Source organism: Maricaulis sp., from assembly GCF_039978735.1.
GTDB lineage: Bacteria > Pseudomonadota > Alphaproteobacteria > Caulobacterales > Maricaulaceae > Maricaulis.
Window position 1 is genome coordinate 54932 of record NZ_JBDWAS010000035.1, and the last position, 173162, is coordinate 228093.

148 protein-coding genes, 2 tRNA genes, 1 pseudogene and 1 riboswitch (1 of these 152 cut by a window edge) are annotated in these 173162 nt (G+C 65.3%); of the genes and pseudogenes, 63 read left to right on the forward strand and 88 right to left on the reverse strand.

Annotated elements, in window-relative coordinates; translation table 11 throughout:
* The 13 genes from fliF to ABJO18_RS09380 all read left to right on the forward strand — a co-directional run.
* On the forward strand, nt 1–1604 hold the 3' portion of the coding sequence (fliF, locus tag ABJO18_RS09320) for a flagellar basal-body MS-ring/collar protein FliF (RefSeq protein ID WP_348509225.1). 13 nt of this gene lie to the left of the window's left edge; only the last 1604 of its 1617 coding nucleotides appear in the window; the start codon falls outside the window, past its left edge; it ends in the stop codon at nt 1602–1604.
* Nucleotides 1605–1612: 8 nt separating this feature from the next.
* On the forward strand, nt 1613–2635 hold the full coding sequence (fliG, locus tag ABJO18_RS09325) for a flagellar motor switch protein FliG (protein WP_348509226.1): 1023 nt from the start codon (nt 1613–1615) through the stop codon (nt 2633–2635).
* Nucleotides 2636–2649: 14 nt separating this feature from the next.
* Nucleotides 2650–3300, forward strand: a complete 651-nt coding sequence (locus ABJO18_RS09330) for a hypothetical protein (RefSeq protein ID WP_348509227.1) — start codon at nt 2650–2652, stop codon at nt 3298–3300.
* Between the two features lie 101 nt (nt 3301–3401).
* Complete coding sequence (fliN, locus tag ABJO18_RS09335; RefSeq protein ID WP_348509235.1) at nt 3402–3674, forward strand: flagellar motor switch protein FliN; 273 nt, start codon at nt 3402–3404, stop codon at nt 3672–3674.
* Between the two features lie 24 nt (nt 3675–3698).
* Entirely contained in the window at nt 3699–5069 is a 1371-nt protein-coding gene (locus tag ABJO18_RS09340) for a sigma-54 dependent transcriptional regulator (RefSeq protein WP_291883203.1), read from the forward strand.
* 90 nt (nt 5070–5159) lie between these two features.
* Nucleotides 5160–7214 (forward strand): flagellar biosynthesis protein FlhA, encoded by a 2055-nt coding sequence (gene flhA, locus ABJO18_RS09345; protein WP_348509236.1) that lies wholly within the window; start codon nt 5160–5162, stop codon nt 7212–7214.
* A gap of 33 nt (nt 7215–7247) precedes the next feature.
* Nucleotides 7248–8243, forward strand: coding sequence for a flagellar biosynthesis-like protein (FlhF) (locus tag ABJO18_RS09350; protein WP_348509228.1), 996 nt, complete (start codon nt 7248–7250; stop codon nt 8241–8243).
* Nucleotides 8240–9040, forward strand: a complete 801-nt coding sequence (locus tag ABJO18_RS09355; protein ID WP_348509229.1) for an AAA family ATPase — start codon at nt 8240–8242, stop codon at nt 9038–9040. Before ABJO18_RS09350 ends, ABJO18_RS09355 begins: the two co-directional genes overlap by 4 nt.
* 39 nt (nt 9041–9079) lie before the next feature.
* Nucleotides 9080–9403 carry a hypothetical protein gene (locus tag ABJO18_RS09360; protein ID WP_271185661.1) on the forward strand — a complete coding sequence of 108 codons (324 nt, stop codon included), beginning with the start codon at nt 9080–9082 and terminating at the stop codon, nt 9401–9403.
* A 280-nt stretch (nt 9404–9683) separates the two neighbouring features.
* The gene (locus tag ABJO18_RS09365; protein ID WP_348509230.1) at nt 9684–12062 is read left to right on the forward strand and encodes an MMPL family transporter; all 2379 of its coding nucleotides are present in this window, start codon (nt 9684–9686) and stop codon (nt 12060–12062) included.
* Nucleotides 12031–12888, forward strand: coding sequence for an outer membrane lipoprotein-sorting protein (locus ABJO18_RS09370; RefSeq protein ID WP_348509231.1), 858 nt, complete (start codon nt 12031–12033; stop codon nt 12886–12888). Before ABJO18_RS09365 ends, ABJO18_RS09370 begins: the two co-directional genes overlap by 32 nt.
* Nucleotides 12889–12997: 109 nt before the next feature.
* Nucleotides 12998–14227, forward strand: a complete 1230-nt coding sequence (locus tag ABJO18_RS09375) for a hypothetical protein (protein ID WP_348509232.1) — start codon at nt 12998–13000, stop codon at nt 14225–14227.
* Nucleotides 14228–14263: 36 nt separating this feature from the next.
* Nucleotides 14264–15226, forward strand: a complete 963-nt coding sequence (locus ABJO18_RS09380; RefSeq protein WP_348509233.1) for a LysR family transcriptional regulator — start codon at nt 14264–14266, stop codon at nt 15224–15226.
* A 2-nt stretch (nt 15227–15228) separates the two neighbouring features.
* Here the strand turns inward: ABJO18_RS09380 and ABJO18_RS09385 are convergent, their stop codons facing one another.
* Nucleotides 15229–16227 (reverse strand): DUF6607 family protein, encoded by a 999-nt coding sequence (locus ABJO18_RS09385; protein ID WP_348515854.1) that lies wholly within the window; start codon nt 16225–16227, stop codon nt 15229–15231.
* Between the two features lie 130 nt (nt 16228–16357).
* Between ABJO18_RS09385 and ABJO18_RS09390 the strand changes: the two genes are divergently transcribed.
* Nucleotides 16358–18442 (forward strand): TonB-dependent receptor, encoded by a 2085-nt coding sequence (locus ABJO18_RS09390; RefSeq protein ID WP_348507381.1) that lies wholly within the window; start codon nt 16358–16360, stop codon nt 18440–18442.
* Between the two features lie 190 nt (nt 18443–18632).
* Here the strand turns inward: ABJO18_RS09390 and fliJ are convergent, their stop codons facing one another.
* Both fliJ and fliI read right to left on the reverse strand, forming a co-directional pair.
* Complete coding sequence (fliJ, locus tag ABJO18_RS09395; RefSeq protein WP_291883230.1) at nt 18633–19049, reverse strand: flagellar export protein FliJ; 417 nt, start codon at nt 19047–19049, stop codon at nt 18633–18635.
* The gene (gene fliI / locus ABJO18_RS09400) at nt 19046–20389 is read right to left on the reverse strand and encodes a flagellar protein export ATPase FliI (RefSeq protein WP_348507383.1); all 1344 of its coding nucleotides are present in this window, start codon (nt 20387–20389) and stop codon (nt 19046–19048) included. Before fliI ends, fliJ begins: the two co-directional genes overlap by 4 nt.
* A 528-nt stretch (nt 20390–20917) precedes the next feature.
* Between fliI and ABJO18_RS09405 the strand changes: the two genes are divergently transcribed.
* Nucleotides 20918–21613, forward strand: coding sequence for a response regulator transcription factor CtrA (locus ABJO18_RS09405; RefSeq protein WP_271185652.1), 696 nt, complete (start codon nt 20918–20920; stop codon nt 21611–21613).
* Between the two features lie 127 nt (nt 21614–21740).
* A complete protein-coding gene (locus ABJO18_RS09410) occupies nt 21741–22355 on the forward strand; it encodes a hypothetical protein (RefSeq protein WP_348507380.1) in 615 nt (204 codons plus the stop codon).
* Nucleotides 22356–22433: 78 nt separating this feature from the next.
* On the opposite strand, the gene ABJO18_RS09415 is transcribed toward ABJO18_RS09410, so the two are convergent.
* The 6 genes from ABJO18_RS09415 to ABJO18_RS09440 form a co-directional block, all read right to left on the reverse strand.
* Nucleotides 22434–23270 carry a protein-glutamate O-methyltransferase CheR gene (locus tag ABJO18_RS09415; protein ID WP_348507379.1) on the reverse strand — a complete coding sequence of 279 codons (837 nt, stop codon included), beginning with the start codon at nt 23268–23270 and terminating at the stop codon, nt 22434–22436.
* A gap of 2 nt (nt 23271–23272) precedes the next feature.
* Nucleotides 23273–24451, reverse strand: coding sequence for a chemotaxis response regulator protein-glutamate methylesterase (locus ABJO18_RS09420; RefSeq protein ID WP_348507378.1), 1179 nt, complete (start codon nt 24449–24451; stop codon nt 23273–23275).
* A gap of 11 nt (nt 24452–24462) precedes the next feature.
* A complete protein-coding gene (locus ABJO18_RS09425; RefSeq protein WP_271185647.1) occupies nt 24463–24837 on the reverse strand; it encodes a response regulator in 375 nt (124 codons plus the stop codon).
* A 13-nt stretch (nt 24838–24850) separates the two neighbouring features.
* Entirely contained in the window at nt 24851–25336 is a 486-nt protein-coding gene (locus ABJO18_RS09430; protein ID WP_348507377.1) for a chemotaxis protein CheW, read from the reverse strand.
* Nucleotides 25333–28119, reverse strand: coding sequence for a chemotaxis protein CheA (locus ABJO18_RS09435; RefSeq protein WP_348515855.1), 2787 nt, complete (start codon nt 28117–28119; stop codon nt 25333–25335). The genes ABJO18_RS09430 and ABJO18_RS09435 overlap by 4 nt, the downstream gene beginning before the upstream one ends.
* Nucleotides 28120–28249: 130 nt before the next feature.
* The gene (locus ABJO18_RS09440; RefSeq protein ID WP_348507072.1) at nt 28250–28921 is read right to left on the reverse strand and encodes a histidine phosphotransferase family protein; all 672 of its coding nucleotides are present in this window, start codon (nt 28919–28921) and stop codon (nt 28250–28252) included.
* A gap of 232 nt (nt 28922–29153) precedes the next feature.
* Between ABJO18_RS09440 and ABJO18_RS09445 the strand changes: the two genes are divergently transcribed.
* Nucleotides 29154–30638: a peptidoglycan DD-metalloendopeptidase family protein gene (locus tag ABJO18_RS09445; RefSeq protein ID WP_348507071.1), complete on the forward strand. Its 1485-nt coding sequence runs from the start codon at nt 29154–29156 to the stop codon at nt 30636–30638.
* A 238-nt stretch (nt 30639–30876) separates the two neighbouring features.
* Nucleotides 30877–31311, forward strand: a complete 435-nt coding sequence (locus ABJO18_RS09450) for a glyoxalase superfamily protein (RefSeq protein WP_348507075.1) — start codon at nt 30877–30879, stop codon at nt 31309–31311.
* A 41-nt stretch (nt 31312–31352) separates the two neighbouring features.
* Here the strand turns inward: ABJO18_RS09450 and clpB are convergent, their stop codons facing one another.
* Entirely contained in the window at nt 31353–33965 is a 2613-nt protein-coding gene (gene clpB / locus ABJO18_RS09455; RefSeq protein ID WP_348507070.1) for an ATP-dependent chaperone ClpB, read from the reverse strand.
* A gap of 155 nt (nt 33966–34120) precedes the next feature.
* On the opposite strand from clpB, the gene ABJO18_RS09460 reads away from it, so the two are divergent.
* On the forward strand, nt 34121–34894 hold the full coding sequence (locus ABJO18_RS09460) for an MOSC domain-containing protein (protein WP_348507069.1): 774 nt from the start codon (nt 34121–34123) through the stop codon (nt 34892–34894).
* Between the two features lie 178 nt (nt 34895–35072).
* Nucleotides 35073–36476 (forward strand): MATE family efflux transporter, encoded by a 1404-nt coding sequence (locus ABJO18_RS09465; protein WP_348507068.1) that lies wholly within the window; start codon nt 35073–35075, stop codon nt 36474–36476.
* 165 nt (nt 36477–36641) lie between these two features.
* Here the strand turns inward: ABJO18_RS09465 and ABJO18_RS09470 are convergent, their stop codons facing one another.
* The 4 genes from ABJO18_RS09470 to prfA form a co-directional block, all read right to left on the reverse strand.
* Nucleotides 36642–37331 (reverse strand): DUF4167 domain-containing protein, encoded by a 690-nt coding sequence (locus ABJO18_RS09470; RefSeq protein WP_348507067.1) that lies wholly within the window; start codon nt 37329–37331, stop codon nt 36642–36644.
* Nucleotides 37332–37545: 214 nt separating this feature from the next.
* Complete coding sequence (gene prmC, locus ABJO18_RS09475; RefSeq protein WP_348507066.1) at nt 37546–38505, reverse strand: peptide chain release factor N(5)-glutamine methyltransferase; 960 nt, start codon at nt 38503–38505, stop codon at nt 37546–37548.
* Entirely contained in the window at nt 38502–39863 is a 1362-nt protein-coding gene (locus ABJO18_RS09480; RefSeq protein WP_348515856.1) for an alpha/beta hydrolase, read from the reverse strand. Before ABJO18_RS09480 ends, prmC begins: the two co-directional genes overlap by 4 nt.
* A gap of 68 nt (nt 39864–39931) precedes the next feature.
* The gene (prfA, locus tag ABJO18_RS09485) at nt 39932–41002 is read right to left on the reverse strand and encodes a peptide chain release factor 1 (protein WP_348507064.1); all 1071 of its coding nucleotides are present in this window, start codon (nt 41000–41002) and stop codon (nt 39932–39934) included.
* A 103-nt stretch (nt 41003–41105) separates the two neighbouring features.
* Here prfA and ABJO18_RS09490 point away from each other — a divergent pair, with 103 nt between their 5' ends.
* Nucleotides 41106–41792: a hypothetical protein gene (locus tag ABJO18_RS09490; RefSeq protein WP_348507074.1), complete on the forward strand. Its 687-nt coding sequence runs from the start codon at nt 41106–41108 to the stop codon at nt 41790–41792.
* Nucleotides 41793–41807: 15 nt separating this feature from the next.
* Here the strand turns inward: ABJO18_RS09490 and ABJO18_RS09495 are convergent, their stop codons facing one another.
* Entirely contained in the window at nt 41808–42224 is a 417-nt protein-coding gene (locus ABJO18_RS09495; protein ID WP_348507063.1) for an MAPEG family protein, read from the reverse strand.
* A gap of 536 nt (nt 42225–42760) precedes the next feature.
* Here ABJO18_RS09495 and ABJO18_RS09500 point away from each other — a divergent pair.
* On the forward strand, nt 42761–43972 hold the full coding sequence (locus tag ABJO18_RS09500) for an RtcB family protein (protein ID WP_348507062.1): 1212 nt from the start codon (nt 42761–42763) through the stop codon (nt 43970–43972).
* A 41-nt stretch (nt 43973–44013) separates the two neighbouring features.
* The gene (locus tag ABJO18_RS09505; protein WP_348507061.1) at nt 44014–44499 is read left to right on the forward strand and encodes a hypothetical protein; all 486 of its coding nucleotides are present in this window, start codon (nt 44014–44016) and stop codon (nt 44497–44499) included.
* A gap of 60 nt (nt 44500–44559) precedes the next feature.
* Here ABJO18_RS09505 and ABJO18_RS09510 read toward each other — a convergent pair whose 3' ends face one another.
* On the reverse strand, nt 44560–45015 hold the full coding sequence (locus tag ABJO18_RS09510) for an ABA4-like family protein (protein WP_348507060.1): 456 nt from the start codon (nt 45013–45015) through the stop codon (nt 44560–44562).
* A 57-nt stretch (nt 45016–45072) separates the two neighbouring features.
* On the reverse strand, nt 45073–45630 hold the full coding sequence (locus tag ABJO18_RS09515; RefSeq protein WP_348507059.1) for a carboxymuconolactone decarboxylase family protein: 558 nt from the start codon (nt 45628–45630) through the stop codon (nt 45073–45075).
* A gap of 73 nt (nt 45631–45703) precedes the next feature.
* On the opposite strand from ABJO18_RS09515, the gene ABJO18_RS09520 reads away from it, so the two are divergent.
* From ABJO18_RS09520 to ABJO18_RS09540, 5 genes are all read left to right on the forward strand, one after another.
* The gene (locus tag ABJO18_RS09520; RefSeq protein WP_348507058.1) at nt 45704–46054 is read left to right on the forward strand and encodes a helix-turn-helix domain-containing protein; all 351 of its coding nucleotides are present in this window, start codon (nt 45704–45706) and stop codon (nt 46052–46054) included.
* 68 nt (nt 46055–46122) lie between these two features.
* Nucleotides 46123–46755: a TetR/AcrR family transcriptional regulator gene (locus ABJO18_RS09525; protein WP_348507057.1), complete on the forward strand. Its 633-nt coding sequence runs from the start codon at nt 46123–46125 to the stop codon at nt 46753–46755.
* Nucleotides 46755–47702: an HlyD family efflux transporter periplasmic adaptor subunit gene (locus ABJO18_RS09530; RefSeq protein ID WP_348507056.1), complete on the forward strand. Its 948-nt coding sequence runs from the start codon at nt 46755–46757 to the stop codon at nt 47700–47702. The genes ABJO18_RS09525 and ABJO18_RS09530 overlap by 1 nt, the downstream gene beginning before the upstream one ends.
* Nucleotides 47699–48625 (forward strand): ABC transporter ATP-binding protein, encoded by a 927-nt coding sequence (locus tag ABJO18_RS09535; protein WP_348507055.1) that lies wholly within the window; start codon nt 47699–47701, stop codon nt 48623–48625. Before ABJO18_RS09530 ends, ABJO18_RS09535 begins: the two co-directional genes overlap by 4 nt.
* The gene (locus ABJO18_RS09540; protein ID WP_348507054.1) at nt 48622–49728 is read left to right on the forward strand and encodes an ABC transporter permease; all 1107 of its coding nucleotides are present in this window, start codon (nt 48622–48624) and stop codon (nt 49726–49728) included. The genes ABJO18_RS09535 and ABJO18_RS09540 overlap by 4 nt, the downstream gene beginning before the upstream one ends.
* A gap of 251 nt (nt 49729–49979) precedes the next feature.
* On the opposite strand, the gene ABJO18_RS09545 is transcribed toward ABJO18_RS09540, so the two are convergent.
* From ABJO18_RS09545 to ABJO18_RS09565, 5 genes are all read right to left on the reverse strand, one after another.
* Nucleotides 49980–50180 carry a helix-turn-helix transcriptional regulator gene (locus ABJO18_RS09545; RefSeq protein WP_348507053.1) on the reverse strand — a complete coding sequence of 67 codons (201 nt, stop codon included), beginning with the start codon at nt 50178–50180 and terminating at the stop codon, nt 49980–49982.
* The gene (locus ABJO18_RS09550; RefSeq protein WP_348507052.1) at nt 50177–50569 is read right to left on the reverse strand and encodes a hypothetical protein; all 393 of its coding nucleotides are present in this window, start codon (nt 50567–50569) and stop codon (nt 50177–50179) included. The genes ABJO18_RS09545 and ABJO18_RS09550 overlap by 4 nt, the downstream gene beginning before the upstream one ends.
* The gene (locus tag ABJO18_RS09555; protein ID WP_348507051.1) at nt 50566–50859 is read right to left on the reverse strand and encodes a hypothetical protein; all 294 of its coding nucleotides are present in this window, start codon (nt 50857–50859) and stop codon (nt 50566–50568) included. The genes ABJO18_RS09550 and ABJO18_RS09555 overlap by 4 nt, the downstream gene beginning before the upstream one ends.
* Nucleotides 50859–52283 carry an amidohydrolase family protein gene (locus tag ABJO18_RS09560; RefSeq protein ID WP_348507050.1) on the reverse strand — a complete coding sequence of 475 codons (1425 nt, stop codon included), beginning with the start codon at nt 52281–52283 and terminating at the stop codon, nt 50859–50861. Before ABJO18_RS09560 ends, ABJO18_RS09555 begins: the two co-directional genes overlap by 1 nt.
* Nucleotides 52284–52424: 141 nt before the next feature.
* The gene (locus ABJO18_RS09565; protein WP_348507049.1) at nt 52425–53060 is read right to left on the reverse strand and encodes a peroxiredoxin; all 636 of its coding nucleotides are present in this window, start codon (nt 53058–53060) and stop codon (nt 52425–52427) included.
* A gap of 127 nt (nt 53061–53187) precedes the next feature.
* On the opposite strand from ABJO18_RS09565, the gene ABJO18_RS09570 reads away from it, so the two are divergent.
* Together ABJO18_RS09570 and ABJO18_RS09575 are read left to right on the forward strand one after the other, a co-directional pair.
* Entirely contained in the window at nt 53188–53676 is a 489-nt protein-coding gene (locus ABJO18_RS09570) for a histidine phosphatase family protein (RefSeq protein WP_348507048.1), read from the forward strand.
* A 69-nt stretch (nt 53677–53745) separates the two neighbouring features.
* Nucleotides 53746–55374, forward strand: coding sequence for a glycosyltransferase (locus ABJO18_RS09575; protein WP_348507047.1), 1629 nt, complete (start codon nt 53746–53748; stop codon nt 55372–55374).
* Between the two features lie 138 nt (nt 55375–55512).
* Here ABJO18_RS09575 and ABJO18_RS09580 read toward each other — a convergent pair whose 3' ends face one another.
* The 3 genes from ABJO18_RS09580 to ABJO18_RS09590 form a co-directional block, all read right to left on the reverse strand.
* Nucleotides 55513–57459: a prolyl oligopeptidase family serine peptidase gene (locus tag ABJO18_RS09580; RefSeq protein ID WP_348507046.1), complete on the reverse strand. Its 1947-nt coding sequence runs from the start codon at nt 57457–57459 to the stop codon at nt 55513–55515.
* Between the two features lie 99 nt (nt 57460–57558).
* Nucleotides 57559–57632 (reverse strand) — tRNA-Gly (locus ABJO18_RS09585).
* 77 nt (nt 57633–57709) lie between these two features.
* Nucleotides 57710–59206 (reverse strand): TrkH family potassium uptake protein, encoded by a 1497-nt coding sequence (locus tag ABJO18_RS09590; RefSeq protein WP_348507045.1) that lies wholly within the window; start codon nt 59204–59206, stop codon nt 57710–57712.
* Between the two features lie 159 nt (nt 59207–59365).
* Here ABJO18_RS09590 and ABJO18_RS09595 point away from each other — a divergent pair, with 159 nt between their 5' ends.
* Nucleotides 59366–60715, forward strand: coding sequence for a dicarboxylate/amino acid:cation symporter (locus tag ABJO18_RS09595; protein ID WP_348507044.1), 1350 nt, complete (start codon nt 59366–59368; stop codon nt 60713–60715).
* A gap of 54 nt (nt 60716–60769) precedes the next feature.
* Here the strand turns inward: ABJO18_RS09595 and ABJO18_RS09600 are convergent, their stop codons facing one another.
* Together ABJO18_RS09600 and ABJO18_RS09605 are read right to left on the reverse strand one after the other, a co-directional pair.
* Complete coding sequence (locus tag ABJO18_RS09600) at nt 60770–62755, reverse strand: S9 family peptidase (RefSeq protein WP_348515857.1); 1986 nt, start codon at nt 62753–62755, stop codon at nt 60770–60772.
* Between the two features lie 97 nt (nt 62756–62852).
* Nucleotides 62853–63866 (reverse strand): 2'-deoxycytidine 5'-triphosphate deaminase, encoded by a 1014-nt coding sequence (locus ABJO18_RS09605; protein WP_348507042.1) that lies wholly within the window; start codon nt 63864–63866, stop codon nt 62853–62855.
* Between the two features lie 160 nt (nt 63867–64026).
* On the opposite strand from ABJO18_RS09605, the gene apaG reads away from it, so the two are divergent.
* On the forward strand, nt 64027–64419 hold the full coding sequence (gene apaG, locus ABJO18_RS09610) for a Co2+/Mg2+ efflux protein ApaG (RefSeq protein ID WP_291883331.1): 393 nt from the start codon (nt 64027–64029) through the stop codon (nt 64417–64419).
* Nucleotides 64420–64453: 34 nt separating this feature from the next.
* Complete coding sequence (locus ABJO18_RS09615) at nt 64454–65908, forward strand: TrkH family potassium uptake protein (protein WP_348507041.1); 1455 nt, start codon at nt 64454–64456, stop codon at nt 65906–65908.
* A 169-nt stretch (nt 65909–66077) separates the two neighbouring features.
* Here ABJO18_RS09615 and ABJO18_RS09620 read toward each other — a convergent pair whose 3' ends face one another.
* The 3 genes from ABJO18_RS09620 to ABJO18_RS09630 form a co-directional block, all read right to left on the reverse strand.
* Complete coding sequence (locus tag ABJO18_RS09620; protein WP_348507040.1) at nt 66078–67001, reverse strand: Hsp33 family molecular chaperone; 924 nt, start codon at nt 66999–67001, stop codon at nt 66078–66080.
* Nucleotides 67002–67029: 28 nt separating this feature from the next.
* Complete coding sequence (locus ABJO18_RS09625; protein ID WP_348515858.1) at nt 67030–68214, reverse strand: aspartate aminotransferase family protein; 1185 nt, start codon at nt 68212–68214, stop codon at nt 67030–67032.
* Nucleotides 68215–68281: 67 nt separating this feature from the next.
* Nucleotides 68282–69094, reverse strand: coding sequence for an ABC transporter permease (locus tag ABJO18_RS09630; protein ID WP_348507126.1), 813 nt, complete (start codon nt 69092–69094; stop codon nt 68282–68284).
* A gap of 205 nt (nt 69095–69299) precedes the next feature.
* Here ABJO18_RS09630 and ABJO18_RS09635 point away from each other — a divergent pair, with 205 nt between their 5' ends.
* A complete protein-coding gene (locus ABJO18_RS09635) occupies nt 69300–69839 on the forward strand; it encodes a GcrA family cell cycle regulator (RefSeq protein WP_271185607.1) in 540 nt (179 codons plus the stop codon).
* Nucleotides 69840–69926: 87 nt separating this feature from the next.
* On the opposite strand, the gene ABJO18_RS09640 is transcribed toward ABJO18_RS09635, so the two are convergent.
* Entirely contained in the window at nt 69927–70955 is a 1029-nt protein-coding gene (locus ABJO18_RS09640; RefSeq protein ID WP_348515859.1) for a glycoside hydrolase family 5 protein, read from the reverse strand.
* A 170-nt stretch (nt 70956–71125) separates the two neighbouring features.
* On the opposite strand from ABJO18_RS09640, the gene ABJO18_RS09645 reads away from it, so the two are divergent.
* The gene (locus ABJO18_RS09645) at nt 71126–71857 is read left to right on the forward strand and encodes a carbonic anhydrase family protein (RefSeq protein ID WP_348507128.1); all 732 of its coding nucleotides are present in this window, start codon (nt 71126–71128) and stop codon (nt 71855–71857) included.
* 67 nt (nt 71858–71924) lie between these two features.
* Here the strand turns inward: ABJO18_RS09645 and ABJO18_RS09650 are convergent, their stop codons facing one another.
* Entirely contained in the window at nt 71925–72224 is a 300-nt protein-coding gene (locus ABJO18_RS09650; RefSeq protein WP_348507129.1) for a hypothetical protein, read from the reverse strand.
* Nucleotides 72221–73189, reverse strand: a complete 969-nt coding sequence (locus tag ABJO18_RS09655) for a sodium-dependent bicarbonate transport family permease (protein WP_348507130.1) — start codon at nt 73187–73189, stop codon at nt 72221–72223. The genes ABJO18_RS09650 and ABJO18_RS09655 overlap by 4 nt, the downstream gene beginning before the upstream one ends.
* A 197-nt stretch (nt 73190–73386) precedes the next feature.
* On the opposite strand from ABJO18_RS09655, the gene ABJO18_RS09660 reads away from it, so the two are divergent.
* Nucleotides 73387–74304: a hydrogen peroxide-inducible genes activator gene (locus ABJO18_RS09660; protein WP_348507131.1), complete on the forward strand. Its 918-nt coding sequence runs from the start codon at nt 73387–73389 to the stop codon at nt 74302–74304.
* Between the two features lie 15 nt (nt 74305–74319).
* Here the strand turns inward: ABJO18_RS09660 and ABJO18_RS09665 are convergent, their stop codons facing one another.
* From ABJO18_RS09665 to ABJO18_RS09675, 3 genes are read right to left on the reverse strand one after another with little or no spacing between them, the layout of a single operon-like run.
* The gene (locus ABJO18_RS09665) at nt 74320–74964 is read right to left on the reverse strand and encodes an NAD(P)H-binding protein (RefSeq protein ID WP_348507132.1); all 645 of its coding nucleotides are present in this window, start codon (nt 74962–74964) and stop codon (nt 74320–74322) included.
* The gene (locus ABJO18_RS09670; RefSeq protein ID WP_348507133.1) at nt 74961–75848 is read right to left on the reverse strand and encodes an EamA family transporter; all 888 of its coding nucleotides are present in this window, start codon (nt 75846–75848) and stop codon (nt 74961–74963) included. Before ABJO18_RS09670 ends, ABJO18_RS09665 begins: the two co-directional genes overlap by 4 nt.
* 3 nt (nt 75849–75851) lie before the next feature.
* The gene (locus tag ABJO18_RS09675; protein ID WP_348507134.1) at nt 75852–76826 is read right to left on the reverse strand and encodes a cyclase family protein; all 975 of its coding nucleotides are present in this window, start codon (nt 76824–76826) and stop codon (nt 75852–75854) included.
* Between the two features lie 110 nt (nt 76827–76936).
* Here ABJO18_RS09675 and ABJO18_RS09680 point away from each other — a divergent pair, with 110 nt between their 5' ends.
* Nucleotides 76937–77848, forward strand: coding sequence for a LysR family transcriptional regulator (locus tag ABJO18_RS09680; RefSeq protein ID WP_348515860.1), 912 nt, complete (start codon nt 76937–76939; stop codon nt 77846–77848).
* Here the strand turns inward: ABJO18_RS09680 and phoB are convergent.
* The 6 genes and pseudogenes from phoB to ABJO18_RS09710 all read right to left on the reverse strand — a co-directional run bounded on the left by phoB (nt 77824) and on the right by ABJO18_RS09710 (nt 85044).
* Nucleotides 77824–78513, reverse strand: coding sequence for a phosphate regulon transcriptional regulator PhoB (phoB, locus tag ABJO18_RS09685; RefSeq protein ID WP_291883368.1), 690 nt, complete (start codon nt 78511–78513; stop codon nt 77824–77826). The genes ABJO18_RS09680 and phoB overlap by 25 nt on opposite strands.
* A 25-nt stretch (nt 78514–78538) precedes the next feature.
* A complete protein-coding gene (gene phoU / locus ABJO18_RS09690) occupies nt 78539–79225 on the reverse strand; it encodes a phosphate signaling complex protein PhoU (protein ID WP_348506848.1) in 687 nt (228 codons plus the stop codon).
* A gap of 29 nt (nt 79226–79254) precedes the next feature.
* Nucleotides 79255–80081 (reverse strand): annotated as a pseudogene (gene pstB / locus ABJO18_RS09695) (phosphate ABC transporter ATP-binding protein PstB).
* Entirely contained in the window at nt 80075–81820 is a 1746-nt protein-coding gene (gene pstA / locus ABJO18_RS09700) for a phosphate ABC transporter permease PstA (RefSeq protein WP_348506849.1), read from the reverse strand. The pseudogene pstB and the gene pstA overlap by 7 nt, the downstream one beginning before the upstream one ends.
* A complete protein-coding gene (gene pstC, locus ABJO18_RS09705; RefSeq protein ID WP_348506850.1) occupies nt 81813–83513 on the reverse strand; it encodes a phosphate ABC transporter permease subunit PstC in 1701 nt (566 codons plus the stop codon). The genes pstA and pstC overlap by 8 nt, the downstream gene beginning before the upstream one ends.
* A 136-nt stretch (nt 83514–83649) precedes the next feature.
* Nucleotides 83650–85044 (reverse strand): ATP-binding protein, encoded by a 1395-nt coding sequence (locus ABJO18_RS09710; RefSeq protein WP_348506851.1) that lies wholly within the window; start codon nt 85042–85044, stop codon nt 83650–83652.
* A gap of 297 nt (nt 85045–85341) precedes the next feature.
* Between ABJO18_RS09710 and ABJO18_RS09715 the strand changes: the two genes are divergently transcribed.
* From ABJO18_RS09715 to ABJO18_RS09755, 9 genes are all read left to right on the forward strand, one after another.
* Nucleotides 85342–86721, forward strand: coding sequence for an efflux transporter outer membrane subunit (locus tag ABJO18_RS09715; RefSeq protein ID WP_348515861.1), 1380 nt, complete (start codon nt 85342–85344; stop codon nt 86719–86721).
* 2 nt (nt 86722–86723) lie between these two features.
* Nucleotides 86724–87995, forward strand: coding sequence for an efflux RND transporter periplasmic adaptor subunit (locus tag ABJO18_RS09720; protein ID WP_348509095.1), 1272 nt, complete (start codon nt 86724–86726; stop codon nt 87993–87995).
* Nucleotides 87996–88021: 26 nt separating this feature from the next.
* Nucleotides 88022–91237 (forward strand): efflux RND transporter permease subunit, encoded by a 3216-nt coding sequence (locus tag ABJO18_RS09725; protein ID WP_348509096.1) that lies wholly within the window; start codon nt 88022–88024, stop codon nt 91235–91237.
* A gap of 100 nt (nt 91238–91337) precedes the next feature.
* Nucleotides 91338–93401: a M13 family metallopeptidase gene (locus tag ABJO18_RS09730; RefSeq protein ID WP_348509097.1), complete on the forward strand. Its 2064-nt coding sequence runs from the start codon at nt 91338–91340 to the stop codon at nt 93399–93401.
* A 144-nt stretch (nt 93402–93545) separates the two neighbouring features.
* The gene (locus ABJO18_RS09735; protein ID WP_348509098.1) at nt 93546–95654 is read left to right on the forward strand and encodes a M13 family metallopeptidase; all 2109 of its coding nucleotides are present in this window, start codon (nt 93546–93548) and stop codon (nt 95652–95654) included.
* Nucleotides 95655–95793: 139 nt separating this feature from the next.
* Complete coding sequence (locus ABJO18_RS09740) at nt 95794–97824, forward strand: M13 family metallopeptidase (RefSeq protein WP_348509099.1); 2031 nt, start codon at nt 95794–95796, stop codon at nt 97822–97824.
* A 130-nt stretch (nt 97825–97954) separates the two neighbouring features.
* Nucleotides 97955–99226, forward strand: coding sequence for a DUF819 family protein (locus tag ABJO18_RS09745; protein WP_348509100.1), 1272 nt, complete (start codon nt 97955–97957; stop codon nt 99224–99226).
* Between the two features lie 168 nt (nt 99227–99394).
* Nucleotides 99395–100366 (forward strand): hypothetical protein, encoded by a 972-nt coding sequence (locus ABJO18_RS09750; protein WP_348515862.1) that lies wholly within the window; start codon nt 99395–99397, stop codon nt 100364–100366.
* A 116-nt stretch (nt 100367–100482) separates the two neighbouring features.
* On the forward strand, nt 100483–101088 hold the full coding sequence (locus ABJO18_RS09755) for a gamma-glutamylcyclotransferase (protein WP_348507077.1): 606 nt from the start codon (nt 100483–100485) through the stop codon (nt 101086–101088).
* A 167-nt stretch (nt 101089–101255) separates the two neighbouring features.
* Here the strand turns inward: ABJO18_RS09755 and ABJO18_RS09760 are convergent, their stop codons facing one another.
* Nucleotides 101256–102872 (reverse strand): aminotransferase class V-fold PLP-dependent enzyme, encoded by a 1617-nt coding sequence (locus tag ABJO18_RS09760; RefSeq protein WP_348507078.1) that lies wholly within the window; start codon nt 102870–102872, stop codon nt 101256–101258.
* Between the two features lie 116 nt (nt 102873–102988).
* Between ABJO18_RS09760 and ABJO18_RS09765 the strand changes: the two genes are divergently transcribed.
* Together ABJO18_RS09765 and ABJO18_RS09770 are read left to right on the forward strand one after the other, a co-directional pair.
* Complete coding sequence (locus ABJO18_RS09765) at nt 102989–103444, forward strand: Lrp/AsnC family transcriptional regulator (protein WP_271185580.1); 456 nt, start codon at nt 102989–102991, stop codon at nt 103442–103444.
* Between the two features lie 81 nt (nt 103445–103525).
* Nucleotides 103526–104950: an MFS transporter gene (locus ABJO18_RS09770; RefSeq protein ID WP_348507079.1), complete on the forward strand. Its 1425-nt coding sequence runs from the start codon at nt 103526–103528 to the stop codon at nt 104948–104950.
* 177 nt (nt 104951–105127) lie between these two features.
* Here the strand turns inward: ABJO18_RS09770 and ABJO18_RS09775 are convergent, their stop codons facing one another.
* Genes ABJO18_RS09775 through ABJO18_RS09785 form a run of 3 tightly spaced genes read right to left on the reverse strand, consistent with a single transcriptional unit; the run spans nt 105128 to nt 109882 of the window.
* Nucleotides 105128–106288: an osmoprotectant NAGGN system M42 family peptidase gene (locus tag ABJO18_RS09775; RefSeq protein WP_348507080.1), complete on the reverse strand. Its 1161-nt coding sequence runs from the start codon at nt 106286–106288 to the stop codon at nt 105128–105130.
* Nucleotides 106275–108080, reverse strand: a complete 1806-nt coding sequence (gene ngg, locus ABJO18_RS09780) for an N-acetylglutaminylglutamine synthetase (RefSeq protein WP_348507081.1) — start codon at nt 108078–108080, stop codon at nt 106275–106277. The genes ABJO18_RS09775 and ngg overlap by 14 nt, the downstream gene beginning before the upstream one ends.
* Nucleotides 108077–109882, reverse strand: coding sequence for an N-acetylglutaminylglutamine amidotransferase (locus ABJO18_RS09785; protein WP_348507082.1), 1806 nt, complete (start codon nt 109880–109882; stop codon nt 108077–108079). The genes ngg and ABJO18_RS09785 overlap by 4 nt, the downstream gene beginning before the upstream one ends.
* Before the next feature lie 257 nt (nt 109883–110139).
* Here ABJO18_RS09785 and ABJO18_RS09790 point away from each other — a divergent pair, with 257 nt between their 5' ends.
* A complete protein-coding gene (locus ABJO18_RS09790; protein ID WP_348507083.1) occupies nt 110140–110649 on the forward strand; it encodes a DJ-1/PfpI family protein in 510 nt (169 codons plus the stop codon).
* A gap of 79 nt (nt 110650–110728) precedes the next feature.
* On the opposite strand, the gene ABJO18_RS09795 is transcribed toward ABJO18_RS09790, so the two are convergent.
* The 5 genes from ABJO18_RS09795 to ABJO18_RS09815 all read right to left on the reverse strand — a co-directional run bounded on the left by ABJO18_RS09795 (nt 110729) and on the right by ABJO18_RS09815 (nt 116332).
* Nucleotides 110729–111952, reverse strand: coding sequence for an alginate export family protein (locus ABJO18_RS09795; protein ID WP_348507084.1), 1224 nt, complete (start codon nt 111950–111952; stop codon nt 110729–110731).
* Between the two features lie 22 nt (nt 111953–111974).
* The gene (locus tag ABJO18_RS09800; protein ID WP_348507085.1) at nt 111975–113648 is read right to left on the reverse strand and encodes a methyl-accepting chemotaxis protein; all 1674 of its coding nucleotides are present in this window, start codon (nt 113646–113648) and stop codon (nt 111975–111977) included.
* 597 nt (nt 113649–114245) lie between these two features.
* Nucleotides 114246–114782 carry a hypothetical protein gene (locus tag ABJO18_RS09805; protein ID WP_348507086.1) on the reverse strand — a complete coding sequence of 179 codons (537 nt, stop codon included), beginning with the start codon at nt 114780–114782 and terminating at the stop codon, nt 114246–114248.
* Nucleotides 114783–115150: 368 nt separating this feature from the next.
* Nucleotides 115151–115227 (reverse strand) — tRNA-Arg (locus ABJO18_RS09810).
* Nucleotides 115228–115333: 106 nt separating this feature from the next.
* The gene (locus tag ABJO18_RS09815; protein WP_348507087.1) at nt 115334–116332 is read right to left on the reverse strand and encodes a P1 family peptidase; all 999 of its coding nucleotides are present in this window, start codon (nt 116330–116332) and stop codon (nt 115334–115336) included.
* A 67-nt stretch (nt 116333–116399) separates the two neighbouring features.
* On the opposite strand from ABJO18_RS09815, the gene ggt reads away from it, so the two are divergent.
* Nucleotides 116400–118157, forward strand: coding sequence for a gamma-glutamyltransferase (gene ggt, locus ABJO18_RS09820; protein ID WP_348515863.1), 1758 nt, complete (start codon nt 116400–116402; stop codon nt 118155–118157).
* A 112-nt stretch (nt 118158–118269) separates the two neighbouring features.
* Here ggt and ABJO18_RS09825 read toward each other — a convergent pair whose 3' ends face one another.
* The 5 genes from ABJO18_RS09825 to ABJO18_RS09845 all read right to left on the reverse strand — a co-directional run bounded on the left by ABJO18_RS09825 (nt 118270) and on the right by ABJO18_RS09845 (nt 121953).
* Nucleotides 118270–118449 carry a hypothetical protein gene (locus ABJO18_RS09825; protein ID WP_348508417.1) on the reverse strand — a complete coding sequence of 60 codons (180 nt, stop codon included), beginning with the start codon at nt 118447–118449 and terminating at the stop codon, nt 118270–118272.
* A 248-nt stretch (nt 118450–118697) separates the two neighbouring features.
* Nucleotides 118698–119636, reverse strand: coding sequence for a DUF2268 domain-containing putative Zn-dependent protease (locus ABJO18_RS09830; RefSeq protein ID WP_348508416.1), 939 nt, complete (start codon nt 119634–119636; stop codon nt 118698–118700).
* Nucleotides 119637–119748: 112 nt separating this feature from the next.
* Nucleotides 119749–120807, reverse strand: a complete 1059-nt coding sequence (locus tag ABJO18_RS09835; protein ID WP_348508415.1) for a DUF481 domain-containing protein — start codon at nt 120805–120807, stop codon at nt 119749–119751.
* Nucleotides 120808–120886: 79 nt separating this feature from the next.
* Nucleotides 120887–121306: a hypothetical protein gene (locus tag ABJO18_RS09840; RefSeq protein ID WP_348508414.1), complete on the reverse strand. Its 420-nt coding sequence runs from the start codon at nt 121304–121306 to the stop codon at nt 120887–120889.
* Nucleotides 121307–121551: 245 nt separating this feature from the next.
* Nucleotides 121552–121953: a hypothetical protein gene (locus tag ABJO18_RS09845; RefSeq protein ID WP_348508413.1), complete on the reverse strand. Its 402-nt coding sequence runs from the start codon at nt 121951–121953 to the stop codon at nt 121552–121554.
* Nucleotides 121954–122249: 296 nt separating this feature from the next.
* Between ABJO18_RS09845 and ABJO18_RS09850 the strand changes: the two genes are divergently transcribed.
* Together ABJO18_RS09850 and ABJO18_RS09855 are read left to right on the forward strand one after the other, a co-directional pair.
* Nucleotides 122250–122579: a YkgJ family cysteine cluster protein gene (locus tag ABJO18_RS09850; RefSeq protein WP_348508412.1), complete on the forward strand. Its 330-nt coding sequence runs from the start codon at nt 122250–122252 to the stop codon at nt 122577–122579.
* Nucleotides 122580–122732: 153 nt separating this feature from the next.
* Nucleotides 122733–122855 carry a hypothetical protein gene (locus ABJO18_RS09855; protein WP_271185554.1) on the forward strand — a complete coding sequence of 41 codons (123 nt, stop codon included), beginning with the start codon at nt 122733–122735 and terminating at the stop codon, nt 122853–122855.
* A 294-nt stretch (nt 122856–123149) separates the two neighbouring features.
* Here the strand turns inward: ABJO18_RS09855 and ABJO18_RS09860 are convergent, their stop codons facing one another.
* From ABJO18_RS09860 to ABJO18_RS09880, 5 genes are all read right to left on the reverse strand, one after another.
* Nucleotides 123150–123623, reverse strand: a complete 474-nt coding sequence (locus tag ABJO18_RS09860; protein WP_348508411.1) for a hypothetical protein — start codon at nt 123621–123623, stop codon at nt 123150–123152.
* A 407-nt stretch (nt 123624–124030) separates the two neighbouring features.
* Nucleotides 124031–124696 carry a hypothetical protein gene (locus ABJO18_RS09865; RefSeq protein WP_348508410.1) on the reverse strand — a complete coding sequence of 222 codons (666 nt, stop codon included), beginning with the start codon at nt 124694–124696 and terminating at the stop codon, nt 124031–124033.
* Nucleotides 124697–125386: 690 nt separating this feature from the next.
* Nucleotides 125387–126748, reverse strand: a complete 1362-nt coding sequence (locus tag ABJO18_RS09870; RefSeq protein WP_348508409.1) for a reverse transcriptase domain-containing protein — start codon at nt 126746–126748, stop codon at nt 125387–125389.
* Between the two features lie 490 nt (nt 126749–127238).
* Nucleotides 127239–129188: a phosphomethylpyrimidine synthase ThiC gene (gene thiC / locus ABJO18_RS09875; protein ID WP_348508408.1), complete on the reverse strand. Its 1950-nt coding sequence runs from the start codon at nt 129186–129188 to the stop codon at nt 127239–127241.
* 70 nt (nt 129189–129258) lie between these two features.
* Nucleotides 129259–129359, reverse strand: a riboswitch (TPP riboswitch).
* A 41-nt stretch (nt 129360–129400) separates the two neighbouring features.
* Nucleotides 129401–129958 carry a hypothetical protein gene (locus ABJO18_RS09880; protein WP_348508407.1) on the reverse strand — a complete coding sequence of 186 codons (558 nt, stop codon included), beginning with the start codon at nt 129956–129958 and terminating at the stop codon, nt 129401–129403.
* Between the two features lie 167 nt (nt 129959–130125).
* Between ABJO18_RS09880 and ABJO18_RS09885 the strand changes: the two genes are divergently transcribed.
* On the forward strand, nt 130126–130674 hold the full coding sequence (locus tag ABJO18_RS09885; protein ID WP_348508406.1) for a hypothetical protein: 549 nt from the start codon (nt 130126–130128) through the stop codon (nt 130672–130674).
* Nucleotides 130675–130763: 89 nt separating this feature from the next.
* Here the strand turns inward: ABJO18_RS09885 and ABJO18_RS09890 are convergent, their stop codons facing one another.
* From ABJO18_RS09890 to ABJO18_RS09905, 4 genes are all read right to left on the reverse strand, one after another.
* On the reverse strand, nt 130764–132290 hold the full coding sequence (locus tag ABJO18_RS09890; protein WP_348508405.1) for a serine hydrolase: 1527 nt from the start codon (nt 132288–132290) through the stop codon (nt 130764–130766).
* Nucleotides 132291–132630: 340 nt separating this feature from the next.
* Nucleotides 132631–133605, reverse strand: coding sequence for a hypothetical protein (locus ABJO18_RS09895; protein WP_348508404.1), 975 nt, complete (start codon nt 133603–133605; stop codon nt 132631–132633).
* A 98-nt stretch (nt 133606–133703) separates the two neighbouring features.
* Nucleotides 133704–134048 (reverse strand): antibiotic biosynthesis monooxygenase, encoded by a 345-nt coding sequence (locus ABJO18_RS09900; RefSeq protein ID WP_348508403.1) that lies wholly within the window; start codon nt 134046–134048, stop codon nt 133704–133706.
* Nucleotides 134045–134353 carry an NIPSNAP family protein gene (locus ABJO18_RS09905; RefSeq protein WP_348508402.1) on the reverse strand — a complete coding sequence of 103 codons (309 nt, stop codon included), beginning with the start codon at nt 134351–134353 and terminating at the stop codon, nt 134045–134047. The genes ABJO18_RS09900 and ABJO18_RS09905 overlap by 4 nt, the downstream gene beginning before the upstream one ends.
* Nucleotides 134354–134463: 110 nt before the next feature.
* Between ABJO18_RS09905 and ABJO18_RS09910 the strand changes: the two genes are divergently transcribed.
* A complete protein-coding gene (locus tag ABJO18_RS09910; protein ID WP_348508401.1) occupies nt 134464–135177 on the forward strand; it encodes a helix-turn-helix domain-containing protein in 714 nt (237 codons plus the stop codon).
* Between the two features lie 42 nt (nt 135178–135219).
* Here the strand turns inward: ABJO18_RS09910 and ABJO18_RS09915 are convergent, their stop codons facing one another.
* Nucleotides 135220–136545, reverse strand: coding sequence for a membrane dipeptidase (locus tag ABJO18_RS09915; protein ID WP_348508400.1), 1326 nt, complete (start codon nt 136543–136545; stop codon nt 135220–135222).
* A 240-nt stretch (nt 136546–136785) separates the two neighbouring features.
* Between ABJO18_RS09915 and ABJO18_RS09920 the strand changes: the two genes are divergently transcribed.
* Nucleotides 136786–137880, forward strand: a complete 1095-nt coding sequence (locus ABJO18_RS09920) for an acyltransferase (protein WP_348508399.1) — start codon at nt 136786–136788, stop codon at nt 137878–137880.
* A gap of 204 nt (nt 137881–138084) precedes the next feature.
* Here ABJO18_RS09920 and ABJO18_RS09925 read toward each other — a convergent pair whose 3' ends face one another.
* The 3 genes from ABJO18_RS09925 to ABJO18_RS09935 all read right to left on the reverse strand — a co-directional run bounded on the left by ABJO18_RS09925 (nt 138085) and on the right by ABJO18_RS09935 (nt 141936).
* On the reverse strand, nt 138085–139374 hold the full coding sequence (locus tag ABJO18_RS09925) for an adenylosuccinate synthase (RefSeq protein WP_348508398.1): 1290 nt from the start codon (nt 139372–139374) through the stop codon (nt 138085–138087).
* Nucleotides 139375–139567: 193 nt separating this feature from the next.
* A complete protein-coding gene (locus tag ABJO18_RS09930; RefSeq protein WP_348508397.1) occupies nt 139568–141091 on the reverse strand; it encodes a serine hydrolase in 1524 nt (507 codons plus the stop codon).
* 80 nt (nt 141092–141171) lie between these two features.
* Nucleotides 141172–141936, reverse strand: coding sequence for an AraC family transcriptional regulator (locus ABJO18_RS09935; RefSeq protein WP_348508396.1), 765 nt, complete (start codon nt 141934–141936; stop codon nt 141172–141174).
* Nucleotides 141937–142146: 210 nt separating this feature from the next.
* Between ABJO18_RS09935 and ABJO18_RS09940 the strand changes: the two genes are divergently transcribed.
* Nucleotides 142147–142710 carry a hypothetical protein gene (locus ABJO18_RS09940; protein WP_348508395.1) on the forward strand — a complete coding sequence of 188 codons (564 nt, stop codon included), beginning with the start codon at nt 142147–142149 and terminating at the stop codon, nt 142708–142710.
* Here the strand turns inward: ABJO18_RS09940 and ABJO18_RS09945 are convergent.
* The 3 genes from ABJO18_RS09945 to ABJO18_RS09955 are packed head-to-tail and all read right to left on the reverse strand — an operon-like array spanning nt 142707 to nt 145004.
* Nucleotides 142707–143183 carry a hypothetical protein gene (locus tag ABJO18_RS09945; protein ID WP_348508394.1) on the reverse strand — a complete coding sequence of 159 codons (477 nt, stop codon included), beginning with the start codon at nt 143181–143183 and terminating at the stop codon, nt 142707–142709. The genes ABJO18_RS09940 and ABJO18_RS09945 overlap by 4 nt on opposite strands.
* Before the next feature lie 5 nt (nt 143184–143188).
* Nucleotides 143189–143761, reverse strand: a complete 573-nt coding sequence (locus ABJO18_RS09950; protein WP_348508393.1) for an acyloxyacyl hydrolase — start codon at nt 143759–143761, stop codon at nt 143189–143191.
* A gap of 49 nt (nt 143762–143810) precedes the next feature.
* Nucleotides 143811–145004 (reverse strand): phosphoserine transaminase, encoded by a 1194-nt coding sequence (locus ABJO18_RS09955; RefSeq protein ID WP_348508392.1) that lies wholly within the window; start codon nt 145002–145004, stop codon nt 143811–143813.
* An 88-nt stretch (nt 145005–145092) separates the two neighbouring features.
* On the opposite strand from ABJO18_RS09955, the gene ABJO18_RS09960 reads away from it, so the two are divergent.
* Nucleotides 145093–146229, forward strand: a complete 1137-nt coding sequence (locus ABJO18_RS09960; protein ID WP_348508391.1) for an aminotransferase class V-fold PLP-dependent enzyme — start codon at nt 145093–145095, stop codon at nt 146227–146229.
* A gap of 187 nt (nt 146230–146416) precedes the next feature.
* The gene (locus tag ABJO18_RS09965; RefSeq protein WP_348508390.1) at nt 146417–147325 is read left to right on the forward strand and encodes a DMT family transporter; all 909 of its coding nucleotides are present in this window, start codon (nt 146417–146419) and stop codon (nt 147323–147325) included.
* 15 nt (nt 147326–147340) lie between these two features.
* On the opposite strand, the gene thiD is transcribed toward ABJO18_RS09965, so the two are convergent.
* From thiD to ABJO18_RS09985, 4 genes are read right to left on the reverse strand one after another with little or no spacing between them, the layout of a single operon-like run.
* On the reverse strand, nt 147341–148150 hold the full coding sequence (gene thiD, locus ABJO18_RS09970; protein WP_348515864.1) for a bifunctional hydroxymethylpyrimidine kinase/phosphomethylpyrimidine kinase: 810 nt from the start codon (nt 148148–148150) through the stop codon (nt 147341–147343).
* 27 nt (nt 148151–148177) lie between these two features.
* Nucleotides 148178–149161, reverse strand: a complete 984-nt coding sequence (locus ABJO18_RS09975) for a tetratricopeptide repeat protein (protein ID WP_348507501.1) — start codon at nt 149159–149161, stop codon at nt 148178–148180.
* Between the two features lie 48 nt (nt 149162–149209).
* Entirely contained in the window at nt 149210–150088 is an 879-nt protein-coding gene (locus ABJO18_RS09980; protein WP_348507500.1) for a hypothetical protein, read from the reverse strand.
* A 48-nt stretch (nt 150089–150136) separates the two neighbouring features.
* Nucleotides 150137–151027 carry a LysR family transcriptional regulator gene (locus tag ABJO18_RS09985; protein WP_348507499.1) on the reverse strand — a complete coding sequence of 297 codons (891 nt, stop codon included), beginning with the start codon at nt 151025–151027 and terminating at the stop codon, nt 150137–150139.
* 97 nt (nt 151028–151124) lie between these two features.
* On the opposite strand from ABJO18_RS09985, the gene ABJO18_RS09990 reads away from it, so the two are divergent.
* Nucleotides 151125–151895, forward strand: a complete 771-nt coding sequence (locus ABJO18_RS09990) for a class III extradiol ring-cleavage dioxygenase (protein ID WP_348507498.1) — start codon at nt 151125–151127, stop codon at nt 151893–151895.
* 14 nt (nt 151896–151909) lie between these two features.
* Here ABJO18_RS09990 and ABJO18_RS09995 read toward each other — a convergent pair whose 3' ends face one another.
* From ABJO18_RS09995 to ABJO18_RS10050, 12 genes are all read right to left on the reverse strand, one after another.
* The gene (locus ABJO18_RS09995) at nt 151910–153031 is read right to left on the reverse strand and encodes a glutathione S-transferase family protein (protein ID WP_348507497.1); all 1122 of its coding nucleotides are present in this window, start codon (nt 153029–153031) and stop codon (nt 151910–151912) included.
* 62 nt (nt 153032–153093) lie between these two features.
* Entirely contained in the window at nt 153094–154257 is a 1164-nt protein-coding gene (locus tag ABJO18_RS10000) for a hypothetical protein (protein ID WP_348507496.1), read from the reverse strand.
* A gap of 80 nt (nt 154258–154337) precedes the next feature.
* Entirely contained in the window at nt 154338–155006 is a 669-nt protein-coding gene (locus tag ABJO18_RS10005; RefSeq protein ID WP_348515865.1) for a helix-turn-helix domain-containing protein, read from the reverse strand.
* Nucleotides 155003–155842 (reverse strand): methyltransferase domain-containing protein, encoded by an 840-nt coding sequence (locus ABJO18_RS10010; RefSeq protein WP_348506830.1) that lies wholly within the window; start codon nt 155840–155842, stop codon nt 155003–155005. The genes ABJO18_RS10005 and ABJO18_RS10010 overlap by 4 nt, the downstream gene beginning before the upstream one ends.
* Before the next feature lie 252 nt (nt 155843–156094).
* Nucleotides 156095–156316, reverse strand: a complete 222-nt coding sequence (locus tag ABJO18_RS10015; RefSeq protein ID WP_348506831.1) for a hypothetical protein — start codon at nt 156314–156316, stop codon at nt 156095–156097.
* A gap of 858 nt (nt 156317–157174) precedes the next feature.
* Nucleotides 157175–159382, reverse strand: coding sequence for a 3-hydroxyacyl-CoA dehydrogenase NAD-binding domain-containing protein (locus ABJO18_RS10020; RefSeq protein ID WP_348506832.1), 2208 nt, complete (start codon nt 159380–159382; stop codon nt 157175–157177).
* A gap of 334 nt (nt 159383–159716) precedes the next feature.
* On the reverse strand, nt 159717–160922 hold the full coding sequence (locus ABJO18_RS10025) for an acetyl-CoA C-acetyltransferase (protein WP_348506833.1): 1206 nt from the start codon (nt 160920–160922) through the stop codon (nt 159717–159719).
* A gap of 218 nt (nt 160923–161140) precedes the next feature.
* Nucleotides 161141–161749, reverse strand: a complete 609-nt coding sequence (locus tag ABJO18_RS10030) for an FMN-binding negative transcriptional regulator (RefSeq protein WP_348506834.1) — start codon at nt 161747–161749, stop codon at nt 161141–161143.
* Entirely contained in the window at nt 161749–162336 is a 588-nt protein-coding gene (locus tag ABJO18_RS10035; protein WP_348506835.1) for a hypothetical protein, read from the reverse strand. The genes ABJO18_RS10030 and ABJO18_RS10035 overlap by 1 nt, the downstream gene beginning before the upstream one ends.
* Before the next feature lie 13 nt (nt 162337–162349).
* Nucleotides 162350–163516 (reverse strand): acyl-CoA dehydrogenase family protein, encoded by a 1167-nt coding sequence (locus ABJO18_RS10040; RefSeq protein ID WP_348506836.1) that lies wholly within the window; start codon nt 163514–163516, stop codon nt 162350–162352.
* A gap of 114 nt (nt 163517–163630) precedes the next feature.
* Complete coding sequence (locus ABJO18_RS10045) at nt 163631–165421, reverse strand: acyl-CoA dehydrogenase C-terminal domain-containing protein (protein WP_348506837.1); 1791 nt, start codon at nt 165419–165421, stop codon at nt 163631–163633.
* Between the two features lie 55 nt (nt 165422–165476).
* On the reverse strand, nt 165477–165959 hold the full coding sequence (locus ABJO18_RS10050; protein ID WP_271186473.1) for a MerR family DNA-binding transcriptional regulator: 483 nt from the start codon (nt 165957–165959) through the stop codon (nt 165477–165479).
* 121 nt (nt 165960–166080) lie between these two features.
* On the opposite strand from ABJO18_RS10050, the gene ABJO18_RS10055 reads away from it, so the two are divergent.
* The 4 genes from ABJO18_RS10055 (at nt 166081) to ABJO18_RS10070 (ending at nt 172771) form a co-directional block, all read left to right on the forward strand.
* The gene (locus ABJO18_RS10055) at nt 166081–167688 is read left to right on the forward strand and encodes a hypothetical protein (protein WP_348515866.1); all 1608 of its coding nucleotides are present in this window, start codon (nt 166081–166083) and stop codon (nt 167686–167688) included.
* Between the two features lie 188 nt (nt 167689–167876).
* On the forward strand, nt 167877–171065 hold the full coding sequence (locus tag ABJO18_RS10060; protein WP_348515867.1) for a peptidoglycan-binding protein: 3189 nt from the start codon (nt 167877–167879) through the stop codon (nt 171063–171065).
* 7 nt (nt 171066–171072) lie between these two features.
* Nucleotides 171073–172011 (forward strand): sulfite exporter TauE/SafE family protein, encoded by a 939-nt coding sequence (locus ABJO18_RS10065; protein WP_348509594.1) that lies wholly within the window; start codon nt 171073–171075, stop codon nt 172009–172011.
* 1 nt (nt 172012) lies between these two features.
* Nucleotides 172013–172771 (forward strand): TIGR02186 family protein, encoded by a 759-nt coding sequence (locus ABJO18_RS10070; protein WP_348509595.1) that lies wholly within the window; start codon nt 172013–172015, stop codon nt 172769–172771.
* Nucleotides 172772–173162: the final 391 nt, after the last annotated feature.

Here is a 173162-nt window from a genome sequence, read left to right on the forward strand (position 1 = left end):
TCGACCAGTTCAAGGCTTTTGGCGCCGGGCGCCTGACCGCCATCTTCGGTCTCGCCGTAGGTGTGGCCGCTGCGCTCGTCTATTTTTCCGGCGCTGTCGGCGGTGGCAGCCAGTCGCTCCTGTATTCGGGGCTCGACCCGGCGGAAGCGGCATCCACTAGCCAGCTGCTCGACCAGGCCAACATCGCCTATGAGATTCGCGAAGGTGGCACCGCCATCTATGTCGACACGGCTCAGGTTGATGAGGCCCGCGTGCGGGTCGCGTCCTCCGGCCCCCTGTCCGGCGCTTCGGTCGGCTACGAGATTTTCGATCGCCAGGACAATTTCGGCCAGACCAGCTTTGTCCAGAACCTGAACGCCAAGCGCGCCCTGGAAGGCGAGCTGGCACGCACGATCCAGTCCATGGCCTTTGTCGACAGCGCGCGGGTGCACCTGAACCTGCCCGAGCGCCGCCTGTTTGCCCGCGACCAGCAAGAGCCGACGGCCGCCGTTACGGTCTCCACCGGTCAGCGTCTGAACGCCGAACAGATCCGCGTGATTCGCAATATCGTCGCCTCTGGCGCCGGCCTCGAGCCCGGGCGGGTTGCCCTGGCCGACGATCGCGGACGCCAGCTGGCCGGCACGGTCGACGGAGAAAATGCCGGTGCGGTCTTCATGGACGAACGCCGCGGAGAAGTTGAAGCCGAACTGCGCCGCAACATCCTGGACATCGTCGAAGGTGTGGTCGGCTCCGGCGCGGCACGCGTCCAGGTGACGGCCGACCTGAACCGTCAGAGCGTAACGCAGAGCTCCGAGACGTACGATCCGGAAGGTTCTGTCCTGCTGTCGCGTGAGCGTTCCGAAGACGTCTCCAGCGATCGCGAAGGATCCGGCAACCGCGTCTCGGCCTCAGAAAACCTGCCCGACGGCGCCAATGGCGAGAGCGAAGGCGCCAGCAATGTCGCCAATCGCGAGACGTCCAGCGAAACCGTCAACTACGCCCTGTCCAGCACCACGCGGACCGAAGTTGTCGAAGCCGGTGCCATCGAACGCCTGTCTGTCGCCGTTGCCGTCGACGGTATCGTTGAAGTGCAGGAAGATGGCACCACGGTGTGGCGCGAACGCCCGCAGGCCCAGATCGAGCAGATCGAAGCCCTTGTTCGCTCGGCCATGGGTTTCAGCGATGATCGGGGCGATGCCCTGACGGTTCGCCAGATCGAATTCGCCCGGGCCGACCCGCTGCTGGGCACGCCCGCAAGCAGCCCGCTGTCCCTGTCGAAAGCCGACATCATGCGTGTCGCGGAAATCATCGTCCTGTTCGTGACAGCCCTGCTGATCATCTTCCTGGTCGCGCGCCCCCTGGTCAAAGGCGCCAGCGGCGTCGCGATGCCGCAAGGCCTGGCCCTGGCTGCAGCCGGCGCTGACACCGGACCGGCCCCGATGGCCCTGCCAGCCCAGGGCGCGCGCCCGGCCGCTCTGCCTGCGAGCAATAGCGGCGACTCGATCGATATTGAGAAGATCGACGGCCAGGTGAAAGCATCCTCGCTGAAGAAAGTTGCCAACATCGTTGAGTCCCATCCTGAGGAATCGATCGCGATCCTCCGCTCCTGGCTGCATGAAGGGTGAGCACGGCCATGTCTGAGAAGCGCGCCATAGAAGACCCCGCCAGACTCACCGGCCCGGAAAAGGCTGCCGTGATGCTTCTGGCGCTCGGCGACGAGGGCGAGTCGATCTGGCAGCACCTCGACGAAGAGGAAATCCGCGAGGTTTCCCAAGCGATGTCCAATCTGGGCACCGTCACGTCGAGCGCCGTGGAAAAGCTGATTGTCGATTTCGTCGGCCAGATGTCCTCCACCGGCTCGCTGATGGGCTCGTTCGAGGCGACCCAGCGGCTGCTGACCTCCTTCCTGCCCGGCGAAAAGGTCGAGGCGATCATGGAGGAGCTGCGTGGTCCGGCCGGCCGGACCATGTGGGACAAGCTGGGCAATGTGAACGAGGTGGTTCTGGCGAACTACCTGAAGAACGAATACCCGCAGACCGTCGCCGTCGTGCTGTCCAAGGTGAAGTCCGAGCACGCCTCGCGCGTTCTGGCCGCCCTGCCGGAAGACTTCGCTCTGGAAGTGGTGACCCGGATGCTGCGCATGGAGCCGGTACAGCGCGAGATTCTCGACCGGATCGAGGAAACGCTGCGCACCGAATTCATGTCCAACCTGGCGCGCACTTCCAAGCATGACAGCCACGAGATGATGGCGTCGATCTTCAACAATTTCGATCGTCAGACGGAAAACCGTTTCCTCGCCGCCCTCGAAGAGCGCAATCGCGAGAGCGCAGAGAAGATCCGCTCGCTGATGTTCGTCTTCGAAGACCTGTCCAAGCTGGACCCGGGCGGTATCCAGACGCTGATGCGCGGCATCGACAAGGACCAGATGGGCCTGGCGCTGAAAGGCGCCTCCGACAGCCTGCGCGACCTGTTCTTCTCCAACATGTCCGAACGCGCCGCGAAGATCATGCGCGAAGACATGGGGGCGATGGGTCCGGTGCGCCTGAAAGACGTGGACCAGGCACAACAGGCCATCGTCTCGGTGGCCAAGGACTTGGCGGCCAAGGGCGAGATCATGCTCGCCGATGGCGGCGCCGACGATGAACTGATCTACTAGGGAGCGGACGAACGATGAATCCTGTCAAATTCGACTTCGATACCGAGTTCGACCGCAATGGTGAAATCCTGCGCGAAGGGGAAAGCTACAAGCGCTTCTTCACGCAGGACGATGTCGACGCGGCCCGCATGTGGGGCGTCGAGGAAGGCCGCGAAATGGAGGAAGGCCGCTGCGCCGACGCGCTGCAGGCGATTGCCTCCCAGATGCAGCTGATCCTGTCTCGCCTGGCCCATGAATCGGAGGCCCTGCGCCACGAAGCCGCCGGCCTGGCTGTCGCTGCCGCCCGCAAGATCGCCGGCGAAGCCCTGTCGGCCTACCCGCTGGAGACCATCGACAGCCTGGCACGCGAAACTGTCCAGGATCTGCGGTCCGAGCCACGCCTGTCCGTGCGTTGTGCGGCCGAACTCGTCGAGGACCTGTCGGACCGCCTCGAAGCGACCGCCCGCGACGCGGGTTTTGAAGGCGCGATCTCGGTGCGCGGCGACGCCGGCATGCGCGGCGCCGATGTCCGCATGGAGTGGGGTGCAGGTGCAGTCCAGCGCAGCGCCGAAGAGATCGAAGCGCGGCTCAATGATGTGGTGGCCCGCTGGCTCGCGGCCGGCCCCAGTGAAGATGACAGCACCGACGGCGTTTCCGGCCAACCGGCCGGCGCGTCTGCTGCTTGAAGGAGGCCAGAATGGCTGACGAAAACAATTTCGACCTGCCCGATCTGGGCGCTGACGCGCAGCAGGTACCGGCGCCGGCGCCCACGCCGAAGGCCGACCAGATGCTGGAAGACGATGCGAAAAACGCCGCCGATCTGGCGCCGGTTTTCGATGTCCCGGTCAACATCTCGGCCGTGCTGGGCAAGGCCCATATCGACGTGAACTCGCTTCTGAAGCTCACTTCCGGATCGGTGGTCGAGCTGGACCGCAAGATCGGCGAAGCGATCGACATCTACGTCAACAACCGGCTAGTGGCCCGCGGCGAAGTCGTCGTGGTCGATGACCGGCTGGGCGTGACCATGACGGAAATCATCAAGGACGGGGACGCGGCCTAGGCCGCCTGAGGACGGAGTAACACCATGCGAATTCTGATAGTTGGCAGCCTCGGCGGGCAATTGCACACCGCCACCAAGATCGCCCTGGACCGGGGCGCCAAGGTCTCCCAGGTCGACACGATCGAACAAGCCACCGCGCACCTGCGCGCCGGTCGCGGCGCCGACCTGCTCATGGTCGACCTGTCGCTGGACGTCCAGGCCCTGATCGCCGCCAACGAGGCCGAGCGCATCTCCGTGCCGGTCGTCGCCTGCGGCGTGAATGTCCGTCCGGAAGCCGCTGCGGCCGCGATCCGCGCCGGCGCCAAGGAATTCATCCCGATGCCGCCGGACGCCGACCTGATCGCCGCCGTCCTGGAAGCCATCGCCGACGATGAACGCCCGATGATTGCCCGCGACCCGTCCATGCAGGCCGTCATCCACCTCGCCGACCGTATCGCCGCCTCCGACGCCTCCGTCCTCATCACGGGTGAAAGCGGCTCCGGTAAGGAAGTGATGGCGCGCTACGTCCACTCCAAGTCCAAGCGCGCTTCGGCCCCCTTCGTCTCCGTCAACTGCGCCGCGATCCCGGAAAACCTCCTGGAGTCGGAACTCTTCGGTCACGAGAAAGGCGCCTTCACCGGCGCGATTGCCCGCCGGGTGGGCAAGTTCGAGGAAGCCGATGGCGGCACGCTGCTGCTGGACGAAATCTCCGAGATGGACATCCGCCTGCAGGCCAAGCTGCTGCGCGCCATCCAGGAGCGCGAAATCGACCGTGTCGGCGGCACCAAGCCGGTCAAGGTGAACATCCGCATCCTGGCGACCTCGAACCGCGACCTGCGCAAGGCCGTGGCCGAAGGCATCTTCCGCGAAGACCTGCTGTTCCGCCTGAACGTCGTCAACCTGGCGCTGCCGCCGCTGCGCGAACGCCCTGCCGACATCCTGGCCCTGGCCGAGCACTTCACCAAGAAGTATGCCACCGCCAACGCCATTGAGGAGCGGCCGATCTCCGAGGCTGCAAAGACCCAGCTCCTGGCCCGCGAATGGACCGGCAACGTCCGTGAACTGGAAAACGCCATGCACCGCGCGGTGCTGCTGGCATCCGGCCGCGAGATTACGCCGGACGCGATCCGCATGCCGGACGGTTCGGCCTTCACCGGTTCGGGCAACAGTGTCGCCCGCCAGGCCGCCGATGCCGCGCAATCGGTACAGACCGACATGATCGGCCGCACCGTGGCCGAGGTGGAACAGGACCTGATCCTCAACACGCTCGACCATTGCCTGGGCAACCGGACCCATGCCGCCAACATTCTCGGCATCTCGATCCGCACCCTGCGCAACAAGCTGAAACTCTACTCGGACCAGGGCGTGGATATTCCCGCACCCAACCAGCCCGTAACCGGCGCCTCCGTAGCCTGATTGGACTAGATCGTGGTCGACACCGCAGCATCCGAAACCGCCGCATCCAATGCGGGCGGATTTGATACCCGCGCCTTCCTGAACCGCGTCATGCGCGGCGACGTGGCGCTGGCCGTGGGCATTCTCGCCATCCTGGTGATGCTGCTCCTGCCCATGCCCCGCATGCTGCTGGACTTCTCGCTAGCCATCTCCATCTCGGTGTCGGTGCTGGTGTTGATGACCGCACTCTTCATCAAGAAGCCGCTGGAATTCTCGGCCTTTCCGGCGGTGCTGCTGATCACGACCCTCTTGCGTCTGGGCCTGAATATCGCCTCGACGCGCCTCATCCTGTCGCGCGGCCATGAAGGCACCAATGCGGCCGGCGAGGTGATCGAGGCCTTCGGCGCTTTCGTCATGCAGGGCAATGTCGTTATCGGCGTGATCGTGTTCTCGATCCTGGTGATCGTGAACTTCGTCGTCATCACCAAGGGTTCCGGCCGGATCGCGGAAGTCGCGGCCCGCTTCACCCTCGACGCCATGCCCGGCAAGCAGATGGCCATCGACGCCGATCTGTCTGCCGGCCTGATCAATGAAGACGAGGCGCGCAAGCGGCGCTCCGAGCTGGAAGGCGAAAGCAATTTCTTCGGCGCCATGGACGGTGCCTCGAAATTCGTGCGCGGCGATGCCATGGCCGGCCTGATGATCACGGCGATCAACCTGATCGGCGGTATCATCATCGGTGTCGTGCAGTCGGGCATGTCCTTCCCGGACGCCGCCAGCGCCTACTCCACCCTGACGATCGGCGACGGCCTGGTCTCCCAGATCCCCGCCCTGATCATTTCCGTGGCTGCGGGCCTGCTCGTCTCCAAGGCCGGTGTCGACGGCGAAGCCGACAAGGCCGTGTTCGGCCAGCTGACCGCCAACCCGCAAGGTCTGGGCCTGGTTTCCGGCGTTGCCCTGATGGTCGGCATCCTGCCCGGCATGCCCTTCCTGCCCTTCGCCCTGATGGCGGCCGGTGCCGGTTCCCTGGCCTGGATGAATCGCGACATCGTCGAACGCAAGGCGCGCGAAGAGGAAGAGGCGAAGGCCGGCAAGGTTGCCGAAGAGGCCGCGAGCAAATCCAGCGGCGATGCGCCGATCGAGGAAAGCCTGGCCATCGACGAGCTGAAGATCGAGCTGGGCTATGGCCTGCTGCCGCTGATCAATGATGTCGACGGCCGCAAGCTGACCGACCAGATCAAGGCACTGCGCCGTTCGCTGGCCGAGGAGATGGGCTTTGTCACGCCGGCGGTCCGCATCGTCGACAACATGGCGCTGGGCAATAACGAGTACACGATCCGCATCAAGGAGCTGGAAGCCGGCCGCGGCGAGCTGCGCCTGCACAAGCTGCTGGTCATGGATCCGGCCGGCCTGCCGATCGATATGCCCGGCGAGCACGTGAAGGAGCCCACTTTCGGCCTGCCCGCGACCTGGATCGACGAAGGCATGCGCGAGGAAGCGACCTTCCGCGGCTACACCATTGTCGAACCGGCCGCCGTCCTGGTGACGCACCTGACCGAGCAGCTGCGCGAGAACATGGCGGACCTGCTGTCCTATGCCGAAGTCGAGAAGCTGATCGACAAGCTGTCGAAGGAACACAAGAAGCTGGTCGACGATATCGCGCCGGCACAGATCAGCCGCGCCGGCATCCAGCGCGTCCTGCAATCGCTGATCCGCGAGCGTGTCTCCATTCGCGACCTGTCCACGATCATGGAAGGCATCGCCGAAGCGAGCGCCACGACCCAGCATCTCGATGCGATCGTCGAACACGTCCGTACGCGTCTGGCCCGGCAGATCTGCCACGCCAACAAGTCCTTCGACGGCAACCTGCCTGTTCTGGCCCTCGGGCCGCAATGGGAACAGGCCTTCATTGAGTCGCTGATCGGCGAGGGTGACCGCAAGCAGCTTGCGCTCGCGCCCTCCAAACTGCACGATTTTGTCGCCGCGATCAGAAACTCTTTTGAAACCGCATCAGCACAGGGTCAGGTTCCTGTACTGCTGACGAGCCCGATGATTCGTCCGTATGTGCGCTCCCTGGTGGAACGTTTCCGCCCGCAGACGGTGGTGATTTCGCAGAACGAGATCCACCCCAGCGCACGTCTGAAGACTCTGGGCCATGTCGGCTGACCGGCCGGAACCCCCTTGTGAATTGAACCAACCATGCGCCTGAAAACCTTCTCTGCCCCGTCCCTGACCCAGGCCATGGCCGATGTGCGCCGTGAAATGGGTCCGGATGCGGTGATCATTGCGACATCCGACGCGCCCGGCGGCGGTGTGCAGGTGCGTGCTGCGGCCGAGACGGCCTATGTCCGCGAACCGGCCGAACCGGTGCGTGAACGCTCCGAGCGGCTGCATGCCGAAGCCGAGATCGAACGCGGGATGCGTGAGGACAGTGATCTGGACCGGGTTATCCGGGCGCTCGGGTTTCACCGCACACCCGGTAGCGCAGCGCAGGCCCTGATCCGCGCGGCCCACGATCTGTCGGACGGCCAGGCAGTGGCCCGCCTCGCCCACGCGATCGAGAGCCGCTACACCTTCCAGCCGCTGCCGGCCGTGCCCGAGCATGCACTGCTGTTCGCGGGCACGCCAGGTGTCGGCAAGACTTCGGCGCTCGCGAAAACAGCGGCACGTGCGATCACTGCCGGCGCCAAACCCACCCTGATCTCGTGCGACGGCGAGCGCGCCGGCGCCGACGAGCGGCTGCGGGCCCTGGCCAAGCGCATGGGCGCCGAATTCCGCACCGCCGACGATCCGCGTGAAATGATCGATGCGGTCGCCGAGATTGACGGCCCGGTCCTGATCGACAGCCCGGCGGTGAACCCGTTCGAGCTGGACGATCTGGACATGACGCTCGCTTTCGCCGACTCTGCGGGGGCTGAAATCATCTATGTCTTCGATGCCGGGCTGACCCCCGAAGACGCCGAGGATGCCGCATCGCTGTTCGCCTCGATCGGCGCCAGCCGCTGCATCCCGGTAAAGCTCGATACCAGCCGGCGCCTCGGTGCGATCCTGGGCGTTGGTGAAACCGGGCTGGCCTTTGCCCAGATCTCCTCCACCCCCTTCATCGGGGGCGGACTGGCCCCGGCCACGCCGCTGCGGCTGGCCCGGGTTCTCATCGAAGACCGTGACACCCCGTTCGAAGAGGCGGACCAATGAAGCTCGCATCCGCGCCGCAAGACCGCTCCGCAGGCCGCATCCTGGCCATTGCCTCCGGCAAGGGCGGGGTCGGCAAGACCGCGTCCGCAATCGGCATGGCCCATGCCTTCTCGCAGATGGGCGAACGGGTCCTGCTGGTCGATGGCGATCTGGGCATGGCGAATATCGACGTCCAGCTGGGTCTCCAGCCTGCCGCCGACATCACCAGCGTACTCAACGGCAAGGTTTCCCTGACCGACGCGGTTGGGCCGGCCTTCGGCGGCTCCCAGAAGCGCGGCGGTTTCGATGTGATCTCCGGCCGCTCCGGCTCCGGCGCCCTGGCCAATCTGGCCGGGCCCGGCCTGACCAAGCTGGCCTCGGGCGTCGCCGCGCTCGCCCTCTCCTATGATCGCGCCATCCTGGACCTCGCCGCCGGCGCCGACCGCGCGACGGTACGACTGGCGCTGACGGCAGACGATGTGGTGATCGTCATCAATGACGAGCCCACCTCGCTGACCGATGCCTACGCCTTTGTGAAAACGCTGCGCCTGCACGACGACGGCGCCGCGCCGCTGGTCGTCGTCAACAACGCGCCGGACATGATCACCGCGCGCGAGGCTTTCGGTGCCTTCAAGAAGACCTGCGAGGCCTTCCTCAGCTTCACGCCGACACTGGCCGGTATCGTACGGCGGGACGTCAACGTGCCGGCGGCGATCCGCAATCAGACCTGCGTATCCGTTCGCGCTCCGGCCTGCGATGCAGCCAAGGATCTGCAGGCACTTGCAGGATCACTCGCGCGCGGCAAAGAAGCGGCCTAAACTGTCTCCCGGACGTAAGCGTAGGGGAGCGCTTGGGGGATGTACGAGACGTTTGGAGACCGGCTGGCCTCCGGCTTTACCGGTTTTGACTGGTGGCTGCTGATTGTCCTGTCGCTGGTGGCGGCACTGATCATGCGCAAATGGCCGCAATGGCCGGCGGCGGCTGCCATTGCCTTCTTCGCAGACGCGGCGGCGCCCTTCTTCTACCGCTGGGCAACCGGCGTTCCGCCTGACTTCGCTTTTGATTTCGCGATTTCCAGGCTCGACGAACGCGGCGGTATCGTCGTCCTGCTCCGCCTCGCCCTGTATATGATCGCCATCGGCGGCATTTTCTGGGTGAAGCGGAAATACGGGCGCAAGTGAGCCGCCCTGCACCTTCGCGCACCATTATTCGAATACCCGATAAGCGATATTCGCCTCATCGATTGGCGGAATGCCGTCGCCTGTCCCACCTGTCCCGCAGCCAGCCGCCTGGCCGCCAAGACGAGGGAAATGCGATGAGGACTGCCAAACCGGCCTGACGGCCCCGGCCCCTGCGGGCCACCCCCACCAAATCGAAACACTGGACAGCGGACGCCCGGGCGTCCCGCCGGGTCGTCCTGCGCGACCCCGGCATGAGACCGCATGCGCGAAAGGACCCGAAATGGGCGCTATCAGAAATCGCACGGACATGTTTGCGACGGCCCTCGCCGAAGCCATGATCCGCTGGCGCTGGATTGTCATCCTCGCCACAATCCTGGCTACGGTCGGTTTTGCCATGGGCATGCCGCGCCTGGCCTTCGACACCAACTACCGGGCCTTCTTCTCGGACGAGAACCCGGAGCTCGCCGCCTTCGAAAACTTCCAGGCCACCTATACCAAGAACGACAATTTCCTGATCGTGGTCCGGCCGGCCGACGGCAATGTCTTCAGCCAGACAACCCTTGCCGCAGTCGAAGAGATCACCGAAGCGGGCTGGCAGGTCCCGTACGCGATCCGCGTCGATTCCATCACCAACTTCCAACACACCTGGGCCGACGGCGACAATCTGATTGTCGAGGATCTGGTTCGCGATGCGCATGCGCTCAGCGACACCGAACTGTCCGAGCGCAGCGCCGTCGCCCTCAATGAGCCGCTTCTGCGCAACCAGCTGATCACCGAGGACGCGAGCGTCACCGCGATCAACATCGTGCTCCAATATCCCGAAGAGAGCGCGATGGAAGTACCTGAGGCCGTCGCCGTCGTCCGCGCGCTGCGCGACCGGATCGAGGCCGACTATCCGGACATCGATATCGCCCTGTCGGGCGTGTCCATGATGAATAACGCCTTCATGGAGTCCGGGATGGGCGACATGGCGAAGCTGATCCCGCTGATGTACCTCGTTCTGCTGGCCATCATGATGGTCGCGATCCGGTCGGTTAGCGGCACCATTGCGACGCTGTTCCTGATCCTGTTCTCGTCGATCGTGTCGATGGGGTCGGCCGGCTTCCTGGCGATAGGACTGACGCCGGTGTCAGCGTCGGCACCGACCATCGTACTGACGCTCGCCATCGCGGACTCGATCCACATTCTCATGTCGATGCGCCAACGCATGCGTGACGGCCTGCCCAAGCGCGACGCCATCGTGGATGCCGTGCGGACCAACTTCCTGGCCGTCACGATCACCTCGCTGACGACAATCATCGGCTTCATGGCGCTGAACCTGTCCGACGCACCGCCCTTCGGGCATCTCGGCACGATGACGGCGATCGGTATTGCCGCCGCCTGGCTGCTTTCGATCACCTTCCTGCCGGCCATCGTCAGCGTGCTGCCGATGAAAGCGGCACCGCGCAAGTCCGACGGCAAGGACGCGACCGCCCGCATGGGCCAGCTGGCCGGCTTCGTCACCCGGCACAGCCGGGGCGTGCTGATCGCGTCGGCAGCCGCCAGTGCTGTACTGATCGCGCTGATCCCGACGATCGAGTTCAACGACCAGTGGGTGAATTACTTCTCGCCATCGCTCGAAGTCCGTCAGGATAATGACACGGCGCTGGAGTATTTCGGCCTCTACCCGATCGAGTTCTCGGTCCCGGCCGACGGCGCCGGCGGTGTGTCGGACCCGGTGTATCTGGAGCGGCTCGACGCCTTCGCCAGCTGGGCGCGGCAGCAAGATGGCGTGACCCACGTCTATTCCATCACCGACATCATGCGGCGCCTGAACCGCAACATGCACGAGGACGATCCGGCCTATTTCCGCATCCCGGACGACCGCAGCCTCGCAGCGCAATACCTGCTGCTCTACGAACTCTCCCTGCCCTACGGCTTGGATCTCAACGACCGCATCAATATCGACAAGTCGGCCACCCGCATGACGGTGACGCTGGATAATGTCACGACGCAGGAGACCAAGGACTTCCTGGACGCGGCCGAAGCCTGGCTTGCCGAGAATACGCCGGACTACATGCATACGTCCGCAACCGGCGCGCAGGTGATGTTCGCCTATGTCGCCGAGCGCAATGTCAACTCGATGATCTCGGGCAATATCATCGCCATCCTGGCCATCGGCCTGGTCATGGTGATGGCGCTGCGCTCCTTCCGCCTCGGCCTGCTGAGCCTGATCCCCAACACTCTGCCCATTCTCACGACGTTCGGGACCTGGGCGCTGCTGGTGGGCACGGTGGGCTTCTCCGTCGCCGCAGTCGGTGCCGTCTCGCTCGGCATCGTCGTCGACGACACTGTCCACTTCCTCACCAAATACCGGCGGGCCCGCATGGAGCGCGGCGCCTCGACCGCCGAAGCCATCCGCTATGCCTTCGAGACCGTCGGCATGGCGGTGGTGATCAACACCATCATCCTGGCGGCCGGCTTCGCCGTGCTCGCAATGTCCACCTTCAAGCTCAATGCCGACATGGGACTTCTGACCGCCCTGGCGATCGTCTTCGCCCTGGTACTCGACTTCCTGCTCTTGCCGGCCCTGCTGGTCGAGCTGTCCAAGCTGACCGCCCCCAAGACCCAATCCGGAGAAAAGTCCAATGAAGACCGTGACTACCAACCTGTGGCGTAACGCCCTTCTGGCGACGGCGGCCTTCGCCGCCATCGCCACCCCTTCCGCGATCGCGCAAGATATCGACCTGCCCGACTGGGTCGACAGTGACAGCGAGCGCCAAGGCTATGAGATCGCCATGCGCTCGGACAATTCCGACAATGGTTTCGGCGACAGCCGCGTGGAGGCCCGCATGGTGCTGCGCAATGCCGCCGGCCAGGAAACCAGCCGCGAGCTGAGCTTCCAGACGCTCGAGCGCGCAGACAACACGGCCGGCGACAAGTCGATCGTTGTGTTCCACACGCCAGCGGATGTGGAGGGAACGGCGCTTCTCTCGCACGCCCGCATTCTCGAACCGGACGATCAATGGCTCTACCTGCCGGCGCTGGCGCGCGTGCGCCGCATCTCCTCGGCCAACAAGTCCGGCCCGTTTGTCGGCTCCGAGTTCGCATTCGAGGATTTCACGGCGGTCGAGCTGAACAAGTACGAGCACAATTACGTCTCGTCCGGCGACATCGAGGTGGGCGGCGAGACGATGGCGGTCGATATCGTCGAACGCTTCCCGCGCTACGAGAACTCCGGCTATTCGCGCCAGGTCTCCTATATCGACCAGGACGTCTACCAGATCCGGCGGATCGAGTTTTTCGACCGCCGCGGCGATCTCCTCAAGACGCTCGATCTGGCCGACTACCGCGAGTACGGCGATGGCATCTGGCGGGCACATGCCCTGACGATGACCAATCACCAGACCGGCAAGTCCACCGAGCTGGTCTACAGCGACTACGAATTCGGCGTCGGTCTTTCCGACAATGACTTCGTGCGCGGCGTTCTGGAACGCCAGTACTGACCCCGTCTGCGCGGGCTCCTGCCGCCCCGCCTGAGCCCGTGCCCGGCCGCAGCTGCGCCAATGCCCAACCGGCGCAGCTGCGGCGCTTACCAGTCAACGAGACTTTCCGATGCTTCCTTCCCTGCGAACCTTGCGCTCGCTTGCTCTTCCCGCGCTGATCCTTGCGGCCGTAATCGTCCTCGCCCAGTCGACAGCCCACGCCCAGGGCTGGGATGCGGGCGGTTCGGCCGGTGTCGAGACCCGTATCTTCCTGGACGACCCGGCCTGGCCCGGACAGGCGGACGATGTGCAGTCATCGATCATCCTGGAAGGCGATTTTCGCTGGCGCAGCGCGGATCGCCGGCATCAGCTGGTCGTGGTGCCCTGGGCCCGGATCGACAGCACCGACGAGGAGCGTACCCATGCCGATCTGCGGGAGGGATTTTACCGCTACATAGGTGACACATTCACGCTCGAAACCGGCCTCATAAAGGTGTTCTGGGGTGTCACTGAGTCACGTCATCTGGTGGACATCATCAACCAGACCGACCTCGTCGAGGACTCCGACGGCGAGGACAAGCTGGGCCAGCCCGCCCTTCGTCTGACGAGTCAGCGCGACTGGGGGCGGCTGGAATTTTTCGTGCTGCCCGGCTTCCGCGAGCGGACTTTCCCGGGGCGGGACGGACGGCTGCGCGGTCCGCTGCCGGTGACGGAGGCGCCGCTCTATGAACATGCCGACGAGGAACGCCATATCGATCTGGCGGCGCGGTGGAGCCATTTCCTGGGAGACTGGGATCTCGGCCTGGCGGCCTTTCACGGCACCGACCGGGAGCCTGTTTTCACCGTATCGGACAGCGGCGACAGCCTGCATCCGCTCTACCGGATCATCACCCAGGTCTCGGCCGATGTGCAGCTGACGCGCGGGCCCTGGCTGTGGAAGGGCGAAGCGATTGTCCGCGAGGGACAGGGCGACACGTTCGGCGCGTTTTCCGGCGGGCTGGAATATACCTTCTACGGCATTACGGCGTCCGGTGCCGATTTGGGCGTGCTGGCCGAGTATCACCTCGACGGACGGGACAGCGATCCCGCCATCGCGCCGCCGACCGCTTTCGACAATGATATCTTCCTCGGCGGACGGCTGGCGCTGAACGATATCAACGACACCTCCATCCTCGGCGGGGCGGTGATCGATACGGAAAATGGCTCGACCGCAGCCCTGATCGAAGCGGAGCGCCGTTTCGGCTCCTATATATTCCTGGAACTCGAAGGGCGGTTTACGCTCAATGTGGACGAACGGGACGCCCTTTTTCCGGCCGACCGCGACGATGCGCTCACCCTTCGCCTGACCCGGCACTTCTAACGCCGGGCGAAGCGAGAGGCGCAAAGGATGGCCATCATGTCGCTCAAGCATGTCGATCTGAATCTGCTGATCACCTTCGAGGCGCTCTGGCACGAACGCAATGTGACGCGGGCGGCGCGGCGGCTGAACGTGTCGCAGCCGACCGTGTCGAATGCGCTGGCGCGCCTGCGCTCGGCGTTCGGCGACCAGCTCTTCATGCGCTCGCCGCGGGGGATCGAACCCACCGAACGCTGTGTCGAGATCATCAAGGATGTTCGCGAGGCGCTGCGGCATATCGAGCAGGCCCTCGACAGCGGCCCGGCCTTTGATCCGCGCCTGTGCCGGCGGGAATTCCGGATCGGCAGTGCGGACTATTTCGACCTGTTCATCCTGCCCGGCCTGATGGCGCACATGGCCGTGGAGGCGCCCCAGATCGATCTGCGCCTGCGCTCGCCCGATCTTGATGAGGGGCTGGACATGCTCGACGCCGGGGAGCTCGATTTCCTGCTGCACAAGGAAGCGCCGGCGGCCAAACGCTTCGGCGTCAAAACGGTGATGCAGGACCTGCATGCCTTCACGGTGCGCTCGGACCACCCCCGGGTCCGCACCATGCCGGACATCGGACTTTTCGCGGATCTCGCGCACGTGAATTTCTCGCAGCGCGGCGATTCGGAGTCGCACGTGGACGAGACCCTGGCCCGGATGGGCTTTCGCCGCCGCGTCGCCGTGACGACACAGCATATGGGCACGGTTGCGCACCTGGTGCGGACGACCGATCTGGTTGCCACCGTGCCGGGCCGGCTCGCCAGGAAGATGGTGGATGAAGGCGGCATCACCGCCTACCCCCTGCCCTTCGAGATCGCCTGCGTGCCGATCGCGCTTTACTGGAACCGCCGCTTCGAACTGGACGGCGCGACACGCTGGATGCGTGACGCGCTCGTCCGGTTCTGTCAGTCGGTGCCGCCGGCCGCCCTGCCTTTCGAGCAGAACCGCCCGCGCGAAGTCGTCGCCGCCCGGTAGACTTATTCGACAACCGTGATCTGGCTGTTCAGCAGGGTCTCGGCTTCGGCATAGGCCTCTTCAGCCGTGGCGATGCCGAACAGGACACGCTGGCCTGCCTCGAGCACCGGCCCGTAGAGCAGTGTGCCTTCCGCATCGTCCTCGATGTGGAAGCCCTGCGTGCCGGTTTCCAGATTGTCGAAATAGCCGCGCACCATCGCCCAGTAATCTTGCGTCGCAGCCCAGTAGTCGTGAGCGGCCCGGTCATTGCTCAGATCGGTATTGCGATAGGTGTTCACGCCGATCTCGCGCACGAGCTCGTGGACCGCGCCATCCTCTTCGACGACAAGCTTGGAATTGTCCTGCTCGTGGGTCCAGCCCCACGGCATGACGGTGTGGCGGTTCACGGCTGCAATGACGTCATAGTCGTCACGCGTGGTGTCGTCGCGGCGCGGCAGCGGACGCCAGGAGACCGGCGGCTCCCAGGTCGAAACGCCATCGGCATCATGGGTCCAGGGCGCGACCGCGGCATAGCGCGGGCTGTCATCGACCTGGTAGACGGTCTGCGACCAGGCACCGGCGGCTTCGGCAGCGGGAACCGCTTCAACGGTCCAGTCGTCATGCCCCTGGAAGGCCAGCACGGTTTCCGGCTCGTAGCGCCAGTCCTGGCGCCAGTGCTTGACGATGAAGGGCTCTTCCTCCGCTCCCACGATCAGAAGGTGCTGAAGCATGATGAAGTCGCCGGTATCCTCGACGACGATCACGACCTCGCGGGCCGGTGTCAGCTTGGGCTCGGCCAGTTCATAACCGTCAGCGACCGGCACCGTCTCACGGAAATCGAACGTCACCGCGTATTCGCCCTGCATCGCCAGGATCGCCGCGCGGTCCTGCTCGTAAAGAGCGCGCGAGCGTTCCGGCATTTGCGCGACAGCCGCGGTCTCCCCGCCAGCTGCAGTGTTCGTGGTGGCGCAGCCGCCGGCCGTCAGTACGGCCGCAACGGCAGCAAGATAGGCGATCTTCATGAAAACCCTCATCCATCAGACGTGCCCGAAGGCACAGGCATGTTTCTAAGAAGAATTCTCACTTGCAATCTCAAAAAGCAAGAGGCAGAACACGAGCAACTGATAATCATTCGCACTTAGGGACATCGAAATGAAAACCGTGTTGCTTGCCGGCGTTGCCGCCTTTGCCCTCACCGCTCCGGGCCTGACCCAGGATGCAGACGCAACGAATGCCGATGCCGATGTCATCGTGGTCGAAGCGACCTACACGAAGCTGGACGCGTTCGTTTATCCCGGCATGACGGCCTCCATCGACGCGGAAGCGCTGGATCTGCGACGCCCGGCCGATCTCGACGATCTGCTGCGTTCCATGCCCGGCCTCGACGTTGCCGGCGGCCCGCGCCGCACCGGCCAGACGATCGCGCTGCGCGGTCAGGGACGGGAAAACACCACGCTGCTGCTCGATGGCGCCCGCCAGAATTATTCCTCCGGCCATGACGGTGTCTTCTTTATCGACCCGGCCCTGCTGGTGGGCGTCGAAGCGGTGCGCGGCCCGGCATCGGCGATCTACGGATCCGGCGCATCGGGCGGTGTCGTCTCCTTCCGCACGGCCAGCGCCCACGATCTGCTGGATGACGGCGAAAGCTGGGGCTATTCCCTCGGCGCCGGTTACCGGTCGGTGGACGAGGAAACCCGCGGCTCTGCCAGCGTGTATGGCCGCGCCGGCACGGCAGACTTCCTGGCCTCCATCTCCGCCCGTTCCTCCGGCGATATCAGTCTGGGGTCCGGCAATGACCTGCCGGCCGACGACGAATCCTTCTCCAGCCTGATCAAGATCGGCAATGATTTCGGCGACGGTCTGCGTGCCGAGCTGAGCTGGCAGAGTCTTTCGGGCGATGTGACTGAACCCAATAATGGCCAGGGCAATGCCGGTGTCGACCCGCTGAACGCCCTCGTCGACAAGGACATCACGGCCGACAATCTGACGCTTACCGCCGTGATCGCGCCGAGCACGATCGACTGGCTGGACCTGGAACTGACGGTCTACCGCAATGAAACCGGCGTCGACGAACGCGAGACGATCTCCGGCCGGCAATTGCGCCGCGATCTGGAAACCGTCGGTATTCGCGGCGACCAGCGTTTCGAATTCAATCTGGGTGCCTATGAGGCCGGCCTGACCGTTGGCGGTGAATACTATGAAGACAGCCAGGACGGGTTCGACAGCTCCGATCCGGACGGCACGCGTGGCGGCGCTCCCGATGCCGACAGCCAGTTCACGGCGGGCTGGGCCCAGCTTGAACTCGACGGCCCGGCGCCCTTCGGCCTGCCCGGCCGCGTGATCGTTCTGCCGGGCGTGCGCTATGACGAGTTCGAGACCTCGACACCGTCCAGCGCCGCCGTGTCGAACGACGCCGTTTCGCGGCGTCTGGGCCTGACCTATGCGCCGGTCGATACATTCAACGTCTTCGTCAGCTGGGGCGAGGCTTTCCGCGCACCGTCGATCAATGAGCTCTATCTGGACGGCACGCACTTCTCCTTCCCGCACCCGATCCTCGGCGCCCCGATCTTCGTGTCGAACAATTTCATCGCCAATCCGGACCTGCTGCCCGAAGAAACCGAAACCCTGGAAATCGGTTTCGGTGTCGATCTGGCGGACCGTGTCGGCGTCGACCGGCTGGACCTGCGCGCCTCCTGGTACGAGACCGAAGCGGAAAACCTGATCGACCTGTCGGTCGACTTCGCCTTCGACGGCAGCTGCTTCGCGCCGCCCTTCCTGCCCTGTACGGCCGGCACGACGCAGAGCAGCAATGTGGGTTCGGCAGACCTGTCGGGCTATGAAATCCAGGCGAGCTTTGCCGAAGGCCCCTTCTCGCTCGATGCGTCTCTGACGGGGATCGATGGCAAGGATGCCCAGTCGGGCGATCCGATCGGGTCGCTGGCCCCGACGCGTCTGTTCGTCGACGGCCGCTGGAGCTTTGACCAGTACCGCCTGATCCTGGGCGGCCGCATCGAGGCGGCCGGCGAGTATGACGAACCGCTGGATCCGGCCGAGCACCGTGCCGGCTATGTCGTGACGGATGTCTATGCCCGCTGGCGGCCATTTGCCGAGCACGGGCTGAGCCTGAATGCCGGCGTCGAGAACCTGCTGGACCACGACTATGACCGCGTCTTCGCCGGCGTCAGCGAGCCGGGCCGTTCGGTCCGCTTCGATATCGGCTGGACGCAAAGCTTCTAGAGCATTTCCAGCGAAAGTGGGGACCGGTTTCGCGGTTCGGAAATGCGACCACAAGCACTCAAGAGGAAGGCGGCCTCCCCGGCCTTCCTCTCAATGTCTCCCGGCCGTTCCGGCCAGGGGAACCTCGTAGGTGGGAAACTACGAACTCATTGGTCCCGGTCTTCTTCAAGGCCGGGACCTTTTTTGTCCGTCAGTTGGGGCGGCGGTGACGCACCTGGGCGATCTCGTCCAGCTCGTCCTGCTCGGCCGCGCGCACGGCTTTCTCGATCCGGGCCAGACGCCGTTCCTCGAGCAGCTCGTACTTCTTGAGCTCCTGGAAGGCTTCGGACAACCGGCCGCGCAGCGCATTGGCCTGGATATCCACTTCCTCGAGCGACAGGCGGATGTTTTCCTTCCGCTTGATCACGGCCTGGGCGTAGGAGCCATAGGCCAGGAAGCCTTCCTTCGACTCGGCCGCGACCGCCTGCTCTTCCGGCACCGAGGCCTCGAGCCGTTCGATCTGGTCGATCAGAGCCTGGCGGGAGCGATCGAGCTCTGCCATCTGTTTCTGGAGTTCTTCAACCTTGAACCGGGCCAGCCGGATCAAGGGTTCATGTGAGCGTGTCATGACCGCCCTCCTTCACCACCACCCAAAATCTCGGACAGCAGCGCGAATGTCGACGGAATGTCCGCCGCTTCGTCTTTTTGCTGCCCGAGGAATGCTTCCAACGGTTCGTTGAGAGCAATTGCCCGGTCCACATCCGGGTTCGATCCCTGGGTGTAAGCCCCCAGCCGGATCAATTCTTCCATGTCGGCATAGGCCGACAGCAATTTGCGCGCTTCGGCCACAAACGGGCGCTGCGGCGGGTCATAGACTTCCGGTGCCGTCCGGCTGACGGACTTGAGAACATCGATCGCGGGATAGCGGCCGCGCTCGGCAATGGCCCGGCTCATCACGACGTGGCCGTCCAGGATCCCGCGGACGGCATCGGCAATGGGTTCGTTGTGATCGTCGCCGTCGACCAGGACGGTGAACAGGCCGGTGATCGTCCCCTGACGTCCGCCATCGCGGCGTTCAGGGCCCGGTCCGGCGCGCTCCAGAAGACGCGGCAGTTCAGCGAAGACCGACGGCGTATAGCCCCGCGTCGTCGGCGGTTCGCCGGCCGCCAGGCCGATCTCGCGCTGGGCGAGTGCAAACCGGGTCACACTGTCCATCAGGCACAGCACGTCCTTGCCCTGGTCGCGGAAATATTCCGCGGTCGTCAGGGTGAGGTGTGCCGCCTGGCGGCGTGCGAGGGCCGGCGCATCGGAGGTTTCGGTGATGACGACGGAGCGCTTGCGGCCTTCCGGGCCCAGCACGTCGTCGACAAATTCGCGGGCTTCACGGCCCCGTTCGCCGATCAGGCCGATCACGATGACGTCGGCGTCGCAGGCCCGCGCCAGCATCGACATCAGAACAGACTTGCCGACACCCGACCCTGCGAAGATGCCCAGACGCTGACCGCGCCGCATGGGCACGAAGGCGTTGAGCACGCGAACACCCAGGTCGAGCTTGGTCCCCAGGCGTGCGCGTCCATGCGCGCCCGGCGGGTTGCCCTTGAGCGGATAGGGGATACCGCCTTCGGTAAGCGGCCCGCCATTGTCCAGCGGACGTCCGAAACCGTCGAGCACCCGGCCCAGCCAGGCCTGTGACGGACGAACGCGGGCGGCTTCGGGCTGAAGGCGGACCCGGGCACCGGGCCGAACGCCTTCCAGCGGACCGAAGGGCATCATCAGGGCGGTCTCGCCCCGGAAACCCACAATCTCGCATTCCGCGACACCCTCACCCGTCTCGATCAGGGCATGCGCGCCCAGCGAGAGCCCCGCCTTGGGGCCCTCGGCTTCGACAAGCAGGCCGTTCAGGGCGGTGATCCGTCCTTCCAGCACCCGGTCGTCGAGGCGATCGATGCGATCGATGAGGGTCTGCATCATACGGGTAAACCCGCCCTGCTTCCTGTGGCGAAAATGCCAGTTCCCGGAGACAATATACCCAACGCGGTTGCTCCGACGTAAACACCCGGCATTTTTTGCACGGCGTCGCGCAGCTGATTCCCGGAGGCTCACGGACTCGATTCCACCGGGTGAGTCTCGCTATCGATACAATGTCCTGTGGAAAACTCGGGAAGCCTTCCAGGACGGGCTCTGGAGCCGAATTTCCGTTCCAGAACGGGCAGATCGCACCTTCCTGAGGCTATACTTTATGCACGTTATATTTGATCAATTCGCGAAATTTTACGCTGCCAGGGGATTCATCACACGCGTTAACCCCTGAATCGTTAACGGGATTCTCGAATCAAGCGGAACGTCAGATTTTTCTCGAATTGACGATTCCGAAACAGGGTCAAGCAGCGCTTAACTTTCGTTAAGGGTTTCCGCCTAGCGTCCAAATAAGGTTAATCACAGACGTGAGGCCGGGCGGCACTGATTCGCCCGCACAACGAAACCGGAGGCGAACCAATGCGGGTTCTTCTTATTGAGGACGATCGGGCGACTGCCCAGTCCATCGAGCTGATGCTGAAGTCCGACGGCTTCAATATCTATACGACCGACCTCGGTGAGGAAGGCGTCGACCTCGGCAAGCTGTATGATTACGACATCATCCTGCTTGACCTGAACCTGCCTGACATGCCGGGTTTCGATGTGCTCAAGACGCTTCGCATGGCGAAGATCGACACGCCCATCCTGATCCTCACGGGCAATGCCGACATCGACAACAAGGTGCGCGGCCTGGGCTGCGGCGCCGACGATTATATGACCAAGCCCTTCCACAAGGATGAGATGATCGCGCGCATCCACGCCATCGTCCGCCGCTCGAAGGGCCATTCCCAGTCGATCATCCGCACCGGTTCGATCGCCGTGAACCTCGACGCCAAGACGGTCGAGGTCGATGGCCAGCGCGTGCACCTGACCGGCAAGGAATACCAGATGCTCGAGCTGCTCTCCCTGCGCAAGGGGACGACGCTCACCAAGGAAATGTTCCTGAACCACCTTTATGGCGGCATGGACGAGCCGGAGCTGAAGATCATCGACGTCTTCATCTGCAAGCTCCGCAAGAAGCTCGCTGCGGCCACCAGTGGCGAACACTATATCGAGACGGTCTGGGGCCGCGGCTATGTGCTGCGTGACCCGGTAGAGGAAAAGGCGTCCGCCTGATCCGGCCTCACAACCGAACCTGAGAAAACCCGGGCGGCGACGTCCGGGTTTTTTCATGTCCCCTGTTCAGGGGTTTTTCCGCTCGAAGCTCAGCCGCTAGCCTTGGCCAGCCGTGAAGGAGATCGCCATGCGCTGGCTTGCCGCTTTGCTCGTCTGTATCAGTGTCACACCTGTCGCGCTCGCCGACAGCGAGGACGACGCACTTGCCCTCACCCTGGAACTGGTCAACCAGATTGCGCAAATCGGCGGCCTCACGGTGGATGATCCCGACGCCCTCACAGCCCGCCTCGAAATGGCGATGGACCGGTTCGAAGAAGAGGCCGATGCGCGCGGGGCCCAATGGTCCATGAGCTATGGCGTCGATGTCGATGCCAGCAACATCGAGCGCCACGATGCGCAGGGCAATCCGCTGCCTGTCGATCCCGACACGCTGGAAGAGGACGACCGCATGCCGGCGCCGGACGCAGGTTGCGACACACCGGCCATCCATCCGGTCTCGGCAGCATCGACGGCGGATGCCCGCTGGGAGGTTTGTACCGGGATCGAGGATGAGGGCGACGGGCCTTACTATATCGGCTTTTCCGAACTGCTTTACGGTGCGGACGGCAACTTCCGGCGCGTCCGGCTGGGTGTCGCCGTCACGTCTTCCGACGCGTCCTATATCGACGCCATGCGTGAACCGGCGACACAATTGCTCTACGAGATGATGGACGCCGTGCGCGCAGACGCGATCGCGCCCTAGAGACTCCGCCGGACACGAAAAAGGCGCGGCTCCCGGTGGGGCCGCGCCTTCCTTGTTCGGTAAAAGCCGTCAGGCGTGTCAGGCTGCAGCCGACTTCGCCGCGCCGGAGCGGCCATACAGCCCACGGCGGCCTTCGACCGGCGCAAAGTCCTGCGACAGGCCGACCACAGTCTCGGCAGCGCCCATGATCAGATAGCCATCGCTCGCGGTCTGCGCGGCGAGCCGCTGCAGGATCTTCTTCTTGGTGTCGGCATCGAAATAGATCAGCACATTGCGGCAGAAGATGACGTCGAACGTGCCCATGCCGGAGAAGTTCTCCAGCAGGTTCTGCTTCTGGAAGGTCACCATTGAGCGCAGGTTCGGCTTGATGCGCCACTGGTCGCCGGACTGGTCGAAATGCGTCACCAGGCGCTGGATCGCCAGACCCCGCTGGACCTCGAACTGCGAGTAGACGCCGGCCTTGGCCTTTTCCAGCACACGCGGCGCCATATCGGTCGCGACGATCTCGAAGCGCAGACCGCCCAGGCGGGCCTTTTCCTCTTCCAGGATCATCGCCAGCGAATAGGGCTCCTGGCCCGACGAGCAGGCCGCGCACCAGATCCGGATGGTCGACATGTTGCCGCGGGCCCGCGAGAGCACCGGCAGGATTTCCTGCTTGAACAGGTCGAACGGCGTGTTGTCGCGGAAGAAGAAGGTCTCGTGCGTCGCCAGCGCCTCGGTGATCGCCCAGAGCAGGCGGTCATTGCTTTCACGGCGCGCCGCGGCGATCAGGGCCTCGATCGACGGATAGCCCTCGGCCCGCGCCAGCGGTGCCAGACGGCTTTCCAGCAGATACCCCTTGTCGGTCGACAGGACGAGGCCGGAGCGCTTGTAGGCTTCGGCCGCCACGAAAGTGATGTCTTCGATCTTGATCATGGTCACATCCCGTTCTTCGCGCGCTGGACGATCGACGAGCCGATCCGGTTGAGCGGCAGGATTTCATCGGCCAGGCCGGCCGCGGCGACAGCGCCGGGCATGCCCCAGACCACACTGGTTGCTTCGTCCTGGGCGAGGATCGTGCCGCCGGCACTGCGCAGGATGCGCGAGCCTTCGCGGCCGTCATGCCCCATCCCCGTCAGGATGATGCCCAGCGCCTTGCCACCGGTCACCTCGGTCACCGACTGGAACAGCGGGTCGACGGCGGGGCGGCAGAAATTGATCGGCGGCGTCTGGTCGAGCACCGCGTAGAAGCCGGCCGCATCCTTGCGGACGGTCAGATGGAAGTCGCCCGGTGCAATGTAGAGGCTGCCCGCGACGAGGCGTTCGCCGTCCTCGGCTTCCTTGCAGCGCAGGGACGAGGCCTTGGACAGGTGTTCCGCCAGGATCTTGGTGAACAGGGCCGGCATGTGCTGGGCCACGACGATCGGAACACGGATATCGGTTCCGAAAGCGGCGACGACATCGCGCAACGCCTGCGGACCACCGGTGGAGGAGCCGATGGCAATGATTTCCGGGCGCACCGTATGACGCGCGACCGCCCCGCGCGAGGCCGGCGGCTGTGCCGTCGGTGCAAACGCCTTGCGGACCGGCGCGCTGGGAGCGGCAGGCGCAGGTGTGATGGTGCGGATCGCCGGCGCAGGCGTCGACGGGATGTCCCGCGCCGTGGGAACCGGCGGGATCGGACGCGGCGCCAGAGCCTTCAGCTTGGACAGGAGATCGCGGCGGAATTCCTCGGCACCGGCCAGACGGCCAGCCTGCGGCTTGGGCGCGTAGTCGGCCGCGCCCATGGACAGGGCGCGGATGGTCACTTCACCGCCGCGGCGCGTCAGTGTGGAGGCCATCACGACCTTGCAGCCCGGCACGGCCTTCAGCAGCAGCGGCAGGGCGGCCAGGCCGTCCATCTTGGGCATTTCAACATCGAGCACGATCAGGTCGGGCCTGAGCTCTTCGGCCTTTTTCAGGCCCTGCTCGCCATCGACCGCCGCGCCGACAAGCGCGAGATCGGGATCTTCATCGACCCAGCGGGTCATCAGGCCACGTGCGACAGCGGAGTCGTCGATCACGAGAACCTTGGCAATGGGGTTGGCGGCCGCGCCCGTAGTGGCGAGTTCCGGCATGGGAAACTCCCTCAAGAGGCGCGAAGCAATCCGGTTTGCTGCAGCTTGGATTCGATGATTTCACCGTCGAAGGGCTTCATGACGTATTCGTCGGCACCCGCACGCAGGGCTTCGGTGATGTGTGCCATGTCGTTTTCGGTGGTGCAGAACACCACGACCGGCTTGTCACCACCCTCCTCGCGGCGCAGCGCCTTGACGAAGTCGAGCCCGTTCATGACCGGCATGTTCCAGTCGAGCAGGATTGCGTCGGGCATCTGCTTGCGGCAGGCGTCGAGCGCTTCGGATCCGTCCGCCGCTTCGACACATTCGAAGTCGAGCTCTTCAAGAATTTTGCGAGCGACTTTCCGGATCACCCGGGAGTCGTCCACGACGAGACAGGTTCTCATGCCTTACCCTCCGCTAGGCAGCCTTGTTGGTCTGGCCGGCCGTACCGATGACGGCCGAAACGTCGAGAACTGCGAGCAGTTCCTTTTCCAGCCGGTGAACGCCCTTGACCATGGAACGCCAGCGCGCATCGACATGGGCCGGGACCGGTTCGAGTTCGGACCGCGGGCGACGCAGCACTTCACCGACACTGTCGACGATAAGTCCGAAGATTTCGTTCCCGCGTTCAACACCGAGCGCCATTCCGGTCTCGGTCTTCTCGCGCGGGGTCAGGCCCAGGCGCCGGCGGGCGTCGATGGCCGTGACGATGCGGCCGCGCAGGTTCAGAAGACCGGCGACCTCGCCGGGAGCGAGCGGGACATGCGTTACCGATTGCGGCGCGAACACCTCGCGGATCGCATCGACCGGCGCGCCGAACAGCTGATCGCCGATACGGACGGACACATACTCGTTCATCGCTTCGGCGCCGAGGCCGGAATTGTCGCTATGCTGCGAGCTCATGCCACTTTCTCCTCTTGGGAAACCTCGTCGAGCGCGGCAATCAGCGCACCGCGGTCAGAGCGCGGCAGGACGACCGTGAGGCCGTCGGCCGGAGTATCTTCAGGCCAGTCTGTCACAGCCAGAGCCGGCAGATTGGTCCACATGCCTTCATTGCGGATGCGGTCCAGGGCAGCCGGGTCGCCGACGAGCGCATCGAAATGCTCGCCCGCTTCGGCAATCGACTTGACCTCGTGCATGCCGCCGGCCGGCGTCACGTCATAGCCGGCAGCAGCCAGCAGCGGCGCGATCATGCGGCGGGCAAAAGCGTCGGCATCGACCAGCAGCACCTTGCGGCGGTGCGAGGACGAGCGGCGCTGGATATCGCTGGCGCGCGACTGATCGAGATACCAGGCGATATCGACCACATCCGTGGCCTTGCCCTTGATGATGGCAGACCCGATGACGCCCTGCTTGTCGGAGGACATCTGCATGTCGACGCGTTCCTCGACGACATCGACGATCTGGTCGACCGCGAGACCGATGGCCGTGTGGTTCTCGGCGAAGACGAGGACCGGCAGACGCTGGCCTTCCGTGCAGCGGATTTCCGAGCCCAGCGGCACGATCGGCATCAGGCGGCCACGATACTGGACAACCTGGCGGCCATTGGTGGTCTCAATGGTATCCGGCTCGAACTCTTCCAGGCGCGTAACCAGGGCCAGCGGAACCGCCTTGGGTTCCGTACCGCCGGCGCGGACCAGGAGCAGACGCTGGGTCTGTTGCGCCAGTTCGGTGACCGAAGCGCTGGCCATGTCGTTCACAGCTTCCTCTTCCATCGCCGACACGATCTCGCCCGCCAGGCCGTTCGGATCGAGGATCATGATGACAGAACCGTCGCCCAGGATGGTCGCACCGGAATAGGCCGACACATTACGCAGCGATTCCGAGAGCGGCTTCACGACGATTTCCTCGGTGTCGAGGACATTGTCGACGACGAGGCCGACATTGCGGCCGCCGGCGTCGAGCACGACCACGAAGGCCGCTTCGTCTTCACCGCCGCTATAGGCTTCGCCGACACCGAGCACGTCGTGCAGGTCGACGATCGGCATCAGGCGATCGCGCAGACGCATCACGCGGGCACCGTGCAGTTTCTCAACCGTGTGCTCCGACCCGGCGCCGACGCGCACCAGTTCGCGCACAGCCAGTTGCGGGATCGCGAAGCGCTGCTCGTCGCAGCCGACGATCAGGGCCGACACGATGGCCAGGGTCAGCGGGATCTTGATCGAGAAATGCGAGCCGCGGCCAGCCGTGGACGCCACGTCCACCACGCCGCCGATCTGCTCGATATTCGTGCGAACCACGTCCATGCCGACGCCGCGGCCGGACAGGTTGGTCACCTTGGCCGCCGTCGAGAAGCCCGGTGCGAAGATGAAGCGGTGGATCTGCGCTTCGGTCATCCGCTCCAGCTCGTCGTGCGTTGTCAGCCCCTTCTCAAGGGCCTTTTCGCCGATGCGCTTGGTGTCCAGCCCCTTCCCGTCATCGGAAATGGAGATGATGATGTGGCCGCCTTCATGATAGGCGGACAGCTTGATCCGGCCCTTCTCGGGCTTGCCGGCCTTGACCCGGTCGGCCGGCATCTCGAGGCCGTGATCGGCCGAGTTGCGGACCATGTGGGTGAGCGGATCCTTGATCAGCTCGAGCACCTGACGGTCCAGCTCGGTGTCCTGGCCTTCCATGACCAGTTCGATCTTCTTGCCGAGATCCGTCGAGACGTCGCGAATGATGCGCGGCAGCTTGCGCCAGGCGTCGCCGATCGGCTGCATGCGGGTCTTCATGACCCCGTCCTGCAGCTCGCCGGTAACGGCAGACAGGCGCTGGAGGGGCCCCTTGAGCTCCTCGTCTTCCATGCCGCGAATGGTCTGCATCAGCTGGTTGCGGGTCAGCACGAGCTCGGAAACGGTCGTCATCAGACCTTCCAGCACGTCCACGGTGACACGCACCGTCTGCTGGACACGCGGACCGCCCTCGCCACCGGCGACGTGATCGACACCCTTCAGCTCGGCCATGGCCGACTGCAGCGCTTCTTCATGGCTCATATCGTCAGTGATGAACGCCTTGGGCGCTTCCGGCTCATTGCCCGGGTCGACATCGGCGCTCATGAAGGCCGCTTCGAGTTCGGCAGCGGATACTTCACCCGGACGCAGTTCACGTCCCAGTTCCGGATCGAAATCGCCGACGCCGAGGTGCTGCACGGGCGCACTCTCTGCCGGCGCGGCATCGCCCGGATCATTGGCGGGATCGATATCGGCGCCCTGGAAGGCAGCTTCCAGATCGGCCAGCGAGACTTCGCCCGGACGCAGTTCGCGGCCAAGGTCTTCGTCCCAGTTTTCAGGCTTCTGCGGCGCATCCGGCTGGACGGCACCTTCCAGCTTGCCCATGGCCGCATCTTCAAGCTTGGAAATCAGGGCGCTGTCTTCGCCGGCCGGCTCAGCGCCGGTTTCCTCGAGAGATTCCAGCAGCACCTTGATCTGGTCGATCGCCTCGAGGACGAGCGTCACCATCGGCGGCGATACGGCAAGTTCGCCATCGCGGAACTTGCCCAGCAGCGTTTCGCCGGCGTGCGCGACAGCTTCCAGCCGGGGAAGCCCCAGGAAGCCGCAAGTCCCTTTGATGGTGTGGAGAAGGCGGAAAATGTTGTCGAGAATGGCCCGGTCTTCCGGGTTATTCTCGAAACGCACCAGCTCCGCGTCGATGACGTCCAGGCTTTCGGCTGTTTCCGTCAAAAACTCACTGATGAGATCATCCATGGCAGGCCCCGTGCGGTCTTGATTCCAGCACAACCTGCCAGCCCTTAGTTAACGGACTGTTGGCTCGGGGAGCCTATTCTCATCTACAATACGAATAGAATATTATCTGGTTTGGCCTCGCCTTGCAGGCCTAGCCGATCATGCCTTCCGGCGGCTTGACCAGGGCGACAAATTCGACCCGCTCGCCATCCGCATGCGCACTGACGCGGCCGCCAGCCGAACGCGCGATGAGCGCCGTGTAATAAGGCTGGATCGAGCGCCCGTCGAAACCGTGTTCCGGCGCCTGGCCTTCCAGGGCGAGCGCGGTGCCCGCTTCAAGCCGTGCCCGGGGGCCTTCCGTGACAATGCGCAGACGCGCACCGCCTGCAGCGTCCGTCGCCTCGACCGTCACCGTACCGCCACGCGGCGCCGCATCGACGCCGAGGGTGCACAGATTGAGCAACAGACGTGCGGCTGCCTTTTCGAGCCCCGTCGCTTCGACTTTCCAGACAATCTCCGGCTTGAAGGCCGAGAACATGTTCTCGGTCAAACGGCGCAGTTCACGGGTATCCAGAATGCCCGGAGCCGAGCCGCCGGCGCCGAATGCAAGACGCGAGAATTCCAGCTTCGCCTGGGCCTGGCGGGCGCTTTCGCGCACCAGCACCATCGCGTCTTCATGCATGTCTGCCGAGTCCTGATCGTCCAGAACGCTCAGGGCCGCGCCCAGGGCCGAAACGGGGCTGACAAGGTCATGGCACAGCCGGGCGCACAGCAGTGCGGCAAGCTGTTCGGCGGTCAGTTCGGAGGGAAATTCGTCGAGCATGTCGTCATCGATACACGATTCTCGCAGTCTCTCGCCCCTTTTCGCAGTCGAATCTGCAATGCTCCGCCGTAAAGGACTTGGCAACCGGATCGGTCCAAGCCATGGTTCACACGGCTTTTGAGGGGGCGCTCGGCCATTCTGGGGCGATACGGCTTCGGGCGGCGCGAGACTTGCTAGACATCACGTGTGACACGCCGTGTGTTAACGAGCTGACCGGAGTATGGACGCCGACATGTCCGGATTTGACGTATCCCGTGCCGACACCCACCGCACCCGTGGCCTTGTGGCTGCTGCCAGCCTGACGCTCTCCGCGGTGCTTCTTATCGCCCTCATGACCAGCAATGAGCCGCAAAGCGATGCGTCTCCGATCGACCGCCAGACGGCGCTCGACACGCCGGTCGCCGACAACAGCCAGCTGCTGGCCGAAGCCAGCCAGGTCGCGTCGAGCCAGGACGTGCTGCAACCGCCGCCGATGACGCTGGCGGTCGCGCTCGACCCGGTCGAACTGAACTATTCGGCTTTCACCGATTGTGTGGCCTGTGCCACCACGATCCAGGTTGAACGGGTGGTGCCCAGCGGCGGCACGCTCGCCGGCCTGCTCGACGATGCCGGCATTGACCGCGTCGAGGCCGCGCGCGCAATTTCAGCGCTCAGCACGGTCTACGACCTGCGCCGCCTGCCCGTCGGCGAGCGTATCCGGCTCTATGTCGAGACGACGCCGGACGCCGAAGGCGGCGACGAGGCTTCAGCGGTTCGTCTGAACGGCCTGTCCTTCCGGCCCGATGTCGAGCGGTCGATCACCGTTGCCCGGACGTGGGACGATCATTATCGCGCCCGCGAAACCCATGCGACGTTCGAGCGGGAACTCGTCCGCGCGACCGGCGAGATCAACACATCGCTCTATGTCGACGCCCTCAATGCCGGCGCTACCGACCGTGTGGTCGTCGAACTGGCCGGCGTTCTGGGTTATGCGATCGACTTCCAGCGCTCGATCCAGCCGGGCGACGGTTTCGACATTCTCTTCGAGCGCATGATCGACGATGAGGGCGATGTCGCCCGCACCGGCGACATTCTCTATGCCCGCTATGCCGGCCGCGGCGAGCCGAAGGAATTCTTCCGTTTCGAGACGCCCGACGGGATCGTCGGCTATTACTCGGCGGACGGCGCCAGCGTCGAACGCCTGCTGATGCTCACGCCGATCAATGGTGCGCGCCTGTCCTCGCACTTCTCGCGCGCACGCCGTCACCCGATCCTCGGCTATACGCGCCGCCATAACGGCACCGATTTCGCGGCCCCGACCGGCACGCCGATCATGGCGGCGGGCAATGGTGTCGTGGAGCGGGCCAACCGGTTCGGCAGCTTCGGCAATTATATCCGTATCCGCCACGCCAATGGCTACCAGACCGCCTATGCGCACCTCAACAATATCGCCCGCGGCATTCGTGCCGGGACACGCGTGACCCAGGGCCAGACCATCGGCTATGTCGGCACGACTGGCCGCTCAACCGGTCCGCACCTGCATTATGAAGTGCATCAAAACGGCAATCCGGTGAACCCGATGACGCTCGACCTGCCGACCGGCCGGCAGCTGGCGGATAGCGAGATCGCGCTGTTCGAAGCCGAGCGGGACCGGATCCTGGCGATCCGCGATGCGGCACCGTCTGCATCGAGCGGCGATGCGCCGTTGATGGCGGATTCCGGGAATGGCGCCCAGTAGGCGTACGGAACACCCTCATACCGCACACATGGACGCGACATTGGAGCAACATTGACGTTGCACCCATGTCGCACTATGTGACGCTCTCGGGCACGGGAGATGCCTGCCGCCCGCAGGCGCAAGCCACGGTGAAATTCTCCCGCACATGATCTTTGCCGAAACAGTTGCTGTGCGGCGGGATGGCAAGGCGGGCACCCATCGAGAAGACCGCATGCAGCACCTGCATGAGGCTGAAGACATGACGACCCAACTCCTCCCTGCGCTCGACGGGCTGAAGGCCCAGGCGAAACGCCTGCGCAAATCGCTCGAGGCGGAGGGCAATTTCATTTCCCATTCCGAAGCGCTGGAGCTTGTCGCCCGGCAATACGGCTATCGCGACTGGAACACGATCCACGCCGCAACCGGCAATCGTCCGGCCGAACCCTTGTCGCTGGGCGCGAAAGTGTCCGGCACCTATCTCGGCCAGGCCTTCACCGCCGAGGTGATCGGCCTGACCCGGCTGAATGACGGCGCGCGCTATCGTGTGACGCTGGATCTGGACGAGGCTGTCGACGTGGTGACGTTCGACAGTTTTTCCGCCTGGCGCAAACGCGTGAACGGCACGATCGGCCGCAATGGCGTCTCGGCGTCGCGGACATCGGACGGACGCCCGCACCTGGAAATCCGGATGTAAAAAAGCGGGCCCGGGGATATCACCCGGGCCCGCTCTTTCTGTCAGTTCACCACGGCCTGGAGCGGCGGTTTGACGCCGACGGCGACGCCGTTGACGGTGAGCACGCCGGCCTCGGTGGAGACCTGGATCGTGTCGCCGTCCTTGATCTTGCCTTCCAGCAGCAGCCGGGCCAGCGGGTCCTGCAGCTCCTTCTGGATCACCCGCTTGAGCGGGCGGGCGCCATAGGCCGGGTCATAGCCCTTTGCAGCGAGCCAGTCGCGGGCGCTGCCGTCCAGCTCGATCGTCATGCGGCGATCTTCCAAGAGGTGGGCGAGACGCTCGATCTGGATGTCGACGATGGCGCCCATATGCTCCTGCGCCAGCTTGCGGAACAGGATGATCTCGTCGACCCGGTTGAGGAATTCCGGCCGGAAATGTCCGCGCACGGCGGTCATCACCTGGTCGCGGGCCTGTTCGGCATCCTCGACCTGTTGCAGGAATTCGGCGCCGAGATTCGACGTCATGATGATGATCGTGTTGCGGAAATCCACCGTGCGGCCCTGGCCGTCGGTCAGGCGTCCGTCGTCGAGCACCTGCAGCAGCACGTTGAACACGTCCGGGTGCGCCTTCTCGATCTCGTCCAGCAGCACGACCTGGTAGGGACGGCGGCGGACGGCTTCGGTCAGGGCACCGCCTTCCTCATAGCCGACATAGCCCGGAGGCGCGCCGATCATGCGGGCGACGGAGTGTTTCTCCATGTATTCCGACATGTCCATCCGCGTGACCGCGGTCTCGTCGTCGAACAGGAATTCCGCGAGCGCCTTGGTCAGCTCGGTCTTGCCGACACCCGTGGGGCCGAGGAAGAGGAAGGAGCCGATGGGACGCGCCGGATCCTTCAGACCCGCCCGCGCCCGGCGCACCGCGTCGGACACGGCTTCCAGCGCCGCCTGCTGACCGACAACGCGGCCATGCAGCGCCTCTTCCATGCGCAACAGCTTGTCGCGCTCGCCTTCCAGCATCTTGTCGACCGGCACACCGGTCCAGCGCGAGACGACATGGGCGATCTGCTCGTCATCGACGACTTCCTGCACCATCTGGCCGTCAGCACCATCGCCCTCGGCCTCCGCCTCGGCAAGCTGACGCTCCAGCTCCGGCAGGCGGCCATACTTGATCTCGGAGGCCCGGCCCAGATCGCCGCGGCGTTCCGCATCGACCAGCTCGTTGCGGGCCCGCTCCAGCGCTTCCTTGATCGTGGTCGCGGAGGCGAGCTTTTCCTTCTCGGCGCGCCAGGTCGCGGTCAGCTCGGCGGAGCGGCTTTCCAGCTCGGCGATTTCCTTTTCGAGCGTCTTCAGGCGTTCCTTCGACGCGTCGTCATTTTCCTTCTTCAGCGCTTCGGCCTCGATCTTCAGCTGGATCGCCCGGCGATCGATCTCGTCGAGCTCCTCCGGCTTCGAGTCGACCTGCATGCGCAGGCGCGAGGCGGCCTCGTCCATCAGGTCGATAGCCTTGTCCGGCAGGAAGCGGTCGGTGATGTAGCGGTTGGAGAGATTGGCCGCAGCGACGATGGCGCTGTCGGCGATGCGCACGCCATGGTGCACCTCGTACTTCTCCTTCAGGCCGCGCAGGATGGAGATGGTGTCCTCCACCGACGGCTCGTCGACGAAGACCGGCTGGAAACGGCGGGCGAGCGCGGCATCCTTCTCCACATGCTTGCGGTATTCGTCCAGCGTCGTCGCACCGACACAGTGCAGCTCGCCGCGCGCCAGAGCGGGCTTCAACAGGTTGGACGCATCCATCGCGCCATCGGTCTTGCCGGCGCCGACGAGGGTATGCATCTCGTCGATGAAGAGGATGATCTGGCCATTGGCCGACTGCACCTCGTTGAGCACGGATTTCAGGCGCTCCTCGAACTCGCCGCGATATTTCGCACCGGCGATCAGCGCGCCCATGTCCAGCGCCAGCAGCTTCTTTTCCTTCAGGCTTTCCGGCACATCGCCATTGACGATGCGCAGGGCCAGACCTTCGGCGATGGCGGTCTTGCCGACGCCGGGTTCGCCGATCAGGACGGGATTGTTCTTGGTGCGGCGGGAGAGGACCTGGATGGCGCGGCGGATTTCCTCGTCGCGGCCGATCACCGGGTCGAGCTTGCCTTCGCGCGCGACTTCGGTGAGGTCGCGGGCATATTTCTTCAGCGCCTCATAGCTGTCCTCGGCCGACTGGCTGTCGGCGGTGCGGCCCTGGCGCAGATCATTGATCGCGGTGTTGAGCGCCTGCGGCGTGACGCCGGAGGCCTTGAGCGTGTCATAGGCCTTGTTGCCGGCCGTCAGGCTGATCGCCTGCAGCAGGCGTTCGGCGGTGATATACTGGTCGCCGGCCTTCTGGGCCGCTTCCTCGGCAGCACCGAAAACCTTGGCAGTGTCCGGCGCGAGGTAGAGCTTGCCCTGCCCGCCTTCCACTTTTGGAATGGCGGCAAGCGCCTGGGCGGTACCGTCCTGCACCTGGCGGATACGGCCGCCGGCGGCCTCCACGAGGTTGGCGGCGAGACCCGCCTCATCGTCGAGCAGCGCCTTGAGCAGGTGCTCGGGGGCAAATTGCTGGTGGTTCGATTTCAGCGCCAGGCCCTGGGCAGCCTGGACGATCGACCGCGCACGGTCTGTATATTTCTCAAAATCCATATCGATCTCCCAAATCAGGCGAGATAACGTGCGGCCTGTCGCCTTGATCAAGCACGACGGTGCCGCGTTCCGACCCTGATGTAGGTGTGGCCATTGAGTCACACAAGTGGACGGGTCGCGACATTCTGCCCCTGCCTCACGAACAGGTTATTGCCATGCCCCAGCTTACCGCCATCACCCGCTTTCCGGTAAAGGGGCTGGGCCCCGATCGCATGGATGCCGTCGCGCTGCAGGCCGGTAAGGTCCTGCCCGGTGATCGCCGCTGGGCGATCGAGAACGGCCCCGGCCCCTTCGATCCGGACAATCCCGGCCATGTGAAGAAGAAGCATTTCCTGATGCTCGCCGGACAGGCCCAACTGGCGCGGCTGGATTGCCGCTATGAGGATGCCGGCCACCGCCTGTCCGTTGCCGTCGACGCCGGGGAAACGGTGACGGTCGAGCTGGAGGACGCGGCGACGCATGCGCCCCTGTTCGACCGGCTGGCGGCGCTTCTCGGCGACCAGCTTCGCGGACCGATGCGTATCGTGTCCGCGCCCGGCCAGGCGATGACGGATATTCCCCAGCCGCACATCTCGCTGATCAATGCCGCATCGGTACGCGACCTGGCGGCCAGAACCGGACACGAACTCGACCCGGTCCGTTTCCGCGGCAATCTGCTGATCGACGGGCTCGATCCCTGGGTGGAGTTCGACTGGATCGGCCAGGATGTCCGTATCGGCGACGCGGTGCTGCGGGCACAGGATCCGATCGGGCGCTGTGCCGCGACCAGCGTCAATCTGGAGACGGGCGAACGGGATATCGACCTGCCCAAGGCCTTGTTCGAACACTATGGCCACACCCGCTGCGGCCTCTATCTCAGCGTCGAGCAGGGCGGCCGCATCGCGGTCGGCGACCCGGTTTTGCTTGACGGGGCCGGGGCGACCGCCTAGCCATTCGTCCTACGGGCTTCTGGGTGCCCGCCGCTGGCAGAAAGACTGTCCGGTGAAACCCGCTTTCCGAATTCTGTTTGTCCTGCCCGGCTTCGCGGCAAAGCGAACGCTGCCGCATTGCCCATGCAGGACGTCGCGCCGCCCGGTATCCGGGCGGTGCCCGACCGGGATGTGACCCATGAGCCAGACTGCTGCCCGCAAGACCGAATACCTGGAAGGACCGATCGGTCCCCTGTTTGCCAGAACCGCCCTGCCCATCGTCTTCCTGATGAGCGTGAACGGGCTTCTCACCGTCGTCGACGCGATCTTCCTCGGCGTGTTCGTCGGGGCCGACGCCCTCGCCGCCGTCACCCTGATGTTCCCGATCGTGATGATGTTCGTCGCCCTGGCGACGCTGGTTGCCAACGGCATGGCCAGCGTGCTGGCCCGCCAGCTGGGCGCGTCCGATCATGCCGGTGCCCGGGCCAGCTTTGCCGGCGCGCACGGGCTGACCGTGCTGACCTGTCTCGCCCTCCTCGCGCTCTTCTTCCTGGGCGGCGAGCCCCTGGTGCGGCTGGCGGCCAACGGCTCGGCCACACTGGCCCAATACGGCTATCGCTATCTGCAGATCACCGTCATCGCCGCCCCGCTGGCCTTTGTCCTCAGCCTGCAGACCACCGCTTTGCGGGTGGAAGGCTGGGTCGGCTTCATGGCGATCACCGGCGCGCTGGTGACCGTCGCCAACATGGCGATCAATTTCGTGCTGATCGCAGGACTGGGCTGGGGTGTGGCCGGCTCGGCCATCGGCACCGCCCTCGCCCAGGCGATCGGCCTTGTCATCGTGCTCGCCTTCCGCGCCAGCGGACGCGGCGATCTGCCGGCCTTCGCCCTGCCCTGGCAGAACTGGCGCACAGGCTGGCGCGACTTCCTGGCCCTGGGCGCCCCGCAAAGCCTGTCCTTCCTGGGCCTGTCGCTGGGATCGGGCACGATCCTGATCATGCTGCAAAACACGACGCTGGACGACTATGACACCACGGTCGCCGCCTATGGCATCGCCACGCGTCTCCTCTCGTTCAGCTTTCTCGGACTGATGGGAATGGCGCAGGCGCTGCAGGCCATCGTCGGCAATAATTTCGGCGCCGGGCGGCGCGACCGCGTCGCCCGCACACTGCGGCTGGGCCTGATCTGCGGGCTGGTCTATGCCGGCACGGCGCAGGCGATTTTCAGCTTTGGTGCGACCGGGCTGGCCGGTCTGTTCGTCGACGACCCGGCCGTGATCGCCGAGGTCGGCCGTCTGCTGCCGGTAATCGTGGCCGCCTATGTGCTGGCGGGGCCTGCCGTGATGATCTCGACCTGTTTCCAGGCGGTCGGAGACGCTTTGCGCGCCGCCCTGCTCAGCCTTTCGCGCACCTATCTGTTCGCGATCCCGCTGACGCTGGTCCTGCCGGTCTGGTTCGGGGAATGGGGGATCTGGATGGCGGGCCCGTCGGCCGAGGTGCTGTTGGCCCTGGTAGCGCTGGCCGTGCTGGTCCAGGCGGCCCGAAGCGACGGGCATGATTTCGGCCTGCTGCCGCGCAGCCTGCGCGGCCGGGCCGAAATCTAGAGAGGCGCTTTTCCTGCGGAACTCCCCCTGCTCCGGATTCTTGAGCGGTCGCGTGATCGAACCGGTGAACCGGTTCCCACTTCACCTGATCACGCTCCAGATACGAAAAAGGGCGGCCGGGAAACCGGCCGCCCATCTTTCACAATCCCGGATGCGATGCGCCCGTCAGGCGGCTTCGCTTTCGGAGTCGTCCCCGCCGCCGGTCTTGCCGTCGGCCGAGGCGCTGGCGCTTTCCAGCGCAGCCTCTGCAGCGGCCTTGTCGGCAGCGATTTCAGCCTTGGTGCGGCGCGGACGGCGGGTCCGGCGGCGTGCGCCGTCTTCACCATCTTCAGCCTTGGCGTCGGACCTGGCTTCCGGCTTGGCCTCTTCGGCTGCCGGCTTTTCGCCTTCCGGCGTCACGACACCGAGCGGATCTTCCTTGTCACCGCCCCGGTCGCCCCGGTCGGCCCCGCGCGGCTGGCGCTGACGGCCGCGGCCACGGCGCGGTTCGCGCTCGCGGTCTCCGCCCTGGTCATTGCCGGATCCATTATTGGAATGGCCGCCATTGGAGCCGTAGGACATGTCGTCATTGTCCTCGTCATCACCATTGGCCTCGGCATTGTCGCCATTATCGTCCTGGCCCGGCTCGCGCTTGGGCTGGTTGGCCTGGACGATACGGTAATAATGCTCGGCGTGCTGATACAGATTTTCCGCACGCACCCGGTCGCCGGCCGACGATGCGTCGCGCGCCAGCTGAAGATACTTGTCGTAGATCTGGGAGGCATTGCCACGGATCTTTACTTCCGGACCGTTGCTCTCATAGCTGCGGTTAGCCGAATTGCCGGACTTACGTCCTCGACCGCGTTGACGCTTCATATCGCCTATCCCTGTTTAACAGCGATGCTTATCTAAACTGCTGGCTTTGCTGTGCATTTGCAGGTGCAAGCCTGAGCGCCACCGAACACGTTGATCGTCGAATTGGCCGGATAATGGCAGGTGGCTCATCCGGCCGCGCGAGACCCCCGTACTGGCGCGATCCACCTGCCTTGTCGGTGACCCTAGACCGGTGAGCGCGGCATTCCAAGCCCTTTTAGCGGTTTTCGCCGTTGTATCCGATAACCACCCGGTCCTGACCGGCGAGGTCACGCAGGACAGCGCTTCCCGTCAGACCGGCAGCCTGGGCCAGCGCACGGACGGTTGCGCCCTGGTCATAGCCTATCTCGACCGCCAAGAGACTGTTTTTCTTGAGGATTCGCGGAACGTCACGAAAGATGTCGCGATAGGCGTCCAGGCCGTCCGCGCCGCCATCCAGTGCCAGCGCCGGCTCGTGATCGCGCACTTCCGGTTCCAGTCCGGCCAGCACATCGGTGACGATGTAGGGCGGATTGGACACGACAATATCGAAGGCCGCGTCCGCCAGACCGTCCGACCACCGGCCGCGTGCGAAGCGGGTGCGATTCGCCAGACCGCAGCGCCCGGCATTGCCGCGCGCCACGCCAAGCGCCGCATCGGAGAGATCGATCCCGGTGCCGCGCCAGCCGGGCCGCTCGCTCAGAAGGGCCAGCAGGATGGCGCCCGAGCCGGTGCCCAGATCGAGCAGTTCGGCATCGCCGTCCGGACAGCGGGCCAGGACCGCCTCGACCAGGGTCTCGGTATCGGCGCGCGGGGTCAGCACATCGGACGTCACCGCCAGATCGAGCGTCCAGAAAGGCTGGCTGCCCAGAACCTGGCTCAGCGGTTTGCGGGCGAGCCGGTCCCAGGCGAGATCGGCGAGGCTGGCGACGCGCTGCCAGGAGACCAGGGCCGGATCGGCCAGGGCTTCGGCCAGCGTGGCCGGTGCGAGGACATGGGAGAGCATGTGGCGCGCCTCGATCTCCGCCTCGCCGATCCCGGCGGCGAGCAGACGCTGCACGAGATCGCGCCGGATATCGGCCAGGCCCAGCCCCTGCCAGGCTTCGCACAGGGGCAGGCCTGGGCGGGCACTCTCCTCGGCTCGGGCCCGCTCGGCCAGGGCATCGAAGTCGCTCTGTCCGGATCCGGACCCGCTCACTCGTCCGGCTCCTGCGAGTGCGGCGCGAGCTCGGCATCGCCGTAGGGTCCGTCAAAACCGTAGCGCGCCGGCCAGTCCGCGAGCAGGCGGAAATAGCCGTCGGCATAACCCATCGTGGTGCGCTCGCCGGCCTCGTCTTCGACAAAGCGCGTGATGCCGTGATCGACCCCGGGGAACCAGGCAATGTCGATCGGCTGGCCCTCCGACTGCAGTTCCGACAAAAGCGCGCGCGTAGTATCCGCCGGCGCCTCGCGGTCCGCGCCCGCCAGCACCCAGAGAATGGGTATATCCAGCTGACGCAGGACGGGCATCGGCTCGTACTCCCAGCTCGTGCCGACATCCTCGGCGGCATAGCCGGCCCGGTATTCCGCAAGGGGGGTGTGGAGCATCTCGCCGGTGAACTCGCCCTCGATGACATTGAACCAGGCTTCGTGGGCGTAGATCGCCTTGACCCTTTCAAGATCGGCCAGCCCGTCGGTGAAGCCGGATGCCATGACCCGTCCCGTGATATCGGTGATCGTGCGTGCAGTCTCCAGGACGTCGCCGGAATAGCCGGCCTCGACGAGGTTTGTCCGTACCTCCTCGCGGTCCTCGGCCAGCGGGCCCTCGGCCAGGCCGAACCCGACCATGAGGAAGTCGGGCTCGCTCATCGTCGCCGCCAGCGGGGACACCCAGCCGCCCTGGCTTCCGCCGAGATAGCCGGCATCGCCGATACGGTCGCCCGCGACGCGGCGCGCTTCTTCAAAAGCGGCCGCGGCATCTGCCGCCAGCAGATGGAAGTCCTGGGTGTATTCGCCGGTCGATGCGCCGGTGCCGCGCTTGTCGTAGACAAAGCTGGCCACGCCTTGGGCCGGCAGCAGACGCTGGTAGTAGGCGTAGTCGAGCGCGCTGTAGCTTTCCGATCCGTGCACGAGAACAGCCAGGGGGAAAGGCCCCTCGCCCGGCGGCAGGATCAGGCGGCCGGCGAGTTCCACGCCCCCGCCCTGGAAGCGTGTCTCTTCCATCGAGTAGGCGATCCGCTGCGCCGGCCCTTCAAGATGCTCGATCCCGTGGACGGCGATCGTATCGTCATCGCAGCCGCCCAGTTCGATCCGCGCCGGATGCGGCTGGTCGCTCCAGCCGTCATTGCCGGACCACACGCCACCGGCATTCTCCGTCAACGTGCCGGAGCGGCCGTCTATCGTGCGCCAGCGCAGGGTGCCGTCGGGCAGCAATCCGATGTCGAGCACAGCGCCGCTATCCAGCCGGTAGCTGCCGGCATGGCACGCCGCCATATCCTCCTGCGCAAGCGCGCCCGGAGCCGTGCCCGCGAGCGCTCCCGTGACCAGAAAGGCCAATACCGGTTTGAAACCTGCCATGCGCATTCCTCCAATGTCCGAAGCCTTAACATTGGAGGCCGGAGCGTCCGCGCCAAATTTAAATTGGTTCACGAATCTTCCAGCGCCGCCAGGCGGGCGGCCTGGTCTTCCGCGATCAGGGCGGAGATCACCTCGTCCAGCTCGTCGCCGGCGACGATCTGGTCCAGCTTGTAGAGGGTGAGGTTGATGCGGTGGTCGGAGACCCGGCCCTGCGGATAGTTGTAGGTGCGGATGCGTTCGGAACGGTCGCCGGAACCGATCTGGCCCTTGCGCTCGGCGGCGCGTTCGGCCGCGGCGGCCTCGCGCTGCATGTCGTAGAGCTTGGCCTTGAGGAGTTCCTGGGCGCGGGCGCGGTTCTGGTGCTGGGACTTCTCGGCGCACACCACCATGATGCCGGTCGGCAGGTGCGTCATGCGCACGGCGGACTCGGTCTTGTTGACGTGCTGGCCACCGGCCCCGGAGGCACGCATCGTGTCGACGCGGACCTCGCTCATGTCGAGGTCGAAATCCACCTCTTCCGGCTTCGGCATGATCGCCACCGTGGCGGCGGAGGTGTGGATGCGGCCCTGGCTTTCCGTCGCCGGCACGCGCTGCACACGGTGCACGCCACTTTCGAATTTCAGCCGCCCGAACACGCCATTGCCGGAGACCTGGGCGATGACTTCCTTGTAGCCGCCATGCTCGCCTTCCGAGGCCGAGACCAGCTCCCAGCTCCAGCCGCGCAGCTGGGCGTAGCGCTGGTACATGGCATAGAGATCGCCGGCGAACAGCGCCGCCTCGTCGCCGCCGGTACCGGCGCGGATCTCGATCAGCGCGTCGGCGCTGTCATCCTTGTCCTTGGGCAGGAGCAGCAGCGACATCTCGTGCTCGAGCTCGGGCAGGCGCTCCTTGAGGGCGTAGTATTCCTCGCGCGCCATGTCGGCCATTTCCGCGTCGCCGCCCTCCATCATCTCGGCGAGGTCGTCGAGTTCGGCGCGCGCGGCCCTCAGCTCGCTGGCCTTCTCGGCCACCGGCTTCAGCTCGGCGTGCTCCTTGGAGAGCTTGACGATTTCATCGGGATCGCCCGCGGCGCCCAGGCGGGCTTCCACCTGTTCGAACCGGTCGATCACCTGGGAGAGTCGGGCTTCGGGTGCGTGCATGGGCGGATAGATAGCTGGAAAGGGCGAAATACGGAATGCGCGACTAGCAGATCGCCATGGATTGCGCTTTCATGCCGGCATGGGGAGAGGAAGTTTGGTCTTCGTGCATTGGGTCCTGCCGCTCGCGGTCATCGCCGCAGCCTGTGCTGCCTATGGCTATGCCCGGTGGCTGGAGGGCGACCCGGACCGGTTTGCCGGCGATTCCCGGCTCGCCGCAGCCCTTGCCTGCACCGTCGACGACATGTGGGTCCATCACGAGGAAAGCGAGCGGGTCGCTGCGATGGGCGATCTGCTGGACGAGGATGATGAACCGCCTGCCGGTCTTGTCGACGCGGCAGAAGCCGGCGACCGGGACGCCATGTACACGCTGGCCATTGCGTTCCTGTCGGGCATGGGCGACGACGATATCGGGATGGCGTGGCTGAGACGCGCCGCTGACGCCGGCCAGCCTGCCGCGCAGTTCGAGCTGGGCTCCACTTATATCTACGGATACCAGGGCACGTCTCCCGATCGCCAGACGGGGCTGGACTGGTGGCAGCGTGCCGCAAGCGGTGGCGAGGCCTACGCGCAGTACTCGCTGGCGCGGCTCACCTGGAACTCACTCGACAGCGCCCGCCGACGCGCCGCGCCGGAGCATATGCTCGACGCGGCCGGCCAGTGTTTTCCATCGGCCATGCGCTATCTGGCCCGCAACAGCGGCGCCCGCATCCCGGTCAGTCCGGAGCAGGCGCGCTGGCTGGAAAACCGGGTTGCCCAGTACGACAACCGCGGCGGCAACCTGATGGCCTGAGCCCGCCTGCGCCTGTCACATCACCGCAATCACATTGCGCACCGTCATCACGACCAGCACGATCGAGGACGCCATGAAGACGGCGAAGCGGACGGGGACGAAATTCCACAGGGCCTGGATCAGCGAGTGGAGGATGCGCAGCGCGACATAGCCCCAGGCGAGCATGATGTTCAGCTCGTCGGCAACGCCGACCAGATGGCCATAGATGCACAGCACGTAGAAGATCAGCGGCTGCTCGTGCAGGTGATTATAGTTGTCGGCAATGCGCTGCACCTCGACCGGCAGGGCGTCGAGATCGCCCTTGCGCTGGATCTTCGTCGCGTCGATCCCGGCCTTCTGCATGGCCGGCAGGCGCGTGGCATACATCCACAGCCACATCACCAGCGTCCAAGCGACGAGTGCGAGCACAGGCGTCATGATGGATTGAAACATCGGCGTCCTCCCCCGGTTGTGTTTTCGCGAGATTAGGGCGAACCGGGCCGGCCGCGCGACAGAAATCGCAAGCCGGCGCAAACGTGCCTCAAAAGTCACACCCCGCAGCGATCCAACCTCACCGTGTCGATTTCGTCTTGAACGCGAGCGCGGGCGGCGTCATAAGCCGCCTCCCGATCAACACCCGCCCGCGAACGGGCGCGCAAAAGAGAGACGATGATGAACGCAGTTCAGACCGCATATCGCCTCCCCGGTTCGGCCTTCTGGCCGGCCGTGACTGCGCGCGCGGAAGGGTCCGCGATCACCTGGTAGACTGCCCCCCAACAGTCCCGGTGACCCGCCCTCCCGAGCGTTGCTCGCGGAGGGTTTTTTCGTTCCGGCCACGGCTCTCTCTCCCCCAGCGGCCGGCCGGAACCCTGCCCGGGAGGGTGCGTGCCCCCAACACGCACCCTCCCAATTCGGGCCCAATTCCGGGGCCGGACACATCACAACGAGAAAAGAGAAAGGTCCCGCAGGTGCTGCGGGATGGACGAACCATGTCTGTGCAATTTGAAGCCATCGAGACCCGTTCCGGCACGATCAAGGCCTGGACCCGCGGCGTTCCCGTCGAGGATGCGGCCATCGAGCAATTGCGCAATGTCGCCGGCCTGCCCTTCGTGCACAGCCACGTCGCGGCCATGCCGGACGTGCATTTCGGACGCGGCGCGACGGTCGGCTCGGTGATCCCCACCAAGGGCGCGATCATTCCCGCCGCGGTCGGCGTGGATATCGGTTGCGGCATGATGGCGGTGCGCACCAGCCTGAAGGCCGCGCACCTGCCCGACAGCCTGAAGGCCACCCGCGACGCCATCGAACGCGCCGTGCCGGTGGGCAATGGCAAGGGCGGCGATCACCGGATCAATCCGGCCTCGGTGGAGACGCAGCTGAAGGCCTCCGGCCTGATGGAACGTCTGGCCGTGATCAAGGCGAAGCACCGCAAGATCGGCACCCACAAGGTGGACGGTCAGCTGGGCACGCTGGGCGGCGGCAACCACTTCATCGAACTGTGCCTCGACGAGGCCGGCGCGGTGTGGGTGATGCTGCACTCGGGATCGCGCGGCACCGGCAACATGATCGGCACCTATTTCATCGAGCGGGCCCGCGAGGAACTCGCCCGCCGGGTGCTGGACTTCCATGTGCCGGACAAGGACCTCGCCTTCTTCCTGGAGGGCGAGCCCCTGTTCGACGATTATGTCGAGGCCGTCGGCTGGGCGCAGGATTATGCCCGCGAGAACCGCGAAGCGATGATGATGCGCGTCCTCGGCGCGCTGCGCACCACGCTGGGCCGGTTCAAGACCGACAAGGCCGCGGTGAACTGCCACCACAATTATGTGGAGCAGGAACACCATTTCGGCGCCAATGTCTGGCTGACCCGGAAGGGCGCGGTCTCGGCCCGCGAAGGCGAGCTGGGGATCATCCCCGGCTCGATGGGCGCGCGCTCCTTCATCGTGCGCGGCAAGGGTGCGGCAGACAGTTTCTGCTCCTGCTCCCACGGAGCCGGGCGGACCATGTCGCGCTCGAAGGCCCGCCAAGCCTTCACCCTGGACGATCACCGCAAGGCGACGGACGGGGTGGAGTGCCGCAAGGATGCCGGCGTCATCGACGAAACGCCGATGGCCTACAAGGACATCGACGCCGTCATGGCGGCCCAGTCCGACCTGGTGGAGGTGGTCCACACGCTCAAGCAGGTGGTCTGCGTGAAGGGGTAGGGCCTTGCGGCCCTGCCCCACACCGCCCGGGAGGACATCTCATGCGCAAGGACATGTTCAAGGTGATCGTCGAGCGGCCGCGGGCCGGCTGGCGCACGCAGAAACTGGCGCGCGGCAAGCTGGACCGGGCCGGCGACCTCCTGCCGAAAAAGCAGGGCCTGCGCCGCCAGCACAAGGAGAACGGCACCCATTCCAAATGGCTGAACGAGAATCTCGCCCCGCTGCGCCGCTTCCTGGAGAAACAGGTCGGCCGGCCCTGGAACAAGGTGCATGCCGAGATCTGCGAGCATCTCGATCCCGGCCACACGGTGAAGCAGCACGTGCTGGAGCATCTCGACGACTTCGTCAGCAAGCCCTGTCTCGGCCGCGAGGGCGAATGGCTCTGGCCGGGCCGTTTCCATGTATGCCGGTACGAACCGCCGGCCGGGCGGCTATACGTCCACCCGGTCGACGGCCTCCTGAAACGCTGGAAGCTGAAGACAGGCGAAGCCCCGCGGCGCGACGGCCGGCTGCCGAAACGGCGCTAGCCTTTTGAGTGGCCGCATTTTCGAACCGCAGAACCGGTTCCCACTTCTGCTGAAAATGCCTTAGCCGACCGCCGCCTCGTCGAGCGACCAGCCACCCTTGCCGCTGAACTTGCGGATCAGCAGGTAAAGCAGAAGCCCCAGCGGTCCGAACATCAGCGACAGGAAGAGCGCCGGCAGGACGATCCAGTGGGCGATGCCGTGACGGCGGGCATCGCGGACGATCCAGGCGCCGACAAAGAGGTCGTAGACGAGGAAATGCGTCCAGCCCGTCAGCGCACCGACCGGATGTGAGAACAGCGCCATCACGCCGGCCAGCGTGCTCATCCCGGCGTCCGGATCGGCCTGTCCGAAGCCGATCGCGGCGGTCAGGAAGGCCAGATAGATGGCGCACAGGACGAGCGGGATCAGGGCCGCATGCACAAGACGCTGGGTCCAGCGCCAGCCCGGCGCAACGGCCAGCAGGATCCAGGCCGGCGCGACAATCGCATGCAGTGCCAGATAGATGTTCTCGTACATCGCCAACTCCCCCTTGCAGCAGAAGCGATCTAACACCGCTTTGCCGCCCCCGGCGAGTCAGGCTCGCGATGTCTGGCCGGGCAGCGGCGCGCCAAAGGCTTCCGGCTCGATCTCCAGCCCGTTCGCGAAATAGGCCACCGTCCGGTAGAAACCGGCCAGGGCAATGAGTTCGAGGATCTGCTCATCGCCGAAATGCGTGGTGAGCCGGTCCCAGCAGTCCTTCGGTATCCGGCTTGCCGCATGAAGCGCGTCGCACATTTCGAGCAGGACAGCTTCTTCAGCCGTCCAGTCATTCTCGTTTATCGCCGGCGCGGCGAGCGCCTCGATTTCGGCCGGCGTCAGACCGACCCGTTCGGCGAAGAAGGCGATATGCACGCCCCACTCATAGGCACAGCGATTGAGCGCGCAGGTCCTGTCGATGACCAGTTCGCGCTGGCGCAGGGTGAGCGTGCCGCGATCGAGCAGGCTGCCTGCGTTGAATTTCCGGTAGACCCGCGCGCTGCGCGCCAGCGTGGTGAAGAGGCGCAGCGGCGGAACGCCTGCGGGCATGATGCGGTCGAAAACGGCCTGAACCTCTTGTGAATAGGGCGGCTCGACAGGGGCGATACGGGACATGCTGGACCTCCAGGACGATCATTGCTACGAATTTCATAGCACACATTCACCCCAGCGCTACGAAAATGATAGCATGACCCGATCCGCACCCCTTCCCGGTCAGCCGACGCCCGCTTCACAGTCCGGCCGCCCGGTCATGGCCCTGCTCGACCTTCTGGGCCGGCGCTGGCAATTGCGCCTGCTGTGGGAGTTGCGGGACGACCGGCATCTGCGCTTCCGCGCCCTGCAGGAGGCCGCCGGGATCAGCCCCAGCGTGCTCAATACGCGCCTGGCCGAATGCATCGAGGCCGGCATCGTGGAGCTGACCGATGAGGGCTATGCCCTCACCGCCCGCGGGCGCAGCCTGCAGGACCTTCTGCTGCCGCTGAACGGCTGGGCAGAGGACTGGGCGAGCGCACTGAACACCTGCGACCCCACCCCCTAGAAAAGAGCGATCACCGGGCACCAGAAATTTCCTTTGCAACTAACTGACCGGTCAGTTATTAAATCGGTATGAGCACGAAGACACGACGCCGCCGGCCTGAAGCCCGGCCCGACGAGATCCTGGACGCCGCCCTTTCCGTCTTTGTCGAACAGGGTTTCACCGCCGCGCGCGTTGAAGACATCGCCAAACGGGCCGGCCTCTCCAAGGGCGCGGTCTATCTCTATTTCCCGTCCAAGGAAGCGATGCTGAAAGCGCTGGTCGAACAATCGGCCGGCGCCCTGGCCACGGCCGCCGAACGCCTGGTCTCGGTCGGCGCCCCGCGAGATCCGGAAGCGGCACTGCGCGGCGTCATCTTCATGATGATCACCGCGATGACCGACCCGGACATTTCCGCCGCCCCGCGCCTGGTGCTGACCGAAGCCCACCGCTTCCCCGACATCGCCGCGCACTATCGCGACCGGGTTCTGGAAACCGCGCGCCGCGCCATCGCGACCCTGGCTGCAGACGGTGTGAAGGCCGGGATATTCCGCCCCGTCGATGCCGACATGCTGATGCGCTGCATCGGCGGCCCCTGCCTCGGCCACATGATGCTGGCGAGCGCTTTCGATTTTCATCCCCAGGACCTCAAGGAGCCGGTCGATGTCGCGGACGCGCTGTCGGACCTGCTGCTCCATGGCCTCAAACCCCGCGAGGACGCGTGATGCGATTGAGCCGACACCTCCTGCTGGCCGGACTGGTGCTGGGGCTGACCGCCTGCAGCGACCAGCCGGATGACAGCCTGCACGGCTATGCCGAGGGCGATTTCACCGCCATTGCACCGGACACGCCCGGCCGCATTGTCGAGACCCTGGCCCGCGAGGGCACGCATGTCGCCGCGGGGGACACCCTGTTCTCGCTGGATGCGACGGCGGAACGGACCGCCCTCGCCGCGGCCGAAGCGCGGATCGAGGCTGCCCTGGCCCGGTTCGACGATGCCGCCGCGGGCGCACGCTCGCCGGAGATCGAGGCGGCACGGGACCAGCTCGACCAGGCCAATGCGGCTGCCCGTGAAGCAAATGACACGCTGACCCGCACACGCGAATTGTTCGAGGACAGTCATGTCAGCCAGGCCCGGCTGGACCAGGCGCTGGCGGCGGCCCGGACCGCCAATGCCCGGGTCGCGGAAATGCGCCAGCGGCTCAGCCTCGTTCAATTGCCGGCCCGCGAGAACCAGCTGCGTGCCCTGCAGGCCGAGATCGCGGCCGCGCAAGCTGAGCGCGACCGCGCCGCGGATGCCCTGGACCGCCGGACCGTGGCGGCGCCGGCCAATGCCGCCGTGCACCGCCAGATCCGTTTTGCCGGCGAACAGGCCGGCCCGGCCCAGCCCGTCTATGAGCTCCTGCCCGATGGCGCGGTCCATGCCGTGCTGTTCATTCCGGAAACCGGGATTGGCGGCCATGCCACCGGCGACCGTTTCGCGGTGGACTGCGATGGCTGCGCCGCGGGCCTCACCGCCCGCCTGGCCTCGATCGCGGACGCGGCCGAGTTTACCCCGCCCGTGATCTATTCGGACAATGAACGCGCCCGCCTGGTCTATCGCGCCGAGGCGCGCTTCGAGGGCACACCGCCGCCGCCGGGAACGCCGCTGCGCTTCAGGCCGCAACCATGAGCGACACGCTCGCCATCGATGTGAAAGGCCTGACCAAGAGTTTCGGCGAGACCCGTGTTGTCGACGATTTCGACATGCAGGTGCCCAAGGGGTCGATCTACGGCTTTCTCGGTCCGAACGGTTCCGGCAAGACGACGACGATCCGGATGATGTGCGGCCTGTTGAAACCGGACAGCGGCGGCGGCACGGCGCTGGGCCTCGACATCATCGAGGAAAGCCGGAGCATCAAGTCGCGCGTCGGCTACATGACCCAGCGCTTCTCGCTGTATGGCGATCTCACCGTGCGCGAGAACCTGACCTTCATGGCGCGGCTGCACGCGCTGAAGAACCCGAAACAGATCGTCGCCGACACGCTGGAGGAATACGATCTGGGACCGCGGGCGCACCAGCTGGCCGATACGCTGTCCGGCGGCTGGAAACAGCGCCTCGCGCTGGCGGCGGCCTCGATGCACAATCCCGGCCTCTTGCTGCTCGACGAGCCGACCGCGGGTGTCGACCCCAAGGCCCGGCGGGATTTCTGGGACCGGATCCGCGGGCTGGCCCGCAAGGGCGTCACCGTTCTGGTCTCGACCCATTACATGGATGAGGCCGTGCAGTGCGACTACATCGCCTTCATCGCCTATGGCAAGAAGCTGATCGACGCGCCCTCCGCCGACATTCCCGAACGGGTCGGCCTGGTGACCTGGCGGATCGAGGGCAAGGGGCTGCAGCCCATCTATGACGAACTCCTCAATGCCGAGGGTGTCGACCAGATCGCACGCTTCGGCTCGGCCCTGCACGTGTCCGGCCGCGATGCGGATGTGCTGGAGCGGACGGTTTGTGCCTATCGCGGGCGCGAGGGTATCAGTGTCGATCTCGCCAAGACCGGGCTGGAGGAAGCTTTCATCTGGCTGATGACCGGCTCGCAGGACAATTTCACATGAACAGTTTCAGCCGCATCCTCGCCCTGATCGGCAAGGAATTCATCCAGATGCTCCGCGACCGGCTGACCTTCGGCATGATGGTCGGCATTCCGGTGATGCAGCTTTTGCTGTTCGGCTATGCCATCAACACCGATCCGCGCCACCTGCCCACGCTCGTCGAGATGGGCGATACCGGCCCGGCCAGCCGCGCCATCCTGCAGGCGATGGAAACGTCCGACTATTTCGACCTGATCGGCATCACCTACTCGCGCGCCGACACCGATACGGCGCTGCAGACCGGCGAGGCGCTGTTCGTGGTGACCATTCCGCCGGATTTCGAGCGCGACCTGCTGCGCGGCGACCGTCCGCAGATCCTGCTCGATACCGATGCCTCGGACCCGGTCGCCGCCGGCGCCGGCACAGGCGCCTTTCCCACACTGGTGCAGGAAGCCCTCGCTCCCCTGCTCGGCGAGATGACACCGCCGGTCGAGACGGTCATTCACCGCCGCTACAATCCGGCCGGACGCACGGCGCTGAATATCGTGCCCGGCCTGCTGGGCGTCATCCTCACCATGACGATGGCGATGATGACCTCGATGGCGCTCACCCGCGAAGCCGAGCGCGGCACGCTGGAAACCCTGCTGGCCACGCCGACCCGGCCCTACGAGGTGATGGTCGGCAAGATCACGCCCTATGTCTTCGTCGGCTTCATCCAGGTCGTGATCATGCTGGCCGGCGCGCGCTTCCTGTTCGGCGTGCCCTTCCTGGGCTCGGCGCCGGCCTTCCTGGTCTGCGTATCGCTCTTTATCCTGGTGAACCTGTCGCTGGGCTTCCTCTTCTCCACCGTGGCGCGCACCCAGATGCAGGCCATGCAGATGACTTTCTTCGTCTTCCTGCCCTCGATCCTGCTGTCCGGCTTCATGTTCCCCTTTGCCGGCATGCCCGCCTGGGCACAGACGCTGGGTCAGGCCCTGCCCACGACACACTTCATCCGCGCCGTACGGGCGATCATGCTGAAAGGCGCCAGCCTGGGCGATGTCGTGCCGCAGATCTGGCCGCTGGCCGTGATCTTCACGGTCATCGCAAGCATCGCCATGCTGCGGTATCGCCGGACGTTGGATTGAGGCCGCGGGCAATGGCGAGGATCTGCCCGCTTGAAATGAGTACTCCCCAATTTGTCATCCCGGATGAATGCCCCGCAAAGGTGGGGCGGAAGTCCGGGACCCATAAACTCGCCACTCGTCGAGTTATTTGCGGCGGTGGTACAGCGCCTGCTGGTGGCCAACGACCGTGTTTATGGGTCCCGGCCCTGCACCCGGCCCGAGGCCGGGCATCCGGCCGGGATGACAACGCGCTCGGCTTGTTGTCCTCAGCGCTAGCCCTCCACCTCATCATCAAAGATCGTCTCGATCGGCCGGCCGAACAGGCGGGCGATCTTGAAGGCGAGCGGCAGGGAGGGGTCGTACTTGCCCGTCTCCAGCGCGTTGACGGTCTGGCGCGACACGTCGAGCCGGTCGGCCAGCGCCTGCTGGCTCCAGCCGTGCTCGCCGCGAAGCTCCTTGAGCCGGTTCTTCATTGCACCCGGACCTGCTGGATCATGATGGCCACACTGTGCGCCACGGCCGCGATGGGCAGCAGCATCGTCATGTTGAGCGGTTCCATCACGCCATAGATCTCCGCCACACCGAACACGGCGGCAGCCAGCAGCATGGCCAGCATCGCGACCGCCGCCGCACGGATCTGGAAGCGCGCCAGCATCTCGTCGATCGAGCGGACATAGCGGATCACTTCCCAGCCATAGACCAGGAGCGGCAGGCAGGTGAGAAGGACCAGCGGCCAGGCCTGCACCGCAGGCCAGCCATTGCGCGACGGGTCCAGCGTCTTGTCGATCGCCACCAGGAGACCGGTGAAGATCAGCATCAGGACGAGGGTGCGCCAGGAGTAGCGCTTCATTTCGGGGGTCATGCCCGGCCTCCTCTGCTTGCCGAGACGCGGCGCAAGGCCCGCGACAGCTTTTCGATAGCGACACCCGCGAAAACCGCAAGCGGCACGCCGACCATGACCGCTTCACGCGGCAGATCGCGCAGCTGGGCCAGCAGTGTTTCAAGCCCGGCGCGGATCGTCTCGGGCAGCGCCTCCGGTGCGAAGGCGATCCCCGCAAAGAGAACCACCATCAGGCCGGCGGTCAACAAGTCGTGCCCGCCCGGCTCCATGCCGTCGTCCATCTCGTTGGTGTGATCACTGTCGTACTGCATCAGTTTTCTCCATTTTGGGCGGCGGGATTGGCGGTAAGGTCGGCAAAGCTGTGAGCCTGGCCATTGGTCACGACCCACTCGACCGACCGGACATGGCCGATATCGTCGAGGGGATTGCGCGCCAGGAAGACCAGATCGGCCTCCAGCCCCGGCGCGATCCGTCCGGTCTGTTCGGCCAGCCCCAGACCGTCGGCATTCCGGCTCGTCGCCAGTTCGAGTATCTCCCAGTTGGAGAAGCCGGCGCGGACATGGAATTCCAGCTCACGCGCCAGGGCCGGGCCGCCGCCATTACCGTCAGTGCCGAGCAGCAGGGTGACACCGGCCGCATCGACGCGCCGGGCGAAGGCGTAGACCTGCTCCATCGCCGCGCGGGCGCGGCTGAAGTCTTCCGGCGTCCAGCCATAGGTGGACAGCGGCAGCATGGCGAGCATCCCGTCCCGCGACTGCGGGTGCAGATAGGCGGCTTCCTCGGGCGGGAAGAAGACGGCTGCCGGATCGGTCTCGGTCATCATGGCATTGACGGTCAGGGTGAGGTCCACCGAGACATCGTGCTCGACCAGGGTCGCCAGCATGTGCGTGATTTCCGGACCGTCGAGATCGGCGAGCTCGAACCAGCGATAGAGCGGGGTCGAGTCGCGGCCCAGCGAGGCGGTGTAGGCGTCCCGCTCGGCCTCCGGCAGAAGATCGGCACTGGTCGGCAGCGAATGGAGCAGGCCGTCAATGCCCAGCTCGGCCGCGCGGGTCCAGCTAACCTGGTCGAGATGGGCGATGGCCTGCAGCCCGTGAGCGTGGGCCGCCTCTACCCCCAGCGCCACCTCCTCTTCTGAAAGACCGTGATAAAGCTTGAAATAGGTCATGCCGGCCGCAGCCTGCCGGGCAGCTTCAGCGTCCCACTCGGCCTCGCTGGCCGGATAGGCAAACGCACTGCCGCCGAAGGGCGGCGGCTGGATCACTGCGCCGGCATGCAGGGCATCCGGCCCTGTCCAACGCCCGTCAGCGATGTTGCGGTCATAAGCGGCAGCGGCCCCCGTGCTGCCGCCGGGATTGCGCACCGTCGTGACGCCAAAGGCCAGCGCCATGCGCGCATTGTACCGTGTGACCTCGTCGATGCTGTCCATCTTGACGACGGGCGCGCCGTCCTCGACCTCCACCGTGTGGGGGCCGGCGACGAGGTGGCCGTGCGCATCGATGAAGCCCGGCAGCGCGTAGAGGCCGGACATGTCATGGCGGTTCTCGTACGCCGCTTCGGGCGCGTCGCCCTGGCCGATGGACAGGATCAGACCGTCACGCACCACGACATAGCTGTCGGCCACGACGCTTTGCGCCTCCGGATCGAGCCGGGTGAAGCCGAAATAGAGGTCGTCGCCGATGACGGGTCCCGTCAGCGCGCAGAGCGCAACGCCGAGGCCTAGCAGTGATCGCATCTTCATCTCCAAAACTGTAAAGCTTGCTTGTCATATCTGTAAAGCTAGCTTGTCGTCAAGGAAACTTGTCAAAGCCGGGCCGGGAAAAGGCGCCCGGGAATCCCCCCGGGCGCCTCGAAACCGTCGGCGATGCGTGCAGCCCTATTTGTTGGGCTGCTTGGTCACGCGCAGATAGGGCTTGATCTTGTTGTAGCCGGCGGGGAAGAGCTTGTCGGCTTCCTCATCCGAGATCGACGGCACGACGATCACGTCCTGACCGTCTTCCCAGTTCACCGGCGTGGCGACCTTGTAGCCATCGGTCAGCTGCAGGCTGTCGATGAGACGCAGAACTTCGTTGAAATTCCGGCCGGCGCTGGGCGGGTAGGTGAAGGTGGCGCGGATCTTCTTGTTCGGGTCGATGATATAGACCGAGCGCACCGTGACCTTGGGGTCGGCATTCGGGTGGATCATCGAATAGAGCTCGGACACCTTGCGCTCGGTGTCGGCGATGATCGGGAAGTTCACCGCGCAATTCTGCGTTTCCTCGATATCCTTGATCCAGCCCTTGTGATCCTCGACGCTGTCGACGGAGAGCGCGATCGCCTTGGCATTGCGCTTGGCGAACTCGTCCTTCAGCTTGGCGGTGAAGCCCAGCTCGGTCGTGCAGACGGGCGTGTAGTCGGCCGGGTGGGAGAAGAAGATCACCCAGTTATCGCCGATCCAGTCGTGGAAATTGATTGCGCCTTCACTCGTCTCGACGTCGAAATTCGGGGCGATATCACCCAACAGCAGACCCATGTCGTCCTCCTCGGTTCAATTGGCGGCAAAAACACCTTAGGACTAGGTGCGCTTCCGGCCACGCGATTGCAAGACCGCCACCGGAACGCCTACATCCGCGCCAACACCCGGACCGCACCGAGACACGATGACGACCACCCTGATCCTCATGCGCCATGCCAAGGCCGTCGACCGGCTGGAAGCGGAAGATGATTTCCAGCGCGGACTGACGGCGCGCGGACGCGAAGACAGCGCCACGGCCGCCGAGGTTCTGGCCGGACGGGGGATCCGCGTCGATCTCGCCCTCGTCTCACCGGCCTGGCGCACACGGCAGACCTATGACCAGATGCTGCCACAGATAGGCGAGCCGCAGATGGACGACCCGATGGCGCTCTATCATGCCTCCACGGAGATGCTGGAACGCGCCACCCGCCAGGTCCTCGGCACAGCCCGCACCATCCTGCTGGTCGGACACAATCCGGGCATTGGAGGCTTTGCCCACAAGCTGGCCCAGGTGAGCGGCCAGACGGCCCGCATGCCGCTGGGCTACCCCACGGCGACAGCCAGCATCTTCGTGCTCGACGACGACGATCTGGCGCGGCCTCGCCTCGACTTCGTGATCAACCCCAAGGCTTGACTTAGCACGACTCGCGTTTTGCGTGCATATCTGCTTTGATGCCTCCGGACGGTGAAACCGGAGCGCGACATGGACGGCGCACAGGGGATTGACGAAACCCGGACAGCGGCACGCCGCAAGGCCGCTGACGCGGGATCGCGCGCCCGGCCTGACACGGCGCCCAGGCAGGGCAGGACGTTCAAGCCGGACGGGGCGCCCCGGCTGTACACGCCACCGCCCATTCTCGCACGGTTGTGGACCGATGAAGCCGCGAGCGGCCTGTCGCGCCGCTGCCCGGAGCTGAGTGCCCGGAACCGGAGCTTCCCGCACCTGGTCAGCCTGCTCTGCGGTCTTGTCCTGGCCAGTATCCTGGCATCCCCGGTATTGCCCTTCTCCACATCGGCCCTGCTGCTGGCGGTGCTGGCGCCGACCTGCCTGTCGCTGGCGCTTCTGCGCATGGCCGGCGCACTGAACAGGCCCCGCCATGCACCGCGTCGCGCCCTGTCCGAGAACGCCCTGCCAAAAGCCAGCATCATCGTGGCCCTCTATCGCGAAGCTGCGGTCATTCCCCAACTCATCAAGACGCTCGCGGCCATCGACTATCCGGCCGACAAGCTGGAGGTGCGTCTGGTTCTGGAAGCGGATGACGGCGAAACGCTCGCTGCCATCGAGCGGTGCCGGCCGGACGCCCGCTTCAGTGTCATCATCGCGCCCGCCGGACACCCGCGGACCAAGCCGCGCGCGCTGAACTACGCCCTGCGCTTCTGCAGCGGCGAAATCGTTGCGGTGCACGACGCCGAGGACCGGCCGCATCCCAACCAGCTGCGCCATGCCGCCGAGAGCTTCAGCCTCGCCCCGCCGCGTCTGGTGTGCCTGCAGGCCCCGCTCAACTGGTACAATCGCGGTGAAACCTGGCTGACCCGCCAGTTTGCGATGGAGTACGCCGCCCATTTTCACGTCATGCTGCCGCTCTACCAGCGGCTCGGCTGGCCGCTGCCGCTTGGCGGAACCAGCAATTATTTTCGCGTGAAAGCCCTGCGGCGCAGCGGCGGCTGGGATGCCTGGAATGTCACCGAAGATGCCGATCTGGGCGTGCGCCTGCACCGGCTGGGCTATCGTTGCGGTCTCATCGCACCGCCAACGCTGGAAGAGGCACCGGTCGGCCTGCGCGGCTGGACGCCGCAAAGAACGCGCTGGCTGAAAGGCTACTGGCAGACGCTCGGGGTTCATTTCGGACTGGATGCGGAACGCCGGCGCCTCAGCCTGCCGCTTGTGATGACACTGGGCGGCGCGGTCCTGTCGGCGCTCATCCACGGACCGACACTCGCCGCGGCGCTGACGGCAGCTGTCGTGGAAGAAGGCGTTTCGCTGCCCGTCCTGGCCTGCCTGTCGATCCTCGGCGCGGGATATGCCGGCGGCATCATGGGCGCGATCGAAGGCATGGCCCGGGCGCGCCTGCCGGTCCGGATCGCCGATCTGGCCCTGCTGCCCGTCTACTGGTCAATCCAGTTCGTGCCTGCTGTTCGCGCTCTGGTGCAGCTCGTGCAAAACCCCTATCTCTGGGAAAAGACAGAACACGGTGTCAGCTCGCTGGCGGAAACCCCATGTACCTCTCCCTGCCCGCGACCCTCATCGCTCTTGCGATCTGTATCGCAGTCTTCTTCCTCGCCCGCTGGCGAGCCGGTCAACCTGTCAGACCGGAACGCGGCCCACGGATGATCCCCTGGACGCTGATTGCTGTCGTGATGGGCGGGCTGGCCGTGATCTTTCTGGTCCACCTCGCAGAACTTGGCGGGTTTGACATGGGACAGAGATCGCGGATCTGACGGAGCCATGCGGACGTCGTCGGGTGACCGTTTATTCGACTGGCAGGTGCTCCCTCAGGAATGCTCCACTTTCCCTCAACAGAGTCTCTCGCGACGCCTGTGTATCGAGGTAATGGCTCTCGCCGTCCAGCGTCACGAAACGTGTATCTGAGCGTCCATCCAGGGCATGCTGAAGCGCCAGCATCTGCCCGAACGGCACGGTGGTGTCCTCGCGGCCGTGCAGGGCGAGTACCGGAGCCGAAATCTCGCCGGCGCGCGCTGTGGGCGTGATGGAGGCGCGGTAGTCCCGGTCTTCGAAGCGGCTCCCCATATAGGCCTCCCAGTAACGCACAATGCCGCTATTTCCGTCTTCATCGCTCAACATGGCGAATGGCTGCGTGACACCCGCATAGCTGATCACGCAAGCCACGCCGCCCGGGTCTCTCAACGCCGTCATCAGCGCGGCATACCCGCCATAGCTGCCGCCTGCGGCGCAATACATGCCTTTGCGGGCAATGCCCTCGGACTGGAGATAGTGTACGCCGTCGATGATGTCGTCGATCATGCGCGTTCCGAAACCGCCATAACCGGCTTCGATGAACTCGGCCCCGCGTCCGGACGATCCGCGGAAGTTCGGCTGGAGCACCGCGTATCCGAGCGATGCGTAATAGGCCGCCCACCAGTCGAACTCGCCGCCGTCATACGCCTGGGGGCCACCATGCGGCATGACAACAAGCGGGTAATCACCGGCCAGCGTCTCCGCACCGGGGGGCAGGCTGAGCCAGGCTTCGATCTCCAGGCCGTCCGACGCCGTATAGCGGATACGATTGCGCGATGCGACACTCGCTCCTTCGGCGATTGTCATTTCCGTTTCCAACAATCCCAATCCACCCGTTGTCATGTCCAGCAGATAGTAGTTCGCTGGCATGCCCACATCGCGCGCCTCAACAACAAGCTTGCTGCGCGCCCGATTCCAGGAGGAAAGGGTGATGGACTGCTCCGTCAGTATGGACTGCAACTCGAGCTGCAGTCCGGCGAGCTGCTCGTCCAGAAACATCTGCCGCGGCAGGTCGTCCCGATAGGCAAAGCCGACCACGGCACCGTCCAGACGGTCGACGATCGGGCTTGCCAACTCCATCGGCACCTCGCCCATCACGATGCGGGAAACCTCGCCCGTCGCGATGTCGAGCTTTTGAAGACCACGTTCGGGCAAGGAAATTGCCACAGAGGCGCCGTCATCCATGAAGCCGTGTATCCTGGGAAGTCTTATCGGGAAATCGCCCGAAAAGATCTCGGGCCGCCCCCGCACGACACGATGGATAGCGTAGCGCCCTGTGTCATCGTCATGCCGGACTTCCAGAACGGGTTCGCCGTGAGCGTCCAGAATAAAGTCGAGAACCGACCCCTCGGAGGTCTCGAGCGTCCCCTCGAACCCGCCATTCTCGAGCGACACTTCATAGACCACGGTCTCCGTGGTCCGGCGATCCCCGAAGCGTGACCCTGCACGGGCCCTCTGATCGACCCGCAGCGTCAGCTCCATAGCCACCCGGTCCTCGCGATCGATCATGGACGAGGTGACTTCGTCGAGCCGCGTCACACTCGCATAATCGCCGAGCAGAACGGCGGTCGTGCCACTCTCGAGGCTGTATGAGATCGCACGCCGTGTCGTGAAGGCACGGAGCCCGGCCGTGTTGGTGTTGAGCGTCTGGAAAGAGTCGACCCAGTAGACGAGATGACCGTTGCCAGGCCAGAAAAAGTCCACGATACGGCCACCTTCCGGTGCCGGAATCAGCCGCGTGGGCTCATCGCCTTCCAGGTCGTACAGACAGATCTCGCGAGCGCCACGCGGACTGCAGCCCGTCGCCAGATGAGCACCGTCCGGTGATAGTCCCGATGCCCAGATGCGCGGCAGTGCAGCGTAGTTTTCCAGTTGATCCTGTGCTTGCGCACTCGCGAACGACATTGCCGCGGCAGCAATGCCAGCCAGAATTCCCCGCATGTATCCCCCCGGTAGAAAAACGGGGGCAGCCTACGACATTCAACTGCAAATTCAACGATGAAGGACAACAATTCCGGATGGTGACGGGAGAAAATCCAGTGGAGCGGGTGAAGGGAATCGAACCCTCGTCGTAAGCTTGGGAAGCTTCTGCTCTACCATTGAGCTACACCCGCCCGGGCGCTGGATATCCGCATGGATACAGCGAAATTTCCGGTGTGCGCAAGTGTCCAGGAACGGTGCTTGGCAGCCTTCAGTCCCAGAAGCTGGGCAGGCACACAACGAGGAAGGTCAGCACTTCCAGGCGACCCAGCACCATCTCGGCGGAGAGCAGCCATTTTGCCGTATCGGGCAGCGTGGAAAAGTTGCCCGCAGGCCCGATGATATCGCCCAGTCCGGGGCCGACATTGGTGATCGCGGTGGCGCTGCCGGACAGGGCCGTCATGAAGTCCAGCCCTGTCATGGCCAGTCCCAAGGCGAAGAGCAGGAAGGTCGCCAGGAAGACGACCACCATCACCAGCACGCCGATCCACGCATCCTCTTCCAGGCGCCGCCCGTCAAACGTGCGTGCCACCACCCGTGATGGCATGACGGTCAGCATGAGGTGACGCCGCACGACCTGGAACAGCACCAGGATGCGATAGGTCTTCACCCCGCCGCTGGTCGATCCGGTACAGCCGCCCAGGAAGGTGAGCGCAAAGAAGGTCGCGATCGTCGCGCTTCCCCAGGCGGTATAGTCGGTGCTGGCAAACCCGGTCGTGGTGACGACGGACACGACATTGAAGGCGGCATAGATGATCGACTGGCCCAGCCCGTCCTCGGACTGGGTGGCGTGCCACAGGCCGAGGACCAGCGAGACGGCGGCGAGCAGCACCAGCAGCGAGCGCACCTGCGGGTCGCGCAGGAAGATGGTGCGCTGGCCGTCGAGGAATTTCATGTAGGCCACAAAGGGGATCGCGCCGGCGATCATGAAGACGATGGCGATGGCGTGCAGCGCGCGCGGCTCGAAGAAGGCGAAGCTGGCGTCGTGGGTCGAGAAGCCGCCGGTGGAGAGCGTCGTCATCGCGTGATTGATCGCGTCGAAACCGGTCATCCCGAAGACGGCGTACAGCGCCGCACAGCCGGCTGTCATGCACAGGTAAATCACCAGGATCCGCACCACGAAGACATGGGCGCGCGCCTCGAATTTCTCGGAGTGGTCGGAGCTTTCCGCCTTGAACAACTGCATGCCGCCGACCCGCATGAAGGGCAGCAGCGCCACCGCCGTCACGATGATCCCGACACCGCCGATCCATTGCAGGAAGGAGCGCCAGAGCAGAAGGCTGGCCGGCCATGCGTCCAGCCCCTGCACCACGGTCGAGCCGGTCGTTGTCAGGCCCGACGCGGCCTCGAAGATCGCATCGGTCCAGCTCAGCCCTGCAAACACGAAAGGAATGGCGGCGAAGACCGGCAGGATTGTCCAGCTGCCGGCCGTCACGATGAAGGCCTGGCGATGGTCCAGCTCCAGATCGGCGTCGCTGCGTGTCGCGGCGAACAGGACGATACCGGTTCCCATCGCGGCCAGCATCGGCACGGCGAACATGGTGGGATGTGCGTCGGGCGCTGCCCATTCGACCAGGAGCGGGATGACCATCGTCGCCCCCAACCCCAGGACCAGAAGCGAGAGGATGTAGACGACGGGATTGACCTGTCCCGGAACGCTCGCATTCCGGCGGCCGGCCTGCGAGCCCGTTGAAGACCGGTTGTTCATGCCGGCAAACTACTCCCAAGGCATTCCGGCCTGCCACCTCAAAATTCAGCACGCCCGCGGACAGACGGCGGGACGAAGTGCCGCTATCGTCATTCGCCCGCCGATCCGCTACCAACCGGCCGGTGCAACGGCAGACACAGCCAGGCGGGAGAAACGGTCTTGGTCCAGCGCCTCTACATGATCCGCGTGCGCGGCCTGATGCGCAGCCAGCTCTGGGCGCAGATCCTTGTGGCCATGCTGCTGGCGATCGGCACCGGTCTCCTGCTCTCGCCGGACCTCGGCTCGCCGCTCGCCGTGCCAGGCGACACCGTTGCCGTCGTCGGCGAATGGCTGCGCCTACCGGGCCAGATCTTTCTCAACCTGATCCAGATGGTGGTGATCGGCCTGGTCGCGACCTCGATCGTTCTGGGCATCACCTCCAGCGGCGACGCCAACATGCTGGCGCGCGTCGCCGGGCGTATCGCCCCCTATTTCCTGATGACGACCACGATCGCAGTGCTGATCGGTTATGCCATCGCGACCCTGGTGCAGCCCGGCAGTTTCATCAGCCTGAGCGATGTCGCACCGGCCGCCGGACCGTCCGGGGATGTCGACCTGGCCGCGACGCCGGCCCCTACCCTGGCCGGCTCAATTGCCGACATCATCCCCGCCAGCCTCGCCGAGGCAATGCTGAACGCCAACATGTTCCAGATCGTGGTCGCCAGCCTGATCGGCGGCACCGCCCTTGCCTCGCTCGGCATCGGCCGCGCCGCGCCGCTGATCCAGATCATCCAGCTGGTGCAGGACGCCTCGCTGACCATTGTCGGCTGGGCCATGCGGCTGGCACCGTTTGCGGTGTTCGGCCTCATCTCGGACTTCGTGATGCGGATCGGCATTTCCGCCCTTCTGGGCATGTCGGTCTACATACTCTGCGTGGTCGGCGGACTGCTGGTGCTGCTGGGTGTTTATCTGCTGATCGTTGCGGTTCTGGGCCACCGCTCGCCGCTGGCCTTTGCCGGCACGGTTGCAAGCGCCCAGCTCCTGGCCTTCTCGACCTCCAGCTCGGCTGCCACCATGCCGCTCTCGCTGAAAACCGCGGAACAAGGACTGAAAGTCCATCCCGCCGTCGCCCGCTTCGTCATCCCCCTGGGCGCGACGGTGAATATGGACGGAACCGCGCTCTACCAAGTGATCGCCGCGCTCTTCATCGCCCAGATCTACCAGGTCGAACTCAGCGCGCCGGGTTTCGTCATGCTGGTGGTGACGGTGGTCGGGGCCTCAATCGGCAGCCCCTCGACACCGGGCGTCGGCATCATCATCCTGGCCGGCATCCTGCACTCGCTGGGCATTCCGGCTTCCGGCGTCGCCATCCTGCTGGGCGTCGACCGCATCCTCGACATGTGCCGCACGGCGATCAACGTCACCGGCGATCTCGTCGCCTGCGTCGTCATGGACCGCTGGCTGGCCGGCGCCCTCGAAAGCGGGACCAAGTCAGCCGAATCCGCGCCGCCAGCCTCTCCGGTCCCATAAAAAGGGACCGGCCGCGTAGCGGTCCGGCCCCTCAAATAGCACAATAAAGCTGCGTCAGTCCGGCGGATTGTGCTCAAGCAGGAAACGCTCGAGCGCCGTGAATAATTCCACACGGTTCTGCACGGTCATCCGATAGCTCTGGTGCGGCCCGTCCTCGATCCGTACGAACTCATACGGCTTGCCTGCCGCCGACATGGCTTCAGCCATCAGCTCCGCCTGCTCCACGGGAACAATCAGATCGTCCGTACCGTGGATCAGCATGATCGGCGCCCGAATGGCATCAACATGGTTGATTGGCGAGACGGCTTCGACCTCATCGCGATTCTGGATGTAGTTGCCGATATATTCAGCCCAGTACACCTCGGCACCACCGCCAAGCCGGCCTTCGGAGTACTCCATCATCTGAAGGATGTCGGAGACTGGCGCACCGGCAATGACACAACGGTACAGCTCAGGCGTCAGCGTTGCGCCAGCAAGCGCAGCATAGCCGCCGTAGCTCCAGCCAAAGATACAGGTGCGATCCGGATCGATAGTTCCTTGGTCCGCCAAATAGGCCACGGCGTCGGAAACATCGTGCTGCATGGCCTGACCCCATTGACCATGTCCCATCTCGACAAAGTCGTTGCCGAAGCCGTCGGAGCCGCGAAACTGCGGCTGAAACACCGCATAACCGCGCGAAGCGAGGAACTGACGCCAGCTGTCATAGTCTGAATAGTCTCGCGCTTGCGGCCCGCCATGAGGCAAGATCACGAATGGAAGATCGTGTGCCTCCCGACCGATTGGCAGGGTCAGATACCCAAACAGGTCGACACCATCACGTCCCTGGTAGTGTACGATTTCGACAGGGGCCATGGCGGCATCAGGTACGTTCGGATACTCGCGCGCCAGAAGGCTCAGCGCGTTTGAAGACCTGTCGAGAAGATAGTACGCCCCCGGGGTGCTGCCACCGGATACGTAGATGACGACCCGGCGCATTTCGAGATCCCAATCAGTGATGTTGACGTTCGACCTCGGGAACAGTTCATCAAGCTGGGACTGAAGACCCTGGAAGACCGGATCAAAATAGACGGTCTTTTCCCGCTCTTCATCCCAACGCACGCCAATAATGGAATTCGTTCGCCAATCCCGCAAGAAAGAGGAGACATCAGCAAGGTCGGACGAGACGATCGGGCCTTCGATTTGACGCGTTTCGAAGTCGAAACGGTAGGCGGCCAACCGGTCTCCCGCCTCACCTCGCGATGCGAAGTATCCGTAACGTCCCGTCGCATCAAGCCCCGCCATACCCGTCATAATGCCGGTCCAACGAACGGACTGGCGAACGCGGAATCTGAAGTCTTCACGTTCCAACCGCTCTGAATAGACGAGCTCCCAACCGTCCGAGTTGTATCGTGACCAGAGCTCGAACTCGGCATCATCCCGACGATAGCGCGCTCGGGGCTCAAGATCAGCATTGAGCAAGTAGTTGAACCCGTCAGCTCCCACAAATATCCGGTCGCGTGACCGCTCACGGTCAACACTTTGGCCAAAAAGGCCGAGTTCAGCTGACACATCATTTCCCAGCGCACGTGACCCGCGCCGGTCGCTGACCACAGGCATCCAGACGAGGAAATGGTCGTCGTCCGCCGGATTGATATTGGCAATACTGGCGTAGATGCTGAGCTCCCAGCTGTCAGAGCCGTCTGCATCGACAATCAAGCGGCGAAAAACATCCGCTCGCTGGTTGATCGCACCGACACTGCGCCGGTCCGAATAGGTCGCCACAAGGTGATCGTTCGACACCCAGCCGACTTCCACGATAACCTGATCGTCCCCGGCATCGATAACGTTCGAACCGGACCCATCGATGTTGAAAACGACAACAACGCGCTCTTCCCGGCTTTCCCCGGAGATAAAAGCGATCCGTTCTCCATCAGGCGAGATTGAGACCGACGACATATTCGACAGTGCCGCATAGTCATCGATGCTCGGTGCCTGCTCTTGCGCTTCGGCCCCCGCATTCAGGCAGAGCAGCGCCATTGCCCCCACAATCAAGTCTCGCATATCCCCTCCGAGCCTTTCGATTTTCACGAAGTCTCAGGATCGCGCACCTGCATCCCGGACTCAAGCTCCCAGCCGCACAGAAAAGACGTGAAAGACTTCAGACGAAGAATTTCGAGAGTTTCAGTCCCTGGGCCTGATAGTTTGAGGCCGCGCGGCCATAGGGGATTTCGGGCGCTTCGCGCATCGGCTCGTAGACCAGCCGGGCGATCGGCTGGCCGTGTTCGAGAATGAAGGGCACGTCGCGGCCGCGCACTTCCAGCACTGCGCGCGAGCCTGTCCCGCCCGCCTCGGCGATGCCGAAGCCGGGATCGAAGAAGCCGGCATAGTGAGCGCGGAACTCGCCGATCTCGGTGGCGATGGGGGCCATTTCCGCAGCTTCCTCCGCGCCGATCGACACGGCCTCGCGCGACGCCAGGATGTAGAACTCGCCCGGATCCAGGATTAGGCGGCGGTCCGGCGCGTACATCGGCTCCCAGAACCGCGTGCGCTCATGCCCGCCGATCTTCGCCAGATCGACCAGCCCGGCATGGCGGCGCGCGCGATAGCCCACAATCCCGTCCTCGAAACCGGCCAGGTCGACGCTGACCGTCACATCGCGCAGCGGCACATGTGCGCCTTCGCGGAAGCGGATCTGGCTGAGCCGGTCGCCTGTGCGGGCAAGGATGGAAAAGGTGCAGGGGCAGATCTCCGCATAGAGCGGTCCGTCATAATCCGCCGGCGCCTGGTCGAAAGCGACGCCATGATCGGTGATCACACGGGTGAAGACATCGATCCGGCCGGTCGAGCTTTTCGGATTCATCGCGGCGCTGAGCCCCGGCGGCAGTTTCAGCCGCTCCTGCAGGGGCGCGAGATAGACACAGCCTGTCTCCAGCACCGCTCCATTGGTCAGATCGACCGTGTGCATGACAACGTCTTCGTTGAGCCGGTCCGACACGGTCCGGCCCGGCCCGGGCAGAAAGCTCGCCCGCAGGCGCCAGGCATGGCTGCCCAGTCTGAGATCGATACTGGCGGGCTGGATCTGGCCCTCTGCCGCAGGCGTGTCAGCGGAAATCACGCCGGTGTCGAACAGGGTTTTCAGCCGGTGGTCGGGCAGGATTCCGGAGGCAGTCATGATCGTCCGTGCGGTTGCCGAGCGGGGACGACCACATGTCCCCCATCTGCCGCGCCCTGTCCAGACGCGCTGACCGTGGGGGTTGAGCCGGAACCGCGCGAAGAGGATTATGCGCGCCGGAGCGCGCCTCAAGGCTGCGCAGTGAGGGCGGAAGCGCAGCATGTACGAGCACGAGAGCAGCGGCGTGAAGATCAGCGTGATGCCGGACTATCTGGAGGACGAATCCGATCCGGATGAGGGCCGCTATGTCTGGGCCTACACGATCGAGATCGAGAATACCGGTCATGAGGCCGTGCAGCTGCTCGCCCGCAAATGGGTGATCACCGACTCGATGGGCCGCACCGAGCATGTGCAGGGCGAAGGCGTTGTCGGCGAGCAGCCGGTCATCGAGCCGGGTGAATGCTTCCGCTACACGTCCGGCGCACCGCTGGGCACGCCGTCGGGCTTCATGCAGGGCAGTTATGAAATGCGCCGCCGCAATGGCGAGAGTTTCGCGGCGATCATCCCCGGCTTCTCGCTCGACCGGCCGACCGACCGGGTCCAGCTGCACTGATGCGGCAGTACCGGCCGGTTTCCTGGGGTTCGCCGTGACCACATCCCTGCGACAGGTCCTGTTCATGGTCGGCATCATGGTCGCCGTCCTGGCCGCCGCGATGGTCTTCCCGGCCATGCTGGACGCGGCCGAAGGCGACGGGGAAAGCGCCAGCGCCTTCTTCATCTCCTCGATCCTGGGCATGTTCATCGGCGGCGCCACGGCGCTGGTCAATCGCGGCCCGGTCGACTCGATCACGCCGCGAACGGCCTTCGTGCTGACAGTCGGCGCCTGGCTGGCGCTGTCCGTCTGTGCCGCGCTGCCGCTGCGCCTGGCCGGCGAGGGACTGAGCTGGACCGACGCCTTCTTCGAGGCGGTCTCGGGCCTGACGACGACCGGGGCGACCGTGATCACCGGACTCGACTACCGGCCGGAAGGCCTCCTGCTCTGGCGCGCGATCCTGCAATGGATCGGCGGTATCGGGATCATCGTGACGGCGATGGCCTTCTGGCCGATGCTGGGTATTGGCGGCATGCAGCTCTTCCAGCTGGAGACCGGCGACAAGTCAGACAAGATCCTGCCGCGGGCGACCCAGATCGCCGCCAGCATCTCGCTGATCTACCTGATCCTGACGCTGATCTGCTTCTTTGCCTTCATGGCGGTCGGCATGGACTGGCTGCACGCGATCTGCCACGCCATGTCGACGCTATCGACGGGCGGCTTCTCGGCGTCGGACAATTCCATGGGCAATTACGTGCACATGGGCGCGGACATCATCACCACGATCTTCATGATCCTGGCCTCGCTGCCCTTCGTTCTGTTCATCGTGGCGATCCGCGGCAAGCCCATGGCTCTGTGGCGGGACGCCCAGGTGCGCGGCTTTCTGCTTGTGGTGACCGTCGCAACGGCCTTCCTGACCGTCCTTCTCTGGATGACGGGCGCGCATGAAGAAGGCGGCGCGATCCGGCAGGCGGCCTTCAACTCGGTCTCGATCATCACGGGGACCGGGTTTGCCACGGCGGACTATGGCGCATGGGGGCCGATCTCGCAGGCCGCCTTCTTCGTCTTCATGTTCATCGGCGGCTGTGCCGGCTCGACGACGTGTTCGGTAAAGATCTTCCGCTACCAGATCGCCGGCACCGCGATGCGGCGCTATCTGGCGAAACTTCTGCGTCCCAATGCGGTGATACCGATGCACTATAATGGCCGCATAGTGGATGAAAAAACGCTCCACTCGGTACTCGGTTTCTTCTTCGTCTTCTTTGCCGTCTACGCAATCACCGCGGCGCTGTTGTCGGCGATGGGGATGGACACGGTGTCGGCGCTGTCGGGTGCTGCGACCAGCCTGACCAATACCGGTCCGGGCCTGGGTCCGATCATCGGTCCGTCAGGGACATTCGCGCCCCTCTCCGATCCGGAGAAATGGCTCCTGACCTTCAACATGTTCATCGGCCGGCTGGAAGTGATCGCCGTCCTGGTCTTCCTAAGCCCGCGCTTCTGGCGGAACTAGGAGCATTTCCAGCGAAAGTGGGAACCGGTTTCGCGGTCCGGAAGTGCGACCCCTGGGACCGGGCATTTCCAGCGAAAGTGGGGACCGGTTTCGCGGTTCGGAAATGCGACCACTGGGGACAGCGCATTTCCAGCGAAAGTGGGAACCGGTTTCGCGGTTCGGAAATGCGCTAGCGACTGGCCGCAGCGGCAACCTCTTCGAGGCCGAAACCCCAGTCCTTGTTGCAGTACTCGCAGGTCATCACGATGGCGCCGTCGGTTTCCATTTCCGCGCGGTCTTCGGGCGGGAAGCTGGCGACGATGCCGAGCAGGCGCTCGCGTTCGCACGAGCAGCGCCGGGCGATCTGCGCGGGCTCGAACAGGCGCACCCCGTCCTCGTTGAACAGGCGGAAGAGCAGAGTTCCGGCCGAGAGGTCGGGATCCAGGAGTTCGGCATCCTCGACGGTCTCGTAGAGCGCGCGGACATGGTCCCAGTCATCCCGGGCCGAACCGCGGGTCTCGTCGCCGGCGACCTGCTGCAGCATGGCGCCGCCGCCACGCCAGGCGCGGGCCTCGCCTTCCTTCCAGCTTTCGCCGATGGCGATCCGCAGGCGCGTAGGTGTCTGTTCGGACTGGGCAAAATAGCCTTCCGCGACCTGCGACAGGGACGCGCCCTCAAGCGGAACGACGCCCTGGTACTGGTCCTTGTCGGGACCATAGTCGAGCGTCATCGCGAAAGCGCCCTTGCCCAGGAGACGCTCCATCAGCGTGTCGCGGGGCGGGCTATCGGCGAGCACGGCCTCGACGGCTTCACGGTCGATCTTGGCAAAGCCGCGCACGCCCTCGCCACTGACATATTCGGCCACGACAAAGCGGATCGGACCCGACCCGTTCGCCTGCACGATCAGCCGGCCGTTGAATTTCAGCGCATCGCCGACGAGGGCGGCGATGATCACCGCCTCGCCGAGCAGATGGGCTACCGGTTCGGGATAGGCGTGCGCCGACAGGATCGCGTCCAGCGTTGATCCCAGGCGGCAGACACGGCCGCGAACGGCCCGTCCCTCAACCTGGAAACCTGCCACGATATTGTCATGCTCTCCAAGCGGATCGCTCACGCCGTCTCTCCGTTCGGCAAGGGTTGGACTAGCTGGCCTCGAGCGCGTCGAGCGCTTCGTCGAGAATGGCCACCGCCTCGCTGGCATCGTCCTTGGTGATGATCAGCGGCGGCGCCATGCGGCAGACATTGTCACCCGCCGCGCCGACCAGGAGATGGCGATCGCGGGCCAGTCCTGCAAGCTTCTTGGGATCGAAACCGTCTTTCAGCTTCACCCCGACCAGCAGACCCTTCCCGCGGATCTCGGCGATCTTGTCGCCGTGACGGTCCATCAGGCCGTGCAGCTGCTGGCGCAGATAGTTGGAGACGTCGACCACGTGATCCATGAAGCCGTCGGAGGTCAGCTCGTCGAACACGACATTGCCGACCGCCATGGCCAGCGGGCCGCCGCCATAGGTCGAGCCGTGCGTGCCGACGACCATGCCGGCCGCCGCTGCTTCCGTCGCCAGGCAGGCGCCCATCGGGAAACCGCCGCCAATGCCCTTGGCTGCGGCCATGATGTCCGGCTCGGCGCCTTCGACCCATTGGTGGGCGAACAGCTTGCCGGTCCGGCCGGCACCCGACTGGACCTCGTCAAAGATCAGCATCAGGCCGTGCTCGTCGCAGATCTGGCGCAGGCCGCGCAGGAAGCTGTCTTCCGGTGCCCGCACACCGCCCTCGCCCTGCACCGGTTCGACGCAGATCGCCGCGGTCTCTTCGGTGACGGCATTCTTCACGGCATCCAGATCGCCGAATTCGACCTGGTCGAAACCTTCCATCGCCGGGCCGAACCCTTCGAGGTATTTCGGATTGCCGCCGGCATTGATGGCGCCGAAGGTGCGGCCGTGGAAGGCGCCGGTGAAGGTGATGATGCGATAGCGCTGCGGATTGCCGTTCACGAAGTGATAGCGGCGCGCCGTCTTCAGGGCGCATTCCATCGCCTCGGCGCCGGAATTGGTGAAGAAGACGCGGTCGGCGAAGGTCGCTGCGCAGAGCTTCTCGGCCAGTTCGATCCCCTTGGGCACCTTGAACATGTTGGACAGGTGCCAGAGCTTGCCGGCCTGCTCGTTGAGGGCGGCCACAGCCTTGGGATGGGCATGGCCCAGACAGTTCACCGCAATACCCGAAATGAAGTCCAGATAGGCATCGCCAGCCTCGGTATACAGGCGGGTTCCCTTACCGTGGTCAAACACGAGATCGGGCGGCGAATAGGTATCCATCATCGGGGCGGGCATGCGGTCCTCCAAAAGCATCGCGGCGCCCGTTTTCGGACGCCTTTGATACTCGTCTAGGCCTCCGCGCTCAGCTCTTCAAGCGCCAGCCTGCGCGCAAGAGCAGATAACAGGCCGCGGCCAGTGCAAGGTTGATCGCGAGCACCAGCACGGCGCCGATGGCGAGATGGCCGTCGGCATGGCCTGTAAAGCCGTAACGGAAGCCGTCGATCATGTAGAAGAAGGGATTGAAATGGCTGATCGTGGCGATCGGTTCGGGCAGCGCCGTGACCGAATAGAAGGTGCCCGACAGGAAGGTCAGCGGCGTGATCACGAAGGTCGTCACGGCGGCCATGTGATCGAACTTCTCGGCCCACAGACCGCCGATCACGCCGACCATGCCCAGCATGGCCGAGGCCGATACCCCGAAATAGAGAACCGCCCACCAGTGCTGCGGCATGATGTTCATGAAGGGGATCAGCGTCACCGCCGTCACCACCGCCACCATGATGCCGCGCGTCATCGCGCCGGCAATGAAGCCGATCGACAGTTCCAGCGCCGACAGCGGCGGCATCAGGAAGTCGACGGCATTGCCCTGCACCTTGGACACCAGGATAGACGAGCCCGAATTGGCGAAGGCATTGTTCAACAGGCCCATCAGGATGAGGCCCGGCGCGAGGAATTCGATGAAGGGGATACCGTTCACATCGCCCCGCCGCGAGCCGATCGCGACGGCAAACACGGTCATGTAAAGCAGCGTCGTTGCGACCGGTGCAGCGACCGTCTGGGTGTAGACCTTGAGAAAACGCCGCACTTCCTTCTTGTACAGCGTCCAGAGACCTAACCAATTGATAAAGCCAAATTTTCTGGGCTCGTTAAGGCCGGTTAAACTGGCGTTACTCATATCGAATTACCCTTAAGATCCCGGTAACCATCCGCGTTAACGATTAGGCGTGCAAGTGAGCTTTCCACAGGAATGGTCATCCCCCGATCTTGTGGCCTCAGTTAGCGCGGGTACAATATCTAGTGTAATTAAACATGAATTGAGATACGCGCTCTTAGCCGACATTCAAGGCAATGAAGCGCATCCAACTCAGGAGATGAGTGCGATGGCCTGGACTGACGAACGCGTCGAGCAACTCAAGAAGCTCTGGTCGGAAGGCCTGAGCGCCAGTCAGATTGCCAAACAATTGGGGGGTGTGACCCGGAATGCCGTGATTGGCAAGGTCCACCGCCTCGGTTTGTCAGGCCGCGCGACCCCGTCGCGCCCGGCCCGCCGCACTGTTAAACCCTCCCGTCCGCGCACCACAACGGCTTCCACCGCGCCGGCCCAGCGCCCGGTGTCGCGTCCCTCCCCCTCAACTCCGACCCCGGCTGCTCCCAAGCCGGCGCCGGTGGAGCCTGCCGTCCTGCCGTCTGGCGAATTTGCCACCGTGCTCACCCTGCGTGACTCGATGTGCAAATGGCCGATCGGCGACCCCGCCCAGGCCGAGTTCCGCTTCTGCGGCCGCAAGACCGCCGGCGGCAATGCCTATTGCGAGGCCCACTCCTCGATGGCCTACCAGCCGAGCGCCAAGCGCCGCCGCCGCACCAGCGATGCCGGGGCCGCCCTCGACGCGATCGCCGCAACCCGGCGCTATAATTTCTGATCACCGGCCCTGCCCTCACCCTCGGGTCCGGTAATGCGGCCGCCTCTTTCGGGGCGGCCGTTTTCTTTTGTGCTTCCGTATGAACGGTCAGTCGGGCGGATCGCCCACCAGCGCCTCGCGCATTTCGGGGATCCAGCTGTCCGTGCGGCGATTATAGGCCCGCAGGGTGGTGGCAAAACCCCAGTGACACCAGGCAAAGCCGCGCTCTTCCGACGCCTGGCGCACCGCCCCCACCCAGCGCGCGCGCAGATGTTCGGGCACTTCGTAATAGACCCCGAACTCACCAACCAGGACCGGCACGTTCTGGGTCTGCGCATACTGCGCCACGATGTCGAAGTCGCGGGCAAGTTCCGCCTCGTCGGCCGGACCGCCCCACTCGATGCCGGTCCGTGACTGGTTCGACCAGGGCGCGCCCTGATGGGTAAACTCGAAGGGCGAGTAATAGTGCACCGTCGTCATGACCCGCGGATCGTCCGCAGGCACCTCGGTCTGCACGAGGCCCTCGATGTTGTTCCAGCGGGCCGAGGACAGGATCACCCACCGCTCCGGCGAGACCGCGCGGACCACATCGAGCAGGTGTGCATTGATCGCATTGACCTGGGCCGCGCTGACGCGGTCGGTTGGCTCGTTGAGCAGTTCGAAGATCAGCGTGTCAGGATAGCCGGCATAGTGCTCGGCCAGTTGCTGCCAGATCGCCGCCAGCTGCGGCAGACGGCCCTCGGGATCGCGCATCAGGGCGTCGAAATGGTGGACATCGACAATCACGCTCAGTCCGCGTGACAGGGCGTGATCGATGATCGCATCGACCCGGGCCAGCACGGCGGGGTCGATACGATCGCCGGCACGCAAATGCGCCGACCAGCGCACCGGCAGACGGATCGTGTCGAAACCGGCCCCGGCGATGGCATCGATATGGCCGAACTCGATCGTGTAACCCCAGGCGCCTTCGTATTCAGCTTCCAGCGCGCCGGACAGGTTCATGCAGCGCGCGACCGGCGGCGTGTCGACAGCGAGTGATTGCCGCGCCGGATCGGGCGCAGCCTGCACGCGCGAGTCCGCCGGTCCTTCGCAGGCCGCAAGAAGGGCCGTGCCCAGGATCACGGTTCTGGAAATCATGTGCATCGCGTCTCTCCCGGCCGGCGCCAGAGCCCGGTCCCGGGCACAGCCTCTCACGATCCGCATCTTTCATATCATAGGTTTTAACTATCATATCGACGGCATTTTTGAATTAGAAGGCATGGAAAACAGGCCCCAAATCCTCAGCGGCTCAAGACAAAGGAGACGCCATGAAATACGTGATTGCGGGTCTGCTGGCCGCGACGGTTCCGGCCGGAACCGCCCTGGCTGACGAATGGGGTTACGCCGGCGAAGGCGCACCGGAGAACTGGGGCGCCTTGTCGCCCGATTTCGCCGTGTGCAGCGCGGGTGTGCAGCAAAGCCCGGTCGACCTGGTTCCGGGCATTATTGCCGACGGCGTCCGGCCGGTCCTCGACTTCGCCGACATTTCCGGTGTCGAGGCCGAGCGCAACGCGCATGGCGTGACCTATCACGTCCCGTCCGGCTCAGCGCAGCTGTCGCTGAACGGCCGCAGCTTCGACCTCCTGCAGTTCCACTTCCATGCCGCATCCGAGCATTGGGTGGAGGGACAGCCCTATCCGCTGGAAGTCCACTTCGTGACGGCCAGCGAGGGCGATCTCGCCGTGGTCGGCGTGCTGTTCGAGCGCGGCGAGGCGCATGCCACTGTCGACACATTGTGGGATGCCATCGGCGAACCGGGCGAGCGCGAGGAGATCGACGGGACGATCAGCCTGGCCTCCCTGCTGCCGCAGGACCAGGCCGCCTTCCGCTATGAGGGCTCGCTTACCACGCCGCCGTGCTCGGAAGTCGTTTCCTGGACCGTGTTCACCACCCCGCTCAGCGTCTCGGACGCCCAGATCGACGCCTTTGTCGACACTGTCGGCGAGAACGCCCGGCCGCCACAGCCTCTCAATCGGCGCTACGTCCTGCTGGACAACTGACGCTCCGGACACCCACCTTGAAAGGGCGCACCTCTTCCCGGTGCGCCCTCATATTTGGGGACTGGTTTCAGGGTGTCGTCACCGGATAGGCGATGATCTCGCCATTCAGTCGCACCATCTCGTCCTGCAGGGCATCGCGGATGGTTTCGGCGAGCGCCGGGGTGATCGTGAAGACGACCAGCATGCGCCGGCCGGACGCGGTGACCTGGCCTGCCCGGCTCCATCGGCCGTCACTGCTTCGACCGGAATGCGCCGACAGTACGATCCAGCTCGTGACGCCCAGCGCCTCGATGCGTGTTTCCACCTGCTCGACCTGGACCGCATCCACTTCCAGCTCGACACGAAGACATGTTTTCCAACCCGTCATTGCACGCCTCCAAGAACCATCTGCGCCGTTGTGAAATAGAGCGGAATTCCGATCAGCAGGTTGAACGGAAAGGTGATGCCCAGGGACAGGGTGAGCGAAAGCGCGGGCCTGGCCTTCGGCAAAGCGAGCCGCATTGCGGCGGGAACCGCGATATAGGAGGCCGATGCCGCGAGCGTCATCAGCAAGGCCGCATTGCCGGGCGACAGGCCGAGACCGCGGCTGATGGCCAGGACGATGCCCGCCGCGATGAGCGGCATGTAGAGCCCGTGCAGCACCACACCCGGCCGCATCTTGCGCCCGTGTTCGACCAGGCCCCGGCCGGCGATCAGCCCCATATCCAGCAGGAACAGGCAGAGCACACCGCGGAACGCGTCGACGAACAGGGGTGAGACCGCCGCCATCCCGGTTTCACCGGAGATCCAGCCGATAGCGAAAGCACCCAGCAGAAGGACGATCGAGCCATTGGTCAGCGGTTCGGCCAGCCGCAAACCGCCGCTGCGCCCTGCAGCACCGGCCAGCAGGAGGCCGGTCAGGATGGCCGGCGCTTCCATCGCCGCGGCCACCGCCACCATGGCGCCGCCGGTGTCCAGCTGCAGCATGCGCGCGGCATCGGAGGCGGCGATGAATGTGACGATGGATATCGATCCGTAATGGGCGGCGATGGCGGCCATGTCGACCCGCGGCAGCGAGGTCGTGGCACGCAGGAGGCCGAAGCTCAGGGCCGGCAGGGCTGCGGACAGCACGACCCCGGCCAGCAGGACCGGAATGATGTCGCCCAGGCTGGCGCGCGCCATTTCGGCCCCGCCCTTGAAGCCGATCGCCATGATCAGGAAGAGCGACAGGCCCTTTGCAAAGGCTTCGGGGAATTTCAGGTCGGACCGTATGAACGCCGCAGCCAGTCCGAGAACAAAAAACAGGACCGGCGGCGAGGCCAGCGTCGCGAGCGCAATGGAGCCGTGTTCCAAAACCTGATCCTTCTGGTGAGATAAGTCCGGCAACCGCCGAGAGAGGGGGCAAGGGGCGGTTGCCGGACAATTCTCTGCACCGGCGGCTTTGGGACCGGAGGTGAGGCCGGCGCAGAGGCGAGTGGGTACGCTCTAGACGGCAGCCATAATGAGTGGAAATATATGGATGCTGTTCTTTCATTAGGAAAAAACTATATATGCGTCCGACCTTCCGGCAGCTCGAATACCTGGTCGCAATCGACGAGACCGGACGCTTTTCCAGCGCCGCCCACAGCATGCATGTCAGCCAGCCCAGCCTGTCCGCGCAGGTGGCCGAGGCGGAAAGCCATCTCGGTTTCAAGGTGTTCGAACGGGGGCGGAACGGCGCGATCGCGACACCGCTCGGCCGCGAATTGCTGGCCCGCGCACGCGAGGTCCTGCAGTCGATGTCCGATATCAAGCGGCTCGCCCAGTACGGCCGGGACGGGCTGGTCGGACAGGTCCGCCTCGGCGTGCTGCCGACGATCGGCCCCTATCTTCTGCCGCGCTGCACGGCCCGCCTGCATGCGCGCTATCCCCAGCTTCGCCTGTCGATCCGGGAGGAATCCTCCGTGGTGCTGAACCAGGCCCTGAGCGACGGGCGCATGGATGTCGTCATTTCCGCACCGGAGGATCATCCCGGCTGTACCGGCGCCGCCCTGTTCCATGAACGCCTGTGGATCGCCGTACCACCGGACGATCCGCTTGCGCAGACGCGCGGGCCCGTCAGTCTGGCCGAGCTGTCCGGCCGTGCCTTCCTGACGCTGGCGCTCGGTCACCGCCTGAACCGGCTGGTCGCGGATCTGGCCGAACGGTCGGGCGGGCATCTGCCGGCCGATTATGAAGGGACCAGCCTGGATGCCATCCGCCATATGGCGGCACTCGGTGCCGGTGTCGCCGTGCTGCCGGAACTCTATGTCCGCTGCGAGGCCGAGCGCGATGACAGCCTGGTCTTCCGGCGGATCGACGACCCGGGCGCCGAACGCGATATCGCGCTGATCTGGCGGCCCGGATCCCCCCTGTCGACCGGCTTCAACGCGGTCGCGGACATCATGCGCGAGGCAGCACAGGCCGCACTCGCACCGCGTATGCGATAGCGGCGTCCGCCACGCCTACCAGCCGACCGTGAAACTGCGCCCGGCATGAGCGCGGCTCTCGGCCTCGTCGACAATCGCAATGGCGAAGTCTTCGACCGAGATGGCCGAGCGGCCGTCTTCTCCCGTCACCAGCATGTCTGTTCCCAGCCGGTAGCGGCCCGTGCGCCGGCCCGGCTCGAGGCTGGCAGGCGGACAGATGTGGGACCAGCCCTCACCGCCTGTGGACAGCACGGCGTCGCGCTGGGCATGGCAGGCCTGCGCGATGGGCCGGACGGCGTCGGGCAGGAAGCCCGGCCGGGTCAGCACGGTCCAGGCCGGCTGGTCGGGAAAGCGCAGGCTTGCCGCTCCGCCGACGATCACGACCGGCACGCCGGTCTCGACGGCCGTATCGAGCAGGGTGCGGGTATAGCCGACCAGCTCGGCTTCCCGGCCGGCGGGCGGCCGCAGCGCCATCACCGCCACATCCTGGTCGCGCAGCACGGCGCGGATCGCCGCCCCGTCGCTCGCTTCGGCGAAGGCGGGAACAGCCAGATCCGGCAAGCCAGCCGCCCGCTGAGGATTGCGCACCACACCGGTGACCTCATGTCCCCGATCGAGCGCCTCGCTCACAACACAGCGCCCGACAGACCCGGCCGCACCGAATACGGCGATCCGCTTCATGCCGTGCCTCCCTGCTTTGCCGACAAGGCCACGGCCGGCGCGCGGGTGGCGCGCTGGCTGAGCCAGATACTGGCCAGCACCAGGCCGGCGCCGGCAAACTGGATCGCGTCCAGCCGCTCGCCCAGCACCACCCAGCCCAGCACGACCGCGCTGACCGGGCTCAGAAAGCCCAGCATGGTCGCGGCCGACGGCCCCAGCCGGGCAATGCCGCGGAACCACAGGACATAGGTCAGGGCCGCACCGATCACGGCCAGATAGGCGAAACCGGCGATATGCCCGGCGTCCAGCGCGGGGAGCGGCGGTTCGACAAGGAGCGCGAGCGGCAGGAGCAGCAGCCCGCCCGCGGTCAGCTGCCACGCGGTCAGGGTGAGCAGCGGAACCTGCGGTCCCCAGCGCCGGGTCAGCACGGTCCCGGTGGCCATCGATGCCGCACCGCCCAGGGCTGCCAGGACACCGATCGGGTCGAAGCCGGCCTGCGGCGATGCCAGGAGCAGGGCCACGCCGGCCAGTCCGCCGGCCGCGGCGATCACGGCAAGCGGGCGGACGGCCGTGCCCAGTGCCAGCCGGGCCAGGCCCAGCACGATCAGCGGCTGGACGGCACCGACTGTGGCGGCGATCCCGCCGGGCAGACGGTAGGCCGCCACGAAGAGGCAGATCCAGAACACGGTGAAGTTCAGCGCACCGAGCACAAAGGCCCGGCCCCACCATGCGCCGGCGGGCAGACGGCGCACGAACAGCAGCAGCAGGAGCCCGGCGGGCAGGGCCCGCAGCAGGGCGAGCGTGACGGGGTATCCGTCCGGCAGCCACTGGGTGGTCACCAGATAGGTGCTGCCCCAGATCGCCGGCGCCAGCGCCGTCAGGAGAATGTCGAAGGTACGGGGCATGAACTACTCCACCGGCAGGGCGACGGGACGCATCGGCGCGGCATCGGCCCCGCGCAGTTTCAGCGATCCGCCGATGAATGCGAATTCGTGGACACCGTCCCGGGCGAGCCCTTCCAGATTGACGAGTTCCATGATCGGTACCCCGTGCTGGGCGAGCAGGTAGGTGTGCAGCGGGACATAATTGCCCGGCACTTCGGACGGGAAGGCTTCCAGGCTGAGATTGTCGGCACCGACAATCATCGCGCCACCCTCCTCGACCAGGAAGCGCGCCGCATCCATGCCCAGGCCCGGTGGGTTTTCCATGTAGCGTGCCGCCGTCTCATAATCCTGCATGCGGCCGGTGCGGATCAGCACCACATCGCCTTCGTGCAGCGGCGTGTCCTGCCGCTCCAGCGCCTGCTGCAGATCGGCACGCGAAATGCGATAGCCGTCCTCCAGCCGGTCGACGCCGAGCGCAGCGGCAACATCGATCATCACGCCGCGGGCGATGATGGGCGGAATGGTTTCCGCGCCGGTGACCTGCCAGCCGCGGTCGCCGAGATGCTCGTCGGCGGAGAAGCCGTTCCAGATCCGGCCGTCGACACCGAAGTGGTTGAGCGCATCGATATGCGTGCCGGTGTGGGTGTACATCGAGACCGCGGAGCCCGTGTAGGACACATGCCCGTTCTGCGCCTCACCCACCCCCATCGGATCGTCGACCACGGTACCTCGCGGCGTGTGGGTCATCCAGATCTGGTAGCGGGGGTCGCCGGCCGCGTGCCAGCCGGGCATGCCGATGAAATACTCGACCGACAGGTCATAGGCGCGTCCGCCAGCGATCCGGCCGAGAATGGCGGCACGGCTTTCGTCGGTCATCAGGTTCAGGCGTCCAAGCTCGTCATCCGGCCCCCAGGGGCTGGTGCCGACGGCGTCCTGGCCCAGGGCCGGAGCCAGGCTGGTCAGCGGGGCCAGCAGGCTGGCGATCAGGAAATGTCTCATATCGTCCTCCGGGATTTGTCGCCGGACCGATCCGGCGCTCCCGTATTTATTCGTTCACATGAGAAGACAAAGACGGCATTATCGAGAACTCTTTTTACCTGGAGTGAAAAATGGACAAGTTTCGCGCCTTGCAGATTTTCCGCCGTGTGGTGGAGCTGAACGGGTTCAGCGCAGCGGCGCGCGATCTCGATCTGTCCAATGCCGGGGTCAGCAAGACCGTCAGCGCCCTGGAGGCGGAACTCGGCGCCCAGCTCCTCGTGCGCACCACCCGCAAACTCCGGCTCACCGATACCGGGCAGGCCTATTACGACCGGGCGGTGGAGATCCTCGAAGCGCTTGCTCACGCCGACGAGGCCGCCAGCGGGTCCGACGCGTCACCAAGGGGGCGGCTGCGCATCTCCGCCCCCATGTCGTTTGGCCTCACAGACCTGGCCGAGCGGCTTCCGCGCTTCCAGCAGCGCTATCCGGAGCTGATCCTCGATGTGGAGTTCAACGACCGGCAGGCCGACCTGCTGGAAGACGGTTTCGATGTCGCGCTGCGTGGCAGCGGCCCCCTGCCCGATTCTAGCCTGAAAGCGCGGCGTCTGCGCCCGCTGCACCGCCTGCTGTGTGCGTCGGCGGAGTATCTGGCCCGCCATGGCACGCCGGAAACGCCGGAGGCGCTGACCAGCCACAACTGTCTCGTCTTCACGATGGCGGCACAGCCGAACAGCTGGGTCTTCCGGCGCGGCGAAGAGACGGTCGAGATTGTGGTTGCCGGCAATCAGCGCATCAACAATTCGATTGCGCTGTGCACGTCCGCGATCGCGGGCTGCGGCATTGTCCTGCTGCCGGACTTCGTCGCCGGCGGGCCGCTGGCCGAGGGCAGGCTGCAGCGCATCCTGCCGGACTGGCATGTCGACGACCAGCATATCCATGCCGTCTATCCAGCCCATCGCGAGCGCGCGCCAAAAGTGCGCGCGCTCATCGACTTTCTGGTCGCCGAATATGCGGAGGCTCAGGCGTTGACGTCGAAAGCGTAGCCGGCCGAACGGACGGTGCGGATGGGATCGCGCTCTTCCTTGGTGTTCAGCGCCTTGCGGAGGCGGCCGACATGGACGTCCACCGTGCGCGCCTCGACATAGACATCCGAACCCCAGACCGCATCGAGCAATTGCTCGCGCGAGAAAACCCGGCCGGGATGCTGCATGAGATAGTCCAGCAAGCGGAATTCCGTCGGGCCGAGATGGATCTCACGGTCAGAGCGTTTCACGCGGTGCGCGACCCGGTCCATCGTGATGTCACCGGCGGTGATCACATCCTCGGCGAGGCCCGGGCGGATCCGGCGCAGCACGGCGCGGATACGGGCAAAGAGCTCGGTCATCGAGAAGGGTTTGACGACATAGTCGTCAGCGCCCGTATCGAGCCCGCGTACCCGGTCGGTCTCCTCGCCGCGCGCCGTCAGCATGATGATCGGCACATTGGCGGTTTCCTGGCGGCCGCGCAGGCGGCGGCAGACCTCGATCCCGGAGACCTTGGGCAGCATCCAGTCGACGAGCACCAGGTCCGGCGTGGTCTCCTCGGCCTGCATCAGGGCGTCCTCACCGTCACCGGCGACGGAGACCTGATAGCCTTCCTTTTCCAGATTGTACTGCAACAGGGTGGCGAGGGCGTCTTCGTCTTCGACCACGAGAACTTGAGGCTTCATCGTTCCGTCTCCACGATCAAGGTCATCAAGATTTGGCGTCGTCCGCCTCGAGCGGCCCGGCTGTCACCATGAAGTGCACAGCCTCGGCGACATTCGTCGCGTGGTCGCCGATACGTTCGAGATTCTTCGCCACAAAAAGGATGTGAACACCCGGCTCTACCTGGCCCGGATCTTCGGTCATGCTCATCAGCATCTGCCGCACGAGCGCGTTATAGCGTTCGTCGACCTCGTCATCGGTGCGCCAGACCCGGATCGCCGGTTCGACATCGGCCGAGGACAGGGCATCGAGCACTTCGTGCAGCTGTTTCACGACGATCGCGCCGAGCCGCTCGACCTGGTCGAGCAGGGAGAGCGGCGCGTATTCGGCCAGGTCCTCCGCCCGGTAGGCGATATTCTTGGCGAGATCGCCGACGCGTTCGAGATCGCTGGCGATCTTCAGCGCGGAAATCGTCATGCGAAGATCGGTGGCCAGCGGCTGACGCAGGGCGAAGAGACGCAGCACGCGCTTTTCGACATCGTCCTGCATCGCGTTGACCTGCTTCTCGCGCTCGCGCACGCCTGCCACGAGGCTGGCATCGCGGCGGACAATGGCAGAGAGCGCCGTTTCCAGCTGGGTTTCCACCATGCCGCCCATGCGGGCGAGTTCGTCGGCCAGCTGGTCGAGCTCCTCGCCATAGGCGGTGACGATATGTGCGGTCTTGGACAGCGCCATTGCGCTACCTCCTCATCTGGCGCCGGCCCCTAGCCGAAGCGCCCTGTGATGTAGTCCTGCGTGCGCGGATCGCGCGGGTTCGTGAAGATGTCCTCGGTGCGGCCGAATTCGACCAGCGTGCCCATATGGAAGAAGGCGGTGCGCTGGGACACGCGGGCGGCCTGCTGCATCGAGTGGGTCACGATGATGATGCAGTAATTCTCGCGCAGCTCGTCGATCAGTTCCTCGATCTTGGCCGTCGCGATCGGGTCGAGCGCCGAACACGGCTCGTCCATCAAGATGACTTCCGGATTGATCGCGATCGCGCGGGCAATCACCAGACGCTGCTGCTGGCCGCCGGACAGGCTGGTGCCCGGATCGTTCAGGCGGTCGGCCACCTCGTCCCACAGCCCGGCCTTCTTCAGGCTGCTCTCGACAATCCCGTCCAGATCGTCACGCGACAGGGCCAGGCCGTGAATGCGCGGACCGTAGGCGACATTGTCATAGATCGACTTGGGGAACGGGTTGGGCTTCTGGAACACCATGCCGACGCTGGCGCGCAGCACGACGGGATCGATCGACTTGTCGTTCACCTCGGCGCCATCGATCTTCAGCGAGCCGGTCACCCGGGCCCCCTCGATCGTGTCATTCATGCGGTTGAGACAACGCAGGAAAGTCGACTTGCCGCAGCCGGACGGCCCGATGAAAGCCGTCACCGAGCGGTCCGGAATGTCGATCGAGACATGGTTGAGAGCCTGCTTGCCGTCATAGGCGACACAGACATCCCGCGCGACCACCTTGATCGGCGGCTCGGTTTCGCCGAAGCCGGCATTCTGGTCGAGGATGTGGGACTGATTGTCGGGCATGGGGTTACCATCTCCGCTCGAAACGGCGGCGCAGATAGATCGCCAGGGCATTGAAGCCGATCATCAGCGCCAGAAGAACAAGAATGGCGGCCGCGGTGCGCGCCTCGAAGGCCCGTTCGGCACCGTCGGACCACAGGAAGACCTGCACGGGCATCACCGTGGCCGGCTGGGTCAGGCCTTCCAGGCCCAGCGTCGGCGCGTCGGCGATGAAAGCGACCATGCCGATCATCAGGAGCGGCGCGGTTTCGCCCAGCGCCTGGGCCAGGCCGATAATGGAGCCTGTGAGGATGCCCGGCGCCGCCAGCGGCAGCACATGGTGGAACACCGACTGCGTCTTGGATGCGCCGACGGCGAGCGCCGCCTGGCGGATCGATTGCGGCACGGCCTTGAGAGCGGCGCGCGAGGCGATGATCACCGTCGGCAACGTCATCAGCGAGAGCACCAGCCCGCCGACCAGCGGCGCTGAACGCGGCAGGCCGAACGCGTTGATGAAGACCGCCAGGCCCAGCAGGCCGAACACGATGGACGGAACGGCGGCCAGGTTGTTGATATTGACCTCGATCAGGTCGGTCAGCCGGTTCTTCGGCGCGTACTCTTCCAGATAGATCGCCGTGAACACACCGACCGGCACTGACAGGCAGATCACGATCAGCATGGTCAGGATCGAGCCGAACAGCGCGCCCTTCACACCCGCCAGTTCCGGCTCGCGGCTGTCGGCATTGCTGAAGAGGTAGGTGTTGAAATCGGTACGCACGAGGCCGCGGGCCTCCAGCGCCCGGGTCCAGACGATGGCCTGGTCGGAAACCCGGCGGCGGCTTTCCGGCGTCTCGATCACATAGAGCGTCCAGTCCGTTGCGCCAGAGATGCCTGCAGCGTCACCCAGCATCACTTCACCGCTGGCCGACCGGCCATTCGCGTCGAGCGCGGTCAACCGCACGGCAACACCGCTCAACTCGACGAGGATGGTGGGCAGGTCCCGGTTCAGCTCGATCCGGCCGTCATTCTCGGCGAGTTCCTCGCGCAGGACCTGCGCCTGGGCGGACAGGCGCTCGGCTTCATAGAGCGCATCCTCGGCATCGCTTCCCTCAAGCTCGGCCGCCAGATTGCGCGCCCGCAGCGCGCGTGCGTCGAGCGCCGTCGCCTCGGCCCGCATGGTCGCCATCGCGTCCTCGACCAGGCTGGAGAAGTCCGGCGCGCTTGAGCGCAGTACCAACCCGTCGCCCGCATCCTCGATCGTCAGGAGACCGCCGGTCAAAAGCGTCCGGTCTTCGACAAGCCGGCCCTTGAGATAGAGATCGAGATCGTCGGCGATCGGCATGCGGAAGGTGTAGGTCTCGCCGACCAGCGACGGATCGGCCAGAACCGCATCCATCAACCGGGTCGCGTTGAGCGGCGTATAAAGGCCGAACAGGTTGCGCAGGTCGCGGCGCGCCGTGACCTCGGGGAATTCGGCCCGGATGGCATCCTGAAGGACGCGGCTGTAGGCGCCGCGGCGCAGCGAGGCTTCGCTGGCATCGCCTTCCGGATCGACCACGGAGCGGTCGAGATGCACCGGCAGGACCAGCTGGTTGACGGTGAAGGCGGGCAGGCCCTGGGACAGGATCGAGATCAGCAGGATCACCAGGATGCCGACGGCCGACGCCACGGCGGCCAGCCCGGCCGCGCGGAAGCGCAGCTCGGCCCGGTAGCGCCGCGGCAATTGACGGCTCACCGCATCGCGAATGGACGTGGTGTCGGACGTATCAGTCATATTTTTCCCGGTATCTCTGGACCACACGCAGGGCGATGACGTTCATGATCAGGGTGATGACAAACAGGACGAGACCCAGCGCAAAGGCCGACAGGGTCTTGGGGCTGTCGAATTCCTGGTCGCCCGTCAGCAGCATGACGATCTGCACGGTGATGGTCGTCACCGATTCCAGCGGATTTGCGGTCAGATTGGCGCCCTGGCCCGCGGCCATGACGACGATCATGGTCTCGCCAACGGCACGCGACACGGCCAGCAGGATCGCGCCGACAATGCCCGGCAGGGCCGCCGGCATCACGACACGCGTGATCGTCTCCGAACGGGTCGCGCCCATGGCATAGGAGCCGTCGCGCAGTGTCTGCGGCACGGAATTGATCACATCGTCGGACAGCGAGGAGATGAAGGGGATGATCATCACACCCATCACGAGTCCGGCCGAGAGCGCGCTCTGGGTCACCACATCGTCGAAACCGAGCCAGGTGAACAGGCCGCGGATCGCCGGGCCCACCGTCAGCAGCGCGAAGAAGCCGTAGACGACCGTCGGGATACCGGCGAGGATTTCCAGCACCGGCTTGGCCGTCGCGCGGAAGCGCGGGCCGGCATATTCGGACAGGTAGATCGCCGACAGGAGACCGATCGGCACGGCCACGGCCATCGCGATCAGCGTGATCAGCGCCGTACCGGCAAACAGCGGCACCGCGCCGAAGGCGCCGGACTGGCCGACCTGGTCGGCACGCAGGGCGATCTGGGGCGACCATTGCAGGCCGAACAGGAATTCGGAGATCGGCACGGTCGAGAAAAAACGGATGCTCTCGAACAACAGCGAGAAGACGATGCCGACCGTGGTCAGGATCGCCAGCACGGAGGAAAGGAGCAGCAGGCCGGTGATCAGCCGCTCGACATGGTTGCGGGCGCGGAAATCCGGGATGACCTGGCTGCGCGTGCGCAACAGACCGCCGGCTGCAAAAGCCAGCGCCAGAACAGCCACGAGATATCGGATGCGATCCTGATAGCGGGCCACGATACGGGCGGCGGCGTTCAGTTCGGCGCTCTCGCGGCTGGACAGCGCCCCGTTGGCGATCTGCATGGCATCGGACAGGAAGAGCTGGCGTTGTTCACGCGGCGCCTGGACGAGCTCGAAGCCCGCGAGCTGACGCATCGACGCGCCGGCGGCCTCGGCCTCGCTGCCGACGGCTGCGACCAGTTCGGCGCGCCGGGCGATCGCGGCCTCTTCGGCAGCCGTTGCGGCATTCAGCGCTTCGCGCTGGTCCTGCTGCAACTGTTCGAGACGGGCCGGATCGCGCTCCTCGCCACGTGCGCTGCGCAGGCGCTGCATGTCGTCGCCGATGGCATTGACGCGCTCGCGCAGCTGCAGGGCCGCGCCACGGAATTCCTCATACTCGGCATCCGACAGAAGGCGCTCGTCGACACGGGCATTCAGAGCGCTGGCTTCGCGCTGAAGCTCGGAAAAGGTCAGGCGTTCAACGGCCTGTCCACCGAAAATGCCGTAGGCAGCGAGCAGCAGAAAAGCCGGCAGGCCGGTCCAGATCGCAACATAATAGCCATGATAGTTCGGCAGCGAGTGGAGACGGACCGTATTGCCGTTCACCGCGCCGATCGCCCGCGCCCGGCCGACATAGAACCCGCCCGCCAGCATGACGATGACCATGAGAGCAACGATGGCGATCACTGACATTCAAAGTGTCCTTCGGACGTCCGGCTTCGGGCCGGCTGCGCGGCAGGCGTGACAGATACTGGGTGTCGCGGCCCCCGTTTATGACAGAGTCGCTACAGTTTTGTGACAACGCACGGCCAGTCTGCAGACGCAGCCGTCAGACGCTTTCGCGGGCCCGCTCGCGCACAGCGGCAGGAACCGGCAAGAAGACCGAGAATACAGACCCTTCGCCCGGTGCGCTCTCGACCGTGAAGCCGCCGCGATGGCGGTTCACGATATGCTTCACAATGGCCAGTCCGAGACCGGTTCCTTCCTTCGGACCGCTCTTCTGGCCGTCGACGCGATAGAATCGCTCCGACAGGCGCGGCAGGTTCCGGCGCTCGATTCCCTTGCCCTCATCGCGGATACGAACCGCAAAATACCGCTCGCGCGGCTCTGAGGCCGGCGCCGCCAGTGTGAGACGGCTGGCCTGTGCACCCAGTACCAGCTCGGGACGTTCGGCCTCGTCGCGCATCAGCGGTCCGGCGATCTCGATCTGCACAGCAGAGCCTTCGGGAGAGTATTTGATCGCGTTCTCGATCAGATTGAGCAGCACTTCCATCAGCTGGTCGCGGTCGCCGATAGCCGGCGCCGAGGCCGGCTTGCGGACGGTGAGGCGGATCGCCTTCTCCTCCAGCTGCGGCCGCAGATAGTCGCGGGCATCCTCGACCAGGGCCGACAGATCCGTCTCGCTGCTGGGCGGCACGTGCTCGTCCATCTCGACGCGCGACAGGGACAAAAGATCGTTGATCAGGCGCTGCATGCGCTCGGTCTGGTCGAACATGATACCCAGAAAGCGCTCGCGGGCCTCGCTGTCGTCACGTGCATGCCCTCGCAGCGTCTCGATAAAGCCCGCCAGCGAGGCGAGCGGCGTGCGCAGCTCATGGCTCGCATTGGCGAGGAAGTCGGCCCGCATGCGGTCGGCGCGCTTGATCGAGGTTTCGTCGGAAAGCACCAGCATGGCCCGCCAGGGCATGACCCGGTCGTCTTCGGCGCGCAGCGGTGCCACGAAAGCCCGCACATGGCTCTCGACCGGTGCCATCATGGAGTATTCGACGGGGTCGACGGCCTGGCCGCGCAGCGCCGTGCTGACCGCTTCAAGTACCTGCGGCTGACGCAACACGGCCGACAGATGTCCCGCCGCCGATCCGAGACCGAGGAATTCCCGCGCCGCGGGATTGGCCAGCTCGATCCGGCCGCCTGCCCCGATCAGCAGGACAGGGATCGGCAGGCTGTCCAGCATGTGCTGGGCCCGGGCCTGCGGATCCACCGGCGCTGGCGCGCTGTCATCCGCAGCCGGCCCGGTCGCAGGGTTCAGCGTGGTCGACACGGTCAGGTAATAAAACGTCGACAGTCCTGCTATAGTGGCGATGGCGACGAGGGTTTCGACAAAGCCGAGTTCCCCGAACATCCAGAACAAGAGGATGACGATCGCGCCAAGCGCTGCAACGGCCGCCGTATCCCGGCGCCGAATCCGGATCAGGGGCCGTTCGTCTGCAGAAGGCTGCCTCATTCTGACTCCGTTTGCATCCGATCCGGCAAGCCGGGGCATCTAACAAAAAAATAAGTGCCCACGGGCTAGTTGAAGCTCTATCGCATATTCGCAGTGCCACGCGAAGCCGTGACGCCACCGGAAACCGGGACGCACCAGGGATGCATCTCGAAAATCGAGAGAGTTTTCATGCCATTCGCTATAGATTTAGTGTTTTTCGATAAAAATCTGTTGACTTTCGAGATGCCTTTTCTAGGATGCAAAAATCATCGAGATCGTGACGTGCGGGGACAACGCATGCGTAAAAGTTTGTTAGTTTTGGCTACGGCCCTTGCCACGGCGTCCTGCGCCAGCCTTCCGGCCTACCAGGCCGGGGATGGTCTTCCGGACGCACCGGCGCAATGGGCTGCAGCACCAAGGGATACAGGTGCACAGGCTTCCCAGGACTGGGTTGCCGAGCTGGGCGATGCCCGGCTACCAGCACTGATCGACGAGGCCTTCGACGCCAATCCGAGCCTCAACCAGTCCTTCGCCCGCTATCGCGCGGCGCGGGCTGCGGCACGGATTGCCGGTTCCGATCGCCTGCCTTCGCTGAACGGCGGGATGGACTACACCCGCACCGAGCGCAACACCGGCTCTGGCAGTGACAGCTTCTCGCTGGGTCTTTCGACCGCGTGGGAAGCCGATCTGTGGGGCCGGGTCGCCGACGGCGCGAACGCCAGTGCGCTGGACGCCGAAGCGGCCGCCGACGATGTCCGCGCATCGCAGCTGTCCGTGGCCGGCTTGGTTGCCAAGGGCTGGTTCTCGCTGATCGAGGCGCATCTCCAGACCGAACTGGCTGAACGCGACCTGGCGACCCGCCAGTCCTCGCTCGACCTGACGGAACGCCGCTTTGCCCGTGGCCTGGTCCGCAGCTCCGACGTGCGCACGGCCCGCTCGGCCCTGGCATCGTCCGAAGCGGCCCTGGCCTCGCGCCGGCGCGCCGAAGCGGCGGCCTCGCGCAGCCTGGAAGCGCTGCTGGGCCGTTACCCGGCTGCACGCCTCGCTCCGGAAGGCGACTTCCCGGAACTGGGCCTGGTCGGCGATATCGGTACGCCGGAAGCCCTGCTGACGCGCCGTCCCGACGTGCGCGCCGCCGAGCGCCGCCTGCAGTCGGCCGGCCTGCGCGCCGATGCCGCCCGCAAGGCGCTCTATCCCAGCCTGTCGCTCAACGGCAGCTCGGGCACGGGCGGAGCCGATGTCGACGACATGTTCGATCTGGACTCGCTGGTTTCCAGCCTGACGGCCAACCTGACCGGCCCGATCTTCAATGGCGGCGCCCTGCGCGGCGCCCGCGATCAGGCCCGGGCCAATGCCGAAGCCCAGCTGGCCAGCTATGTCTCGACCGTGCTGACCGCCTGGCAGGAAGCCGAAAACGCGATCGACGCAGACGCCATCCTGGCCCAGCGCGTGGACAATCTGCGCCAGGCCTATGAAGAGGCTGCCGAGGCCGAAGATCTCGTGATCCGCCAGTATGCCAGCGGCGTCGCCACGATCTTCGACCTGCTCAACGCCCAGTCCCGGCGCATCAGCGCCGAAAGCCAGTACATCTCGGCACGCCGCGAGCGCGCGGCCAATCGTGTCGATCTCTATCTCGCCATCGCCGGCGATTTCTCCGCGGCCCAGTCCGCAGACCCGGCCGCCCCGACAGGAGAATAATCATGGGTAAGCTCATCGGACGTTTCGTCATCATCGGCGGTGTTGCCGTCGTCGGTGTTGCCGTTCTCTTCATGCTGTTCGCAACGCAACCGCAGCCGCAGCGGGCCAATTCGGCGCCGCGGCCGGTCGCCGTTTTTGTCGCGGAAGCCGAGCGGGGCGAAATTGCCCTCACTGTCGACTCCCAGGGCGAGGCCCAGCCGCGCAACCAGATCAACTTGGTGCCGCAGGTGGCGGGTCGCATCACATTCGTGAACCCCGACTTCATCGAGGGCGGTTTCTTCGAGGCCGGCGAAACCCTGATCCAGATCGATGATGCCGACTACCGCCTGGCGGTCACCCGGGCCTCTGCCCAGGTCGCCCAGGCGCAGCAGGCGCTGGCACGCGAACAGGCCGAATCCGAACTGGCCGCAAGCGAGTGGGAAGAACTTGGCGAAGGCCAGGCTTCGGCCCTGACCCTGCGCGAGCCGCAACTCGCGGAAGCGCGCGCCCAGCTGGCTGCCGCCCAGGCCGCCCTGCAATCGGCCCGTCTGGACCTGCAGCGCACGCAGATCTCCGCACCGTTCGCCGGCCGGGTGCGCTCGAAGAATGCCGGTCTCGGCCAGTATGTCTCGCCGGGCACCAATCTGGGTGAGGTCTTTGCGACCGACACCGTGATGGTGCGCCTGCCGCTGACCGATCACGACCTGTCCCTGCTGGGCATTCCGGTCGCCTACAACGCGGCCAATGACGAGCGCGGCGGTGTCCCGGTGGTCCTGTCGGCGACTGTTGCCGGTGGCTATCACGAGTGGGAAGGCCGTATCACGCGCACGGACAGTGCCATCGATCCGCAGACCCGCGTCCTGTACGCCATCGCGGAAGTCACCGACCCTTATGGTTCCGGTGCCGATGACGGCGCACCGCTGGCCATCGGCCTGTTCGTCAATGCTGCCATCCAGGGCCGCGAAGTCGACAACGCCTACATCATCCCGCGCAACGCCCTGCGCGGCGAGGACAGCGTCTACATCGTCCGCGAGGGCGGCACGCTGGAAATCCACACGGTCGACATCATCGACTCCAGCCCGGAACGCGTCATCGTCTCCAGCGGTGTCGAGGCTGGCGATCTGGTTGTGGTCTCGCCGATCCGCGGCGCCAGCACGGGCATGCGCGTACACACCTACAATGCCGGTGGCGAACAGCTCGCCGACTACTCGGCCAATTATGAAGAAGCGCCGGAAGGCGAGGAAACCGGCGAAAGCGTTGCCGACGGCGAAGACGCCGTGGCGAGCGCCGGCTAGGCCCGAAGGCAGGAGAGGAAGCGGTCATGACCGATCCCAACAAGACACACGACCAGGTGCCCGGGGGCATCGTTAGCTGGTGGGCACGCAATTCCGTCGCCGCCAACCTCCTGATGATCGTCGCCATCGTCGGCGGTTTCCTGGGCTACAACATGCTCAACCGGGAAGTCTTCCCGACGGCGTCCTTCAACGGTGCGACCGTGTCGGTCTCTTGGCCCGGCGCATCGCCCCAGGACATCGAAGAGCAGATTGTCGTCCGTATCGAGGAAGCCCTCGCGGACATGGACGGGATCGAGACCATCACCTCGACCGCCCGTGAAAGCGTCGGCTACGTCAATATCGAAGGCAAGCGCAACGTCGACATCGGCGAGTTCATCGACAACATCAAGCTTGAAGTCGACTCGGTGAACAACCTGCCGCCGTCGGCCTACCGTCCGATCGTGTCGCAGTGGCGCAACCAGGAACAGGTCGTCGGCTTTGCCGTCCATGGCGATATCGACCGCCGCGACCTGCAGGCGATCGGCCGCGAAGTTCGCGACGAGGTCGCCCAATTGCCGGGCGCGTCCATCGTCAATCTGTGGGCTTCACGAGGCGAAGAGGTCTCGATCGAGGTCTCCGAAGACAATCTGCGCCGCTACAACCTGTCCTTCGACGAAATCGTGCGGGCCGTGCGGGCGTCGTCCCTCAACGCATCCGCCGGTACCGTGCGGACCGAGCTGGGTGAATTCGGTCTGACTGCACGTCAGCTGGCCGATACGGCGCCCGAGTTCGAAAACATCATCATCCGCCAGACCAGTGCGGGCGGTACGCTGCGCATCGATGACGTCGCCCGGGTCACCGACGGCTTCGTCGACAGCAATATGGAAGCCACCTACAACGGCGAGACCATGGTGCTGATCGTGGTCGAGCAATCGCCGGGCATCGACGTGGTCGACACTGCCGCCGCGGTCCATGACTTCATCGAACGCAAGCAGGCCGAACTGCCCGAAGGCGTCAGCATCTCGCTGTGGTGGGACAATTCGGAAATGTACTCCGACCGCATGGAGACGATTTCGAGCTCCGCACTGTTCGGTGGCATCCTGGTCCTGATCACCCTCTTCCTCTTCCTGCGTCCCATCGTGGCCGTGTGGGTGACGGTCGGCATCTTCACCGCCTTCGGCGGCGCCTTCCTCATCCTGCCGATGATGGGCGTGTCGCTGAACATGCTGTCGCTGTTCGCCTTCCTGATCGTGATCGGGATCGTGGTCGACGACGCCATCGTGGTCGGGGAAAACATTCACGACCGGGTCGAACGCGGTGAGCCGGGCCTGACGGCGTCGATCATCGGAACACAGATGGTGGCCAAGCCGGTCATCTTCGCGGTCATCACGACGATCATGATGTTCTCGCCCTGGATGCTGCTGACCGGTCCGGAAGTGCAGTTCACGCGGCAGATCTCGCTGGTCGTGATTGCTGCCCTCGCCTTCTCGCTGGTCGAGTCCCTGCTGATCCTGCCGGCCCACCTCTCGCACATGAAACCGCAGTCGGAGAAAGGCCTCTTCGGCCCGCTGATCAAGTTCCAGCGGTCGATCGCAAACTCGCTGATCTGGTTTGCCCGCAATATCTACCGGCCGGCCGCCAAGCTGGCGATCCGCAACCGGTATGCGACGCTGGTCGGCTTCCTGATGATCTTCATGGTCTCCATCGCCCTGCTGATGACGAACCGCGTCGGTTCCGTCTTCATGCCGCAGATCGAGAACGAGACGATCCAGGTCAACATCCAGCTGGCCGAAGGCACGCCCTGGAACCGGACCGAGCAGGTCCGCCAGCAGCTGGACGACGCCCAGGCTGAAGCCCTGGAGTATTATCGTCAGGAATATCCAGGCGAAAACGACATGATTGAAAGCCGCTCCACCATCGCGTCCGATGGCCGGGTGCGCGCCTGGATCGAACTGGCTGTGCCGGCGGAACGCCCGGGCCATCTGCCCACGGCCGATGTCGCGCAGCAGATCCGCGACTTCCTGGGTCCGATCCCGGATGCCGAGGAAGTGCGTCTGGACTCCACCATCAATGATGGCGGCAGCCGCATGACCTTCGCCCTGTCCCACCCGGACCTGGCGACCCTGCGTGAAGCGGCGGATGCCCTGAAAGAGCAGCTGCGCAGCTACGACACACTCTATGACGTGGTCGACAGCCTGCAGACCTCGACCGAGGAATTGCAGTTCAGCCTGCGCCCGAACGCCCAGACCCTGGGTCTGACCCTGCAGGACGTTACGCGCCAGGTACGCCAGTCCTTCTACGGTGAAGAAGCCCAGCGCCTGCCGCGTGACGGTCAGGATGTGCGGGTGATGATCCGTATGGACGAAGCGTCCCGCCGTTCGCTGGACACGCTGCAGGAAATCCGCATCCGCACCAGCGACGGCCGCGAAGTGCCGCTGTCCTCGATCGCCGAGGCGCATTTCGCACCGGGTCTGAACCGGATCAACCGCCGCAATGGCATGCGCACCGTCACGGTGTCGGCCGAGCTGTCCGATCCGGCGGCACGCGGCGACATCAACCAGAGCCTGAACGAGGACTTCTTCCCGACCTTCGACGCGCAATTCCCCAGCCTGTCGCGGGACGAGATCGGCCAGGCCGAAGGCGAACGCGAATTCGTGGCCGAGCTGATCAACCTGCTCATCCTGGCCCTGGGTTCGATGTACATCCTGCTGGCCGTGGCCTTCCGGTCCTACTTCCAGCCGCTGGCCATCATGGTGGCAATCCCGTTCGCCCTGACCGGCGCGATCTTCGGACACTTCCTGTTCGGGATGCCGATCGCCCTGTTCTCCTACTTCGGCGTCGGGGCAGCCGCAGGGGTCGTGATCAACGACAACCTGGTGCTGCTGGACTTCGTGAACCGCCTGCGGGCCAACGGCGTGGGCGCCTTCCAGGCCCTGGTCGATGCCGGCGTGCAGCGCTTCCGTCCGATCCTGCTGACCTCGGTAACCACCTTCCTGGGCATCTTCCCCATGATGGCGGAAACCTCGACCCAGGCGGAATTCCTCAAGCCGATGGTCGTGGCACTGGGCTTCGCAGTCGTGTTCGCGCTGTTCCTGACCCTGCTGCTGGTTCCGGCCATGTATGCAATCGGGGTCGATATCGCCCGCCTGTTCCGCGCCATGTGGACGGGCGAGCGCCAGCCGCGGTTCGGCGAGCATTATACCGACACCGACTTCGCGCACGGCGAGCTTCCGGGACATCTGGAAGAAACGCCTGCCGAATAGGCCTCGGACAACACATCCGCTCAATAGCCAAGTCTCGCCCCGCGTTGTACACAACGTGGGGCGAAACATTTTCGCGAAGCGTATTTTGGGGATGCATCCTATGAAGAAGCTGCTGCTTTGCACCACGGTGCTGGCGCTGGTCGCCGCCTGTGGCCAGACCGATACTGCACAACCGGAACACTCTGCTGCCGTCACGCAACCGGCCGGACAGCCCGAGATCGGCGAATGGGGTTTCGATCTCGCGGGCATGAACACCGAGATCGATGCCGGCGACGATTTCTACCAGTATGCCAACGGCACCTGGCTGGACGAGGCCGAGATCCCCGCCGACCGCCCCGACTACGGCATGTTCACAGAGCTTGCGCTGGAAGCGGAAGTGCACGTGCAGGAAATCATCACCGAGCTGGCAGCCCGTGAGGCTGCAGACGGCACGGTCGAGCAGAAGGTCGGCGACCTTTACGGCTCCTGGATGGACACGGCGGCAATCGAGGAACGCGGCCTGGCCCCGGCCCAGCCCTATCTCGACGAGATTGCTGCAGCGGCCAGCCATGACGATATCAACGCGCTGTTCGCGACGATCCATCATCAAAGCCCGTTCGGCGTCGGCATCATCCCCGATCCGGCCGACACCACGCGCTACACCGTCTTTGTCGGTCAGAGCGGCCTCGGCCTGCCGGATCGCGACTATTACCTGGAAGACGAGAACGCAGAATATCGTGACGCGTATCGCGCCTTCATCGCGGAGATGTTCGCCCTCGCGGGGATCGAGGACGGTGAAGCCAAGGCCGATGCGATCCTGGCCCTGGAAACGCGCCTCGCCGAAGTTCACTGGACCCAGGCCGACAGCCGCGACATCCAGAAGATCTACAATCCCATGCCGATCGACCAGCTCGACGCGCTGGCACCGCAGTTCGGCTTTCCGCAGGCGATGGCCCAGCTCGGCCTGGACGGCGTTGCCACCTATCTGGTCGCCCAGCCGAGCGCCATCGAGGGCGCCGGTGCGATTTTCGAGGAAACGCCGGTCGACGTGTGGAAGGACTACATGACCTTCCACTTCCTGCGATCCAATGCGGCCCAGCTCCCGGCAGCCTTCGACCAGGCCAGCTTCAACATGTATGGCGCGGTCCTGAACGGCACCGAAGAACAGCGCCCGCGCGATCGCCGCGGTGTGAACCTCGTCGGTGGCCAGCTGGGCGAGGCCGTCGGCCAGATCTATGTCGAGCGCCACTTCCCGCCCTCGTCCAAGGACGCGATGGAAGAGCTGGTCGCGAACCTGACGGCCGCCTTCGAAGAGCGCCTGCAGTCGCTGGAATGGATGGACGACGAGACCCGCGCCAACGCGCTGACCAAGCTGTCCACCTTCGAGCCGCGCATCGGTTATCCGGACGAGTGGCAGGACTATTCCGCGCTGGAAATCCGCGCCGACGACATCTTCGGCAATATCGTGCGCCTGCGCGAGTTCGGCTGGAACGAGCAGGTCGAGGATCTCGACGGTCCGGTGGACCGGGGCGAATGGCCCTACCCGCCGCAGACGGTGAACGCGTCCTACAACCCGCTGATGAACCAGATCACTTTCCCGGCCGGCATCCTGCAGCCGCCCTTCTTCGACCCGCACGCTGACGCTGCGGTCAATTATGGCGGTATCGGCGCGGTGATCGGTCACGAGATCGGCCACGGTTTTGACGACCAGGGCCGCCGCTTCGACGAGACCGGCGCGATCCGCGACTGGTGGACCAGCGAGACGAATGAGCGTTTCGAGGAACGCGCCGACCGGCTTGGCGCCCAGTATGACGGCTACTCACCCGTCGAGGGCCGTTTCGTGAACGGCACTTTCACCATGGGCGAGAATATCGGCGATCTGGGCGGCCTGCAGATGGCCTACACCGCCTATCACCGCCATCTCGACGCCTGCTGCAATGGCGAGGCCCCGGTGATCGACGGCTTTACCGGCGACCAGCGCTTCTTCCTGGCCTGGGCCCAGGTGTGGCGGCGTCTCTATCGCGAGGACAATCTCATCTCGCGCCTGACCACCGACCCGCACAGCCCGTCTCAATACCGCACCAACGGCGTCGTGCGGAATCTCGATGCCTGGTACGCGGCCTTCGGCGTGACCGAAGAGGACGACCTCTATCTTCCGCCCGAGGAACGCGTTTCCATCTGGTAGATGACTGACGGCCCGGCTTCCCAAGCCGGGCCGCTTTTCCTTGCGCATTTGCCGGAAAACGCAGGCTGAGCCTTTGCGGCCCGGGCGTCCCGCCCTAGTGTTTCCGGCAAGTTTCATGAATCAGACCGATTGGGGAGTGTCACCATGAAGAAACTGCTTCTGGGCACGGCGTGCCTTGCTCTGCTCGCCGCCTGCCAGCCGGCAAGCGAACAGCCGGAAGACGAAACGCCGGCGGCCGAAACCGGCGCAACCGGCGAGCGCCATGACGCCGCGACAGAAACCGCGAGCAATGAGCATGCTCCGGAACTGGGCGACTGGGGCGTCGAGACCCAGCACATCTCCGACACGGTCGATCCGGGCGACGACTTCTTCCGCTACGTCAATGAAGGCTGGCTCGACACGACCGAGATCCCGGCCGGCTTCTCGAATTTCGGCTCCTTCACCGAACTCTATCTGCGGTCCGAAGATCGGATTGAGGGCATCATCCTGGAATCCGCCGAAAGCGACGCCGCCGATGGCACCCTGCCGCAGCAAGTGGGCGACCTCTACGCCTCCTACATGGACACCGACCGTCTGGAAGAGCTGGGTCTCGACCCGGCCCGTCCCGGCCTCGAGCGCATCGCGGCGGCCCAGTCGCATGACGACATCGCCAGCCTGATGGGCGCGCCGGGCACCCAGTCGATCTTCGGGGCCTATGTCGGCCGCGACCCGGGCAATCCCCAGCGCTATGTCGTCTCGGTGAGCCAGGGCGGCCTCGGCCTGCCGGATCGCGACTACTATCTGGAAGACACCGAACGCTTCGAGACCTATCGCGAAGCCTATCTGGAATACATCGCCGACGTGTTCGAGATGATCGGCATGGACAATGGCGCCGAGCGGGCCCAGGCGATCCTCGATCTGGAAACCGCACTGGCGGAAATCCACTGGACGCGCGCCGAGAGCCGCGACCGCGTGGCGACTTATAATCTGATGTCCGCCGAGGATGTCAGCGGTTACGCCGCCGGCTTCCCCTGGGAAACCTTCTTCTCGGCCCTCGACTTTGCCGACCAGGAAGAGTTCGTGGTGCGCCAGAACACGGCGATCCAGTCGCAAGCCCAGCTGTTCAGCGAGATCCCGGTCGAGACCTGGAAGGACTATCTCGCCTTCCACTGGATGGAGAGCCATCGCGACCAGCTGACGCAAGCCTTCTACGACCGCTCCTTCGACTTCTATGGCCGCACGCTGAACGGCACGGAAGAGCCGCGCCCGCGCGACCGCCGGGCGATCCAGTTCGTCAACGGCAATCTGGGTCAGGCCATCGGCCAGATCTATGTCGAGCGCTACTTCCCGCCGGAATACAAGGAGCAGATGGACGAGCTGGTCGGCTATCTGCGCGCCGCCCTGCGCGAGCGCATCGAGACGCTGGAATGGATGGACGACGAAACCCGCGTCGAAGCCTTCGACAAGCTGGACAAATTCCTGCCGAAGATCGGCTATCCCGATGTCTGGCCCGACTATTCCAGCATCGAGATCCGTGAAGGCGATCTGTGGGGCAATAATGAGCGGATCAATGCCTGGTTCCGTGCCGACAGCCGCGACCGGCTGCGCGGCCCGATCCGGGACTGGGAATGGTTCATGTCGCCGCAGACGGTGAATGCCTACTATTCCTCGACCTCCAACGAGATCGTCTTCCCGGCCGCCATCCTGCAGGGCCCGTTCTTCGACCCCTATGCAGACCCGGCCGTGAATTTCGGCGGTATCGGTGCCGTGATCGGCCACGAAATGGGTCATGGCTTCGACGATCAGGGCAGCCAGTCCGACGGTGACGGCGTGCTGCGCAACTGGTGGACCGACACCTCGCGTCAGCAGTTCGATGCCCGCACCGACCAGATCGTGGCGCAGTACGAGCAGTTCTCGCCGGTCGAGGGCATGACTGTCGACGGCCGCCTGACGCTCGGTGAGAATATCGGCGATATCGGCGGCCTCTCGATGGCTTACCGGGCCTTCCAGCTCTACGCCGCGGACCATGAAGTCCCGGCCGAGCTGGACGGTTTCAGCCAGGACCAGCGCTTCTTCCTGGCCTGGGGCCAGGTGTGGCGCCGGCTCTACACCGAGGACGCCCTGGTCTCACGCCTGACCACCGACCCGCACAGCCCGTCGCAATATCGCGTCAATGGCGTCGTGCGGAATATGGACGTCTGGTACGAAGCCTTCGGCGTGACCGAGGATGACGACCTCTACCTGCCGCCGGAAGAGCGCGTCTCCATCTGGTAGGCAAACCTTCTCTTGCAGGATCAGGCCCGGTCGCAAGACCGGGCCTTTTTCTTGCTGAACCGTAAGGAAATCCCCACACAGCCGACGGGCTTTGCCCGGCATCTTCCCCATGCTGTCTAGTTTCAAATGGGGAAAATCCATGAAATCCATTCTGCGCGCCGGCACCGCCGGCCTGGCGCTTTGCCTTGCAGTGTCCGGCTGGGCCCACGCCCAGGACGCGGAGCTGGGGGAGTGGGGCGTCGAGACCCAGCACATCTCGACCACAATCCATCCCGGCAATGACTTCTTCCGCTATGTGAATGAAGGCTGGCTCGAGAACACCGAGATCCCGGCCGGCTTCTCCTCCTACACGGCCTTCCACGAGCTCTATCTGCGCTCGGAAGACCGGATCGAGGGCATCATCCAGGACTCCGCGGCCTCCGACGCCGAAGCCGGTACGCTCGCCCAGCAGGTCGGCGATCTCTATGCCAGCTACATGGATGTCGACACGATCAATGCCCGCGGCATCGATCCGGTGCGCCCGGGCCTGGCCCCGATCGCCGACGCCGAAACGCATGCCGACATCGCGCGCCTGTTCGGCCTGCCCGGCTACCCGTCGATGATCGGCACGAACATCTCCCGCGATGAAGGCGATCCCAGTCACTACATCGTCTACATCAACCAGGGCGGTCTGCACCTGCCGACGCGCGACTACTACCTGCTCGACGACGAGCGTTTCGTGGAATATCGCGCGGCCTACCGCTCCTATATCGCCGACATGTTCGGCTTCCTCGGTTATGAGGATGGCGAGGCCCGGGCCGACCGGGTCATCGCGCTGGAAACGGCGCTGGCCGAGGTGTACTGGACGCCGGCCCAGACCCGCGACCGCGTCGCAACCTACAACCCGATGACGCTGGACGAGCTGCGCGAGTTTGCGCCGGAGTTCGACTGGACCGCCTTCCTTGAGGGCAGCGATTTTGCCGACCAGACGAATTTCATCGTCTCCCAGACTTCAGCGATCGACGCTGCGGCCGCCATCTTCCGGGACACGCCTGTCGAGACCTGGCAGGACTATCTGGCATTCGGCTATCTCAACGCCACCGCCAACCTGCTGAGCGAAGAGATCTACGCGCGCTCCTTCGACTTCTGGGGCCGCACACTGAGCGGCACGGCTGAGCCGCGCCCGCGCGACCGCCGGGCGATCCAGTTCGTCAACGGCAATCTGGGCCAGGCCATCGGCCAGATCTATGTCGAGCAGTACTTCCCGGCCGAGCACAAGGCCCAGATGGAAGAACTGGTCGGCTATCTTCGTGCCGCCCTGGGTGAGCGGATCGAGACGCTCGAATGGATGGATGAAGAGACCCAGACCGAGGCGCTCGCCAAGCTGGAAACCTTCCTGCCGAAGATCGGCTACCCCGATGTGTGGCCGGACTATTCCAGCATCGAGATCCGCGAAGACGACCTGTTCGGCAATGCCGAGCGCGTCAATGCCTGGTTCCGCGCCGACAGCCGCGACCGCCTGCGCGGTCCGATCCGCCACTGGGAATGGGGCATGTCGCCGCAAACGGTGAACGCCTACTACAACTCCACCGGCAATGAGATCGTCTTCCCGGCGGCCATCCTGCAGGGGCCTTTCTTTGACCCGAATGCCGATCCGGCCGTCAATTTCGGCGGTATCGGTGCGGTGATCGGCCACGAAATCGGTCACGGTTTCGACGATCAGGGCAGCCAGTCCGACGGCGAAGGCGTGCTGCGCAACTGGTGGACGGACGCCTCGCGCGAGCAGTTCGACGCCCGCACCGACCAGATCGTGGCCCAATACGAACAGTTCTCGCCGGTCGAGGGCATGAATGTCGACGGTCAGCTGACGCTGGGCGAGAATATCGGCGATATCGGCGGTCTCTCGATGGCCTGGCGGGCCTTCCAGATGTACGCCGCCGAGCATGACGTTCCCGAAGAGCTCGACGGCTACACGCCGGCCCAGCGCTTCTTCCTGTCCTGGGCGCAGGTCTGGCGCGTCCTGCAGCTGGAAGATGCGGCCCGGGCGCAGCTGCTCTCCGACCCGCACAGCCCCGGCCAGTACCGGACCAATGGCGTCGTGCGGAATATGGACATCTGGTACGAGGCCTTCGGCGTGACCGAGGAGCATGACCTCTACCTGCCGCCGGAGCAGCGCGTCTCCATCTGGTAGGCGTTCTGCCTGGCACACGAAACGGCCCGGTCCCCCGACCGGGCCGTTTTGCGTTGCAGCCTTGCCCGCAAGCCTCAAACCCGGTCTTATCCGCCCCCTGTAAAAAAGCAGACGCGATCCACGAGGGGAGATCATGGAAGCCGAAACCGCACCGCTGGTGAGCAATGATGCCGTTGTCATGGGCCTGCTCGCCCTGCTTCTGGGCGCCGTATTCTGGACCTCCAGCCTCCAGAGCAAGGCCGCGAAGACCTTCTACCGGATCTTCCCGCCGCTTCTGCTCTGCTACTTCCTGCCCTCGCTCCTGAACCTCTTCAACATCGTCGATCCGGAAGAGTCGCAGACTTATTTCGTCGCCTCGCGCTATCTGCTGCCGGCCGCCCTGGTGCTTCTGACCATGTCCGCCGACCTGCCGGCGACACTGCGCCTGGGCCCCAAGGCGCTGATCATGTTCTTCACCGGCACGATCGGTGTCGTGATCGGCGGCCCGGTCGCGCTGTTCATCGCCAGCATCCTCTTCCCCGACGTGGTCGGTGTGACCGGACCGGATGCCGTCTGGCGCGGCATGGCAACCGTAGCCGGAACGTGGATCGGCGGCGGAGCAAACCAGGCCGCGATGTACGAATTCTTCGGCGCCGGCAGCGAGGTCTATTCTGCCTGGATCGCCGTCGACATCATCGTTGCGAATATCTGGATGGCCGTCCTGCTGCTCGGCGTCGCCAACGCCAAGCAGATCGACCGCTTCCTGAACGCCGATGCCGGCGCCGTCGACGAACTGCGCGCCAAGGCCGAACAGTTCGAGCAGGAGCATGCGCGCGTGCCCGAGCTCAAGGACCTGATGATCATCATTGCCATCGGCCTTGGCATGACCGGTCTGGCGCATGTCGTCGCCGACATCATGGGACCGTGGATCGGAACCAACATGCCGGCCCTGGCCGATTTCGGGCTCGATTCCGGCTTCTTCTGGCTGATGCTGATCGCCACCGTTGCGGGCGTCGCCTTGTCCTTCACCGGCGCGCGTCAGCTGACCGGAGCCGGTTCGATGAAGGTCGGCTCGGTGTTTATCTATGTCCTGGTCGCGACCATCGGCCTGCGCATGGACATCACGGCGATCTTCCGGAACACCGAATTCTTCATCATCGGCCTGATCTGGATGGCCGTGCACGTCACCCTGCTGCTCGCCGTCGCCTGGCTGATCAAGGCACCGACCTTCTTCATCGCGGTCGGCTCCAAGGCCAATATCGGCGGGGCGGCCTCGGCACCGGTGGTGGCGTCCGCCTTCCATCCTTCGCTGGCACCGGTCGGCGTCCTGCTGGCGGTGGTCGGCTATATTGTCGGCACCTGGGCGGCCATGATGACGGGCTACATCATGATGGCCATGATGGGTGCGACGGTTACACCATAGCGCACAAAAACAACCGGATAGGGAATATCCGCCACAAATTCCCCTGACGGGTGTTTTCCGGGCAGGCATGGTTAATCTTTCTTAACCATGCCTGCAATTTGCGCTAGCATCCGCTCGATTTGCGAGCCCGTACCAACGGCCCCGCAGTGTCGACAGAGGGGGAATCACATGCTCCGACACACGCTTCTGTGCGGCTCAGCCGCCGTACTCATCTCGGCATCAGCCGCTTTTGCCGGCGATGCCGAATGGTTCCCGCCGGATCCGCCGAACAGCGCGACCGCCGGCGAGTGCTATGCCCGCGTCCGGATCGCGCCGGAATACGACGCCTATTCCGAACAGGTCACCACGCAGGACAGCTATGAGCGCTACAATGTGGCCCCGCCGCGCCTGCGCGACGAGCGCCGCGAATACATCTCCCGCGAAGCCGGCATGCGCTACATCGTCACCGAGCCGGTCTACGAGACCGTCACCGAGACGGTGCAGGTTCGTCCGGCCTATGTGGAATACGTCGTCGAGCCGGCGGTCCACGATACGGTGACCGAGACCATCATGGTCCGCGAGCCGCGCATGGTCTGGCGCCGGGGCTACACCCCGGGTGCGCAGATGACCCGCTTCGACAGCGAGACCGGCGAAGTCTGGTGTCTGGTCGAGGAAGAGGGCGAATATCGCACCGTCACCCGCAATATCGTGGTGCAGCCGGCCCAGATCCGCGAAGTCGAGCACCCTGCGGAATACGCCACCATCACGCGTGACGTTCTCGTGCAGGAAGCGCGTTTCGAACAGGTTCCGATCGAGGAACTGCGCGACAGCTACCGCATCCAGGTCATCGACCAGCATGCCACGGTCGACAGCCATGTCGTGCCGGTGGAGACTGAAACCGTCACCCGCTACTCCCTGCGCACCGAAGAGCGCTGGGAATGGCGCCTGGTCGACTGCGAGGACATCGAGCTGCCGGGCTACAACCCGCCGACCAGCACCGAAGTCCCGGCGGTCGCCCACAACCGGGCCACTCCGGCACCGCAGCGCGGCAACACCTATCTCTACGGCACGGACGTGCCGGTGCAGGATGACAGCTATTCGGAAGAAGTTCCGGTGGCGCAGGTCTCCTACTCCACACGCACCAGCCGCCGGGCGCAATAACGCGCACGGACTGCAATTCAGGTCTGGACCCGGGGGGCACCGGACCCAAGATGAACGGCGCGGGCGCAAGCTCGCGCCGTTCGCCGTTTCAGGCCGCAGCAAACCGGGACCTCACCATGTCAGCCAGAGACTATGTCGTCGGCTATGGCAGCCTGCTTTCCAGCTATAGCCGCACCACCTATTCCGGCCTGACCGAGCAGGCGCGGCCGGTTATCGCGCTGGGCTGGCGCCGGGGCTGGACGGTTCGATACACCGACGAGGCTGCGACCTATGCCGGTGTCCGCGCGGCGCCGGGGCATGCGCTGGACGCGGCACTGGTGCCGACCGAGATCACCGATGCCCTGCGTCACCGCGAGCGCGGCTATGTCTTCACCGAACTGCCGCGCCACACCGTGCTGCCCGCCGATCCCGAACACGGCGCCCTGCCCGACGGCCGCTACTGGATCGTGGTGAACCGCGAACAGGTCCGGGCCGATGCCGGCCATCCCATCCCGCAATCCTATGTCGATACCTGTCTGGTCGGCTGCCTGGAAACCGGCGGCGAGGCTCGCGCCCGCGCCTTCATCCGCAATACCGAATTATGGGATGCCCCCTGGATCGACGACCGCGACAGCGCCTCACCGCTTTATCCGCGGCGAACCCCGGCGACGGCCGGCCAGCGCGAGGCCATCGACCGTCTGCTGGCGAGCGAGGGCGTTCTGCGCCACCGGAGCGCGGTCTGATTTCCAGAGCAATTTCATCGCAATCGAAGTCAATAAGACTGCTCTGGCTTTTGAGTGGTCGCATTTTCGAACCGCAAAACCGGTCCCCACTTTTGCTGAAAATGCAGGGTCCTGAGTGGTCGCATTTTCGAACCGCAAAACCGGTCCCCACTTTTGCTGAAAACGCTTTAATGAACCGGATCGCTGAAGCGCGCCAGCACGTCTCTCGCGGTGGCAAAGGCCTCGCGCCGCAATTCGCGCAGATCCCGCACCGCCTCGCAGCTCCGGGCAAACTGCGGCTCTGACAGCAGGCGCTTCGGGAAGCCCGTCTCCTGGCGCTCCGGCACATCGCCGCCCCAGGCCCAGCTGCCGGTTCGTTCGTCGCAATCATAGAAGCGGGCAAACACGTCGGCATGCTCGGCGAGGAATTCGACGGCGGAGACGAGGAAATCGACATCGTCCGCGCTCATCGTCCAGTGCAGGCTGACCCGGCACCAGCCCGGACGCGCGCCGGTTTCGCCAGCGAGAACCCGCTCGCGGATTGCCATGGTCTCGTCGTCCCCGATGCCGAGCAGATGGTGACCATAAGGCCCGGCGCAGGAACAGCCGGCGCGTGACTGGATCCCGAACAGGTCGTTCAAAAGCACCGTCACCAGACGCGGCGGGATGCGATTTCCGTTCCGGCTCAAAAGGTTGAAGGAGACGATCCCGATGCGTCGCGCGGGGGCGGCCGGGCCGAGAACCTCGATCCGCGGATTGGCCGTCCAGCGGGACAGGGCCGTTTCCAGCGCCCGGTGCTCGCGCGCTGCAATCATGTCATGACCGATTTCGGTCTGAAGTTTCAACACCAGCGCTGCGCGGACGAATTGCGGCAGGCCCGGCGTTCCGGCCCGTTCGCGCGCTTCGATATCGTCGATGAAATCATGCCCGCCCGGCCAGACATAGCGCACCGTGCCGCCGCCGGAGAGGGTCGGCGGAAGGTGTTCGGGATAGAGCGCACTGTTGAACAGGAGGAGACCGCAGCTGCCCGGACCGCCGACGAATTTGTGGGGCGAGAAATACACCGCATCGATCGCGGCTTCCGGATCGGACGGGTGCATGTCGATCGGCAGATAGGGCGCACTGGCGGCGCAATCCAGACACATAATGGCACCATGCGCGTGCAGGCAGCGCGCCAGAGCGGTGACATCCGTGCGCACTCCGGTGACATTCGACGCTGCGGAGAAGGCGCCGATCTTGCGCTTGCCGGCATGGCGCGGATCCGAGAGGGCGGCGGCGAGGGCGGAAAGATCGATCCCGCCATCGGCAGCCAGCGGAATGGTCACTGTCTCGGCCAGGCTTTCGCGCCAGGTCAGCTCGTTGGAATGGTGCTCATAGGGGCCGACGAAGACGACGGTGTCTGGCGCGTAGTCCTCAAGACCGCCCAGCGCGGCGCGGGTGGCGGGCGGAATGGCCAGGCCCAGGATTTCCTGCAGCTTGTGGATCGCGCCGGTCGCGCCGGCCGCGCACGGGATCAGGCAGTCGCCAGGGCCGGCATTGACGGCCGACTTGATGATCCGCTCGGCCTCGCGCATCCAGGCATTGCTGGCCCGGCCGGTCGCGCTGTCCTCGGTGTGGGGATTGGCATAGTCCGACGCCAGGCGCTGTATCACCGCCTCGATCTCCGCCAGGGCCCGGCCGGATGCCGTGTAGTCGGCATAGAAGAGCGGCCGCGAGCCGAAGGGCGTTTCCAGCCGCACATCGCCGCCCGCAAGTCCGGCCCGGACCCGGTCAATGAGGGTTTCGGTGCGGCTTTCGTCGAACATGGTCTGCTCCCTCCTGGCTGAGAAACGACTAGACCATGTTTTCCGGGGCTATTTTCGCCAATTGAAACCCGCCCCGGGCACACCTATGGTGATTTTCACCAACAGGGAGACAATTCGTGGAGATTGACGACTATGACCGCCGGCTTCTGCGCGAGATCCAGAGCGACTCCGACCGGACGGTGCAGGAACTGGCCGACCTGATCGGCCTCAGCGCGACACCGACCGCCCGGCGCCTGAAGCGTCTTGCCGAGGCCGGCATCATCCGGAAACACGTCGCCCTGCTCGACCCGGAAGCGCTGGGCCTGCAGGCCACCCTGTTCATCGCTGTGCGTACCAGCCGGCATGATGCGGAATGGCTCGGACGCTTTGCCGAAGGCGTGCGCCGCATGCCGGAAGTGGTCGAATTCTACCGGCTGAGCGGCGATATCGACTATCTGATCAAGCTCTGCCTGCCCGACGTTCGGGCCTATGACGAGGTCTACAAGAAACTGATCGCCATAGCCCCCCTGTCCGATGTCAGCGCCAGCTTTGCCATGGAAGCGATCAAGAACACGACAAAACTTCCCATTTGACGGGCACTTGGCACGCTTGATACGGGGCACGCGATGGGCGAAGCTTCGCCCTGTCCGCGAGCTGACCCCCTGATGCCCATCATGACCGATCCGACCGTCGACACCGCCCTGGACCCCGAGCCCCGGCGCCGGGGCGAAAGCTATCGAAATGTCGCCGCGATCGTGCTGGCCCTGGCCATGCTGCAGATGGCAGCGGGCGCCCTCTCCGTGGTGGGTCCGCTGGCGCTGATTTCCGGCGGCGCCTCGACGCTGAAGATCGGTACCATCGTCTCCGGCTATGCCTTCGGCTTCCTGCTGGGCGCACACTTTGCCCCGCGCGAAATCCGCCGCATCGGCCATATCCGTGCTGTTGCCGCCTTTGCCGGCGTGACCTCGATTGCGGCCGCCCTTCTCTATGTCAGTGACGCGCTGGCCTGGTGGCTGATCATGCAGTTCATCATGGGCGTGTGCGTGGCCGGCTTCCTGGCATCCGGCGAAAGCTGGGTGGCGGACGCCGCCCCCAGCGACAAGCGCGGCGCCATTCTCAGCTTCTACCTGGTGACCGCCAAGATCGGCTTCATCCTCGGTCCCTTCCTCGTAGCCTCGGTGCCGCCTGGCGCTGCCGTGGGCTTCATGATCGTGGCTGCGCTCTACACCGCCAGCCTGATCCCGGCGACCGCTACCAACCGCGCCCAGCCGGCCGCGCCCTCGGCCGAGCCCTTCGGTCCGCTGCGGATCTGGAAGACCGCCCCGTCCGCCGTGATCGCCGCCGGGTCCGCCGGCCTGGTCAATGGCGCGGTTATGCAGCTCTATGCCGTCTATGTCGGCGGGATGGGAACCGAGTCGGTCGCCGCCACGGCAGCCGTTTTCTCCGCCTTCATGGTCGGTGGCGGCGTGATCGCCCAATGGCCGGCCGGGATGATTTCCGACCGGATCGACCGCCGTCTCGTGATCGCCGCGCTGGCGGTGACGGCCGGGATTGCCGGCGTGGTGCTGGGGTTGATGTCCAGCGTGCTGCCGCTGATCGCGGTCTTCGTGATTGCCGGCATCTGGGGGGCCGGGGCGCAATCCTATTACGGCATCGCCGCAGCCCACGCCGCCGACCGCGCGGATGAGGGCCAGGCGACCAACATGATGTCGGGCATTCTGACGATCTATGCCACCGGCGCCATGATCGGCCCGGTGATCGCCGGCGCGACCATGAGCCTGGTGGGAACGTCAGGCCTCTTCCTCTACGCCGCGGTCATCCTGTTCGGCCTGTTCGGCGCCATGCTCTATCGCCGCACCGGCAAGCCGCCGGCCAAGGATATCGACAAGGCCGACTTCGAGGCGACATCGGCGACCAGTGTCTCGGTCTACGAGCTCACGGAGATCGCCAGCGAGGAGGCGGAAACCGAAACTGGTGAGGAAGACGAGGATAGCGCCATGTCCTTCGCCGATTCCGGCCTGGTCATGGATGACGAGGACGATATCGACGACGACGCCCTCGACGATGATGACGAGGAAGACGGCTACTGGCGCTCCTAGGGCCATTTCATCGACCTCAGTATCGATGAAATGGCCCTGGCTTTTTGGCGGTCGCATTTTCGAACCGCAAAACCGGTGCCCACTTTTGCTGAAAATGCCGGGTCCTTAGTGATCGCATTTTCGAACCGCAAAACCGGTGCCCACTTTTGCTGAAAATGCTCCTGGAGCGCTTGCCCCCTATTCGCCGGCTTCAGCCGGCTCGGTCGGCTGGTCGGTGAAACCTTCCAGATCGCCGGACGGCTCGGCATCGCGCTCGATCTCCACCGCGCTCAGCGCATAGGCCTTCAACAGGCGCGCGACGGAAAACAGCGCGTTCTCATGGACGCGTTCATAGCCGTGCGAGGCGTCGATGCCGAAGGTCACCAGCGCCGTACGCACATCCGCCCCGCCCTCGATGGCCGAAGCCGCGTCGGAGCGGTAATAGCGGAAGACGTCGCGCTGGAAGGGGATCTGCTTGCTCTTGGCCAGATGGATCAGCTTGGTCGTGAGGTGATAGTCGAACGGGCCGGTCATGTCGGCCATGCCGATGGTGACGCCGGTCTCTTTGGAGTTCTGGCCGGGCGCGACGGCGCCATTGTCGACCGCCACCATGGAGGCGACGTCATGGGTCAGGATCGAGGACGCGCCGACGCCCACTTCTTCGGAGATCGAGAACAGGAAAAGCGTATCGACCGGCAGTTCGGCCCCGCTCTCCTTGAGCGCCTTCAGGACAGCGAACATCGCCGCGACGCCGCCCTTGTCGTCCAGATGGCGCGAAACGATGAAGCCATTGCCCAGGAATTCCGGACACGGGTCGATCGCCACGAAGTCGCCGACGGCGATGCCGAGCGAATCCATGCTGACCGAGGCCACACCGATGGCTGCCGCGTCGATGTCATTGTGGACCGGCGCGTCGATGCGCAGCTCGACCTGCGACCAGGCGACCGGCTGGGTGTCGATCTCCTTGTTGTAGACATGGCCCGAGGCCTTCAGCGGCAGGATAGAGCCGCGATAGCTGCCATGCTCGGTGAACAGGGTACAGCGGGCGCCTTCGGCAAAACGGGCCGACCAGTGACCGATCGGCGCCAGCGACAGGCGGCCATTATCCTTGATGTAGGAGACCTGGGCACCCAGCGTATCGACATGGGAGATGATGGCGCGGGCCGGCTGCTCCTCACGCCCAGGCAGACGCGACCGGATCGCGCCGCGCCGGGTCAGCTCATACTCGATGCCCAGCCGCTCCAGCTCCTCGCAGCACCAGCGGGCGATCTTGTCGGTATAGCCGCTCGGACTGGGGATGGTGAGCAGCGTCTTGAGGGTTTCGCGCAGATAGGTTTCGTCGATTTCAAGCTCGGACACGGTCGGCTCCCGGACGGAGGTTTTCGATACGGGCGGAGCGCGGGAACAGCAGGTCGAGAAAGCGCTCCACCACCGGCTGCGGTTCGTGATTGGCCAGTCCCGGACGCTCGTTCGCCTCGATGAAGACGAACTCGTCGAGCACCGGCGCCTTGACGATGAAGTCCAGCCCGACGACCGGAATATCCAGCGCCTTGGCAGCCGCGATCGAGGCCTCGACGATCTGCGGATGAAGCAGGTCGGTCACGTCGTGCAGCGTGCCGCCCGTGTGGAGATTGGCGGTCAGGCGCACTTCCAGCGTTTCGCCGGACGGCAGGACATCGTCCCAGCCATAACCGGCGGCTGCGATGCAGCGCTCGGTCTCGGCATCCAGCGGAATGCGCGCCTCGCCACCGGTCGCAGCGGCCCGCCGGCGGCTGAGCCCCTCGACCAGTTCGCGCACGGTCTTGCGGCCATCGCCGGCCACGACCGGCCGCTTGCGCAGGGCGGCGGCGACCACGGCCCGGTCGATCACGATCACGCGCAGATCGTCGCCGGACACACAGGTTTCCACCAGCACATCGGGACAGTAATGGCGGGCATTGGCGATGGCGGCATCCAGGCTGTCGCCGTCGCGGATATCGACGGCCACGCCCCTGCCCTGCTCGCCCCGTGCGGGTTTGACCACGACGGATCCGGCCCGTGCGAGCAGCGCCCGCGCGGCCTCGGCATCATTGCCGTCGACGGCTTCGGCGACGTCCAGCCCGATCTCGGTCATCAGACGGCGCGTCACGGCCTTGTCGTCGCACCGGCTCATCGCGATGGCCGAGGTGCGTTCGGTCAGGGATTCCCGGCACACGACCGACTGGCCGCCGAAAGTCAGGCGGAAAAACCCGCCCTCGGCATCGAGCACATCCACCGCAATGCCGCGGCGGCGGGCCTCGGCGACGATGATCTCGGCATAGGGATTGAGCCCGTCTTCCAGCGACTTGCCGCCGGTGAAGAGCTTTTCATTGATCGGGTTCTTGCGCTTGACCGTGAAGAAAGGCGTGCGCTCGAAGCCCAGGCGTTCGTAGAGGCGGATCGCGGACTCATTATCGTGGATCACCGACAGGTCGACATGCCGCGAGCCGCGCGCCGAGAAATGCGCGATCAGGTGCCGGGTCAGCGCCTCGCCGACCTTGGCATGGTTGGCGCGCGGATCGACCGCCAGGCACCACAGCGAGGCACCGCATTCCGGGTCGTTGAACAGGCGGGCGTGATCGATCCCCGTCACCGAGCCGATGATCTCGCCGCTCGCCTCGTCGACAGCGACGAAATAGACGATCTCGCGGCTGTCGCGGTGCTGCCAGAAGAACTCCGGATCGACCGAGACCATGCCGCAGGCCGCATAGATCCGGTTCACCGCATCGGCATCCGACCGGGCCGCCATGCGCCGCACCTGGAAGCCGCGCGGCGGGTCGCCGGCATCGCGATAGGTGGGCAGTTCCAGCCGGTAGGTGTGTGACGGATCGAGAAAGATCTCCTGCGGCGCCAGCGCCAGCAGGACATGCGGGTCGCGCACATAGAAGGCGATATCGCGCCGGTCCGGTTTTTCTGCCAGCAGCCGGTCGATCAGCGTGTTCTGGTCGCGGAAGGTATGGGCGAACAGCAATTGGCCCCAGCCGCAATCGATCGCCGCGTCACTGACAATCGCCTCGCCCTCGCCTTCGGTGGGCGGGATGGCCTCGTCGGCCGGCAGCAGGGCCTGCTCGCGCTTGCGCCGCAACCGGTGCGAAATCGCCCCGGCCGGCTGTCGGGTTCCGGGCCGCGTCATGCAGCCACCTCGGCCCGGGCCGGCTTCACCGGCGCATCATGCGTCTGCAGCCACAGCGCCAGCACGCCGATCTGCCAGAGCTTGGAGCCGCGCAGCTTGGTGATGTGCGCTTCGGGATCCTTCAGCAGGTGATCGACATAGGTCTCCTGCACGATGCCGCGATCCCGGAAGGACCGGCTGCGCACCGCATCGCGCACCATGTCCAGGAAGTCGCCCTGCAGGTATTTCAGGGCCGGAACGGGGAAATACCCTTTCGGCCGGTCGATGACCGCGTGCGGCAGGACCTGGCGGGCCAGGTGCTTGAGTACGCCCTTGCCCTCCTGCTCCAGGTGCAGCTCGGCCGGGCAGCGGGCCGCCAGCTCGATCACCTCGTGATCGAGGAAGGGCACGCGGGCCTCCAGCCCCCAGGCCATGGTCATGTTGTCGACCCGCTTCACCGGGTCGTCGACCAGCATGACATGCGTGTCCAGCCGCAACGCCTTGTCGAGCGGCGAGGCGGCGCCCGGCGCCTGGAAGTGGTCACGCACAAAATCGCCGGCATGATCGCCGCCCAGCCAGGAGGGCTGCAGCAGTTCGGCCATCTCGTCGTGCGAGCGGTCGAAAAAGGCGTCGCGATAGGTGCCGAAGGCGTCGTTGGCACCGGCCATGGGCGGGTACCAGTGATATCCCGCGAAAGCCTCGTCGGCGCCCTGGCCGGACTGGACCACTTTCACATGCTTGGACACTTCCTCGGACAGGAGGAAAAAGCCGACACAGTCATGGCTGGTCATCGGCTCGGACATGGAGGCGATCACTTCCGGCAGGGCCCGCAGCGCGCGCGAGGCCGGGATCTCGATCTTGTGGTGCTGCGTGCCGAAATGCTTGGCGACGATATCGGAATAGTGGAACTCGTCACCGGCCTCGCCATTCACGCTCTCGAAGCCGATGGAGAAGGTGTTGAGGTCCTTCACGCCGGCTTCGGCCAGCAGCGCCACGATCAGCGAACTGTCGAGCCCGCCGGACAGGAGAACGCCGATCGGCACATCGGCGACCATGCGCCGCTTCACCGCACCGCGCAGCGCCTCGGCAATCCGCTCGCGCCAGCCATCGGCATCGAGACCCTGCTCTTCCTCGCGCATGTCGTAGGGACAGGACCAGTAGCGGTGTTCGCGGCGCGTGCCATCGCGCTCGATCTCCATCAGCGTGGCCGGCGGCAGTTTGCGCACGCCCTTGAACAGGGTGCGCGGCGACGGCACGACGGCGTGGAAGCTGAAATACTGGTGCAGGGCGACCGGATCGAGCTCGCGGTCGACATCGCCGGCGGCCAGCAGCGCCGGCAGGCTGGAGGCAAAACGCAGGCGGCCGGGCGTCTCGGACAGGTAGAGCGGCTTGATGCCCAGACGGTCGCGCCCCAGTACCACCTTGCCGCTGTCGCGCTCGGCAATGGCGAAGGCGAACATGCCCGACAGGCGTTTCGCCACATCCAGCCCCCAGGCATGATAGCCCTTCAGGATCACCTCGCTGTCGCTGGTGGAGAAGAAGCGATAGCCCTTGGCTTCCAGTTCGGCGCGCAGTTCGCGGTGATTGTAGATGCAGCCATTGAAGGCGAGCGTCAGGCCCAGCTGGGCGTCATGCATGGGTTGGGCGCCGGCTTCGGTGAGGTCGATGATCTTGAGCCGGCGATGGGCCAGACCGACCCCGTCGCGAATGACCATGCCGCCGCCATCCGGTCCGCGCCGGCGCATGGCCCAGCTCATCCGCTCGAGTGCTTGTGAGTCGGAAGGAGAGTTCTGGAACGACAAGTCGCCGGCAATCCCGCACATGCTATATTACCCCCTGTATTGAATCTGTATTGCGCACTCCATATCGCCCGACTCGATATCACGACCAAGTCGGCACATAATACGGTATGCAACCTGTAAACTCATTCCAAGCGAAAAAGGTTCCACACCGGGTGTATTCTATTTTATGTGCACCAAGCGACCTTGATTATCGAGCCAAAAGGACTATCCATATTGGCAGATTGACTTCCGCGTGACCTTCACGCCCCATTTTCTGTAAACGGAGTACGATAAACTATATGAGACATTCCCATCGCCCGCGCAGGGTCGCCGCTTTCGTCGCTGAATCCGTCAATGTCCGCCAGCTGCAGACCGCATCCGAAGCACTGCAGCGCCACAACCGCCGCGCCGTCCTGGTCTCCGACCAGCACGCCCTGCTGCGCGGTTACAACGGCTCCGCCGAGATCAATTTCGCGGTGGCCGAGACGACGGAGAACATCGAGCCGAATGCGTATGACGCCCTGGTGCTGATGGAAGGGGCGGCCAAGCTGGCGCCCAGTGCGACCAAGCTGGCCAAGCGGTTCGGCGATGCCGGCAAGCCGGTCGTCGCGCTCACCGGCAGCGCGCCGCTGCTGTCGGAAATCTCCGGCAACAATACCGGTCCGGGCGAAGACACGGCTTCGGCCATTGTCGAGGGGGAGCTTTATGAAGTCACCGACGACGATGCCGACTGGAAGATCCTCGACGCCATTTCCGAAAAGCTGAAGGCGATGCAGGACGCGCATCAGCTGGAGCGCGCCGGCGCCTGACAGAGGCCCGGCTGCAAGCAACAAAAAAGGGGCGCTGCGAGATCGCAGCGCCCCTTTTTCTGTGCCCGATGCACTCCGCCTAGCGGCGGTAGCTCAGAACGATCCAGGTCTTGGACACATCGGCCGGAGCCGGCGCCACGCCGGGGCCGTCATAGTCCGCAGTTTCCAGAGCGAGCGAGAGGCCCTGCGGCAGGTCGAGCTCGACGAACGCGTCCCATTCGCTGCCCAGATCGGCCCCCGTGCGCTCGGCCTCGAATTCGTGGCGGCGCACACCGGTGGACAGGCCGCGGACGAAGCCCGCTTCCCATTCGCGGCTCCAGGACAGCATCACATTGAAGTCCTCGACACCGTCGACCGTGCCCTGGCGTCCACCGCCGGAGAACACATCGGCCCAGCCGAGGAAGTCATGGTTCTTGCCCAGCGGGTTGGCGAAGCCGGTCGAGCCATTGCCCTCGATCACATCATAGCCCAGGGCCAGTTCCGCGCCGCCATAGCTGAAGGCAAGGTCGCTGGCGAAATAGGCGAGGTTGAAGTCGATCGTCGCAGACGCATAGTCGGTCTGGTGCGCATACATGACGGCGTATTCGACACCCAGATCGCCATAGCTGCGCTCGCCCGCCATACGGGCGCCCAGCGTGGTGTTCGAGCGATCGCGGCCGCCTGCGGACGTGATGTCGATGAAGTAGGCAAAGCCCGAGACGTCCAGCGTGTCGTTGATTTCATAGCCGACATGGAAGAGATGGCTGTCGCTCTGCCAATCGGAGTCGTCGCCCGGGCCGCGATTGATGCGGTCGTGATAGACATAGGTCGCGTCGAACGCGCCATGCGACCAGCCGATCTGGATCGCGTCGTGCGAATTCTTGTCCTGGCGGTGACCGGCAGACGCGACGAACTGGCCGTCATCGAACTGCAGATACTGGCGGCCGAGTGTGACGGAGACGTTCTCGAAGGGCGAGAAGGCCACCTGCAGACGGTTCAGCTCGGTGAACCCGCCATCCTTGATCCCGGCATACTGGCCCAGCCCGTTGAGGCCGGAATTATAGTCGTCATCGCCATCGACGGCCGTGACGTTCTCGACTTCACCAAGGAAGGTGAAACCATTCCATTCCGGCGACTTCCAGCCAAGGCGGGTGCGCAGGGTGATGGCGTCGGCGCCGAGCTTGCCGTCCTGGGCCACATTCTCGTAGCGCATGCGCATGTCGACGAGGATATCGCCCGGCAGGCTGTTATCGGCCACAGCGAGGGGGGCTGCAGCAGCGCCGACGAGCAGCGCGGCCGCAAGCGTAGCGGTCATGGTCTTCATGGGATTGTCTCCTGTCGCAGCCTTAGGCCGCGCGAATGTTCTCGAGGAAGGCTTCGAAATCGGTCTTCCAGGCGGTGTAGCGGCCCGACATCTCTTCGGACGCGCTGAGCACGGACTTGGAAACCTGGTCGGTCTGGCGGGTGAACTCGGCCACGCGGTCCACATTGGAGGCGGCGTGCGTGGTGCCGTCCTGGGCCTTCTGGGCCGACTGGGCGATCTCCGAGGTCGCGACACGCTGCTGCTCGATCGCCGAGGCCGAAGCCACGGCCAGCTCGCCCAGCTGCGACACCGCATCCAGCGCCTTGGACGCCGACAGCGAACAGGCTTCCGTCGAGGACTGGATCTTGGAAATCCGCTCGGCGATCTGCTGCGTGGCAGTCGAGGTCTGCTCGGCCAGCGCCTTCACTTCCGACGCCACGACCGCAAAGCCGCGACCGGCTTCACCGGCCCGCGCCGCCTCGATGGTGGCGTTGAGGGCCAGAAGGTTGGTCTGGCTGGCGATGGTGTCGATCAGGTCGACGATGGCGCCGATGGCCTGGGCCGATTCCGCCAGCTCCTGGATGCCTTCGGCGCTGGCGCTGGTTTCCTGGCCGGCCACCTGCGACAGCTCGCTCGTCTTGGTGACCTGGGTGGAGACTTCGGCGATCGAGGCCGCAAGCTCTTCGGAGGCTGCTGCCACCGCCTGCACGCTCGAAGCGGCATTGCTGGCGGCATCGCGGGCCGATCCGGAGACGGTGGCCGCCTCGCCGGAGGTCGCCTGCATCTGGGTCGCCGACGCGGAAAGCTGTTCGGACGCTTCCATCACGCTCGCCAGGAGCGCGGTGGAGGCTTCCTCGAAGCGGGCCACAGCTTCTTCCGTGCGCGCCGCACGTTCCGCCTTGGCACGGGCCTCGACCGTTTCGCGTTCGCGCATCTCGTCGGCAGAGGTCAACGCTTCCTGGAGCGTGTCCAGCGCCCGGGCGAGATTGCCGAATTCGTCGCTGCGCTCCTTGCCCGGCACATCGAGACCGCGTTCGCCGCGGGCGAGGCCGCCGACGACATCCTGAATTCTGGACACGGATGCACGGATGGTACCGCCGATCACCTGCGTCAGACCGTAGAGGCCGCCTGCTGTCAGCAGCACCGCAATCACGGCCACCCAGAAGGAGACCTGCGCCATGCGATCACGGCGCGCCCAGGCCGACTCGAGATCGACCCAAGCACCGTCGCGCACACTCTCGATCGCGGTGTCCATGGCATCGTCGAACACGGCCAGCCGGTCGATGAACTGGTTGATGTCGGCGTTGTTCATTCCGGCGATCCGCGACATGCGGTCATTCATCAGCGCTTCCAGATCGCCATAGTCGGCCCGGATTTCCGACAGGGTCGCCGCATAGGCGGCGTCGGTAACCACACTCTCGGCGTCCGCCAGCGATATCCCGAAATCGGTGAGATTGCCGCGCGCCGCCTCGATGCGCTCGGCGGTCGGCGTGGCGGTCATCAGATAGGTATCGCGCAGGAGAGACGTGAGATCCTTCTCCACATTGTTGGCGGCGATCAGGGTCAGCGTCGCCTGCTCGGCTTCGGCTTCGGCCTTCACCATGGCGCTGCGCACAACGCCGTTCGCGCCGACATAGACCAGCATCAGCGCAACGGATGCGACCGCGAGCAGCGACAGGCGGGCCTTGAGGGAAAGACGGTTGAGACTGGTCAGCATTGGAGCGACGCCCCCTTCTTCTCGAAACATGTTGATCGCCACACGTCGGGCCGGATCGGATCTCCGGCGGGAGCGGGCTGCCTTCACGGACGAGTAGCTGCCAAGACGGTTAAACCTTCCTTTCGGGACTTCCGGCGGTAACCGGTTGTTAGGGCATATTTTATTCGCCCGGACAGGGCTCAAGGCATGGCGGGGCCTGCCCCTGCAGGGCTGCACGCGTTATGATAGGGTTGTGCAGATTGCAGCTTGCGCGACGCTTTTTTCGCAGTCGCAGCAAAAACGAACATTGTCCAAAAAAAGAATGCGGCAGTGTCGTGAGCACTGCCGCATAGATCCGGGGGCAAAACCCCCTTCTTCGTTGGCGCTTACTCGGAGGGATACAGACCTTATAAACACCGCAACGAACATGGTCGGCCAAGCGTGGCGCCTCGATCGGCGCCGCCCCCGGCTGTCGGGATTGACAAAACCAAACCCGGCCGGTGACTTCCAACGCTTTGAGACAGGCAACGGGACGTTGCGGCAAACGCGGCAGCCTGCGACGAACGACGGCCCAGACGCGACGAGGGTCCCGGCTCAAGTCCGCAGGGCTCGCGAGCACTACCGCTCGCGTAGACCGCGAACCATAATCTCCTGAGGCACAACGCGGTACTTGTAGGTCTTGAAGCGCCGGTAGAGCATCTCGAAATGACCTTGGTATTTCCCAAAGCCATTTACGTCTCTGTGGCCTCTGTGCTCCTCGATATAGGGGCGCAGAAACTCCCAGCAGTTCAGCACGTTCAATCCAGCCTGAGCGTAGACGAGCTTTCCATCCAGCAAGTCCCGGAGCACGAGCATTCCGACATACTCGAAGAAGAAGCTGACCCGTCTGAAATGGTCGGCCAGCTCGGATTCATCCGTCATCCTTACCGTCGGAGCAACCTCACCATCCTTGCTCGCCTTGGCCAGCCGACCGACTACCCGAAGGGATGTGTGAAAATCTTCGGAGCGAAACTCCTGCAGAAAGCTGACGGCCAGGTCCGCTCGCCGGGCGTGTCTGACGTCGAGGTATGCGAACGCTGAAACAAACAAGGCGCCCACTGATAGCGCCAAAGAAACATAGGGCAGAAAATTCTGAACTTGCGAAGTATCCAGCATGGTCTCTCAGGCTCCGAGACGTCGCGACTCGCCAATGATACACGCAAACATTCCGACCGGCATTGGAGACCGGAGCCGACCTGGGGTCGAGCGGGGCAGGAACAAAGCAAAGGGTGGCCGGTCTTGCTGGCGCGGATCGAACCCGGAGGGTTCGCAAGCGCGACCGCGCGCCGGGCGGTCAGCCCGCCCCATCGGAGGCGTGAGCCCGGACTTGTTCCGGGCGAAATTGCCGTGAGATCAAAAAATGGAGCGCCTTGCGGGATCAAGTTCAAACCCCGCAGCCCTGAGCGCGTTCCATGTGAGCATCGACCCCGGCACCGAAGTCAGCGACAGGCTCGGGTCGAGCGGAGCGGGAACAAAGAAAGAGATGGCGCACCGGGGAAGATTCGAACTCCCGACCCCCAGATTCGTAGTCTGGTGCTCTATCCAGCTGAGCTACCGGTGCAGGCCGTCTGTCGGGGGCAAGCCCCGAAGAGGCGCGGAAACTAGCCGCGGCTTTCACCGAATGCAAGTCCCGCAAAGCGGCAAAAGCACACCCGTGTGCAGCGGCGTCATGCCGCCTGTGTGCGGGCTGCATGGACGCCGCGCGCAACGGCGCGGGCCAGCGTGTCGGCACAGGCCGATCCCAGCGCCGCCAGGGCCAGTTCGGCACCGCTCTCCGGTAGCGGGCGGGCCGAGGTGGAAAGGGCAAACACCACATCCCCGTCAAAGGGCGTGTGCACGGGCCGGATCGCGCGGGCCAGCCCGTCCTGGGCCATGATGGCCAGGCGCCGGGCCTGGGCGGGCGTAAGGGCGGCATCGGTTGCCACGACCGCAATGGTCGTGTTCTCGCGCACGCCGGGATTGACCTTGGCCGCACCCCAGTCGGCCGGGGAGGCCTGCCAGCCGGCCGGCGGGCGGGCGCCGCCGAACTCGCCGTCGATTTCGTGGGGCCAGGCCCAGTAGACATCGTCCAGCCCCGGCATCGTCACCGAGCCGAAGGCGTTGACGCAGACCAGGGCACCGACGGTATAGCCCTCCCCCGTCACCAGGCTGGCCGTGCCGGTACCGCCGGGATGCGTGCCGGCCATTGCCCCGAAACCGGCGCCGGCACGGCCCAGCGCGACCGGTCCGGACGAGACCGCGGCCAGGGCATCGCGGCCGAGATCGCGATAGGGCGGGCTGGCGCCCCAGGCCTTGTCGCCGCCATTGGCGAGATCGTAGAGGATGGCCGAGGGCACGACCGGCGAGCGCGGCACGCCGGGCATGTCGAACAGGGCGAAGCCGCGGCCGGACGCACCGAGTTCAGCGGCGACGCCGTCGGCGGCTGCCAGGCCGTAGGACGAGCCGCCGGACAGCACCACCGCATCAACGGCATCGACCAGGGTATGGGCTTCCAGCGCGTCGGTCTCCCGCGTACCGGGACCGCCGCCGCGGACATCGACGGCGCAGACCGCCCGGCTGTCCGGCAGGATGACGGTGACGCCGGTCTTCGCGCCCGCAGCCTCGGCCTGGCCGACGGCAATCCCGGAAACATCCGTCAAACTGTTGGTTTTTCCTGGCATCGCCATGTCTGGCCCCTTACCTGTTGCGAACGCGGTGTCTATCGTGACCGGAAGAAAATGAGGGGCAAGTCACATGTTGCGTATCGTCCAGACCACTACTGCCATCACTGCCAGCCTGTTGCTGGCCGCCTGTTCCCAGGCCGAACAGGACGCCGCACCGGCGGCCCCTGCCCCGGCGCCGGACAGCACCGCTCAAGCCCCCACTGAAGGGCCGGCCATGGTGGCAGCGGCCAACCCGCTTGCAGTTGAGGCCGGGCTGGAAGCGCTGCGCAATGGCGGCGATGCGGTGGATGCGGCGATTGCCGTGCAGGCGGTTCTGGGCCTGGTCGAGCCGCAGAGCTCGGGCCTGGGCGGCGGTGCCTTCATGCTCTACTACGACGCCCAGACCGACGAGCTGACGGCCTATGACGGCCGCGAAAAGGCGCCGGCCGCCGCCGGGCCCGATCTCTTCATCGATCCGGAGACCGGCGAGCCGCTGAGCTTTTTCGACGCGATCTTCTCCGGCCATTCGGTCGGCGCGCCCGGCGCGGTGGCGATGCTGGCCATGGCCCATGGCGATCACGGCACGCTGGACTGGGCCGACGGTTTCACCGCGGCAACGGACCTGGCCGAGAACGGATTCGAGGTTTCCCCGCGCCTGCACAATCTGATCGCCGGTGTTGCGCCGCGCACGCCGCTGGACGAGTGGGAGGCGACCAGGGACTATTTCTTCACCGATGCGGGCGAGGCCCTGCCGGTCGGCCATCTCCTGCGCAATCCGGACTATGCCGCCACCACGCGGGCGCTGGCGGAAGACTGGCGCAATCTCTATACCGGCCGCATCGCCGAGGAGATTGTCGCGGCGGTCCAGGCCGGACCGCGCCCGGGCACGCTGACGCTGGAAGACCTGGCGAATTACGAGCCGGTGCGGCGCGAGGCGATCTGCCGGGATTATCGCGAATGGTCGGTGTGCGGCATGCCGCCGCCGGCCTCGGGCGGGGTGTCGGTCAACGAGATCCTCGGCCTCCTGGAACCCTATGATATGAGCCAGACCGGTCCGGACACGGTGGAGGGCTGGCGCCGCTTCATCGAGGCCAGCCGCCTCGCCTATGCCGACCGTGACGCCTATATCGGCGATCCGGACTTTGTCTTCGTACCCTCCGAAGGCCTGCTGGATGCGGACTATATCGCCACCCGCTCGGCCCTGATCGACCGGGATACGGCGATCGAACGCGCCGTGCCGGGTATTCCCGAGGGCGTCGACGCGCCGGGCGCCGATGCCACGGCCGACGTTCCGGGCACCAGCCATTTCGTGATCGTGGACAGCGATGGCGATGTGGTGTCGATGACCACGACGGTGGAGAGCATTTTCGGCAGCCACCGCATGGCCGGCGGCTTCCTGCTCAACAACCAGCTGACCGATTTCTCGCGCGATCCGCGTGATGCAGAGGGGCGGCTGGTGCCGAATGCGCCGGATGGCGGCAAGCGGCCGCGCTCCTCCATGTCGCCGACCATCGTCTTCGATGCCGAGGGCAATTTCGAACTGGCCACCGGCTCGCCCGGCGGCTCGTCGATCATCGGCTATGTCGCCAAAAGCCTGGTCGGCATGCTGGACTGGGATCTGACGCCGCAGGATGCCGTTGCCCTGCCCAATGTCGTGGCGCGCGGCGACACGGTGCGGATCGAGGACGGGATGCCGGCGGAGGTGCTGGAAGGCCTGCGCGAGCTGGGCTTCACGCTGGATGCCAATCGCGGGGAAAACTCCGGCCTGCACGCCGTGCGGCGGCTGGAGGATGGCTCGCTGACCGGCGGGGCGGACCCGCGCCGCGAGGGCGCCGCACTGGAGCCGTAAGCGCTCCATATGTGCCCTGTAAGTGCCCCATAAGGACAACGCCCGTGCCACAGCCAGTGACACGGGCGTTTCCTTTGGGGGGATTTGGGGGATTTCGTGAGACAGGCGCGGATCAGACGCGCTCGACCTCGCGCTCGACCTCGGCGGCAGCAGCGAGCTGGGCCGGCGTACGTCCGGTCCAGAAGAGGAAGGTGTCGACCGGGCTGACCGGCGCGGACGCCGCGCGGCAGGGCTGGTCTTCGTGTTCAACCTTGTCGGCCAGCATGGCCAGTTTCAGCATTTCTTCCGACATATACGCCTCCTGGCTTTATGAGCGGCCGGGTGGCCGCCGGGATCGGTACTCTGCTGCTGCGCCGGAAACCGGGGGACCGGCAGGGAAGGCCGGCGCATGCATAATAAATTCACGGAGACGGAATTGGTTCCCTCCGCCGGAGCGGAAAGCGTTTTCGATGCGCAACACTGAGACAGAACCGCGCCAGTATCGCACGGCCCGGAGGGGGTGGGGATAAGTTTGCCCCTGGCCGCGCGTCGTGACCGCCACTACTCCATCGCCATGCCGGGTTCCCAGCCGCTGGCCTCGAGAAAGGCGTGGGCATCGGTGACGGCCAGCATGTCGCGGATCGCCTGGTCGCGGTCGGCGGCGTTGAGCCAGTAGGCCTTGGCCACCCGGTAGCCGGTCCAGTAGCCCAGATCCGCCAGTTCGCGGCTGCCGGTATTGTAGAGCCAGTCATCCAGCTCCGTCTTGTCGAGATCGGCGGCAAAGGCGGTCTCGATCTCGAGTTCACGGCCGGCGACGAGCGGCGGCAGATGGCTGTAGCCGACCTCGCCGGCAATGCGCTCGGTGACGAATTCGGCAATGCCTTCGGCCAGGGACATCTCCAGCACGGTCGGCGTTTCGCCGTACAGCGCCGCATCCTGCTGGGTGTGGACATATTCGTGCGCGATCACGGTGACGAAACGGTCTTCCAGATCGGCATTGAGGAAATCGGCGGCGCACAGCGCCTCCAGCCCGATCTGGATGCCGGTATCCGGATAACCGATCCCGACCGGGCGTCCGCGGCCGACGGCAATGGTGACGGACGGGAAATCCGCCTCCGGACGATAGGCGGCCAGCCGGTCCAGCGCGGCTTCGAGACGGGCCTCGACCTGTGGCAGGACGGCGGCGCAGGCCCGGGCGTTTTCGTAAAGCTCGGGCCGCTCGGCGATGGCTGCGGCGATGCGTTCGCCGGTCACCCTGCGCCGGTCGGCCAGGACATGCAGCCCCGGCGTGCCGGTATCAAGATATTCGGTCTGCAAGGTTTCCGCCGAGGGCGATCCGTCCGCCGCATCGTAGAGCGCGTAGAAGCGGTCGACATCGCGCGTGTCGATCTCCGGCCCGTCCTGGGCGCGGGCCACCGCAGCGCCCAGCAGGATGACGGCCGCACCGGCCAGAACGGAGATGCGGGCGCGGCGCGGGGCAGAACAGGCGTTGAGGCACATGGCGGGCATTCCGGAGGCGGCTTTGAAGACGGTTTCGCGCACAGGCTAGGCCGTCCGCCAGGACCGCTAAAGGGGAAAGCCCGTGCGTGAGTCCCGGATGGGCGCGGCCGGATCAGTCGAACGCGTAGAGCAGCGAGATGTCGAGGCGGACATCGGTGGGTTCGAAACCGGGGCGGTCCTCGAACTCGTGCTCGATGCGCAGACCGGTCTGCACCGCCCAGTCGCCGAACAGGCGGTTGGTCAGCGTGAAGCGCTGGTCGATGCGCGAACCGCCACCGGCATAGGCGGTGGTCTCGGAGGCAAAGCGCGAGGTTTCCGACAGGTCGTAGGAGAAGCTGGAACCGGCCTCGGCGACCCAGTCGGTCGTCGTCACACCGGTCGCAGCTGCTTCGCGGAAGCGCTGACCGGCACCGGCGCGCAGCTTCCAGTCCATGCGCTGGCGCTCCAGCACGTGCCAGATACCGCCCGCGGTCAGGAAGGCCGACTGGGAGTAGAGGCCGATCTCGTCGCGGTCATAGGACCCGCCGGCATAATAGCCGGTGCCGTTGTCCAGCTCGCGCTCGACCCGCAGCTCGGCCAGCCAGTTGTCGCGCGTGGTGCGGCCGTCATGTTCGGCGATGAAGTATTCGAACTGGCTGTCGATACGCCAGCCATCCTCCAGCTCGCGGTCCAGTTCGACGGCGAAGGTGAGATCGGTGAGTTCCGAATTGCCCCGCTCCATCTGGATGCCGGCCCGGATATGGCCGGCCCAGCTGTCATCGCGCAGGGCGCGCAGCGGCGCGGCGAGCCAGCCGCCGGAACCCTCGGGCGCTTCGGCCAGATCGACCGGGGCTTCGCCCAGATCGCGATGTTCGGAATGCGGCGCCTGCGGCGCAGGCGCCGGCGCGGCCGGTTCCGGATCGGGCAGCGGCCAGTCGGCCACGACACCGGCCCGGCCGGGCAGATGCGCCAGGATGGCGGCATGCACTTCGGCGCGACCGCCATCGACCAGCACGGACACCATGTCGGCGGTTTCCAGGAAGCGGTCGTCGGACAGATCGCGGCTGTCGGCCTCCTGCAGCAGGGCCAGATAGGTCTGCGGCAGCTCGGCCAGGGCGGCGGGCGTCAGGCCCGACAGCAGGACAACAGCGGCTACGGCCCGGACACAGGGCTCAAAACGGCGCGACGGCATGACGTCCCCTCAAAACGGTGCTTCACCGCCTTGCTGGGCGAACAGGCTTAATATTTCGTTGGTTACGTCGTCAGACCGGTCAGTTCACCGAGGTGAGCGCGCCTTCCTGCACGGCCTCGAGCAGATCCTCGTTCAGCCAGCAGGTGCCGTCCGGCGTCCCGTCCAGCGTGCCGTTATAGCCATAGTCCGGCCAGGCGTCGCAATGCCGGGTATCGCCCGCATCCCAGGTGACGGTGAGCGCGCCGTCGGCATCCAGGCTCCACTGGCCCGCCGGGCCTTCGGGCAGCTCGCTGAAGGGCCGGCCATCATGCGGCTGGGTGAGGACACGAATGGTCAGTTCGCCGCCGGGCTGGAATTTGTAGAACCAGTATTCGTCGACCGACGCGCTGCGAAAATCGATCGTCACTTCCACGCCCTCCGGCGGCGTCTGCGCCAGCGCCGTCCCCGCCAGCGCGGATGTCAGGCCAAGGGCCGCCAGGCCGATAAGTACTGTTTTCATGAACGCCTCCCCGGTGTGCAGCCAGGAGATGAGCACGCGCGGGATTAACGGAGGGTGAGCGCCCTCTTTTCCCCCGCCGGGGAGAGGAAGTCATCCATTTTTCCCGGCCGGATGGCCCGCGAAAGCGGGCTGGAGAGCCGGGACCGACCGCGCATGCCTTCAAGCGATGTGCCTCCCGTCGGTCCCGGATCACGCTGACGCGTGTCCGGGAAAAACGGAGAGTTTTGGGGAGGGGAGAAGCCCCCCTACTCCGTTCGCGTCACCGTCACGCGCAGAGTGCCGCCGCCCAGTTCGGGGTCGAGCCAGCAGGCGCCGTCGCGGCGTTCGCCGATTTCGAAATGCGGCCAGCCCTCGGCGCAGCCGGCATTCTCGAACCGCGGGGCGCCGGTGATCCGGAAGCTGGCACCGCCCGGCTCGCCGATCAGGGTCCAGCTGATCATGCTGGGATAGCCGTTGCATTCCAGGCTGCCGATCCCCATCCGGTGCGCCGCATCGCGTGCCTCGACTGTGTCGTCGAAACGCAGCGTGCAATGCTCCGTGGCCACGGCAATGTCGAATTCCTGCCCGGCGGGCGTGTCCGAAGTGTCCCGGGCCATAACCGGCGTGCCCGCCAGCAACGCCGTGATCGCGATGAGTGCTGTGCGCATGATGCCTCCCCCCTGTTGCAGCAAAGACAAGCACGGGCCGGATTAATGGAGGGTGAGCGCCCCCTTCTCCCCGGCCGGGGAGAGGGAGTCTTCCATTTTTCCCGGCCGGAGAGCCGGGACCGACCGCGCATGCCTTCAAGCGATGAGTCTCCCGTCGGTCCCGGATCACGCTGACGCGTGTCCGGGAAAAATGGGAGAAAATTTCAGATGCACACCGCCACATTCTGGCGTATGTCCCCGCGCGCCGCGGGCCGGGGCGGGAGGCCGTCTTCGCGCGGTGGATTTTTGACACACCGATGTCGGACACGGCGTTTGACTGCGTCGCCTGCGGAGCCTGCTGTTTCAGCCGCAATCCGCGCTATCTCGTCCTGCTCCCGGAAGACCGCGAGCGCGACCTTCCCAAGGACAGCCTCATTGTTGACGGCGAGCGAAGCTTCGTCGACTTCTCCTGCGGCCATTGCGTCCACCTGCAACTCGACCTGACCGCCGGCCAGGCGATCTGTGCCGTCTATGACAACCGCCCCGAAGCCTGCCGCGCCTTCCGCGCGGGCAGTTTCGAGTGCGGCAAGGCGATCCGCGCCAACGGCATCATGGGCGAAAAGGTGCGCGAGATGCGGGTGGCTTGAGGGCGCCTCACCTTTGATCCCTCTCCCCGGCCGGGGAGAGGAGAGCCTGCCATGACCCCCTTGCCGCCCGTGCGCCGTATCCAGAGCCGGCAATAGGGCGTATGACCGGGGCGTGCGCGTCCGCCGGATGCGCCTCGTGCGAAGGAGCACACCATGGCCAAAGGCCAGAAACGATCCAACAAGGAACACAAGAAACCCAAGGCCGAGAAAAAGCCCGCCCCCGCCCCGGCCCCTGCCGGGAGCGTCGCCGGCGTGGTCGACCGCCTGCGCAAATAGCGCCAGCCCGGCCGGGCGGCGGGGACGCGCCACGCCGCGCGCATGAGGTTCAGGGGAAGATGGGGATACGCATCGCAGATGATGTGTGTCCCCGTTTTCCACCGGATGAATGCCCCGCGCAGGCCATACTGCCGGGATGACACGCTGTGGCGTTCAAACGAAAAAGCGCCACTTCCCCCGGACTTGTTCCGGGGCCCGCCGCCCTCACCCGTCCGGGCACCAGATCGCGAAACCGCGCCCCTCACCAGACCCCGGAACGGGTCCGGGGGAAGTGGTTGAGCGGTGGATCGTCTCTTACTGCCGCCGCTCGACGGCGGTGACATCGGGATTGGTGATCCAGCACAGGGATTGCGGATCGGCGCTCTCGCCCACGGCGATCTGCGGCCATGCCTCGCACAGGGCCTGGTCGGACCCCGCGGCCAGCAATTGCAGATGATAGGCGGGGTCGGTCCCGAACGGCGGCGCATCGGACAGGCCGTCCACGCCATTGCCCGCGATCTCGACGAAGCCGCTGGCATACCAGCGCCCGCTTCCGCCCGGCTCGCCATAGCCGTCAAACCCGTCCAGCCCGCGCGGGGCCTCGGAGGAGATCTCGGAACCGGCATGGAATGTATAGACCACGGTCATCCCGCTGACCGGCGGACTGTCTCCGAACGTCACGGCATAGACCTGCCCGGCCGGCGTGTCGTCCTCCCGGGCGAACCCGGCCGCCGGCATGGCCAGCGCCGCCGCGAGTGCGGCGAGTGTCAGGGTCGAAAACGAGTGCATGCTGTCCCCCTGTGTGCAAGCTGGCGCCAGTCTGCCCGGCCCGGAATGAAGACGGTATGAATGGGGGGCTGGCGCTTCTCCCCGGCTGGGGAGAGGAGTGCCTGCCGCAAGCAAAAGCGCCACTTCCCCCGGACCTGAGTTCGGGGAGAATGTGCTGGAGATTGCAGAGCGATTGTCATCCCGGATGAATGCCCCGCGACGGCGGGGCGCAAGTCCGGGACCCATACGCGCGGTGTTTATCCAGCTGTCGCGGACATCGAGCCTGCTCCCGGCTGACATCGGCGCGTATGGGTCCCGGCCCTCCGGCCTGCCTGCGCAGGCCATACGGCCGGGATGACACGCGGTTGTGTTCAAGGGAAAAAAGCGCCACTTCCCCCGGACCTGTTCCGGGGCCTGCCAACGGAGGGTCAGGAAGGCCCCTCCAGGAGCGTGCTGTCGGGCCGCAGGCGCACGGCGTCGGCCCAGGCGGCGAGGTCGGCATTGCTCATCCCGTGATCGCGCAGGAAGTGACCGAATGTCCTCGCCCAGTCGAGACCGCTGAAACCGCTGGAGGGATGGCTTGCCCAGAAGACGGGGCGCCCGGCGATCCGGCCGGCCCAGTAGGGATCGCCGCGGCGTCCGTCCGCCACGAAATGCCCGGGCTGTTCGAACCCGTCCCACACCTGATCGCCCAGCAGGACGATATGCGTGGGATCGACCGCCTCGAACACCGCGACCAGCGCCGCCGAGTCGGCGGCCAGGTCGGCAGGATCGGCCGCCATGCGCGCCGCATCGAGATAGGTCTGCAGCAGGTTGGCAAAACCGATCCGCGCATAGAAGGCGCCGCGATCCACATAGGCGTGGTGCAGACCGGTCGCCATCTGGATCAGCCCGGAATAGAAGCGCAGTCCGACGGTCTCGCCGATGTGCAGCTCGATAGCCGCCCGCGTCAGGCCGGGCCCGACCGGCTGACCGCCAAACCCTTCCTCATAATGACTGTGCCCGACGAAGATCGGCCGGAAGCGCGACGTCCGGAATTCAGCCCCGATCCAGGGCTCGGCATTGAGGCCGTCGATTTGCTGGACGAGGTTCATTGTGTCTCGCTTTGCTGCACGACGCCTCACTTCCCCCGGACCCGTTCCGGGGCCTGCCGCCCCTGGCAATAACGCACGAAACCGCACCCCTCACCAGACCCCGGAACGGGTCCGGGGAAAGCGGGTGCGTGTGTGAGGAAGAGCGCGCCCGGCGCAGGGGCGGGGTTGAAACCCTTGCCAGCAGGGGGCCCCTCTTCTCCCCGACCGGGGAGAAGGTGCCGCGAAGCGGCGGATGAGGGGCGCGCGCCAGCGCCGCAAAGAGTCTTGAGTGGCCGCTCCCGCGGCCGCCCCTCACCCTGCCCTCTCCCCGGTCGGGGAGAGGGGGGTGCCTGCCGCAAGCAAGAGCGCCACTTCCCCCGGACCCGTTCCGGGGCCTGCCGCCCTCACCCGTCCAGACACCAAATCGCGAAACCGCGACGCTCACGAGGCCCCGGAACGGGTCCGGGGAAAGCGGGTGAGTGTGTGAGGAAGAGCGGGCCCGGCGCGCAGTCAGCCATAAATCCCTTGCCAGCAGGGGGCCGTATTGAATTCCCGCGGTCAAGGGCGGCCCTTTGGTCGCTCGGCTTGATCTGAAAAGTGGTGCCCACTTTTCAGGCCTCGCTGGGCCGCCGCTTCGCGGTTCTCACCCTTGATCGCGGGAATTCAATACGGCTGGGTCTCGGCATGAGGTTTGTGGGGAGGTGTGAAGGACTATATTCTCGTAGTTGGAATGCCAGCTTTGCTCATTGCATATTGAAGTCGTTCCCGACCGACTTTCTTGAAGTTTCTTAACTGCCCGTCCATCGGCTTTGAAATGTCGCCAAATACTTTTCGGGCTCGCCTAACGTACGTCCAGAACGTCCAACGCCGGTAATCATCAGCCAAATCGAACCCCTCTACTCGAGAGTATTTCTTAAAAAATTCATCGGGATCAATTTTTTTCGCGATGTCGCTAGAGTTCAAGTCGCGATATCTTGCTACTGTCGAATTGACATAAGCTCTGGCACCCACCGCGATCTTCCGAAAGAAGTTTGAAACCGTTTTGTCTCTCAAAAACACACTTCTTCCGTCAAAACGGAAACCCAGGTATTCCAACCCATTTTTTCCAACACCGCTCACCCATCTGAAACATTCATTACTATCTACATTAAAATCAACAATCGATATTTTAGAGTCTTTTATTTTAAGATCATCGCCACATTTTGAAAGCTCATATCTCAATTTATAGAGAACTCTCGATCCAATTTCTTTTTCTGGCAAGATTATAATTATATCGTCAGAATATCGCCTATAAAAACCACCCTTTCCATTTACATAATCAGACAGTATGATATCAAAATGTAGCAGATTAATGTTAGCCAAAACATCAGATATTGGCGCCCCCTGAGGTATTCCAGCCGGCCCTTTATTTACATAGTGAATTTTTTTACCAGACGATTTTCTATCATTTAGTATTTCTCGAAGTTTTTTTGGAGAGCAAAGCTGCAAGGGTATGTCGTTCCAGTGCCGCAAGTACCCCACCCCAACACCACCTCCCACAGCCTTTGGCCCTATAAAACCAAGCTCCTTGTAGAGCTCCTCTCTATCAACGTATGAGTATCGCGTTATCGCCTTGTACACCGCATAGTGATCCTCCGGCATTCGCTCAAAGCCCATCAATTCACACCAAATTTTGTATAGGTTCTTATGCGAAATTGAAGGAAAATAGCTAGAAATATCTACGACATATGCCCTGCATTTTTTTTGCTTAGAGATGAAGTCGAAAGCATCCCTCGCGAAATCTATATTGCACTTCCCACCGCCACTTTCTGTAGCAATTCTTCTATAAGCGATCGGGCAATCTTGTATGCCCTCTATTAGAAGTCGCGCCTCATACTTTTCAGCAAGAATTCCTCGATAGTGTTCGAAAATCGCTGCGTCGCGCCGAGAAGCATAGGCAATTGGGCGTAGCTTCTTTGACGGCTTCACGCCGCCACCAGGACGCCTGAAAGGCTGATAGCGCTTCTCATAAGACAGAAATGGAAAGAAGGCGTTTGACGCAACACGCTGCGGGGAAGCAACAATCTCTTCCACCTCTAAGTTGCTTAGAAGCGCGTCAAAATGCGGGTACTTTTTAATAGGTTTTAGAGTCAAAGGCGATTTGGGGTAAGGGCGACGACGTGTCTTCGCTATACCCTTACCCCAGCTGTTGTTTCGGGGAAATCCCCTGACGACACGCCTCTCGACGAAAGGTGCTACACTGTTTCTGTCTGGACGAACGTCCTGCAGATCCTGCTCACCGTCTGTTCCTGAAACCGGAGACCCAACTGATGCTGAAACTCACGATCACGGCGACGATTTGCCTTGACAGTGTTAACCTGTAACTCTTCAGCCTAGCGCTGGAGATATTAGCCAGATGGGAAAGCGCCAACCGAAGCGCAAGCCCCTGAACACACTTTTTTAACTAGTAGCCCTCCCTGAACGGTGCCATCCTTTCTCAGATAAGTCCCCGCAACCTTCTCATCTAGCCCGCCAGCCCTCACAAAGGGACACGTACCCGAGGTACATGTCCCTCGGCCGAGCCTCAGTCTATGGGCTCCCGCACGGTGCCGTCCTCACTCAAATAAATCTCCCCGCCCCGCGCCTTGAACTCCTCGGCCTTCTCCGCCATCCCGGCTTCGGCATCCACCGCATTCGGCGCCCGTGCGCTCCCGAACGTATCCCGGATCTCCTGGGTGATCTGCATGGAGCAGAATTTCGGGCCGCACATGGAGCAGAAATGGGCGACCTTGTGGGCCTCTTTGGGCAGCGTCTGGTCGTGGAAGTCGCGGGCGGTTTCCGGGTCGAGGGCGAGGTTGAACTGGTCTTCCCAGCGGAATTCGAAGCGGGCGCGTGACAGGGCGTCGTCGCGGATCTTGGCGGCGGGGTGGCCCTTGGCGAGGTCGCCGGCATGGGCGGCGATCTTGTAGGTGACGACACCGACCTTGACGTCATCGCGGTCGGGCAGGCCCAGATGCTCTTTCGGCGTGACATAGCAGAGCATGGCACAGCCGAACCAGCCGATCATCGCGGCGCCTATCCCTGAGGTAATGTGGTCATAGCCCGGGGCGATATCGGTGGTGAGCGGGCCGAGCGTGTAGAAGGGCGCCTCGTGGCACTCCTTCAGCTGTTTATCCATGTTTTCCTTGATCTTGTGCATGGCGACATGGCCGGGGCCCTCGATCATCACCTGGCAGCCCTTGGCCCAGGCGATCTTCGTCAGCTCGCCCAGGGTTTCCAGCTCGGCGAACTGGGCGCGGTCGTTTGCGTCGGCGATGGAGCCGGGACGCAGCCCGTCGCCCAGGGAGAAGGAGACGTCGTAGGCGCGCATGATGTCGCAGATGTCCTCGAAATGCGTGTAGAGGAAGCTCTCCTTGTGGTGCGCCAGGCACCATTTCGCCATGATCGAGCCGCCGCGCGAGACGATGCCGGTGACGCGGTCGGCGGTGAGCGGCACATAGGCCAGGCGCACGCCGGCATGGATGGTGAAATAATCCACCCCCTGCTCGGCCTGCTCGATCAGCGTGTCGCGGAACACCTCCCAGGTGAGGTCCTCGGCGACGCCGTTCACCTTCTCCAGCGCCTGGTAGATCGGCACGGTGCCGATCGGGACGGGCGAGTTGCGCAGGATCCATTCGCGCGTGTTGTGGATATTCTTGCCGGTGGAGAGGTCCATCACCGTGTCGGCGCCCCAGCGGATCGCCCAGACCATTTTCTCCACCTCTTCCTCGACACTGGAGGCGACGGCGGAATTGCCGATATTGGCGTTGATCTTGGTGAGGAAATTGCGGCCGATGATCATCGGCTCGAGTTCCGGGTGGTTGATATTGGCCGGGATGATGGCGCGGCCGCGGGCGATCTCGTCCCGCACGAATTCCGGGGTGACGTGTTCGGGGATGGACGCACCGAAGCTCTCGCCATCGGCGATGCGCGCGGCAGCGCCCTCCACAGCGGCCTTGCGGCCCAGATTTTCCCGCTCGGCGACATAGACCATTTCCGGCGTGATGATGCCGGCGCGGGCGAATTCATACTGGGTGAGCGGCGCGCGTTTCGTGCTGTCCCAGCTGGTGTCCTCGCCCATCGAGCAGGGCGAGGAGGCGCTTTCCACCGGCGCGGCCTCGATGCGCGCGCGCAGCGGCTTGTTGCGCACCGGAAATTCGCGGGCAAGGTATTTGCCGGTCGCCCCGCCATTATCCAGGGCTGAGAGGGGACGGCCCTCATAGGTCTCGACCTGGCGGTCGGTATACCAGTCCAGACGGTGGCGCGGCAGGCCGTGCTCGACGTCCAGCTTGTGGTCGGGATCGGAATAGGGACCGGACGTGTCATAGACGCGCACCGGCGGCTCATTCGCCGTGGGATGCAGGTCGATCTCGCGATGCGGCACTTTCAGCGCCGGCGCCGTGGCCGGCGACGTATAGACCCGCCGCGACCCCGGCAACGGCCCGGTGGTGACTTCGGGAGTCTCGAATTGCGATTGGGAGGTGGGCTTGTTCATGGCGGCGCGCCTTTCATCGTGTGGCGGGCGCCGGCGTTGCGATCAGGCCTCGAATCCCCGCTGCAAGCGGAGAGAAAGAGCGCTCCATCCCGACGCCGGCATGACCCGGATCCGGTCCTAAGGGTGAAGTCTCAGCCCCGCCCTTGTGGCGGGACACCCCTTGGAACTGTTGACGGCGAGGATGGAGAAGCGCGGCCGATTTGGCAACCGGGTCAGGCCTTGGCGACCTGCTCGCGGATCAGGCGTTCAACGCCGCGCGGGTCGGCGATGCCGAAGAAGCCGAAATCGGTGAGATGGCCGGCCTGCTCTTCCGGATCGCCGCTGCCGCGCGGCAGGGCGTCGCGGAAGATGATGTCGCCGCGGCGGGTGCCGCGCCGGAACAGCGAGCCCAGATCGCCGGCGCCGAAACTGCGCGACCGTCCGCCGCCGGTCAGCACGATCGCCCGCTTGTCGGTGAGCGCATAGAGCGTGCCGCGCACGGCAAAGGCCTTGATCAGCGAGGAGACGAACAGCCAGATGCCGAACAGGAAGAAGAGCGGCCCGATCACCATCGCCACGCGGAAGAAGAGCTGGCTGTCCTCATTCCCGGCGGAGAACAGCCAGGCAATGCCGGTCCACAGGATGGAAAAGCCGGTCCAGGGAATGGCGAAGAGCGCCGTCTTGCCGCCGCGCAGCCAGGCGAGCCGGATCATGTTCGGCCGCCCCGTCCACAACAGTTTTTCGCCCGCTGCCAGTTCCGGCCGCACGGCCGCCTCGATCGCTCGATTCATCCCGGTCTCCCTCATCCCGCCGCCAGATATCAATACCCGGTTCGGCCGGTTCCGCTATTGCCCGCGTGCGGGGGACCGTCACTCCCCTGTTCAGGGCATTCAGCTGGTATTCAGGAGTGCGGGGCGAGGGTCTGGCATCCGCTCATGAGGGGTGGGAGGATGCACCGATGATGCTTGCCATGACACTCGCCGCCAGCCTGGCGCAGGCCTGGACGGGCGGTCCGCCGGACAAGCCGGCCGGGCCGGACATCTCCGGCCGCTATGCCGAGCTGCAGGCCAGCGGCGTATCGGGCTGCAATACGGCCGGCGTGCCGCGCACGCTGGATATCCATATCCTCGCCGCGCCGCCCCACGACCGCTCCGCCAATATCGGCGAGATGGCCTATAGCGTGGGAGACGGCGACGCGCCGGGCGGCAGTTTCACCGTCGCCGGACAGCCGGACCGCAAAGCGCTGGCCGACGGGTCCGAACGCGTGGGCTTCGGCGGCGGCTGGGTTCACACGGCCGGGCGCTATATCGACGGGATAACCGACGGGCAATTGCGCGGCCGGGTCGAGGTGGAACTGGACCGGCTGGCCGACGGCACGCTGCGCCTGGTCTCGATCACCCGGGCCGAACGCCAGAATGACGAGGGCGTACCGGTCGTCACGGATGGCCGCCTGCCCGACGGCACCCAACTGCGCCCCTTTTCACGCTGCGGGGACGCGTCGCGCTAGCGCCGGCATTTCCTGTCTCCCCCGGGAAGATCGCTTCGCCGGACCTGCCGCGCGGACGGCGGCGGATCCGGCTGGCTCATCCAGACCGGTCAGTGCGCCATGCGGCGCTCGAACTGAATCCCCAGGAAGCCGAACCCTGTAATTTCGCCAGCCTCATTGCGGGTGAAGTCGGCCGGGAAGATGTCGGAAAACGGTTGAAGCTGAACCCCGAACCGGTTCTCGACGGCCGGGCGCATGTCAGCATTGAACTCACCCCAGTGAAAGATCAGTCCATCCCCTTCCAGCCGGACGTCCATGGTGTGATAGGGGTCATCATTCACCGTATAGACCCCCGTATAGCGCGCCAGCGTCTCCCGGTCCGGAGACCAGTTCCAGCCCTGCCAGTGTTCGGCGGCGAGCCGCTCTGCCATGGCGTTGCGGCTGTTCTCCAGCGTTGCGCTGACCCGTCCGGGATATTGTTCGATCAGGCGCTGGCCCATCCCGGCAGCGCCCGGACTGTCGAGCAGGTATTCGAAGTACAGACGGACCAGATCTCCGGACAGCCAGCTGGTCTGGTTGTCGGTGTTGAAGAAGAAGGCAATACCGACGCCCAGATCCGGTGAGAAGGCCATGATACTGCGGGCACCGGGAAAAGCCCCGCCATGCTGGTAGACTTCGTGACCATCCATATCGCAGGTCCACCACCCCAGCGCATACTGGGGACACGGCGCGCCAATCGGGCTGTTGCCAGCCGCCATATTGGCGTCAGCATAGCCGGTCTGGGCTGTGGCGAGCATGTCCGCCGTGATACCGCTGCCCGCCGGGCCTTCACCGCGCACTTGCAGCTGCAGCCAGGTCGCCATGTCATTGGCCGACGTTACGAGCCCGCCAGCCGACTGCATGATACCATCGGTCTTGGGCGGCATCTCGTACCAGCCCTCTTCCTCACCGCGCCAGATATGCCGCCAAGCCAGGTCCTCCGCCGGAAAGTCCGATGTCCGCGAGGAGGTGTGGTCCATGTCGAGCGGCTCGAAAACGTAGAGATCCAGCCAGTCCTTCCAGCTGCGGCCGGTCGCGGTTTCCAGGATAGCGGCGTAGATGTTGTAGCCGAGATTATCATACTGATATCCCGGATCCCGGCTGTAACCGTGTTCGACAAGCATGCGCGGATAGTCAGCCGCGGCCACCGGCATGACGGTCGTTTCCATCGCGGTAATGCGTTGCGCGATGAACGGCACCTGGTGGCTGAGCAGATCCCGTAGTGTGTAGTCGGACGGATCGGCCCAACCGGGAAACTCCATGTCCGGCCAATGGTCCGTGATATGGCTGTCGAGATCGAGAATGCCTTCCGCGTCCAGGCGGGCCGCCAGCAGACCCATGAAGGCCTTGGTCTGGGAGGCAATATATTGCGGCGTATCAGCCGTCATGGGTGCGCCGGTCGAGACCCGGCGCACGCCTTCAACCCGGCGCATCAGCACCTCATCGGCCGTAACGATGACGGCCGCATAACCCGGCCCCAGATCGGGAAATGCGTCCAGATAGTCTTCCAGCCGCTCCACCGCAGCTTCCGGGTTCTGAGCATAAGCTGGCACGGCCAGGGCCAAGGCTGCGACCGCAGCCAGAACTGTCTTTTTCATTGAAATACTCCGCAACGCGCGTGCCCCCCAACAAGGCTTGCGTCGCCGGAAGACTAGCCATGATGCCGGGCTCAAAGACTTGCGGAGCGATTACCATTCGGACACACAACCGGGCCGGCTGTCGGACGGCACAGTGCGGGGAGACGCCGCGCTAGCGCCTGCGGACGGACGCCGTCAGATGCCGCCCGCCACGCGCAGCGAGGCCGGTGCAGACTGCACGATTACCGCGACGATCACCGCCGCCAGCAGGGCGACGGGCAGAAGAAGTTTCAGCAAGGCTTTCATCGCCGGCCAGACTAGCCGCCGGGCCGGCGCAGCACCCTCCCCTGAAGAGGGGAATTTAGTCGGTGGCCGCGCCGCTTGATTCGCCATCCGGTGCGATGACGAGCATGTAGGACGAGCCCGGATTGATGGCGACAGGGATGTTCGCGGGCAGCGCCTGCATCAGATCGATCCCGCGCATGACCCGGTAGCGCAACGGCGTGCCGTGCTGGGCTTCGAAAGCCTGGGCATAGCCATCGGCCAGTTCGCGCCGGTCGAACACGGCCAGCCGGTAGACCTGGCTGCCGTCCGGACGGGTCTCGCCCTCCAGCGCCAGACGGTCGCCGCCGCCGGACCCGGCATTGTCCTGCTGCGGCAGGGATTGCACGGCATCGGCAGGCGCCTGCGCATACAGCGGCACATAGAAGAGCTGACCATCGACCAGATAGCGCAAATCCTCCGACGCCACCTCGACGGTACCGTCAGGCTGGGCCCGGGCGTGGGCGTGCCGCTCCAGCGGCGTCGCCGGCGCCGGCTCGCCCTGGGCAAGGGGAAGATCCTGGCGCGCCTGACGCGCCCGCGCGGCCAGAAAGCGGAAGAAGACAGGATCGATCACCAACGGCTGATCGTAGCTCGCATTGATGTACAGCACAGCTTCGCCGCCCATCTGCTGATCCAGCAGCACCAGAAACCCGCCGGCCAGACCGCTGAATTCGCCCATCGGCTCGCGCTGTTCTTCGGTGAAACTGGCCTCGGCCCAGCGCAGGAGGCGTTCCGGCGTATCAAAGCCCGACAGGACCGGCAGATCGCCCTGGCGTCCGACGAGAAAGCGGCTGCCCTGCTCCGCCCCCGGCAGGCGCACAAAGTAGAGCGTGCTGTCCAGCAGAGCGTCTTCGACCGCCCGGCGCGCTTCCACCCGGCGCTCCTGCGGCGCGCTGTCCTGTACGGCCAGCGCCCGGTCGAGCGGCGTCGTGCTGCCTTGCGCCAGCGCGGCGCCAGCAATGAGCGGGACCGCCGCGAGACTGGCGGCCAGTGTCCGGATCGTGCGGAGCATTCCGCCCCTCCCCTTTTTGCTGGCCGGGACCCTCGCACGCCATCCCGCCTCCCGCCATCCCCGGACTGCGGGAGGCGCCGGGTTTTCAGGCCGCGCCGCTAGCCATGAAGCGCCCGGCTGTCGGCCGGCGCTTCGGTCCGGTCGTCGAGGCCGTAATCGCGGATGACTTCTGCCACGCGCAGCCGGTAGGCGGCGATCTCGCCCTTGCGCCCGGCCGCCTGCGCCTTGCGATGGCTTGACCGGTTGCGCCAGTCGCGCACGGCCGCCTCGTCACGCCAGGCGGACAGGGAGAGATAGCGGCCCGGCACGGCCAGGCTTTCGAAACGCTCGATCGAGACGAAGCCGTCAACGCCTTCCAGCTCCGGCTTCAGCGCCGCGGCCAGATCGAAATAGGCCTCCCGGCCGCCGTCTGCCGGATCGAGTTCAAACAGGACCAGGATCATGCCTCCACACGGCGCAGAAAACTGCGCGCCTCGCCCAGGATCAGCCGTTCCGCTTCGGCAAATTCGAAATTGGCCCGCCCGCCTTCATCGCTGCGCAGCCGTGCGCGATAGGCCTCATAGTCGGCCAGGCTGTCGAACTCGATCAGGCCCAGCGCGATGTCATTCGTGCCCTCGTGCGGCATGAAATAGCCCAGCAGCCGGCCGCCGCAGGCCGGAATGACGCGCAGCCATTCACGGGCATAGGTCTCGAACGCTTCCTGCTTGAACGGGTCGATCCGATAGCGGATGCAGCATAACAGGCTCATCGCCCCCACTCCTTCGTGTTTGTGCGGGGTGAGACTAGGGCCGGCGCACCGGCAATGTTTCGCCCGGGAACGAAGTATGGAACCGCCGCAATCATGCTAGCGTCGCCGCCATGAGCCACGGACCGGACATTGCCCGCATCGGCGCCCTGATCGGCGACCCCGCCCGGGCCGCCATGCTGACTGCGCTGATGAGCGGCAAGGCGCTGACAGCCAGCGAGCTGGCGCGTGTGGCCGGCATCGGCGCGCCGACGGTCTCGGCCCATCTCGTCAAACTTGCCGAAGGCGGGCTGATCGCAGCCGAGAAACAGGGCCGTCACCGCTATGTGCGGCTGGCCGGCGCCGAGGTCGCCGAGGCGCTGGAAGCCCTGCTGGGGCTGGCCCAGTCACGCGGCCACCTGCCCTTCCGTCCTGGCCCCGACGACCAGGCCATGCGCCGGGCGCGCGTATGCTACGACCATCTCGCCGGCGAGCTGGGCATCGCGCTCTATCGCGCCCTGCATGCGGGCGGTGCCCTTGCGCTGGCCCCGGACGGGGTCGCACTGACCGATCGCGGGCATGGCCTGCTGGACGGGCTGGGCCTGGACATGCCGGCCCTCATGCGGGCACGCCGCCCCGCCTGCCGCACCTGCCTGGACTGGAGCGAACGCACCCATCACCTCGCCGGCGGGGCGGGCGCGGCCCTGCTGACCCGTTTCCGGGAGCTCGGCTGGCTCAGGCCGCGCCAGACCAGCCGCGCCCTGCGGGTCACGCTGGAGGGCGAACGCGAATTGCCCCGCCTGTTCGAACGGCTGGGGCAGGCAGGCCAGGGTCCACCCGGGCCCTAACGCGCCGCACGCGGGGGAAGACGGAGATCGCGCGCCTTCGCCCTACTCCGCCGCAGCGGCTTCCTCGACCGCCCGCATCACGCGCAGGATATTGCCGGACCACATCATCTCGATCTCGTCCGGCGTGTAGCCGCGGCGCAGGAGTTCCTCGGTGACGGCTGCGGTCTCGCTGGCGTCTTCCCAGCCGCCGACACCGCCGCCGCCATCGAAGTCCGACGCGATGCCGACATGCTCGATCCCGGCCACCTCGACGGCATGGTCGATATGGTCGGCCAGCACGGAGATATCGACATCGCCATGCTCGGCGCGCAGCGCGGCCAGGCCTTCGCGGTAGGCCGCAACAATCTCCGGCGTCGCCGCCTCGCGGCCTTCCGGCGTATCCAGACCCAGCTCGGCCGCCAGGGCGCGCTGGCCGTCGGTCACGGCCTGCGGCACATCGCCGATATAGCGGCGGAAGGCGACCATGTGCGCCACACCGCCATTGTCGCGGATCGCGCGCAGCTGTTCATCGTCCAGATTGCGGGCATTGTCGTAGACGGCGCGGGCGCCGGAATGCGAGGCCATGACCGGCGCGCGTGACAGCTCGATCGCGTCCAGCATGGTCTGTTTGCCGACATGGGAAACGTCGACAATGATGCCGTGATCGTTCAGCGAGGCGACCAGTTCGCGGCCCAGATCGCTCAAGCCCGGATCCTCTGCCGGCTCGCCGGCCTCCGTGTCCGGATTGGAGGAGCCGCCGAACTGGTTATTGCCGAAATGGGTAATCGACATGTAGCGCACGCCGCGCTCGGCCCACATGGGCACGTCCTCGATGCCCGGCCCCAGCGGATAGGCGTTTTCCATGCCGATCAGGGCGACCAGGCGTCCGGACGCGGCGATCTCCTCCACCTCGTCGGCCGTGGTCGCCAGGGCGATACGGTCGGGATCATTGGCCAGCATGCGCGAGATGCCGCGATACTTCTCCTCGGCCGCCTCGCGCGCCGCGGCATAGCCCTCTTCGGTCAGATCGCCCTGCCCCACATAGACAATGAAGAAAGCCGAATCGAGCCCGCCCTCGACCATTTTCGGCAGGTCGACCTGGGCATGGGTGTGCTCGCCCGGATCGAGCGCGTCAGTGCCATAGCCCGGACCGATATCGACATGGGTGTCGAGCGTGAACGTGCGGTCATGGATCTGCGCAGCGGTGGAGACGGGATAGTCGTCATTGTCCGCCGACGCATCGTTGGCAGCGCTGCCCTCAACGGCCTCCGGCGCCGCAGCGGGCGCCTCTCCGGCCGGCGCTTCGGCTTGCTCCTCGCCGGCAGGCGCGCACGCCCCCAGAGCCAGAGCCAGAACCAGCGCAGACACTCCGAAACGATCAACCCGCATGACATATCCCCTCTTCAAAGCATTGGCCGCGAAGTCTAGGGGTCCGCCGGGCGAAGGCAAGGCCAAGCCTTTGGCATTCCATCCCGTTTTGGGTCAGCGCGGTGACCTGTTTTGAGATGCAGTTACCGGAAAGCCTCGAATGCGCCGGGCTATCTTCATGTTTCGTTTACGGATTTGACGCGCCCCGCCGCCCCGCACGCCGCTTGCACCGCGACCGGGGATAACCGGGAGTGGGATCATATGAGCAAGCTTGGCTTTCTGTTCCGCGACGGCCTCGGCCGTCTTGAAGACAAGTCCAACAATTTCACCGCGATGCGCATCGTTTTCGCGCTGATGGTGCTGTACGGACACGCCATCCTGATCCCGCTGGGCAAGCCCTATACCGGCACCTGGAGCCTGACCGTCGACTTCGTCGTGCAGTGTGCGCTGGACGGTTTCTTCATCCTGTCCGGCTACATGATCACCGCCAGTGCGATGAAGACGAAAGAGATCTCGCGCTATGCCACGGCGCGCATCTTCCGCATCTTCCCGGGCCTGATCGCCGCCGTGCTGATCGTGTTTGCGGCCTACCCCTTCTTCACCTCGCTCTCGCAGGCGGAATACTGGTCGAGCGCGCAGACCTGGGCCTTCCCGCTGAAGCTGATCGGCCAGGTCGATCCGCTGGCCGGCCTGCCGGGCACGTTCGAGAACTCGCCCGTCGGCCACAGCGCCAACGGTCCGCTCTGGACGATCCGTTATGAGCTGATGGCCTATCTGGGTGTCGGCATCCTGGCCCTGATCGGGCTGTATTCCGACCGGCGCCTCGTGGTGTTCTGGGCCGCGCTGACCTGCGTCTTCGGCGCCCTGGTCGCCACGTTCGGCTATAGCGGCATCGGCGAAGGCACGATCACCACGCTGGCGCGCTTCGGCCCGGCCTTCATGATCGGCGCCTTCTTCTTCGCCGCCCGCGAGATGGTACGCATCACCCCGGCCTTCATCGCCCTGGCGGGCGTGGCCGCGCTGGCCGCCCACGAGCTGGCGATCGGCTGGATGATGCTCGACATCTTCCTGGCCTCGGCCTTCCTGTGGCTCGGCCATGCGCATATCGGCGGCCGGATCGGCCATGCCGTGCGCAATGTGGAAGACGTCTCCTACGGCATCTACATCCTGCACTGGCCCATCGGCCTCGTCGCCTTCGCCCTGATGCCGGGCCTCAACACGACCCAGCTCGCCCTCATCATGGCCCCCGCCGCCATCCTCGCCGGCTGGGTCCTGCGCGAAACGGTGGAGAAGCCGGCGCTGGCCTGGAAGGACAAGCTGCAACCGCGGCGGAAGGTGCGTGTGGCGGCGGTTTAGGGACGTGGCTTGATCCCAAACGATTGTCATCCCGGCCGGATGGCCCGCGCAGGCGGGCAGCAGGGCCGGGACCTATACGCTCGCTTTTGGCCAGAAGCAGGCTTGCCGTCAGCGACAACTGGATGATCACCGGGATTATGGGTCCCGGACTTTTGCCCCGCCTGCGCGGGGCGTTCATCCGGGATGACAACGAGTGGTGCTGCCCTACCCCCTGAACGGGTCCTGCATCAGGATGACGTCTTCGCGCTCGGGGCTGGTGGAGACCAGGGCGATCGGGCATTCGATGAGTTCTTCCAGGCGGCGGACATATTTCACCGCTTCGGCGGGCAGATCGGCCCAGGAGCGGGCGCCGGCGGTGGAACCCTGCCAGCCTTCCAGCTCTTCATAGACGGGCGTCACCTTGGCCTGGGCTTCCTTGCCGGCGGGCAGGTGGTCGAGGCGGCGGCCGTCGAGCTCGTAGCCGACACAGACCTTGATCGTCTCGAACCCGTCCAGCACGTCCAGCTTGGTCAGGGCGACACCGTCGACACCGCCGACCTGCAGGGTCTGACGGGTGATCACGGCGTCGAACCAGCCGCAGCGGCGCTTACGCCCGGTGACGACGCCGAATTCATGGCCGCGCTCGCCGAGCCGCTGGCCGTTCTCGTCGAACAGTTCGGTCGGGAAGGGTCCGGAACCGACGCGGGTCATGTAGGCCTTGGCGATGCCCAGCACATAGCCGACATCCTTGGGGCCCACGCCCGTGCCCGCCGAGGCCTGGCCGGAAACGGTGTTGGAGGAGGTCACGAAGGGATAGGTGCCGTGATCCACGTCCAGCAGTGCGCCCTGGGCGCCCTCGAACAGGATCTTCTGGTCGCTATCGTTGGCATTCTTCAGCACACGCCAGACCGGGGCCGCATAGGGCAGGATTTTCGGTGCGATATCGAGGAGTTCCGCGACCAGCTTGTCGGCGGGATATTCCTCATGCCCCAGGCCGCGGCGAAGGGCGTTGTGATGGTGCAGGATTTCGGTGACGCGGGCACGCAGCGCCGCCTCGTCGGCCAGGTCGATGACGCGCACGGCACGGCGGCCGACCTTGTCCTCATAGGCCGGACCGATGCCGCGGCGGGTGGTGCCGATGGCCTCGCCGTCATCGCGGTTCTCGCGCAGGGCATCCAGCTCGCGGTGGATCGGCAGGATCAGCGCGGCGGTCTCGGCGATCTTCACGACTTCCGGGGTGATCTTCACACCCTGTTCGGCGATCCGGTCGACCTCGGCCACGAAGGCCCAGGGGTCGACGACGACGCCATTGCCGATCACGGAGAGCTTGCCGCGCACCACGCCGGAGGGCAGCAAAGAGAGCTTGTAGACCTTGTCGCCGACGACCAGCGTATGGCCCGCATTGTGACCGCCCTGGAAACGCGCCACCACATCGGCGCGGTGCGACAGCCAGTCGACCAGCTTGCCCTTGCCTTCATCGCCCCACTGGGCGCCCACGACGGTAACATTGGCCATTTCTGCCTCCGCGACTATGCCCGCCGCCCGAGAGACATCGCCTGCCGGACCGCGCGGTCCGGACGGGGGCCGCAGGGCGGCAGATGTCAGTCGTCAGATCAATGAAACGGCGGGCTCGAACGGGCGGCAGGCTTAGAACAGATTGCGGGGCCTCACAAGAGAGGGATCAGCCCCGCAACCGGCGTCCTGTGGATCAATCCACACGTTCGTAGACATCCCCGTCCCAGTCGAGCCGGACGATGGCGCCGGAAGCGTCGCGCTGGAAGGCGAAACGGTCGGGTCCGTAGAAGGCATGGGCGACGCCGCCGAACAGGTCGGGGCTGGCCGGCTCCAGCTGCAGCCGCATGTCGCCGAGGCTGGCCACCAGCCCGTCGCCCTCCTCAACAATCGTCACCACGCCATAGGGCTCGCCGGAGGAATAGGTGCCGGCATACCCTGCCCGCTCGGCGGCTTCGGGCTGCCAGGTCCAGCCGCCCCAGGCCTCGTCGGCGCGGTTCTCGGCCTCACGATTGGTGCGGTGCTCCAGATAGCGGGCGATCTGCTGGGGATAGTATTCCACCCGCGTATCTGCCCAGCGTTCCGCGTCGGGATGTTCGGTGAGGAATTGCAGGAACATCACAATGGTCCGGCCCGACAGCCAGCCCGTCATATTGTCGGAATTGGAGAAGGCGGCGATGCCGACACCGAGATCCGGCGAGAAGGCCATCCCCGTCCGCGCGCCGGTATAGCCGCCGCCATGGATGTAGAGGGTGTGGCCGTCGAAATCACAGATATTCCAGCCCAGCGAATAACCCGAGCACGGCAGTTCATAAGGATTACGGCCGTCTTCCATGTGCGTTTCCACGCCGGATGCGTGTGCCTCGGCCACCACCGCATCGGTGAGACCGCTGCCGTCGGGCCCGTGGCCGCGCAGCTGCAGCTGCAGCCAGGCCGCCATGTCGGTCGTCGAGGTCACCAGACCGCCCGCCGACTGCATCATGCCGTCGGTCTTGGGCGGCACGTCGTACCAGCCGGCCTCCTCGCCCTGCCAGATGTGGTTCCAGGATTGTTCCTCAAGCGAAAAATCGGAGGTGCGCCCGGACGTGCGCGTCATGCCGGTCGGCTCGAAGATCACCTCGTCCAGCCAGTCCTGCCAGGTGCGGCCGGTCGCGGTCTCCAGGATGGCGCCATAGATGTTGTAGCCCAGATTGTCGTACTGGAAGCCGGGCTCGCGGGCCTCGCCATACTGCGCGATCAGGGCGGGATAGTCTGCCGGATCGACCCGGGTGACATAGGCTTCCAGCATCGTGAGCTGTCCAACCGAGATCGGCACCTGGTGGGTCAGGAGATCGCGCAGCGTCCAGGCGGACGGGTCCACGCCTTCGGGGAAGTCCACATCGGGCCAGTGATCGATGATGGTGGAATCGAGATCGAGAATGCCCTGCGCATCCAGCCAGCTCGCCAGCAGGCCGACATAGGCCTTGGTCTGCGAGGCGATGTAGAGCGGCGTATCGGTGGTCAGCGGATCGCCGGTTGACGCACGGCGCACGCCCTCCACCCGGTTCAGCAGCACCTCGTCGGCCGTAACGGCGACCACGGCATAGCCCGGCTCGATGCCCTCGAAGCGGTCGAGAAAGGCGTCCAGCCGGTCGGCCGCGCCCTGGGGTGTTTCCGCCAGGGCGGCGGTTGAGGCAAGGAAGATGGCTGCCGCGGCGGTCAGGGGGGAAGAAAAACGCATCTGTATCTCCTGTCAGTCCGCTCCACACCTAACCGGTCGGCAAGCGGCGGTCTTGAACGGATGCAACCGGTTGATCCGGGTCAGGCTGCGAGGAGAAAACGGCGCAGGCCGCCGGGGGTCAGCCCGGTCTGCCGTCGCAGGCAGCGCGTCATGTGCGCCTGGTCGGCAAAACCGGCCTCGGCGGCTGCGTCGCCCGGCGCCGATCCTGTGGCCAGCAGACCGACAGCACGTCCGACGCGGCGCTGCAGCCGGTAGGCGCTGGGTGCCACACCGAAATGCGCGGCAAAGACCCGGGCAAGATAGACGCGGTGCACGCCGGCCTCTTCGGCAATGGTTGCGATTTCGGTCAGGTCGGCGGGATCGTCGAGCCGGTCGCGGATCCGTTTCAGCCAGGCCGGCGGCGACGCATGATGCGCCTGCCGGCCGGGGCCGAGCCGGGCGAGCAGATCGACCACGGCATCGCCGGCCGCATCGCCGTCCGCGGCAAACAGGGCATGAAGCTCGCACATCCGGTCCGGCGGCGCGTCGGGCGACCAGTGCCAGTCGTCCGGGATCAGGCCGGCCAGCGCGGCATCTGCCCCCGGCCGCAGATTGATCGACAGGATGAGCGCACCGTCGCGCCCGTGATAGCGGTTGTCGTGCTCGAAACCCGCCGGCTTCAGGCCGATGCCCCGCTGATGCATTTCGTGCAGCGCCCCGCCATGCCCCTCGCTCAACCCGCCGCACAGCAGGAAGGAGACCTGGTCGAAATCGTGACTGTGCGCACCCATGCCGAAGCCGGGGCCGTAATAGCTCAGCTTCACATTGAGCGCGTCGGTCTCGTAGACCCGCCGTGTCCGGAACATTCTGCCAATCCCGCCCGTCTTGTTCTTCAGTATATGACCCGGATGCTCGCCGCACCCTGATTGGATGATGACATCTTGGTCATTCCGGCGCGCGGCTGCGCGTCCGGTGCGGCAAGCCGCGCGGATTTTACGGCAAGCGGCCCTGGCACCGCTTGTTCGCCTGCCGGACGCGTGCCAGCGTGATGTCTGGACCGAGCGGGGAGGCACGGCATGACGATCTTGCGGACACTGGCGGCCGCGGCTGCGCTGGCTGCGGCGCCCGTCACGATGGCGTGGGCCCAGTCCGGCCCGCCGCCGGGCTGCACCGAGGCGCAGCACGACGATTTCGATTTCTGGCTGGGCACGTGGAATGTCTACGCCCCCGATGACGGCCCCTATCAGGGCCGCAACACGATCGTGAAATCCCAGGGCGGCTGCCTGATCACCGAACGCTGGGAAGGTGCCGGCGGTTCGACGGGCGAAAGCCTGAACGCCTATGACCCGCTGGCCGGCGCCTGGCGGCAGGTCTGGGTCAGCCCCGGCAATTTCATCGACTATACCGGCGGCCTCGACGCGGCGGGCGCGATGGTGCTGGAAGGCGAGATCTTCTATCCGGGCAATGGCACGCGCGCGGCCTTCCGCGGCAGCTGGACGCTCCGGGACGACGGTACGGTGCGCCAGCACTTCCAGCAACAGGGCGCAGACGGCGAATGGACCGACTGGTTCACCGGCATCTATGTCCGCGTGGAAGAGGATCCGCGGGCGGACGAGGCCGAAGCGGCGCGCCGTGGCTAATCGCGAATCACCGCAATGGCTGCGAGATCCGCGGGAGCAAACAGAACAGGCGCCGTTTCAATATTCATGACCAGATAGGCTTCCTGGCTCAATCCGCCGAGGGTTTCTACCACGTCAGCGCCTGTCATTGCCGCATAGCAAGCCGGTTCATCTGACCAATCGTCGACCCAGCCAGCCAACAATGCCTCACTGTCAAAGCCATAGTAGAGCAGACCGCCCCGATAATCGGACGCATTTAGGATGATATCTCCTCCCGCCCGCACGGTAGAGGTTTCCGGGCACGGACCCTGCACCGACAAATAGACCCGTTCTTCACGGAAATACGGATACAAGCCTTCCGTTGCGCGGCCCGTCTCCCCATAGAAGGCCAGAGCTTCTCCCAAGCGGGTCAGCTCGTTTTCTTGTTGGGCCAAAGCGGATGGACCCGGACCGACCAAGACGACAGCGCTGAAGACCGCGCTCCAGAGCTTCATCAGGGTCAACGTCCCCAGCGATAACCGATACGAATACCGGCATTGTCCAGGGCCTGGTTGCGGCCGGAGGCCAGGATCTGGCCGTGGGAGATGTGTTCGTAATAGGCGCCGACCGACCAGTGGTCATTGAGGTCGTAATCGAGCCCGAACGCATTGTGGAACAGGATCTCATTGCCCATCAGGGAGCGCGTCGTGGCGAGCCGGATACGCGTCGGATCGTCCGGCGGGGAGTTCGGGTCGATATCCTCGACACCGTCATTATAGCTCAGCCCGGTGCGGAATTCGAAATTCCAGTTCTCGGAGAACGCCCAGTTCCAGGCGAGACCGGTCGCGCCGAAATTGGTCAGCCCGTTCGTGTTGAACGAACCGTAGAGATAGGGGCGCGGCGACCAGATCGCCTCGAGGAAGTCCGGCGAGGCGAACAGGGCGTCGACCGTGATGTTCGGCCCATCCTCGACATGGTCGGCCAGATCGTGGGCCGTGACGCCGAGGCGGATTTCCGTCCCGCGCTCATCATCGGCAACCGCCGGAGCGGCCAGGCATGCAGCGGCCAGTGCGGCCAGTCCCAAACGCGTCATAGATGTCCCCCTCGCTCAAGAGTGTGCCGGCGCAGCGATACAGCGCCGGTCAGAGTGCGTCCAGCGCTTCACGATAGGCCCAGTCGAGCCATGGTCCCAGCGCGGCCAGATCGTCAGCCTCGATGGTCGGACCGCACCAGATGCGGATCCCCGGCACAGAGGCCCGGTGCATGTTGACGTCCAGCCCCGCATTCTCGCGCTCAAGCAGCGTCGTGATGCCCTTGGTCAGCGCCCATTGCTGTTCGGTATCCAGCGCTGCGGCCTCCGGCGCAACATATTTCAGCGCAACCGAGATCGGCGACCGCGCGCCTTCGTCCTCGCACAGATAATCGATCCAGTCGGACTGGCGCACCCAGGCGTCCAGCGTCTCGAAATTGGTCTTGCTGCGGCGGACCAGCTCCGGCAGGCCGCCAATGCGCGACCCCCATTTCAGCGCGGCAAGATAGTCCTCGACCGCCATCAGGGACGGCGTGTTGAGGGTGGAACCCTCATAGAGCGCCATATCGGCCTTGCCATTCTTGTGCAGCTGCAGGATCGCCGGAATCGGCCGGTCCGGGCGGAAGCTGTTGAGGCGTTCGATCGCCCGCGGCCCCATAACCAGCATGCCGTGCTGGGCTTCCCCGCCCATGCATTTCTGCCAGGAGAAGGTGAGGACATCGATCTTCGACCAGTCGATATCGACGGCGAAAGCGGCGGACGTCGCGTCGCACAGGGTCAGGCCCTCACGGTCGGCATCGATCCAGTCATAATCCGGAATGCACACACCGGCCGCCGTGCCGTTCAGGGTGAAGACCGCGTCGCGCTTGCCGTCATATTTCGAGAGGTCCGGCAGGGTGCCGGCCGGGGTCTGGAAGGTGCGCAGATCGTCCAGCTTCAGCTCGTCGCGCGCGTCGCTTGTCCACTTGTTGCCGAACACATCCCAGGAGAAGACGTCCGTGCCGCGCACACCGAGCAGCGACCACATCGCCGCTTCCATCGCACCGGTATCCGACCCGGGCATCAGCGCGACATGATAATCGTCCGGCAGTTCCAGCAGGGCGCGGGTGCGCTCAAGCGATTCCTTGATCCGCTGGATCGCAGTGCCGGCGCGGTGGGTGCGCGAAAGCGGCGCATCGGCCAGCGCCTCCCAGCTCCAGCCGGGGTATTTCTTCACCGGACCGCAGGAAAAACGCGGATCGGCGGGGCGCAGCATCGGCTTGGGATTGTCGGTGCGGGCGGGGGCGGTCAGCGTATCGTCGGCCACAGGGCTCTCCTGGCAGCGGGAAACAAGGGTGTATTCGTGACGGGCTGCACGTTGACGCCCTCTTCCCGCCGGGGCAAGAGGCTAGGCCATGATCCCGTCCCAGCGTGACCTTTTCGACATCCCGCGCGACCGCGTCTATCTCAACACGGCCTATATGGGGCCGATGCCGAAAAGCGCCATCGCGGCCGGCCAGGCAAGCTATGCCGCCAAGGGTCAGCCCTGGGCCTATGACGTGCAGCAGGATTTCTTCGGCCTGCCCGAACAGCTGCGCGAACGCGCGGCCCGCCTGTTCGGTGCGCAAGCCGGGGAGATCGCACTTGTGCCGTCTGCCTCCTACGGCCTGGCCACAGCCGCGCGGAATCTGGCACCGCAAAAGCGCTCGGAAATCCTGGTTCTGGACGGCCAGTTTCCCTCAAACATCTATGTCTGGCGCGATCTGGCCGAACAGTACGGCGCCCGGCTTGTCACCGTGAAACGCCAGCCCGGCCAGGGCTGGACGGAAGCGCTGATCCGCGCCATCGGCCCGGCAACCTCGATCGTCGCCTGCCCGCAGGTGCACTGGCTGGATGGCGGTCAGCTGGATCTGGCCCACATTTCCAACACGGCCCGCCGCCAGGGCGCCGCCCTGGTGCTGGATCTCACCCAATCGCTGGGCGCCCTGCCCTTCGACATGGCCGCGATCCAGCCCGACTTCGCCGTCGCGGCGGGCTATAAATGGCTGCTGGGTCCCTACTCCACCGGCCTGCTCTACGTCGCCCCGCATCACCATGACGAGGGCGAACCGCTGGAGCAGAACTGGATCACCCGCCAGGGCGCCGACAATTTCGCCCGGCTGATCGACTATACCGACGCCTACGCCCCCGGGGCCCGGCGTTTCGACATGGGCGAGCGCTCGGCGATGCAGCTGATACCGGCGGCGCTGGCCAGTCTCGACCAGGTGCTCGACTGGGGCGTCGACGCCATCGCACAGACCCTGGCGGACCGCACCGCCGCCATCGCCGAGGCCACAGCGCCGCTCGGTCTGGCCGACGACATGGTGGAACGCGCACCGCACTATCTCACCCTGGGCCTTCCCGCCGGCGCGCCGGACGATCTGCTGGCCCGTCTGGCCGCGCGCAATATCCATATCTCCCAGCGCGGAGACCGCCTGCGCATCACCCCGCACCTGTTCAATGACGACACCGACATCGCCGCCTTCGCCGACGGGCTGAGGGCCGTGTTGTGAGGGCGGGGCGGGGCTCAACGCCAACCTCCCTCTCCCGCGGGAGAGGGATCGAGGGAGAGGGGGAAGACACCGCGCCTGGCGCTCGGGGCGCCGACGCCGGGATTTTCCCCTCATCCGCCCCTTCGGGGCACCTTCTCCCCGGGGAGAAGGGGAGGTGTGCGAGAGCCGCAGCATCGCGGAGCCTCCCGTGAAACCCGCCCATGCCCATCTGCCCGGCTTGATGGACTGGGCTGCGCTGTTATTGCTCACCGTGCTGTGGGGATCGGCCTTTGCCTTTATCAAACACAGTGTGGAAACCCTGCCGCCCGGCGGGCTGATCTTCGTGCGCATCGCCCTGGCGGCCCTGTTGCTGGCGGGCTGGGCGCTGTTGCGCGGTCATCGCCTGCCGGCACTCAATGACAAGCGCTGGCTGTGGTTCGCGGGGCTGGGCTTTTTCGGGAATACCCTGCCCTTCTATCTGGTGAGCTGGGGCCAGCAATATATCGACAGCGCGCTGGCCGGCATTCTGGTCGCCACCATGCCGCTGGCGACGGTGGCGATGGCGCATGTCCTCGTGCCCGGCGAACACCTCACCCTGCGCCGCCTGACCGGCGTGTTCACGGGGTTTGCCGGTGTCGTCCTGCTGCTGGGACCGGCCGCGCTGACCGATCTGGGCGGCGCCGATGTCTGGGCCCAGCTGGGCGTCGTCGCGGCGGCGGTCTGTTATGGCATCAATGCGATCCTGGCGCGGCTGATCCCGCCGACCCCGCCCTCGGTCTCCGGCGCGGGCATGCTGATCTGCGGCGCGCTCTTCGCCCTGCCCATAGGATTGTTCGAACTGGCGCAGTCCGGACCGGTCGCCCCGACCGCCTGGCTGGCGGTCATCTGGCTGGCGGCCGGACCGACGGCGCTGGCCTCGGTCGTGCTGATGCAGGTGGCGGGCACGGCGGGACCCAACTTCCTCGCCATCGCCAACTATCTCACCCCGATCGCCGCGATGATCACCGGCGTGCTGATCGGCGAGACCATCGGCTGGCACGCCGTGCTCGCCCTCGCCGTCATCCTGACCGGTGTGTGGCTGGCCCGGAAGAGGGCCGCTGACACTCCGGCCCGCTGAAACTGGCCCGGCAGATCAGGGCCGTACCACCCACATGTGATCGACCGGTCCGTGGCCGGCTCCGAAACCCGGGGCGCGGCGGATGGCTTCGTGAAGATAGTCGCCGGCCTTGCGCACGGCCTCCGGCAGCGGCTCGCCGCCAGCCATCCGGGCCGCAATCGCCGAGGCCAGGGTGCAGCCGGTGCCATGGGTATGCTTCGTGCGGATGCGCGGACGTTCCATCAATTCCATACCGCGGGTGGAGACGAGCACATCGGTGACGGCATCGCCGGCGAGATGCCCGCCCTTCACCAGCGCCGCCTTGGCTCCCATGCCGACCAGCGCTTCGGCAGCCGCCAGCTGGCCCTGCACATCCTCCACCGTCAGCCCGGTCAGACGGGCCGCCTCGGCAGCGTTCGGCGTGACCAGTGTGGCCAGCGGTACAAGGCGCTCGCGGATCGCGGCCTCGGTGCCGTCATCGACCAGACGGTCGCCGGATGTGGCGATCATCACCGGGTCGAGCACCAGCGGCAGGGCCGGGTCGGCCGCTTCCAGCGCCGCGGCGACGAGTTCGACAATCTCCACTGTGGCCAGCATGCCGGTCTTCACGACATCGGCGCCGATATCGTCGAGCACGGCCCGGATCTGACCTTCAACGATGGCAAGGGGTACGGGATGGATGGCGCTGACGCCCAGCGTGTTCTGGACGGTGATCGCCGTGATCGCCGTCGCCGCATAGCCGCCCATGGCCGAGATCGCCTTGATGTCGGCCTGGATACCGGCGCCGCCGCCACTGTCGGAGCCGGCGATGACGAGCACCCGGCCGGCCGGTTCGTCTGCTTGCATGATGGATGTCCTGACTGGCTGGAAGGATCAGCGCTGCTGGAGTTCGCGCAGCCGGGCCCGCGCCCGGGCGGCCTCGGCGTCGGAGATGGCATAGGACGCCGCCTGCGAATAGAGCTCGCGCGCTTCGGCGGTGTCGCCCTGCTCGGCGCGCACTTCGGCCAGGGCGATCAAGGCCCGGAAATCGTCCGGGGCAAAGGCGAGCATCTGTTCATAGATGATGGCCGCCGGCTGCAGCTCGCCGGTCCGCGTCAGGCAGGCCGCGTGGCGGTGCAGGCTTTCATCATCCCAGGGATTTTCAGCGACGGCCGCGCCGGTCTCGGCACATTCGCCCGTGGCGCTGGACGCGGCGGCCGCGACCGGATTGGCCGGCACCGCTGCGCCGGAAGACGCGGGCGCATGGCTTTCCGGGGCAGGAGTTTGCTCCGCCGCGGGCTCATGCCCGGCCTCATCGGCCGGTGCGGGATCTGCCGGGGCATGACCGGTCGCTGCACCCGCGCCCGACGCGGCATGACTGACGGCATCTGCCGCCGGCTGGCCATGGCTTGCCGCAGTGCCGGTGCCGTGATCGCCGGGCGCCGGCGATGCCGTTGCGGGATCGGTCGCAGGCGCGTGAGAAGGCGCGGACGGCCGGGACGCCGCGGCGACCGGCGCATCCAGGCTGAAACTGACGAGCACGCCGCCCTGGCGCAGCTCGGCGCGGACATTCTGCCAGGCGGCGGCCTGGCCGAGTTCCACCAGCGCGCCATCGGCCACCGGGGTGATCGAGACACGGCTGACGAGGTCGGCCCGATAGGGCGACACCTCACGGGTGCGCACTGCGACGCCGCCGATCATCAGGCTGACGCGCCCGGCCGTCTGCGACAGCTCTGCCGATCGCGGCTGTTCGTCAAAGGCGAGCCAGACCTGACCGTTCAAGCCGTCGGCGCGGGTGAGAACATCGCGCAGTTCGGCGCTCGCCGGGCCGGCGACGAGCCCGGTGCAGAGCGTGGAGATAAGCAGGGCTCTGTGCATGCGTCCTTGTCCTCAACCTGTCGCGTACCGCAAGCCTGCTCCCGGCGTCTAACCGGCTACGGCGGCCTGCGCCGTCGTTACCGGCACGGCATTGCAGGCGTCATAGCCCAGCGCACCGATCAGCGTTCCGTCGGCTTCGCGAACCGACTCGTAGACATAACAGCCCTCGCCGAAGTCCGGAAAGACACCGCGCACGAATATCGGATCACCTTCCCCGAACAGCGCATCCGCCGAATCGAGCGGGCGCAGCGAGTTGATGGCCCGGCCCTCGTCACGCGTCGCACATTCCCAGGTCTGCGTGTCGGCATCGACGATCCGCACACCGGTCGCCCCGCCGCTCATCGTATAAGCCAGCGAGACATGGGCCGGCCGGTCGCCGAACTCGGCCAGGCAGGCATCGATGGCCGGCAGATAGCTCATGATATAGTTCGACCAGCGATCGTCCTGCGCCTGTTCCCGCGCGCAGCCGGCCTGGACCGTCTCGCCGATCCGCAGCGCCGCGAAATGCGTGAAGCCGCTTTCACCCGCCGCCTCGCAGGGGCCGGCCTGCAGCTGCAGCTCGGCCGGCTCGCCCGACGCCGTTGTGCCGTGGAAACGCCGGACGCCGCCTTCCAGATAGGGCATGGCAATCTGCAGATCCGCAGCCTGTTCGGTCCCGTCGGCATCGGCGAGAACCAGCGCGACACGGATGGCACCGCCGGTATCGTCCTGATAGGTCAGATCGCCCGACCAGCCCGACTGGCCGGTGAGCTGATAGCCGAAGCCGCGCGGCGCGCCACGCCGGTCGGCCCGCGGATGGTCGAAGACGGAACCGGCAACATCTTCCGGTACGCCGCCCACGCCCATCATGTCGCTACCGGTTGTCGCGCAGCCCGCCAGCAGCACCAGCGCTGCCATCGCCAGAAATCCCGTGACCTGCCGTCTCATGCCGTACCCCCTGCCTGGTCCACACGCGTCCTTATAGCGCCTGTGCGACTAGACGACACCGTCAAACCGCTTGGCCAGATAGTCGACGAAGGCGCGTACCCGGTGCGTCATGTAGCGGTTGGAGGGGAAGACCGCCCAGAGGAAGCGGTGTTCCGGCGCCCAGTCTGCGAGTACGTCGATCACTTCGCCGCGCTCAAGCGCATCGACGGCCGCCCAGCGCGGCGAACAGGCCACGCCCAGACCGGCCTTGGCCGCCGACACGGCCGCGACCGCACCGTTCAGAGAGAGGCGGCCATTGACGCGGACTTCGACCTCCTCGCCCTCGCGCTCGAATTTCAGCAATTGCGGGCTGGGCTTGTTGCGGTCGATGATCATGTCATGACGGGTGAGATCATCCGGATGCTGCGGCATCCCGTTGCGCTCGACATAGGCGGGCGACGCCACGCAGGACATGCAGGCCGGCGCCAGACGGCGGGCGATCAGGGCGCTGTCGGGCAGATTGCCGATCCGCACGCCGACATCGAACCCTTCATTGACCAGATCGACCATGCGGTCGGCCATCGACAGGCGCACATCGACCTTTGGCCATTCGGTCATGAAGTCGGCAATGATGGGGATCAGGCGGCGGGCGCCGAAATCGACCGGTGCGGTGACACGCAGCACGCCGGCCGGTGCCAGCCGCGCGCTCGCCACGCCTTCTTCCATCGCGTCATACTCATCAAGCCAGGGCTGGACGCGGTCGAGCAGGGCCGCGCCGGCATCGGTGAGACGGACCGAGCGGGTCGTGCGCTCGAACAGGCGGGCTTGCAAACGCTGCTCCAGCGCCGTGATCTGCTTGGACGCAGCGCCGGGCGTCATCGCCTCGCGATCGGCCGCCTTGGTGAAACTGCCCAGCTCGGCCACCGAGCAGAACAGGCGCAGGGCATCGATCCGGTCCATTTATTCCTCACCAGAAAGAGAAAGCTTCGATCCGGCATACTTATCCCTTGCGGGCGAAAATACCAGATTGCGGGCTCGACTTTCCGGAGTACCCCTCATGCCCCTCGGCCCGCTCTTTATCTCGCACGGCGCCCCCGACGTGCTGACCGTGCCCTCGCCCGCCCACGACGCCCTGAAAGCGCTCGGCCTGGCGCCGCAGACCCGCGCCGTCGCTGTCGTCTCGGCGCACTGGGAGACGGACGGCGCGGTCCGGGTCCAGTCGGCCGCGACACCGGACACGATCCACGACTTCCGCGGCTTCGGCCCGGTGCTGGAGCGCGCTGTCTATGCCGCCCCCGGATCGCCCAGCCTCGCGGCGATCACGCTGGATCTCCTGCGTGAAGCCGGTATCGACGCCGAAGCCGACCGCCGGCGCGGGCGCGATCACGGTGCCTGGATCCCGCTCGCCCTGATGCGTCCGGAAGCCGACATTCCGGTCTTCCAGATCAGCCTGCCCGGCAGTGACACGGCCGCCATCACGCTGGGCCGGGCGCTGGCGCCCCTCGCAGACCGCGGCGTCCAGATCATCGGATCGGGTTCGCTCACACACTCACTCCGCGCATCGCTCGGCGCGACCGAAGCCGCAGCGCCCCATCCCGGCGCCCAGGCTTTCCGCGACTGGATTGTGCCGAAAATCGCCAGCGGCGATGTGGAGGCGCTGACCGGCTGGCAGGACGCACCGCTGGCCGGCTTCAACCACCCGACGCCGGAACATTTCCGGCCACTGCTCGTGGCGATGGCCGCTGCGGGATTACCCGCCGCAGAACTGATCCACACGTCCTGGAGCCGCAGCGCCCTGGCGATGGATATCTGGCGGTTCGGCGGCTAAGGCATTTCCAGCAATTAGCGCCCCTGGACGCAGACGCGGAAATGCCGGCGCTCGAGCCGCACGGGCATGTCGAAATCGAGCAATTGCTGCGCACCGATGCTGCGCAGCAATTCTTCCGCCTGCGACCGCGCCTCACCGTCCAGTGAGGCCAGGAAATCGGTCACGCGCTGCAGCATCCACAGCGGGTAGGGAATGACGGCCCGGTCGGTCTCGACCACCGTGTCGCCATGGCCGATCCTCGCCTTGTGGAAGCCCAGTACACGCGGCACTTCCGCCACATCCGGGTTCTCGTCAGCCCAGGCCGCAAGGCGGTCCGCCGTGTCGATGAGAACGGGCAATTGCTGCGCAGCAAACATGCGCAGCATGGGCAGCAGGGTTTCCGGCAGATCGTCGCCCGCCGGCAGGAAGTCGCCGGTCAGCGCGTGCTGCGGCGCATGGCAGCGCAACGCCCAGTCGGCAACGCGCGGCGCCAGGCGGCGCATGATCTCGCCGGAGGCCGGATCGCGCAGCAAATGCGCATAGAGCGGCCCGAGAAAGCCATAATCGGCAATCGAGGGCCGCGAACCGAACAGGAAGTCATGCCGGGCCAGGTGTGCCTCGAACGCAGCCAGGAAAGCCTCATAGGCGGCCTCGACCGCCGGCACGCTGTCCGGATTGATGCCCAGCCCGGGCAGAGCCCCGGAAAAATACGCCACCGGCTTTGCGACACGCGCTCGTTGTTCTTCGGGCGGCAGATCGGGGAAGGAGAAGGCGCCGAACTCGCCATGGGCGAAGTCACGATTATAGGCCCAGCGATAGTGCATGGCCGGGATCACCAGCCACTCGTCGCCGAAGAGTTCGAGGATCAGAGCCGCCAGGCGCTGGCGCACACCGTCCGGATAGACCGACGGGCCCGGCTCGTGCTGCTCGACATAATCGATGATGTCGGTCGTGTCCTGCAGGGTGACGCCCGTGTCCGAGCCGTCATGGTGCACGACCACGGGAATAACCGACCAGCCGACCCGCGGCAGGATCTCGCTCTTGTAGACCTCGCGCGTCGACATCTCTTCGCGAAACGCCACATTCTTCCAGCGCAGATAGCCACGCACCTTGCCGGTATAAAGCGACACCGCCGCACCGATCAGCGTGTAAGTCATGCTCGCCTCCCATTGTGAGCATGACCAGACTAGCTTGGTTTCACGGAAGAAAAACCCGGCTTTCACTCTTCCGGTACGGCAACCTCGTACCAGTGCTGCACGGCGTCCCCGCCAACGATCTCGCCCGCGCGCCACCGCACCTCGTCCGGCGTGAGCAAGCCGCGATCGAGGGCCGATTTGAGCCAATCCTCATAGCGCCCACCGCGCTGGTCGAACCCGTCTTCCTTCATGGCGTGATAGAGCGCAGCGGCCAGCATGTGCATGCCGCCATCGGCCTGCCGCCAGCGCGTTGCCGGGTCGCGCGCCACACCGAGCCGTTCGGACACGATCTGGTCAAGCGCCTGCGTGGAATCCTCGTTCACCACGCCCGGAAAACTGTTGTAACCGAAAGCCGGGTCGTGGTTCTCGACGATGGAACGCATCCACGGGTCCGCCTGCAGGCCGGCAAGACGTACAAACAGGCTTTCATCTTCCAGGTCGAAGGGCGGATGCAGGATTTCGTGCGCCGCATTGCGCAGCTGGGTCTGCGGATCATAGCTGTGATGCGCCAGGAAGCGCTGGCCGTACACGCTGATTCCATAGGGCATTGAGAAGCACATCAGATCGATCTCGATCTGCGGTGACAGGCCCCGGCCGACCAGGCGCTCCTGCTGGGTGATGACGTCATGGGGAGCGAGCTGACGCTGCATCCCGGCGGCGGCGGCCTCGACCTGCGGGCGGCAGCGCTCATCATACCAGGCGCCATAGCCGAACGCCTTCAGGCCTTCCAGCACAACGACCATATCGGGCATGAGTGCAAAAATGGCCTCTGCGCGATCGGCATCCCAGCCCGGCGTCTCCTCAAGGTTCGGCCGGAGCCGCCCTTGCGGGTCACGAGCGGAGGCGACGATATCGTCGAGCGAACCGGTCGGACCGGCCGAGAGGATATTCGCCATGACCGGTCCCGTGAGAAGACCGCGCTCGACTCGCATGCCCCGATCAAGGCGGTCGAGCGCCCGGATGGTGCCTTCGGACAATCGCGGCCGCACGTCGGCGATGAGATCGGCGTAGATCTCCGACTGCATTGCGTCGCCTGACAGCACGCCGACCAGCAGGACGGCATCGAGTGCCGGTGACGGGCGGACGATCCATTCCGTGCCGTCGGGCTCGCTGACGGGCAGAGGCTGGGCCGTTGCGGCCGGAATCAGGACGAGAAGGGCGAGAAGCGGTGACAGCCGGAATTTCATGCGGACAACCTCGATATTTGGGCAATACGAGGAGCGATGGGAGCACGGCCGCCGGCGCGCCGTCTTGAACGGAATTGATGTCAGCCGGCGCGCAGGCTGCGCGGGGTCAGCCCGGTCGCCTCACGCAGGACACGGGTGAGATGCGGCTGGTCGGAAAAACCGGCCAGAACAGCAGCCTCGGCGATCCCCGCTCCCTCACGCAAGGCGGCCAGCGCCGTGCGTATCCGGCCTTCCCGCCGCAGTTTAATCGGCGTGGAGCCATACCAGTGCCGCACAATGCGGCCCGCGTGCTCGGCGGTTACGCCGGCACGGCTGGCGGCGCGATCGGCCGGCAGCCCGTCCATGATATCGGCCAGGAAACCGCCGACCCAGACGGGCGGTTGGGCCGGGACCCGGACAGCGCCCGAGGCCATCACCGCCTCGATCACACGATCCGGCCGGCTGCGGAACGCCTCCAGCAGGTCTTCATGATCGGCGATGTCGGTGACGCGATAACCGAGGCGGTCGGCCGTGTCGCGCGGCAGCGGAATGTTGACGACCCGGCCGCCTTCCGCGCCGAAGCGGTCGGCGTGGCAATGAAATGCGGGATGCACGACCAGCGTGCCAGGCACGCACCGAAAGCATCCGTCCAGGCTGGTTTCCTCGTACACGCCCTCGACGACGAGGGCGGCATACGCCTCGCGATGCCGATGGGCGCCAAGGCGGGCACCGCTTGCGAAGGTTTCCGCGGGCACCTGTCGCTCGCTCATCCCCTTGCATCCGGCTTGTGCGCGATCAGTTCCAGCACCATCGGTGTGGTCATCAAGGAGACCGGGTCCTGCTGGCGGGCGTGCAGGAAGAGGCGGAAAGCCTCGGCATCGTCCGGCGCGAGAAAGCCGAGTTCGACGAGCCGGTCGGGCGCTTGTTCGAGCCAGGCGATGGGCCAGCTCCAGATCCAGTCGCCGGGCCGCGCGGCATGGATGACCGGCGTCATCGGCCCGAGTTCCCAGCCCTGGTTGGACAGGATGGCCGGCAGGCGGCGCGCGATCTCCGGGTCACCGCCGAAATGGAGCCAGCTCTGGCGCACCGCCTCGATGAAGCGCTCGAAGACCGGTTCGCACGGCTCGATGCGGAAGCTGCGATAGTCGACATATTCCTGGGCGATGAAGGTGCCGCCGGGTTTCAGCGCCCTGTCGATGCCGGCGATCACGCCGGGCACGTTGGGCACGAAGGACAGGCACCAGCGCGACCAGACCGCGTCGCAGACGGCCTCGGGCCAGTCGACATCGGCCAGATCGCTCTCGATGGTCTCGATATTGGAGAGCCCGCGCTGCCGGGCGCCGTCGCGCAAGGCGGCGAGGAAGGCCGGGGCCTGGTCGACCGCGATGACGCGGCCTCCAGGTCCGACCAGCCGGGCCAGATCGAAAGCGGCATAGCCGGGGCCGGCGCCGACATCCATCACCGTCATGCCCGGCCTCAGCCCCGCGCGGCGCCAGCCGGCCAGCGCGGTTTCGCGCCAGATTGCATGCTGCTGACCCAGCCGGGCAATTTCCACGGCATCGGTCCCGATGATGTAATCGTCCTCTTCGAGGCGGGCGTTGCTCATCTCGGTCTCCTGCATCGAGCGCATAGAGACTAGAGCATTTTCAGCAGAAGTGGGGACCGGTTCAGTGGTTCGAAAATGCGACCGCTAAGGACCCGGCATTTTCAGCTGAAGCGGGGACCGGTTCTGCGGTTCGAAAATGCGACCGCTCAAAAGACCGGAGCCATTTCATCGTGATCGATCGCGATGAAATGGCTCTGGGACCGATGCGGCCTCTGCGGCCACCCGGAAACTGCGCCCCCCGGCGCCCCCGGTTCAGCGAACTGTTTCGCTGTCCTTGATGATCGTCTTGAGCACCGGAACCACCAGCCCGGCCTCCTGCCGCCACGCGACATAGTCCGCAGTCTCGGACGCGGTCCGGTAGCTGTTCCACGCCGCCCAGCCGAGTGCGCCGGTCAACGCGAAGGCAACAGCCCAGATCGCGAATGCGACGGAGCGCATCCGTGACGGCCAGTGATATTCGGTTCTCTGCAACATCGGGTGTAGTCCTGCCCCGCAACGCCCCAAGCGCCTGTTGGAGCGCATAGTGACGCCCCGCATGGTTAACGCACCGAATATTGTATTAACCCTGTTTTTACGCCTCTTAACGGCCGGGATTCTTGCACCAATTCAGCGCGTTGAGCGCGATTTATAGATTATGCAAGCGACATCCGGATTTCCCTCGCAGGGGGAATTCGGCGAAAAAAGCTTTATGCAGGGATCTTGACCGGCCAATCCGGACTGCAGGGACAAGAACGCTTCGCCCAAAAGCACCAACCGCCCGTCCCCGGCTCGCAAGGAGCAGGGAGGCGGGCGGCCGTGTTGCTTCCGGTCGGGTTTTGACACCCTGTCCTTTAGCGCACCCCGATCAGCGGACCGGGGCCAGCGAACCCCCGAGAGGGTCGGCTGTAATCGCGGCTTCCTGGTCACCGCCCTTGCAGGCGGATCAGTCTCTCCGGTGCGGAAGAGCGTCGAGCTGGGTGTCCTTGCGGATCCTGGCTTTCGGCCTGGCCTGGGGGAACCCGCCCTTTCGGGCCTGTTCCGGGGCCGCTCGTCCGGTCGCCGGTCCTTGCGGACCGTCTCCCCTGGAGCCTTCTTTTCCGGCGATCCCCGGGCCCGGAGGCCCGCTTCGGTCGCTGTCGATGGATTGAGTAGACCACCACACCGCGGGTCCGGCAACGCACGAAACACCTCGTTTCGTGGACAAGTCGGCACAATCGGTGGAAAGGCTTTCGCTTTCTGTGGAAATCCTGGTGAAAACTTCCAACACCCCGAAAACACGCCCCGAATAGCGGCAAAGAAAAGCCGGCGCAACTCGCATTGCACCGGCTTCTACAGTCTTTATGCAGTCGCGCCCTAGGCGGCTACGGCTTCCTTGGTGCCGAAGCGGCCGTAGAAGGTCTCGCCCTTCTCGGCCATCTCCTTGAGGAGAGCCGGCACCTTGAACTGGTCGCCATACCTGGCTTCGAGTTCTTCGGCGCGCTTCACGAAGGCCTTGGCGCCCACCGTGTCGATGAAGGACAGCGTACCGCCGGTATAGGGCGCAAAGCCCCAGCCCAGGATCGAGCCGACATCGGCTTCACGCGGATCGGCGACGATTTCCTCTTCCATGCAGCGCGCCGCTTCCAGCGCCTGGGTGTAGAGGATGCGGTCCTTGACCTCATCGGCCGTCGGCTGTTCGGCAGAATACTGGCCGCCCGGCGCAAACTGCTCCAGCTCCGGCCAGAGGCGTTTCGGCTGGCCCTTCTCGGACGGGTAGTCGTAGAAGCCCTTGCCGTTCTTGCGGCCCAGACGGTCATAGTCCTCGACCATCTTGAACAGGATCGGCTCGGTGCCGCTGGGCTGATACTTGTCGCCCAGATCGGCCTTTGTCTGCTTGATCAGCTTCACGCCGAGATCCAGCGCCACCTCGTCCTGCAGGGAGAGCGGACCAACCGGCATGCCGGCCATCTTGGCGGCATTCTCGATCAGCGCCGGCTTGACGCCCTCGCCCAGCATTTTCAGGCCTTCGCCGACATAGCGCATGACGCAACGATTGGCGTAGAAGCCGCGCGTATCGGCCACGACGATCGGCGTCTTCTTGATCTTGGTGACGAAATCGATCGCACGCGACAGGGCATAATCGCCGGTTTCGCCGCCCATGATGATCTCGACCAGATTCATCTTCTCGACCGGCGAGAAGAAGTGGATGCCGATGAAATTGGCCGGACGGGCCGAGGCCTTGGCCAGATCGGTGATCGGAATGGACGAGGTGTTCGAGCCGAACACGGCCGTCTCGCCGATCTGCTCTTCAGCCATCTTGGTGATCTTGGCCTTGAGTTCGGAGTTCTCGAACACCGCCTCGACGACCAGATCGACATCCTTGATCAGGGTGTAGTCGGTGGTCGGCGTGATCAGGGCCGCCAGGGCGTCGGCCTTGTCCTGGGTCAGCTTGCCGCGCGCGACACCTTTCTCGAAATGATCGGTGCAGTGCTTCTTGCCCTTTTCGGCGCCTTCCTGGGTGGCGTCGATCAGCACGATCTCGATACCCGCCTGGGCCGAGACCGTGGCGATGCCCGCACCCATGAAGCCGGCGCCGATGATGGCGATCTTCTTGATATCCGCCTTGGACTGGCTGGCCGGACGGCGGCCGCCCTTGTCCAGGTCCTGCTTGGACAGGAAGATCGAGCGGATCATGTTGCGGCTTTCCGGGCGCAGCAAAAGCTTGGTGAAATACCGGCTCTCGATGCGGATCGCCTGGTCCATGGAGACCTGGGAACCTTCATAGACGCAGGACAGGATATAGCGCTGGGCGGGATAGTTGCCGTAGGTGTTCTTGCGCAGCATCGGCGACGCGGCACCGAAGACCTGGGCGCCGGCCGGATGGTAGGGGCCGCCGCCTGGGAATTTGAACTTGTCGCCATCCCAGGGCTGTTTCGCCCCCTTGGGGTCTTCCTTGACGATCTCCTTGGCCTTCGCGACCAGCTCGGCCAGCGGTACGACGGCATCGGCAATGCCCAGGCCCTGGGCCTTGGCCGCATCGAGCTGCTGGCCCTGCAGCAGCACCGGCGCGGCATTCATCACGCCGACCAGACGCGGCAGGCGCTGGGTGCCGCCACCGCCCGGCAGCACGCCGACCATGGCTTCCGGCAGGCCCAGCTTGGCCTTGGGATTGTCGGACGGCATGACCCGGTAATGGCAGGCCAGCGCGATCTCGAACCCGCCGCCAAGGGCAAGGCCGTTGATCGCCGCAGCAATCGGCTTGCCGCAGGTTTCCAGCGCGCGGAAGGTCTTGTTGAGACGGAAGCACTGTTCGAACAGTTTCTGCTTCATCTCCTCTTCCGGCAGCTTGGCCAGCGCGTCATTCGCCCCGCCCAGCTCGGACAGGTCGGCGCCGGCGCAGAACGCGTCCTTGCCGGAGGTGATGACGACACCCTTGATGTTGTCGTCCTCGATGATGGTCTTCGTCAGTGCGTCGAAGTCGTCCATGACATCGGCGGAGATGACATTCATCGACTTGCCCGGACTGTCGAACGTGACCAGGGCAATGCCGTCTTTATCGGTTTCCAGTGTGAAGTTTTTCATCTTTGCTAGTCCTCTAGCTCAGAACCAAGAACGAATGGCCCTTGGACATCCTTGCTTGACGTCCAAACGATATAACCAACCCAACGCTCGCCATCTCTGGTGCACCGAACCAGGTATTCCGTGCTGCCATCAAAACGACGCCTATAGTTGAACTCGCCACATCCTCGGATTCTGTTTTGTGCAAGTGCAATTGAAATTTCGGCTGATGCGTGTGCGACCCAAGGCCCAGGATATTGCTCCTCTACGCTCATCTCCGCTCGCTCTTCTTGGTTACCGCAAGCAAACAGAACGACCGTCAGGCAGCATATCGCGAGTACGTTAGGTCGCATCGCACCTACACCCGCTCGATGATCGTCGCGGTGCCCATGCCGCCGCCGACACAGAGCGTGGTCAGCGCGGTGGACTTGCCGGAGCGTTCCAGCTCGTCGAGCACGGTGCCCAGGATCATCGCGCCGGTGGCCCCCAGCGGGTGACCCATGGCAATGGCGCCGCCATTCACATTCATCTTGGAATGGTCGATCTCATAGGCCTGCATCAGGCGCAGCACGACGGCGGCGAAAGCCTCGTTCAGCTCCCACAGGTCGATGTCCGACGCGTTCATGCCGGCTTTCTTGAGCACTTTCTCGGTCACCGGGACCGGGCCGGTCAGCATGATGGTCGGTTCCGAACCGATCGACGCCATGGCGCGGATGCGGGCGCGCGGCTTGAGGCCCGCTCTCTCGCCGGCTTCCTTCGAGCCGACCAGCACCATGCCGGAGCCGTCGACGATGCCGGAGGAATTGCCGCCCGTGTGGACCCAGTTGAGGTATTCCACTTCCGGATAGCGCTGGGTGGCGACCGCTTCGAAGCCGACGAAATCGGACAGGTCCTTGAAGGCCGACTTCAGCGAGCCCAGGCCCTGCATGTCGGTGTCCGGACGCATGTGCTCGTCATGGTCGAGAATGGTGACACCGAGCTGGTCCTTTACCGGCACGACCGATTTGGCGAACCGCTTCTCGGCCCAGGCGCGGGCGGCGCGCTTCTGGCTTTCCACCGCATAGGCATCGACATCGTCGCGGGAGAAACCGTACTTGGTGGCGATCAGGTCGGCCGAGACGCCCTGCGGCACGATATAATGGTCGAATGAGATTTCCGGGTCGGAGCCCATCGCACCGCCATCCGAACCCATCGGCACGCGCGACATGGCTTCCACGCCGCCGCCAATGGCGAAATCGGCCTCGCCGGACATCACCTTGGCCGCGGCGACATTCACCGCTTCCAGGCCCGAGGCGCAGAACCGGTTGATCTGGTAGCCGGCGGTCGTCTCGGCATAGTTGGCGTTGATCACGGCCGAACGCGAGATGTTCGCGCCCTGCTCACCCACCGGCGAGACAACGCCCATGATCACATCGTCGACCAGGGAGGTGTCGAGATTGTTGCGGTCACGGATCGCCTCGAGCTGCTGGGTGGCCAGCTGCAGCGCGGTGATCTCGTTGAGCGCTCCGTTTTTCTTCTTGCCCCGCGGCGTTCGCGTGGCGTCGTAGATATAGGCTTCGGTCATCTTGGCTTCCTTTCCCTTTGCGGGCTGGTTTCCTTTATCGACTCTGGACGCACTTCCGTCCTCTCCCTCGATGGGGGAGGGGGACCACGGCGCAGCCGTGGTGGAGGGGGTGGGGGCGAGGTATTTGCTTGTTCTTCGTCACCGGGCTTCACCCCTTCCGACCCGGCGCTACGCGCCGGCCCACCTTCCCCATCAAGGGGAAGGATGAATTCCATTCGCTACTCATCCTCATCGTCCTCCTGGTCTTCGACCATGTGGAAGGCGACGGCGTGTTCGCCGCGTTCGTTGAGGGCGTGGGCCAGACGCAGGCGCTCCTCGACCGGCTTGTTCTGGGAGAGCTTGGCCTTGCCCTCCAGGCGGTTGATCTCGAACTCGAAGGCCTGGATGCCGGCCTCGAGGCGGGCCCGGCGCTTGGGATCGATATCGGTGATCCGCCACTCCGCCTCGAAATCGGCGATCTGCGAGGACAGCGAACGCTCGGCCTCCTCGCCGTCCAGCGGCACCAGGGTTCCGAAAGCGTGCACCGCGACATAATTCCAGGTCGGTACATTGACCGACGGGTTGGCGTACCAGGTCGGCGAGACATAGGCGTGCGGGCCGGAGAAGACGGCGATCGCCTCCCTGCCCTGGCGGATCGCCTCGGCCATCGGATTGGCCGCCGCGACATGGCCGATCAGCACCTGGCGCTCATCGGCCAGTTTGAGCGGTATGTGCGTCGCCGCCAGGTCCGGCATGCCCGGCACCAGCATCAGCGCAAAGTCATAGGTGCGCATCACCGAGCGCATCTCGGACTCATCGGTCATGCGGAAGGCGGGCGGGATGTACATCAGACGGACTCCGGCGCAGACAATCTGCCTTTGCTTCGGATCAGGCCATAAACGATGAGCGCCGCGACCAGTGTCGGCAGAGCCCCAGAAGCAACTTGAATAGCCGTCATCTCGGCGTCAAAGCGCAAAATGCCAATAAATGCGATACTCCCCGCCAAGGCAGGCAACAAGGTCAGCGTTGCAAATCCGGCAACGAACGCCGCGGGCGCTTTCCAGGCATCAAGAGCACGGCCACAGCCCCATACGGCGCAAGCGACAATCAAGAGATGGACGATGATCGCTATCGTCTCACCATGAGACCAGAAGTTCGGCGAAGCACTGCCCCAGCGCGTGAATCCACCCTGAAGCACCATGACATCGGCGAGGGGAAAGTAGTCCTGTGCCGAAATGCCGATCTCTTGCGGATTGCCCAAACTTCCCAAATCCACCGGCTCGAATCCGCCCGAAGACGAGCGAGTGTTCGCCGATTGAGTCGCCAGCCTTGAAAAGAAAAGCGCGACCATCTGGTCGACAGCTGCAACGAGAGCAACCGGCGACATCCCGGCGGCGAAGGAGCTCCACTGGTTTCGGGAGAGACCAAACATCATGGCGCTTCCATACCTACAGCGTCCTCGCGATCAGCAGTTTCATGATCTCGTTGGTGCCGCCATAGATGCGCTGGACGCGGCTGTCGCGCCACATGCGGGCGATGGGGTATTCATTCATGTAGCCATAGCCGCCGTGCAGCTGCACGCATTCATCGATCACCTCGTTCTGGGCATCGGAGACCCAGTATTTGGCCATCGAGGCGGTGGCGGCATCCAGCTCGCCCTTCATCAGGCGTTCGGAACAATGGTGGACGAAGACCTCGGCGAGGGTCGCCTTGGTCTTGCATTCGGCGAGCTTGAACTGGGTGTTCTGGAATTTCAGCACCGGCCGGCCGAAAGCCTCGCGTTCCTTGACGTAATTGATCGTCTCATGGAGCGCGCGCTTCATGGCGCCGACGCCCTGCACCGCGATCTGCAGGCGCTCCTGCGGCAATTGCTGCATCAGCTGGATGAAGCCCTGCCCCTCTTCCGGGCCCAGCAGGGCGTCCGCCGGCACCCACATGTCCTCGAAGAAGAGCTCGGCCGTGTCCTGGGCCTTCATGCCGACCTTGTCCAGGAGGCGGCCGCGCTTGAAACCCTCGACCTTGTCGGTCTCGACCATGAAGAGCGAGACACCGTCGAACCCCTTGTTCGGGTCGGTCTTGGCGACAACGATCACGAAATTCGCCGAGCCGCCATTGGTGATGAAGGTCTTGGAGCCGTTGATACGGTAGCCATTGCCGTCCTTGACGGCGGTCGTCTTGACGTTCTGCAGGTCCGAGCCCGTGCCCGGCTCGCTCATTGCGATGGCACCGATCAGCTCGCCGGAGACCATGCGCGGCAGGATGGAGGTTTTCTGTTCGTGCGAACCGTAATGGATGACGTAGGGCGCAATGATGGAGTTGTGCAGGCCGACGCCCCAGCCGGACGCGCCCACTTCTGCCCCCGCCGTGTGGAAGACGTATTCATGGCCCCAGTCGCCGCCGGCCCCACCATATTCCTCGGGCACGGACGGACACAGGATCCCGGCCTCGCCGGCCTTGGTCCAGATCGCGCGATCGACCATGCCGGCCTTTTCCCAGGCCTCGGCATTGGGCACGCATTCGCGCGCCATGAAGCCGCGCACGGCATCCTCGAAAATGCGTACATCCTCGCGTTCGAGAAAATCCGGCCGCGGTACGTTGAGCGGGTCCTGAAACATCAACCATCCTCCCCAGGGGTCATTCTTGTGCTTGTTGTATGCCGGCGCCGCGTATCGGCGGCGCGACAGGCGGGCCGTTTCTTCACGAACGGTCCCGCCCGGTCAGCCGTTTGCCTAGAAGGCCTCTTCTTCCAGCGCCATCATCGTGTCGGCGCCGGCTTCGACCTTGGCCAGGTGCATCGCCGCTTCCGGGACCCAGCGGTCGAGGAAATAGCGGCCGGTCTTCAGCTTGGCGGCATAGATCGGATCGGTGTCGCCCGCCGCGATCTTCGCCGAAGCCGTCTTGGCCATGCGGGCCCACATATAGGCCAGGCAGGTCAGGCCGAAGAGGTTGAGATAGTCGTGGCTGCCTGCGCCGGCATGATCGAAATTGTTCAGCGCATTATTCATCAGCCAGTCGGTGGCCTGCTTCAGCTTGCCCTTGCAGCCGGCAACGGCATCGACGAAAGCCTGCGTCTCGTCATTGCCGCCTTCGGCGACGAAGGCATCGATCTCGGCAAAGAAGGAGGTGATCGGGCGCATGCCGTTCATCGCCAGCTTGCGGCCGACCAGGTCGAGCGCCTGGATACCGTTCGTGCCTTCATAGATCATGGTGATGCGGGCATCGCGCAGCAGCTGGGACGCGCCCCACTCCTCGGTGAAGCCGGAGCCGCCATGCACCTGCAGGCCGTTGGAGACCATGTCATAGCCCTTGCCGGTGAGGTAGGACTTCACGATCGGGGTCAGCAGCGCCATGTAATCGCCGGCCTTTTCGCGCACGGCCGGATCGTCGGACTTCTCTTCCAGATCGCCCTGCAGCGCGGTCCACAGCGCAAAGCAGCGCGCGCCTTCCACAAAGCATTTCTGGTCCATCAGCATGCGGCGCACATCCGGGTGCACAATGATCGGATCGGCCGGGCCGTCCTGGTTCTTCGGACCGGTCAGGGAGCGGCCCTGCAGGCGATCCTTCGCGAAGGCGAGGGATTGCTGATAGGCGGCTTCGGCAATGGCATAGCCCTGCAGGCCGACACCGAGCCGGGCTTCGTTCATCATGATAAACATGACTTTCAGGCCCTTGTTCTCCTCGCCCACGAGCCAGCCGGTCGCCTCGTCATAGTCCATGACGCAGGTGGCATTGCCATGAATGCCCATCTTCTCTTCCAGGCCGCCGCACTTCAGCGTGTTGCGCTCGCCGGGATCGCCGTTTTCGTCCGGGATGAATTTCGGCACGACGAAGAGCGAGATGCCCTTCACGCCGTCCGGCGCGCCCTCGATACGGGCCAGGACGAGATGGACGATATTCTCAGCCATGTCGTGCTCGCCGGAGGAGATCCAGATCTTCTGGCCGGTGATCTTGTAGGACCCATCGGCCTGCGGCACGGCCTTGGTGCGCAGAAGGCCCAGATCGGTGCCGCAATGCGGCTCGGTCAGGTTCATCGTCCCGCCCCACTGGCAGGAGATCATCTTGGGCAAATAGAGCCGTTTCTGCTCGTCCGTGCCGGCGGCGGCCAGCGCGGCGGCGGCGCCCAGAGTGAGACCCGGATACATGCCGAACGCCATATTGGCCGACGACACCATCTCGTTGACGGCCAGGTTCAGCACGTGCGGCAGGCCCTGCCCGCCATATTCCGGATCAGACGACAGGGCCGTCCAGCCGCCTTCGGCCATCTGCTTGAACGCATCCTTGAAACCGGTCGGCGTTTTCACATTGCCGTCGGCATCGCGCGTACAGCCTTCCACATCGCCGACCTTGTTGAGCGGCGCAAGCACGCCCTCGGTGAACTTGGCCCCTTCCTCGAGGATGGCGTCGACCGTGTCGGTGTCGGCATCGGCGAAGCCGGGCAGGCTGGAATACTGGGCGATATCGAGCACGTCGTGCAGGACAAAACGCTGGTCACGGACCGGGGCGCGGTAGGAGGCAGTCATGGATAAGGTCTCCGAAGGGGCGTTATGAGGTTCTCGGAACGGGTTGTTGTTCGGGTCAGCCGGCGCTCACCCCCGACCAGGGGTCGAGGCGCGCCTGGGCCAGCGCCTCGAAGGCGCGGGCTCGGCGGCGGACATCGTCCGGCGGCGTACGGTCTTCCAGGCGCTCGCGCATCCAGTCGAGGCCAGCCTGGAGTTCGGCGATGGCGCGCTCGACATCCTCGCGCTGGCGCTTGAGCACTTCGATACGGCCGACAAAGCGGTCGATCGCCGGCTCAAGGCGCTCGCGGCCGCCGCGGTCGATCGCCTCGAGATCGAGGATTTCCTTGATCTCGTCGAGGGCGAAGCCGACGCGCTTGCCGCGCAGGATGAGTTCGACCCGGGCCCGGTCGGCGGCGGAATAGATCCGCGCCGCGCCGCGACGATCCGGATTGATCATCCCTTTCTGTTCGTAAAAGCGCAGGGTGCGCGGGGTCACGCCGAACTCGTGAGCGAGCTCGCGGATGGTGAATTCGGAATCGGGAGCGACCGGTTTGACCATGGAGTGAATGGTGTTCACAAACTTACGCGAACGTCAACGTCAAATCTGTGACATCGGGCAATTCTGTGGCAGACCCGCCTTTGCCCTTCCATCGCGGCGCCACTCACGGCAAAGTCGCACCATGCCGATCCTTGACCGTTCTTTCGCGTATGCCCTCGGGGCCCTGTCCACCCTGCTCGCCGCCGCCCAGCCCGGGCTGGCGCTGCAGGCCGGTGAAACCCAGCCGGACCCGGGCTTTTCCATTCTCGATCCGGATGCGGAACAGGACGAGGCAACGTCTCCCGCCACGAACGAAGCCCCGGCCGCCGCGCAAGCCGCCATCGCGGGGCCCTGGCTGGATCGCGAACACTATCTCCAGGCCCGCGGCAATCGCAGCGACGCCGTGATCCGGACCCGCTGGCGGGTCGAGACCGTCTCGGTCGAGGGCGAAGATATCGGGACCGAACAGCGCGAGATCGTCATCGGCGACGGCTACGCGACGGAGCCGGGATCGAGCGAGGACCGCACGATCCAGGACTTCGCGACCGGACGCACGCTCACCCGGATCCAGTCCTTGGACGGCCCGGTCATGCGCAACACGCCGATCGTCGCTCACGTTCATCGCCAGATGAATACATTCGCCTTCTACACCCAGGGCGGCGAGCTGAACGAGGTAACCGGTCCGGGCGGCATCCAGTTCGAGCGCTTCTGGATCGAGGCCGCCATGGGGGTGCGCCTGTCCAGCGTCGACCTGCTGGTCGAGATCGATGACGAGGGCCATACCGGCGTGCGGCGCTCGGCGCTGGGCAGCGAGATTTTCGGCTTCGACATCGACAATACCGGCACGCGCGAACAAGCCGAGCTGTTCCGCGCCTGGATGCGCCACGCCCTGGCGGTCCACCCCGACGCCCTTGCCGCACTCGATCCCGAATTCGGCATTCCGGAGCGTTTCAGCTTTGTCGTGTTCAGCCCTTCGAGCCCGGCGGGCCGGCGCGAGACCTGGACCCGGCTCAATGCCAGCACGGGCGAAGCCGCCTTCCCCTGGCCCGAGAACGTCCCGCCCGCCCCGGCGGAAGGCTATGAGGTCGCCAATCCGGCGACGACGCGCCTGCTCGCAGCGGGGCTCGAAGCCATGCGCGCACCGGCCGCGGCCCGGCCGACCGATTCCACCTTCATCGCCGCATCCCAGGCCGCCCAGCGCCGCGCCGACATGGCCGGCGCCTATCTCGCACTCTACCAGTCCGGCCACCATTCCGGCCCCTGCCAGCCCCGTTCGCCCCGGCCGCTGTGCAATCGTTTCAGCCAGATCACGGCCGCCGGCATCGGCAATGCCGAGTTCGAGACCCTGTCCTCGGCGATGGCGGCAATGAGCGAGAACCCGGCCGCCGCGCTGGATACTTTCCGCACCCATCTGCACCGCGATGCCTTTGCCGGTGCAGCCGCCCATGCACTCGCCGCCCAGACCGTCGCCGCCCTGCGCACGACCGATGGCGAAGCCGCAACCGACCTCGATCCGATGGCCCTGTTTGCCGACAGCGCAGAGGATGACCCCCACGCCCCGCTGACCTACTGGCATGCCGGCCGGTATGCCGCCGGGGCCGGCGATGTCGAGTCGGCCTGGCTGCTGTTCGACCTCGCCCGCGCCCTGCCCGCCGACGGACCGCTTCCCATCACACAGGAGGCGACGGCAATGCAGGAACAATTGCGGACACTTGCGCCCGGTTTCTTCGGTCCCGCCCAACAGCGTTAATACGGTAATCCACACATTTTACGGCGCGTTAACCGAGTCAGAGCCTTGTGTTGACTCATGAAATTGGCTTGTGGGTCAACGCCTGCGATTCGGTGTGGAAACACTACATCTTGGGTCCCGGGCTTCGGTTTACACAATATTAACCGCAGAATAGCGTGGAGCGGTTAGGTTTGAGCGAGCGATTCGGAATGTCGTCCAGTGGTCCTTGGAGCGTGAAAGGGATCGATCCCCGCGCCCGGGCGCGCGCCAAAACCGCGGCGCGTCGCGAGGGACTGACGCTGGGCGAATGGATCAACCGTGTCATCCTTGACGGTTCCGACCCGTCCAACCCGCAATGGGACGATGCGCTGGAGGCCTATCCGGGCTTCGGCGGCGGCTCGGCCCTGAGCGAGGAGGATGACCGTCTGCTGCGCGCCATGGTGAACCGCCTTACCGAGCGCGTTGAATCCTCCGAAAAACTCTCCGCCCGCACCCTGTCCGGCATCGACAAGGCGATCACCCAGCTGGCCGACAAGATCAGCAAGAATGGCGAGCGCTACAGCGCCGAGCTGGCCGCGGCCCAGGAAAGCCTGGAACGCGTCCGCAAGGGCCAGGACGAGCTGGGCGACCGCGTCCGCTCTCTGGAAACCACGCCGCCGGGCTCCGGTTCCACCGAGGATGTGCGCGCGGTCGAGACCACCATCATGAAGCTGGCGCGCCGGCTCTATGAGCACGAGAACGATACCGCCGCGCGGCTGCACGCCGTCGACGAGGACACACGCTCCGTCTCCGAAACGCTGGAAGCCCGCCTCGCCCGGCTGGAAGCGCGCGCCGAGGACACGGTCGACCGCAATCGCAAGCGCGACGACGAGACCGCCCGCACGATCAACGGCCTGCGCACCGTCACCGAGACCCTGAAGGCCCGCGTCGAGGGCGCCGAACGCATCACCAATGACGCCGCGCGTGCTCTGGAGAGCTCGGTCGCCCGTCTCGACGATCGCATGCGGAATCTTGAGACCCGCAATTCCGGCGACACGGTCGAACTGGAACGCCGTTTCGAACGCCTGTCCGACGATGTCGCGCGGATCATCGCCGAAACCCGCAGCCAGGTCGCCCAGGCCGTGTCCGGTGCCGCCTCCGAGCCGCGCATCGACCGTCTTGAGGATGCCCTCACCCGGGCGATGACCCGGATGGACGAGGCCGAGCGCCGCCAGGGCGACAACATGTCCCGGCTGGGCCGCGAGATCACCAAGCTGGCCGGTGCCATCGACCGCCGCCTCAGCGAGAGCGAGCGCCGCTCTGCCGAAGCCCTGCGCGAGAGCCAGTCCGAGAGCAAGCTGGACCGCCGCCTCGACGCGGTGCGCCAGGAAAGCCGCGACGCAATCAAGCAGATGGGCGAGGACGTCACCCGTCTGGGCCGTTCGCTGGCCGACCGGATCGAGCAGTCCGAACGCCGCGCCAATACGGTCGTCGAGACGGCGACCGACCGCATGGCGGAGATGATCGAGAAGTTCGACACCCACCGCACCGCCCGCGAGGAAGATCTCGAGGACCGCCTGCGCCAGTCCGAAGAGCGCACGGCCAAGCGGATCGAGGATGCGCTGGGCAGTGTCCAGGAACGCATGGCATCGGTACGCTCGGAGACCGAAGAGGCCCTCTCCCCGGTCCAGCGCGCAATGTCTGCCCTCGCCGACCGCCTCGAAGCCATCGAGGGTCGTCAGGCGCCCAAGTCCGACCCCGCCGATACGCCCGCCGACAGCGCTGACGAGGTAGAAGAGGACATTGATTTCGACACGCCGCTCGGCCCGCCGCCGCAGGCCGAAACGCCGGCCGGCGACTTCGACGATGGCGAAAACGATCCTTTCCTGGCCGAGATGAATGCCCAGCCGGCACCGCGCCCGCAGCGGCCGGCCGAGCCGCAGCCGGAACGCCCGCGCCGCCGCCGCGCCCGTGCCGAGACTGCACCGGCAGACGCCGTGCTTGCCCAGCCGGCTCCGGTCCAGCCGCAACAGCCGCCGGCCCGCCGTCCGCGCCCGTCCGGACGTCTGGGCGCCACGGCCGATGCCGACTTCCTCGCCGCCGCCCGCGAACGCACCCGCTCGACCGCCTATCACCCGGGCGCCGACACGCCGCAGCGCCAGTCCCGCATGGGCCGGCTGGCGCTCTATGCCCTGCCCGTGATCGCCCTGGTCATGCTCACCGGCGCCGGTGTGATCCTGGTCTGGGAAGCGATGCAGGGTGACAGCGAACGCGAGACCGCCAATGCCGCGGTCGAGCGCGACTTCATCGCCCAGGTCGAGGCCGGCTTCTCCAGCGAGGCCGGTGCCGCCACGACTGCAACGGGACCGGAGCAGGCCGACACCCCGCCCGCCGGAACCCAGACCGCTGACGCGTCCGAAGCCGTCACGCCGCCGGCCGAAGCGCCTGTCGCCAACGAGCCGCCCGCCCGCGAGCCCGCCGCCACACGTGAACCGGCGACGCCGCCGGCGAATGCGGTTGCCGATGCATCCGGCACCGTCATGCCGGCCAGCGAACCGGTCAGCACGCCGGAACCGGCCGCCGCGCCGGCAACGGGCAGCGCCACCGGCCGGATGACGCTGGAAAGCGCCGCCTCGGAAGGCCATCCCGTCGCCCGCTACCAGCTGGGCCTGCAGGCGCTGGAAAGCGGCGACGCCGAAACCGCCGCCATCCTGCTGCGCCGCGCCGCCGAACAGGGTGTGCCGGCGGCCCAATACCGCTACGCCAAACTGCTGGAAACCGGCGAAGGCGTCGAACAGGATCTGGAAGACGCCCGCCGCTGGACCGAGCGCGCCGCCAATGCCGGCCATCGCCGCGCCATGCACAATCTGGGTGTGATGTACTATTATGGCACCGGCGTTGCGGAGAATATCGAGACCGCGGCGCGCTGGTTCCAGGAGGCCGCCTTGCTTGGGCTGCGGGATTCCCAGTTCAATCTTGCCCTGCTCTACGAGTCCGGCGACGGCGTGCCGCTGAGCCTGCCGGACGCTTATGCCTGGTTCACGATCGCCTCGATGACGGGCAGCGATCCGACCGCCGGCGAACGCGCCCGCGCCGTATCCGAACAGCTCGACCCGGCGGCCCTGGCGGAAGCCCAGGCGACGGCCGACGGCTTCACCCCGCGCCCGCTCGATGCCGAGGCCAACGGGCTCTACAACAATCTGCCCTGGGACCGCACGGTGACCACGGATACCGCCCAGGTCCGCCGCGCCCAGGGCTTCCTGTCGGTGCTCGGCTATGCGCCGGGTCCGATCGATGGCGAGATGGGCGGCCGCACCCGCGACGCCATCATGGCTTTCGAAGCCGATCAAGGCCTGCCCCGCACCGGACGTGTCGACGCTGTTCTCATCGAACGGCTCGAGCGTGCGGCCGCGGGCTAGTCCGGCGGTGCAGATCTACCTCCCGATCGCGGAAATTTCGGTCAACGTCTTCGTGCTGCTCGGTCTCGGGACCGGGGTCGGGTTCCTGTCGGGCATGTTCGGCGTGGGCGGCGGCTTCCTGATGACGCCGCTGCTCTTCTTCATCGGCATTCCGCCCGCCGTCGCCGTGTCGACCCAGGCCAACCAGATCTGCGCCTCTTCCGCCTCCGGCGCCCTGGCCCACTGGAAACGCAAGACGCTCGACCTCAAGATGGGCCTCCTCCTGCTGGCCGGCGGCTCGGCCGGCTCGATCCTCGGCGTCCAGCTGTTCGCCTATCTGCGCAGCCTGGGCCAGATCGACCTCTTCATCTCGCTCTCCTATGTCGGCTTCCTGGGGATTATCGGCGGGCTGATGTTCCTGGAAAGCGTGCGCGCCATCCTGCGCCGCAATGCCGGCGGGGCCCGCCGCGCCGGTACCGGTGGCGGCCGCCGTCGCCGCACCTGGATCGACCGCCTGCCCTTCAAGATGCGCTTCCCGACATCGGGCCTCTACATCTCGGTCATCCCGCCCGTCGCCATCGGCGTCCTGGTCGGCACCCTGGCCGCCATCATGGGCGTGGGCGGCGGCTTCGTGATGGTGCCGGCGATGATCTACATCCTGCGCATGCCGACCAATGTCGTCGTCGGCACCTCGCTGTTCCAGATCCTGTTCGTCACCGCCCTGACCACCGTTCTGCAGGCCGGCCAGAACCAGACAGTCGATATCGTCCTGGCGATGCTGCTCACCGTCGGCGGCGTGGTCGGCGCCCAGTTCGGCGCCCGCGCCGGGCGTCACATGAAGGCCGAGGAATTGCGCGCCCTGCTGGCCTTCATGGTCCTTGCGGTCTGCCTGAAACTGGGCTGGGATCTTGTGGTCACGCCGGCCGACCTGTTCGAGGTCATGCAGCACGGGCGCGAGGGGCTGTGAGATGATCGGCGCCCTCCTCTTCTCGCTCGCCCTGCAAGGCCAGCCCACCCTCCTGACCAGCGAACCGCCCAGCATCGTCGCGGCGCTGACCCATGAGACCGTCGAGATCCGCGAGGACTTCTCCGGCCAGGAACTCGTGCTCTACGGCGCCACACGCGGCATGACCATCCAGGACGAGATCGTCGTCGTGCTGCGCGGCCCGGCGCGCGATCTGCGGGTGATGGAAAAGCAGCGCAATTTCGGCATCTGGGTCAATTCCGCACCGCTCGAATTCGAGAACATCCCCAGCTATTACGCCATCGCGACCTCGCTGCCGCTGGAGGAAATCGCGACGCCGGAGAGTCTGGCCGGATCGGGCATCGGCCTGCCCGCCACGCTCGCCATCCGCGCCGCGCCGACCGCTGCGGAAACAGAGCGCGATATCCGCCCCTATCTCGACGCGATCGGCCGCGCCGGAAGCCGCAACAATCTCTACGCCGAAGCCCAGCGCGGCGTGGAGGTCCTCGATGGCGGCCTGTTCCGCGCCACCATCTCCCTGCCGCCCCTGACGCCGGTCGGCAATTACGTCGCCGAGGTCTATCTCTTCCGCGACGGCCGCGCCGTGGCCAGCCGCTCGGCCAGCCTGCGCGTGGAAAAGGCCGGCCTGGAACGCTTCGTCTACGAGTTTGCCCATGACTGGCCCTGGCTGTACGGCCTGTTCTGCGTCGTCCTGGCCGTCCTCGCCGGCTATGCCGGCTATCTCGCCTTCAACCGCCGCTAAGCGGGCAGACGCACTTTCTCTTCTTCCACCACCTCGCGCCGCTTCCCCCGGCCTTGTGCCGGGGCCCGGTTGAGCCTCCTCCTGAAACGCCGCCAGGTCCCGGAACAGGTCCGGGGAAAGCGGACGTGCGCATTTCAACCTCTTCCATTTTTCCCGGCCACCCGCTTTCGCGGGCGCAGGCTTCAGCCTGCGCAGGCAGGCTGCAGATCCGGGATCTGCTTTGCTGCGTGAAGCGTGAGCCGCGTCCAGCCGGTCCCGGACAGCGCTGCGCGCTTCCGGGAAAAATCGTGTGTGTTTGCAGATGAGGAAGCACGAAACCCTCCACGGCGCTGTGCGCCTGGAGCGATGAGAGGGGTGCGGGATGCACGGCGGACATCGTGTCCGGATTTGA

Coding starts and splice junctions, on each gene's coding strand:
- ABJO18_RS09590 (WP_348507045.1), bottom strand. CDS start 59,206: ATGAACAACCGGTCTTCAACGGGCTCGCAGGCCGGCCGCCGGAATGCG.
- ggt (WP_348515863.1), top strand. CDS start 116,400: ATGTTGCGTATCGTCCAGACCACTACTGCCATCACTGCCAGCCTGTTG.
- ABJO18_RS09825 (WP_348508417.1), bottom strand. CDS start 118,449: ATGTCGGAAGAAATGCTGAAACTGGCCATGCTGGCCGACAAGGTTGAA.
- ABJO18_RS09880 (WP_348508407.1), bottom strand. CDS start 129,958: ATGAATCGAGCGATCGAGGCGGCCGTGCGGCCGGAACTGGCAGCGGGC.
- ABJO18_RS09640 (WP_348515859.1), bottom strand. CDS start 70,955: ATGATTTCCAGAACCGTGATCCTGGGCACGGCCCTTCTTGCGGCCTGC.
- ABJO18_RS09495 (WP_348507063.1), bottom strand. CDS start 42,224: ATGTTTCAATCCATCATGACGCCTGTGCTCGCACTCGTCGCTTGGACG.
- prfA (WP_348507064.1), bottom strand. CDS start 41,002: ATGCACGCACCCGAAGCCCGACTCTCCCAGGTGATCGACCGGTTCGAA.
- ABJO18_RS09425 (WP_271185647.1), bottom strand. CDS start 24,837: ATGAGAACCTGTCTCGTCGTGGACGACTCCCGGGTGATCCGGAAAGTC.
- ABJO18_RS09515 (WP_348507059.1), bottom strand. CDS start 45,630: ATGTCCCGTATCGCCCCTGTCGAGCCGCCCTATTCACAAGAGGTTCAG.
- ABJO18_RS09580 (WP_348507046.1), bottom strand. CDS start 57,459: ATGCGGGGAATTCTGGCTGGCATTGCTGCCGCGGCAATGTCGTTCGCG.
- ABJO18_RS09460 (WP_348507069.1), top strand. CDS start 34,121: ATGCCCCAGCTTACCGCCATCACCCGCTTTCCGGTAAAGGGGCTGGGC.
- ABJO18_RS10030 (WP_348506834.1), bottom strand. CDS start 161,749: ATGTACATCCCGCCCGCCTTCCGCATGACCGATGAGTCCGAGATGCGC.
- ABJO18_RS09660 (WP_348507131.1), top strand. CDS start 73,387: ATGCGTCCGACCTTCCGGCAGCTCGAATACCTGGTCGCAATCGACGAG.
- ABJO18_RS10015 (WP_348506831.1), bottom strand. CDS start 156,316: ATGTTGCAGAGAACCGAATATCACTGGCCGTCACGGATGCGCTCCGTC.
- ABJO18_RS09370 (WP_348509231.1), top strand. CDS start 12,031: ATGAAGACCGTGACTACCAACCTGTGGCGTAACGCCCTTCTGGCGACG.
- phoB (WP_291883368.1), bottom strand. CDS start 78,513: ATGAAGCCTCAAGTTCTCGTGGTCGAAGACGAAGACGCCCTCGCCACC.
- ABJO18_RS10055 (WP_348515866.1), top strand. CDS start 166,081: ATGCCGATCCTTGACCGTTCTTTCGCGTATGCCCTCGGGGCCCTGTCC.
- fliG (WP_348509226.1), top strand. CDS start 1,613: ATGTCTGAGAAGCGCGCCATAGAAGACCCCGCCAGACTCACCGGCCCG.
- ABJO18_RS10050 (WP_271186473.1), bottom strand. CDS start 165,959: ATGGTCAAACCGGTCGCTCCCGATTCCGAATTCACCATCCGCGAGCTC.
- ABJO18_RS09605 (WP_348507042.1), bottom strand. CDS start 63,866: ATGACTGCCTCCGGAATCCTGCCCGACCACCGGCTGAAAACCCTGTTC.
- ABJO18_RS09860 (WP_348508411.1), bottom strand. CDS start 123,623: ATGCACTCGTTTTCGACCCTGACACTCGCCGCACTCGCGGCGGCGCTG.
- ABJO18_RS10020 (WP_348506832.1), bottom strand. CDS start 159,382: ATGAAAAACTTCACACTGGAAACCGATAAAGACGGCATTGCCCTGGTC.
- ABJO18_RS09330 (WP_348509227.1), top strand. CDS start 2,650: ATGAATCCTGTCAAATTCGACTTCGATACCGAGTTCGACCGCAATGGT.
- ABJO18_RS09415 (WP_348507379.1), bottom strand. CDS start 23,270: ATGATCAAGATCGAAGACATCACTTTCGTGGCGGCCGAAGCCTACAAG.
- ABJO18_RS09570 (WP_348507048.1), top strand. CDS start 53,188: ATGACGACCACCCTGATCCTCATGCGCCATGCCAAGGCCGTCGACCGG.
- ABJO18_RS09740 (WP_348509099.1), top strand. CDS start 95,794: ATGAAATCCATTCTGCGCGCCGGCACCGCCGGCCTGGCGCTTTGCCTT.
- ABJO18_RS09915 (WP_348508400.1), bottom strand. CDS start 136,545: ATGCGGGTTGATCGTTTCGGAGTGTCTGCGCTGGTTCTGGCTCTGGCT.
- ABJO18_RS09535 (WP_348507055.1), top strand. CDS start 47,699: ATGAGCGACACGCTCGCCATCGATGTGAAAGGCCTGACCAAGAGTTTC.
- ABJO18_RS09835 (WP_348508415.1), bottom strand. CDS start 120,807: ATGCCGTCGCGCCGTTTTGAGCCCTGTGTCCGGGCCGTAGCCGCTGTT.
- ABJO18_RS09665 (WP_348507132.1), bottom strand. CDS start 74,964: ATGAAGCGGATCGCCGTATTCGGTGCGGCCGGGTCTGTCGGGCGCTGT.
- ABJO18_RS09430 (WP_348507377.1), bottom strand. CDS start 25,336: ATGAGCTCGCAGCATAGCGACAATTCCGGCCTCGGCGCCGAAGCGATG.
- ABJO18_RS10060 (WP_348515867.1), top strand. CDS start 167,877: ATGTCGTCCAGTGGTCCTTGGAGCGTGAAAGGGATCGATCCCCGCGCC.
- ABJO18_RS09725 (WP_348509096.1), top strand. CDS start 88,022: ATGACCGATCCCAACAAGACACACGACCAGGTGCCCGGGGGCATCGTT.
- ABJO18_RS10040 (WP_348506836.1), bottom strand. CDS start 163,516: ATGTTTCAGGACCCGCTCAACGTACCGCGGCCGGATTTTCTCGAACGC.
- thiD (WP_348515864.1), bottom strand. CDS start 148,150: ATGCAAGCAGACGAACCGGCCGGCCGGGTGCTCGTCATCGCCGGCTCC.
- ABJO18_RS09480 (WP_348515856.1), bottom strand. CDS start 39,863: ATGGCAGGTTTCAAACCGGTATTGGCCTTTCTGGTCACGGGAGCGCTC.
- ABJO18_RS09385 (WP_348515854.1), bottom strand. CDS start 16,227: ATGAAGATCGCCTATCTTGCTGCCGTTGCGGCCGTACTGACGGCCGGC.
- ABJO18_RS09465 (WP_348507068.1), top strand. CDS start 35,073: ATGAGCCAGACTGCTGCCCGCAAGACCGAATACCTGGAAGGACCGATC.
- ABJO18_RS09635 (WP_271185607.1), top strand. CDS start 69,300: ATGGCCTGGACTGACGAACGCGTCGAGCAACTCAAGAAGCTCTGGTCG.
- ABJO18_RS09920 (WP_348508399.1), top strand. CDS start 136,786: ATGAGCAAGCTTGGCTTTCTGTTCCGCGACGGCCTCGGCCGTCTTGAA.
- ABJO18_RS09800 (WP_348507085.1), bottom strand. CDS start 113,648: ATGCTGACCAGTCTCAACCGTCTTTCCCTCAAGGCCCGCCTGTCGCTG.
- ABJO18_RS09750 (WP_348515862.1), top strand. CDS start 99,395: ATGCTCCGACACACGCTTCTGTGCGGCTCAGCCGCCGTACTCATCTCG.
- ABJO18_RS09510 (WP_348507060.1), bottom strand. CDS start 45,015: ATGTACGAGAACATCTATCTGGCACTGCATGCGATTGTCGCGCCGGCC.
- ABJO18_RS09935 (WP_348508396.1), bottom strand. CDS start 141,936: ATGTTCCGGACACGGCGGGTCTACGAGACCGACGCGCTCAATGTGAAG.
- ABJO18_RS09520 (WP_348507058.1), top strand. CDS start 45,704: ATGACCCGATCCGCACCCCTTCCCGGTCAGCCGACGCCCGCTTCACAG.
- ABJO18_RS09855 (WP_271185554.1), top strand. CDS start 122,733: ATGGCCAAAGGCCAGAAACGATCCAACAAGGAACACAAGAAACCCAAG.
- ABJO18_RS09575 (WP_348507047.1), top strand. CDS start 53,746: ATGGACGGCGCACAGGGGATTGACGAAACCCGGACAGCGGCACGCCGC.
- ABJO18_RS10070 (WP_348509595.1), top strand. CDS start 172,013: ATGATCGGCGCCCTCCTCTTCTCGCTCGCCCTGCAAGGCCAGCCCACC.
- ABJO18_RS09985 (WP_348507499.1), bottom strand. CDS start 151,027: ATGGACCGGATCGATGCCCTGCGCCTGTTCTGCTCGGTGGCCGAGCTG.
- ABJO18_RS10000 (WP_348507496.1), bottom strand. CDS start 154,257: ATGAAATTCCGGCTGTCACCGCTTCTCGCCCTTCTCGTCCTGATTCCG.
- ABJO18_RS09380 (WP_348509233.1), top strand. CDS start 14,264: ATGTCGCTCAAGCATGTCGATCTGAATCTGCTGATCACCTTCGAGGCG.
- ABJO18_RS09755 (WP_348507077.1), top strand. CDS start 100,483: ATGTCAGCCAGAGACTATGTCGTCGGCTATGGCAGCCTGCTTTCCAGC.
- ABJO18_RS09680 (WP_348515860.1), top strand. CDS start 76,937: ATGGACAAGTTTCGCGCCTTGCAGATTTTCCGCCGTGTGGTGGAGCTG.
- ABJO18_RS09545 (WP_348507053.1), bottom strand. CDS start 50,180: ATGAAGAACCGGCTCAAGGAGCTTCGCGGCGAGCACGGCTGGAGCCAG.
- ABJO18_RS09525 (WP_348507057.1), top strand. CDS start 46,123: ATGAGCACGAAGACACGACGCCGCCGGCCTGAAGCCCGGCCCGACGAG.
- ABJO18_RS09650 (WP_348507129.1), bottom strand. CDS start 72,224: ATGACGGGTTGGAAAACATGTCTTCGTGTCGAGCTGGAAGTGGATGCG.
- ABJO18_RS10005 (WP_348515865.1), bottom strand. CDS start 155,006: ATGAGCGAGCGACAGGTGCCCGCGGAAACCTTCGCAAGCGGTGCCCGC.
- ABJO18_RS09530 (WP_348507056.1), top strand. CDS start 46,755: ATGCGATTGAGCCGACACCTCCTGCTGGCCGGACTGGTGCTGGGGCTG.
- ABJO18_RS09840 (WP_348508414.1), bottom strand. CDS start 121,306: ATGAAAACAGTACTTATCGGCCTGGCGGCCCTTGGCCTGACATCCGCG.
- pstC (WP_348506850.1), bottom strand. CDS start 83,513: ATGTCAGTGATCGCCATCGTTGCTCTCATGGTCATCGTCATGCTGGCG.
- ABJO18_RS09360 (WP_271185661.1), top strand. CDS start 9,080: ATGTACGAGACGTTTGGAGACCGGCTGGCCTCCGGCTTTACCGGTTTT.
- ABJO18_RS09890 (WP_348508405.1), bottom strand. CDS start 132,290: ATGAAAAAGACAGTTCTGGCTGCGGTCGCAGCCTTGGCCCTGGCCGTG.
- ABJO18_RS09445 (WP_348507071.1), top strand. CDS start 29,154: ATGTCCGGATTTGACGTATCCCGTGCCGACACCCACCGCACCCGTGGC.
- ABJO18_RS09340 (WP_291883203.1), top strand. CDS start 3,699: ATGCGAATTCTGATAGTTGGCAGCCTCGGCGGGCAATTGCACACCGCC.
- ABJO18_RS09850 (WP_348508412.1), top strand. CDS start 122,250: ATGTCGGACACGGCGTTTGACTGCGTCGCCTGCGGAGCCTGCTGTTTC.
- ABJO18_RS09435 (WP_348515855.1), bottom strand. CDS start 28,119: ATGGATGATCTCATCAGTGAGTTTTTGACGGAAACAGCCGAAAGCCTG.
- ABJO18_RS09940 (WP_348508395.1), top strand. CDS start 142,147: ATGACGATCTTGCGGACACTGGCGGCCGCGGCTGCGCTGGCTGCGGCG.
- ABJO18_RS09505 (WP_348507061.1), top strand. CDS start 44,014: ATGCGCAAGGACATGTTCAAGGTGATCGTCGAGCGGCCGCGGGCCGGC.
- ABJO18_RS09910 (WP_348508401.1), top strand. CDS start 134,464: ATGAGCCACGGACCGGACATTGCCCGCATCGGCGCCCTGATCGGCGAC.
- ABJO18_RS09975 (WP_348507501.1), bottom strand. CDS start 149,161: ATGCACAGAGCCCTGCTTATCTCCACGCTCTGCACCGGGCTCGTCGCC.
- ABJO18_RS10035 (WP_348506835.1), bottom strand. CDS start 162,336: ATGATGTTTGGTCTCTCCCGAAACCAGTGGAGCTCCTTCGCCGCCGGG.
- ABJO18_RS09730 (WP_348509097.1), top strand. CDS start 91,338: ATGAAGAAGCTGCTGCTTTGCACCACGGTGCTGGCGCTGGTCGCCGCC.
- ABJO18_RS09720 (WP_348509095.1), top strand. CDS start 86,724: ATGGGTAAGCTCATCGGACGTTTCGTCATCATCGGCGGTGTTGCCGTC.
- ABJO18_RS09555 (WP_348507051.1), bottom strand. CDS start 50,859: ATGCAGTACGACAGTGATCACACCAACGAGATGGACGACGGCATGGAG.
- ABJO18_RS09795 (WP_348507084.1), bottom strand. CDS start 111,952: ATGAAGACCATGACCGCTACGCTTGCGGCCGCGCTGCTCGTCGGCGCT.
- ABJO18_RS09895 (WP_348508404.1), bottom strand. CDS start 133,605: ATGCTCCGCACGATCCGGACACTGGCCGCCAGTCTCGCGGCGGTCCCG.
- pstA (WP_348506849.1), bottom strand. CDS start 81,820: ATGACTGATACGTCCGACACCACGTCCATTCGCGATGCGGTGAGCCGT.
- ABJO18_RS09905 (WP_348508402.1), bottom strand. CDS start 134,353: ATGAGCCTGTTATGCTGCATCCGCTATCGGATCGACCCGTTCAAGCAG.
- ABJO18_RS10010 (WP_348506830.1), bottom strand. CDS start 155,842: ATGAGCAACGCCCGCCTCGAAGAGGACGATTACATCATCGGGACCGAT.
- ABJO18_RS09930 (WP_348508397.1), bottom strand. CDS start 141,091: ATGCGTTTTTCTTCCCCCCTGACCGCCGCGGCAGCCATCTTCCTTGCC.
- ABJO18_RS09630 (WP_348507126.1), bottom strand. CDS start 69,094: ATGAGTAACGCCAGTTTAACCGGCCTTAACGAGCCCAGAAAATTTGGC.
- ABJO18_RS10025 (WP_348506833.1), bottom strand. CDS start 160,922: ATGACCGAAGCCTATATCTACGACGCCACGCGAACGCCGCGGGGCAAG.
- thiC (WP_348508408.1), bottom strand. CDS start 129,188: ATGAACAAGCCCACCTCCCAATCGCAATTCGAGACTCCCGAAGTCACC.
- ABJO18_RS09350 (WP_348509228.1), top strand. CDS start 7,248: ATGCGCCTGAAAACCTTCTCTGCCCCGTCCCTGACCCAGGCCATGGCC.
- ABJO18_RS09500 (WP_348507062.1), top strand. CDS start 42,761: ATGTCTGTGCAATTTGAAGCCATCGAGACCCGTTCCGGCACGATCAAG.
- ABJO18_RS09365 (WP_348509230.1), top strand. CDS start 9,684: ATGGGCGCTATCAGAAATCGCACGGACATGTTTGCGACGGCCCTCGCC.
- ABJO18_RS09550 (WP_348507052.1), bottom strand. CDS start 50,569: ATGACCCCCGAAATGAAGCGCTACTCCTGGCGCACCCTCGTCCTGATG.
- apaG (WP_291883331.1), top strand. CDS start 64,027: ATGTACGAGCACGAGAGCAGCGGCGTGAAGATCAGCGTGATGCCGGAC.
- ABJO18_RS09565 (WP_348507049.1), bottom strand. CDS start 53,060: ATGGGTCTGCTGTTGGGTGATATCGCCCCGAATTTCGACGTCGAGACG.
- fliJ (WP_291883230.1), bottom strand. CDS start 19,049: ATGACACGCTCACATGAACCCTTGATCCGGCTGGCCCGGTTCAAGGTT.
- ABJO18_RS09980 (WP_348507500.1), bottom strand. CDS start 150,088: ATGAGACGGCAGGTCACGGGATTTCTGGCGATGGCAGCGCTGGTGCTG.
- ABJO18_RS09390 (WP_348507381.1), top strand. CDS start 16,358: ATGAAAACCGTGTTGCTTGCCGGCGTTGCCGCCTTTGCCCTCACCGCT.
- ABJO18_RS09805 (WP_348507086.1), bottom strand. CDS start 114,782: ATGCTGGATACTTCGCAAGTTCAGAATTTTCTGCCCTATGTTTCTTTG.
- ABJO18_RS09960 (WP_348508391.1), top strand. CDS start 145,093: ATGATCCCGTCCCAGCGTGACCTTTTCGACATCCCGCGCGACCGCGTC.
- ABJO18_RS09925 (WP_348508398.1), bottom strand. CDS start 139,374: ATGGCCAATGTTACCGTCGTGGGCGCCCAGTGGGGCGATGAAGGCAAG.
- ABJO18_RS09355 (WP_348509229.1), top strand. CDS start 8,240: ATGAAGCTCGCATCCGCGCCGCAAGACCGCTCCGCAGGCCGCATCCTG.
- ABJO18_RS09710 (WP_348506851.1), bottom strand. CDS start 85,044: ATGAGGCAGCCTTCTGCAGACGAACGGCCCCTGATCCGGATTCGGCGC.
- ABJO18_RS09405 (WP_271185652.1), top strand. CDS start 20,918: ATGCGGGTTCTTCTTATTGAGGACGATCGGGCGACTGCCCAGTCCATC.
- ABJO18_RS09670 (WP_348507133.1), bottom strand. CDS start 75,848: ATGCCCCGTACCTTCGACATTCTCCTGACGGCGCTGGCGCCGGCGATC.
- ABJO18_RS09830 (WP_348508416.1), bottom strand. CDS start 119,636: ATGTGCCTCAACGCCTGTTCTGCCCCGCGCCGCGCCCGCATCTCCGTT.
- ABJO18_RS09770 (WP_348507079.1), top strand. CDS start 103,526: ATGACCGATCCGACCGTCGACACCGCCCTGGACCCCGAGCCCCGGCGC.
- ABJO18_RS09995 (WP_348507497.1), bottom strand. CDS start 153,031: ATGACTTACACGCTGATCGGTGCGGCGGTGTCGCTTTATACCGGCAAG.
- ABJO18_RS09760 (WP_348507078.1), bottom strand. CDS start 102,872: ATGTTCGACGAAAGCCGCACCGAAACCCTCATTGACCGGGTCCGGGCC.
- ABJO18_RS09420 (WP_348507378.1), bottom strand. CDS start 24,451: ATGCCGGAACTCGCCACTACGGGCGCGGCCGCCAACCCCATTGCCAAG.
- ABJO18_RS09450 (WP_348507075.1), top strand. CDS start 30,877: ATGACGACCCAACTCCTCCCTGCGCTCGACGGGCTGAAGGCCCAGGCG.
- ngg (WP_348507081.1), bottom strand. CDS start 108,080: ATGACGCGGCCCGGAACCCGACAGCCGGCCGGGGCGATTTCGCACCGG.
- ABJO18_RS09540 (WP_348507054.1), top strand. CDS start 48,622: ATGAACAGTTTCAGCCGCATCCTCGCCCTGATCGGCAAGGAATTCATC.
- fliI (WP_348507383.1), bottom strand. CDS start 20,389: ATGCAGACCCTCATCGATCGCATCGATCGCCTCGACGACCGGGTGCTG.
- ABJO18_RS09645 (WP_348507128.1), top strand. CDS start 71,126: ATGAAATACGTGATTGCGGGTCTGCTGGCCGCGACGGTTCCGGCCGGA.
- ABJO18_RS09625 (WP_348515858.1), bottom strand. CDS start 68,214: ATGCCCGCCCCGATGATGGATACCTATTCGCCGCCCGATCTCGTGTTT.
- ABJO18_RS09945 (WP_348508394.1), bottom strand. CDS start 143,183: ATGAAGCTCTGGAGCGCGGTCTTCAGCGCTGTCGTCTTGGTCGGTCCG.
- fliN (WP_348509235.1), top strand. CDS start 3,402: ATGCTGGAAGACGATGCGAAAAACGCCGCCGATCTGGCGCCGGTTTTC.
- ABJO18_RS09410 (WP_348507380.1), top strand. CDS start 21,741: ATGCGCTGGCTTGCCGCTTTGCTCGTCTGTATCAGTGTCACACCTGTC.
- ABJO18_RS09815 (WP_348507087.1), bottom strand. CDS start 116,332: ATGGCGATGCCAGGAAAAACCAACAGTTTGACGGATGTTTCCGGGATT.
- ABJO18_RS09785 (WP_348507082.1), bottom strand. CDS start 109,882: ATGTGCGGGATTGCCGGCGACTTGTCGTTCCAGAACTCTCCTTCCGAC.
- phoU (WP_348506848.1), bottom strand. CDS start 79,225: ATGGCGCTGTCCAAGACCGCACATATCGTCACCGCCTATGGCGAGGAG.
- ABJO18_RS09845 (WP_348508413.1), bottom strand. CDS start 121,953: ATGCGCACAGCACTCATCGCGATCACGGCGTTGCTGGCGGGCACGCCG.
- clpB (WP_348507070.1), bottom strand. CDS start 33,965: ATGGATTTTGAGAAATATACAGACCGTGCGCGGTCGATCGTCCAGGCT.
- ABJO18_RS09375 (WP_348509232.1), top strand. CDS start 12,998: ATGCTTCCTTCCCTGCGAACCTTGCGCTCGCTTGCTCTTCCCGCGCTG.
- ABJO18_RS10045 (WP_348506837.1), bottom strand. CDS start 165,421: ATGACTGCCTCCTACCGCGCCCCGGTCCGTGACCAGCGTTTTGTCCTG.
- ABJO18_RS09790 (WP_348507083.1), top strand. CDS start 110,140: ATGAGACATTCCCATCGCCCGCGCAGGGTCGCCGCTTTCGTCGCTGAA.
- ABJO18_RS09470 (WP_348507067.1), bottom strand. CDS start 37,331: ATGAAGCGTCAACGCGGTCGAGGACGTAAGTCCGGCAATTCGGCTAAC.
- ABJO18_RS09600 (WP_348515857.1), bottom strand. CDS start 62,755: ATGCGAGACTTGATTGTGGGGGCAATGGCGCTGCTCTGCCTGAATGCG.
- ABJO18_RS09560 (WP_348507050.1), bottom strand. CDS start 52,283: ATGCGATCACTGCTAGGCCTCGGCGTTGCGCTCTGCGCGCTGACGGGA.
- ABJO18_RS09885 (WP_348508406.1), top strand. CDS start 130,126: ATGATGCTTGCCATGACACTCGCCGCCAGCCTGGCGCAGGCCTGGACG.
- ABJO18_RS09675 (WP_348507134.1), bottom strand. CDS start 76,826: ATGAGACATTTCCTGATCGCCAGCCTGCTGGCCCCGCTGACCAGCCTG.
- ABJO18_RS09440 (WP_348507072.1), bottom strand. CDS start 28,921: ATGCTCGACGAATTTCCCTCCGAACTGACCGCCGAACAGCTTGCCGCA.
- ABJO18_RS09735 (WP_348509098.1), top strand. CDS start 93,546: ATGAAGAAACTGCTTCTGGGCACGGCGTGCCTTGCTCTGCTCGCCGCC.
- ABJO18_RS09900 (WP_348508403.1), bottom strand. CDS start 134,048: ATGATCCTGGTCCTGTTTGAACTCGATCCGGCAGACGGCGGCCGGGAG.
- ABJO18_RS09950 (WP_348508393.1), bottom strand. CDS start 143,761: ATGACGCGTTTGGGACTGGCCGCACTGGCCGCTGCATGCCTGGCCGCT.
- flhA (WP_348509236.1), top strand. CDS start 5,160: ATGCGCGGCGACGTGGCGCTGGCCGTGGGCATTCTCGCCATCCTGGTG.
- ABJO18_RS09990 (WP_348507498.1), top strand. CDS start 151,125: ATGCCCCTCGGCCCGCTCTTTATCTCGCACGGCGCCCCCGACGTGCTG.
- ABJO18_RS09865 (WP_348508410.1), bottom strand. CDS start 124,696: ATGAACCTCGTCCAGCAAATCGACGGCCTCAATGCCGAGCCCTGGATC.